The 224,013-nt window shown below is 71.9% G+C and carries 211 protein-coding genes, 2 pseudogenes and 1 riboswitch (2 of these 214 running past the window's edge); of the genes and pseudogenes, 89 read left to right on the top strand and 124 right to left on the bottom strand.

What is annotated here, in order from left to right; all coding sequences use genetic code 11:
• On the top strand, nt 1-206 hold the final stretch of the coding sequence (locus ACFYZ3_RS08070) for an ABC transporter permease (RefSeq protein WP_388514684.1). It extends 2,137 nt beyond the left edge of the window; only the last 206 of its 2,343 coding nucleotides appear in the window; its start codon lies beyond the left edge, outside the window; its stop codon occupies nt 204-206.
• 5 nt (nt 207-211) lie between these two features.
• On the opposite strand, the gene ACFYZ3_RS08065 is transcribed toward ACFYZ3_RS08070, so the two are convergent.
• Nucleotides 212-1,150 (bottom strand): LysR substrate-binding domain-containing protein, encoded by a 939-nt coding sequence (locus tag ACFYZ3_RS08065; RefSeq protein ID WP_388514683.1) that lies wholly within the window; start codon nt 1,148-1,150, stop codon nt 212-214.
• Between the two features lie 137 nt (nt 1,151-1,287).
• Here ACFYZ3_RS08065 and ACFYZ3_RS08060 point away from each other — a divergent pair, with 137 nt between their 5' ends.
• Nucleotides 1,288-1,842, top strand: coding sequence for a peroxiredoxin (locus tag ACFYZ3_RS08060; RefSeq protein ID WP_003973945.1), 555 nt, complete (start codon nt 1,288-1,290; stop codon nt 1,840-1,842).
• 6 nt (nt 1,843-1,848) lie between these two features.
• Nucleotides 1,849-2,385: an alkyl hydroperoxide reductase gene (locus ACFYZ3_RS08055; protein WP_115743982.1), complete on the top strand. Its 537-nt coding sequence runs from the start codon at nt 1,849-1,851 to the stop codon at nt 2,383-2,385.
• 105 nt (nt 2,386-2,490) lie between these two features.
• Here the strand turns inward: ACFYZ3_RS08055 and ACFYZ3_RS08050 are convergent, their stop codons facing one another.
• The 3 genes from ACFYZ3_RS08050 to ACFYZ3_RS08040 form a co-directional block, all read right to left on the bottom strand.
• Nucleotides 2,491-3,948 (bottom strand): AI-2E family transporter, encoded by a 1,458-nt coding sequence (locus ACFYZ3_RS08050; RefSeq protein WP_388514680.1) that lies wholly within the window; start codon nt 3,946-3,948, stop codon nt 2,491-2,493.
• Between the two features lie 163 nt (nt 3,949-4,111).
• Nucleotides 4,112-4,810 carry a transglycosylase SLT domain-containing protein gene (locus tag ACFYZ3_RS08045; RefSeq protein WP_388514679.1) on the bottom strand — a complete coding sequence of 233 codons (699 nt, stop codon included), beginning with the start codon at nt 4,808-4,810 and terminating at the stop codon, nt 4,112-4,114.
• Between the two features lie 429 nt (nt 4,811-5,239).
• Entirely contained in the window at nt 5,240-6,565 is a 1,326-nt protein-coding gene (locus ACFYZ3_RS08040) for a PhoH family protein (RefSeq protein WP_384961760.1), read from the bottom strand.
• Nucleotides 6,566-7,635: 1,070 nt separating this feature from the next.
• Here ACFYZ3_RS08040 and ACFYZ3_RS08035 point away from each other — a divergent pair.
• Entirely contained in the window at nt 7,636-8,853 is a 1,218-nt protein-coding gene (locus ACFYZ3_RS08035; protein WP_388514677.1) for a winged helix DNA-binding domain-containing protein, read from the top strand.
• A 57-nt stretch (nt 8,854-8,910) separates the two neighbouring features.
• Here ACFYZ3_RS08035 and ACFYZ3_RS08030 read toward each other — a convergent pair whose 3' ends face one another.
• The 7 genes from ACFYZ3_RS08030 to ACFYZ3_RS08000 all read right to left on the bottom strand — a co-directional run bounded on the left by ACFYZ3_RS08030 (nt 8,911) and on the right by ACFYZ3_RS08000 (nt 15,465).
• Nucleotides 8,911-9,729 (bottom strand): methyltransferase domain-containing protein, encoded by an 819-nt coding sequence (locus ACFYZ3_RS08030; protein WP_388514676.1) that lies wholly within the window; start codon nt 9,727-9,729, stop codon nt 8,911-8,913.
• 38 nt (nt 9,730-9,767) lie between these two features.
• Complete coding sequence (locus ACFYZ3_RS08025) at nt 9,768-10,667, bottom strand: MerR family transcriptional regulator (RefSeq protein ID WP_388514675.1); 900 nt, start codon at nt 10,665-10,667, stop codon at nt 9,768-9,770.
• 180 nt (nt 10,668-10,847) lie between these two features.
• On the bottom strand, nt 10,848-11,720 hold the full coding sequence (locus tag ACFYZ3_RS08020) for an LLM class flavin-dependent oxidoreductase (protein ID WP_388514673.1): 873 nt from the start codon (nt 11,718-11,720) through the stop codon (nt 10,848-10,850).
• 325 nt (nt 11,721-12,045) lie between these two features.
• Entirely contained in the window at nt 12,046-13,092 is a 1,047-nt protein-coding gene (locus tag ACFYZ3_RS08015) for a hypothetical protein (protein WP_388514671.1), read from the bottom strand.
• Nucleotides 13,080-13,745, bottom strand: coding sequence for a hypothetical protein (locus ACFYZ3_RS08010; RefSeq protein WP_388514670.1), 666 nt, complete (start codon nt 13,743-13,745; stop codon nt 13,080-13,082). Before ACFYZ3_RS08010 ends, ACFYZ3_RS08015 begins: the two co-directional genes overlap by 13 nt.
• Before the next feature lie 187 nt (nt 13,746-13,932).
• The gene (locus ACFYZ3_RS08005; RefSeq protein WP_388514669.1) at nt 13,933-14,607 is read right to left on the bottom strand and encodes a hypothetical protein; all 675 of its coding nucleotides are present in this window, start codon (nt 14,605-14,607) and stop codon (nt 13,933-13,935) included.
• A 198-nt stretch (nt 14,608-14,805) separates the two neighbouring features.
• Nucleotides 14,806-15,465: a hypothetical protein gene (locus ACFYZ3_RS08000; protein WP_388514667.1), complete on the bottom strand. Its 660-nt coding sequence runs from the start codon at nt 15,463-15,465 to the stop codon at nt 14,806-14,808.
• Nucleotides 15,466-15,529: 64 nt separating this feature from the next.
• Here ACFYZ3_RS08000 and ACFYZ3_RS07995 point away from each other — a divergent pair, with 64 nt between their 5' ends.
• Nucleotides 15,530-15,907 (top strand): DUF192 domain-containing protein, encoded by a 378-nt coding sequence (locus ACFYZ3_RS07995; RefSeq protein WP_388514666.1) that lies wholly within the window; start codon nt 15,530-15,532, stop codon nt 15,905-15,907.
• Between the two features lie 28 nt (nt 15,908-15,935).
• Here the strand turns inward: ACFYZ3_RS07995 and ACFYZ3_RS07990 are convergent, their stop codons facing one another.
• Together ACFYZ3_RS07990 and ACFYZ3_RS07985 are read right to left on the bottom strand one after the other, a co-directional pair.
• Nucleotides 15,936-16,445, bottom strand: coding sequence for a hypothetical protein (locus ACFYZ3_RS07990; protein ID WP_388514665.1), 510 nt, complete (start codon nt 16,443-16,445; stop codon nt 15,936-15,938).
• A gap of 124 nt (nt 16,446-16,569) precedes the next feature.
• Complete coding sequence (locus ACFYZ3_RS07985) at nt 16,570-17,580, bottom strand: helix-turn-helix domain-containing protein (RefSeq protein WP_388514664.1); 1,011 nt, start codon at nt 17,578-17,580, stop codon at nt 16,570-16,572.
• 660 nt (nt 17,581-18,240) lie between these two features.
• Here ACFYZ3_RS07985 and ACFYZ3_RS07980 point away from each other — a divergent pair.
• Entirely contained in the window at nt 18,241-18,594 is a 354-nt protein-coding gene (locus ACFYZ3_RS07980) for a hypothetical protein (RefSeq protein WP_388514663.1), read from the top strand.
• Between the two features lie 20 nt (nt 18,595-18,614).
• Here ACFYZ3_RS07980 and ACFYZ3_RS07975 read toward each other — a convergent pair whose 3' ends face one another.
• From ACFYZ3_RS07975 to ACFYZ3_RS07915, 13 genes are all read right to left on the bottom strand, one after another.
• Nucleotides 18,615-19,151: a hypothetical protein gene (locus tag ACFYZ3_RS07975; RefSeq protein WP_388514662.1), complete on the bottom strand. Its 537-nt coding sequence runs from the start codon at nt 19,149-19,151 to the stop codon at nt 18,615-18,617.
• 6 nt (nt 19,152-19,157) lie between these two features.
• Nucleotides 19,158-19,778 (bottom strand): OmpA family protein, encoded by a 621-nt coding sequence (locus tag ACFYZ3_RS07970; RefSeq protein WP_361003610.1) that lies wholly within the window; start codon nt 19,776-19,778, stop codon nt 19,158-19,160.
• Nucleotides 19,779-19,786: 8 nt separating this feature from the next.
• Nucleotides 19,787-20,371: a hypothetical protein gene (locus ACFYZ3_RS07965; protein WP_388514661.1), complete on the bottom strand. Its 585-nt coding sequence runs from the start codon at nt 20,369-20,371 to the stop codon at nt 19,787-19,789.
• 32 nt (nt 20,372-20,403) lie between these two features.
• Nucleotides 20,404-21,003, bottom strand: coding sequence for a pilus assembly protein TadG-related protein (locus ACFYZ3_RS07960; protein ID WP_388514660.1), 600 nt, complete (start codon nt 21,001-21,003; stop codon nt 20,404-20,406).
• Nucleotides 21,000-21,200 (bottom strand): Flp family type IVb pilin, encoded by a 201-nt coding sequence (locus ACFYZ3_RS07955; RefSeq protein WP_161376422.1) that lies wholly within the window; start codon nt 21,198-21,200, stop codon nt 21,000-21,002. Before ACFYZ3_RS07955 ends, ACFYZ3_RS07960 begins: the two co-directional genes overlap by 4 nt.
• A gap of 262 nt (nt 21,201-21,462) precedes the next feature.
• Nucleotides 21,463-22,365: a DUF5936 domain-containing protein gene (locus tag ACFYZ3_RS07950; RefSeq protein WP_361003599.1), complete on the bottom strand. Its 903-nt coding sequence runs from the start codon at nt 22,363-22,365 to the stop codon at nt 21,463-21,465.
• 18 nt (nt 22,366-22,383) lie between these two features.
• A complete protein-coding gene (locus ACFYZ3_RS07945; protein ID WP_388514658.1) occupies nt 22,384-23,334 on the bottom strand; it encodes a type II secretion system F family protein in 951 nt (316 codons plus the stop codon).
• Between the two features lie 9 nt (nt 23,335-23,343).
• A complete protein-coding gene (locus ACFYZ3_RS07940; protein WP_388514657.1) occupies nt 23,344-24,681 on the bottom strand; it encodes a CpaF family protein in 1,338 nt (445 codons plus the stop codon).
• 18 nt (nt 24,682-24,699) lie between these two features.
• Nucleotides 24,700-25,095 carry a TadE/TadG family type IV pilus assembly protein gene (locus ACFYZ3_RS07935; protein WP_388514655.1) on the bottom strand — a complete coding sequence of 132 codons (396 nt, stop codon included), beginning with the start codon at nt 25,093-25,095 and terminating at the stop codon, nt 24,700-24,702.
• 1 nt (nt 25,096) lies between these two features.
• Nucleotides 25,097-25,492 carry a TadE/TadG family type IV pilus assembly protein gene (locus ACFYZ3_RS07930; RefSeq protein ID WP_388514654.1) on the bottom strand — a complete coding sequence of 132 codons (396 nt, stop codon included), beginning with the start codon at nt 25,490-25,492 and terminating at the stop codon, nt 25,097-25,099.
• Complete coding sequence (locus ACFYZ3_RS07925; protein WP_388514652.1) at nt 25,489-26,763, bottom strand: CpaE family protein; 1,275 nt, start codon at nt 26,761-26,763, stop codon at nt 25,489-25,491. Before ACFYZ3_RS07925 ends, ACFYZ3_RS07930 begins: the two co-directional genes overlap by 4 nt.
• A 7-nt stretch (nt 26,764-26,770) precedes the next feature.
• Nucleotides 26,771-27,478, bottom strand: coding sequence for a Flp pilus assembly protein CpaB (gene cpaB, locus ACFYZ3_RS07920; RefSeq protein WP_361003583.1), 708 nt, complete (start codon nt 27,476-27,478; stop codon nt 26,771-26,773).
• 142 nt (nt 27,479-27,620) lie between these two features.
• Nucleotides 27,621-28,559 carry a hypothetical protein gene (locus ACFYZ3_RS07915; RefSeq protein ID WP_388514651.1) on the bottom strand — a complete coding sequence of 313 codons (939 nt, stop codon included), beginning with the start codon at nt 28,557-28,559 and terminating at the stop codon, nt 27,621-27,623.
• Between the two features lie 317 nt (nt 28,560-28,876).
• Here ACFYZ3_RS07915 and ACFYZ3_RS07910 point away from each other — a divergent pair, with 317 nt between their 5' ends.
• The gene (locus ACFYZ3_RS07910; RefSeq protein WP_388514650.1) at nt 28,877-30,592 is read left to right on the top strand and encodes a chitinase; all 1,716 of its coding nucleotides are present in this window, start codon (nt 28,877-28,879) and stop codon (nt 30,590-30,592) included.
• 71 nt (nt 30,593-30,663) lie between these two features.
• On the opposite strand, the gene ACFYZ3_RS07905 is transcribed toward ACFYZ3_RS07910, so the two are convergent.
• Nucleotides 30,664-31,566, bottom strand: coding sequence for a hypothetical protein (locus ACFYZ3_RS07905; RefSeq protein WP_388514649.1), 903 nt, complete (start codon nt 31,564-31,566; stop codon nt 30,664-30,666).
• Nucleotides 31,567-31,884: 318 nt separating this feature from the next.
• Between ACFYZ3_RS07905 and ACFYZ3_RS07900 the strand changes: the two genes are divergently transcribed.
• Together ACFYZ3_RS07900 and ACFYZ3_RS07895 are read left to right on the top strand one after the other, a co-directional pair.
• On the top strand, nt 31,885-32,394 hold the full coding sequence (locus ACFYZ3_RS07900; RefSeq protein ID WP_003973981.1) for a SigE family RNA polymerase sigma factor: 510 nt from the start codon (nt 31,885-31,887) through the stop codon (nt 32,392-32,394).
• A 79-nt stretch (nt 32,395-32,473) separates the two neighbouring features.
• Nucleotides 32,474-33,727 carry a hypothetical protein gene (locus ACFYZ3_RS07895; protein ID WP_388514648.1) on the top strand — a complete coding sequence of 418 codons (1,254 nt, stop codon included), beginning with the start codon at nt 32,474-32,476 and terminating at the stop codon, nt 33,725-33,727.
• A gap of 74 nt (nt 33,728-33,801) precedes the next feature.
• Here the strand turns inward: ACFYZ3_RS07895 and ACFYZ3_RS07890 are convergent, their stop codons facing one another.
• The 7 genes from ACFYZ3_RS07890 to ACFYZ3_RS07860 form a co-directional block, all read right to left on the bottom strand.
• Nucleotides 33,802-34,437, bottom strand: coding sequence for a hypothetical protein (locus tag ACFYZ3_RS07890; RefSeq protein WP_388514646.1), 636 nt, complete (start codon nt 34,435-34,437; stop codon nt 33,802-33,804).
• A 206-nt stretch (nt 34,438-34,643) separates the two neighbouring features.
• Nucleotides 34,644-35,969, bottom strand: coding sequence for an Nramp family divalent metal transporter (locus ACFYZ3_RS07885; RefSeq protein ID WP_388514645.1), 1,326 nt, complete (start codon nt 35,967-35,969; stop codon nt 34,644-34,646).
• Nucleotides 35,970-36,036: 67 nt separating this feature from the next.
• Nucleotides 36,037-36,672, bottom strand: coding sequence for a hypothetical protein (locus ACFYZ3_RS07880; RefSeq protein ID WP_388514644.1), 636 nt, complete (start codon nt 36,670-36,672; stop codon nt 36,037-36,039).
• Nucleotides 36,673-36,761: 89 nt separating this feature from the next.
• Nucleotides 36,762-38,243, bottom strand: coding sequence for a GntP family permease (locus ACFYZ3_RS07875; RefSeq protein WP_388514643.1), 1,482 nt, complete (start codon nt 38,241-38,243; stop codon nt 36,762-36,764).
• 120 nt (nt 38,244-38,363) lie between these two features.
• A complete protein-coding gene (locus ACFYZ3_RS07870) occupies nt 38,364-38,774 on the bottom strand; it encodes a RidA family protein (protein WP_388514642.1) in 411 nt (136 codons plus the stop codon).
• On the bottom strand, nt 38,771-39,535 hold the full coding sequence (locus ACFYZ3_RS07865; RefSeq protein ID WP_388514641.1) for an IclR family transcriptional regulator: 765 nt from the start codon (nt 39,533-39,535) through the stop codon (nt 38,771-38,773). The genes ACFYZ3_RS07870 and ACFYZ3_RS07865 overlap by 4 nt, the downstream gene beginning before the upstream one ends.
• Entirely contained in the window at nt 39,532-40,587 is a 1,056-nt protein-coding gene (locus ACFYZ3_RS07860; RefSeq protein ID WP_388514640.1) for a sugar kinase, read from the bottom strand. Before ACFYZ3_RS07860 ends, ACFYZ3_RS07865 begins: the two co-directional genes overlap by 4 nt.
• A 136-nt stretch (nt 40,588-40,723) precedes the next feature.
• Here ACFYZ3_RS07860 and ACFYZ3_RS07855 point away from each other — a divergent pair, with 136 nt between their 5' ends.
• Entirely contained in the window at nt 40,724-42,031 is a 1,308-nt protein-coding gene (locus tag ACFYZ3_RS07855; RefSeq protein ID WP_388514639.1) for an amino acid deaminase, read from the top strand.
• A 33-nt stretch (nt 42,032-42,064) separates the two neighbouring features.
• Nucleotides 42,065-43,675: an amidohydrolase family protein gene (locus ACFYZ3_RS07850; RefSeq protein ID WP_388514638.1), complete on the top strand. Its 1,611-nt coding sequence runs from the start codon at nt 42,065-42,067 to the stop codon at nt 43,673-43,675.
• A 49-nt stretch (nt 43,676-43,724) separates the two neighbouring features.
• Here the strand turns inward: ACFYZ3_RS07850 and ACFYZ3_RS07845 are convergent, their stop codons facing one another.
• Nucleotides 43,725-44,588 (bottom strand): serine protease, encoded by an 864-nt coding sequence (locus ACFYZ3_RS07845; protein ID WP_388514637.1) that lies wholly within the window; start codon nt 44,586-44,588, stop codon nt 43,725-43,727.
• A gap of 234 nt (nt 44,589-44,822) precedes the next feature.
• Here ACFYZ3_RS07845 and ACFYZ3_RS07840 point away from each other — a divergent pair, with 234 nt between their 5' ends.
• Nucleotides 44,823-46,034, top strand: a complete 1,212-nt coding sequence (locus ACFYZ3_RS07840) for a pyridoxal phosphate-dependent aminotransferase (RefSeq protein WP_102931996.1) — start codon at nt 44,823-44,825, stop codon at nt 46,032-46,034.
• Between the two features lie 86 nt (nt 46,035-46,120).
• The gene (locus tag ACFYZ3_RS07835) at nt 46,121-46,543 is read left to right on the top strand and encodes a hypothetical protein (protein WP_388514636.1); all 423 of its coding nucleotides are present in this window, start codon (nt 46,121-46,123) and stop codon (nt 46,541-46,543) included.
• A gap of 97 nt (nt 46,544-46,640) precedes the next feature.
• Here the strand turns inward: ACFYZ3_RS07835 and ACFYZ3_RS07830 are convergent, their stop codons facing one another.
• On the bottom strand, nt 46,641-46,823 hold the full coding sequence (locus tag ACFYZ3_RS07830; protein ID WP_388514635.1) for a hypothetical protein: 183 nt from the start codon (nt 46,821-46,823) through the stop codon (nt 46,641-46,643).
• Between the two features lie 505 nt (nt 46,824-47,328).
• Here ACFYZ3_RS07830 and ACFYZ3_RS07825 point away from each other — a divergent pair.
• The 4 genes from ACFYZ3_RS07825 to ACFYZ3_RS07810 all read left to right on the top strand — a co-directional run bounded on the left by ACFYZ3_RS07825 (nt 47,329) and on the right by ACFYZ3_RS07810 (nt 51,857).
• The gene (locus ACFYZ3_RS07825) at nt 47,329-48,408 is read left to right on the top strand and encodes a hypothetical protein (protein WP_388514633.1); all 1,080 of its coding nucleotides are present in this window, start codon (nt 47,329-47,331) and stop codon (nt 48,406-48,408) included.
• An 89-nt stretch (nt 48,409-48,497) separates the two neighbouring features.
• Nucleotides 48,498-49,691, top strand: a complete 1,194-nt coding sequence (locus ACFYZ3_RS07820) for a toxic anion resistance protein (protein WP_388514632.1) — start codon at nt 48,498-48,500, stop codon at nt 49,689-49,691.
• Nucleotides 49,688-51,265, top strand: a complete 1,578-nt coding sequence (locus ACFYZ3_RS07815) for a substrate-binding domain-containing protein (protein WP_388514631.1) — start codon at nt 49,688-49,690, stop codon at nt 51,263-51,265. Before ACFYZ3_RS07820 ends, ACFYZ3_RS07815 begins: the two co-directional genes overlap by 4 nt.
• On the top strand, nt 51,252-51,857 hold the full coding sequence (locus tag ACFYZ3_RS07810) for a hypothetical protein (RefSeq protein ID WP_388514630.1): 606 nt from the start codon (nt 51,252-51,254) through the stop codon (nt 51,855-51,857). Before ACFYZ3_RS07815 ends, ACFYZ3_RS07810 begins: the two co-directional genes overlap by 14 nt.
• A gap of 289 nt (nt 51,858-52,146) precedes the next feature.
• Here the strand turns inward: ACFYZ3_RS07810 and ACFYZ3_RS07805 are convergent, their stop codons facing one another.
• A complete protein-coding gene (locus ACFYZ3_RS07805) occupies nt 52,147-53,997 on the bottom strand; it encodes a phosphoenolpyruvate carboxykinase (GTP) (protein WP_388514629.1) in 1,851 nt (616 codons plus the stop codon).
• A gap of 286 nt (nt 53,998-54,283) precedes the next feature.
• Between ACFYZ3_RS07805 and ACFYZ3_RS07800 the strand changes: the two genes are divergently transcribed.
• The 3 genes from ACFYZ3_RS07800 to ACFYZ3_RS07790 all read left to right on the top strand — a co-directional run bounded on the left by ACFYZ3_RS07800 (nt 54,284) and on the right by ACFYZ3_RS07790 (nt 56,472).
• Nucleotides 54,284-54,988 carry a hemolysin III family protein gene (locus tag ACFYZ3_RS07800; protein ID WP_388514628.1) on the top strand — a complete coding sequence of 235 codons (705 nt, stop codon included), beginning with the start codon at nt 54,284-54,286 and terminating at the stop codon, nt 54,986-54,988.
• A 74-nt stretch (nt 54,989-55,062) separates the two neighbouring features.
• Nucleotides 55,063-55,710, top strand: coding sequence for a TetR family transcriptional regulator (locus ACFYZ3_RS07795; protein WP_388514626.1), 648 nt, complete (start codon nt 55,063-55,065; stop codon nt 55,708-55,710).
• Between the two features lie 33 nt (nt 55,711-55,743).
• A complete protein-coding gene (locus tag ACFYZ3_RS07790; RefSeq protein WP_388514625.1) occupies nt 55,744-56,472 on the top strand; it encodes a Mut7-C RNAse domain-containing protein in 729 nt (242 codons plus the stop codon).
• A 29-nt stretch (nt 56,473-56,501) separates the two neighbouring features.
• Here ACFYZ3_RS07790 and ACFYZ3_RS07785 read toward each other — a convergent pair whose 3' ends face one another.
• The 5 genes from ACFYZ3_RS07785 to ACFYZ3_RS07765 form a co-directional block, all read right to left on the bottom strand.
• Nucleotides 56,502-58,544 (bottom strand): thioredoxin domain-containing protein, encoded by a 2,043-nt coding sequence (locus ACFYZ3_RS07785; protein ID WP_388514623.1) that lies wholly within the window; start codon nt 58,542-58,544, stop codon nt 56,502-56,504.
• 146 nt (nt 58,545-58,690) lie between these two features.
• A complete protein-coding gene (locus tag ACFYZ3_RS07780) occupies nt 58,691-59,194 on the bottom strand; it encodes a nucleoside deaminase (protein ID WP_159324081.1) in 504 nt (167 codons plus the stop codon).
• A gap of 191 nt (nt 59,195-59,385) precedes the next feature.
• Nucleotides 59,386-60,195 carry a xanthine dehydrogenase accessory protein XdhC gene (xdhC, locus tag ACFYZ3_RS07775; RefSeq protein ID WP_388514621.1) on the bottom strand — a complete coding sequence of 270 codons (810 nt, stop codon included), beginning with the start codon at nt 60,193-60,195 and terminating at the stop codon, nt 59,386-59,388.
• Between the two features lies 1 nt (nt 60,196).
• Nucleotides 60,197-62,614, bottom strand: coding sequence for a xanthine dehydrogenase molybdopterin binding subunit (gene xdhB, locus ACFYZ3_RS07770; RefSeq protein WP_388514620.1), 2,418 nt, complete (start codon nt 62,612-62,614; stop codon nt 60,197-60,199).
• Complete coding sequence (locus tag ACFYZ3_RS07765) at nt 62,611-64,119, bottom strand: xanthine dehydrogenase small subunit (RefSeq protein WP_388514619.1); 1,509 nt, start codon at nt 64,117-64,119, stop codon at nt 62,611-62,613. The genes xdhB and ACFYZ3_RS07765 overlap by 4 nt, the downstream gene beginning before the upstream one ends.
• A gap of 604 nt (nt 64,120-64,723) precedes the next feature.
• On the opposite strand from ACFYZ3_RS07765, the gene ACFYZ3_RS07760 reads away from it, so the two are divergent.
• Nucleotides 64,724-67,987: a tetratricopeptide repeat protein gene (locus ACFYZ3_RS07760; RefSeq protein WP_388514618.1), complete on the top strand. Its 3,264-nt coding sequence runs from the start codon at nt 64,724-64,726 to the stop codon at nt 67,985-67,987.
• A 34-nt stretch (nt 67,988-68,021) separates the two neighbouring features.
• Here the strand turns inward: ACFYZ3_RS07760 and ACFYZ3_RS07755 are convergent, their stop codons facing one another.
• Together ACFYZ3_RS07755 and mca are read right to left on the bottom strand one after the other, a co-directional pair.
• Nucleotides 68,022-68,258 carry a hypothetical protein gene (locus ACFYZ3_RS07755; protein WP_361003487.1) on the bottom strand — a complete coding sequence of 79 codons (237 nt, stop codon included), beginning with the start codon at nt 68,256-68,258 and terminating at the stop codon, nt 68,022-68,024.
• Nucleotides 68,251-69,111, bottom strand: a complete 861-nt coding sequence (gene mca, locus ACFYZ3_RS07750) for a mycothiol conjugate amidase Mca (RefSeq protein ID WP_388514867.1) — start codon at nt 69,109-69,111, stop codon at nt 68,251-68,253. Before mca ends, ACFYZ3_RS07755 begins: the two co-directional genes overlap by 8 nt.
• Before the next feature lie 147 nt (nt 69,112-69,258).
• Here mca and ACFYZ3_RS07745 point away from each other — a divergent pair, with 147 nt between their 5' ends.
• Complete coding sequence (locus ACFYZ3_RS07745) at nt 69,259-69,657, top strand: DUF4307 domain-containing protein (RefSeq protein ID WP_388514616.1); 399 nt, start codon at nt 69,259-69,261, stop codon at nt 69,655-69,657.
• A 180-nt stretch (nt 69,658-69,837) separates the two neighbouring features.
• On the top strand, nt 69,838-70,335 hold the full coding sequence (gene greA / locus ACFYZ3_RS07740) for a transcription elongation factor GreA (protein ID WP_115743918.1): 498 nt from the start codon (nt 69,838-69,840) through the stop codon (nt 70,333-70,335).
• A 56-nt stretch (nt 70,336-70,391) separates the two neighbouring features.
• Here the strand turns inward: greA and ACFYZ3_RS07735 are convergent, their stop codons facing one another.
• From ACFYZ3_RS07735 to ilvA, 3 genes are all read right to left on the bottom strand, one after another.
• The gene (locus ACFYZ3_RS07735) at nt 70,392-71,249 is read right to left on the bottom strand and encodes an ABC transporter permease (protein WP_388514614.1); all 858 of its coding nucleotides are present in this window, start codon (nt 71,247-71,249) and stop codon (nt 70,392-70,394) included.
• On the bottom strand, nt 71,246-72,253 hold the full coding sequence (locus tag ACFYZ3_RS07730) for an ATP-binding cassette domain-containing protein (RefSeq protein WP_388514613.1): 1,008 nt from the start codon (nt 72,251-72,253) through the stop codon (nt 71,246-71,248). Before ACFYZ3_RS07730 ends, ACFYZ3_RS07735 begins: the two co-directional genes overlap by 4 nt.
• A 161-nt stretch (nt 72,254-72,414) precedes the next feature.
• Nucleotides 72,415-73,644, bottom strand: coding sequence for a threonine ammonia-lyase (gene ilvA / locus ACFYZ3_RS07725; protein ID WP_388514612.1), 1,230 nt, complete (start codon nt 73,642-73,644; stop codon nt 72,415-72,417).
• Between the two features lie 163 nt (nt 73,645-73,807).
• Between ilvA and ACFYZ3_RS07720 the strand changes: the two genes are divergently transcribed.
• The 3 genes from ACFYZ3_RS07720 to ACFYZ3_RS07710 all read left to right on the top strand — a co-directional run bounded on the left by ACFYZ3_RS07720 (nt 73,808) and on the right by ACFYZ3_RS07710 (nt 75,270).
• Nucleotides 73,808-74,314: a MarR family winged helix-turn-helix transcriptional regulator gene (locus tag ACFYZ3_RS07720; RefSeq protein ID WP_037666375.1), complete on the top strand. Its 507-nt coding sequence runs from the start codon at nt 73,808-73,810 to the stop codon at nt 74,312-74,314.
• A gap of 145 nt (nt 74,315-74,459) precedes the next feature.
• Nucleotides 74,460-74,966 carry a sigma factor-like helix-turn-helix DNA-binding protein gene (locus ACFYZ3_RS07715; protein WP_388514611.1) on the top strand — a complete coding sequence of 169 codons (507 nt, stop codon included), beginning with the start codon at nt 74,460-74,462 and terminating at the stop codon, nt 74,964-74,966.
• A 46-nt stretch (nt 74,967-75,012) separates the two neighbouring features.
• The gene (locus ACFYZ3_RS07710) at nt 75,013-75,270 is read left to right on the top strand and encodes a hypothetical protein (protein WP_388514609.1); all 258 of its coding nucleotides are present in this window, start codon (nt 75,013-75,015) and stop codon (nt 75,268-75,270) included.
• 21 nt (nt 75,271-75,291) lie between these two features.
• On the opposite strand, the gene ACFYZ3_RS07705 is transcribed toward ACFYZ3_RS07710, so the two are convergent.
• Entirely contained in the window at nt 75,292-76,446 is a 1,155-nt protein-coding gene (locus ACFYZ3_RS07705; protein WP_388514608.1) for a cystathionine gamma-synthase, read from the bottom strand.
• Nucleotides 76,447-76,542: 96 nt separating this feature from the next.
• Between ACFYZ3_RS07705 and ACFYZ3_RS07700 the strand changes: the two genes are divergently transcribed.
• Nucleotides 76,543-77,661, top strand: a complete 1,119-nt coding sequence (locus ACFYZ3_RS07700) for a hypothetical protein (protein ID WP_388514606.1) — start codon at nt 76,543-76,545, stop codon at nt 77,659-77,661.
• A 70-nt stretch (nt 77,662-77,731) separates the two neighbouring features.
• Here ACFYZ3_RS07700 and msrA read toward each other — a convergent pair whose 3' ends face one another.
• Nucleotides 77,732-78,244 (bottom strand): peptide-methionine (S)-S-oxide reductase MsrA, encoded by a 513-nt coding sequence (gene msrA, locus ACFYZ3_RS07695; RefSeq protein WP_385964269.1) that lies wholly within the window; start codon nt 78,242-78,244, stop codon nt 77,732-77,734.
• A gap of 197 nt (nt 78,245-78,441) precedes the next feature.
• On the opposite strand from msrA, the gene ACFYZ3_RS07690 reads away from it, so the two are divergent.
• Nucleotides 78,442-79,035, top strand: coding sequence for a DUF4291 domain-containing protein (locus ACFYZ3_RS07690; RefSeq protein ID WP_388514605.1), 594 nt, complete (start codon nt 78,442-78,444; stop codon nt 79,033-79,035).
• A 22-nt stretch (nt 79,036-79,057) separates the two neighbouring features.
• Here the strand turns inward: ACFYZ3_RS07690 and ACFYZ3_RS07685 are convergent, their stop codons facing one another.
• A complete protein-coding gene (locus tag ACFYZ3_RS07685; RefSeq protein WP_388514603.1) occupies nt 79,058-80,866 on the bottom strand; it encodes a restriction endonuclease in 1,809 nt (602 codons plus the stop codon).
• A gap of 118 nt (nt 80,867-80,984) precedes the next feature.
• On the bottom strand, nt 80,985-81,581 hold the full coding sequence (locus ACFYZ3_RS07680; RefSeq protein WP_388514601.1) for a TetR/AcrR family transcriptional regulator: 597 nt from the start codon (nt 81,579-81,581) through the stop codon (nt 80,985-80,987).
• A 144-nt stretch (nt 81,582-81,725) separates the two neighbouring features.
• On the opposite strand from ACFYZ3_RS07680, the gene ACFYZ3_RS07675 reads away from it, so the two are divergent.
• A complete protein-coding gene (locus ACFYZ3_RS07675; RefSeq protein ID WP_388514600.1) occupies nt 81,726-82,763 on the top strand; it encodes an aldo/keto reductase in 1,038 nt (345 codons plus the stop codon).
• Nucleotides 82,764-82,766: 3 nt separating this feature from the next.
• On the opposite strand, the gene narI is transcribed toward ACFYZ3_RS07675, so the two are convergent.
• From narI to ACFYZ3_RS07645, 6 genes are all read right to left on the bottom strand, one after another.
• Nucleotides 82,767-83,477 carry a respiratory nitrate reductase subunit gamma gene (gene narI / locus ACFYZ3_RS07670; protein ID WP_388514598.1) on the bottom strand — a complete coding sequence of 237 codons (711 nt, stop codon included), beginning with the start codon at nt 83,475-83,477 and terminating at the stop codon, nt 82,767-82,769.
• The gene (narJ, locus tag ACFYZ3_RS07665) at nt 83,474-84,178 is read right to left on the bottom strand and encodes a nitrate reductase molybdenum cofactor assembly chaperone (RefSeq protein ID WP_388514597.1); all 705 of its coding nucleotides are present in this window, start codon (nt 84,176-84,178) and stop codon (nt 83,474-83,476) included. The genes narI and narJ overlap by 4 nt, the downstream gene beginning before the upstream one ends.
• A complete protein-coding gene (gene narH, locus ACFYZ3_RS07660; protein WP_388514596.1) occupies nt 84,175-85,830 on the bottom strand; it encodes a nitrate reductase subunit beta in 1,656 nt (551 codons plus the stop codon). The genes narJ and narH overlap by 4 nt, the downstream gene beginning before the upstream one ends.
• Entirely contained in the window at nt 85,830-89,537 is a 3,708-nt protein-coding gene (locus ACFYZ3_RS07655) for a nitrate reductase subunit alpha (RefSeq protein WP_388514595.1), read from the bottom strand. Before ACFYZ3_RS07655 ends, narH begins: the two co-directional genes overlap by 1 nt.
• Nucleotides 89,538-89,753: 216 nt before the next feature.
• Nucleotides 89,754-90,539 (bottom strand): SDR family oxidoreductase, encoded by a 786-nt coding sequence (locus tag ACFYZ3_RS07650; protein ID WP_388514594.1) that lies wholly within the window; start codon nt 90,537-90,539, stop codon nt 89,754-89,756.
• A 161-nt stretch (nt 90,540-90,700) separates the two neighbouring features.
• The gene (locus ACFYZ3_RS07645) at nt 90,701-91,741 is read right to left on the bottom strand and encodes an NAD(P)-dependent alcohol dehydrogenase (protein WP_388514593.1); all 1,041 of its coding nucleotides are present in this window, start codon (nt 91,739-91,741) and stop codon (nt 90,701-90,703) included.
• Between the two features lie 167 nt (nt 91,742-91,908).
• On the opposite strand from ACFYZ3_RS07645, the gene ACFYZ3_RS07640 reads away from it, so the two are divergent.
• Nucleotides 91,909-92,784 carry a helix-turn-helix domain-containing protein gene (locus tag ACFYZ3_RS07640; RefSeq protein WP_388514592.1) on the top strand — a complete coding sequence of 292 codons (876 nt, stop codon included), beginning with the start codon at nt 91,909-91,911 and terminating at the stop codon, nt 92,782-92,784.
• A gap of 46 nt (nt 92,785-92,830) precedes the next feature.
• On the opposite strand, the gene ACFYZ3_RS07635 is transcribed toward ACFYZ3_RS07640, so the two are convergent.
• The gene (locus tag ACFYZ3_RS07635; RefSeq protein WP_388514591.1) at nt 92,831-93,823 is read right to left on the bottom strand and encodes an aldo/keto reductase; all 993 of its coding nucleotides are present in this window, start codon (nt 93,821-93,823) and stop codon (nt 92,831-92,833) included.
• A gap of 122 nt (nt 93,824-93,945) precedes the next feature.
• Here ACFYZ3_RS07635 and ACFYZ3_RS07630 point away from each other — a divergent pair, with 122 nt between their 5' ends.
• The gene (locus ACFYZ3_RS07630) at nt 93,946-94,590 is read left to right on the top strand and encodes a TetR family transcriptional regulator (protein ID WP_388514589.1); all 645 of its coding nucleotides are present in this window, start codon (nt 93,946-93,948) and stop codon (nt 94,588-94,590) included.
• A 52-nt stretch (nt 94,591-94,642) separates the two neighbouring features.
• Here ACFYZ3_RS07630 and ACFYZ3_RS07625 read toward each other — a convergent pair whose 3' ends face one another.
• Nucleotides 94,643-94,951, bottom strand: a complete 309-nt coding sequence (locus tag ACFYZ3_RS07625) for a DUF397 domain-containing protein (protein ID WP_388514588.1) — start codon at nt 94,949-94,951, stop codon at nt 94,643-94,645.
• Complete coding sequence (locus ACFYZ3_RS07620) at nt 94,923-95,786, bottom strand: helix-turn-helix domain-containing protein (protein WP_388514586.1); 864 nt, start codon at nt 95,784-95,786, stop codon at nt 94,923-94,925. The genes ACFYZ3_RS07625 and ACFYZ3_RS07620 overlap by 29 nt, the downstream gene beginning before the upstream one ends.
• 115 nt (nt 95,787-95,901) lie before the next feature.
• Here ACFYZ3_RS07620 and ACFYZ3_RS07615 point away from each other — a divergent pair, with 115 nt between their 5' ends.
• The 3 genes from ACFYZ3_RS07615 to ACFYZ3_RS07605 all read left to right on the top strand — a co-directional run bounded on the left by ACFYZ3_RS07615 (nt 95,902) and on the right by ACFYZ3_RS07605 (nt 98,243).
• Nucleotides 95,902-96,120: a hypothetical protein gene (locus tag ACFYZ3_RS07615; RefSeq protein WP_388514585.1), complete on the top strand. Its 219-nt coding sequence runs from the start codon at nt 95,902-95,904 to the stop codon at nt 96,118-96,120.
• A complete protein-coding gene (locus ACFYZ3_RS07610; protein ID WP_388514583.1) occupies nt 96,117-96,476 on the top strand; it encodes an ATP-binding protein in 360 nt (119 codons plus the stop codon). Before ACFYZ3_RS07615 ends, ACFYZ3_RS07610 begins: the two co-directional genes overlap by 4 nt.
• Before the next feature lie 138 nt (nt 96,477-96,614).
• Nucleotides 96,615-98,243, top strand: coding sequence for an IS200/IS605 family accessory protein TnpB-related protein (locus ACFYZ3_RS07605; protein ID WP_388514582.1), 1,629 nt, complete (start codon nt 96,615-96,617; stop codon nt 98,241-98,243).
• Between the two features lie 5 nt (nt 98,244-98,248).
• Here the strand turns inward: ACFYZ3_RS07605 and sigJ are convergent.
• Nucleotides 98,249-99,121 (bottom strand): annotated as a pseudogene (gene sigJ, locus ACFYZ3_RS07600) (RNA polymerase sigma factor SigJ); the annotation flags it as partial.
• Between the two features lie 181 nt (nt 99,122-99,302).
• On the opposite strand from sigJ, the gene ACFYZ3_RS07595 reads away from it, so the two are divergent.
• Nucleotides 99,303-99,842, top strand: a complete 540-nt coding sequence (locus ACFYZ3_RS07595) for a carboxymuconolactone decarboxylase family protein (RefSeq protein ID WP_388514581.1) — start codon at nt 99,303-99,305, stop codon at nt 99,840-99,842.
• A 24-nt stretch (nt 99,843-99,866) separates the two neighbouring features.
• On the opposite strand, the gene ACFYZ3_RS07590 is transcribed toward ACFYZ3_RS07595, so the two are convergent.
• From ACFYZ3_RS07590 to ACFYZ3_RS07575, 4 genes are all read right to left on the bottom strand, one after another.
• Nucleotides 99,867-100,550, bottom strand: a complete 684-nt coding sequence (locus tag ACFYZ3_RS07590; protein ID WP_159324052.1) for an ABC transporter ATP-binding protein — start codon at nt 100,548-100,550, stop codon at nt 99,867-99,869.
• A 33-nt stretch (nt 100,551-100,583) separates the two neighbouring features.
• Nucleotides 100,584-102,071: an ABC transporter permease gene (locus ACFYZ3_RS07585; RefSeq protein WP_388514580.1), complete on the bottom strand. Its 1,488-nt coding sequence runs from the start codon at nt 102,069-102,071 to the stop codon at nt 100,584-100,586.
• Nucleotides 102,072-102,218: 147 nt separating this feature from the next.
• Complete coding sequence (locus tag ACFYZ3_RS07580; RefSeq protein ID WP_388514579.1) at nt 102,219-103,463, bottom strand: Ig-like domain-containing protein; 1,245 nt, start codon at nt 103,461-103,463, stop codon at nt 102,219-102,221.
• 231 nt (nt 103,464-103,694) lie between these two features.
• Nucleotides 103,695-104,048, bottom strand: a complete 354-nt coding sequence (locus tag ACFYZ3_RS07575; RefSeq protein ID WP_385931415.1) for a hypothetical protein — start codon at nt 104,046-104,048, stop codon at nt 103,695-103,697.
• Between the two features lie 109 nt (nt 104,049-104,157).
• Between ACFYZ3_RS07575 and ACFYZ3_RS07570 the strand changes: the two genes are divergently transcribed.
• Nucleotides 104,158-104,487, top strand: coding sequence for a hypothetical protein (locus ACFYZ3_RS07570; RefSeq protein WP_388514577.1), 330 nt, complete (start codon nt 104,158-104,160; stop codon nt 104,485-104,487).
• Nucleotides 104,488-104,626: 139 nt separating this feature from the next.
• Here ACFYZ3_RS07570 and hutH read toward each other — a convergent pair whose 3' ends face one another.
• The 3 genes from hutH to ACFYZ3_RS07555 form a co-directional block, all read right to left on the bottom strand.
• Entirely contained in the window at nt 104,627-106,165 is a 1,539-nt protein-coding gene (gene hutH, locus ACFYZ3_RS07565; RefSeq protein ID WP_388514865.1) for a histidine ammonia-lyase, read from the bottom strand.
• A 114-nt stretch (nt 106,166-106,279) separates the two neighbouring features.
• Nucleotides 106,280-107,428 (bottom strand): sensor domain-containing diguanylate cyclase, encoded by a 1,149-nt coding sequence (locus ACFYZ3_RS07560; protein ID WP_361003401.1) that lies wholly within the window; start codon nt 107,426-107,428, stop codon nt 106,280-106,282.
• An 82-nt stretch (nt 107,429-107,510) separates the two neighbouring features.
• Nucleotides 107,511-108,311, bottom strand: coding sequence for an enoyl-CoA hydratase/isomerase family protein (locus ACFYZ3_RS07555; RefSeq protein ID WP_388514576.1), 801 nt, complete (start codon nt 108,309-108,311; stop codon nt 107,511-107,513).
• Nucleotides 108,312-108,521: 210 nt separating this feature from the next.
• On the opposite strand from ACFYZ3_RS07555, the gene ACFYZ3_RS07550 reads away from it, so the two are divergent.
• On the top strand, nt 108,522-109,181 hold the full coding sequence (locus ACFYZ3_RS07550; RefSeq protein ID WP_388514574.1) for a hypothetical protein: 660 nt from the start codon (nt 108,522-108,524) through the stop codon (nt 109,179-109,181).
• Nucleotides 109,182-109,221: 40 nt separating this feature from the next.
• On the opposite strand, the gene ACFYZ3_RS07545 is transcribed toward ACFYZ3_RS07550, so the two are convergent.
• Nucleotides 109,222-110,367, bottom strand: coding sequence for an adenylate/guanylate cyclase domain-containing protein (locus ACFYZ3_RS07545; protein WP_356360936.1), 1,146 nt, complete (start codon nt 110,365-110,367; stop codon nt 109,222-109,224).
• A 115-nt stretch (nt 110,368-110,482) separates the two neighbouring features.
• A complete protein-coding gene (locus ACFYZ3_RS07540) occupies nt 110,483-111,361 on the bottom strand; it encodes a biotin--[acetyl-CoA-carboxylase] ligase (RefSeq protein WP_388514571.1) in 879 nt (292 codons plus the stop codon).
• Between the two features lie 110 nt (nt 111,362-111,471).
• Between ACFYZ3_RS07540 and ACFYZ3_RS07535 the strand changes: the two genes are divergently transcribed.
• From ACFYZ3_RS07535 to ACFYZ3_RS07520, 4 genes are all read left to right on the top strand, one after another.
• Nucleotides 111,472-113,064, top strand: a complete 1,593-nt coding sequence (locus ACFYZ3_RS07535; protein WP_388514569.1) for an acyl-CoA carboxylase subunit beta — start codon at nt 111,472-111,474, stop codon at nt 113,062-113,064.
• A 9-nt stretch (nt 113,065-113,073) separates the two neighbouring features.
• Nucleotides 113,074-113,283 (top strand): acyl-CoA carboxylase subunit epsilon, encoded by a 210-nt coding sequence (locus tag ACFYZ3_RS07530; RefSeq protein ID WP_388514567.1) that lies wholly within the window; start codon nt 113,074-113,076, stop codon nt 113,281-113,283.
• A gap of 104 nt (nt 113,284-113,387) precedes the next feature.
• On the top strand, nt 113,388-113,516 hold the full coding sequence (gene mmpB / locus ACFYZ3_RS07525) for a morphogenic membrane protein MmpB (RefSeq protein ID WP_109033116.1): 129 nt from the start codon (nt 113,388-113,390) through the stop codon (nt 113,514-113,516).
• A 32-nt stretch (nt 113,517-113,548) separates the two neighbouring features.
• Nucleotides 113,549-114,169: a nucleoside triphosphate pyrophosphatase gene (locus ACFYZ3_RS07520; RefSeq protein ID WP_361003382.1), complete on the top strand. Its 621-nt coding sequence runs from the start codon at nt 113,549-113,551 to the stop codon at nt 114,167-114,169.
• Here ACFYZ3_RS07520 and ACFYZ3_RS07515 read toward each other — a convergent pair.
• On the bottom strand, nt 114,138-114,620 hold the full coding sequence (locus ACFYZ3_RS07515; protein WP_388514566.1) for a hypothetical protein: 483 nt from the start codon (nt 114,618-114,620) through the stop codon (nt 114,138-114,140). The two genes, ACFYZ3_RS07520 and ACFYZ3_RS07515, sit on opposite strands and share 32 nt — an antisense overlap.
• 374 nt (nt 114,621-114,994) lie before the next feature.
• Here ACFYZ3_RS07515 and ACFYZ3_RS07510 point away from each other — a divergent pair, with 374 nt between their 5' ends.
• On the top strand, nt 114,995-116,767 hold the full coding sequence (locus ACFYZ3_RS07510; RefSeq protein WP_361003376.1) for a biotin carboxylase N-terminal domain-containing protein: 1,773 nt from the start codon (nt 114,995-114,997) through the stop codon (nt 116,765-116,767).
• Nucleotides 116,768-116,866: 99 nt separating this feature from the next.
• On the opposite strand, the gene ACFYZ3_RS07505 is transcribed toward ACFYZ3_RS07510, so the two are convergent.
• Together ACFYZ3_RS07505 and ACFYZ3_RS07500 are read right to left on the bottom strand one after the other, a co-directional pair.
• Entirely contained in the window at nt 116,867-117,862 is a 996-nt protein-coding gene (locus ACFYZ3_RS07505; protein ID WP_388514565.1) for a DeoR/GlpR family DNA-binding transcription regulator, read from the bottom strand.
• A 178-nt stretch (nt 117,863-118,040) separates the two neighbouring features.
• The gene (locus tag ACFYZ3_RS07500; protein ID WP_388514564.1) at nt 118,041-119,489 is read right to left on the bottom strand and encodes an NAD(P)H-quinone dehydrogenase; all 1,449 of its coding nucleotides are present in this window, start codon (nt 119,487-119,489) and stop codon (nt 118,041-118,043) included.
• Between the two features lie 86 nt (nt 119,490-119,575).
• Here ACFYZ3_RS07500 and ACFYZ3_RS07495 point away from each other — a divergent pair, with 86 nt between their 5' ends.
• From ACFYZ3_RS07495 to ACFYZ3_RS07485, 3 genes are all read left to right on the top strand, one after another.
• The gene (locus ACFYZ3_RS07495) at nt 119,576-120,013 is read left to right on the top strand and encodes a gamma-glutamylcyclotransferase (RefSeq protein WP_104634037.1); all 438 of its coding nucleotides are present in this window, start codon (nt 119,576-119,578) and stop codon (nt 120,011-120,013) included.
• A gap of 93 nt (nt 120,014-120,106) precedes the next feature.
• A complete protein-coding gene (locus ACFYZ3_RS07490; protein WP_388514562.1) occupies nt 120,107-120,943 on the top strand; it encodes a purine-nucleoside phosphorylase in 837 nt (278 codons plus the stop codon).
• A 621-nt stretch (nt 120,944-121,564) separates the two neighbouring features.
• The gene (locus tag ACFYZ3_RS07485) at nt 121,565-123,220 is read left to right on the top strand and encodes a phospho-sugar mutase (RefSeq protein WP_388514561.1); all 1,656 of its coding nucleotides are present in this window, start codon (nt 121,565-121,567) and stop codon (nt 123,218-123,220) included.
• A 64-nt stretch (nt 123,221-123,284) separates the two neighbouring features.
• Here the strand turns inward: ACFYZ3_RS07485 and ACFYZ3_RS07480 are convergent, their stop codons facing one another.
• A complete protein-coding gene (locus ACFYZ3_RS07480; RefSeq protein ID WP_388514559.1) occupies nt 123,285-123,989 on the bottom strand; it encodes a PH domain-containing protein in 705 nt (234 codons plus the stop codon).
• 137 nt (nt 123,990-124,126) lie between these two features.
• Here ACFYZ3_RS07480 and deoC point away from each other — a divergent pair, with 137 nt between their 5' ends.
• Genes deoC through ACFYZ3_RS07465 form a run of 3 tightly spaced genes read left to right on the top strand, consistent with a single transcriptional unit; the run spans nt 124,127 to nt 127,450 of the window.
• Nucleotides 124,127-125,122: a deoxyribose-phosphate aldolase gene (gene deoC, locus ACFYZ3_RS07475; protein ID WP_361004690.1), complete on the top strand. Its 996-nt coding sequence runs from the start codon at nt 124,127-124,129 to the stop codon at nt 125,120-125,122.
• Between the two features lie 5 nt (nt 125,123-125,127).
• Nucleotides 125,128-126,564 (top strand): aldehyde dehydrogenase family protein, encoded by a 1,437-nt coding sequence (locus tag ACFYZ3_RS07470; protein ID WP_388514558.1) that lies wholly within the window; start codon nt 125,128-125,130, stop codon nt 126,562-126,564.
• On the top strand, nt 126,557-127,450 hold the full coding sequence (locus ACFYZ3_RS07465) for an aldehyde dehydrogenase family protein (protein WP_388514556.1): 894 nt from the start codon (nt 126,557-126,559) through the stop codon (nt 127,448-127,450). Before ACFYZ3_RS07470 ends, ACFYZ3_RS07465 begins: the two co-directional genes overlap by 8 nt.
• Before the next feature lie 120 nt (nt 127,451-127,570).
• Here the strand turns inward: ACFYZ3_RS07465 and ACFYZ3_RS07460 are convergent, their stop codons facing one another.
• Entirely contained in the window at nt 127,571-129,601 is a 2,031-nt protein-coding gene (locus ACFYZ3_RS07460; protein ID WP_388514554.1) for a bifunctional serine/threonine-protein kinase/glutamate ABC transporter substrate-binding protein, read from the bottom strand.
• Nucleotides 129,602-129,766: 165 nt separating this feature from the next.
• On the bottom strand, nt 129,767-130,171 hold the full coding sequence (locus ACFYZ3_RS07455; RefSeq protein ID WP_388514552.1) for a hypothetical protein: 405 nt from the start codon (nt 130,169-130,171) through the stop codon (nt 129,767-129,769).
• Nucleotides 130,172-130,363: 192 nt separating this feature from the next.
• Between ACFYZ3_RS07455 and ACFYZ3_RS07450 the strand changes: the two genes are divergently transcribed.
• Complete coding sequence (locus ACFYZ3_RS07450; protein WP_388514864.1) at nt 130,364-130,966, top strand: uridine kinase; 603 nt, start codon at nt 130,364-130,366, stop codon at nt 130,964-130,966.
• 249 nt (nt 130,967-131,215) lie between these two features.
• Here ACFYZ3_RS07450 and ACFYZ3_RS07445 read toward each other — a convergent pair whose 3' ends face one another.
• The gene (locus ACFYZ3_RS07445; RefSeq protein ID WP_388514551.1) at nt 131,216-131,947 is read right to left on the bottom strand and encodes a SigE family RNA polymerase sigma factor; all 732 of its coding nucleotides are present in this window, start codon (nt 131,945-131,947) and stop codon (nt 131,216-131,218) included.
• 208 nt (nt 131,948-132,155) lie between these two features.
• Between ACFYZ3_RS07445 and afsQ1 the strand changes: the two genes are divergently transcribed.
• The 5 genes from afsQ1 to ACFYZ3_RS07420 all read left to right on the top strand — a co-directional run bounded on the left by afsQ1 (nt 132,156) and on the right by ACFYZ3_RS07420 (nt 136,027).
• Nucleotides 132,156-132,833, top strand: a complete 678-nt coding sequence (gene afsQ1 / locus ACFYZ3_RS07440; protein ID WP_003974066.1) for a two-component system response regulator AfsQ1 — start codon at nt 132,156-132,158, stop codon at nt 132,831-132,833.
• Entirely contained in the window at nt 132,830-134,437 is a 1,608-nt protein-coding gene (gene afsQ2, locus ACFYZ3_RS07435) for a two-component system sensor histidine kinase AfsQ2 (RefSeq protein WP_388514550.1), read from the top strand. Before afsQ1 ends, afsQ2 begins: the two co-directional genes overlap by 4 nt.
• The gene (locus tag ACFYZ3_RS07430) at nt 134,437-135,048 is read left to right on the top strand and encodes a hypothetical protein (RefSeq protein WP_388514549.1); all 612 of its coding nucleotides are present in this window, start codon (nt 134,437-134,439) and stop codon (nt 135,046-135,048) included. The genes afsQ2 and ACFYZ3_RS07430 overlap by 1 nt, the downstream gene beginning before the upstream one ends.
• Nucleotides 135,049-135,176: 128 nt before the next feature.
• The gene (locus ACFYZ3_RS07425) at nt 135,177-135,728 is read left to right on the top strand and encodes a VanZ family protein (protein ID WP_388514548.1); all 552 of its coding nucleotides are present in this window, start codon (nt 135,177-135,179) and stop codon (nt 135,726-135,728) included.
• A gap of 95 nt (nt 135,729-135,823) precedes the next feature.
• Nucleotides 135,824-136,027 (top strand): PspC domain-containing protein, encoded by a 204-nt coding sequence (locus ACFYZ3_RS07420; protein WP_003974070.1) that lies wholly within the window; start codon nt 135,824-135,826, stop codon nt 136,025-136,027.
• Nucleotides 136,028-136,112: 85 nt separating this feature from the next.
• On the opposite strand, the gene ACFYZ3_RS07415 is transcribed toward ACFYZ3_RS07420, so the two are convergent.
• Both ACFYZ3_RS07415 and ACFYZ3_RS07410 read right to left on the bottom strand, forming a co-directional pair.
• Complete coding sequence (locus tag ACFYZ3_RS07415) at nt 136,113-136,481, bottom strand: ATP-binding protein (RefSeq protein ID WP_093456860.1); 369 nt, start codon at nt 136,479-136,481, stop codon at nt 136,113-136,115.
• Between the two features lie 140 nt (nt 136,482-136,621).
• Nucleotides 136,622-137,812 (bottom strand): adenosine deaminase, encoded by a 1,191-nt coding sequence (locus ACFYZ3_RS07410; RefSeq protein WP_388514547.1) that lies wholly within the window; start codon nt 137,810-137,812, stop codon nt 136,622-136,624.
• 135 nt (nt 137,813-137,947) lie between these two features.
• On the opposite strand from ACFYZ3_RS07410, the gene ACFYZ3_RS07405 reads away from it, so the two are divergent.
• Nucleotides 137,948-138,709, top strand: a complete 762-nt coding sequence (locus ACFYZ3_RS07405; protein WP_388514546.1) for an alpha/beta hydrolase — start codon at nt 137,948-137,950, stop codon at nt 138,707-138,709.
• A 21-nt stretch (nt 138,710-138,730) separates the two neighbouring features.
• Here ACFYZ3_RS07405 and ACFYZ3_RS07400 read toward each other — a convergent pair whose 3' ends face one another.
• Nucleotides 138,731-139,684, bottom strand: coding sequence for a LysR family transcriptional regulator (locus ACFYZ3_RS07400; protein ID WP_385964352.1), 954 nt, complete (start codon nt 139,682-139,684; stop codon nt 138,731-138,733).
• A gap of 63 nt (nt 139,685-139,747) precedes the next feature.
• Between ACFYZ3_RS07400 and ACFYZ3_RS07395 the strand changes: the two genes are divergently transcribed.
• Nucleotides 139,748-141,058 carry an MFS transporter gene (locus tag ACFYZ3_RS07395; RefSeq protein WP_388514544.1) on the top strand — a complete coding sequence of 437 codons (1,311 nt, stop codon included), beginning with the start codon at nt 139,748-139,750 and terminating at the stop codon, nt 141,056-141,058.
• 107 nt (nt 141,059-141,165) lie between these two features.
• Nucleotides 141,166-142,170 (top strand): sigma-70 family RNA polymerase sigma factor, encoded by a 1,005-nt coding sequence (locus ACFYZ3_RS07390; RefSeq protein WP_361003328.1) that lies wholly within the window; start codon nt 141,166-141,168, stop codon nt 142,168-142,170.
• Here ACFYZ3_RS07390 and ACFYZ3_RS07385 read toward each other — a convergent pair.
• The gene (locus ACFYZ3_RS07385; RefSeq protein WP_356860253.1) at nt 142,063-142,449 is read right to left on the bottom strand and encodes an STAS domain-containing protein; all 387 of its coding nucleotides are present in this window, start codon (nt 142,447-142,449) and stop codon (nt 142,063-142,065) included. The genes ACFYZ3_RS07390 and ACFYZ3_RS07385 overlap by 108 nt on opposite strands.
• Before the next feature lie 134 nt (nt 142,450-142,583).
• On the opposite strand from ACFYZ3_RS07385, the gene ACFYZ3_RS07380 reads away from it, so the two are divergent.
• Entirely contained in the window at nt 142,584-143,504 is a 921-nt protein-coding gene (locus ACFYZ3_RS07380) for an AEC family transporter (RefSeq protein ID WP_388514543.1), read from the top strand.
• 1 nt (nt 143,505) lies between these two features.
• Here ACFYZ3_RS07380 and ACFYZ3_RS07375 read toward each other — a convergent pair whose 3' ends face one another.
• From ACFYZ3_RS07375 to ACFYZ3_RS07310, 14 genes are all read right to left on the bottom strand, one after another.
• Complete coding sequence (locus ACFYZ3_RS07375) at nt 143,506-144,090, bottom strand: Uma2 family endonuclease (RefSeq protein WP_388514863.1); 585 nt, start codon at nt 144,088-144,090, stop codon at nt 143,506-143,508.
• Nucleotides 144,091-144,181: 91 nt separating this feature from the next.
• On the bottom strand, nt 144,182-145,966 hold the full coding sequence (ltrA, locus tag ACFYZ3_RS07370) for a group II intron reverse transcriptase/maturase (protein WP_388514541.1): 1,785 nt from the start codon (nt 145,964-145,966) through the stop codon (nt 144,182-144,184).
• Nucleotides 145,967-146,716: 750 nt separating this feature from the next.
• The gene (locus ACFYZ3_RS07365; RefSeq protein ID WP_388514862.1) at nt 146,717-147,994 is read right to left on the bottom strand and encodes a thymidine phosphorylase; all 1,278 of its coding nucleotides are present in this window, start codon (nt 147,992-147,994) and stop codon (nt 146,717-146,719) included.
• 30 nt (nt 147,995-148,024) lie between these two features.
• A complete protein-coding gene (locus ACFYZ3_RS07360; protein WP_388514540.1) occupies nt 148,025-148,417 on the bottom strand; it encodes a cytidine deaminase in 393 nt (130 codons plus the stop codon).
• Nucleotides 148,414-149,688: an ABC transporter permease gene (locus tag ACFYZ3_RS07355; protein ID WP_388514539.1), complete on the bottom strand. Its 1,275-nt coding sequence runs from the start codon at nt 149,686-149,688 to the stop codon at nt 148,414-148,416. Before ACFYZ3_RS07355 ends, ACFYZ3_RS07360 begins: the two co-directional genes overlap by 4 nt.
• Nucleotides 149,685-150,809: an ABC transporter permease gene (locus ACFYZ3_RS07350; protein WP_388514537.1), complete on the bottom strand. Its 1,125-nt coding sequence runs from the start codon at nt 150,807-150,809 to the stop codon at nt 149,685-149,687. Before ACFYZ3_RS07350 ends, ACFYZ3_RS07355 begins: the two co-directional genes overlap by 4 nt.
• Complete coding sequence (locus ACFYZ3_RS07345; protein ID WP_388514535.1) at nt 150,809-152,428, bottom strand: ABC transporter ATP-binding protein; 1,620 nt, start codon at nt 152,426-152,428, stop codon at nt 150,809-150,811. The genes ACFYZ3_RS07350 and ACFYZ3_RS07345 overlap by 1 nt, the downstream gene beginning before the upstream one ends.
• A 236-nt stretch (nt 152,429-152,664) precedes the next feature.
• On the bottom strand, nt 152,665-153,711 hold the full coding sequence (locus tag ACFYZ3_RS07340; protein WP_388514534.1) for a BMP family protein: 1,047 nt from the start codon (nt 153,709-153,711) through the stop codon (nt 152,665-152,667).
• A 273-nt stretch (nt 153,712-153,984) separates the two neighbouring features.
• Nucleotides 153,985-155,028, bottom strand: a complete 1,044-nt coding sequence (locus tag ACFYZ3_RS07335) for a BMP family protein (protein WP_388514532.1) — start codon at nt 155,026-155,028, stop codon at nt 153,985-153,987.
• Between the two features lie 147 nt (nt 155,029-155,175).
• Nucleotides 155,176-156,408 carry a M20 family metallopeptidase gene (locus ACFYZ3_RS07330; protein WP_388514530.1) on the bottom strand — a complete coding sequence of 411 codons (1,233 nt, stop codon included), beginning with the start codon at nt 156,406-156,408 and terminating at the stop codon, nt 155,176-155,178.
• Nucleotides 156,409-156,647: 239 nt separating this feature from the next.
• Nucleotides 156,648-157,715, bottom strand: coding sequence for a hypothetical protein (locus ACFYZ3_RS07325; protein WP_388514529.1), 1,068 nt, complete (start codon nt 157,713-157,715; stop codon nt 156,648-156,650).
• A 43-nt stretch (nt 157,716-157,758) separates the two neighbouring features.
• A complete protein-coding gene (locus ACFYZ3_RS07320) occupies nt 157,759-158,697 on the bottom strand; it encodes an N-acetylneuraminate synthase family protein (RefSeq protein ID WP_388514527.1) in 939 nt (312 codons plus the stop codon).
• Between the two features lie 13 nt (nt 158,698-158,710).
• Nucleotides 158,711-159,985, bottom strand: coding sequence for a cytidylyltransferase domain-containing protein (locus ACFYZ3_RS07315; RefSeq protein WP_388514526.1), 1,275 nt, complete (start codon nt 159,983-159,985; stop codon nt 158,711-158,713).
• Nucleotides 159,986-160,425: 440 nt separating this feature from the next.
• Complete coding sequence (locus tag ACFYZ3_RS07310; RefSeq protein WP_388514525.1) at nt 160,426-161,766, bottom strand: DUF6716 putative glycosyltransferase; 1,341 nt, start codon at nt 161,764-161,766, stop codon at nt 160,426-160,428.
• 198 nt (nt 161,767-161,964) lie between these two features.
• On the opposite strand from ACFYZ3_RS07310, the gene ACFYZ3_RS07305 reads away from it, so the two are divergent.
• From ACFYZ3_RS07305 to ACFYZ3_RS07280, 6 genes are all read left to right on the top strand, one after another.
• A complete protein-coding gene (locus ACFYZ3_RS07305) occupies nt 161,965-162,951 on the top strand; it encodes a glycosyltransferase family 2 protein (protein WP_388514523.1) in 987 nt (328 codons plus the stop codon).
• Nucleotides 162,948-164,282: a polysialyltransferase family glycosyltransferase gene (locus tag ACFYZ3_RS07300; RefSeq protein WP_388514522.1), complete on the top strand. Its 1,335-nt coding sequence runs from the start codon at nt 162,948-162,950 to the stop codon at nt 164,280-164,282. The genes ACFYZ3_RS07305 and ACFYZ3_RS07300 overlap by 4 nt, the downstream gene beginning before the upstream one ends.
• 152 nt (nt 164,283-164,434) lie before the next feature.
• On the top strand, nt 164,435-167,101 hold the full coding sequence (locus tag ACFYZ3_RS07295; RefSeq protein ID WP_388514521.1) for a glycosyltransferase family 4 protein: 2,667 nt from the start codon (nt 164,435-164,437) through the stop codon (nt 167,099-167,101).
• Nucleotides 167,102-167,285: 184 nt separating this feature from the next.
• Complete coding sequence (locus tag ACFYZ3_RS07290) at nt 167,286-168,233, top strand: class I SAM-dependent methyltransferase (RefSeq protein WP_388514519.1); 948 nt, start codon at nt 167,286-167,288, stop codon at nt 168,231-168,233.
• Between the two features lie 44 nt (nt 168,234-168,277).
• Nucleotides 168,278-169,429, top strand: a complete 1,152-nt coding sequence (locus ACFYZ3_RS07285; RefSeq protein ID WP_388514517.1) for an acyltransferase family protein — start codon at nt 168,278-168,280, stop codon at nt 169,427-169,429.
• Between the two features lie 77 nt (nt 169,430-169,506).
• Nucleotides 169,507-170,514, top strand: a complete 1,008-nt coding sequence (locus ACFYZ3_RS07280; RefSeq protein ID WP_388514516.1) for a class I SAM-dependent methyltransferase — start codon at nt 169,507-169,509, stop codon at nt 170,512-170,514.
• On the opposite strand, the gene ACFYZ3_RS07275 is transcribed toward ACFYZ3_RS07280, so the two are convergent.
• Nucleotides 170,499-171,149 carry a TetR/AcrR family transcriptional regulator gene (locus ACFYZ3_RS07275; protein WP_388514514.1) on the bottom strand — a complete coding sequence of 217 codons (651 nt, stop codon included), beginning with the start codon at nt 171,147-171,149 and terminating at the stop codon, nt 170,499-170,501. The genes ACFYZ3_RS07280 and ACFYZ3_RS07275 overlap by 16 nt on opposite strands.
• Nucleotides 171,150-171,245: 96 nt before the next feature.
• On the opposite strand from ACFYZ3_RS07275, the gene ACFYZ3_RS07270 reads away from it, so the two are divergent.
• On the top strand, nt 171,246-172,658 hold the full coding sequence (locus ACFYZ3_RS07270; RefSeq protein WP_388514861.1) for an FAD-dependent oxidoreductase: 1,413 nt from the start codon (nt 171,246-171,248) through the stop codon (nt 172,656-172,658).
• Between the two features lie 85 nt (nt 172,659-172,743).
• On the opposite strand, the gene ACFYZ3_RS07265 is transcribed toward ACFYZ3_RS07270, so the two are convergent.
• Complete coding sequence (locus ACFYZ3_RS07265; RefSeq protein ID WP_388514512.1) at nt 172,744-174,324, bottom strand: methylmalonyl-CoA mutase; 1,581 nt, start codon at nt 174,322-174,324, stop codon at nt 172,744-172,746.
• Between the two features lie 250 nt (nt 174,325-174,574).
• On the opposite strand from ACFYZ3_RS07265, the gene ACFYZ3_RS07260 reads away from it, so the two are divergent.
• A complete protein-coding gene (locus tag ACFYZ3_RS07260; protein WP_388514510.1) occupies nt 174,575-175,429 on the top strand; it encodes a L,D-transpeptidase family protein in 855 nt (284 codons plus the stop codon).
• A 237-nt stretch (nt 175,430-175,666) separates the two neighbouring features.
• Here the strand turns inward: ACFYZ3_RS07260 and ACFYZ3_RS07255 are convergent, their stop codons facing one another.
• The 8 genes from ACFYZ3_RS07255 to ACFYZ3_RS07220 all read right to left on the bottom strand — a co-directional run bounded on the left by ACFYZ3_RS07255 (nt 175,667) and on the right by ACFYZ3_RS07220 (nt 183,095).
• Entirely contained in the window at nt 175,667-176,845 is a 1,179-nt protein-coding gene (locus ACFYZ3_RS07255) for a hypothetical protein (RefSeq protein ID WP_388514509.1), read from the bottom strand.
• The gene (locus tag ACFYZ3_RS07250) at nt 176,845-177,507 is read right to left on the bottom strand and encodes an RNA polymerase sigma factor (RefSeq protein WP_361003261.1); all 663 of its coding nucleotides are present in this window, start codon (nt 177,505-177,507) and stop codon (nt 176,845-176,847) included. Before ACFYZ3_RS07250 ends, ACFYZ3_RS07255 begins: the two co-directional genes overlap by 1 nt.
• A 362-nt stretch (nt 177,508-177,869) precedes the next feature.
• Nucleotides 177,870-178,703 carry a hypothetical protein gene (locus ACFYZ3_RS07245; protein WP_388514507.1) on the bottom strand — a complete coding sequence of 278 codons (834 nt, stop codon included), beginning with the start codon at nt 178,701-178,703 and terminating at the stop codon, nt 177,870-177,872.
• Between the two features lie 47 nt (nt 178,704-178,750).
• On the bottom strand, nt 178,751-179,368 hold the full coding sequence (locus ACFYZ3_RS07240; RefSeq protein ID WP_388514505.1) for an RNA polymerase sigma factor: 618 nt from the start codon (nt 179,366-179,368) through the stop codon (nt 178,751-178,753).
• A gap of 127 nt (nt 179,369-179,495) precedes the next feature.
• On the bottom strand, nt 179,496-179,918 hold the full coding sequence (locus ACFYZ3_RS07235) for a hypothetical protein (RefSeq protein ID WP_388514503.1): 423 nt from the start codon (nt 179,916-179,918) through the stop codon (nt 179,496-179,498).
• Nucleotides 179,919-180,085: 167 nt separating this feature from the next.
• Nucleotides 180,086-180,655 carry a hypothetical protein gene (locus ACFYZ3_RS07230; protein ID WP_388514502.1) on the bottom strand — a complete coding sequence of 190 codons (570 nt, stop codon included), beginning with the start codon at nt 180,653-180,655 and terminating at the stop codon, nt 180,086-180,088.
• An 87-nt stretch (nt 180,656-180,742) separates the two neighbouring features.
• Nucleotides 180,743-181,354, bottom strand: coding sequence for a hypothetical protein (locus tag ACFYZ3_RS07225; protein WP_388514501.1), 612 nt, complete (start codon nt 181,352-181,354; stop codon nt 180,743-180,745).
• Between the two features lie 109 nt (nt 181,355-181,463).
• The gene (locus tag ACFYZ3_RS07220; protein WP_388514500.1) at nt 181,464-183,095 is read right to left on the bottom strand and encodes a glycoside hydrolase family 20 protein; all 1,632 of its coding nucleotides are present in this window, start codon (nt 183,093-183,095) and stop codon (nt 181,464-181,466) included.
• Between the two features lie 176 nt (nt 183,096-183,271).
• Between ACFYZ3_RS07220 and ACFYZ3_RS07215 the strand changes: the two are divergent.
• From ACFYZ3_RS07215 to ACFYZ3_RS07170, 10 genes and pseudogenes are all read left to right on the top strand, one after another.
• Nucleotides 183,272-183,824: pseudogene (locus tag ACFYZ3_RS07215) on the top strand (2-oxo-4-hydroxy-4-carboxy-5-ureidoimidazoline decarboxylase); the annotation flags it as partial.
• Between the two features lie 235 nt (nt 183,825-184,059).
• Nucleotides 184,060-184,440 carry a succinate dehydrogenase, cytochrome b556 subunit gene (sdhC, locus tag ACFYZ3_RS07210; protein WP_003974113.1) on the top strand — a complete coding sequence of 127 codons (381 nt, stop codon included), beginning with the start codon at nt 184,060-184,062 and terminating at the stop codon, nt 184,438-184,440.
• A 5-nt stretch (nt 184,441-184,445) separates the two neighbouring features.
• Nucleotides 184,446-184,928: a succinate dehydrogenase hydrophobic membrane anchor subunit gene (locus ACFYZ3_RS07205; protein WP_104634942.1), complete on the top strand. Its 483-nt coding sequence runs from the start codon at nt 184,446-184,448 to the stop codon at nt 184,926-184,928.
• A gap of 19 nt (nt 184,929-184,947) precedes the next feature.
• Nucleotides 184,948-186,702, top strand: coding sequence for a succinate dehydrogenase flavoprotein subunit (gene sdhA, locus ACFYZ3_RS07200; protein WP_361003244.1), 1,755 nt, complete (start codon nt 184,948-184,950; stop codon nt 186,700-186,702).
• Nucleotides 186,702-187,475 (top strand): succinate dehydrogenase iron-sulfur subunit, encoded by a 774-nt coding sequence (locus tag ACFYZ3_RS07195; RefSeq protein ID WP_109034407.1) that lies wholly within the window; start codon nt 186,702-186,704, stop codon nt 187,473-187,475. The genes sdhA and ACFYZ3_RS07195 overlap by 1 nt, the downstream gene beginning before the upstream one ends.
• Nucleotides 187,476-187,595: 120 nt before the next feature.
• Nucleotides 187,596-188,210: a Uma2 family endonuclease gene (locus ACFYZ3_RS07190; protein ID WP_388514498.1), complete on the top strand. Its 615-nt coding sequence runs from the start codon at nt 187,596-187,598 to the stop codon at nt 188,208-188,210.
• A 41-nt stretch (nt 188,211-188,251) separates the two neighbouring features.
• Nucleotides 188,252-188,662 (top strand): VOC family protein, encoded by a 411-nt coding sequence (locus ACFYZ3_RS07185; protein WP_104634946.1) that lies wholly within the window; start codon nt 188,252-188,254, stop codon nt 188,660-188,662.
• 85 nt (nt 188,663-188,747) lie between these two features.
• Entirely contained in the window at nt 188,748-189,155 is a 408-nt protein-coding gene (locus ACFYZ3_RS07180; RefSeq protein ID WP_115746561.1) for a hypothetical protein, read from the top strand.
• A gap of 4 nt (nt 189,156-189,159) precedes the next feature.
• On the top strand, nt 189,160-189,648 hold the full coding sequence (locus tag ACFYZ3_RS07175; protein WP_388514497.1) for a thiol-disulfide oxidoreductase DCC family protein: 489 nt from the start codon (nt 189,160-189,162) through the stop codon (nt 189,646-189,648).
• An 11-nt stretch (nt 189,649-189,659) separates the two neighbouring features.
• On the top strand, nt 189,660-190,415 hold the full coding sequence (locus ACFYZ3_RS07170) for a TetR/AcrR family transcriptional regulator (protein ID WP_388514496.1): 756 nt from the start codon (nt 189,660-189,662) through the stop codon (nt 190,413-190,415).
• Here the strand turns inward: ACFYZ3_RS07170 and ACFYZ3_RS07165 are convergent.
• Both ACFYZ3_RS07165 and ACFYZ3_RS07160 read right to left on the bottom strand, forming a co-directional pair.
• Nucleotides 190,406-191,743, bottom strand: coding sequence for a metallophosphoesterase (locus ACFYZ3_RS07165; RefSeq protein ID WP_388514494.1), 1,338 nt, complete (start codon nt 191,741-191,743; stop codon nt 190,406-190,408). The genes ACFYZ3_RS07170 and ACFYZ3_RS07165 overlap by 10 nt on opposite strands.
• 36 nt (nt 191,744-191,779) lie before the next feature.
• On the bottom strand, nt 191,780-192,019 hold the full coding sequence (locus tag ACFYZ3_RS07160) for an SCO4848 family membrane protein (protein WP_003974124.1): 240 nt from the start codon (nt 192,017-192,019) through the stop codon (nt 191,780-191,782).
• A 91-nt stretch (nt 192,020-192,110) separates the two neighbouring features.
• Here ACFYZ3_RS07160 and ACFYZ3_RS07155 point away from each other — a divergent pair, with 91 nt between their 5' ends.
• Nucleotides 192,111-193,385: a D-alanyl-D-alanine carboxypeptidase family protein gene (locus tag ACFYZ3_RS07155; protein ID WP_388514493.1), complete on the top strand. Its 1,275-nt coding sequence runs from the start codon at nt 192,111-192,113 to the stop codon at nt 193,383-193,385.
• Here the strand turns inward: ACFYZ3_RS07155 and ACFYZ3_RS07150 are convergent.
• From ACFYZ3_RS07150 to ACFYZ3_RS07135, 4 genes are read right to left on the bottom strand one after another with little or no spacing between them, the layout of a single operon-like run.
• On the bottom strand, nt 193,333-194,265 hold the full coding sequence (locus ACFYZ3_RS07150) for a YihY/virulence factor BrkB family protein (protein ID WP_388514491.1): 933 nt from the start codon (nt 194,263-194,265) through the stop codon (nt 193,333-193,335). The genes ACFYZ3_RS07155 and ACFYZ3_RS07150 overlap by 53 nt on opposite strands.
• Nucleotides 194,253-194,726, bottom strand: coding sequence for a GtrA family protein (locus tag ACFYZ3_RS07145; RefSeq protein WP_388514490.1), 474 nt, complete (start codon nt 194,724-194,726; stop codon nt 194,253-194,255). Before ACFYZ3_RS07145 ends, ACFYZ3_RS07150 begins: the two co-directional genes overlap by 13 nt.
• Nucleotides 194,720-195,688: a decaprenyl-phosphate phosphoribosyltransferase gene (locus tag ACFYZ3_RS07140; protein ID WP_388514488.1), complete on the bottom strand. Its 969-nt coding sequence runs from the start codon at nt 195,686-195,688 to the stop codon at nt 194,720-194,722. Before ACFYZ3_RS07140 ends, ACFYZ3_RS07145 begins: the two co-directional genes overlap by 7 nt.
• Nucleotides 195,681-196,190 carry a phosphatase PAP2 family protein gene (locus ACFYZ3_RS07135; RefSeq protein WP_388514486.1) on the bottom strand — a complete coding sequence of 170 codons (510 nt, stop codon included), beginning with the start codon at nt 196,188-196,190 and terminating at the stop codon, nt 195,681-195,683. The genes ACFYZ3_RS07140 and ACFYZ3_RS07135 overlap by 8 nt, the downstream gene beginning before the upstream one ends.
• A 142-nt stretch (nt 196,191-196,332) precedes the next feature.
• Here ACFYZ3_RS07135 and ACFYZ3_RS07130 point away from each other — a divergent pair, with 142 nt between their 5' ends.
• Nucleotides 196,333-197,706: an FAD-binding protein gene (locus tag ACFYZ3_RS07130; protein WP_388514484.1), complete on the top strand. Its 1,374-nt coding sequence runs from the start codon at nt 196,333-196,335 to the stop codon at nt 197,704-197,706.
• Between the two features lie 34 nt (nt 197,707-197,740).
• A complete protein-coding gene (locus tag ACFYZ3_RS07125) occupies nt 197,741-198,496 on the top strand; it encodes a decaprenylphospho-beta-D-erythro-pentofuranosid-2-ulose 2-reductase (protein ID WP_388514860.1) in 756 nt (251 codons plus the stop codon).
• 85 nt (nt 198,497-198,581) lie between these two features.
• On the opposite strand, the gene ACFYZ3_RS07120 is transcribed toward ACFYZ3_RS07125, so the two are convergent.
• Nucleotides 198,582-199,160: a 2'-5' RNA ligase family protein gene (locus ACFYZ3_RS07120; RefSeq protein WP_109034380.1), complete on the bottom strand. Its 579-nt coding sequence runs from the start codon at nt 199,158-199,160 to the stop codon at nt 198,582-198,584.
• Nucleotides 199,161-199,336: 176 nt separating this feature from the next.
• A complete protein-coding gene (gene trpS / locus ACFYZ3_RS07115) occupies nt 199,337-200,356 on the bottom strand; it encodes a tryptophan--tRNA ligase (protein ID WP_388514858.1) in 1,020 nt (339 codons plus the stop codon).
• Nucleotides 200,357-200,472: 116 nt separating this feature from the next.
• Here trpS and ACFYZ3_RS07110 point away from each other — a divergent pair, with 116 nt between their 5' ends.
• The gene (locus tag ACFYZ3_RS07110; RefSeq protein WP_388514482.1) at nt 200,473-201,135 is read left to right on the top strand and encodes a hypothetical protein; all 663 of its coding nucleotides are present in this window, start codon (nt 200,473-200,475) and stop codon (nt 201,133-201,135) included.
• A gap of 17 nt (nt 201,136-201,152) precedes the next feature.
• Here ACFYZ3_RS07110 and ACFYZ3_RS07105 read toward each other — a convergent pair whose 3' ends face one another.
• Entirely contained in the window at nt 201,153-202,598 is a 1,446-nt protein-coding gene (locus ACFYZ3_RS07105) for a glycine hydroxymethyltransferase (protein ID WP_385348580.1), read from the bottom strand.
• Between the two features lie 35 nt (nt 202,599-202,633).
• Nucleotides 202,634-202,721: riboswitch (ZMP/ZTP riboswitch) on the bottom strand.
• Nucleotides 202,722-202,814: 93 nt separating this feature from the next.
• Nucleotides 202,815-204,203 (bottom strand): PLP-dependent aminotransferase family protein, encoded by a 1,389-nt coding sequence (locus ACFYZ3_RS07100; RefSeq protein WP_388514481.1) that lies wholly within the window; start codon nt 204,201-204,203, stop codon nt 202,815-202,817.
• A 47-nt stretch (nt 204,204-204,250) separates the two neighbouring features.
• Here ACFYZ3_RS07100 and ACFYZ3_RS07095 point away from each other — a divergent pair, with 47 nt between their 5' ends.
• From ACFYZ3_RS07095 to ACFYZ3_RS07085, 3 genes are read left to right on the top strand one after another with little or no spacing between them, the layout of a single operon-like run.
• Nucleotides 204,251-204,760: a carboxymuconolactone decarboxylase family protein gene (locus tag ACFYZ3_RS07095; protein WP_388514480.1), complete on the top strand. Its 510-nt coding sequence runs from the start codon at nt 204,251-204,253 to the stop codon at nt 204,758-204,760.
• Nucleotides 204,757-205,200: a carboxymuconolactone decarboxylase family protein gene (locus tag ACFYZ3_RS07090; RefSeq protein ID WP_388514479.1), complete on the top strand. Its 444-nt coding sequence runs from the start codon at nt 204,757-204,759 to the stop codon at nt 205,198-205,200. The genes ACFYZ3_RS07095 and ACFYZ3_RS07090 overlap by 4 nt, the downstream gene beginning before the upstream one ends.
• Entirely contained in the window at nt 205,197-205,928 is a 732-nt protein-coding gene (locus ACFYZ3_RS07085; protein ID WP_388514478.1) for an isocitrate lyase/phosphoenolpyruvate mutase family protein, read from the top strand. Before ACFYZ3_RS07090 ends, ACFYZ3_RS07085 begins: the two co-directional genes overlap by 4 nt.
• Before the next feature lie 3 nt (nt 205,929-205,931).
• Here the strand turns inward: ACFYZ3_RS07085 and ACFYZ3_RS07080 are convergent, their stop codons facing one another.
• From ACFYZ3_RS07080 to ACFYZ3_RS07040, 9 genes are all read right to left on the bottom strand, one after another.
• Nucleotides 205,932-206,906: an ABC transporter substrate-binding protein gene (locus ACFYZ3_RS07080; RefSeq protein WP_388514477.1), complete on the bottom strand. Its 975-nt coding sequence runs from the start codon at nt 206,904-206,906 to the stop codon at nt 205,932-205,934.
• 1 nt (nt 206,907) lies between these two features.
• On the bottom strand, nt 206,908-208,857 hold the full coding sequence (locus ACFYZ3_RS07075; RefSeq protein ID WP_388514475.1) for an ABC transporter permease: 1,950 nt from the start codon (nt 208,855-208,857) through the stop codon (nt 206,908-206,910).
• A complete protein-coding gene (locus ACFYZ3_RS07070; protein ID WP_388514474.1) occupies nt 208,857-210,122 on the bottom strand; it encodes a glycine betaine/L-proline ABC transporter ATP-binding protein in 1,266 nt (421 codons plus the stop codon). Before ACFYZ3_RS07070 ends, ACFYZ3_RS07075 begins: the two co-directional genes overlap by 1 nt.
• The gene (locus tag ACFYZ3_RS07065; RefSeq protein WP_388514472.1) at nt 210,119-211,651 is read right to left on the bottom strand and encodes a GMC family oxidoreductase; all 1,533 of its coding nucleotides are present in this window, start codon (nt 211,649-211,651) and stop codon (nt 210,119-210,121) included. The genes ACFYZ3_RS07070 and ACFYZ3_RS07065 overlap by 4 nt, the downstream gene beginning before the upstream one ends.
• A 73-nt stretch (nt 211,652-211,724) precedes the next feature.
• Entirely contained in the window at nt 211,725-213,254 is a 1,530-nt protein-coding gene (locus ACFYZ3_RS07060) for an aldehyde dehydrogenase family protein (protein ID WP_388514470.1), read from the bottom strand.
• A 230-nt stretch (nt 213,255-213,484) separates the two neighbouring features.
• Nucleotides 213,485-214,474 (bottom strand): malate dehydrogenase, encoded by a 990-nt coding sequence (locus ACFYZ3_RS07055; RefSeq protein ID WP_003974145.1) that lies wholly within the window; start codon nt 214,472-214,474, stop codon nt 213,485-213,487.
• Nucleotides 214,475-214,853: 379 nt separating this feature from the next.
• Nucleotides 214,854-216,206: a DUF2690 domain-containing protein gene (locus tag ACFYZ3_RS07050; protein WP_388514468.1), complete on the bottom strand. Its 1,353-nt coding sequence runs from the start codon at nt 216,204-216,206 to the stop codon at nt 214,854-214,856.
• A 442-nt stretch (nt 216,207-216,648) separates the two neighbouring features.
• On the bottom strand, nt 216,649-217,218 hold the full coding sequence (locus ACFYZ3_RS07045; protein WP_388514467.1) for a DUF3017 domain-containing protein: 570 nt from the start codon (nt 217,216-217,218) through the stop codon (nt 216,649-216,651).
• Nucleotides 217,208-218,062: a bifunctional methylenetetrahydrofolate dehydrogenase/methenyltetrahydrofolate cyclohydrolase gene (locus ACFYZ3_RS07040; protein ID WP_003974148.1), complete on the bottom strand. Its 855-nt coding sequence runs from the start codon at nt 218,060-218,062 to the stop codon at nt 217,208-217,210. Before ACFYZ3_RS07040 ends, ACFYZ3_RS07045 begins: the two co-directional genes overlap by 11 nt.
• A 296-nt stretch (nt 218,063-218,358) precedes the next feature.
• On the opposite strand from ACFYZ3_RS07040, the gene ACFYZ3_RS07035 reads away from it, so the two are divergent.
• The 6 genes from ACFYZ3_RS07035 to ACFYZ3_RS07010 all read left to right on the top strand — a co-directional run.
• Nucleotides 218,359-218,937, top strand: coding sequence for a hypothetical protein (locus ACFYZ3_RS07035; protein WP_388514466.1), 579 nt, complete (start codon nt 218,359-218,361; stop codon nt 218,935-218,937).
• 142 nt (nt 218,938-219,079) lie between these two features.
• Complete coding sequence (locus ACFYZ3_RS07030; RefSeq protein WP_388514465.1) at nt 219,080-219,826, top strand: FHA domain-containing protein; 747 nt, start codon at nt 219,080-219,082, stop codon at nt 219,824-219,826.
• A complete protein-coding gene (locus tag ACFYZ3_RS07025; RefSeq protein WP_388514463.1) occupies nt 219,823-221,418 on the top strand; it encodes a serine/threonine protein kinase in 1,596 nt (531 codons plus the stop codon). The genes ACFYZ3_RS07030 and ACFYZ3_RS07025 overlap by 4 nt, the downstream gene beginning before the upstream one ends.
• Nucleotides 221,419-221,515: 97 nt before the next feature.
• Nucleotides 221,516-221,986, top strand: coding sequence for a hypothetical protein (locus ACFYZ3_RS07020; RefSeq protein WP_388514462.1), 471 nt, complete (start codon nt 221,516-221,518; stop codon nt 221,984-221,986).
• Nucleotides 221,987-222,185: 199 nt separating this feature from the next.
• Complete coding sequence (locus ACFYZ3_RS07015; protein ID WP_388514461.1) at nt 222,186-222,929, top strand: FHA domain-containing protein; 744 nt, start codon at nt 222,186-222,188, stop codon at nt 222,927-222,929.
• Nucleotides 222,926-224,013, top strand: the 5' portion of a protein-coding gene (locus tag ACFYZ3_RS07010; RefSeq protein WP_388514460.1) for a protein kinase. It continues 301 nt past the right edge of the window; 1,088 of the gene's 1,389 nt are visible here — the first part of the coding sequence; the start codon lies at nt 222,926-222,928; its stop codon lies beyond the right edge, outside the window. The genes ACFYZ3_RS07015 and ACFYZ3_RS07010 overlap by 4 nt, the downstream gene beginning before the upstream one ends.

The following is a 224,013-nucleotide window of genomic DNA, read 5'->3' as shown; positions in this document are numbered from 1 at the left end:
TCGTGCTCGGCCTGCTGCTCGCCTCGGTGGTGGGCCTGACCCTGGGCACGGTGCTGCTGAAGATGACGAACACCCCGGTCAGCGTCGACTGGACCGGCGTCCTGTCCATGACCGGCATCGGCGCCGCGGTCGTCCTGGTGGTGACGCTGTGCAGCCTGCCGCCGCTGCTGCGGCTGATGCGGCCGGAGGGGCTGCGCACGGAGTAGGCCCCTCAGCCGTGCACCGTCCGCACCGGCAGGTCCGCCATGGCCTCCCGCAGGGCCGCCGCCAGCTCGTCGTACTCCGCCGAGCGGGCGGCGCCCGTGCGCATGGCGAGGGCGACGCGGCGGGTGGGGGCCGGGTCGGTGAACGACGCGGTGAGGAGCTGGCTGGAGCGGGAGGTCTCCACACGGACCGCGGTGCGCGGCAGCAGCGTCACCCCGAGGCCGCCCGCCACCAGCTGCACCAGCGTGGCCAGTCCGGCGGCCGTGGTCGTCGCCGGGACTCCCGCGCGGCCCGCCTCCCGGCAGATGTCGAGCGCCTGGTCGCGCAGGCAGTGCCCCTCGTCGAGCAGCAGCAGCTTCAGCTCGCGCAGCACCGAGCGTTCGAGGCCCTCCCGGCCGCCGAGCCGGTGGTCGAGCGGTGTGACCAGGACGAAGTCCTCGTCGAAGAGGGGGAGTTCGGTGACGCCGGGGACGCCGAGGGGGACCGCGAGCAGCAGCAGGTCGAGGCGGCCGATGGTGAGCCCGTCCAGGAGGCTGGCGGTCTGCTCCTCGTGGACCTGGAGGTCGAGGTCGGGGTAGCGGTCGTGCACCAGCCGCAGCACCGTCGGCAGCAGGTACGGCGCGACGGTGGGGATGACGCCGAGCCGCAGCGCGCCGGTGAAGGGCGCCCGTACCGCTTCCGCCTCCTCGATGAGCGCGCCGACCTCCGCCAGTACCGCCTTGGTCCGCACCGCGAGCCGTTCGCCGGCCGGGGAGAGCAGCACCTTGCGCGTCGTACGCTCCAGGAGGGTGACACCCAGTGCCTCCTCCAGGGCGGAAACGGCGCCCGAGAGCGCCGGCTGGCTCATGCCGATCGCGGCGGCGGCGTCACGGAAATGCAGGTGCTCGGCGACCGCGTCGAAAGCCCGCAGCTGAGCGAGGCTGGGCTGTCTCTTCTTACTGGACACTAATAGCTACCTCCGATCAACTCGACCGAGTGTAGCTATTTCACTAATCAATGCACTCTGTGCCAACATCACTAACGTCCAACCCATGGGAAACACTCGCAAAATGGGTGTTTCTTCGCTGCGCTTTTGGAGAGCACGTGCTCACTGTCGGTGACAAGTTCCCCGAGTTCGACCTGACCGCCTGTGTCTCGCTGGAGAAGGGCAAGGAGTTCCAGCAGATCAACCACAAGACCTACGAGGGTCAGTGGAAGGTCGTCTTCGCCTGGCCCAAGGACTTCACCTTCGTGTGCCCGACCGAGATCGCCGCCTTCGGCAAGCTGAACGACGAGTTCGCCGACCGTGACGCCCAGATCCTCGGCTTCTCCGGCGACTCCGAGTTCGTGCACCACGCCTGGCGCAAGGACCACCCGGACCTGACCGACCTGCCCTTCCCGATGCTCGCCGACTCGAAGCACGAGCTCATGCGTGACCTCGGCATCGAGGGCGAGGACGGCTTCGCGCAGCGCGCGGTCTTCATCGTGGACCAGAACAACGAGATCCAGTTCACGATGGTCACCGCCGGCTCCGTCGGCCGCAACCCCAAGGAGGTCCTGCGGGTCCTCGACGCCCTGCAGACCGACGAGCTCTGCCCGTGCAACTGGAGCAAGGGCGACGAGACCCTGGACCCGGTCGCGCTGCTCTCGGGAGAGTGAGCTGACATGTCCCTCGACTCCCTGAAGTCCGCCGTCCCGGACTACGCCAAGGACCTGAAGCTCAACCTGGGTTCGGTCATCGGCAACTCCGGCCTCCCGGCGCAGCAGCTGTGGGGCACCGTGCTGGCGACCGCCATCGCCTCGCGCTCCCCCATCGTGCTGCGCGAGCTGGAGCCGGAGGCGAAGGCGAACCTCACGCCCGAGGCGTACACGGCCGCCAAGTCGGCCGCCGCCGTGATGGCGATGAACAACGTCTTCTACCGCACCCGGCACCTGCTGTCGGACCACGAGTACGGCACCCTGCGCGCCGGTCTGCGGATGAACGTCATCGGCAACCCGGGCGTCGACAAGGTCGACTTCGAGCTGTGGTCCTTCGCGGTGTCCGCCATCAACGGCTGCGGCATGTGCCTGGACTCGCACGAGCAGGTGCTCCGCAAGGCCGGTGTGGACCGCGAGACGATCCAGGAGGCGTTCAAGATCGCCGCCGTGGTCGAGGCCGTCGGCGTCACGCTGGACGCCGAGGCGGTCCTCGCCGCCGAGTAGTCCCGCACGGGATCCGTCCCGGCGCGGCACACACGGCACGGGCCCCGCTCACCGAGAGGTGGGCGGGGCCCGTTCGCGTGCCGGTGCCCGGGCTGCGGCGCGCCGCTACGCCTGGGAGGTGTCCGACGGCGAGGTGTCCGACGGCGGGCCGTCCGCCGGGGGGCCGTCCGCCGGGGGGCCCGGGGTCTTCTGCGGCCCCGGCGCCCGGTCGACGGCCGGGGCGGCGTCGGTCGAGGTGGCTCCGTGCGGTCTCGGCGTCTGCCGCAGGGCGGCCTCGCGGGAGTACGCCCGCAGGTAGCCCACGACGGTGTTGGTCACCGCCACCAGCGGCACGGCGACCACGGCGCCGCCGATGCCGGCCACCATGCCGCCGGCGGCCACCGAGAGGACCACCGCGAGCGGATGGACCCGCACCGCGCGTCCGAGGATGAACGGCTGCAGGATGTGGCCCTCGATCTGCTGCACCGCCAGCACCACGACGAGCGTCATGACCGCCGCGAACACGCCCTGCGTCACCAGCGCCACCACGACCGCGAGCGCGCCCGACACCACGGCGCCGACCAGTGGGATGAAGGCGAACAGGAAGATGAACACGGCCAGCGGGACGGCCATCGGCACGTCCAGGAAGTAGATGCCGAGGCCGATGAAGATGGCGTCGATCAGCGCGACTATCACCGTGCCGCGCACGTAGGCGGTCAGCGTCCGCCAGGCGCGCGGGCCGGCCCCGGCCACGCCCGGCCGGGCTGCCGCGGGCACCAGCTTCAGCGACCACTGCCAGATCCGCTTGCCGTCGTAGAGCAGGAACAGCGTCGAGAAGGCGGCCAGCAGGATGCCGGTGAGCGCCTCGACGACGACCGTGACGCCTTCGAGTCCGGCCGACGTGATCTGGTCGGTGTTCGCGCCCACCGCGTCGCGCAGGTTCTTCGCGATCTCGTTGATCTGCTTGTCGGTGACGTGGAACGGGCTGTTCAGCAGCCAGTTGCGCAGCTCGTCGATGCCGTCCTGGACCTGGTCGGAGAGGTTGTCGATGTTCTCCATGACCTGCCAGGTGACGAACCAGCCGATCAGGCCCATCACCACGAACCCGAGGATCGCGGTCAGGGCGGTGGCCGGCCCCCGCGGCACCCCGTGCCGGCGCAGCCAGGCCACGGCCGGCTGGAGCAGCGCGGTGATCAGCAACGCGGCCACGAACGCCAGCACCACCAGCTGTACGGCGCTGATGACCCGCATCAGCACCCACACGGTGCCCGCGAGCACCAGCAGCCGCCACCCCGCCTCCGCGGCCACCCGTACCCCCCAGGGCACGGCCTGCGCCGGATCGGGGCGGTGGGCGGGCGCGACCGGGCGGTGGGCGGCGGGGTGTTCGCCGGCGGAGCCCCCGGCCGCGCCCCGCGCCGTGTCGTCAGCCGTGTCGTCCAGGGGACGCCGCGCGTACTCGGAGGCGGACCCGGGTCCGTCGTCGGTGTCGTCCCGCCGCGCTTCCTCGCGGCGCTGCTCCAACCGTTCGCTCGCCCGCGTCAGTCCGGCGCCGAGCCGGCCGAGCCACCCTGGCACTCGTGACATGATCCGTCCTCTTCCCCCGTCCTTCCCCACCACTCCCCCCTGGAGTCGTTCCGGTCCGACCGTACATGGCGGGAGCGCGAAAGCCCCTCACCATAAGACGGTGAGGGGCTGCGCGAGGTTGAGCGGGGACCGCGGCGCCGGGGAAGGCGGGCGGACTGCGGGCTCAGTACCAGTGGTTGGCCTGCCAGAAGGCCCAGGCGTCGCACGGGCTGCCGTAGCGGTTGTCCATGTAGCTGAGGCCCCACTTGATCTGGGTGGCCGGGTTGGTCCGCCAGTCGGCGCCCGCGGAGGCGTACTTGCCCGCCGGGAGTGCCTGGAAGAGGCCGTAGGCGCCGGAGGAGGCGTTGACGGCCTGGTAGTTCCAGCTGGACTCGTGGTTCACGATGTTGCTGAAGCACTGGAACTGGCCGCTGGGCACCATCTGGCGCGCCATCGCCTGGATCTGGCTGGTGCTGTAGGAGCTCTGGACGGTGAAGCTGCTGGCGTCGCGCTGGGCGTCGCGGCTGGCCGCATCCTTCGCCGCCTCGCGCTGCTTCGCCGCCTGGGCCGCCTTCTTGGCCTTCTCCTGCTTGTCCACGGCGGTCTTGGCGGCTGCCTTGCGGGCCGCCTCCTCGGCGTCCTTCTTGGCGCTCGCGTCCGCCGCGATGGCCTGCACATCGGCCTGCTGCGTCAGGGACGCGGTCTGCACCTGCGCCTGCTCACCCATGGGGATGTCGGCAAGCAGCGTCGTGCCTGCTGCCGTCGCCTCCGCGTCGTCGTTGTTCTGCGCGACGCTGCCCGAGGCAACTCCGACGACGCTTCCGACGGCGGTGACCGCCGTGGCCGAGGCCACTGCGAATCCCCGGACCGAGATCCGGCTCACACGGTTTCCTTCCAGCATCGCCCGCTTCGGTGACCCTCGCGGACGCAATCGTGCCCCTGGCACTGGCCTCCCCAACTACGGGTCACGGGAGGCACGGGCCCGGTGGACAACTCCCCAGCGGGGAGCGCCGCGTGGTGCTTCGGGCGGCATACGACGCTGCTATGGAGTTGGATCTGGTGCTTCTGGGGCGCCGTACCGCTGGGGGTACGGCTGAGTCGTATGCGGGGCCTGACAGGAATGAGACTCTGCCGTAACCCGGCGGGGTGAGGCAATTCTGTGTTGCGTGTGAAAGCTCACATCCCGTTTGGCCCAGGGGATTCACGGAAAACCGCACACACCGAGGCGCCGCCCGGCTAGGCTCTGGGCCTTTCCGGACGGCGCCGAACTGACGGGTAACCGACCCTTGTCGGGTCGGAGTTCTCGGACGGGTCAGATGTGACCGTCCTCCAGCATTTCGGTCACAAGTGCCGCGATCTGGGACCTCTCCGAGCGCGTCAGCGTGACGTGCGCGAAGAGCGGATGCCCCTTCAGCTTCTCGACGACGGCGACCACTCCGTCGTATCGGCCCACCCGGAGATTGTCCCGTTGTGCCACGTCATGGGTGAGTACGACCCGTGAGTTGGCCCCGATCCGGGACAGCACGGTCAGCAGGACGTTCCGCTCCAGCGACTGCGCCTCGTCCACGATCACGAACGCGTCGTGCAGCGAGCGCCCCCGGATGTGGGTGAGTGGCAGCACCTCCAGCATCCCGCGCGCGGTCACCTCCTCGATGACCTCCCGGCTGGTGACGGCCGACAGCGTGTCGAAGACCGCCTGCGCCCACGGGCTCATCTTCTCGGCCTCGGAGCCGGGCAGGTAGCCGAGCTCCTGTCCGCCCACCGCGTACAGCGGACGGAAGACCATCACCTTCTGGTGCTGCCGGCGCTCCAGGACCGCTTCGAGGCCCGCGCACAGGGCGAGCGCCGACTTGCCGGTGCCGGCCCGGCCACCCATGGACACGATGCCCACGTCCGGGTCGAGGAGCAGGTCGAGCGCGATCCGCTGCTCGGCACTGCGGCCCTTGATGCCGAACGCCTCCCGGTCGCCGCGCACCAGCCGGACGTTGCCGTCGGGCGTGACGCGGCCGAGGGCCTTGCCGCGCTCCGACTGGATGGTCAGACCGGTGTGCACGGGCAGGTCGGCCGCCTCGGGGACGTAGACCCGGCCCTCCTCGAAGAGCACGTCCACCTGCTCGCCCGGCAGGGTGAGTTCGGACATTCCGGTCCAGCCGGAGGCGTCCGTAATGGCCAGCTCGGCGCGGTACTCCTCGGCCAGGAGTCCGACGGAGGACGCCTTGATCCTCAGCGGGAGGTCCTTCGAGACGACCGTGACGTCGAATCCCTCCGCCTGGAGGTTGCGGGCGACCGCGAGGATGCGGGAGTCGTTGTCTCCCAGGCGGTAGCCGGTGGGCAACACGCTGGGGTCCGAGTGGTTGAGCTCGACGCGGACGGTGCCGCCGAGGTCCCCGATCGGGATGGGGGCGTCGAGGCGACCGTGCCGCACCCGGAACTCGTCGAGCAGGCGCAGGGCCTGCCGGGCGAAGTAGCCGAGTTCGGGATGGTGCCGTTTGGCCTCCAACTCCGTCACCACGACGATGGGGAGCACGACCTCGTGCTCGTCGAAGCGGTTCAGGGCGTTCGGGTCGGCCAGCAGGACGCTGGTGTCGAGAACGTAGGTGCGCCTATCTGGCTTGTGGCGCTTTGTGCTGGTCACCACGGAAGGACGTACCCCCTCGGAAGAGGTCGGGGAGCGACGGAGTGGACGCAGGGCCGGGAGGGCGGGAACGAGCCGCGCCGGGAGGGCGGGAACGAGCCGACCGGTCTGGGGCCGCCCTGCACTGGCGCGGACCGGGGACCGGTCCTCCGCCGCGTCTTCCGTGCCGTGACCGCACGGTGGGGCTGGTGCAAAGGGCCTCCCGGGCGGACGGCTCCGTGCCGTCCGCTGAGATCCGACACCCGTGGTTCGGGCGTCGACCTGCTTGGCTTATGCCCTCGAACAAGCGCCGCCATGCCACGACACAGGACGGCGCACCGGTGAACTCCTCGTTACGGGCGTACCGCTCGCAGGCGCCGCCCGGACGGGCAGAAAAAACGGGCCGGTCCGTGGGGGGGAGACGGACCGGCCCGAGGGGGGGGTTTCCACCATAACCCTTCGTAAGTGATGCTGCGCGCATCGGCGTGCCACAACTACTCTCCGAAGTCGCCCGGCGACGCCCGGATGACCACGGAAGCCCTTATTCCGGCCTGAACGGTGGCCAAATCACCGCACACCTCCGGGCGGGCGGTGATGCGCGTGAGACTGGAGTGGCGCGGCGGGGCGACGGCCGACGCGATGGCGCGGGAGTCCGCTTCCCCCGACCGGGTGACACGACCGGCGCGGCCGGCTCGACCCGGGCGGGTCCGGCGGTCGGCCCGGCGACCGGTCCGCCGGTTGATCCTGCGGCTGATCCGGCACCGCGCAGCCCCCTCCACTGCGCGGTGCCACGCGCGCAGCTTTGCTCACGCGAATTACCTGGCTTCGAATTTACGCGACCGGGCGGGCCGTTTTCGACTCGAAGAGGACATCGATGAATAACGATGTGGAAACCCTGTGAGGATCGGTGGGCGATTGCGTATCCTCCCTCCGCGCACGCGGATGTTTGCGAAGGTGCGCCCCCTAAGCCCGGAAGATCCGTCCCCGGACGACCGAGGAAGGCCGCGGGAGACCGAGGACGGCCGAGGACGGCCGAGGACGGCCGAGGAACGCCGAGGACGGGATCCGTCCTACTTCCCACCTAGCGTCGCCTCATGACGGAGACGACGACGATCACTTGGGCGGCAGCGAGCGCACGGCGCCTGCAACGGCAGTTCCTGGCCAGGCGCGCCCGAACGGGCACGCCCGTCGCGGACGTGGCCGCCGCGATGCTCGGCGTCCACGCCCAGGTACTGTCCGCGGCCGAGCTGTCGGTCGGCCTGCGGGCCGACGGCGTGACCCGTACGGACGTACGCGACGCCCTGTGGCCCACCGCTCCGCTCGCGCCACCCGCGCCCGCGCCAGTGCCAGTGCCAGTGCCCACGCTGGTGAAGACGCACGGCCCGCGCGGGACGGTGCATCTGCTTCCGGCCCGCGATCTGCCGCTGTGGTGCGCCGCGCTCCCCGCGACCCCGGCCGGCACGGCCGCCTTCCCCACCGACGTACGCCTCACCGAGGAGCAGGCCGGGCAGGTCGTGGCCGCGATCGCAGACGCGCTCGACGGCGCCTTCCTGACCATCGACGAACTCGGCGAGGAGGTCGTCGCCCGCACCGGCCCGTGGGCCGGCGACCTGGTCATGCCCGCCTTCCAGACCATGTGGCCCCGCTGGCGCCAGGTCCTGCACCGGGCCGGCCAGTGCGGCGCCCTGTCCTTCGGCCCGAACCGCGGCCGCAGGGTGACGTACACCCGGCCGCCCCACTTCACCCCGCTGCCGCCCGAGGAGGCGTCACGGCTCCTCGTACGCCGATACCTGTACGCGTACGGACCGGCGACTCCCCAGCACTTCGCCCGCTGGCTGGCCGCGCCACCCGGCTGGGCGAGGGCCCAGTACGCCGAGCTGGCCGCCGCGGGCGAGATCGAGGAGGTCCGCTTCGAGGGCGCCCCGGCGTGGGTGACGGCGGGCGACACCGACTTCCCCGACGCCCCGGAACGGGACGAACTGCTGCGCGGGGTGCGGTTGCTGCCGTACTTCGACGCGTACGTCGTCGCCGCGCAGCCGCGGGAACTGCTCTTCCCGGGGGCCGCCTACCGGCGGGCGCTGGCGGGCGGGCAGGCGGGCAACTTCCCCGTGCTCCTGGTCGACGGGGTCGCGGCGGGCGTCTGGCACCAGCGCCGCCGGGGCCGCCGTACGACGGTCACGGTCGAACCGCTGGCCCGCCTGACGGCACGGCAGGAACGCGAGCTGGCGGACTGCACGGAACGGGTGGGGGCCGTACTGGAGGCCGCGGCGGAGCTGGTGATCGGGGAGGTGACGGTGGGGGCGCACGCGTGAGGAGTGGGGGCGCACGCGTGAGGACGCGGTCCCTGGCCCGGGACCGTCAGGTGGGTGTCAGGCCTGCGTGCGGGGTCGGCTCGTGGCGTCCGGCTTGCGCACGTCGAAGAGATGACGGGAGCTGTGGGCGACGAAGGGCCCGTCGGCCTCCATGCGTTCGTGCAGGTCGCGCAACCGGTCCCGGTACGCCTCGACGGTGAACCCGGGGACCATCCACACCACCTTGCGCAGAAAGTGGACCACGGCACCGATGTCGAGGAACTCCATCCGCAGCCGCTCCGCCCGCAGCCCGACGACCTCCAGCCCGGCCGCCTCGGCGTCGGCGCGCTCACGCTCGGGGTCACGGTGCCGGTGGCTGTCCTCGGGCAGCGGCCCGAGGAAGTACTCGACGAGTTCGAAGACGCTGGCAGGCCCGACGTGCTGCGCGAAGTAGGTGCCGCCGGGCATGAGCACGCGGGCCACCTCGTCCCAGTGCGGCTCGACGGGATGCCGGCTCACGACCAGGTCGAAGGCGCCGTCCGCGAAGGGCAGCGGCGCGTCGTCGGCCGAGGCCACCACCGGGACACCGCGCGGTCGCAGCAGCCGGGTGGCCTCGGCGACGTTGGGCGCCCAGCCCTCGGTGGCGGCGACGAGCGGGGCCCGGCCGGGTCCGGCGGCTTCGAGGGCGAAGTCCAGCACCTCCCCTCCCCCGGTCTGCACGTCCAGTACGGCGGTGGCCCCGGCCAGCCGCCCGGCCATGGACCGCGCGTACCCCCAGGAGGGCCGTGCCTCGGTGGCCCGCCCCTCGAACCAGGAGAAGTCCCACCCTTCGGTGGGGACGGCGGCGCCTTCGGCCACGAGGCGGTCGAAGGTGCTGGGGTGGGGAGGGGACGTCATGAAGAAGGCTCCGCTCAATGGCTCTGGGTATCGGTGATTCATTGGGCTGATTGTCTTGCGGATCGTTCCGCGGATGGTTCTTCGGCCAGTTCCATACAGCGCAGGCGGGCCGGGGAGAAGTCGTAGGGCATCCTGCCGACGGCCTCGAACGCGCTCATGGAGTGAGCCTTACCGTCACCGTCACCGTCACCGTCGGTGGCAGGGTGCAAGGTGTCCCAGGCGTCGAAGAGGGCGTCGTCGTCCTCACCCAGGCCGGACTCCTCGATGGCGGCCTCCAGGGCGCTTTCGAAGGCGCGCCGTTCGCCGGCCACTCGGGCCACCCGCGGATCATCGACGGCGACACTGTCGTCGAGTGCCTCCTCGGCGTCGTCGATGCGGTCGGACTCCTCGCGCAGGGTCGGATGCGTGGCCAGGACGACGAAGCGGGTGGCCTGGACGGCCGCGCCGAGCGGGCCGAGGATCCGCTCGGTGACCAGCAGACTGTCCAGGTCCGCCTGCCGCAGGGAGCCCTCGGGCAGACTCCTCAGGCGTTCGGTGACGAAGTCGGAGAGCAGGCCCATCCGGCTGCCTTCGGTGCGCATCCGCCGCACGGCGGTCCGTTGCCGCCGCAGTTCCGCCTCCTGCTCGGCGAGGGATTCCTCCAACCGCTCCAGAATGCCCGCGACGCCTTCTGCGCTGTCCGCACCGCTGGAAGGCGTGCCGGTGGCGAAGGCGTCACGGATGTCGTCCAGGGCGATCCCGGCGTCGGCCATCTTGCGGATCCACAGCAGGCGGATCATGTCCTCGTACCCGTAGCGGCGGCGGTCGTCGCTGCCCCGCTCGGGCTCGGGAAGCAGGCCGATCTCGTGGTAGTGGCGAATCGCCCGTGGCGTGCTGCCCACGAAGGCCGCCGCGTCACCGATCTTGACCTGGCGGGGCGGCATGAAGGACGAACGCATGAGCAGGGACCCTTCCTCGCGATATCGGGACGTACGTCCACCGGACCACATGCCGCTACGGAAGGTGCAACCCGGACACACCGCGACGAGAGCCGGCCCCGCGTGAGACGGCTGATCCCCCGTTGGATCGCGTACCGTGCCGTGCAGTCTTCGCCGTCAAAGGGCCACCGTCGGCCACCGCTAGTCCACCAACGGCCGGACCCGCTCGGCGGCGAACCGGACGAAGCCCTCCGGATCGGGCTCGTCCCCGGTCGGCTGGAGGATCACGGTGTCGGCCCCGGCCTCGGCCAGGCGCCGCACGGCGTCGGCAACGGCCTCCGCGTCTCCGGCGGCCCCGAGATCCGGCACCGCCCCGACGCCTTCGGCGACCAGTTCGGCCCGAAGCCGGTCACGGGCGCCGGATCCGGTGGCGGCCAGGAGATACACGACGACCCGGTGCGCTTCCGTCCGCCCGCTCGCCGACCGTCCTTCGTCGATGAGCCGCCGGGCGCGTCGCACCCCGTCGGGCGGAGTGTTCGCGGTGAGCACGGTGCCGTCGGCGGCCTCACCGGCCAGCCGCAGCGAGCGCGGCCCGGTGGCACCGGCGAGCACCTCGACGGGCTGCTCCGGCGGCCAGTCCAGCGCGACGTCGTCGAGTCGGACGTAGCGCCCCGTCGAGGTCACCCGCCCTCCCCCCAACAACGCGCGCAGGGCCACGAGGTGCTCCCGCAGCAACGTCAGGGGCGACTCGGCCCGCGCGCCGACCTGCCCCATCCAGTCCTGCACCCCGTGTCCCACGCCGAGGACGGCGCGGCCGGGGAACATCCGGTGCAGCGTGGCGGCCTCCATCGCGGTGAGGGCGACGTTCCGCAACGGCACGGGCAACAGCCCGACCCCGACCCGCACCCGCTCGGTCCACGCGAGGGCGGCGGCGGCCGTGGAGATCCCGCCCTCCCGGAAACAGTCCTCCCACAGCCACAACTCCTCGAGCCCCACCTCATCGGCGACACGAGCCACGGCACGGAGCCGCTCGGGGGCGAGCTGAGGGCGGAATACGGCACCGAGTCCAGTCATGCGGCCTTCCTACCCTCGGCCGAGGCCTCCGTTCAACACCATTACGAGGCCGGCCGCATCACCGCCGCCGGGCCGGCGAACCCGGTCACACCCCTCAATGACCTACTCAGGACTGGCAGTCTTTACTCCCCCGGTTCGCCGCGATGTCGGTCGTCTGCCAAACGCCTTCAGCGTTCTCGCTGAGCTTGCGCGCTCTCCTACTTGGCCTGCGTGCATGGCTGTCGTCCGTGAGCGATGAGGAGATCGCGCCGATGACGGAGACAGGCGACACCATCCGCCCTTCCTGGCGCCCTTCAACTCCTGCCCCGAGAACTGGCGAACCCGCTCAGCGGTTGACGGCCTGGATCTCCTGGACGACGACGTCCTGCTCCCCGCCGAAGTTGCCGTCGGGCAGCGGCTGCTCGCCGGCCACACCGGTGCCGGTCCAATGGATCTTCCAGGTGACCGTGGCCTTCAGCTGGTACGACCCGTCGCCTGACGAACGCAGGTACTTGACTCCACAGGGCGGCGTCTCGTCCGCCTTCCCCTTGGCGTAGGGCTCACCGATGCGGCCGTTCACGACCTCGCACACACCGGATGCAGGGTAGGCCTGAGCGTCCGCCGTACCCGGATCGATCTTCACCGACACCGGCTCCGCCGTCGTCGTCGCCTCGACGTGCAGCAGGGGCACGGAAGCCGTCACCGACACGGGTTTGAAGTCAGTCGCGTCGAGCCATGCCCAGGTCGGAAGGTTCACCTTCGTCGCCCCCGCGGGCCTCAGTTCCACCTCCGTGGTGGGGACGCGGATCTCCGCGTAGGCCAGCTGGGCGAGGACCTCGGGCGTGATCGACTGCGGGATGTCCGCCGGCGGATCGTCACCGGTGTCCACCCAGAAGGTCTCCTCCTTGCAGTCGAGCGCCCCGGGGTCACCCTCCCGGCCGGGCGTGACGTAGGAGTCCCACCAATAGCCCTTGCCGGCCTTCTCCTTGTTGAAGTCCTTGTACGGCTTCCCGTTCACGTACCTGTCGCGCTGGTCGGCATCCCACTGATAGCCCGTCGACTCGGCCTCCCAGACGGGCTCCTTGACCTTCTGCAGCTGCTCCGGGGTGTACTTCGGCGCGTAGTAGCACGCGGGCGGCGTCCAGTTCGTCGCAGCGGCCACCGGCCCCACCGACGCCCCCGAGCCGTTCTTGGAACGCTCGAAGACAACCGCCCCGGCGGTCGCCGAGACCGTACCGCTCCCGTCGGACTCACCGTGCGCGTCCGTGCTGGGCGACTGAGCACCACCCCCGATCTTGTTGTCAGCGACGGCAGTGCCTGTCGCACCCACGAAGACGGCAGCTATCACGACGGGCACAATCAGGGCACGCGTGGCTGAATTCAGGGCTGACACTTGTCGCTCCCCCTTTGGGACAACATGTTCTGCACAACCCAGACGCCCTTGTCGTTCTTGCTCAATTGGGTGTTGTACAGCACGTAACTGTTCTTGGTAACGGGCGTTTTGTTGACCTTCTTCGGTTTCAGGTACATGTCGTAGGCCTTGCCTTGATCCTCGCAGTACACGAGCGAGGCGCTGTCTTTTCCGCGCACGTTGACCACCGCGTCGTAGAAGCGGTACGCACCGGTCACTCGCGCGTTCTCTTTGACGTACGCCTGGATGAACTCCTGCGTACTGGCGGCAGCTTCGCCCTCGTAGTAGTAGAGGTAGGCCTTGTCGAGTGGGTCCTGATTGACGATCGCCAGGTCCACGGCCTTGATGGACTGCTCCCCGTCGGCGAGAACGGCGTCCCTTTCCTTGTCCCCGGTCTTGGGCCAGTCGAAGGTGTAGGAGAGATCATCAGGCAGTTCGATCTCCGGTCGGCCGGGCTCGGCCGACTCGGACGCGGTCGGTGACGCCGAACCGGTCGCGCTGCCGGTGTCTGCGCCCGCGATCTTGTCGCTGTCTTTTGCGGCACTGTCGTCGTCGCTTCCGCACGCGGACAGCGTCAAGGCCGCGGCCGCGGTCAGCGTGAGCGCTGCGAACAGGGTGGGTCGGCGGCGATTCACGGTCAACTCCTGAATGGGACGAGGCTTCTCTTCAGCGAAGCCACGCTATCCAGCGAGACCGTGGGACACCAGAGTGAAGCCCGTGGCCATGCCGGGGTCCACGCGGTGGCTCGGCCGCCTGACACCACTGGACCTCTCGGCGCGGTCCGTCAGTCGCAGGGCGGCCGGGTCCGTCCGGCGCCTGTCGCTACGGCCGACACTGGGCCGCCCCCCTCGTGGAGATGATCTGCGAGGTCTGCCAGACGCCGTCAGCGTTCTTGTCGAGCCTGGTGTTGTACTGGACGTAGCTGTTCTTGGTGACGGGCGTCTTGGCCACCTCGCCGGTCTTCTTGTTCTTGCTGAACCCCTTGCTCTCGTCCGCGCAGAACGTCAGAACAGCTGAAGTTGTGCCCTTGAGCGTCACATCCCGATCGAAGAACCGAACCTGACCGGTCACAGTGGCGTTGGCCCTTTCGAACTGTCCGACCCACGACACTGCTGCTTCCAGGGCCTTCCCCGTGTTGTAGAAGCCGAGCGCCCTGCCCTCAGGGTCCGTACCGGCGATGGCAGCGTCGACGGCACGCATCCGCTCCGCGTTGTCGGCGAGAACTGCGTCCTTGACCGGGTCTCCGGTCTCTGCCCCCTCGAAGGTCAACTTCAGGTCCGGCGGAAGCTCCACCTTCGGTCGGCCGGCTGCCGCAGTGGACGAGGAGGAGGGGCTTGGCGGGGCTGACGGCTTGTTCCCCGTGTCCGCACCCGCGATCTCGCCCTCCCCCTTGCCCTTGCCCGGGCTGTCGTCGTCGCTGCCGCACGCGGACAGCGTCAAGGCCGCGACGGCGGTCAGCGTGAGCCCTGCGATGAGAGTGGGGCGGCGGCGGTGCACTGTCGGCTCCTGGGTGGGACGAGGCTTCTCTTCAGCGAAGCCACGCTATCCACCAGAGCCGAAGGACACCAGGGTGAAGCCTCGTGACCACGCGGTGGCCACGGGCGAGTTGTCGGTCACCGTCCGGCTCCTCACGAGGTACCTCTTTTGCCGCACCGGCTCACCGTGACATGACGGACGGCGCCTGCTCCGCATGCGTCAGGGCCGGCACTTGGCGCTCCCACTCTGCGAGGCGATCTTCTGGATCTCCCACACGCCTTCACCGTTCTTCTTCAGTGACGTGTGGTAGATGACGTAGCTCTTTGCAGTCACCTCGGTTTTCCTGACCTTGTTGGTCTTGAGGTGCTTCACGTACGCCTTGCCCTGGTCCTCGCAGTACGTGAAGGAAGCGGTGCCGTCCTCGTCGACCGCCACATCGGGGGCGTAGAAACGGTAGCTTCCCGTGATTCCCGCCTCTTGATCAACATAGTTCTGGATGAACTTCTCCGTGCCGGCGGCAGCTTCACCCTCGTAGTAGAAGAGATAGGCCTTGTCCAGTGCGTCCTGGTTGACGATTGCCAAGTCCACGGCCTTGATGGCCTGCTCGCCATCCGCAAGGATCGCGTCCTTGTCCTTGTCGCCCGTCTTGGGCCACTCGAACGTGTAGGAGAGATCGGCGGGCAATTCGATCTTCGGCCTACCGGCCTTCGCCGGCTCGGAGGCAGTCGGCGAGGCCGAAGGTGAGGTACTACTCGTGTCTGCACCCGCGATCTTGTCGTTGTCGCCGGAACTGTCGTCGCTGCCGCACGCGGACAGCGTCAAGGCCACCGCGGCGGTCAGCGCGAGCACTGCGAGGAGGGTGGGGCGACGGGCACTCACTGTCGGCTCCTGGGTGGGACGGGGCTTCTCTTCAGCGAAGCAGTTTTGCACGGAGGGCATCTGAATGGGACGGCAGTGGCGGGACGGGGCGGGCACTCTGGTCGTGGTCGGGCAGGGCGGCGACGGTGTGTGCGTTCCGCTGGAGATCGCGAGCTCTTACCGTGCGCGTGCCAAAGGGCTGTTGGGGCGCGACTCGGTCGACGGGGCGATGCTGCTGAGCCCCGCCAACAGTGTGCACACGTTCCGGATGCGGATGGCCATCGACGTGGCCTACCTCGACCGGAGGCTCGCCGTCATCGCCGTGCGCACGATGCGGCCGGGCAGGCTGGGGCTGCCCCGGTTGCGGGCGCGGCACGTGCTGGAGGCCGAAGCAGGGGCCATGGCCGGGTGGGGGCTGCGAGTGGGGTCCTGGGTCGAGGTCGAGGGGGGAACGCGTCGGTGAGTACGCGGCCGCGGGGCGGTGCGCCGTATCAGGGGGCCTCGTGCGTTGGCTGAGGCATCTTCGTCAGTCTCACGACGTGGTCATCCACACCGCCCGAGCCCTTGCGCGGGAAGGTCAGGACCACTGTGCCCCTTTCGGTGCGCACGATGACGTCGCCGTCGTGGTCACTGCCCCATCCGCCGACCGTGGTGTAGCTCTTCGACAACGCGGCTGACGCCTGGCTCGGCACGTCTGGCACGAGATACGGCTTGTCCACGAGGTCTTCGCTGTCCACACCGTCAGAGATGACGGTGAGGCCGCTGGAGTCCAGCTTCCACCGGCCCGAAAGGCCCAGGACCGTCTCCGACCACCTGCCGTCGGAGGTGATCGTGAAGGTCCCCTCGTGGCCCCCGGTCATCGTGGCCGCCCAGTCGCCGACGGCGTAGTCCCGGAGCGCCCGCCCCACGGGGCCGCCACCGGAACCATGGCCGCTGCACGCGCCGACCGCGGCCGCCGTGGCGCCCACCGCCAAACACCGCAGCGCTTCTCTGCGTCCCATCAGCCTCAGTACGTCAAGCGTTCTCATGCTCCCCCACACACACCCACGCGTCGGCTGCTCCTTCGCTCGATGCCGTGTCGCCCGCCGGCCCGCTTCACTGTGACGCGGATCGACGTCCCGGTCCTCAGCGGGGAGTGCAGGGGTGTTTGTCGTGGAGTGCAGTCCGGGCTTCGGTCGGGGAGATGCCGTATGCCTCGCGGAAGGTGCGGCTGAAGGCGGCGGGGTGGCGGAAACCCCATCGGGCAGCTATCTCGCCGATCGTGCGGTGCCGTAGGCGGGGGTCGCCGAGGTCGGTCCGGGTGTGTTCGAGTCTGCGGCGGCGGATCGTGGCGCTGACCGTTTCCGGCTCCTCCTCGAAGAGGACGTGCAGCAGGCGTGTCGAGATGTGGTGATGGGCGGCCGTCGCCGCCGGGCCCAGGTCCGGATCGTGCAGGTTGTGGTCGATGTAGGCGCTTATACGGGCGAGGAGTACCCGCCTGCGGCTCTCGACCGGTAGCGCCGGAGGTGTGTCGAGGCGGGCGGCGAGAAAGGTGACCGCGAGTTCCAGGGCCGTGGTTCCCAGGCGGCGCAGCTCCGTCGGACCGCAGTGCGCGGCGTTCTCCCGTAATCCGGCCAGGTAGGCGGTGAGCAGCGCGCCCGAACCGGTGCGGGCTGGCAGCGGCGTGGCCACCAGGCGGTCCGTCTTGTCGCCGGGCAACGGCAGGGCGGCTCGGGGCAGCCGCAGCACGCTCACCCGCGAGGGGCGGCCCTGATCCTGGAACTCGCAGGCCAGCGGCTGTGAGGTGTCGAACAGGGCCACGTCTCCCGCGCGGAGGAGGGCGTTGTTGCGGCGCTGCTCCAGGCCGATCGGGCTGCCGTGGACGAGGAAGAGGTAGTAGTTCTCCGGGTCGGACGCGCGGATGTGGTCCGGGGTCCGGCGCGCCGACATCGGGGAGAACGAGAAGGCCGAGAAGTCGGTGTCCGCCAGTTCCAGCATGGTGACCTCGCCCTTGAAGCGGTCTGCGTGTTCGCTGGCCATCGACACCGGCATCACCGCCCGGCTGACCATGTCACCCCACCAGCCGAACCCCTCCGGGCCGCTCACGCTGTCCGTGGAGAGGAACACCGCAGCCTCCCCCGTTCCGGTCTGCTCCATCGCTGCCCCCACCGCGGTCGCTCGTCTCCCGGCATTGTCCGCCGCGGTCCGGCCCCGCGGGAGCGCTCGGCCGGTCAGTTCCGGCGGTGGTGCGCCGATCGTCAAGGAAGTCTGCACGCTCGGCCGAGGACAGGGGATGCGGGTGTACCCGACGGTAGTGAGCCCGATCGGTGACAGAGAGGCTCGGTAGGAGATTTGAGCGGTTCGGGTAGCGGCGCCTCGCCAGGGCGGCGGATGGGGGAGGTGGCGGCCGTGGTCTCGGCGATCACGGCCGTCGCGGGGCTCCTCCTGGCGGTCTTCGGGATACCTCTGGTCGGGAACTCTTCGCCGATCGGTCGGAGCGTGGCGAACTCCGGCTCGTCTTCCGATGCAGCCCCAGCCGCGTCGTCTTCGGTTTCCGATGCGGCTTCGGATGCGGCTACGGAAACGGGTGCGGCTTCGGATACGGCTTCGGGTGCGGCTTCCTCTGCGGCGCCCTCTTCGATGGTGCCTTCGGCTTCGGCTTCGGCTTCGGCTTCGGCCTCGTCCTGCTCGTCGTCTCTTCCCAAGGGGTGGCGGCGGGTCGAGGTTTCCGCCCTGACCGTCTGCTTCGGTCGACCGGACGGATGGGGCAAGAAGCCCGCCAGTGAGCTGCAGAGCTCTTGGGGTTCCCCGGACGGCGTGTACGACCTGACCGTCAAGCGGGACAGGACCTACGGCTCAACCGCTCGGGCGGCCTCCGCGGGGCAGCTGGACTGGTATCGCGACACCTCCGAGTCGTCGATGGCCGATGTGGAGGTCACCACGCACAAGACGCGCCAGAACGGTCGGGACGCTCTCTGGCTGGAGATCGACTACCACTGGGAGAAGCAGAGCGAACCGCGCAAGCGCCTGGAGGTCTTCGTCGCCGGGAAGGCAGGCTACGTGTACCAACTGCTGGTCGACACCGAGGCGACCTCGCAGCGGCTGGCCGAGCAGTCCCGCCTGTTCGCGGCCGCACGGAAGAGCCTGCTGATCGACGTCACCACGGGGTGACGTACGCGAGGGGAACTTCCTCAGGGCGAGACGATGTGGAGGAGCGCCGTGCCGTCCGCGCCCGTCGTCGCCTGGATCACCACGGCGTCGGGCCGCGGGCTCGGGCGGGTGCTGTCGAGGGTGCCGCAGGAGTTGCCGCTGCCGCGATCGCGGAGGTAGGTGAGGCAGCCTTGGCCCGGGCCGCCAGCGCCGCCCCTGGACCGGGTGTTGCCGGACTTCACCTCGTACTCGATCTCGTTCGGGCCGACGGTCGTCACCGAGAGCGTTGCCCGCCCGTCGTCGCCTGGTCCCCGGAAGTGGATGGTCACGGGCTCGGTCACCGTGATCTCGCAGTTGCCGTCGGTGCAGGCGCTGACGTCGGTGCCGTCCGGTGGTGCCGAGGAGGGGGGCGCCGGTGCGGGGCGGGAGGTCGTGGGGCGGTCCCGGGGGGTCCGGGGTGGCGCGTCGTCCGCCTCGTCGGTGCTGCCGCACGCGGTCGTCGTGAGAGCCGTCAGCGCCGCGAGGGCCATCAGGGCGGTTCGGGTGGGACCTGGGCGGGTGCGCATTCGGTGCCTCATGGGGCGTCAGGGCTCCGTGCGGGGGAAGGAGACCTCGACCCTGCGGTTCTTCTTGCGGCCGGCCTCCGTCGAGTTGTCGGCGATGGGGTACTGCTCGCCGTAGCCGCGGACCTCGTAGGTGATGCCGGCGTCGTTGAGGGTCTGGGACAGGACGTCGTGTACGGCGTTGGCGCGGCGCTTGGAGAGTACGTCGCCGTGGGCGGAGGAGCCGAGGTCGTCGGTGAAGCCGAAGACGCGGACCCTTGTGGCGTTCTGGGTCCTGATCTCGTCGGCGATGCCTCTGATGCGGGACTTCGCCTCCGCGCCGAGCTTCGAGCTGTCCTTGCCGAACAGCACCTCGGCCTGGAGCGCGAGCGTCACGCTGGTGTTGGTGTCCTCGCGGCGTTCGTCGCCGCTCTGCTCTTCCACCACCGACTTGATGTCCAGCACCTTCGCCTGCGCGAGGGTGGCCCCGTCCGGGAGCTTCAGGTCGGGGTCGTTGGGGTCCACCTCGACGGGGGCGGAGGCGGAGGGTTCCGTGCCCGGGGGGTCGTTGGGGTCGTCGTCGGCGTGGGCGGTGGTGGTGCCGTAGACGGTCGTGGCGAGCATGAGGGTGACTGCGGCCAGCAGGCGCGGGGGTGAGGTCATGTTGTGCCTCACCCGGAGATCTCGACGGTGCCGGTCGTGAACATCGGCAGCTGGAGCGTCACCTCGGCCGTGTCGGCGGGGGGTGCGGGGAACTGCATGAATACCGGGAGGGACTCGCCCGCCTTCAAGGCAGGGAAGTTGGTGGTCGTGAGTGGCCGCCCGTCCGTGTCACGCAGCACGTAATAGCGCTTCTTGCCCTTGGAATCCACCAACGTGGCACCACCGAGAGAGCTGCCGTTCCGGATGATCTCGGTCTCGTTCCCACTCAGCTGAGCGGGGACATTGACCGTCTTCTCACCATCGTTCCTCAGGTCGCCACTGATCGTGATGAAACCTCCCGCATCCCGCTCTGCGGCGGTGATCTTCAGGAACAGGCCACTGGGTCCTTTCACCTCGGCCAGCGCCTCGCCCGAATCGCTTTCCTGAGCGTCCGGCTTCGACTCGCTGCTCTTGGAAGCGGCCGTCGACGACTCCGGCTTGTCGTCATCGCTTCCGCCTCCACCACCACAAGCCACCAGGCCGAAGGCCAGCACGATGGCAACGGGCCATGCGGGCAGCCCTCCTCGTGCCCTTGTTGTGAACCGAATGCTCATGACTCGCTTCCTTCGTCCTCGTCGTTCGCTTGTCAACTATCAGCCAGATGAACGTCGAACAGATCCTCGGGCTTCGGCAGGTTCGAGAGATCGTCCGGAGTCAGGTCCCAGTCCTCGCCGCCCTTACAGGCAAGGCTCGGCAGCGCGTCGCCTTCGGTATCCTCGGCGGGCGGCTTGGGCGAGCAGCGGGCTTCGATGACGGCCGTCGCACTCTCCGTCGCCTTCTGATCCTCTGTGCCCGGCACGATGGTGTCGCCGACGGTGTCATTGGTCTCGGCGGAGACTCTGTAGCCCAGGAGGCCATCCGGTTCGCAGTCCACCCTCGCGTCGTTGCGCGCCGCCAGTTCCTGGGCGCGCCAACAAGCGTTGGGAAACGCCGTCTTCCCTTCGAAGATGTCCTGCCAAGAGGCCGGGTCTCGGACGTTGTCGAGCCACTGGTCCGCGAGGCTGTCCCGGGTTTCGAGAGCCGCCGCGAGCGCCGCAGCGTCTGCTGCCGTCTGCGCCTGGTTACGAGTTCCCGCAGCCTGGCCGACCGCGAAATACGCGAGCGCGAGAAGGAGCAGGCCCCCTACCACCGTGATGTAGATAGGGAAAGCCTGTCCGGCGTCGTCACATACACGCGGCGACGTCAACCGCCGGTGACCTCGGTGATCTTGTCTTTGATGGCGTTGTAAATCGTCTGCCCGATGTCCGTCCCCGTGATCGCCAGCACGATGGCCACCACCACCGCGATGATGCCCAGGTACTCCACCGCCGTCTGGCCCTTGTCGTTGCGGGTGGGGGTGTGGGTGTGCAGGTATGCGGCGACGGTGTGCAGCCAGTTGGTCATGGTGTTCCCCTCCAGGTTTGGCGAAGCCGTGTTCCTCGTGCGGGTGGGCGGCGGCGATCTGTTGGCCGGTCGTGCCGGACGTCAGGGCGTCCACGATCTCCACCTCCCTTGCGCTCGGTTGGGACCTCGACCTGTCGGGAGTACCAGGTAACGACTGTCCCACAATGGATTGCAAATGCGAAAGGTATTGCGGCGAAGTGAGGCCAATGGGTCGTTGGATGCCGGTAGTTGTCGTCTCCTGTTCATGTGCAGTCGCACTCCCCTACTCGCCCGTGATCGTTCCGAAGTCCGTCCCCGAGCCCAGGATCAGGCCGGCGCCGAGGAGGATCATCGTGGCCGGGACCATGAACGTCGTGATCATCAGCGTGGCCTTGGGGACCGCGCGGGCGGCCTTGCGGCGGGCGTTCTGGGCGTCCGTGCGGCGCATGTCCTTGGCCAGCGAGACCAGGGTGTCGACGATGGGGGCGCCCAGTTCCTCACCCTGCTGGAGTGCCGTCACGAACATCGCCACCTGCTCGGAGTCGTTGCGCCGGCGCAGCTCCGTGAAGGCCTCCCGGCGGCTCATGCCGAGGTCCATCTGGCGGAGTGTGATGCGCAGTTCGTCGGCCCAGGGACCCTCGTAGCGCGTGGACACCCGGTCCAGGGCCTGGCGGAAGCCCAGGCCCGCGCTGACCACGACCGCGAGGACGTCCAGGAAGTCGGGGAGCGTGCGCTCGATGACGTCCTTGCGGATGCGGATCGCGGACCAGATGCCCACCTCCGTCCAGAACGCGCCGAAGGCCAGGAGGAGAAGGGCCACCAGGTACTGGCCGCGGAGGAGGAAGACCAGGAAGCCGAGCGCGCCCAGGAAGCCGTAGACCGCGCGGCGGGCGGCGTAGCGGTCGATGGTGAGGCCGCCCGGGTTGCCGGCCAGGTCGATCCTGCGGCGGTACCGGGCGACCAGGGCCGGGCCCATGAGGCGCAGTACCGCGGGGGCGTAGCGCATGCCCATGCGGTCGATGAGGGAGTGCGCCGCGCCGGTGCGGGTGGCGCCGACCTCCAGGGCGAGGGCGAGGTCGTCGGGGAGTTTCGCCTCCGCCCGGTACATGCGGATGCCGGCGAAGACGCCCCAGACGGCCAGTGCCATGAGGAGGGCGAGGAGTATGCCGGGCAGTTCCGGACCCATGTCCTTGTCTCCCCCCTCTCAGACGTCGATGCGGGACAGGCGGCGGATGAGGACGAAGCCGACGGCGTAGAGCGCGAAGGCGGTGATCACGGCGGCCTGGCCGGCCGGGGAGCCCGTCATGCGTTCCAGGGCGCCGTCCTTCACCCCGTTCATCAGGAGCAACGAGCCGATGCCCAGGACGGGGACGGCGTACGACGTCATCGTGACCTGGGAGAGCTGGGTGCGGACCTCGCGCCGGGTCTCCTTGCGTTCCTCCAGGGTCTCCGTCAGGTTGCGCAGCGCGCCGACCACCTGGCCGCCGGCGCGGTTGGAGAGCACGAGGGTGGTGACCAGGACCACCAGTTCCCGGGAGGGGAGGCGGCCGGCGAGTTCACCGAGGGCGTCGTCCATCGAGGCGCCGATGGCGAGTTGGTCGGCGACCTTGCCGAGTTCCTCGCCGGCCGGGGCCTCCAGCTCCTCCGCGGCCATGCCGATGGCGGTGCGCAGGGCGAGTCCGGCCTGGGTGGCGTTGGCGAGGATGCGGGCGAGTTCGGGGAGCTGGTTGATGAACTTCTCGATGCGTTTCTGGCGCTGCCAGTTGAGGAACTGGACCGCTGCGCCGATGCCGAGCAGGCCTGCCAGGGGGCCGAAGAAGGGGGCCAGCGCGGCCTGGCCGATCAGCCACAGGCCCGCGACCGTCGCCAGCATGTACGCGAAGAACTCGCCGGGGGTCACGTCCAGGCCGGTGGCCGACAGGCGCCGTTCCAGGTTCCGGCCGAGCTTGGTGCGGCGCAGGCGGCGGTCCAGGGTCGGGAAGCGGCGTCGGCGCCCGGCCGCCGGTGCCTGGCCGGTCGCGGTGAGGCGGTCGACCAGGGCCGCGCGCTGGGCCTTGCCTGCGGCGTAGGAGTGCAGGCCGACGACCGCCAGGACGCAGGTCAGCAGCGTGATGCCGGTGGTGAGCGTGACGAGCGTGTCGAGTTCCGGTTCCATCGGGCGGTCCTACCTGGCTTCTCGGGTGGTGAGCTGGTCCGGTGTGTGGGCCACGCCGAAGACCTGCGGGACGGGCTGACCCGCCATGTAGAGGCGTTCGGCGGTGCGGTGCGGGAGCGGGTGGTACTCGTACGCGCCGATGACGCGGCCGTCGCCGCTCATCGGACGGGCGTTGAAACGGGCGACCGTGGCCAGCCGGTACGGCTCGCCGCCGTGGCTGGCCAGCAGGGCGATCTCGGTGATGCGGCGGGCGCCGTCGGCGAAGCGGGTGAGCTGGATCAGGACGTCGACGGAGCTGTTGATCTGGTCGTGCAGGGCGACGAAGGGGATTTCCACGTCCGACATCGAGGCCAGGGTCTGCAGCCGCATCAGGGCGTCCTCGGCGCTGTTGGCGTGGACGGTGGCCAGCGAGCCGTCGTGGCCCGTGGACATGGCCTGGAGCATGTCCAGGGACTCACCGCCGCGCACCTCGCCGACGACGATGCGGTCGGGGCGCATGCGCAGCGAGTTGCGGACCAGGTCGCGGATGGTGATGCGGCCCTGGCCCTCGACGTTCGGCGGACGGGACTCCAGGCGGATGACGTGCGCCTGCTGGAGCTGGAGTTCGGCCGAGTCCTCGATGGTGATGATGCGGTCGGACTCGGGGATGAGGCCGGAGAGGGCGTTGAGGAGGGTGGTCTTCCCGGTGCCCGTCGCGCCCGAGACGATGATGTTGAAGCGGGCCTGCACGAGACCGGCCAGCAGGTAGAGCATGTTCTCGTCGAGCGAGCCGAGGCCGATCAGCTCCTGGAGGGTGAAGGAGCGCGGGAAGCGGCGGATGGTGAGGGTGGCGCCGGTGAGTGAGAGCGGCGGGATGATGACGTTGACGCGCTCGCCGGAGGGGAGGCGGGCGTCGACCATCGGGTTCGACTCGTCCACGCGGCGGTTGACCGTCGAGACGATGCGCTCGATGGTCTGCATCAGCTGGTCGTGGGAGGCGAAGCGGATCGGCAACTTCTCGACGCGGCCCGCGCGTTCGACGAAGATCGCGTCGGGGCCGTTGACCATGATCTCCGTGATCGAGGCGTCCTCGAGGAGCGGTTCCAGGATGCCGAGGCCGAGCGCCTCGTCGACGACCCGGCGGATCAGCTGCGACCGTTCGACCGTCGAGAGGACCGGGCCCTCGCGGCTGATGATGTGTCCGAGGACCCGCTCCAGGCGGGCCCGGCGCTCGGCCGTCGCGAGGGCGCTCATCTCGGCGAGGTCGATCTCCTCCAGGAGTTTGGCCCGGTAGGAGGCGACCAGGTGTCCGTCCTCGCCCCGGCTGCCGTGCTCCTCGGGGGAGTGGATGCGTGCGCGCAGGCTCATGCGTCCTTCGCTCCTCGGTCAGTGGTCCAGCGGCATGGTGGCGGTCCTGGTGGCGGGGTCGAAGTCCCAGCCGGGGACGATCGAGGGGATGTCGACGGTCGCGGTGACCGTCACCTCGTCGCCGCCGTACGACGCCGGGCAGCGCGTGCCGTCGGCCAGCCAGCTGCTGACGGCCGACGCGCACGCCGTCTCCGCGCTCTCCCGGAGCGAGGCGCTGCGGGCCCCCGCGCGGGCCGCCGTACCGGCCTGCTGGGCGGTGTACGCGATCAGGCCGAGCTGTACGACGGCCATGCCGACGAGGACCAGGATCGGGAGGAAGCCGAGGTACTCGATGGCCACCTGGCCGCGGTCCCCGGCTCGCGCCCCGCGGCGGTGCGGCATCCCGGTCGGCTCCTTCCGGCGGGAGTACGGCATCTCAGTCGCCCTCCTCTTCCACGGCCCCCGCGTGGCCGTGCACGGTGAACGGGACGCTGAGGGTGCCCGGGAAGAGGAGGGGCACCTCGATGCGCACGTCGGCGGTGACGTAACCGCCCGCGGTGCCGCAGTCCACACCGGCACCTCCCTCCCACGCACCAGGCAGCTTGTCCAGGCCCGCCTCCTGGCAGGCGCCCTGCCGGGCCCCGCGCTCGGCCGCGGTCGCCGCCCGTACCGCCTCGTCCGCAGCATTCCCCGCGAGCGTGTACGTGTATCCCACGAGCACGAGCTGCCACAGCACCACCAGCGTCGCGATGATCACCGGCGTCATGCCGAGGAACTCGATGGTGACCTGACCGCTGTCCCGGGCGCGGTCCCGCCCGCGTAACCCGCTCATCCGGCACCGTCCTTCCGGCGCCGGAAGCCGGACGCGCCCCGGTCGCTCCGGTCGCCCCGCTCCCCGCGGAAGCGGCCGTGTCCCTTCCGGCCCCCGTCGGACACGCCGGCCAGGCCCAGTTCGCCCGCGAGGGTCCACAGGGCCTGTTTCACGGTGCTCCTGCCGTCCAGTTCGTGGACCCGGCCCGCGTCCACGGCGCCCTGGAGTTCCTTGAAGTTCGCCGGGACCGTGGTGGCGGCGATCGCCGTGCCGGTGATCTTCTGGATCAGCGGGGGCTGGATCTCCGTGCCCCGGGTGTGCCGATTGACGACCACGGTCGTCTCCTGCGCCTTGCGGATCTGCAGCCGCTCCCACATCCGCACCGCGCGCTTGGCGCCCCGTACGGCGACCACGTCCGGGGTGGTGACCAGCAGCGCCGTGTCGGCCGTCTCCACGGCGGCCGCGCCCGCCCCGCCGAGCTGGGCCCCGCAGTCGACGACGACGACCTCGTACCGGGCGCGCAGGGCGGCGACGATCTGGCGGGCGGCGCGGTCGGTGACCTCCTCGCCGCGTTCGCCCTCGCCGGGGGCGAGCAGCAGGGCCAGGCCGCTGTCGTGGCGGAAGACGGCGTCGGCCAGGACGCGCGGCGAGAGGTCGGTGATGGCGGCCAGGTCGGCCACGGAGCGGCGGAACTGGACGTCCAGGTAGGAGGCGACGTCGCCGGTCTGGAGGTCCATGTCGAGCAGGGCGGTGGACCGGCCGGACGCCTGAGCGGCCAGGGCGAGTTGGACCGCGGTCAGGGTGGCGCCCACACCGCCCTTGGCGCCGCTGACGGTGACGACGGTGCCGCCGGTTCCGGTGAACACGTCGACGGCGCTGCCGAGGTGCCGGCGTACGCCCACCGACCACTGGGCCACCGCCTGGACGCGGCTGGCGAGTTCCTCGTAGCCGAGCGGGAGGGCGACCAGGCCGCGGGCGCCGTGGTCCATGGCGGCCTGGAAGAGGCCGGGGCCGGGGTCGGAGGTGACGAGGATGACGCCGACGGCCGGGAAGCGGAGGGCGACCTCGCGGATCAGTTCGAGGGCCGGGACCGGTCCGATGCGCTCGTGGACGACGACGACCTCGGGCAGTTCGTCGACCGACTCGGCGGCGAGGCGGGCGAGGGTGTCGACCAGCTGGGTGGAGTCGGTGACCGGGGCGACCGGTTCGGCGTCCGGCAGCTGGCTGAGCAGGGTCGTGAGGGACCGTACGGCGTCCGGGTCGCCGACTGCCGGGAGGATCCTCGTGGCCATACGGCTCTCACTTGTCCTTCGCGAGTTCGTACGTACGGTCCTTGTCGGGGACCGCGGTGTCGCTGCCGGGGGCCACCAGCGCGAGCCGGACGCGCCGGGCGAACGACTCGGCGTAGGTGATGCGCTGGGCGTCGATGGTGGACAGGGCGAAGGTGATGGGGACGGCGTCGGTGGGCTCGCGGTCGCGGCTGTCCTCGTCGGGTTCGAGCGAGGTGAGTTCACCCACGTCGATGACCTTGGCGCCGGTCACGATGATCTTCGACTGGTCGGGGTCGCCCTCGCGCGGGCCCTCGAAGGTGGCGTACACGTTGACGGTGGAACCCGGGGTGATCTTCCCGGCGACGCCGGTCGCCGCGTCGATCATGATGGCGACCTCCTGCTGCCCGGGCCGCAGGGCGGGCGTCTCGACGATCATGTCCGTCTGGAGCAGCGAGCCCGCCTTCAGCGTGGTCACGGCTATCTTTCCGCGGACCTGGGACAGGTCGGTGACGGCGTTCTCGGACAGCCAGCGCTCGGGCATCTCGACCTTCTCGAACTGCGTCGCGCCGAGCTCGGTGTAGGGCTCGATGTCGGACTTCACCCGGTACGCGGTCACCTCGGGGCCGACCTTGGACTTCACGTCGTTGACGACGGACAGCACACCGGCGAAGGCGCCGAGGGCGCAGAGGACCGACAGGATCAGCAGGATGATGCCGCGGCGCTGACGGGAGTTCATGGGCCGTGCAACCTCATTGGGGGGGTCGGACGTCCGGTCGGACGGACGGGGTGGACGGACGGCGTGGACGGACGGCGTGGACGGACGGCGTGGACGGACGGCGTGGGCGAGGGCGGGCGGACGCGGGCGGGGCGCTACGGACCTACCCAGTCAGGGCTCGTCTCTCACGACGGCGGCCGAGGGCGGGATCGCGGCGGTGGCCGAGCGCGCGGTCCCGGCCGCCGTCGGCGCCGCCGTCGTCGTAGACCGGTGGTGTCGCGGAGCAGAACACGCAGCGGTCGCCGATGACGTCGATGCCGCACCAGTGGCAGGTGCTCCGCCGTACGGACGTGACGAGTTGGTAGAGGACCGAGAGGTCGGGGAGGTACGCGCAGAACTCGGTCAGCCGCCCCGTCCCCCACCAGGCGGCGGACTCGGCGGGCAGGGCCGTCTCGCGCAGCCCCTGGACGTGCCAGGACGGGGCGAGGGTGCCGGTGACCCAGTCGGACGGGTGCTGCCCCTTGGCGACCAGCAGCCAGGTGCCGAACTCGGGTCCGGCGAGAACGGCTTCGGGGCCGACCTTCACCAGTTGCGGCACGGGGTGGGCCACGACGCCGAACTGGCTGCCGGGCACCCAGGACCTGGCGTGCGCCTTCAGACCCACGGGGACGTGGTCGAGCCGGGCGACGGAGCCGAGCAGGGCACCGGCGTGGATGTAGTGGGTGAGCAGCCGGCCGGCGGAGGCGAGGACACCGGGGCTGAGGTCGCAGGAGGCCAGCTGGCGCAACTGGCGGGCCAGCACCGCGATGCCGAGCGGCGGCAGGGGCGGCCGGAACAGGGCGATGCGGTCGGTCTCCAGGAGGGCGCGGACGGTGTGCAGGCGGCGCTCCACGCTCGCGGGGACGGCCTGGGAGCACACCACGATCACGTGCCCGTGCTGGTCGACCAGCGTCTGCAACTCGGCCAGGACGTGCTCCAGGGGGCGCCGGTCGACGTCCTGGAGCACGGCCGCGGGCAGGGTGCGTTCGTCCTGTGGCGGCAGTGCCAGGTCGGCACTGGTCACGGCAATGGCAGTTGGCACGCGCGGCTCCCCGTCTCCCATGCCCGTCGGCCCGCCGGTGTTACTCCGGCACACCCGGATGACTTCACTGCGTGACTACCTGAGCACTGTATCCACGCGTCTGTGACCGGAGAACAGCGTTTCTCCAGCCTGTGGAACAACTTGTGTTGCACAAGACGCGCCAAAACAGGGCAGGTTGAGCATTTCCGAGGGTGAGCCACCGCTTTTCGGACGGTGCGACCCGGCCGCCAACTTGGTCCGTACCTACCTCTTGACACCTTCAATTGGTCTGGACCACCTTGTACGTCAGCGGTGGCCACCGTCCCCCATTCCGCCCCACCCCACCCCCGGAGGCAGCAGTGGACCCCGTACGCAGACGCGGCCGCGGAAGACGTCTCGGCTCCTTGACGGGCGCCGTCACCGCCGCCCTGGCACTCGCGTTCACGGCCGTCGGCCCGGCCTCGGCCGCCGACGTCAACAACGCCAAGAACGCCGGTTTCGAGTCGGGTCTGAGCAACTGGACCTGCTCGGCGAACAGCGGCACGACGGTCGCCTCCCCGGCGCACGCGGGCTCCGCAGCGCTGAAGGCCACCCCGGCGGGGCAGGACAACGCCCGCTGCTCGCAGAGCGTCGCGGTGAAGCCCAACTCGACGTACACGCTGAGCGCCTGGGTTCAGGGCGGGTACTCCTACCTGGGCGTGACGGGCACGGGCACGACGGACGTGTCGACCTGGACCCCGGACTCGACGGCGTGGAAGCAGCTGAAGACCACCTTCAGCACCGGCTCCTCGACGACCTCCGTGTCCGTGTACACGCACGGCTGGTACGGGCAGGCGGCGTACTACGTCGACGACCTGTCCGTCTTCGGCCCCGACGGCGGTGGCGGCGGCGACGGGGACCCCGACCCCACGGTCCCGTCGGCCCCGGCCGGCCTGAGCGTCTCCGGCACGACCCCGAACTCGGCCTCCCTCGCCTGGAACACGGTGTCCGGCGCCACCGGCTACAACGTCTACCGCGACGGCACGAAGGTGACCGCGGTGACCGGCACGTCGGCGACGGTGACCGGCCTCGCGGCCTCGACCTCGTACTCCTTCCAGGTCACGGCGACGAACGCGGCCGGTGAGTCCACGAAGTCGGCGGCGGTCACGGCTCGCACCACGGCCCCGGACGACGGCGGCAACCAGGGCGACCTGCCCAAGCACGCGGTGACCGGCTACTGGCAGAACTTCAACAACGGGGCGACGGTCCAGAAGATCTCCGACGTGCCGTCCGCGTACGACATCATCGCGGTGGCCTTCGCCGACGCGACCACGACGCCGGGCGCCGTGACCTTCAACCTCGACTCGGCCGGGCTCGGCGGCTACACGGTCGACCAGTTCAAGGCGGACGTGCGGGCCAAGCAGGCCGCGGGCAAGAAGGTCATCGTCTCGGTGGGCGGCGAGAAGGGCACCGTCTCGGTGAACAGCTCCGCCTCCGCGACGAACTTCGCGAACTCCGTGTACTCGGTGATGCAGGAGTACGGCTTCGACGGCGTCGACATCGACCTGGAGAACGGCCTCAACCCGACCTACATGACCCAGGCCCTGCGCGCCCTGTCGGCGAAGGCGGGCCCGGACATGATCCTCACGATGGCCCCGCAGACCATCGACATGCAGTCGACGCAGGGCGGCTACTTCCAGACCGCGCTGAACGTGAAGGACATCCTCACGGTCGTCAACATGCAGTACTACAACAGCGGCACGATGCTCGGCTGCGACGGCAAGGTGTACGCCCAGGGCACGGTCGACTTCCTCACCGCCCTGGCCTGCATCCAGCTCGAGGGCGGCCTCGCCCCGTCCCAGGTGGGCCTCGGCCTGCCGGCCTCGACCCGCGCGGCGGGCGGCGGCTACGTCTCCCCGTCGGTGGTCAACGCCGCCCTGGACTGCCTCACCAAGGCGACCAACTGCGGCTCCTTCAAGCCCTCCAAGACGTACCCCGACCTGCGGGGCGCGATGACCTGGTCCACCAACTGGGACGCGACGGCGGGCAACGGCTGGTCGAGCGCGGTGGGTGCGCACGTGCACGCACTGCCGTAGCCGAGGCCCGAGCCTCGTGAGGCCGCCCCTTCCCACCGCGTCGGCGGCGGGGAGGGGCGGCCTCACGAGGCTCAGCCGCCCCGGTCCGCGGTCTCGCCCGGCAGGAACTTCTGGCGCACCCACAGGCTCAGCAGCACCGTCCCGCCCACCAGCACCGGCACCGGATCGCGGTCGGTGGGGGCCAGCACGTGCCCCAGTGCCATGACCGTGCAGACCGTCAGGGGGACGAACGCCGCCGCACCCTCCATCCCCCAGCGCAGCGCGGGCCGGGCCGTGCCCAGGACGCCGGCCCCGCCGGGCAGCCACGGTCCGACGGCGATCACCAGCAGGCCCGCGGTCCTGCAACCGGCGACCAGCTGAGCGGCTCCCGCCCCGAGGTGGTGCGGCCCGACCGTCCACAGCTGCATCGTGTCGCCGAGCAGCATGAGGGACAGTCCGACGACTCCCGCCCACAGGGTGGCTCGCTGGTCACTGCGCACGAGGCGGCACAGGGCCAGCAGAAAGCTGAGGAAGACCAGCTCGGCGGCCCACAGGAATCCCACCATTCCCTCCCCCAGCCGCCAGCCGCCGCCGGCCCCGCTCAGCAGGACCCATCCCGCCATGAACAGGGCTCCCGCCGCGACGAACCCGTCGAGCACCCTGCGCAACAGCACGGGCCGACCGGCGCCGGCGTCGGCGGCGACCACCAGACCGGCCGCCGCCAGGCCGACCGCGAGCGGCGCTCCGACGGCCACCACCGGTCCCAGCAGTGGTCGCTCGTTCTGCCCGGAGTCCGAAGCGTGCACCCACAGCGCCTCGGCCAGCAGCCGGTAGGCGCCTCCGGCCATCGCCGAACTCGCCAGCAACAGCAGTCGCGTTCGCACACGGCCGTCGGCCCACCGCGCGCGCAGCGCCAGCGAGACCGCCAGCAGGCAGCATCCGACGGACGGCCCGAAGACCACCGTCCGCGCCACCGCGCTCCCCAACCCCGACATCAGGTGCGCCTTTCGCCGGTCCCGCTCCCGCTCCCGAGGGCCTCCATGGGGCCCTGGAGTTTCCATCACAGAACGTAGAAGACCGGCCACCTGCCCCGAACTGGACCGCGAGCCCATTCACCCGTACCGCGTACGACGAGGGATCCCGGCTGCCGCCGCCCGGACAGCCGGGAGTCGCTCCGCCCCGTGATCCTCCGCATCAAGGCGGGCAAAGGCCGACCACCTGCTCTGAAGTCCGTGTGAAACATTTCCCGGGGTCCACCGCATCAATGAGGTGAAGGCGGTGCACCACGGCGGTGACTTCGGGGGAGTGTGCAGATGAGGCAGGGGCGGGCGGACGAGTACGCCGAGTTCGCGGTGGCGCGGGCCGGGCACCTGTACCGGTCCGCGTGTCTGCTCACCGCCGGGGACACGCATCTGGCCGAGGATCTCGTGCAGGAGACCTTCGGGCGGCTCTACGTGCGGTGGGGGCGGGTGTCGCGGGCGGAGAACCCGGCCGCCTACGCGCAGACCGTGCTCACCCGCGCCTTCCTCGCCCATCAGCGGCGGCGCAGCAGCGGAGAGCGGGCGACCGACGTGTTCCCCGATCTGCCCGGCGCCGGCGACGGGGACGCGTCCCTGCGGCTGACGCTGCTGGACGCGCTCGCGCGGCTGCCCGCCAAGGACCGGGCCGTCGTCGTCCTTCGGTACTGGGACGACCGTTCGGTCGAGCAGACCGCCGACGTGCTCGGCGTCAGTTCGGCGGCGGTGCGGACCCGGTGCTCGCGGGCGCTCGGCCGGCTGCGGGAACTGCTGGGCGAGGACCTTTCGGAGTACGCCAGACCCTAGGCGGCCACTGCCCGGGCCGTCTCTCGTTCGCCGCTCGGAGCGGCTGATTTCGACTCACGTGTGGAAAGGGTGGTTCACCATGCTCGAAAACGATCGTCAGGACCCCTTCGAGGACCGGCTGGGCACGGCCCTGCGCGACGCCGGTGACGGCTTCGAGACCGATCGGGCGGCCCTCGTCACCGCCGGGCGGGTGCGGGGGCGGCGGGCCCTGCTGCGGCGCAGGGCGGCCGTGGTGAGCGGGGTGGCCGGGGTCGCGCTGGCCGGGGTGGGCGGGGTGCTGGTCCTGCCCGCGGACGAGCCGGCCGGTCCCACGCGGTCCACCGCCGCCTCCGGCGGCAGCCCGACCGCCGCCGCGACCGCCTTCTCCGGCGACGACCTGCTGCGCGAGCTCAAGGGCCTGCTTCCCGGGGGGACGTACGGAAAGGAGTCGGCCCGGGGCTCGGACCACCAGCTGGGTCCCGCCGCGCAGCTCGTGTACGACGACGGGGCCGGGGCCGCGGCCCTCGGCATGGGCTTCGCGCGGGTGGAGCCGGGGAGCGCCCGGGTGCGGGAGCTGATGGCGTGTCCCGACCACAACGTCACGCCGTACGACGACTGCTCCTCCGCCCGGCTCCCCGACGGCTCGCTGCTCAAGCTGTACCAGGGTTACGAGTATCCGGACCTGCGCGCGGACACCAAGCTCTGGACCGCCGACCTCGTCACCGCCGAGGGGCAGCACATCAGCGTCTCCGAGTGGAACTCCCCCGCCGAGAAGGGCGCGCCGGTCAGTCGTGACACGCCTCCCCTGTCGAAGGAGCGGCTGCGGACGCTCGTCACCGCCGGGGTGTGGCGCGAGGTGGTCGACGCCATTCCCGAGAGCCCGAAGCCGTCGCGGTCGGCCGCGCCCCGCACCGAACGGCCCGACGTCTCCGGGAAGTCGGTCGGCGACACGCTCGCCGCGCTGCTCCCCAAGAAGCTGGACGTCGTCGCGCACGGCGGGCAGGAGTCGGAGTACGCCTACGTCGTCGTGGACGACGGGCGGGGCCGCAGCCTGGTCCAGATCAACGTGCAGTACGGCATGGGGGACGTCGCCGGGCAGTTGTACGCCGACGGCGAGACCCTGCCCGACGGCACGCGCGTCGCGACCCGGCAGGGACCCGGCGAGAAGGCCGGCTCCGGCGTGGTCATGTGGACCGTGGACACGCTGCGTCCCGGGCCCGCGGGCTTCCGCGTGGTGATCAGCGCCTTCAACACCGGCGACCAGAACAAGGACGCCACCCGCGACGCCCCCGCCCTGACCATGGAGCAGCTGCGTGGGATCGCGCTCAGCGAGCAGTGGGACGCGCTGCGGTAGGACGCCTCCTCCGCCGGGGACACGTGGCTCTGCGCCGATGCCTCCCCGGCTTCCCGAGCCGGGCCGGAAGTCGCTCAGGGAGTGAAGTCGTCGATCTTCTTGTCCACAGCACTGATCAGCTCGTCAAGCCCGCCGCCGGTACCGCCGGTGTGGATGTCCAGGAAGAACATCACGCCCTCCCGGGGATCATTGGAGATCATTCCCTGGGGATCCGAGATGCCCGCCTCACGGGCTGCCACGAGCTGGTTCCTGATCCGCCGCATTCGACTTACGTCGGACATACCCTGGAGGGCGTTGATGAAGGTCTTCGCACCACCGCCCTTACTGAGCTGGAAGAACGTGCCGTCGACCTTCTTGGAGCGGATGACGGTCACCTGCTTGGGCCGGGTTCCGTCCTGGGGGTCGTAATTCGCTTTGTAGGACGTCCACGCGGGCACGGGAACGCCCAGCCCAGCCGCCTTCTCCATCTCCGAGAGAACCGAATTCGCAGTGGCTTCCTTGGTGTACATCTTGTACACATACGATCCGCTGATATACAGGATCGCTTCCCGGGAGTTCTTCTTGTCCCCGTCGTCCAGGTGTACCACCGGACCGTCGCCCGTGGGCGCGACGGTGGCCCGTTGAACGACGTCACGGGGCCGCCCGACCACCTGGGACACGGCCGCGTTGCCGACACTTCGCTGGAGGGCACGCACCGCGCCGAACCCCATGCCGCCAGGCCCTGGGGGACGGACCCCCGGGGAGGGCTCCCTCCTGTCCGACGGTGGTCGAAGGCGAACCACGTCGGCCTTCCGCTCCTCGTTCTTTGCGCGCATAGGTCCGGCATACCTGAAGCGAGTTGCAGCTGCCACGTATTCCAGGGCAGTAGTCCTGCCCCTTGGGGCGCCCGTGCGGGCATGCGGCACCTCCGGTACCCCTACCCGAAGAACTCCGACCACGGCTGGTCCCAGATCTGCTTCACGCACAGGACCAGGAACAGCAGCCCGGCCACGGTGAGCATGCCGTTGCTGAGGCCGCCGTTGCGCCACTCTCGCGGTGTGCGGGAGGAGTTGAGGAGCCACATCAGGGTGAGGGCGAGGAAGGGCATGAAGGCGGCGCCCAGGACGCCGTAGATGATGATCAGGCGGAAGGGCTCGTCCTGGAAGAGCAGGACGATGGGCGGGAAGGTGAGCCACAGCAGGTAGGCGCGGAAGGCCCACGAGCGTTCGCGGCGGCCCGAGGCCAACTCGTCGCCCCGCGCCTCGCGTTCACCGCGCCGGCGGGCCAGGAAGTCCGCGAACATCAGGCTCACGCCGTGCCAGACGCCGATCAGCGAGGTGAAGCTGGTGGCGAAGAACCCGATCAGGAAGAGCTTGCCGGTCGCCGTGCCGTACTCCTGCTCCAGGATGTCGCCGAGCTGGATCAGGCCCTTGTCGCCGCTCGCGATCGCGATGTTCGCCGAGTGCAGCAGTTCGGCGCCGACGAAGAGCATCGCGACGACGAAGATGCCGGTCGTGGCGTAGGCGACCCGGTTGTCCAGGCGCATGATCTTCATCCAGCCGGTGTTGGTCCAGCCCTTGGCGTTGACCCAGTAGCCGTACGCGGCCAGCGTGATGGTGCCGCCCACGCCGCCGATCAGGCCCAGGGTGTTGAGGACCGAGTCCTTCTCGTCCGGGAGGACCGGGAGGAGTCCGGCGAAGGCGTCGCCCAGGTTGGGCGTGACGCGGATCGCCAGGTACACCGTCACCACGAACATGACGCCCACCAGGACCGTCATGACCTTCTCGAAGACGTTGTACTTGTTGAACCAGACGAAGACCAGGCCCACCAGGCCGCAGGCGATGCCCCACCATTCGAGGTCCATGACGTCCGGGAAGAGGGCCTGGAGGGGGAGGGCGCTGGACGACATCGCCGCGGCGCCGTAGACGAAGCCCCAGATCACCGCGTAGATCGCGAAGAACCACGTGGTCCAGGGGCCGATGCTCGCCCAGCCGTCGAAGAGGGTGCGGCCGGTGGCCAGGTGCCAGCGGCCGCACGCCTCGGCGAGGGAGATCTTCACGAGGCAGCCGATGACCGCCGCCCACAGCAGGGTGTAGCCGAAGTTGCTGCCCGCGATGAGGGTGGCCACGAGGTCGCCGGCGCCCACACCGGTCGCGGCGACGACGATGCCGGGGCCGATGTGGCGCCAACTGGACTTACGGGGGGCCTGGTCGGCCCCGACCGATACGCCTGCGTCTGAGGTGTTGCCCGTGGTGTCCGCCATGGGGGTCAAGAAAGCCCATGGCCGCCGGTGCGACAAGAGGGCGTGCACGGATCTTCACCCGAAACGCTTACTCGGCGCGGGCCTTGGCCTCCTCGGCGCCCTTCTCCGACGTGTCCGCCTTCTCTGCCGTGTCCGCCGTGTCCGCCTTCTCCTCGGGCTCCGCCTCGGTTTCGGCCTCCGCCTCGCCGTCCTCGAAGTACGCGTCCAGGACCTCGTCCAGGGCCGATTCCCACTCGGCGAAGCGGCTTCGGGAGGTGGCCTCGATCTCGATCGGGTACCAGCGGCGGTCCGGCGTGTGCACCGTGACCGTGAACCGCTTGCCGAAGCGGCCGGTCTCCGTCTCGACGGCCCCGACCTCGTCCCAGCGGAACTCACAGCCCTGGTCGTCGAGGGAGAGACGTACGCCCTTGTGGTCGGCGACGATCCTGGCGCGGCGGTCGGACGCCTCGAAGACGGGGCCGTCCACGGGGGCCTCGGCCTCCGGTTCCTGGGCGTCCTCGGCGTCCTCCGCGTCCTCGGCGTGCGGTTCGCCGACGGCCGAGGGGTCCGCGGTCTCCGCGTCCGCGTCGGCGTCCTTCTCCGCCTCGTCGCGTCTCACGTCCTCGGGCTCACCGGACACGGGTGCGGTGAGCCCGGGGATGAATGCCGGGTCGAATCCGGCGCCTTCCAGGGGCTGGCTCGTCGATCCTCTGCGCTGCTCCACGCGGGCAGTATGGTCGACGATCCTGTGCCGGACACAGCCAGCCCCAACTTCGTTATCAGACGCCTACACGAGTCGCCTGCACGAGTCGCCTACACGAACAGGCTCACCACCGCCGCCACCACGAACCCGGCGACCGACAGGACGCTCTCCAGCACGGTCCACGTCTTGAGCGTGTCCCGCTCGCTGATGCCGAAGTACTTGGCGACCATCCAGAAACCGCCGTCGTTGACGTGCGAGGCGAAGATGGAACCGGCCGAGATGGCCATGATGACCAGGGCCACGAACGCCTGCGAGTGGTCGCCCTCGGCGAGCAGCGGCGCCACGATGCCCGCCGTCGTCACGATGGCCACCGTCGCCGAGCCCTGCGCGACCCGCAGCACCACGGAGATCAGGTAGGCGAGGACGATCACCGGCAGACCGACGTCGTTGAAGGTGTCGGAGAGGGCCTGGGCGACGCCGCTGGCCTTGAGGACGGCGCCGAAGACGCCGCCCGCGCCGACCACCAGCAGGATGTTGCCGACCGGCTTCAGCGAGGCCGTCGAGACGGTCTCCAGGGACTTGCGGGACCAGCCGCGCCGGATGCCGAGCAGGTAGTAGGCGAGCAGCAGGGCGATGGTCAGGGCGACGAACGGGTTGCCGAAGAACTCGATCACCGAGCGGAGGGTGGACGGGTCCAGGGCGATGGAGGAGAAGGTCGCGGCGAGGATCAGGACCAGCGGGGTGCCGATGATGCCGAGGACCGTGCCGAGCGCGACCGGGGTCTCGGTGGGCGCGACGCCCGCCTTGCGCTGCTCCTCGATGACGGCCTGCTTGGCCTCCTCGGACGCCTCGACCATGTCCTGCGGCACGGGCACGAAGATGCGGCGGCCGATCCAGGCGGAGAACACCCAGGCGGCGAGGACGGCGGGGATGCCGCAGACGATGCCCATGAGGATGATCCAGCCGAGCTTGACGTTCAGCAGTCCGGCGGCGGCCACCGGGCCGGGGTGCGGCGGCAGGAAGGCGTGGGTCATCGACAGACCGGCCAGCAGCGGCAGGCAGTAGAGCAGGATCGACTTGCCGGAGCGCTTGGCGGCGGCGTAGACGATGGGCGCGAGGACGAAGATGCCCACGTCGAAGAAGACCGGGATGCCGAAGATCAGGCCCGTGAGGCCCATGGCGAGCGGGGCGCGCTTCTCCCCGAAGAGGCCGAGGAGGCGCGAGGCCAGCACCTGGGCGCCGCCGCTGACTTCGAGGATCGCGCCGAGCATGGTGCCCAGGCCGATGATGATGGCGACGTGGCCGAGGATGCCGCCCATGCCGGACTCGATGGTCGAGACGGCGTCGGACTTCTGGACGGTGCCGAAGAGTTCGGTGACCGACAGGCCGGCGAGCAGGCCGACGGCTATGGAGACGGCGAGCAGCGCGACGAAGGGCTGGAGCCGCACCTTGATGATGAGGAAGAGCAGCAGCGCGATGCCGATGGCGGCGACGGTCAGCAGACCGGCGGTGCCGTCGATCAGGGTGAGCAGACCGCCGGTGTGGGGTGGGGCCTCGGAGGCGGCGGCAAGAGGGAGGGACGAGTAGGACATACGGGGGTCCTCTGGATAAGTACATGGAGCTTTCGGGCAGGGAGGAGCGCGGCACGGCGCCCCGAGGGGTGGGGGCGCCGTGCCGTTCGAGGCAGTCGGGCGGTGGAGCGGAAGGGACGGTCAGCCGAGGACGGCGAGCGCGTCGATCTCGATGAGGAGGCCGGCGGGCAGACCGACGTAGACGGTCGTGCGCGCGGCGGGCGGCTGGGTGAGGCCCTGCTCCGCGAAGTAGGCGTTGTAGATCTCGTTCATCTCGGCGAAGTGGTCCACGTTCGTGAGGTAGACGCGGAGCATCATCACGTCGTCCCAGGAGGCGCCGCCCTCCTCCAGGATCGCCTTGACGTTGGCGAGGGTCTGGAGGGTCTGCTCGCGCAGGGTCGGGCCGGCCGGGGTGGGGGCCTTGCCCTCCTCGTGGGGCAGGAAGCCGACCTGGCCGGCGACCTGGAGGATGTTGCCCTTCTTCACGCCGTGGCTGAACTTCGCCGGGGGGACGGTGTGGGTCGCGGGGACGAGAGCGATCTTGTCGGTCATGCGGTGACTTCCTTGACTGGGGTCCTGCCGGAGTACTCGCCGCTGATGGCGTCCGCCGTACGGCGCACCAGCGGGAGCAGGGTGAGGAGTTCGTCGGCGGTGACGACGACGTTCGGCGCGGAGACCGACATGGCGGCGACCACCCGGCCGTCGGCGCCCCGGATGGGCGCGGCGACGCAGTTGATGGACTCCTCGTGGCCACCGAGGTCGGTGGCCCAGCCCTGTTCGCGCACCTTGGCGAGTTCCTTGAGGAACCCGTCGGCGTTCGGTGTCGAACGGGCCGTGTACATGGGGTAGTCGAGCTGCTCGGCCACGGCCCGGCGCTCGTTCTCGGGGAGGTCGGCGAGGAGCAGCTTGGCGACGGCCGCGACGGTGATGGCGACGGGCTTGCCGATCCGGGAGTACATGCGGACCGGGTAGCGGCTCTCGACCTTGTCGATGTAGAGGACCTCGTCCTCCTCGTGGACGGCGAGGTGGACGGTGTGTCCGACCTGTTCGTTGAGGCGTACGAGGTGGGGGTGGGCGATCTCGCGGACGTCGAGGTTCTCCATCGCCTCCTGGGCGAGGGAGATGAGCCGGGCGCCGAGGCGGTAGCGCTGGTCGGACTGCCGGTAGACGAAGCCGTGATCGTGGAGGGTGCGCAGCAGGCGCAGGGCCGTGGACTTGTGCACGCCCAGGCGGTCGGCGACCCGGCCCAGGTCGGCGGGGCCCTCGGCGAGCAGCGGCAGGATGCTGAGCGCGCGGTCGACGGTCTGACTCATGGCGTACGTACCTCCTCCTCGGCCCCTTCCTCGGCGTGTGTCCAGCCGGGGCCGAGTCGCAGTCTCCCCCACGCGGCGTCGTCGAGGGCGGCCAGGCGGTCGGCGTGGTCGCGGGCGGGGGGTGCGGCGAGGTCGGCGGGGACGGTGAGGGCGGCGGCGGCCCAGAGGTGGCCGTGGCGCAGGCGCTCGCGCACGGGCTTCTCGCGCAGGGTGGCGGAGAGGAACCCGGCGGCGAAGGCGTCGCCCGCGCCGACGGCGGCGACGACGTCGACGTGCAGGGCGGGCACGGAGGTGACGTCGGCGCCGTGGAAGGCGGTGGCGCCGCTCGCGCCCTGTTTGACGACGAGCAGTTCCGGCTCGGGCAGCGCGGCGCGGACGGCCTCGGGTCCGTCGAGACCCCAGGCGTCCCGTGCCTCGTCGTCGCCGACGAAGACGAGGTCGGCGCCGCGGGCCAGTTCCAGGAGCACCTCGGGGCCGTGTCCGTGACGGACGTCGCGCCACAGGCCCGGGCGGTGGTTGACGTCGAAGGAGACGAGGGGCCTGCCGGGGCGGCGGGCGGTCAGCTCGCGCGTCAGGCCGAGGCAGTCGGCGGAGAGCGCGGGGGTGATGCCGGACAGGTGCAGGACGCGGCCGGAGCGGATCGCGTCGAGGTCCATGGTGTCGACGGACATCGCGGAGGCGGCCGAGCCCGCCCGGTAGTAGGCCACCTCGTGCGCGTCGGTGGCGCGGTCGCCCGCGGTGCGGAAGTAGATGCCGGTGGGGCGGGCGGGGTCGCGGCGTACGGCGGAGACGTCGACGCCGTAGGCGCCGATCGCCTCGACGAGGTGGTCGCCGAAGCCGTCGGCGCCGACCCGGCCGATCCAGCGGGCGGAGTGTCCGGCGGCGGCGAGCACACAGGCCGCGTTGGACTCGGCGCCGCCGATGGCACGGTCGAAGGAGGGGACGTCGGCGAGGCGCCCGGGCCGGGAGGGCAGGAAGGTGACCATGGACTCGCCGAGCGCGACGACGTCCACGACGTCGGGGGCGGTGCTGGTTCGTCCGATGGCGGTCACGATGGTGGGGGCTCCTCGTCGCGTCTCGTGGGCGGCGGCTCCGTTGACCGCGCGTTCGCCGAGATGTTAGACAGCAGTAAGCGATATACGCAATGGTCGTTGCAGACTTTGCAACGCGTCAGATCAGGGAGGCTCCATGGCCCTCGACTCCGGCCCCACCGACGGCCGCGACGCTCTCGCCAGGCTGGCCGAGGAGCACGTCGACCACCGCTTCAAGGGCCTCCCGCCGGACGCGTACGGCCTGACCGTCGCCGAGCTGGCCGGACAGCGCCGCAACCTCTTCACCGGGGGCTTCACCACCCCCGTCCTCGCGCTGTCCGCCGAGCGCCTGGAGCACAACCTGAAGCTCATGGAGACGTACTCCGCCCGGCACGGCCTCGCCTTCGCGCCGCACGGCAAGACCTCCATGGCCCCGCAGCTCTTCCACCGCCAGATCGAGCACGGCGCCTGGGGCATCACCCTCGCCGTGCCGCACCAGGTACGGGTGGCGCGGGCCTTCGGCATCCAGCGGGTCTTCCTGGCCAACGAACTGGTCGACGCCGCCGCCCTGCGCCGGATCTCCGCCGAGCTGGACGCCGACCCCGACTTCCGCTTCGTCTGCTACGTCGACTCCGTGCGCGGCGTCGAGCTGATGGACGCGGCCCTGTCCGGGGCGGGGGCCCGCCGCCAGGTGGACGTCGTGGTCGAGTTGGGCGCCGGTGAGGGCGCCCGGACCGGTGTGCGCACCGAGGCCGGGTGCGCGGCGGTCGCCGACGCGGTGGCCGGCACCCGGACGCTGCGGCTGGCCGGGGTCGCCGGGTACGAGGGCGAGGTGCCGGACGCCGACCCGGAGCGCGTGCACGCGTGGCTGCGGCGGCTGGTCGCGCTGGCCGCCGACTTCGACAAGGCCGGGCGGTTCGCCGGGACCGGCCTCGACGAGATCGTGCTGAGCGCGGGCGGCAGCGCCTGGTTCGACGCGGTGGCCGACGTGTTCGCCGAGGTCCCCGACCTCTCCCTGCCCGTCCTGAAGCTGCTGCGCTCGGGCGCGTACGTCTCGCACGACGACGGCCACTACCGCGAGCTGACCCCCTTCAACCGGGTCCCCGAGGAGGGCGCCCTGGAGCCCGCCTTCCGGCTGTGGAGCCAGGTCGTCTCCCGCCCCTCCCCCGAGCAGGCGTTCACCAACGCCGGCAAGCGGGACGCGGCGTACGACCTCCACCTGCCCTTCGCCCAGGTGGTGCGCCCCTCGGACGGTGGCCCGGAGCGCCCGGCGACCGGCATCGAGGTGACCGGTCTGTCCGACCAGCACGCCTGGGTGCGCACGACCGGGGAGGCGGACCTGGAGGTCGGCGACTGGCTCGGGACGGGCCTGTCCCACCCGTGCACCTCCTTCGACAAGTGGCAGCTCATCCCGGTCGCCGAGGCGGACGGGACGGTCGTCGACTACATCCGCACGTTCTTCTAGAGGACCCGGCGAAGAATCCAGGAGGAGTCAGGCATGGAAGAGCTGGTCATCAGGGACGCCGACGTCGTGGACGGGTCCGGCGGCGACTCCTACCGCGCCGACGTCGTGGTCGACGGCGGACGCATCGTCTCGATCGTCAAGGAGGCGGCGGCCGCCGGCTGCCAGCGGCCCAAGGCGCGCCGGGAACTGGACGCCGAGGGCCTGGTCCTGGCCCCCGGCTTCATCGACATGCACGCCCACAGCGACCTGGCGCTGCTGCGGGACCCGGACCACAGCGCCAAGGCCGCCCAGGGCGTCACCCTGGAGGTCATCGGCCAGGACGGGCTGTCGTACGCGCCGGTCGACGACCGCACCCTCGGCGAGGTGCGCCGGGCGATCGCCGGGTGGAACGGCCACGGGGACGACGTCGACTTCGACTGGCGGTCGGTCGGCGAGTACCTGGACCGGCTCGACCGGGGCATCGCGGTCAACGCCGCGTACCTGATCCCGCAGGGCACGGTGCGCGCCCTCGCCGTCGGCTGGGACGACCGGGAGGCGACCGAGGCGGAGCTGGAGCACATGCGGCGCCTGGTCGCCGAGGGCCTGGAGCAGGGCGCGGTCGGCATGTCGTCGGGGCTGACGTACACGCCCGGCATGTACGCCAAGGACGCCGAGCTGACCGAGCTGTGCCGGGTGGTGGCGTCGTACGGCGGCTACTACTGCCCGCACCACCGCTCGTACGGGGCGGGGGCCCTGAAGGCGTACGAGGAGATGGTGGAGCTGACCCGGGAGGCGGACTGCCCGCTGCACCTGGCGCACGCCACCATGAACTTCGGCGTGAACAAGGGCAGGGCGCCCGAGCTGCTGACCCTGCTCGACGAGGCACTCGCGGGCGGCGCCGACATCACCCTCGACACCTACCCGTACACCCCCGGCTGCACCACCCTGGTGGCGCTGCTGCCGAGCTGGGCGAGCGAGGGCGGCCCGGAGCAGATCCTGAAGCGGCTGGCGGACGACGACACCGCCGAGCGCATCCGGCACCACATGGAGGAGATCGGCTCCGACGGCTCCCACGGCGTGCCCATGGAGTGGGAGACGATCGAGATCTCCGGCACGGGCGACCCGGCGCTCGCCGAGTACGTCGGCCGCACGGTGCTGGAGTCGGCGCGGCTGCGCGGCGAGAGCCCGTGGACGGTCGCCCGGCACCTGCTGCTGGCCGACCGGCTGGCGCCGACCATCCTCCAGCACGTCGGCCACGAGGAGAACGTCCGCGCGATCATGCGGCACCGGGTCCACACCGGCGGCTCGGACGGGATCCTCCAGGGCGCCAAGCCGCACCCGCGCGCGTACGGCACCTTCCCGCACTACCTGGGCCACTACGTGCGCGAGCTGGGCGTGCTCCCGCTGGAGGAGTGCGTCGCGCACCTGACCTCGCGCCCGGCGGCCCGGCTGCGGCTGCCGGACCGCGGTCTGGTCCGCGAGGGCTACCGGGCCGACCTGGTGCTCTTCGACCCGGCGACGGTGGCCGCGGGCAGCTCGTTCGAGGAGCCGCGGGTGCTGCCGACGGGCATCCCGTACGTGCTGGTCGACGGGCGTTTCGTGATGGAGGACGGGCGGCGCACCGACGTGCTGGCCGGGCGGTCGGTGCGCCGGGTTCCGCGCTGAGCCCGGGCCGGTCCGGCTGGCGCCGCCGGGCCGGCCCGATGCCCTGCCGTCAGGGCTTGGGCAGGACGCAGCCGCTGCGCGAGAGGTCGAGCTTGCTGTCGAGGCCGAAGCAGGCGGGGATCTGGTAGGTCTGCTGGCCGTAGTTGATACCCTCGCGGACCGTGACGGTGCCGTCCTCGGCGACCTCGCAGGGGTTGTTGTCGGTGCAGCGCCCGCCGTCCTCGTTGCCCGTGTTGTTGACGGCGACGACCTCGCCGGTCGCGTTGTCGACGACGGGCGATCCCGAGGTGCCGCCGATGGTCCGGCAGGCGGAGGTGTAGCGGACCGAGTCCTTCCAGGTCCACTCCCCCTCCTTCAGGCGGTACGCGAACCCGTCGACGTCGCAGGCGTAGGTGCGCTTCCAGTAGCCCGAGACGACGGTGATCGCGGTGCCGGCCGCGGGGCGGGTGTCGTCGAGGGTGAGCGGGCTGATCCCGTAGGAGCCGCGGATCTGGGCGTACGTGCTGGTGAGCTGGTACAGCGAGACGTCCGTGTCGGTCATCGTCGCGTAGGCGATCTTGCTGGCCCGCAGGGTGCCGACGCGGGTGCCGGAGGCGTTGAGCAGCCCGAAGCTGCGGCTGGAGGGCTGGTCCACGACGACCTCGCCGGCCGCCGGGAAGCCGGTCTCCAGACAGTGGCCGTTGGACATGACCAGCGCCGGGTCGTCGTCCTCGGAGGCGGGCAGGCGCACGACCGAGCCGGAGCAGTTGCTGAGCGCGACGGTGCCGGCGAAGGACACGGCGCGGACGGCGGGAGCCGCGGATGACGCGGGTGACGCGGGTGACGCGGGAGCCGCGGATGACGCGGCCGCCGGTGCCACGCCGACCCCGGTGACGGCCAGGGTGGCGAGCGCGGCAAGGAGAGGCTTGTTCATGTGGGGGTCCCCTCTATGGAGGGCACCGGCCGGAGGTCGTCCGGGCGGCGCCGTATTGTCATGAGCATTCTCATGACGGAGAGGGGTGTGGACAAGGGCCGGTAACCGGCCGCCAGTTGGCGCGAACCGGCCCACCGGAGACCGTCACGAGCGGCCGCGACCACCCGGACGGGCGCGTCTCACGTGGTGGAAGACACGGCCCATAAGCCGTAACCGGGTCGTAAGCTCGCGGACATGCAGGTGATCCAGTCGACCAAGCTCGCCAACGTCTGTTACGAGATCCGGGGCCCGGTGCTCGAGGAGGCGATGCGGCTGGAGGCGGCCGGGCACCGCATCCTGAAGCTGAACACCGGGAACCCGGCGGCCTTCGGCTTCGAGTGCCCGCCGGAGATCCTGGAGGACATCCTCCGCAACGTCTCCACGGCGCACGGCTACGGCGACGCGAAGGGCCTGCTGGCGGCGCGCCGGGCGGTCGTCATGCACAACCAGACCCTCGGCATCGAGACGGACGTCGAGCACGTCTTCATCGGCAACGGCGTCTCCGAGCTGATCGTGATGGCGATGCAGGGCCTGCTCGACGACGGCGACGAGGTCCTCGTCCCGGCCCCCGACTACCCGCTGTGGACGGCCGCCGTCTCGCTCTCCGGCGGCACTGCGGTGCACTACCGCTGCGACGAGCAGTCCGACTGGATGCCCGACCTCGCGGACGTGGAGCGGAAGATCACCGACCGCACCAAGGCGCTGGTGATCATCAACCCGAACAACCCGACGGGCGCGGTCTACGACGACGCGATGCTGCGGGGGCTGACGGACATCGCGCGCCGGCACAACCTGCTGGTCTGCTCGGACGAGATTTACGACAAGATCCTCTACGACGACGCCACCCACACCCCGACCGCCGCGATCGCCCCCGACCTGCTCACCCTCACCTTCAACGGCATGTCGAAGGCGTACCGGGTGGCCGGCTACCGGGTCGGCTGGATGTCGATCTCCGGGCCGCGCGCGCACGCCGAGTCCTACATCGAGGGCCTGACGATCCTGGCGAACATGCGCCTGTGCGCCAACATGCCGGGCCAGCACGGCGTGGTCGCGGCGCTCAGCGGGCGCCAGACCATCAACGAGCTGGTGCTGCCGGGCGGCCGGCTGCGCGAGCAGCGGGACGCCGCCCACGAGGCGCTGACCAGCATTCCCGGCGTGACCTGCGTGAAGCCGAAGGGCGCGCTGTATCTCTTCCCGCGGCTCGACCCCAAGGTCTTCAAGATCAAGGACGACCGGCGGATGGTCCTGGACCTGCTGCGCCAGGAGAAGATCATGGTCGTCCAGGGCACCGGCTTCAACTGGCCCGAACCCGACCACTTCCGGGTGGTGACCCTGCCGACGGCCGCGGACCTGCGCGAGGCAGTGGGCCGGATCGGGAACTTCCTCGACGGGTACGGCCAGCACTGAGCATCCCGGCCGAGTATCCCGAACGCCATCAACTTTAGATTGGATCTAATGTAGGATGGCTTCCTGAAGCACTCAGGAGGCCATCCATGTACGAGCCGATCCGCAGCAAGTCGGTCCACAGCACGATGGCCGGCACCACCACGGACTTCCCCCGCCGGTCCCGGGACGAGGAGCTGGACATCCAGCTCGCGGGCCACCTCGCGGCGCTGCTCGCCGTCACCGACGAGCTGCGCGCGCTGGCACCCGACACCGGCCTGGACGCCGCCGCCGAGCGGCTCGCCGAGCAGGTGACCCGGCTGCGGGGAGGTCAGGCGCCGGTCCGGCTGAAGGTCGCCGCCACCCGCCAGGAGCCGCGTCCGGCGGCCCTGCACCGGCGGGCCCACACCCTGGCGGCCCGCGCCCTGGTGGTCGCGGCCTCGCGCGCCGACACGGCGGTCGCGATCCTGACCGCCGAGCGCATGGACGCGCACTCCGCGGCCCTGGAGCCGCGCCCACTCGCGTCCCGCTGAGCCCTCCCGGGCCCCTCGAACGGCCCCGGTCCGCGCGCACCCGCAGCGACGCGCGGACCGGGTGCCACACACCCGTGCCCGTCCTCCGCCCGCCGGATCAGCCGAAGAGCACCGTCAGGACGACGAAGCCCAGGACGATCACGAGGACGATCGCCCACACGGGCCAGGTACCGCGGCCGTCCGGATCCTCCGGGCCGCCACCGCGCGGGCGGTCCTCCTTCAGCTGCGGGTCGGGGTCCCGCGGCCGGTCCCGCGTGTAGAAGTCATCACCGTCTGCCATCGCGAATCCCTCCTTCCCCTGCTCCGTTTCCCCTGTTCGCCCCCTGTTCCCGTCTTCCCTGGCTTCTCCGTCTTCCCTGGCTTCTCCTCTTCCCTGGCTTCTCCTCTTCCCTGGCTTCTCCGTCTTCCCTGGCTTTCCCGTTCTCCCCGTTCCCGTGGTCGCGCTCCCCCGAGTACCGCGCGGAGAGCGGCGCATGCCCGTCCGCCGGGGCGTTGTCGGTGGCCGCGCCCGGGGGACCGGTCGCCGAGCGGGAGGACCCCGCGGCGGGGGCGCGCCCGCGACCTGGGACCATCCGTTCTCCACGGCCCGCTGGTTCGACGTCCACTGGTACCAGGACTACGGACCGGCGGCCCCGGACGAGGACCGGGCCTGACGGCACCGGCGCCGTCCGCTCCGTGCCGGGCGGCCGGAGTGGGCGGTTCCCGTTGCATACCGGTATGACGCGGTCACCTCCCGTTCACCGGGACCCGCCAGGAACGTCTGATTCCGGGAGCACGCTCGCCGCGTGAGACGAATCGCTGGAATCGTCCTCGCGGTCCTGCTGATCGGTGGCGTGGTGGCCGCCGTCGTCGCGGGCCGGGACAACGAGGAGACGGGCGCGGCAACGAAGACCGTGCGCATGGTCATCGGGTCGGAGAAGGCGCAGTTCTTCGCCGACCCCGAAGTGGTGAAGGCCCTCGCCGCCAGGGGCTACACCGTGCGGGCCGAGACCTCCGGGTCCTGGGCCATGGAGGAGCTGGACCTCGAGGGCTACGACCTCGCCTTCCCGTCCAGCCAGGCCCCGGCCGACGAACTCGCCGGCAAGTACGGGGTGCGAAAGCCGCTGCCCAGGCCCTTCTACTCGCCGCTGGTCGTGGTGGCCCACCGCTCCACCGCGGCGGTCCTGGCGGCGAACGGGCTCGTGACGCTGGAGCGCAGCCGGGGCGGCACCCTCAGGATGGACGCCTACCTCGACGCGGCCCGCGCGGGCCGCACCTGGCAGCAGCTGGAGGGCGCCGGCCGGCACACCGAGCTGACCGGGACGCTGTACGTCGCGACCACGGACCCGGAGACCTCCAACTCCGGCGCGCTCTACCTGGCCGCCGCCTCCTACGTCGCGAACGGCGGCCGCGTGGTGTCGGACGACGCCGGTCTGGACCGTACGGCGCCCCTGCTGCGCAGGCTGGTCCGGGTGCAGGGCGCCCAGAAGTCCAGTTCGGACGCCACGTTCCGTGACTTCACCAGCGGCGTCGGCGAACCGCTGGTGCTGGCCTACGAGTCACAGGTGGCCGCGCTGCTCGGGGAGGGCGGGGACGCCGTCTCGGACCTGGTCGTCCTGTACCCGGACACCACCGCCACCAGCGACCACACCGTCGTACCGCTCACCGACACCGGCCGGGAACTGGGCGAACTTCTCTCCGCCGACCCGGAGCTGCGGCGACTGGCTGTGCGGCACGGGTTCCGGCCGCAGGGCGCGTCCGCCGAGTTCACCCGGGCCACCGAGGCCCACACCGCGTATCTCAACCAGCGGCTGACCGGCGTCCGGCAGGCGCCGGTGCCCACGTCCGAGGTGCTGCGCGAGATGGCCGTCAGGGCGCGCGGATGACGGCCCGCGACCACCGGCCGCCCCGGCCACCGGCGGACCCGACCGGACCAGCAGCGGAACACCAGCGGACCACAGGGGGATTCGGCCACGTGAACGGCACCGACCACGACCTCACGCTCACTCTCACCCCGCCCGAGCCCGTCGCCCCCGTACCGCGGGAGCGGGCCGGCGGCCTCGTGCCCGTCGACGAGGCGACCCGCGCCGACATGGCCCGCAAGGCCGCCGCCCATGTGGACGGACTCGCCGCGCTCGACGCCCGCTCGCCCGAGTTCGCCGGCAAGGTCGGCGAGATCACCGGCCTCGGCGCCGCCGAGATGCGCACCGCGGCCGCGCAGTCCAACCGCATGCTGGAACGGACGGTGCGCAGCCTGCCCGACCAGGGCGGCGGTGCCCAGACCCGGGTGGCGGGCTCCCTGGTGGAGCTGCGGCGCGTGGTGGAGGACCTGGACCCGCGCGACCTGCCCGCCTCGAAGGGCCGCAGGCTCCTGTCGCGGCTGCCCGGCGGCAACCGGCTGCGCGACCACGTCGCCAAGTACGCCTCCGCCCAGGGCACCCTGAACCGGATCGTCGGCTCGCTGCGCGGCGGGCAGGACGAACTGCGGCGCGACAACGCGGCGTTGCAGACCGAGCGGGTCCGCCTGTGGGAGGCCATGGGCAAGCTCCAGGAGTACGTCGTGCTCACCGAGGCGCTCGACACGGCCGTGCGGGAGCACATCGCCGGGGTCGAACCGGACGACCCGCAGGCCGCCGACGCCCTGCGCGCGGACGTCCTCTTCCCGGTCCGGCAGAAACACCAGGACCTGCTCACCCAGCTCGCGGTGTGCGCCCAGGGCTACCTCGCGATGGACGTCGTACGCCGCACCAACGACGAGCTGGTCAAGGGCGTCGACCGGGCGGCCACGACCACCGTGTCGGCGCTGCGGATCTCCGTGATGCTGGCCACCGCGCTGGACCACCAGAAGAAGGTGGTCGAGCAGGTCGACGCGTTGCGCGGGACGACGGAGGACCTGATCCGGGGCAACGCGGAGATGCTCGCCACCCAGAGCGGCGACATCCAGCGCATCGCCGCCGACCCCGCGGTGGGCGCCGAGACCCTGCGCGCCGCCTTCCAGCAGATCTACCGCACCCTCGACACCATCGACTCCTACAAGGACCAGGCGACAGAGGCGATGGCGGCGACCGTGGAGTCCCTGACCGGTGAACTCCGGCACGCGAACGCGTACCTGGAGCGCAGCCGGTCACGGGGCGCCCTGGACACCTCCCGGGACGGGGGCCTGGCATGAGACACGGCCGTCGCACGAGACGCGCCCTCGCCGTCTGCCTCACCGCGCTCGCCCTCCTCACCGCCTGCACCTCGCAGGGGGACGGGGACGGCACGGACGGGGCGCCGACCCCCGGGGCGCCGGGCACCGCCGAGCCCGGCACCCTGCGCGTGCTCGCCTCCAGCGAACTGAGCGACATGAAGCCGGTGCTCGACCGGGTCCGCGAGGACACCGGCCTCACCGTCCGGCTCACCCCGATCGGCACGCTCGACGCCGTGGACATGCTGGCGAAGGGCACGACGGACGGGCAGTACGACGCCGTGTGGCTGTCCTCCAACGACTCGCTGCGGCTGCGCCCCGAGGCGGCCGGGCGGATCGTCTCGGAGACACCGGTGATGACCAGCCCCGTCGCGATCGGCGTCAAGGACGCCACCGCCCGGCGGCTGGGCTGGAAGCCCGGGTCGGTCACCTGGTCCCAGATCGAGCGGGCCGTCGCCGACGGGAAGCTCACCTACGGCATGACCGACCCGGCCCGCTCCAACTCCGGCTTCGCCACCCTCGTCTCGGTCGCCTCCGCGCTCTCCGGCGCCCAGTCCGCGCTCACCGACGCCGACGTGGCGAAGGCGACGCCCAGACTGCGGGAGTTCTTCACCGGGCAGCAGCTGACCTCGGGTTCGTCGGGCTGGCTGGCGGCGGCGTACGAGCGGCGCGGGAACGTGGACGCGCTGCTGAACTACGAGTCCGTCCTCCTGGGCATCCCGGGCCTCACCGTCATCCGCCCCACCGACGGCGTGCTCACCGCCGACTACCCGCTCTCCACCCTCGCGTCCTCGGACGAGGCCACCCGCGACGACGTCCGCCGCCTCGCCGAGGCGCTGCGCACACCGCAGATCCAGCGGGAGATCACCCGCATCACGCACCGTCGCCCGGTCCTCACCTCCGTGCCGCCCGCCACCGGCCTGGACACGAGCCGGCGGCGCGAACTGCCCTCCCCCGGCTCGCGCTCCGTCGCCGACGGCCTACTCGACGCGTACGAGAACGACCTGCGCCGACCGTCCCGCACGGTGTACGTCCTCGACACGTCCGGCTCGATGGCGGGCGAGCGGCTGGCGCGGCTGAAGACCGCGCTCACCGCCCTCACCGGGGACTTCCGCGACCGCGAGGAGGTGACGCTGATGCCGTTCGGCTCGGACGTGAAGCGGGTGGCGACCCATGTGGTGGACCCGGCCGACCCCGAGTCCGGCCTCGAGGGCATCCGCCGGGACACCGCGCGCCTGAGCGCCGAGGGCGACACCGCGGTCTACACCTCGCTGGAGAAGGCGTACGGCCATCTCGGCGGCGGGCGGGACGCGTTCACGTCGATCGTGCTGATGACAGACGGCGAGAACACCACCGGCACCGACGCGGCCGGCTTCGACCGCTTCTACGAGGCGCTGAGCGAGGAGCGGCAGGAGATCCCGGTGTTCCCCATCCTGTTCGGCGACTCCGACCACGCGGAGCTGACGCACATCGCCGAACTCACCGGCGGCCGGCTCTTCGACGCGCGGAAGGGGTCCCTGGACGGCGCCTTCGAGGAGATCCGTGGCTACCAATAGGCTCATCGGCCTTCTGGAGTCCCGCAAGAACCTGACCGGCAGTACCTGCGGGCTGGCGGGCGTGGTGCTGACGTTCACGGGCGTGGCGGGACCGTACTGGCCGGTGGTCGTCGCGGGGCTGTACAGCGCCGGTGCGCTGCTCGCCCCGCCGGAGCGGCCGGCGCCGCCCGACTTCCCGGACCCGTCGGCCCAGCTGGAGGAGGTGCGCGGGGACTTCGGCCGGCTGCGCGGCTATCTGACGGGCGTGGAGCTGCCGCCGGACGCCCGGGAGCGGCTGGCCGAGCTGACCGGGCTGCTGGCCGGGCTGCTGGAGCCCGGCTGGGTCGCCGAGGTGCTGGCGGCCGACCCGGAGGGTCTGCACGCGGTGTCGCGGGCGGTGCGGCAGGACGTGCCGGAGGCGGTGGACGCGTATGTGCGGACCCGCTGGTGGACGCGGCTGGCGCCAGGGCAGGAGCCGCCGGAGCGGCATCTGGAGCAGCAGTTGGCGCTGCTGCGGGAGGAGGCGGAGCGGCTGACGGACCGGCTGCGGGACGCCGAGGCCCGGCGGCAGGAGTCGCACACGCGGTACCTGGAGGACCGCTCGGGGCGCTGACCGCCGTACCGGCCGCGATGCCGGGCGGGGTCCGGACGTGCCGAAGGGCGGGGTCCGGACGTGCCGAAGAGCCGGGCCCGGACGTGTCGAGGAGCGAGGTCCGGACGTGCCGAAGGGCCGGGTCCGTCGCACGCCGTTGTGCGGGGACCCGGCCCGAGCGGGGCTTCCCCGCGCTCCGGGGTGCGAAGAGCTACTGGAGCGCGGGGAGACCCCCTACGTGACCGGCCTTCGTGACGACTTCGCGGGTCAGGGCTAGTCGGACCGGCCACGGAGCTGGTGGCGGGGACGGTCAGCCCAGGCGCTGCACCAGGGCCCGGTACTGGTCCCACAGCTCGGCGGGCGTGTGGTCGCCGAAGGTGTTCAGGTGCTCGGGGACGAGTGCCGCCTCCTCGCGCCACACCTCCTTGTCGACGCTGAGCAGGAACTCCAGGTCGGCGTCGGCGAGGTCGAGTCCTTCGGTGTCGAGGGACTCCTTGGTCGGCAGCACGCCGATGGGGGTCTCCACACCGTCCGCCTTGCCCTCCAGGCGCTCCACGATCCACTTCAGGACGCGGCCGTTCTCGCCGAAGCCGGGCCAGACGAACCTGCCCTCGTCGTCCTTGCGGAACCAGTTGACGTAGTAGATCTTCGGCAGCTTGGACTGGTCCTTGTCCTTGGCCACGTCGACCCAGTGCCCCATGTAGTCGCCCATGTTGTAGCCGCAGAACGGCAGCATGGCGAAGGGGTCGCGGCGCAGCTCGCCGACCTTGCCCTCGGCGGCGGCGGTCTTCTCGGAGGCCACGTTGGCGCCGAGGAAGACGCCGTGGTTCCAGTCGAAGGACTCGGTGACCAGCGGTACGGCGCTGGCGCGGCGCCCGCCGAAGAGGATCGCCGAGATCGGCACGCCCCTGGGGTCCTCCCACTCCGGCGCGATGATCGGGCACTGCGCGGCGGGCGTGGTGAAGCGGGCGTTGGGGTGCGCGGCGGGCGTACCGGACTCGGGCGTCCAGTCGTTGCCCTTCCAGTCGGTCAGGTGGGCCGGGGTCTCCTCGGTCATGCCCTCCCACCACACGTCGCCGTCGTCGGTGAGGGCGACGTTGGTGAAGACCGAGTTGCCCCAGAGGGTCTTCATCGCGTTGGCGTTGGTGTGCTCACCGGTGCCGGGCGCGACGCCGAAGAAGCCGGCCTCGGGGTTGATGGCGTACAGGCGGCCGTCCTCGCCGAAGCGCATCCAGGCGATGTCGTCGCCGATGGTCTCCACGGTCCAGCCGGAGATCGTGGGCTCCAGCATGGCGAGGTTGGTCTTGCCGCAGGCCGACGGGAAGGCGGCGGCGACGTACTTGGGCGCACCCGTGGGCGGGGTCAGCTTCAGCACCAGCATGTGCTCGGCGAGCCAGCCCTCGTCGCGGGCCATGACGGAGGCGATGCGCAGGGCATAGCACTTCTTGCCGAGCAGGGCGTTGCCGCCGTAGCCGGAGCCGTAGGACCAGATCTCGCGGTCCTCGGGGAAGTGCGAGATGTACTTGGTGCTGTTGCAGGGCCAGGGGACGTCCGCCTGGCCGGGCTCCAGCGGGGCGCCGACGGAGTGCACGGCCTTGACGAAGAAGCCCTCGTCGCCCAGCTCGTCCAGGACCGGCTGTCCCATGCGGGTCATGGTGCGCATGGAGGCGGCGACGTAGGCGGAGTCGGTGATCTCGACGCCGAGTGCGGAGAGCGGGGAGCCGAGGGGGCCCATGCAGAAGGGCACGACGTACATGGTCCGGCCCCGCATGGAGCCGCGGAACAGCCCGCCCTCGCCCTTGTCACCGGTGAAGCCGCTTCCTTCTCCGGTAAAGATGGCCCGCATCTCGGCGGGGTCCTTCCAGTGGTTGGTCGGGCCGGCGTCCTCCTCCTTGGCGGAGCAGATGAAGGTCCGGTCCTCGACGCGCGCGACGTCGGTGGGGTCGGAGGCCGCGTAGTACGAGTTGGGGCGCTTGATCGGGTCGAGTTTGCGGAACGTGCCCTTCTCGACGAGCTCCCCGCACAGGCGCTCGTACTCGGCCTCGGATCCGTCGCACCAGACCACTGCGTCCGGCTGGGTCAGTTCGGCGATCTCGTTCACCCACGAGATCAGTTCCTGGTGGTTGGTGGGGACGGGGGGAGCCGCGATGTCGCGCGCCACGATTGCTCCTAAATGAGGGGTTTTTTGTTGGAGGCCCCGTGGGGGCTGCGACCCGGATGCGTGACGTGTGCCTCGTGGGCGCTCATCCGGTGTCGACCGCACTCATTTGATCATCCGACCTGAGCGCCCATCTGTCCAGAGGGCGTCACAACTGAGCGGCGTGAGGATCGCCACGCCGCCGGACCGGGGATGCCCCGCCGGGCCCCCCGTGAGACGATGGCCACTCGCCGTTCGTCATACGTCCGTACTGATACGTAACTTACGGAACCGTAGGTACGATGCGCCCATGACTGCGTCCGTCCCCGACGCGCCCAGGGACCTGCCGGCCGGCGGCCGCGGGCCTGTAGCGCTCTCCCTCCCCCAACCGGCGAAGCCGAAGCTGCGCGGCTGGCTGCACCTCGGCATGTTCCCCGCCGTCCTGATCGCCGGACTGGTGCTCACCGCGCTCGCCGAGACGTCCGAGGCCCGCATAGCCTGCGGCGTCTACGTCCTGACCGCCTGCCTGCTGTTCGGCGTCAGCGCGCTCTACCACCGGGGCAACTGGAGCCCGCGCATGGACGGCGTACTGCGCCGCCTCGACCACGCCAACATCTTCCTGATCATCGCGGGCACCTACACCCCGCTCACGATGCTGCTGCTGCCCGGCGCCAAGGGCGAGTGGCTGCTGTGGGGCATCTGGGCGGCCGCCGCGGCCGGCATCGTCTTCCGGGTCTTCTGGGTCGGCGCCCCGCGCTGGCTCTACACCCCCTGCTACCTGGCCATGGGCTGGGCGGCCGTCTTCTACCTGCCCGAGTTCATGCGGGCCGGCGGCATCGCCGTCCTCGTCCTGGTGATCGTCGGCGGCCTGCTCTACAGCGCGGGCGGCGTGATCTACGGCCTCAAGCGCCCCAACCCCTCACCGCGCTGGTTCGGCTTCCACGAGGTGTTCCACTCCTTCACGCTGGCCGCCTTCATCGCGCACTACGTGGGGATCTCGCTGGTCGCGTACTGAGCCGCCCGAGCCGCCACCGGTCGCAGCCGCCGCACGGTCGCCGCGTGGTCGCCGCGTGGCCGAGAATGATCCGTATGACCGCCGCACGTTCTGCCCCCTCCCCCGCCGAGGTCCCGCGGCCGGGTCTGCGGGAGCGGAAGAAGATCAAGACCCGTGAGGCGATCCGCGCCGCGACCTACGGGCTGATCCGTGAGCGGGGGTACGAGGCCACGACGGTCGAGCAGATCGCCGAGCGCGCCGAGGTGTCGCCGTCGACCGTGCTGCGCTACTTCCCGGCCAAGGAGGACATCGTCCTCACGGACGAGTACGACCCGGTCATGGCCGCGGAACTCGCCGCCCGGCCCGCGGGGGAACCGTGGCCGGACTCCCTGCGGCACGTGCTGCGCAAGGCCCTCGGCCTCGGCGCCGGTGAGGAGGGCGAGCTGACCCGGCTGCGGACGCAGCTGCTGGCCGAGGTCCCCGCGGTGCGTGCGCGCATGCTGGAGAACATGTCGGCCACCGGCCGGATGCTCGCCCGCGCCATCGCCGACCGCACCGGCCTCGACCCGGACGGACTCGAGGTCAGGATCGTGTCGATGTCCCTGGTCGGCGGTCTGATGGAGGTCTCCAGGTACTGGGCCGAGCACGACCACGAGGAGAGCCTGGCGGAGCTGGTCGACCGCGCCCTGGACGCCCTGGAGAACGGGCTGCCCGCCCTCCGGGAAGGCGTCCGAAAAGACTGAGGCCCGGGGCCCGGCCCGTGGCATCCTGACCGGGTGAACGGTCCCGAGATCCACGTCGAGTTCGCCCCCGAGCTGCACCTGTTCGTCCCGCGCGCCCGCCCCACCGGCGCCGCCCGCGCGGCCACCGACGGCGTCTCCACCCTCGGCCACCTCGTCGAGTCCCTCGGGGTCCCGCTGACCGAGGTCGGCGCCCTGCTCGTCGACGGCCGCGAGGTGCCGCCCGGCCACATCCCGGCGGGCGGCGAGTCGGTGCGCGTGCGGCCCGTCCAGCACCCCCAGCAGGTTCCCGGCGCTCCCCTGCGGTTCCTGCTCGACGTGCACCTCGGCACCCTGGCCCGCCGGCTGCGGCTGCTCGGCGTGGACACGGCGTACGAGTCGACCGACCTGGGCGACCCGGCGCTCGCCGCGCTGTCGGCGGCCGAGAAGCGGGTCCTGCTCAGCCGCGACCGCGGACTGCTGCGCCGCCGCGAGCTGTGGGCCGGCGCCTACGTCTACAGCACCCGCCCCGAGGAGCAGCTCCAGGAGGTCCTGGAGCGGTTCCGGCCCGTACTGAGCCCCTGGACGCGGTGCACCGCCTGCAACGGACTGCTCAGGACGGCCACCAAGGAAGAGGTGGCGGAGCAGCTCAAGGGCGGCACGCAGCGGTCGTACGACGTCTTCGCCCAGTGCACCTCGTGCGGCCGCGCCTACTGGCGGGGCGCGCACCACGAGCAGCTGGAGGCGATCGTGGAGCGCGCCGTGAGCGGCACCCGCGACGCCTGAGCGGACCGCCTCAGCTGCCCGGGACGGCCTCAGCTGCCCGGGGCGACGCCCAGCACCGCACGCAGGCGGTCCGGGTCGGTGGTCGGGGCGTCGCAGGTGAAGTTACGGCAGACGTACGCGGCCGGGGCCCCGCCCACCAGGGGCCGGTCGGCGAGCAGCGGGAACTCGTCGCTCCCCTCGGTGCCGAAGGCGACGACCGCGCCGGGGGCGGTCCCGAGCAGCGCCGTACGGTGCAGCCCCCGCGCGGCGGGGTCGGCCGGCGTCGGCGCGACCACGGCTACCTCGCGCGGGCCGTCGAGCAGTGCCTCGGCGGCCGCCAGCCCCCAGCCGATGAAGCGCGGGACGCGCGGGCCGAGCGCCTTCACCACGCCGAGGGCGCGCTCGGCGGCGGTGCGGTGGGGTGCGGAGCCGGTGTGCGCGGCGTACGACAGCAGGGCGCCCGCGGCGGCGCTCCAGCCGGACGGGGTGGCGTTGTCGGTGGGGTCCTGCGGGCGGCGGATCAGCTGCTCGGCGTCGGCCGCGGTGTCGTACAGCGAGCCGGACTCGTCCGTGAAGCGGACGAGGACGTGGTCGAGCAGGAAGCCGGCGAAGTCCAGCCAGACGCCCTCCCCGGTGACCGACGCCAGCGCGAGGAAGCCCTCGGCCACGTCGGCGTAGTCCTCGAGCACCCCGACGTTGCCACCGGCCCTGCCGTCCTTGCTGGTGCGGGTGAGCCGGACCTGCTCGTCCAGGTGCAGGCGCACCAGCAGGTCGGCGGCGGCGACGGCGGCCTCGACCAGGTCGGGGCGTTCGAAGTAGGCGCCGGTCTCGGCGAGCGCGGCGATCGCCAGGCCGTTCCAGGCGGCGACCACCTTGTCGTCCCGGCCCGGGGCGGGACGGCCGTCGCGCGCGGCGAGCAGCCGCTCCCGGACCGAAGCGATCCGCGCGGCGTCGAAGACACCGTCCTGCTGCGGCAGTTGCAGCACGGAGGCGCCGTGCTCGAAGGTGCCCTCCTGGGTCACGCCGAAGTACTGCGCGGCCAGTTCCGCGTCGTCCGCCCCGAGGACCTCGGTGAGCTGGGCGGGAGTCCACACGTAGTAGGCGCCCTCGACGTGCTTCCCGGTGCCGTCGTCGCTGTCGGCGTCCAGCGCCGAGGCGAACCCGCCCTCGGCGGTGCGCAGTTCCCGCACCATGAAGTCGGCGGTCTCCAGGGCGACCCGGCGGGCGAGGTCCGAGCCGGTGGCCCGCCACAGGTGGGCGTAGACGCGGCACAGCAGCGCGTTGTCGTACAGCATCTTCTCGAAGTGCGGCACGACCCACTCGCGGTCCACGGAGTAGCGGGCGAAGCCGCCGCCGAGCTGGTCGTAGATGCCGCCGCGCGCCATCCGCTCGCAGGTGTCGGCCGCCATCTGGAGCGCGCCCTCGGCGCCGGTGCGGGCGTGGTGGCGCAGCAGGAACTCGATCACCATGGACGGCGGGAACTTCGGTGCCCCGCCGAACCCGCCGCGCTGCGCGTCGTACTCCCGGGTGAGCCCGAGCAGCGCCTGCCCGAGCTGCTCCTCGCCGGGCGCTTCGGCGTCGCCGTAGGAGATCTCCCGCCCGGCGAGGTCCCGCACGATCTTCCCGGCGACCTCGTCGACCTCGTCGCGCCGTTCCGCCCAGGCCTGCTGGACGCCCTGGAGCACCTGGCGGAAGGAGGGCATGCCGTGCCGGGGCTCGGGCGGGAAGTAGGTGCCGAAGTAGAAGGGCTCCGCGTCGGGCGTGAGGAACACGGTCATGGGCCAGCCGCCCTGCCCGGTGGCCGCCTGCACGGCCTCCATGTAGACGGCGTCGACGTCGGGACGCTCCTCGCGGTCGACCTTGACGCTCACGAAGTGCGAGTTGAGGTACTCGGCGGTGGGCCCGTCCTCGAACGACTCGTGCGCCATGACGTGGCACCAGTGGCACGCGCTGTAGCCGACGCTCAGCAGGACGGGGACACCGCGCCGCCGGGCTTCTTCGAACGCCTCGGCCTCCCACGGCCACCAGTCGACCGGGTTCTCCGCGTGCTGGAGGAGGTAGGGGGACGTCGCCTGCGCAAGTCGGTTGGGCATGCGTCCATCCTCGCGCACGCGCCGCCGCCCCGCCCATACGCCACGGGTGGGGGGGCGTACGGACGGGGCGGCCGGAGTCTCGGAGAGGCTTTTCCCCGTGGTCGACGTCAGTGGTCGACGTCAGTGGTCGACGTCAGTGGTCGGCGTCAGTAGTCGACGCGGTCGGTCTTGGCGATCCAGGCGTCGAACGGCTGGGTGCGGTGGGGCAGGTCGAGGTGCTCGACGGTCATGGGCCAGTTCGCCTGCGGCCGCTTCTCGAACAGGTCGTAGAACTTGCGGTCGTCGAAGCCGGCCACGGCGGCGTCGTGGCGGTCGGCGGAGAAGACGAGGCGGTCGACGCGGGCCCACAGGGCCGAGGAGAGGCACATCGGGCAGGGCTCGCAGGACGTGACGAGGGTGCAGCCCTCCAGACTGAACGTGTCGAGTGTCTTGCAGGCGGCGCGGATGGCGCTGACCTCGGCGTGTGCGGTGGGGTCGAGGCCCGCGGTCACCTGGTTGTTGCCGAGGGCGACGATCTCACCGCCCTTGGCGATCAGGGCGCCGAAGGGGCCGCCGCCGTTGCGGACGCTGGTGGTGGCCAGCTCGATGGCCTTGTCCATCCAGGCGCGCTCGAACTCGCGGATGCCGGTCTCGAGGGTGTCGGTGGTCATGCGTGCTCCTTCTTGGGCAGGCGGCGTGCGGGAGTACGGCGTGCGGGCCGGGGCGCTTCGAGGGAGGAGGCGTAGGAGCAGTACACAGCTCGGCGACGAGACCCGGCCAGGGGCCGAAAACATGAAGTACGGGCAGGCTGCGACCGGCGCTTCATAGATTCCTACAACGGCGGACGACCGCCCCGCAGGGGTCAGTCCCCGTCGGCCTCGAAGGTGCGCAGCAGGTCCGCCGCGACGCTCACGGCGATGGTCGCGGGCTCCTTGCCGGTGATGTCGGCCAGCCCGATCGGGGTCTTGATGCGGTCGATGACGGCGTCGTCGTGGCCGCCCTCGGTGGCGAGGCGCTTGCGGAACCGCGTCCACTTGGCGGCCGAGCCGATCAGGCCGATGGACCCGAGGTGGTCCGTGCGCAGGGCGGCGTCGCACAGGGCGGCGTCCTCGGCGTGGTCGTGGGTCATGATCAGGACGTGGGTGCCGGGCGGCAGCTCGGCCAGCACCTCCTCCGGCAGCAGCGGCGTGTGGTGCGTGTGCACCTGCGCCACCGGGTCCGCCAGCACGCCGAGCCGCTCCTCGGTCAGGAGCTCGGCGCGGCTGTCGATCAGGTGGAGGTCGAGGTCCTGGCGGGCCAGGATGCGCGCCAGTTCCAGACCGACGTGCCCGACGCCGAAGACCGCCACCGCCCGGACCACCGGCAGTGGTTCGAGCAGCACCGCGACGGTGCCGCCGCAGCACTGCACGCCGTGCCGGTTGGTCACCTTGTCGTTGAGGGCGAAGTCCAGCATCTTCGGTTCCGGTGCGGCCGCGGCGATCATCTCCCGGGCCCGGTCGACGGCGACGGCCTCGACGTTGCCACCGCCGATCGAGCCCCAGGTCCCGGTCCGCCCCACGACGAGCTTGGCACCGGCGTCGCGTGGGGCGTGGCCGCGCACGGTCGCGACGGTCACCAGCACGCCGGGCTCCCGGCGGGCCCGCAACCGTGCGACCGCGGCGATCCAGGTCATGTCAGGCACCGCTCAGCGCTTCCACACCGGTGCGGACCGCGCCGCCGACGGCCGCCTCGTCGCGGACGCGGCCGTTCCCGGCGGTGCCGCCCTGCCGGGCCGACTCGATCGCCCAGTACACCGCCTCCGGCGTGGCGGGCGAGGCCAGCTCGACGGCCGTCCCCCGCGGCCCGAACGCGGCGGCCGCCTGCCGCAGCGCCTCGCGCACCGAGAACGCCAGCATCAGCGGAGGCTCGCCCACCGCCTTGGACCCGAACACCGCACCCTCTTCGGTGGCGTTCTCCAGGAGGGTGACGTTGAACTCCTCGGGCATCTCGGAGAAGCTCGGCAGCTTGTACGTGCTGGCGGCCTGGGTCAGCAGGCGGCCGCGGTTCGGTCCTTCACCGGTGTCCCAGCGCAGGTCCTCCAGGGTCAGCCAGCCCGCGCCCTGCACGAACCCGCCCTCGACCTGGCCGATGTCGATCAGCGGGGACAGGCTGTCGCCGACGTCGTGCACGATGTCCACCCGCCGGATGCGGTACGCGCCGGTGAAGCCGTCCACCTCCACCTCGGTCGCGGCGGCGCCGATGGCGAAGTACTTGAAGGGCGACCCCTGGAAGGTCTTGGCGTCCCAGTGCAGCCCCTCGGTCCGGTAGTAGCCGGCCGCGGAGAGCTGGACCCGCTGGAAGTACGCGGTGCGTACGAGGTCGTCCCAGGCCAGTTCCCGGTCGCTGCCGAGGGTGCGTGCGACGCCCTCGACGATGCGCACGTCCGCGGCGTTGGAGCCCAGCCGGCTCGCGGCCACCCGCAGCAGCCGTTCGCGCAGTTGCTCGCAGGCGTTCTTCACCGCCCCGCCGTTCAGGTCGGCTCCGGAACTGGCCGCCGTGGCGGAGGTGTTGGGCACCTTGTCGGTCCGGGTCGGGGCGAGGCGCACCTTGTGCAGCGGGATGCCCAGCGTGGTCGCGGCCACCTGGAGCATCTTGGTGTGCAGGCCCTGGCCCATCTCGGTGCCGCCGTGATTGATCAGGACGGAGCCGTCCTTGTAGATCAGCACCAGCGCGCCGCCCTGGTTGAAGGCGGTGAGGTTGAACGAGATGCCGAACTTCACGCCGGTGACCGCGAGGGCCCGCTTGGTGTGCGGGTGCGCGGCGTTGAAGGCGGCGATCTCGCGCTCGCGGTCGGCGACGTGGCCGTTGTCCTGGACCTGCTGCCAGACGGCGGCGATCCGCTCGGGCTGGGTGACCGGCTGCCCGTACGGGGTCGTCTGGCCCTGGCCCGGCCGGTAGAAGTTGCGTTCGCGCAGCTCCTTGGCCTCCACGCCGAGCCGGGGCGCGCAGCGGCCCAGGATGTCCTCGATCACCAGCATGCCCTGCGGTCCGCCGAAGCCGCGGAAGGCGGTGTTGGAGACCGTGTTGGTCTTCGCGATGCGCCCGGCGACACGGGCGTTGGGGATCCAGTACGTGTTGTCGATGTGGCAGAGCGCCCGGGCGAGCACCGGCTCGGACAGGTCCAGGCTCCAGCCGCCGTCCGCGGTGAGCGTGGCGTCGAGTGCCTGGATGCGGCCCTCGGTGTCGAAGCCGATCTTCCAGGTGGCGTGGAACCCGTGCCGCTTGCCGGACATGGTCAGGTCCTGGGTGCGGTTGAGCCGGAACCGCACCGGGCGGCCGGTGAGCTTGGCGCCGAGCGCGGCGACGGCCGCGAACCCGTGCGGCTGCATCTCCTTGCCGCCGAAGCCGCCGCCCATCCGCAGGCACTGCACGGTCACCTCGTGGGAGGGCACCCCGAGCACGTGCGAGACGATCTCCTGGGTCTCGGACGGGTGCTGGGTGCTGCTCTGGATGAACACCTGCCCGTTCTCGTCGACCTGGGCGAGGGCCGCGTGCGTCTCCAGGTAGAAGTGCTCCTGGCCGGAGAACTGGAACTCGCCGGTGAACACGTGCGCGGAGTCGGCGAAGCCCGCGTCGACGTCGCCGTGCGTCATGACGGGACGGGCACCGTGGTAGCTGTCCGCCGCGATGGCGTCCAGGAGCGTGATCACGGAGGGCAGTTCGTCGAGGTCCACCTCGACGGCCGCCGCGCCGATCCTGGCCGCCTCCAGCGTCTCGCCGAGCACCCAGGCGACCGCGTGGCCGTGGAACATGACCTCGTCGGGGAAGAGCGGCTCGTCGTGCTTCATACCGGCGTCGTTGACGCCGGGCACGTCGGCGCCGGTCAGCACCCGCACCACGCCGGGCACCGCGAGGGCGGGTCCGGTGCGCAGTGCGGTGACCCTCCCGCGGGCCTTCATGACCTGGACCGGATAGGCGTGCAGCACGTCCTTGGTGCGCTGGACCAGGTCGTCGGTGTACAGCGCGGTGCCGGTGACGTGCTGGACGGCACTCTCGTGCGGCATGGAGACGCCGACGACGGGCTTCTCGGGACGCTCGGACAGGTGGCTCATGACGGCACCGCCTCGGTGGTCTGTGCGTACAGCTTCAGCAGGCTCTGGCCGAGCATCGCGGCCCGGTAGCCGGCGCTGGCCCGGTGGTCGCTCATCGGCGTGCCCTCGCCCCGCAGCACCTCGGCCGCGGCTTCGGCGGTCTCGGTGGTCCACGGCCTGCCCTCCAGGGCGGCCTCGGTGGCGAGCGCGCGGACCGGCGTGGCGGCCACGCCGCCGAGCCCGATGCGCGCCTTGCGGACGGTGCCGCCCTCGACGTCGAGCGCGAAAGCGACGGCGACGCTGGAGATGTCGTCGAAGCGCCGCTTGGCGATCTTGTGGAAGGCGGTGACCGGCGACAGCGGCAGCGGCAGGCGCACGGCGCGGATCAGCTCGCCGGGACGGCGCACGCTCTGCCGGTAGCCGGTGAAGTAGTCGGCCAGCGGAACCTCGCGCTCTCCGTCGGCATCGGCGAGCACCAGCGACGCCTCCAGCGCGAGCAGCACCGGCGGGCTGTCGCCGATGGGCGAGCCGGTCCCCAGGTTGCCGCCCAGGGTCGCGCCGTTGCGGATCAGCCGGGACGCGAACTGCGGGAACAGCTGCGCCAGCAGCGGCACGCTGCCGTCCAGGCGGCGCTCGATCTCGGTGAGCGTCAGCGCGGCCCCGATCTCGACGTGGTCGGACTCGACCCGCAGGTCGCGCAGTTCGGACAGCCGGTCGACGGCGACCACGCAGTCCGCCCGGCGGGAGCGGATGTTGACCTCGACGCCCCAGTCGGTGCTTCCGGCGACGACCACCGCGTCGGGGCGCTCGCGCAGCAGCCGCAGGGTCTCGGCCAGGGTGCTCCTGCGCAGGAAGGCGCTGTCGTCCTGGCGGTACTCGGTGGCGACCGGCGCGGGCGGGTCCTGCTCACGGCGCCGGGCCAGCGGGTCCTCGTCTGTGGGCGTGCCGACGGCGAAGGCGGCGTCGCGGATCGGCCGGTAGCCGGTACAGCGGCACAGGTTGCCGCTGAGCGCGTGCAGGTCGAAGCCGTTCGGGCCGTGCTCGGCGTCACCGCGGTCGGCGCTGTCGGCGCTGTCGGCGCTGTCGGCAGCGCTCGGGTCCGCGCCCTGGGCCGCGTGTGCGCAGCGGTCGGGCCGGTAGTACTCGGCCGCCATGCTGCAGACGAATCCCGGCGTGCAGTAACCGCACTGGGAGCCGCCGCGGACCGCCATCTCCTCCTGCACCGGGTGCAGGACGGGCGGTGTGCCGGGCGCCTCGACGGTGGCGAGGCCCTCGGAGGTGACGACCTCCTGCCCGTCGAGCGCCGCGACCGGGACCAGGCAGGCGTTGACCGGCACCCAGTCGGTGGGCTTGTTCACCCCCGGGCGGGCCACCAGGACCGAACAGGCGCCGCACTCACCCTCCGCGCAGCCCTCCTTGGTGCCGGTGAGGCCGCGCTCGCGCAGGAAGTCGAGCACCGTGGTGTGCGGGGCGGCCGGGGCGATGGGCGCTTCTTTTCCGTTGACCGTGATCCGTGCCGTCACCATGACAGACCTTCATTTCGACTCGGGGCGGGTCGATTCGAGACGGGTCGATTCGGGACAGGTGGATTCGGGACAGGTCGATTCGGGACAGCTGGATTCATCATGTTCGCCAATTTCAGGCAGCTTTCTGAGTCCGGACGCGCCGCAGGAGATGAGCGAGCGCAAATCGGCACGCGACAAGGGCATGCCGTGAAGTGGTGAAAGTGAGGGAGAAACCCGGAATGTGCCACGCGGGGGCACAGCGGAACGGCGTGTCAGCAGCCGTGCGCGACCCGACCCGAAACCCACACGGTGCGGCGGGCGAGGCGACTCAGGTCAGAGTTGGTGTACATCTGCCGGTCGCCTCCTGTCGGTAGTCATGGGTCTGCTTCCCACGCAAATTAGTGGCTGCGGTCACCGGGGTCAAGAGCGGAATTCGTCGATTTTCCCGGCCGGTGCGGACCACCCCTCCCCAGGGTCTCCTCGTCGCAGGACACTTGACCCGCGCACAACCGGGGAAGGACCCGGGGATGGGCCGGAAGGGCCCCTGGACGCTTGGGGCCACCGGGGCCACCGGGGCGCCCGGGGCGACCCGGCAGGACACCGATGCCGCCGGAGGGGGCGCGACATGCGGGACAGTCATCGGGCGGAGGCCGAAGGGCTGCTCAGGCGAGCCGTGGAGGAGGAGGTACGGCGCTCGGGCGGGCGCACGGACGGGAACGTACTGCTGTCCAGGGCCCGCGCGGCACTGGACGCGATGGCGGGGACGGCCGGCGAGGAGTACTCGGCCTACACCCACGCCCTCGACGAGGCGGCGGCCGGGCATCTCACCTTCCGCCAGCGCTACGCCCGTGAGGGCGCCGGCACTCCCCTGCTGGTGGCCGCCGTGGCCGCGGTCGCCGCGGTGGTGGCCGACATGGCGCTCGGCACCGGCACCGGCACCGCGGTCGGCGCGGGTGTGACGGTCGGGGTCGTCGGCGCGGCGGCGACCGTGGTGAAGGTGGTCGGGGCCCATGTGCCGGCCGCCCACCACCGGGCCGGGGCGGTCAGCCAGCCCGGCGGGCCCGAGCAGCTGCGGCTGCAGTGGCTCACCGCGCTGGAGGTGCGCGGCATCCGGCCGTTCCTGGACCAGCAGCGGATGCTCGCCGCGTCCACCGGACCGGCCAAGACCGGGCCGAAGCTGCGGGGCGCCGACAAGAGCGCGGCCGCCCGGGGACGCAGCGCGCTGGAGCAGTCGTTCGGGCAACTGCCCGAACCTGAGGGCGCGTTCGCGGGCCGGCGGGCGGAGATGGCGCGGCTGCGGCAGTGGGTGCAGGCGGCCCGCGCGAGCACGGAGACCAAGCCGACGGTGGTGGTGCTGCACGGGGCGCCCGGCAGCGGCCGTACGACGCTCGCGGTCCGGGCCGTCCACGAGCTGCGGGACTACTTCCGCGGGGCCTGCCTGGTCGATCTGCGCGGGGCCGGGTCCGCGGCGGTCGGCTCCGGACCGGGGCCCGCCGGATCCGGCGGGCCGGGATCGGCCGGCTCCGTGGAGGGCGGGGAGTCGCCGCTGAGCACCCGGGACGCCCTGCTGCACCTGCTGAACCGGCTCGGGGCGCCGCGCGAGCAGCTGCTGTTCCGGGAGCGCTCGTCCGCGGACCAGCAGGTCAAACGACTCAGCGAGCTGTACCACCAGCATCTGACGGGCGTCCCGGTCACCGTCGTCCTCGACGACGCCTCGGACCCCGAGCAGGTGCGCACGCTGGTGCCGGAGCGGTCGGACAGCCTGGTGCTGGTCACCGCGCGCCAGGCGCTGCGGCTCCCGCCCGACCTGCCGGCCCGGGTGTACGACCTGCCCGTGGAGGTGCTGGACCCGGCGGGCGCGGAGGAGTTGCTGGGCGCGGCCGCCGAGGACGCGTCGGGGCCGTACGACGCCGAGTCGAGCGAGGAGATCCGGCAGCTGTGCGGCGGGCTGCCGCTGGCGCTGCGGATCGCCGGGTCGTCGCTGGGCCCGCGCTCGCCGCGCGCGCTGGCGACGGACCTGGCCGCCTACGGCCCGGTCGAGCCGGTCGAGCGGGCGCTGTGGCTGCGCTACACCGACCAGTCGGAGCCGGCCCGGCGGCTGCTGCGCCGGCTGGCGCTGGCGGGGCGCACCTCGCTGGGTGCCGCGGCCGCGGCCGCGCTGCTGGCCACGGACGAGGCGGAGGCGACCCGGCAGCTGGCGGCGCTGTCGCGGGCGGGACTGATCGACCACGTCCGCGGCAGCCGCTACCGCCTGCACGACGTGGTGCGCGCCTTCGCCCGTGCCCGGCTCGCCGACGAGGAGGAGCCAGGCGAGCGGACGGCCGCGCAGGAACGGCTCATCGCCAACTACGCCGAGCTGGCCGACTCCGTGCTGCGCCTGGTCGACGGCAACATGTCGACCCGCTCCAACCAGTTCGGCCAGTACGGCTTCACGTCCCTGGACGAGGCGCTGCGCTGGCTGGACGACGAGTCGAGCTTCATCACGGCGGCACTGCGGCACGCGGAGGGCGTCGACCAGGGCACGGTGCTGAGCCTGCTGGGCGCGCTGTGCGACTACTGCCTGCTGCGCGGCGACCTGTACCGGCTGGGTGAGATCAGCGAGCTGGCGCAGTCCGTGGACCAGGGGCTGCTGGTGCGCTCGGTGCAGTGGCGCACCGGTATCGCGGCCCGGCAGCTCGGTGAGCTGGACAAGGCGCGTACGACGCTGGCCTCCGTGGTCGACCTGTACCGGGACGCCCACCACGACGCCGGTGCGGCGCGCGCCCTGTGCTCGCTGGGGATCACGCTGCACCACCAGGGCAACCTGACCGACGCGGCGGCCAAGCTCCAGGAGGCGCTGGACCTCCAGGCCCCGCCGGAGCTGGCCACGGACCGGGCGTGGACGCTGCACGCGCTGGCGGCGGTGCAGCGCGACCGGGCCCGGCTGGCCGAGGCGCTGGAGCTGCTCACCGAGTCGCTGGTGCTGCACCGGGCGGGCGAGTCGGTGCACGGCCAGGCGTGGGCCCACTTCCAGCTCGGCCAGCTGCATCTGCGGATGGGCGACGTGCCGGGCGCGGAGTCGGACCTGCGGGCCGCCCTGGACCTGTACGGCCGCACCCAGGACGCCCGCGGCGAGGCCTGGGCGCTGACCCAGCTGGCCCGGGCCCGGCTGGTGGACGGGGACGTGTCCGCGGCGGTGGAGGGGCTGCGACGGGCGGAGACCCGGCACCGGGAGAACGCAGACGCGCGCGGCAAGGCGTGGAGCATCTACTACCTGGGCCAGGCGCTGGAGGAGACGGGCGCCCTGGACCAGTCGGTGCGCGCACTGGAACGCTCCCGCACGATGTTCTCCCGGATGCGGGACGTGTACGGCCTGGCCTGCGCCCGGCACCACTCGGCCCGGGTCACCCGGGACCAGCGGGCCGCCCAGACCGGCTCCCTGCGCAACTCGGGCTTCGCCCGCCAGCTCCTGGTCGACGCGCGCGCCGACTTCCAGCGCATCGGCGTCGGGCACGGCGAGGCGTGGACGTGCCTGGAGCTGGCGGTCGTGGACGCGGGCAACGCCCGTACGCCGCAGGCGCTTGCCCTGTGCGACGAGGCCGCCGCCCTGTTCGCCGGGTACGGCGACCGGCGCGGCGAGGACTGGGCCCGCTTCCTGCGCTGCACGCTGCTGCCCTACGCCGCCCCGGGCGGGGTGGAGATCGGCACGGCGGTGGCGCAGGAGGAGCTGGCCCAGCTGTCCCGCGCCCGCCATCCCGCCCGCGACCCCAAGCTGGACGACTACGTGGACGCCTACCAGCTCCTGCTGGAGCGCGGTGTCCAGCTGGAGGCGGGCTGGCAGGCCTGGCGCCTGGGCATGGTCCCGGGCCGCCAGGCGAGGGAGGTGATGGGCGTGGCGGTCACGGCCTGAGGCCGGGTCCGCCCGCCCTGGGGCCTGTCCGGGGTCAGCCCCGCTGGGGCTTCGCCTCGGGGCCGCCGGGGGCGTCCTGCTCCGCCGGCTCCTTGAAGTCCACCCTGCCCATGTGCCGGTTCATGGACTTCATCAGTCCCCACACCGCCAGGGCCATCACCGCGAACACGATGAACCCGAGGACACCGGGGGTGACCTTGTCCTCGTCGAGCTCGGCGAGGGTGACGAGGTGCGTCATTGCCAGGCTTGCGCTTGCACTCATGTCAGGCATTGTCCCGGATGCCCGCGAAGAGGTCGTCCTCGGGGAGGGAGGTTTCCACGAGGGACTTGGCCAGCTCGTACTCCTCGGTGGGCCAGACCTCCTTCTGGATCTCCATCGGCACCCGGAACCAGCCCCCGTCGGGGTCGATCTGCGTGGCGTGCGCGATCAGCGCCTTGTCGCGGATCTCGAAGAAGTCCGCGCAGGGCACGTGCGTGGTGAGGGTGCGCTCCTTGCGCTCGAACTCCGACCAGCGCTTGAGCCAGTCCTCGTAGGGCGACTCCAGGCCGCGGTCCAGCAGCGCGTGGTGCAGCGCCTCGGTGCGGGGCCGGTTGAAACCTTGGTTGTAGTAGACCTTCAGCGGCTGGTACGCCGTTCCGTACTCGGCCTCCGGGTACTTCTCGGTGTCCGCCGCGCCCTCGAACGCCACCATCGTGATCTTGTGGGTCATGATGTGGTCGGGGTGCGGGTAACCGCCGTTCTCGTCGTAGGTGGTGATCACCTGGGGCCGGAAGGAGCGGATCTTCCGCACCAGCTCGCCGGCCGCCTTGTCGACGTCCTCCAGGGCGAAGCAGCCCTCCGGCAGCGGCGGCAGCGGGTCGCCCTCGGGCAGCCCGGAGTCGACGAAGCCGAGCCACTCCTGCCCCACGCCCAGGATCTCCCGGGCCTCGTCCATCTCCTTCTTGCGCACCTCGTGGATGTTCTCCTCGATGTACGCGTCCCCCTGGAGCTTCGGGTTGAGGATGGAGCCGCGCTCCCCGCCCGTGCAGGTCACCACCAGCACGTCCACCCCCTCGGACACGTACTTCGCCATGGTGGCCGCGCCCTTGCTCGACTCGTCGTCGGGGTGGGCGTGAACGGCCATCAGTCGCAGCTGGTCAGTCAAGACTCAATCCTCGGTCAGTCGGCGCCCCGGCGTGCAGCGGCGCAATCACAGGCTTCTATAGTGACCGAATCGGGAGCCGAATAATTCCGGGGCCCGGGAAGCCCCGCACCCGCGGAGAGGACGATCATGAGTACGGCGAGCACGCGGACTCCTCAGGGCCGCTACGGCCGCTCCACGGACGAGCAGGCCGACCGCACGCTCAAGATCGTCGGTGCCGTGCTCGGCGCGCTCCTGCTCGCACTGATCGGCTGGTTCGGCTACCACTACGTCGGTCAGAACAAGATCAGCGGCGAGGTGATCGGCTTCGAACTCGCCGAGGACTCGGTGCAGGTGCACCTGGAGGTCCGCAAGGACGCCGGCGTCACCGGCTACTGCACGGTGCGCTCCCAGGCGGAGGACGGCGACGAGGTGGGCCGGGCCGACTTCCGCTTCGACGGGGACGACACCCGCATCGACAAGGTCGTCACGCTGCGGACCAAGACCGCCGGGACGACGGCCGAGCTGCTCGGCTGCCATCCGGAGTGATGCGGCGAGCCCTACTGGCGCCAATACCTGCCGCCTGACCTGCGGTGACAGGAATCTGGTGGCTTATGTCCTCCCCCTTTGGCCACTGAATTGTTAGGCTCGTGGTTTCGCCCTTCCGTGAAGGAACATCCTTCTGGGTAGGGCGTTGATTTGTATTCCCAGTACCAACGAGGAGCACCCGTGACCCAGACCAGCGAGAACGTCACCTGGCTGACCCAGGAGGCGTACAACAAGCTCAAGGAGGAGCTTGAATACCTTACTGGTCCTGCGCGCACCGAGATCTCTGCCAAGATCGCCGCGGCTCGCGAGGAGGGGGACCTGCGCGAGAACGGCGGGTACCACGCGGCGAAGGAGGAGCAGGGCAAGCAGGAGCTCCGCGTGCGCCAGCTGACCCAGTTGCTCGAGAGTGCCAAGGTGGGCGAGGCCCCGGCCGCCGACGGCGTCGTGGCGCCCGGCATGGTCGTCACGATCGCCTTCGACGGCGACGAGGACGACACGCTGACCTTCCTTCTCGCCTCGCGCGAGTACGCGAGCTCGGACATCGAGACGTACTCTCCGCAGTCTCCGCTCGGCTCCGGCGTCCTCGGCCACAAGGTCGGCGATGACGCGCAGTACGAGCTGCCCAACGGCAAGCCGGCTTCGGTGAAGATCCTCAAGGCCGAGCCGTACAACGGCTGACCGGCCGCCCTCCGTCAACGAGCCCCCGTCGTCCCCGTGACGCCGGGGGCTCGTCGTCAGCTGGCCGCCGAGCGGTACTTGCGCACCGCCAGTGTCCGGAAGAGCGCGATGATCAGGACGGACCAGATCACCGAGGCCCAGACGGGATGCTGCATGGGCCAGGCGTCGGACTGCACGACGCCGGGGTTGCCGAACAGCTCGCGGCAGGCCTGCACGGTGGCACTGAACGGGTTCCACTCGGCGATGTGCCGGAGCCAGGGCGTCATCTGGCTGGAGTCGACGAAGGCGTTCGAGATGAACGTCACCGGGAACAGCCAGATGATCCCTCCGGAGGTCGCCGCCTCCGGGGTGCGCACGGACAGACCGATCAGCGCCCCGATCCAGGTGAAGGCGTAGCCCAGGAGCAGCAGCAGTGCGAATCCGGCCAGGATCTCGCCGGCACTGGTCGGGTCGGCGGAGCCGGTGCGCCAGCCCACGATCAGCGCGACTATCGCGAGGATGAGCAGGGTGACGGCCGTCTGCACGAGGTCGGCGACGGTGCGGCCGGTGAGGACCGCGCCGCGGGCCATCGGCAGGGAGCGGAAGCGGTCGACGAGCCCCTTCTGCATGTCGTCGGCGATCCCGGCCGCCGATCCCGCGGTGGCGAAGGTGACGGTCTGCGCGAAGATGCCCGCCATCAGGAAGTCCTTGTAGACACCCGCGTCGGTGGTGTTCCCGATCTTCATCGAGCCGCCGAAGACGTAGGTGAAGAGGACCACGAACATCACCGGCTGGATGATCCCGAACAGGACCATCTCCGGGATCCGTGTCATCCGGATCAGGTTTCTGCGGGCGATGACCAGCGAGTCCCTGACGGACTGGCCGATGGGGCTGGCGGGCGCCGTGACCGGCGCGGCGTCGGTGGCGGCGCTCACTTGGCGGTCTCCTTCTCCTGCTCGTGGCCGGCGTCCTCCGCCGAGCCGTTCGTCTCGTCCTCCGCCTCGGCCACGTGGCCGGTGAGGGAGAGGAAGACGTCGTCGAGAGTGGGACGGCGCAGGCCGATGTCGTCGATCTCGATGCCACGGACGTCGAGCTCGCGGATGACCTCGGCGAGCAGCTTCGCACCGCCGGTGACGGGGACGGTCAGCTTGCGGGTGTGCTCCTCGACGGTGGTCGGGCCCTTGCCGAATCCGGCGAGCACCTCGGAGGCCGTCGCCATGTGGCCGCGCTCGTGGACCACGACCTCGACGCGCTCTCCCCCGGTGCGGGCCTTGAGCTGGTCGGAGGTGCCCCGGGCGATGACACGGCCGTGGTCGACGACCGCGATGTCGTGGGCGAGGTGGTCGGCCTCTTCCAGATACTGCGTGGTGAGCAGGAGGGTCGTACCGCCCGCGACCAGCTGCTTGATGACCTCCCACAGCTCCTGCCGGTTGCGGGGGTCGAGGCCGGTCGTGGGCTCGTCCATGAACATGACGGGCGGGGAGACGACCAGGGCGGCCGCCAGGTCGAGCCGGCGTCGCATGCCTCCCGAGTACGTCTTGGTGGGGCGGTCGGCGGCGTCCGAGAGGTGGAACTGGTCGAGCAGCTCGGTGGCCCGTGCCTTCGCGGCCTTGCCCTTCATCTGGTAGAGCTGGCCGACCATTTGCAGGTTCTCCCGGCCGGTCAGGTACTCGTCGACCGCGGCGAACTGGCCGGAGAGGCCGATGGAGCGGCGTACCTCGTTGGGCTGCCTGAGGACGTCGATGCCCGCGACGACCGCCTTGCCGCTGTCGGGGCGCAGCAGGGTCGTGAGGCAGCGGACGGCGGTGGTCTTGCCCGCGCCGTTCGGCCCGAGCAGGCCCAGGACCGTGCCCTCGGGAACGTCGAGGTCGACGCCGTCCAGAGCCCTTACGTCGCCGAAGGTTTTCACCAGGCCTTCGGCATAGATGGCGCCTGGCATATGAGTCTCCACGTCGTCGGGGATTCTTCGGAAAGCCTAGGTTTGTACGTTTCGCCGCGCTCAGCGAGCGATTTACGACACACCATAACGCGATGTATCGCGTCTCACAATGCAGTTGCTCGAACGAGTGACGAAGTGGCCGCCGGTGCCCCCGTCCGGGCTCAGGCGATGACGGTGTATCCCGCTTCCCGCAGTGCGCGGCCGACCTCGGTGCAGTGCTCCGGGCCCTTCGTCTCCAGGTGCAGTTCGACCTCCGCCTCCGTGAGCCCGAGCCGCGGATGGGTTCGGACGTGGCTCACGTCGAGGACGTTAGCGTCGACCACTGACAACACCCCGAGCAGCGTGGCCAGGGCGCCGGGCCGGTCGGTCAGCCGCAGCCGGACCGCCAGGTAGCGGCCCTGCGCGGCCATGCCGTGCCGCAGCACGCCCTGCATCAGCACCGGGTCCACGTTGCCGCCGGACAGGACCGCCACCACCGGCCCCTCGAAGGAGCCCGGCGCGCTCAGCAGCGCCGCCACCGGGCTCGCCCCGGCCGGTTCCACGACCAGTTTGGCCCGCTCCAGACACAGCAGCAGAGCGGTGGACAGCTCGTCCTCGGAGACCGTGCGGACCTCGTCCACCAGCTCGCCGACGATCCCGAACGGCACGTCGCCGGGCCGCCCCACCTTGATCCCGTCGGCCATCGTCGCCGGGTTCTCGACGGCGACCGGGCGCCCGGCGGCCAGCGAGGGCGGATAGGCGGCCGCGCCCTGAGCCTGCACGCCGACGATCCGCACGTCCGGCCGCAGCGCCTTCACCGCGACCGCGATCCCGGCCGCCAGCCCGCCCCCGCCGATGCCGACCACGACGGTCCGCACCTCGGGGCACTGCTCCAGGATCTCCAGCCCGACGGTGCCCTGGCCCGCGATGACGTCGGGGTGGTCGAAGGGGTGGATGAAGACCGCGCCGGTCCGCTCCGCGTACTCCTGCGCGGCGGCCAGCGTCTCGTCCACCACCTGGCCGTGCAGCCGCACCTCGGCGCCGTAGTCCCGGGTCGCGCTGATCTTCGGCAGCGGCGCCCCCTGCGGCATGAACACCGTCGAACGCACACCGAGCAGCGACGAGGCCAGCGCGACGCCCTGCGCGTGGTTGCCCGCGCTCGCCGCGACCACGCCCGCGGCCCGCTGCTCGGGGAGCAGCCCGGCGATTCGCACGTAGGCGCCGCGCAGCTTGAACGAGCCCGTCCGCTGGAGGTTCTCGCACTTGAAGTGCACCGGCGAGCCGACCAGCTGGGACAGGTGCCTGCTGCCCTCCATGGCCGTCACCCGCGCCACGCCCGAGAGCATCTTCTGGGCTCCGCGCACGTCGTCGAGGGTGACGGGAGCGACGCGGGACGCTGTGCTGTAGCTCATAGCCTCCAGCATCGCAGTTCACGGGCGCCGTGCGCCGTTGTGACCAACCTCCGAGACCCGCTTTGCCCAGCGCCGGTACGCCTTGCCGCCCGGCCGCGTACCCTGTCCCCCAATTAGCAGCCCTCCACGAAGTGAGCCCCCGGCCATGCCCACAACACCTGAAATGTCGATGGACATGACGACCGCCGGTGACACCGGTCTTCTCGAGACGCTCCAGCACGAGGTCGCGCTCTTCGCCCGACGTGCCGAACAGACCCGGCTCGGCGGGGTCGGACAGGTGCGCAACTCCATGGACCGCGCCGCCTACCTGCTGCTCAACCGCCTCGACAAAGAGGGCCCGATGGGCGTGAAGGCGCTCGCCGCGAGCATGGGGATCGACTCCTCGACGGTCACCCGGCAGGTGGCCCCGCTCGTCGACACCGGACTCGTCAAGCGGACCTCGCACCCCGAGGACGGACGCGCGGTGGTCCTGCAGCTGTCGCCGCGCGGCGTGGCGCGGCTGGAGGAGGTCCGCTCCTCCCGGCGTCAGCTCATGGCCGAGCTGACCCACGACTGGGCGCCGCAGGAGCGCGAGACGTTCTGCGCGCTCCTCGCGCGCTTCAACGGCGCCCTGTCCGCCCGTATGGCCCCGTCCGGCGTGTCGCCCACCGACGCGCCCTCGGGCTCCTGAAAGACCCTTCCCGCCGCATTCGGAGAGCTTTCCCAGAGTTTCCAGAGCTTTCCGGAACGGGGTTCGCACCGAACCCTTGACCGGCGGCCCGCCCCTGGCCTGATATGAGACCTCAGGGGTCGTCGCCGTCTGGGCGGGAGGCGCGGTGCGAGAACGGCATGCGTCCCGAAATGCCCGCCGGGCCCGCGAGTTCGAGGCGTTCGTCGCGGGCGCGGCCGGGCGGCTTCTGCACGCCGCCACGCTGCTCACCGCCGAGGCCCCGGACGCCAACCCGCGCGCGCGACGCCTGCTGGCCCTGGTCCTGGCCCACACGTACGCGGACTGGGACCGGCTGCACGGGGAGGACCCGTACGACCGGGCCCGGCAGCACCTGGCCACCCGCTTCGCCCGTGAGGCCTGGCACCGGTACGGCGTTCTCGGCCGGGCCCGCCGGCGCCCCGCGGGTCCCCTGGGCGGACTCGCCCCGCAGGAACGCCTGCTCCTGGTGCTGCGGCTGTACGAGGGCGTCGCCGAGGAGCAGACGGCCGCGCTGCTGGGCCTGCCCGTGGAGCGGGTACGGACGATCTGCGACCGGGCGACCGCCGCTCTGCTGCGCCCGCCGCCGTCACCCGCCCGCCCGGTGACGGCGGACGCGAAGGCGGCGACGCCATGACGGACCCGGCGACCGGCACGCGCGCGTGGCGCCCGGGGAGGTGCCGGTGAACCGCCCCCGGCGCGAGGCCGCCGCACGCCAGATCATGGAGCAGTCGCCCCCGCGCGTGCCGCCCGACCTCTGCGCGGAGGCCGTCCGCCGAGGCGCCCGCATGCTGCGGCGCAGGACCGCCGCCCGCCGCCTGATGTGGCTGCTGCTGGGCGCCGCGGCCGTGGCGTTCACGGTGTGGGCGCTGACCGTGCAGCCGTGGGTGGAGCCGCCCTCGGAGACGACCCCACCCGTGACCGGCTGGGAGGGCTGGTGAACCCTCTCCCCCGGGGCCGCGCTAGCCCAGCGCCTGCTGGAGGTCGGCCAGCAGGTCGTCGGCGTTCTCGATGCCGACCGACAGCCGCACCAGGTCGGCGGGCACCTCCAGGGCGGAGCCCGCCGCGGAGGCGTGCGTCATCCGGCCCGGGTGCTCGATCAGCGACTCGACGCCGCCGAGGGACTCGCCGAGCGTGAAGACCTTCGCGCGGTTGCACACCTCGACGGCGGCCTGCTCGCCGCCCTCGACGCGGAACGACACCATGCCGCCGAACGCCTTCATCTGCTTGGCGGCGACCTCGTGCCCCGGGTGCTCGGGCAGCCCCGGGTACAGCACGCTCGTCACGCGCGCGTGCCGGGAGAGCATGTCGGCGACCTTGGCCGCGTTCTCGCTGTGCCGGTCCATGCGCACGGCGAGGGTCTTGGTGCCGCGCAGTACCAGCCAGGAGTCGAAGGGGCCGGCGACCGCGCCCATCGCGTTCTGGTGGAACGCCAGCTCCTCGCCCAGCTCCTGGTCGCCGACGATCAGCGCGCCGCCGACCACGTCCGAGTGCCCGCCCATGTACTTGGTCAGCGAGTGCACGACGACGTCGGCGCCGAGGGCCAGCGGCTGCTGGAGGTACGGGGTGGCGAAGGTGTTGTCGACGACGAGCCGGGCACCGGCGTCCCGGGCCACCTGGGCGACCTGCGCGATGTCGGTGATGCCGAGCAGCGGGTTGGAGGGCGTCTCCACCCACACCGCCTTGGTCTTCGGGGTGAGGGCGGCCCGCACGGCGGCGGCGTCGCTCGTGTCGGCCACCGACCACTCCACGCCCCACCGGGTGGCGACCTTGGCGAAGAGGCGGAAGGTGCCGCCGTACGCGTCGTTCGGGATCACCACGTGGTCGCCGGGACGCAGCAGCGTACGCAACAGGCAGTCCTCGGCCGCCAGTCCGGACGCGAACGCGAGGCCGCGACGGCCGCCCTCCAGGGCGGCGAGGTTCTCCTCCAGCGCCGTGCGGGTCGGGTTGGCGCTGCGGCTGTACTCGTAGCCGCCCCGCAACCCGCCGACGCCGTCCTGCTTGTAGGTCGACACCTGATAGATCGGCGGGACGACCGCGCCCGTCAGGGGATCGGCGGTGTTGCCCGCGTGGATCGCGAGCGTCTCGAAGTGCTGACTGATGTGCCTGTCGCTCATGGGCACCGAGGGTAGCCGTGTGGAACGCCTCGCGCGTTTTCCACAGGGCGGGGGACGGGTTGGCCAATTGTCGGCGGCGTCTGGTTCGCTTGAGGCATGGAGATTCTCTGGGTCCTGATGGCACTGGTCATGCTCGGCTTCGTGCTGCTCCAAATCTCGCGGCGCCGGCGCGGCGCGGTCGGCCTGGTCGAGCCCGGCCACCCGGACGCCGCCGACCCCGCGAACTACGGCTTCGCGCGCGAGGAGGAGCTGGACATCCGGATGCCGGGGCCCGACCAGGACCTGCTGGACGTCCTGGACCTGGTGCAGCGCACCCAGGACTACCGGGGGGCGATGCAGCTCCTCGCCGGCACGGAGGCGGAGGGCGAGCGGCGCTGGCAGCGCGTGCAGGCCTTCGCGGGTGCCGCGTCGCTGGAGCTGCGGCAGCGGCCCGGCGGTGTCGGGGAGACGCCGGGCGGGCAGTGGCTGCGGGTGTGGCGGGCCGAGGCGCCCAAGGACGCGGGCGGCGCGGCGGTGCACGCCGAGTTCCTGGTGCAGCAGGCGTGGCGGACGTCGGCGCCGGGCTCGGACGACTTCCGGATCATCATGGAGGAGGCGAAGGCGGCCTGCGGCGAGGCGGCCCTCCTCGCGCCCGGGGACCCTGTCCCGTACATCGTCGAGCTGTCGGTGGCCCGTGGCCTCGGCTATCCGCGCGAGGAGTTCGAGCAGCTCTGGCTGAAGATCCTGGACCGCGCCCCCAACCACATGGGTGCGCACCTGGCCGCCCTGCAGTACTGGTGCGAGAAGTGGCACGGCTCGCGCGAGCTGGCGTACTCCTTCGCGGAGGCGGCGGCCGCCCGTGCGCCGCGGGGTTCTCTGCTGGCGGCGATGCCGCTGTTCGCGGTCTTCGAGCACCTGCCCGAGGTCAATCTGGTCAGCGGCTTCTACCAGAGCGAGGTCGTCACCAAGGCCGTCCACGGCGCCCTGCACGCGGTCCACTCGGCCCGCCCGGACGATCCCATGCAGGCGCACGTCCGCCACCTTCTGGTGTTCTTCCTGGTCCGCGGCGAGCGCTGGGCCGAGGCCATGAACCAGTTGACGGTCATAGACGGCCACGTGGGCGCCCTGCCCTGGACGCTGTCCACCGACCCGGCCGCGGAGTTCGCGGTGTACCGCGCGCTCGCGGTGGCGGGGTACGAGGCGAACGGCGGCAGCCCGGCCACGCTGCCGCACTGAGCACCGCCCCACGACGAACGGTCCGGCCACAACCGGCCGGACCGCTTCTCGGTGAGCTTCTCAGCCCTCGCTAGCCCTCGCTGCGGGCGGGCAGGCGCCACCCCGGGCGCGGGAAGTGGCAGGTGTACCCGTCCGGGTAACGCTGGAGGTAGTCCTGGTGCTCCGGCTCGGCCTCCCAGAAGGGGCCGACCGGCTCCACCTCGGTGACGACCTTGCCGGGCCACAGTCCGGAGGCGTCCACGTCCGCGATCGTGTCCTCGGCGATCCGCTTCTGCTCGTCGTCGACGTAGTAGATCGCCGAGCGGTAGCTGAGACCGATGTCGTTGCCCTGGCGGTTCTTGGTGCTCGGGTCGTGGATCTGGAAGAAGAACTCCAGGATCGCGCGGTAGTCGGTCGCCTCGGGGTCGAAGAGGATCTCGATGGCCTCCGCGTGCGTGCCGTGGTTGCGGTACGTCGCGTTCGGCACGTCACCCCCGGTGTAGCCGACCCGGGTCGCGGTCACGCCCGGGAGCCGACGGATCAGCTCCTCCATGCCCCAGAAGCATCCGCCCGCCAGCACGGCCCTCTGTGTCTGCGCAGCCATCGCGGCCCTCCAATGTCTCTCGGCTCGGTCACTCGGGCTGCTCGGCCCGTACGCGACCGGCCTTCCATGCCCACCCTGCGTGCAACACACGAGGCCCCCCGACGATTCCTCGCCCGCTCGATCCCCCCGGCGGTTCGCAGCCGTCCCCGCCGAAAACCGGTGGTCCGGGCCGAGGCCGCCAACCGAAGCTGTACGGCATGCAAGAACCGCAGCGCGAGATTCGGGCGGCCCACACGGCGTCCACCGTCACCGTCTACCAGGCGTACGCCCCGGAGATCGGCCTTCCCGCCGCCCGCGAGGGCCGTTTTCCCGCGGCGTGGAAGCGCGACAGGATGACATGGATCAAGCCGTCGTTCCTGTGGATGATGTACCGCTGCGGATGGGCCACCAAGGCGGGCCAGGAGACCGTCCTGGCCGTCGAGATCAACCGTGCGGGCTTCGAGTGGGCCCTGCGCAACGCGTGCCTGTCGAGCTATGTGCCTGGCATGCACACCGACCGGGCCGCCTGGCAACGCGAGCTGAAGCGCTCGGCCACCCGCGTCCAGTGGGACCCCGAGCGCGACCTGCGCCTGCGACCCCTGCCGCACCGTTCCCTGCAACTCGGCCTGTCCGGCGAGGCCGCGCGCCGCTACGCCGACGAGTGGACGGTCGCCATCCGCGACGTGACCCCGCTCGCCCACGAGATGCACGCCCTCGTACGGAACGACGACCTCGACGCGGCGCGAGCCCTGCTGCCCCGGGAGCAGACGTATCCCGCCGCGGAAGAACTGCTGAGCCACCTGCGGCCGTGACGGCGCTCTCGCCGTGGACGCGTCAGTCCACCTCGACGCCGAAGTCGCGCAGCAGCTCCTCCAGGCCGCCCGAGTAGCCCTTCCCGCCCACGACGAAGTCCCAGTCGCCGTTGGACCTGCGCCGGAAGGAGCCGAGGACCAGGGCGGTCTCGTGCGGGCGGCCGTCGGAGACCTGGAGTTGCCCGAGTTCCGTCAGCGCCGGGTCGAGCAGGCGGATGCGCGCGTCCGTGAAACCGGACAGGTCGGCGTCCGGATTCGCCTCCGGGTCGACGGCGGCCACCAGCACGAGGCGGTCGGCGTCGTCCGGCAGGGTGTCGAACGAGGCACAGAGCGCGGCCTTGTCGGGTGCGGTGGCGGACAGCGTCCGTACGGAGCCGTCCGGGGTCCGGGGGTTGTTGTAGAAGACGAAGTGGTCGTCGCTCAGGATCCGGTTGCCCCGGCACACCAGGGCGCACGCGTCCAGGGCGACGCTCCCGGACCAGGACATGCCGAGGATGTTGTAGTCGTCGGGCACCGACGGGTCCGGGGCGGGCGGCGGGGCGGAGCCCGGGCGGCCGCCCTCCCCCAGCCGGCCGCGCAGGCCGTGGCGATGCAGCAGGTCGACGAGTTCGGTCCCCGAGATCAGCTCCAGCGGCTTGCCGTTGGCGAAGGTGTGCGAGCCGGGGCCGAACCCCGACGTGGTGACGAGGACGCCCTTGTTCGCCCCGGCGTCCTGCACGGTCCCGTACAGGTCGCGGACGGCGGTGGGCGGCACCGTGCTGCGGTACCGCTTCACCTGGACGACGATCTGTCCGCCCCTGATCGGGGTCGGGTCCAGCGCGTGGACGTCCACCCCGCCGTCGTTGGAGCGCTGCGTGGTGACCGCCCGCATCCCCATGGCCTCGAACAGCTCGGCCACGAGGCCCTCGAAGGCGATCGGATCCATCTCGTACAGATCGGGTTCCTCGCCGTCGCCGCGGGTGGCGACCCGGTGGCCGACCTCCTCGGGCCGGCGCCCCGGCCTGACCGCGACGAGCTGGTCCGGGCGGGCCGACACCTGGCCGCGCAGCGCGTCGGCCAGGCAGCTTCCCGCGTCCACCTGGGCCAGATGCAGTTCACGGAAGGAGGAGCGCTCGGCCATGACGGTGGCCAGGAAGATGCGGTCCGGTCTGCCCGTCGTGGGGTCGTGTCCGTCGACGAAGCCGTTGAGGGCCACCGACTCCAGGGCGCCGGACTCGTCGGCGGCGAACAGTTCGTGCAGCACGAGCAGCACGCACTGCGCGATGACGTCCTTGTAGAGGGCCCTGCGCTGTCCCACCGGGCGGGGGGTCTCCCGGTACTGGTCGGCCGCGTACAGGTACCGCACGTACTTGGACTGCGGGACGACGTCGCCCGCGGGCAGCTCCCAGTCCACCACCAGCTGCCGGGCCGCGGGGTCGTAGGTCATCGCGACCCGGCGCGGGAACCCCTCGGGCCAGGCCGTCGAGGTGTAGAGGGCCGCGGAGAAGTACTCGACCACGGCGTCGGGCTCGCGGCGCCCGACGCCTTCGGTCACCGCGGCCAGGGACGGCAGCTCTTCGGCGCGCATGAGCGCGGAGGGCCGGAAGACCGCTGTCCGGCACCCCGAGGCCAGCAGGTCCTGGAGCGCGGCGACCCGTGCGTCCAGCTCCTCGGTGCGGCGGATGGCGTCGGCCTGCTTGTACTCGCGATAGCTCTGAGCGGCTCGCCGCTCGTAGGCCCGCGCCTGCCGGGCCTCCTGTCTGTGCTGCCGTGCCTCGGCCTCCTGCTGGCGCTGTCGCTGCCGCTGCATCTCGGCCCAGACCCCGAAGGGCCCCGTGGTGCGACGACTCATGGGTTGTCAGCCCTCCCCCCAGCACCGGTTGTCCCCACAACCAGGTGTAGCGGGTCGACTTTATCCAGCAATCGCTGCCGCGCACATCCACTCGCCGCCCTTCGCGGCCGGGCCGGGGTCAGTCCGCCGCGCGCAGCCCCGCGATCAGGGTGCGTACCAGTTGCCGGGCGTCGTAGCGCGGGTCGGGGGTCTCCGCGCCGATGCAGAGGTTGCCGACGCCGCGCATGAGGGCCAGGGCCGGTACGTCGGTGTCGATCTCGCCGGAGTCGGTCGCGGCGGCGAGGAGGTCGGTGCAGACGGGGACGAGGCGGTCGAGGAAGTACGCGTGGAGGGTTTCGAAACCGGCGCTGTCGGACTGGAGGACCGCGGCGAGGCCGTGCTTGGTGACCAGGAAGTCGACGAACAGGTCGATCCAGCCCCCGAGCGCGGCGTACGGGGTCGGGCTGCTCGCCAGCAGGGCGGGGCCGGCCTCGGCACAGGCCTCCACCTGGTGCCGGTAGACGCCGATGATGAGGTCCGCCCGGGTCGGGAAGTGACGGTAGATCGTGGCCGTTCCGACGCCGGCCTCGGCCGCGATGTCGCGTACGGGGGCCTCCACGCCCGATCTGACGAACACCGCGGCGGCCGCGTCGAGCAGGGTCCTCTCGTTGCGCCGGGCGTCCGCGCGCTTGGGCCGGGCGGCCGCCTGTCCCGTCGCCGCTTCGCCGTCCTTCACCGTGCCGTTCCCTTCACCGATTGATAAACGGGACACCGTTCCGTATTGTTGGACGAGTAAACGGGACGGCGTTCCGCTTGGTTTCCTCATGATGCCAGAGCACCGAGCCCGCCACCAAGTCATGCCCCCAACGGAGGAACCGTCATGCAGTACCGCACCTTGGGCCGCACCGGTGTGCAGGTCAGCTCGCTCGCGCTCGGCGCCATGAACTTCGGCAGCATCGGGCGCACCACCCAGGACGAGGCCACCGCCATCGTCGACGCCGCCCTGGAGGCGGGGATCAACCTCATCGACACCGCCGACATGTACAGCGGCGGCGAGTCCGAGGAGATGGTCGGCAAGGCGATCGCCGGACGCCGCGACGACATCGTGCTGGCCACGAAGGCGAACATGCCGATGAGCGACGAGCCCAACCACCGGGGCTCCTCGCGCCGCTGGCTGGTCACCGCGCTGGACGACAGCCTGCGCCGCCTCGGCGTCGACCACGTCGACCTCTACCAGATCCACCGGTGGGACCCGGACACGAGCGACGAGGAGACGCTGTCGGCCCTCACCGACCTGCAGCGGGCCGGGAAGATCCGGTACTTCGGTTCCTCGACCTTCCCCGCCCACCGCATCGTCGAGGCCCAGTGGGCCGCCCGTGAGCACCGGCTGAGCAGGTACGTCACCGAGCAGCCCAGCTACTCCCTCCTCCAGCGCGGGATCGAGAGCCACGTGCTGCCCGTGACCGAGCGGTACGGGCTCGGCGTACTGGTGTGGAGCCCGCTGGCCTCGGGCTGGCTGTCGGGCGCGGTGCGCGCGGGGCGGGATGTCGCCACGCACCGGTCCGAGATCCTGCCCGAGCGCTTCGACACCGCGCTGCCCGCCAACCGGGCCCGGCTCGACGCCGTCGAGAAGCTCGCCGCGGTGGCCGACGAGGCCGGGCTCACCCTGATCCAGCTCGCGCTCGGCTTCGTCACCGCGCACCCGGCCGTCACCGCCGCGCTGGTCGGGCCCCGCACCCTGGACCACCTGCGCTCCCAGCTCGCCGCCGCCGACACCGTGCTCTCCGACGACGTCCTCGACGCGATCGACGCCGTCGTCGCACCGGGGACCGACCTCGCCGCGCACGAGAAGTTCGACGCCACGCCCGCGCTGCTCGACCCGGCGTTGCGGCGCCGGCGCCACCCGGCGACCCGCTGAGCGTCAGCGCACCTGCCCCGCCCGCACCTCGCCGCGGCCCCGGGAGCGGTACACGACGTACGGCCGCACCAGGTAGCCCAGCGGCACCGTGAAGGCGTGGACCAGACGGGTGAAGGGCCACAGGGCGAACAGGGCCATGGCGAGGAGCGCGTGCAGGCGGTACACCAGCGGCGCGTCGGCCATGGCGGTCACGTCCGGGTCCAGGGCGAACAGGCTGCGGAACCAGACGGAGACGCCGAGCCGGTAGTCGTACGCGGACTCGGCCGTCGCGCCGGACGCGGTGGCCGTCAGCCCGGCGAGGACGACCGTGATCAGCACCGGGTAGACGATCCGGTCGCTGCGGCTGGTCGCGGCCCTGATCGCGGGGGTGCGCAGGCGGCGGTACAGCAGGAGGGCGAGGCCCGCGAGCGTGGCCAGGCCGGCCGTGCCGCCCGCGATCAGGGCGTTGGCGTGGTAGAGGTGCTCGCTGACGTGGAGGCGGTCGGTCAGCGACTCGGGGACCAGGAGGCCCGCCACGTGGCCGGCGATCACGAACAGCAGGCCGTAGTGGAAGAGCGGGCCGGCCACCCGCAGCAGCCGGCTCTCGTGCAGCTGGCTGGAGCGGGTGGTGAAGCCGAAGCGGTCGTAGTGGTAGCGCCAGGCCGTGCCCGCCACCAGCACCACCAGGGTCAGGTACGGCAGGACGCCCCACAGGGCGATGTGCAGGTGCCTCATCGGCGGGCTCCTTCGTCGTTCGGCCGGGGCTGGGCGGGGACGGGCCCCAGGACGTCCAGACCCACCGCCTCGGCCGGCGGACCGGTACGGGTCAGGCGCAGGGCCTCCTCGCGGCTGGCCGGTGCCTGGCCCGGCAGGCACCGGCAGACGGCCTGGAGGAGGGCGGCGTAGGGACTGCGGTGGGCTTCCAGGGCGTAGCGCAGGACCTCGATCGCGGCGCGGTGGTCCGTCAGCAGGGCGGTGCCCGCCTCGGGGGTACGGGCGGCGAACTCCAGCATCAGCGGCAGGAAGTCGGGCAGCTCGTCGTCCGGGGGCAGCCAGCCGTGGGTGCGGTACACGGACTTGATGCGGGCCAGTGCGGCGCCCCGGCGGCGGGTGTCGCCGTCGGTGTAGTAGGTGAGGTAGAGGCAGCGGCGGCGGCTGCGGTCGAAGGTGGCGACGTAGCGGGCGGCCACGGCGAGGGGGTCCTCCCGCTCCGCCCGGTCGCAGAAGGAGAGCAGGAGCCGGATCTCGGGGCCGGGGAGCGCGGCGACCGTCTCGCGGACGGTGTGCGGGCGGCGGGGCCAGTCCCGGTCCGGGTAGGCCAGCAGCAGGGCGGCGGCCTGGAAGACGACCGGGGCCGTGGTGGTCGTCCCGGTACGGCTGCGGATCCGGCCATGGCCATGGCCATGGCCATGGCCATGGCTACGGCTACGGCTCACAGCTCGGGCTCCGTCCGGACGGTGCCGCGGGCGCGCGGGAAGAGGCCGTTCGGGCGTCCCTTGCCGTTCCAGTTCAGGAGGTTGACCCGGCCGCGCAGCGCGGACGACGTGCCGGACCCGGCGGTCGGTGGCGCGTGGAAGGCGTCGGGGTCGAACTCCCCGAGGCCGGGGCCGCCGCCCGCGCCCTCCGGCATCATCCCCGGCCCGCCCACGCCGTCCAGGCTGCAGCCCGCCCCGGTGCCGCCGGGGTCGGGGACGGAGCCGGTGTAGGCGGTCGGGATGACGTACCGCTCGTCGTACTTGGCGAGGGCGAGCAGCCGGTACAGCTCCAGGATGCCCGGCTCGTCGAGGCCGACCGCCTCGGCGATCCGCGGGTCCTGTTCCTCGCCGAGGTTGACGCGCCGCATGTGGGAGCGCATCGCGGCCAGCCGGCACAGGGCGGCCTCGACGGGCCCCGGATCGCCCGCGGTGAAGAGCTCGGCGAGGTAGCCGAGGGGGATGCGCAGCGTGTCGATCGCGCCGAACAGCGCGGCCGGGTCCTCCCCGTCGTGACCGGTGCCGGTGAGGGCGTCGACGACCGGGGAGAGCGGCGGGACGTACCAGACCATCGGCATGGTGCGGTACTCCGGGTGCAGCGGGAGCGCGACGCGGTAGCGGGTGATCAGCGCGCGCACCGGGGAGCGGCGCGCGGCCTCGACCCAGTCGTGCGGGATGCCGGACGCCTGGGCCGCGCGGGCCACCTCGGGGTCGTCGGGGTCGAGGAAGCAGCCGAGCTGGGCCTCGTACAGGTCCTTCTCGTCGGTGACGGAGGCGGCGGCGCCGACCTTGTCGGGGTCGTAGAGCATGACGCCGAGGTAGCGGAGCCGGCCGACGCAGGTCTCGGAGCAGACCGTCGGGTCGCCGGCCTCGATGCGCGGGTAGCAGAAGGTGCACTTCTCGGCCTTGCCGGTGGAGTGGTTGAAGTAGACCTTCTTGTACGGGCAGCCGCTGACGCACATCCGCCAGCCCCGGCAGCGGTCCTGGTCGACCAGGACGATCCCGTCCTCGACGCGCTTGTAGAGGGCGCCGGAGGGGCAGACGGCGACGCAGGACGGGTTGAGGCAGTGCTCGCAGATGCGGGGCAGGTAGAACATGAACGCGCGCTCGTAGTCGAGGCGGACCTGCTCGCTCATCCGGGCGAGCAGCGGGTCGGCGGCGAGCTGGTCGGGGCCGCCGCCGAGGTCGTCGTCCCAGTTGGGGCCCCAGGTGATGGCGGTGGGGTGGCCGTCGATCGCCGAGCGCGGCGGGGCGGTGGGGATGTCGTCGCCGAGCGGGGCGGTGGTGAGGTTCTCGTAGTCGTAGGTCCAGGGCTGGTAGTAGTCGTCCAGGGTGGGGAGTTCCGGGTTGGCGAAGAGACGGGCCAGGCGGCGGGCGCGGCCGCCGGTGCGCGGGACGAGGCGTCCGCCCTTGAGGTGCCAGCCGCCCTTCCACTTGTCCTGGTCCTCGTGGCCGCGGGGGTAGCCCTGGCCGGGCCGGGTCTCGACGTTGTTGAACCAGACGTACTCGGTGCCGGTGCGGTTGGTCCAGGTCTGTTTGCAGGTGACCGAGCAGGTGTGGCAGCCGATGCACTTGTCGAGGTTCATGACCATCGCCACCTGTGCCATGACGCGCATCAGTACGTGACCTCCTGGGAGCGGCGCCGGATGGTGGTGACGGCGTCGCGCTGGTTGCCGGTCGGGCCGTAGTAGTTGGGGGCGAAGGAGAGCTGGCCGTAGCCGCCGATGAGGTGGGTGGGCTTGACGAGCAGCTTGGTGAGGGAGTTGTGGACGCCGCCGCGGCGGCCGTTCGCCTCCGACTTGGGGACGTTCACCAGGCGTTCCTGGACGTGGTACATCAGCACCGTGCCGTCCGGGACGCGGTGCGAGACGATCGCGCGGGCGACCACGACGCCGTGCGCGTTGACGGCCTCGACCCAGTCGTTGTCGGCGGCGCCGATCGCGGCGGCGTCGGCGGGGCTCATCCAGACGACGGGGCCGCCGCGGGCCAGGGTCTGCATCAGCAGGTTCTCCTGGTACTCGGAGTGGATGGACCACTTGGCGTGCGGGGTGAGGTAGCGGACGGTCACCGCGCGGCCTTCGCCGGCCGGTGTCGGGGCGTCGCCCAGCTCGGCCAGGTTCAGCGGGGGCCGGTAGACGGGGAGCTGCTCGCCCAGCTCGGCCATCCAGTCGTGGTCGACGTAGAAGTGCTGGCGGCCGGTGAGGGTGTGCCAGGGCTTCTTGTGCTCGGTGTTGACGGTGAAGGGCGAGTAGCGCCGGTCGGGCGCCTCCTTGCCGGACCACTCGAAGCTGGCCCCGACCTGTACGGGCCGCTCCTGGGTGTCGGAGAAGACCACCCGCCGCTCCCCCACCGACGCGGCCAGCTCGGCGAGCCCGGCGCCGGGGCCGACGCGGTCGGCGAGGCGGTCGAAGCCCTCGGCGGCGAGGCGGCCGTTGGTGGTGCCGGACAGGGCGAGGATCGCCTCGCAGAACTTGACGTCGGTGTCGAGCAGGGGCCGTCCGTGGGCGGGCCCCGCGGGGGCGGTGCCGCAGCGGGCGGCGAGCCAGCGGGCCTCCTCGTGCGGGTTGACGGTGACGCCCTTGACGGTCATGCCGTGTTCCTCGGCCAGCGGCCCGAAGGCGGCGAGCCGGTCGGCGACGGCCGTGTAGTCCCGTTCCACCACAGAGATCTGAGGGGCGTTGCGGCCCGGCTCGACGGGGGTGCGGCCGTCGCGCCAGTCGGTGACCCGGCCGCCGGGCTGGGCCGTCTCGCCGGGGGTGTCGTGCTGGAGGGCGGTGGCGACCAGGTCGTGGGCCGTGTCGAGGCGGCCGGCGGCGAGTTCGCCGAAGCGGCGGGCGAGGGAGTGGAAGATCTCGAAGTCGGTGCGGGCCTGCCAGGGCGGGTTGATCGCGGGGCTGAAGGCGTGCACGAAGGGGTGCATGTCCGTGGAGGACAGGTCGTGCTTCTCGTACCAGGTGGCGGCGGGCAGCACGAGGTCGGAGAAGAGCGTCGTGGAGGTCATCCGGAAGTCGAGGCTCAGCAGCAGGTCGAGCTTGCCCTCGGGGGCGTCCTCCCGCCAGGCCACCGAGCGCGGCCGGTGCTCGGGCGGCGCCTCGTCGGCGGTGGCGCCGTCGCGGGCGCCGAGCAGGTGGCGCAGGAAGTACTCGTTTCCCTTGGCGGAGGAGCCGATCAGGTTGGCCCGCCACACGGTCAGGACGCGCGGCCAGTTGCGGGGCGCGTCGGGGTCCTCGCAGGCGAAGTCGACGGCGCCCGAGCCGAGTTGCTCCGCGATCCAGTCGCCCGGCTCCTGGCCGCTCTCCCGGGCCCGGCGGCCGAGGTCGAGCGGGTTGGCGTCGAAGGTCGGGTACGACGGCATCCAGCCGAGCCGGGCGGACTGGGCGACCAGGTCGGCGGTGTGCAGCCCGGCGAGGGTGCCGGGCGCGGTGGGCGACGCGAGGGCGTCGGCGGCGTGGGACTCGTACCGCCACTGGCCGGTGTGCAGGTACCAGTAGGGGGTGCCCGCCATCTGCCGCGAGGGCCGGACCCAGTCGGCGGCCGTGGACAGCTGCTGCCAGCCGGTGTACGGGCGGACCTTCTCCTGGCCGACGTAGTGCGCCCAGCCGCCGCCGTTGACGCCCTGGCAGCCGGTGAGGATGAGCAGGGAGAGGAAGGAGCGGTAGATGGTGTCGGAGTGGAACCAGTGGTTGGTTCCGGCGCCCATGACGATCATGCAGCGGCCCCGGGTCTGCTCCGCGGTGCGCGCGAACTCCCGGGCGGTGCGGACCGCCGCGCCGGCCGGCACGGAGGTGATGCGCTCCTGCCAGGCGGGGGTGCAGGGTTCCTCGGCGTCGTCGTAGCCGGTGGGCCACTGGCCGGCGAGTCCGGGCCGGGCCACGGCGTACTGGGCGAGCAGCAGGTCGTAGACGGTGGTGACGAGCCGGCCGCCGATCTCCCGGGCCGGCACGCCGCGCACGACGGTGGCGCCGGGTTCGTCGAAGCGGGGCAGCACCACCTCGACACCGTTGTCGCGGCGGCCGTCCGTGTGCCCGTGCAGGGTGAGGAGCGGGTCGACCCCGCCGAGGTCGAGGTTCCAGCGGCCCGCGCCGCCCTTGCCCCACCGGTCGCCGAGGGTGCCGTTGGGGACGACGACGTCGTCGGTGTCGGCGTCGATCAGCACCGGCATCCAGGCCCGCGCCCCGGCGTCGGCGTGCCGGCCGAGCCCGAGGTCGGCGGCGGTGACGAACTTGCCGGGCGTCCAGCGGCCCTCCGTGTGCTCGTCGAGGGCGACGAGGAAGGGCAGGTCGGTGAATTGCTTCACGTAGTCGGTGAAGTACGGCACCTGCCGCCGTACGAAGAACTCGGTGAGCAGCACGTGCCCCATCGCCATCGCGAGCGCCCCGTCGGTGCCGGGGTGCGGGTGCAGCCACTCGTCGGCGAACTTGGTGGCGTCCGCGTAGTCGGGCGAGACGACGACGACCTTCTGGCCCCGGTAGCGGGCCTCGGCCATCCAGTGGGCGTCCGGGGTGCGGGTGACGGGGACGTTGGAGCCCCACAGCATCAGGTGGGCCGCGTCCCACCAGTCGCCGGACTCCGGTACGTCGGTCTGGTCGCCGAAGACCTGCGGGGAGGCGATCGGCAGGTCGGCGTACCAGTCGTAGAAGGAGATCATCGGGGCGCCGATGAGGGAGTGGTAGCGGGCGCCGACCGCGTGCGAGGCCATGGACATGGCGGGGATCGGGGAGAACCCGGCGACCCGGTCGGGTCCGTACTCGGCGATCGTGTGCACCTGGGCGGCGGCGGCGATCTCCAGCGCCTCGTCCCAGTCGACGCGGACGAAGCCGCCGTGGCCGCGGGCGCGCTGGTAGCGGCGCCGCTTGTCGGGGCAACCGGTCAGCTCGGCCCAGGCGGCCACGGGGTCGCCGCCGTGCCGGCGTTTGGCGTCCCGGTACATTTCGACGAGGACACCGCGGGCCAACGGATGGCGAACGCGGGTGGGCGAGTAGGTGTACCAGGAAAAGGAGGCGCCGCGCGGGCAGCCGCGCGGCTCGTACTCCGGCCGGTCGGGGCCGACGCTCGGATAATCCGTCTGCTGGGTCTCCCAGGTGATCAGACCGTCCTTGACGTACACCTTCCACGAGCAGGAACCCGTGCAGTTGACGCCGTGCGTGGAGCGCACGACTTTGTCATGCGCCCACCGCTCTCGATAAGGACTGTCATTGACTTTCTGGTCCGTGCGGTACACGGCCCTCAGGTCGAGGGTGGTCGGGGACTTCCGCAGCAGCTGACCGGCCTTCAGCAGCCGGTCGGCGGCGTCGGCCGCGGCCTTCGCCCTGCTTCGCACCACGTTGCCATCTCCTTGCGAACGCGACGGAGCAATGCCCGCCGGGTTCCGGCGGGCATGCTGTGTGCCGCATTCAGCATCTCGCCGAAATTCGATGCAGAAACGGTATTTCGGCACCCTTTGCGGAGGCGGGGACGAAGGTTTTCATTCGCTTTGCAATAGTTGTCATGCGCATATTCTTCGGCCGCGCCGACTTTCGGCCAGAAATTCCGGGAGAACTCATGCGGTCATCCTCTCCGCCAGGGATTCGGCCCACGTCAGCTTGCCGACCAGTGCGTCTTCCAGGGTGAGGTTCTCGCCAGAACGGTACGCGCGCCCCGCTTTCCCGGGAATGCGCACCGGCAGCTTCGGGCGCCGGCGTCCGCCGCGCGCATCGAGGTAGGAACGGGCCAGCGTGGCCAGATCGAGGACCTCGGGTCCGGTCATGTCGGGCACCCGGCCGGACGGCTCGGCCAGCGTCAGCTCGGTCAGGCGCGCGGCGACCTCACGGGCGGCGACCGGTTGCAGACGCAGCCCGCCCGGGGCCGGGAGGACCGGCAGCCGGGTCATCTTCTCGATCATCGTCAGCGTCAGCTCGTGGAACTGGGCCGCCCGCAGCACCGTCCAGCCGATCCCCGAGGCGGCGATCGCCCGCTCGGACTCCAGCTTGGTGCGCAGCCAGGCCAGCGGGACGCGGTCGGCGCCCACGACCGAGATGTACGCGAGATGCCGTACGTCCGCACCGACCGCGGCGCGCACCAGGGTGCGGGTCGCCTCGTCGTCGCCCTTGGGGCCGCCCGCCAGGTGCAGCACGGTGTGCACGCCGTCGACGGCGGCCCCGACGCCCTCGCCGGTGCCGAGGTCGCCGGTGACGTACGTGATGCCGTCCGCGTCGGGCCGGGGGCGCCGGGTGAGGACGCGCACCTCCTGACCGGCCGCCCGCAGCAGCGGGACGACATGGCCGCCGAGGGTTCCCGTGCCGCCGGTGACCAGGAGGGGCGTCGTGGAGGTCGAGGGGTGGGTCATGGCTGCTGCTCCCGGTGTCCGTGGCGTCCGGGAGGCGGGGTGGGGACCGATGTGGGACCGCCCCGCCCGGACGTCCGCCGTATGTGGTGGCGGTATGACCCGGGGCGGGGCGGCTGTGTGACAGGGCGGAGGGAAGAATCCGAAAAGATCTTCCCCGGGGATCAGATCGTCGCGGTGTCGATCACGAAGCGGTACCGCACGTCGCTGGCGAGCACCCGCTCGTACGCCTCGTTGACCTCGGACGCGGCGATCAGCTCGATCTCGGCGCCGATGCCGTGCTCCGCGCAGAAGTCCAGCATCTCCTGGGTCTCGGCGATGCCGCCGATCATGGAGCCGGTCAGGGACTTGCCGCCGCCGAGCAGCGCGAACAGGTTGAGGGAGACGGGCTCCTCGGGGGCGCCGACGTTGGCCAGCGTGCCCTCCGTCTTCAGCAGTCCCAGGTAGGCGGCGAAGTCGAGCGGGGCGGAGACCGTGGAGACGATCAGGTCGAAGGTGCCCGCCAGCTCCTCGAAGGTGGCCGGGTCGCTGGTGGCGTAGTAGTGGTCGGCGCCCAGCTTCAGGCCGTCGTCCTTCTTGCGCAGGGACTGCGACAGCACGGTCACCTCGGCGCCCAGGGCGTGCGCGAGCTTGACGGCCATGTGGCCGAGGCCGCCCAGGCCGACGACGGCGACCTTCTTGCCGGGGCCCGCGTTCCAGCGCCTGAGCGGGGAGTACGTGGTGATGCCGGCGCACAGCAGGGGCGCGGCCTCGTCCAGGGAGATGCCCTCGGGGATGCCGAGGACGAAGTTCTCGTCGACGACGACCTTCTCGGAGTAGCCGCCGTAGGTGGGCTCGCCGTCCTTGCCGATGCCGTTGTACGTCATCACGTTGCCGCTCGTGCAGTACTGCTCGCGGCCGGCCTTGCAGTTCTCGCACTCGCGGCAGGAGTCGACCATGCAGCCTACGCCCACCCGGTCCCCGACGGCGAACCTGGTCACGCCGGGGCCGACCGCGGAGACGATGCCCGCGATCTCGTGGCCGGGGACCATCGGGAAGATGGCCTCGCCCCAGCCCTCGCGGACCTGGTGGATGTCGGAGTGGCAGATGCCGGCGAACTTGATGTCGATCAGGACGTCGTGCTCACGCACCTCGCGCCGCTCGATGGTGGTGCGCTCCAGCGGCGCCTTGGCGGCGGGTGCTGCGTACGCGGCGACAGTGGTCATGCCGGGTTCTCCGGGATTCTCTTGGCGTGACTGGGTGATGCTTCCACCCTGCCTGCGACCTGCGGATCCACCCAGACCACGGCTTTGCGTACGACCGGCGTGCGTACCACTGACGGGGACAGGCTCACAGGCGTACGACCGGGAATACATGCGGTGATACTGGAAGCATGGACGGACAGCTTGACCGGCGGGCCGAACTGAGCGAGTTCCTGCGCACCCGGCGGGCTCGGCTGAAGCCGGAGGACGTGGGCCTGGAGTCGTACGGCCGGCAGCGCAGGGTACCGGGGCTGCGGCGCGAGGAGCTGGCGCAGCTGGCCGGGGTGTCGGTGGCGTACTACACCCGTCTCGAACAGGGCAACGGGCAGAACGTGTCGGCGGAGGTCCTGGACGCCATCGCCCGCGCGCTGCGGCTGACCGGCGCGGAGCAGGCCCACCTGACGCACCTGGCGAAGCCGAAGCAGCAGCGCGGGCGGGCCGGGGCGCCCCGGGGCAGGCAGCCGGTGCGGGTGGCGCTGCTCCAGCTCCTGGAGTCGATCGACGCGGTGCCCGCGTACGTGACGGGCCGCCGTTCGGAGATCCTCGCCTGGAACCGGATGGCCGCGGCCCTCTTCGGCGACTGGGGCAGGCTGCCGGCCGCCGAGCGGAACTGGGCGCGGCTGGTCTTCCTGAACCCGGACTACCGCGACCTGTTCATCGACTGGGACCAGAAGGCGTACGACATGGTCAGCTTCCTGCGCATGGACGCGGGCCGGCACCCGGACGACCCGCGGCTGTCCGCGCTCGTCGGGGAACTCTCCGTGAAGAGCGAGGAGTTCCGCCGCCTGTGGGCCACGCACGACGTCAAGGAGAAGAGCTACGGCGTCAAGCGGATGCGGCACCCGCTGGTCGGTGACCTGACCCTGTCCTTCGAGACGTTCCGCCTGGTCGACGACGACGAGCAGGCGTTCATCACCTACCACGCGGAACCCGGCTCCCCGTCGGCGGACGGGCTCCGCCTGCTGGCGAGCTGGGGGACGGACGCGGCGACTTCGCTGCCGACGTGAGCTCACCGCCGCTTGCCCGGGACCGCCGAACTCGGAGTACCTGCTGTCAGTCGGTGCGGAAGCCGGCCATCAGCGAGGCCGGGTAGCGGCTGCCCGCGGAGCCCTGCGGGAGGACCTCCCGGATACGGGCAAGGTCGCCCTCGGTGAGTTCCACGCCGGTGGCGCCGACGTTCTCCTCCAGACGGGTGGCACTGCGGGTGCCCGGGATCGGGACGACGTCCTCGCCCTGGGCGAGCAGCCAGGCGAGGGCGAGCTGGGCGGGGGTGATGCCCTTGGTGGCGGCGAGCTTTCGGAGCTGCTCGGCGGCGTTCAGGTTGTAGGCGTAGTTCTCGCCCTGCCAGCGCTCGTCCCAGCGGCGCATGTCGCCCTCGGGATACTCGTCGGCGGGCTTGACCACACCGGAGAGGAAGCCGCGGCCGAGCGGCGAGTACGGCACCAGGCCGATCCCCAACTCCCGCAGGACCGGCAGGATCTCGTCCTCCACCTCGCGTTCGAAGATCGAGTACTCGTGCTGAAGGGCTGTGACCGGGGTGACGGCGTGGGCGCGGCGGATGTACTGCGGGCCGACGTTGCTCAGGCCGAAGTACCGCACCTTGCCTTCGGCGATCAGGTCACCGACAGTGCCGGCGACCTCCTCGGCCGGTACGTCGGGGTCGGAGATGTGCTGGTAGTAGAGGTCGATGCGATCGGTCCGGAGGTAGCGCAGGCTGTTCTCGGCGACCTCGCGGATGTTCTCCGGGCGGCTGTTGACGCCGCTCCCCAACGACTTGCCGGTCATGTCGAAGCCGAACTTGGTGGCCAGGACGACCTCGTCGCGGAAGTCGTTGACCGCGTTGCCGAGCAGCGTCTCGTTGCTGCCGGTGCCTTGGCCGTACAGCTCGGCGGTGTCGAAGAAGTCGACTCCGAGTTCGTGGGCGCGGTGAATGGTGGAGATGCCGTCCTCGTCGTTCGAGGGGCCGTAGGCCAGGGACATCCCCATCACGCCCAGTCCGAGCGCGGAGACGCGCAGTCCCTGCTGTCCCAGGGTGCGGTGCTGCATGAGATCGCTCCTCGTGTCGTGTCGGCAGCCCATCACCGACCAAACCAAACTGTTCGGTATGACTCTACGCCCGTCCGGACCGCTGAGCAAAACCGAACGGTTCGGTCACCTATCCTGGGCTCATGCCTCGCTCCACCAGCCCTGGTCAGCCCCCGGACGCTCGCACCTCGGGCGAGTCCACCGACTCCACGCGCCAGCGGATCGTCGCCGCGGCCAAGGAGGAGTTCGCCCGGCACGGGATCGCCGGCGCCCGCGTGGACCGCATCGCCAAGCAGGCCAGGACGAGCAAGGAACGTGTCTACGCCTACTTCCGCAGCAAGGAAGCCCTTTACGCGCACGTCGCCGAACGCGAGACGACCGCACTCATCGAGGCGACTCAGCTGGATCCGGCCGACCTGCCCGGTTACGCCGGCATCCTCTTCGACCACTTCACGGCCCGCCCGGACCACTACCGCCTGATCACGTGGGGCCGCCTGGAACTGGCCGAGTCGGCAGACGACACCGAGTCCGCAGACGACACCAGCCTCCTCCAGGCCACGATCGCCGGCAAGCTCGACAAACTTCGCGACGCTCAGCGCATCGGGCTGCTCGACCCGGTCTGGGACCCGGTCGACGTCCTCGCCCTGATCAACCAGATCGCCATGACCTGGGCAGGTCAGCCCGAAATCGCCGCCGCTGCCGCAGACCAGGCCGTGGACCCCTCTGTCACCGCCCGCCGCGCCGCACTGGTGACCGCCGTGGAGCGCATGTTCCCTCGCCCGGACTGAGACCAGCGCCCCAACCGTTCGGTTCGACGCACACCTGCGGGTGCGGCCCCGGTCACGCCGTGAGAGTGCCCCGGCTCAACGCGGTGACGAAGGGCGCCCAGGCGCGGGCGGTGAGGAGGAGGACGGGGCCGTTCCCGTCGCCGTCGCGGGAAACCTTGGAGTCGCGGACGGGGATCAGGCCGGGGATGCCGTCGGCGACCTCGACGCAGTTGCCGCCGTCGCCGTTGCTGTAGGTCGACTTGCGCCACAGGGCGGCGCCGGGGAAGTCGCTTGCCACCTCGACGCAGTCGCCGCCGTCACCGTTGCTGTAGCTGCTCTTCGCCCAGAGCGCGTCACTCAAGTCGATCCGGTTGCTTGCCATTTCGGTAATCCCCTGCCGCTGCCTCGATCCGGGCCAGGGACGTCTCCGGTGACAGTGCGACGGCCCTGAGCCGATCGTATGCCTTGCGGTACTGCTTCACGAGGGCCGGATCGTCGATGGTGTCCCCGCTGTACGACGCCTCGGTGTAGACGAGCGGCGGTGCGTCCGGGAAGGTCATGACCATGATGGAGGCAGCCATCAGGGGATACGCCCCGCACTTCCGCGGCACGATCTGCGGAGTGATCCGGCGCCGCGCGGCCAGCTCCACGACCCGGTCGAGCTGCGCGGCCATCTCCCCCGGCGGCACGATCGGATCGAGCAGCAGCGACTCGTGCAGGATCGCCCAGTACTCCGGGGTGGTGTGGTCGTCCTCGAAGAGGCGGGCGCGGGCCAGCCGGGCCTGCACCTTCTCCTCCACCCACTCGTCGACGGCCTGCGGATGGGCGGCACGTACGAGAGCCCGCGCGTACGGGGCGGTCTGGAGCAGCCCGGGGAACGTGCTGGGGCACCACTCCTCGATGGACTCGGCGTGCCGCTCCGCCTCCAGCACCTTCTCGAAGTACGCGGCGTGCGGCCCCCGCCGCGCCTTCCGCACGTCCTCGCACCGCCGCTCGAAGAACCCGTCCGTCCCGAGCACCTGGTCCGCGTGCCGGGCCAGGTCCAACGGCATGCGCCGCTCGCCGCGTTCGATGTCGCTCAGGTGGGACTTGCCGTAGAAGCTGCCCTCGACCAGCGCCTCCAGCGACAGCCCGGCCCGCTCCCGCTGCCACCTCAACTCCTTGCCGTAGAAGGTCGGGACGCTCGTCGAGCCGTCGATGTCCTTGCGCTGTGCCATGGCCTTGCCTCTTCCGCACTCCGGGCTGCCGACGCGAGATCCCTTTCACGGTAGGGCGCCAAACGTCACTGTGTGAGGCGTTCGTCACAGAGCGCACACGGAAAGGTGCCCGTTGATGCCCCAACCACCCCGTCCGCAGGACGACATGACCCGCTGCGTGGAGGAACTCCGCGCCGCCCTCGCCCTGCACGGCATCACCCTCCCCTCCCTCGGCCTGGACCTGCCGACGTTCGCCGGCGCGTACGCCCCGCCCGCCGGTCTCGTCTCGCTCGGCAACTGCAACGCCGCCACCGCCCGTGCGCTCGCCGCGGCCCTGCGTCGGGCGGCGCCGTGACGACCTGGGAACTGAGCCTGCTCGCCACGCCGGAGGCCGTACCGGAGGTGCGCCGCCTGCTCCACCGTCACGACCACGACCACGACGTCCGCCTGTGCGTGACCGAGTTGCTGACGAACGTCATCGACCACGTGGGCGAGGGGACCCCCGCGACCGTCCGCGTCGCCGTACTGCCCACCGGCCACACGCGCGTGGAGGTCACCGACCCCGACCCACGCGCCCTGCCCCTCCTCACCGGACCGGCCGGTGTCACCGACGAGTCCGGGCGCGGCCTCACCCTCCTCGACGCGCTGGCGCTGCGGTGGGGCGTGGAGCGGTGCGGGGACCGCAAGACGGTCTGGTGCGAGCTGGCGTGAACGAGTGAGTACGGGTGAGACCGGAGGGCGCTGTGTCCGAGTGAGAACGGGAGTCCGTATGTCGAATGCGTGACTTCTGGCAGGTGGTGGTCGTTGGTTGGGGTGTACGGGTGGTCACGGCTGAGCGGGGGTGCGAGGGTGGGGGGTCTGCGGGAGCTCGCGGCACCGTTCGTCGCACTGGGCCCGTCGGGGGTGGCGGTGCGTACCCGGCTCAAGCAGCTCACCGCCTGCGATGTGGAGGTGCTGCGGCAGGTGGGCGCGCATCTGGGCGCACTCGCCTCCCGTGACCTGAAGACGCGTTGCCGTGATGGGCTGGGGCATGACGCCGGGGCGTGGGCGGTGCGTAAGCGGGAGCTGACGCCCCTGTCGTCGGCCCGGTGGGCGGGGGCGATCACCAAGGCGTCGCATGATCAGTGGGCGCTGGCCCGCCGTGGTGCCCGTGCGCATCTCCAGTCGTTGGAGGCGGGAGTGCGGACCCTGCGTCACCGGTTGTCGCTGCCCGTAGGTCAGAAGGGGTCGAAGGGGGCTCCGGGTGGGTATCGCAGTCGGCGGGAGTGGCATGCCAAGGCCCGGCGCCTGCATGTGCTGGAGACCCGGCTGGCACGGGAGCGGGCGGACTGGGAGGCCGGGACCGTGCACGTGGTACGGGGTGGCAAGCGCCTGGCCCGCACCCGCCACCACCTCACCGCCGCCGGGATCACCGAGACCCAGTGGCGTGAGCGGTGGCAGGCGGCACGCTGGTTTGTGCAGGCGGACGGGGAGTCCGGGAAGCGCTTCGGGAACGAGACGATCCGCATCACCCCGGACGGTGAGGTGTCCGTAAGACTCCCCGCCCCGCTCGCCCGTCTGGCCAATGCTCCGCGCGGCCGGTACGTCCTCTCCGGCCGAATCAGCTTCGCGCACCTGGGGCAGGAGTGGGCCGACCGCGTCGCGGCCAACCGGGCCGTCGCCTACCGCATCCACCACGACGCGACACGCGGCCGCTGGTATGTGACCGCGTCCTGGCAGAAGCCCGTCACCCGCACCATCCCCCTGGCTGCGGCGCTGGCGCAGGGAGTGATCGGGGTCGACATGAACGCCGACCACCTCGCCGCCTGGCGCCTGAACACCCACGGCAACCCAGTCGGGGACCCGCGCCACTTCTCCTACGACCTCACCGGCCCCGCCGACCACCGCGACGCCCAGATCCGCCACGCCCTGACCCGACTCCTGCACTGGGCCACCTCCCACGGCGTGAAGGCGATCGCTGTCGAGGACCTCGACTTCACCGCGGAGAAGACCCGCGAGAAGCACGGCGGCAGGAAACGGTTCAGGCATCTGGTCTCCGGCATGCCCACCGGCCGGCTCCGCGCCCGCCTGACCTCCATGGCCGACCAGGCCGGGATCACGGTCATCGCCGTGGATCCGGCGTACACCAGCAAGTGGGGGGCCCAGCACTGGCAGAAGCCGCTGACCACCAGTACTCGTAGGACGACCCGGCACGACGCGGCAAGCATCGTGATCGGGCGACGCGCCCAGGGCTATCCCATCCGGCGTCGGACGGCACCGCCCCGCACCCACCAGAGCGATGGACGCGGGCATCGGACCCTCCAGACCGGACCGGACACCCCCGGGCGTGAGGGACCCCGCCCCCGTATCCCCGGACCACGGACACGATCCGTGCCACCGGACACGGCGCGAACGCGGGCCACCAGGACACCCAACACCGTTCGGGATGTCCGCAGTGCACAGGAATGGGTCCAAGACTCACTCCTGCTCACTGAATAGGAACGGTTGCGCATCGCCCACAGATGGCGGACGCGGTGGTCCGAGACGCCGAAGGAGTACACCGTCACGACGGCGCCGTCCTGGCAGCCGACCAGGCCGGGCCGTCCGTTGACCGTGCGTTCGAGCAGCGTCTGCCCGGACTGCCGGGGGCCGAAGCGGAGCAGGCCGCGCACGATCCGCTCGCTGCCCCGCAGCGGGTGCTCCAGGGCGGGCACCACGCCGCCCCCGTCGCCGACCGCGGTCACCTCGGGGTCGAGGAGCCGGATGAGCGCGTCGACGTCGTTGGTCTCCCAGGCCCGCTTGAGATCGCGTACGACGACCGCGTCCTGCGCCGTCGACGTGGCGGCGGACTCCTGCGCGGTGCGGATCGCCCGGCGCGCCGTGGACGCGAGCCGGCGGCAGGCGGCCGGCGTACGGCCGACGATCCCGGCCACCTCGGGGAACGGGTAGCGGAAGACGTCGTGGAGCACGAAGGCGACCCGCTGGGCCGGGGACATCGAGTCCAGCACGACCAGGAAGGCCATGCCGACCGACTCGTCGAGGGTGATCAGGTCGGCCGGGTCGGAGGCGATGCCGGGTGTGCGTGCGGCGGTCCGCTCCGCGGGATCGGCCAGCGGCTCGGGGAGCCACTGACCCACGTAGTGCGCCCGGCGGGTCCGGGCGGACCGGAGCTGGTTGAGGCAGACCCGGCTGACGACCGTCGTGAGCCAGGCCCCCGGGGACACGACGGCCTCCCGCCGGTCTGCGGGCATCGCGTACCAGCGGGCGTACGCCTCCTGGACGGCGTCCTCCGCGTCGGCCAGCGAGCCGAGCATCCGGTAGGCCACGTTGATCAGTTGCCGCCGCTCGCCGGTTACCGGCGCGGATCGGGTGGTCATTGCTTCCGATGCTCCTTCTGCCGCGTGCGCGCGTGTCCTCACTCCCCTACGACGCGACAGCGCGGCCGTCTGTGACATGCGGGCCGGGGGCCTTGGTCCGGGGCGCGGGCTCACACTTCGGGGCGCCACGGTGTCGGGGAGGTGGAACGACGTCCGACCGACTCGAAGGAGCCTCTCAGCCATGACCACCACCAAGGCCACGACCGCCACCGAGGACACGACCACCACCACCGCGGGGCAGGACGGGACACGGTCGCGCCTGCCCGATCCCACCGGGCTCTTCCCGGAGTTGCTGGCCCTCTCCGCGGCCGTGCAGAAAGCACTCCGCAACGGCCCGGTCCCGCAGGCCACCCTCGCCCTGATGCGCCTGCGCACCGCACAGGTGATCGGCAGCACCTACCACGGCGTCGCGGCGACCGACGCCCTGCGCAAGGCCGGCGAGGAGGAGCGGCGCATCACGGCCGTGGCGACCTGGCAGAGCGCCCCCTGCTTCACCGCTCCCGAGCGGGCCGCGCTGGAACTCGCGGAGGCCGTCCTCACCCCGAACCCGTTCGGGGACCGGGTGAGTGACGACCTGTTCGCCCGGCTGTCCCGGCACTACGACACGGACGAGATCTGGCACCTCACCCTGTATCTGGGCCACGTCAGCCTGTTCACCCCGGTCGCCCTCGTCGGCAAGCCGGTGCCCGGACGGCCCCCGGGGAAGAACTACACCGCCTGACGGCCCATCACCGGCCGCACACCGTCACGCCGAGGCGTTCTCCTTGACGGTGATGCGGCCCTTGCGGATGGTGGCCACGCGGGGGGCCTTCCGGGCGATCGCCGAGTCGTGGGTGACCATGACGAAGGTGAGGCCCAGCTCCTTCCACATGCGGTCGAGTACGTCCATGATCTCGTCGCGGGTCGACTCGTCGAGGTTTCCGGTGGGTTCGTCGGCCAGGAGCACCTTGGGCTGCTTCACCAGGGCGCGGGCGATGGCGACGCGCTGCTGCTGGCCGCCGGACATCTCGCCGGGGAGGTGGCCGAGGCGTTCGCCGAGGCCGACGGAGGCCAGTGCCTCGGCGGCCTTCTCGCGCCGCTCCTTCGCCTTGACGCCGAGCGGGACCAGGGCGGTCTCGACGTTCTCCTGGGCGGTCAGGGTCGGGATCAGGTTGAAGGACTGGAAGACGAAGCCGATGCTCTCGCTGCGCACCCGGGTCAGCCTGGCCTCGGGGAGCGTGGCGAGGTCGGTGCCGTCGAGGACGATCCGGCCCGCGCTGGGCCGGTCGAGCGCGCCCAGCATCTGGAGCAGGGTGGACTTGCCGCCGCCGGTGGGGCCCTGGATGACGAGCCGGTCGCCGTCGGCGATGGTCAGGTCGACGCCGTCGAGGGCGTGCACGGTGGCCTTGCCGCGGGTGTAGTGCTTGGTGACGCCGCTGAGTTCGTACATGGTGCAACTCCTGGAGTACGGGGAAGGGGGGCGCTACTCGACGCGGCGCAGGGCGTCCGCCGGGCGCAGTCGCGAGGCGCGCCAGCCGCCGAAGCCCCCGGCGACCAGTCCGCCGGCCACGGCGAGGCCCACCGCGAGGGCGATGGTGGTGAGGCTGACGGGTGCTGTCAGCGCGATGTCCAGGGTCTTGGCGGCGACCTGCCGGCCGGGGCCGCCCATGCCGCCCCCACCGAGACCGCCGGGCCCGCCCGCACCCCCGCCACCGCCCGTGCCGCCGCCCAGTTGGGCCTGCAGCGTCGGGCTGACGGCGGTGACGGCGTAGGCACCCGCGAGGCCGAGCGCGATGCCGAGGGCGCCGCCGACCAGGCCGTTGACGACGGCCTCGCCGATCACCTGCCGGGTGACCCGGCCCGAACGCCAGCCGAGCGCCTTGAGCGTGCCGAACTCGCGCACCCGGCGGGAGACGGCGGAGGAGGTGAGCAGACCGGCGACCAGGAAGGCGGCCACGAGGACGACGATCGACAGCCACTTGCCGACGCCGGTGGCGAGCGAGGAGGCGGTGGACAGCGAGCCGGAGACGGTGTCGGCGAGGTCGGCGGAGGTGGTGACGGTAGTACCCGGGACGTTCTTCTGGACCGCGGACTTGACGCCGTCGATCCGCTGCGAGTCGGTCGCCTTCACGTAGATCGTGGTGACCTTGTCCTTCGCGTCGCCCAGCGTCTGGGCCTGCTTCAGCGGCACGTAGAGGTTGGCCGCCGCGTCACCGCTGTCGGCCGTGGCGATGCCGACGATCTCGAACTTCGTGTCCTTGACGGTGACCGTGCTGCCGGTCTTGAGCTTCTTCTCCTTGGCGTACGCCGAGTCGGCGACGGCCACCTTGGCGTCGGTCTCCGACTCCTTGAAGGTGCGTCCGCTGGTGATGGTGGACGTGGTCAGCGGGCCGAGGGCGGGCTCGGTGACGTCGGTGCCGTAGACGGAGTAGCTGTTGACGTCGAAGTCGGCGCCGCCGCCCTGGACGCGGCCCTGCGGGGACTGGCCGCCGCCGGGGCCGCCGCCCTGCCCCGTGCCGCCCGCGCCGCCGCCGGAGGCGTCCTGCTTGAACTGGCCGCGCGAGAACTCGCCGCTGACCTTGACGACTTGGAGGCTCAGGCCGCCCACCGCGTCGGCGACACCGCTCTGCCCGGCGACCTTGCCGACGGTGGAACTCGCCAGCGTCTGAAAGCCCTGCACCATGACGCGGTCGGTGCTCTGCTCCTCCTCGGAGCCGTCGTCCTGCGCGTCGAAGCGGAAGCGCGGCCGTTCGGCGGTGCTTCCGGAGGGCGCCTCCGCGGCCTTGGTGACCGTCATGTCCGTGCCGAGCCCGTACAGGGACTGCAGGACCTTGTCCTGGGCCCGGCCCATGCCGGAGGAGACCGAGTCGACGACGATGACCAGCGCGATGCCCAGGGCCAGTCCGGAGGCGACGACGAGGGCCGCCTTTCGGCGGCGGCGCAGCTCGCGCCTCAGGTAGGTGAAGAACATGGGCGCAAGCTAGGCACGGCCCGTGATGGCGGGATAAGGGCCGCGTAAGAGGAGGATGAGAAGCCCGGGAAACGGCGGGCGCCCGCCGCCCCGTCGAGGGGTGGCGGGCGCCCGTGCGCGGTGCGGTCGGCCCGGAGGGAGTCGGCGTCAGACCGCCGAACCCGCCTTCCACTGGGCCCAGTCCATGTTCCAGCCGTTGAGGCCGTTGTCCGGGGCGATGGTCTTGTCGCCGGTGTTCTGGACGACGACCACGTCACCGATGATCGAGTTGTTGTAGAACCAGGCGCCCGGCGTGTTCGGGTCGTTGGCGCCCTTGGCGTCGGCGAGGCCCACGCAGCCGTGGCTGGTGTTGACGCTGCCGAAGATGCCCTTGCCCCAGTAGTTGCCGTGGATGAAGGTGCCGGAGGTGCTCAGGCGCATGGCGTGCGGCACGTCCTTGATGTCGTACTCGCCCTTGCCGTCGTCGTCGGTGAAGCCGACGGTCGAGCCGTCCATCCGGGTCTCCTTGAACTTCTCGGAGATCACCATCTGGCCTTCGTAGGTCTTGTTCTCCGGGGAGCCGGCGGAGATCGGGATGGTCTTGACCGTCTTGCCGTCCTGCGTGACCTTCATCTGCTTGGTCTTCGCGTCGACGTAGGAGACCTGGTTGCGGCCGATCTTGAAGGTGACCGACTTCTGCTGGACGCCGTAGACGCCGTCGGCGCCCTCGACCCCGTCGAGCGCCAGCTTGAGGGTCACGGTCGAGCCCTCCTGCCAGTAGTTCTCGGGGCGGCAGTCCATGCGCTGGGTGGAGAACCAGTGGCAGGCGACCTCCTGGCCGCTGCTGCTGTTGACCGTGATGCCCTTCTGGACGGCGGCCTTGTTGGTGATCTGCTTGTCGAAGTTGATCGACACGGGCATCCCGACGCCGACGGTCTTGCCGTCGTCCGGGGTGAAGGTCCCGATGAAGCTGTTCTCCGGGGAGACCGTGGTGAACGACGCGTTCTCGTGGGCGGCGCGGCCCTCGGAGTCCTGCGCGGTCGCCGTGATCTGGTACTTGGTGGCGCGCTCCAGCTGGCCGCCGGGCTTCCAGCTGGTCTTGTCGGCGGATATCTCGCCCTTGACCTCGGTGCCGTCCGAGGCGGTCATCTTCACCTCGGTGAGCGTGCCCTTGCTCACGGTGACACCGGCGGAGTTGTTGATGGAGGCGTTGTCCGAGCCGCCCTTGGGCGTGATCTTGATCTGTGCCTCGGACGTCTTCTTGGCCGCCGCCTCGTCGACCTCGGCCTGCGAGGTCTTGTCACCGCCCCCGGAGGAGTCGGCGTCGCTACTGGAACATGCCGAGAGCACCAGCACACCGCCGAGCAGTGCGGACGCGGCCGCCAGACCCTTGCGCCGCTTACCGTCCGTCATCACACGCTTCTCCATCGTTGCCGATTCCCGAAACCCCGAGATACCCCGTCAATAACTTTCAACGCTACGACCGGTTCGTCCCGTTCCACATCGCTCACGGGTGTGGGGCATGCCACGTTTGCCGCCGGAGGCAGGAGGCGGTGCGGGGAGGTGTCGGTCAGTGCGCACCGTGAGACGACGAAACCCCGGGCGGCGGTTGCCGCCCGGGGTCAGGAATTTCCCCACACCGCGTCAGCCGACCGTCATTTCCTCGTCTTCCGGGTCGTTCTCGCCGCCATCATCCTCGTCGAGGTCCCACTCGGGCGAGTCGGGGTCGTAGTCGATCTGCTCACTGCTCCAGGAGGCCTGCTGGAGCTCGACCCCGGGCACCACGCTGACCAGGTCGAACGGGTCCACGAGATGCGCCAGGGCCTCGGCGGTGTCCTCCGTCACAGCGCGCTCGGAGTCGGCCCGCTCCGCGTCGGACAGGTCGGTGTCGTCGGCGAGCGCCTGGAGGGCGGCCCCGGTGACGGCCTCCTCGTCGTCGATCTCTAGCACCAGCTCGACGCGAATACGTACAAACCGTGATGTCTCTGGAGTGGTCATGCCCGGAGCGTAAGGCCGACCGCTCCCGTGACTTTCCTGTGACCCGCGCCTTTCACTAACATCTGCCCACACGGCCAATTCGCCAGCGCCACAAGGGGATCGATATTCCGTGTCATCCGCTCGCCGTTCGTTGCTGACCGCCGCCGCCGCCGGTGGCCTGCTCTGTGCCCTGTGGTTCGTCCCGTCGGCGAACGCGACACCCGAGACAGCGGTGCTCGAGTCCGCCGCCGCGACCCCGTCTCCGCAGGTCACGGCCCAGGCGAGAGCCGCCTCGGCGGACGCGTCGACGGACACGGCGGCCACCGGCGAGGGCACGACCCGGCTGGCCGACACCGGCAGCTTCGACAGCACCCCGTACGTCGTCGGCGGCGCCCTCTGCCTCGGCCTCGGCGCCGGGTTCGTGGGCTACTCGGTCCGCCGGGAACGCCTCGGCCTTTGAGAGAACTTGACGTTCTTTTGGCTTTCTTGACCGCAAGAAGGTCCACTGGAAGATCTGCCCGGCCGTCCGGTGGGCCCGGAGACGGTCCGAGGGGGCCCGGCACCGCGCCGGGCCCCCTCGGACCTGTCACCGCTGCCCGCTAGCGCAGCGGCCCCGTGACGGTCTCGGCCGCCGCGACCAGGTGCCCGGCGCGCACGAACGCGTCCGCCGCGGCGAGGTCGGGCGCCAGGTAGCGGTCCGGCCCCGGACCCTCCACGCCGGCCGCCCGTACGGCCTCGACGACGGCCTGCGACGCGGGCGCCGGGGTCAGGCCCTCGCGGAGCTGGATCGCGCGCGTGGCCGCGTACAGCTCGACGGCGATCACGCGCGCCAGGTTGTCGACGGCCGTGCGCAGCTTGCGCGCCGCCGACCAGCCCATCGACACGTGGTCCTCCTGCATCGCGGAGGACGGGATGGAGTCCGCCGAGGCCGGTACGGCGAGCCGCTTCAGCTCGCCGACCAGGGCGGCCTGGGTGTACTGGGCGATCATCAGGCCGGAGTCGACGCCCGCGTCGTCGGCGAGGAACGGCGGCAGGCCGTGGCTGCGGTTCTTGTCCAGGAGCCGGTCGGTGCGGCGCTCGGCGATGGAGCCGAGGTCGGCGACGGCGACGGCGAGGAAGTCCAGGACGTAGGCGACCGGGGCGCCGTGGAAGTTGCCGTTGGACTCCACCCGCCCGTCGGGGAGGACCACCGGGTTGTCGACGGCCGCGGCCAGCTCGCGCTCGGCGACGAGAGCGGCGTGGGCCATGGTGTCGCGTCCGGCACCGGCGACCTGCGGGGCACAGCGCACCGAGTAGGCGTCCTGGACGCGGGGGGCGTCGTCCTGGTGGTGGCCGGTCAGGCCGGAGCCCTTGAGCACGGCGGCCATGTTCGCGGCGCTGGCGGCCTGCCCGGGGTGCGGGCGGATGGCGTGCAGCTCGGGGGCGAGCACGCGGTCGGTGCCGAGCAGGGCCTCCATGGTCAGCGCGGCGGTGATGTCGGCCGACTTGTAGAGGGTGTCGAGGTCGGCGAGGGCCATGACCAGCATGCCGAGCATGCCGTCGGTGCCGTTGAGGAGGGCGAGGCCCTCCTTCTCGCGCAGTTCGACCGGGGTGATCCCGTGCGCGGCGAGCAGCTCGCCGGCCGGCCGTACGGTGCCGTCGGGGCCCTCGGCGTCGCCCTCGCCCATGAGGGTGAGCGCGCAGTGCGACAGCGGGGCGAGGTCGCCGGAGCAGCCGAGGGAGCCGTACTCGTGCACGACCGGGGTGATCCCGGCGTTGAGCACGTCGGCCATGGTCTGCGCGACCTCCGGGCGGACGCCGGTGTGACCGGAGCAGACGGTCTTCAGCCGCAGGAACATCAGCGCGCGGACCACCTCGCGCTCGACGCGCGGGCCCATCCCGGCGGCGTGCGAGCGGACGATGTTGCGCTGCAGCTGGGCCCGCAGGTCGGGGCTGATGTGCCGGGTCGCCAGGGCGCCGAAGCCGGTGCTCACGCCGTACACGGGGTCCGGCTTGGCGGCCAGTGCGTCCACGATGGAGCGGGCCGCGGCGAGGGCCGACACCGCCTCCTCGGAGAGCTCGATCCGGGCGCCCGCGCGCGCCACGGCGAGAACGTCGGACGCGGTGACCCCCGACGTCCCCACCACCACAGTGTGCATATCCATATTCAGGAGCGTACGCAGTGAATTCGATGATGTCACGAGGGGATGCGTCACGGATGGGGAAGGCCTGCGCCCCTTACCGGACGTCTGCGCCCCCCTACCGGACCGGCGTCACGGCGAATGCCGCCCGCGGAACCGCCGACGCTCGCCGTCCTCCTCCCGGGAGGGCTCGTCCGCGAGCCGTACGACGGGGTCGTCGGGCCCCTCGCGCCCCGCGACGACCGGCCCGGCCGCCCGCTCGGCCTTGGCGCGGTACTGGGCGGCGTCCGCGAGCCGGAACAGCCGGCGGGCGGAGCGCACCGGCCCGACCGGGTCCTCGGTGGACGCGACCCCGCAGGCCACGCCGTCCCCCAGCTCCAGCTCCGCCGCCCGGCGGCACAGCTCCTCGGCCGCCTTGACCACGGCGTCGGCGGGCGGCCCGACCGCGAGCAGACAGAACTCGTCCCCGCCGAGCCGCGCCGCGAGCGCCCCCGGCAGCATCGCCCCGCACAGCGACAGCACCGACCCGAACCGCTCCAGGAGCCGGTCCCCGACGGCGTGGCCGTGCGTGTCGTTCACCCGCTTGAGGCCGTTCAGGTCGCAGACGACGAGGCTGACGACGACGCCCTCCTCGCGGTGCCGCTCCACGGCCTCGTCCAGCGCGGAGTCCACGGCGCGGCGGTTGGCCAGCCCGGTGAGCGCGTCGGTGTACGCGAGCCGCCTGACCTCTTCCAGCCGCTCGGTCTGCGCGATCCCGGCGGCGACGACGGAGGCCAGTACGGTGGCGAAGTCGGCGTCCCCCCGCTCGAAGACCCGCTCCCCCACCGGCCGGGCCACGTACAGCTCGCCCCACGCCCGCCCGTGCAGCACGATCGGCGCGACCACACAGCAGCCGCGCCCCCGGCGGCGCAGGGCGGCGACCCGCTGGTGGACGTAGCCGGGGCGCCCGGCGGCGGGCCCCGCGGCCGTCTCGACCCAGGCGTCGGGCTCACCGCCGCCCGCCCAGCGCTCGTGCAGGAACTCGGTGATCTCCGCGAACTGGTGCACCGGGTAGGACTCGTCCTCCGGGAACTCCTCCTCGTCCTCGGCCCGCCGCCCGACGTTCACGAGGACCCGCAGCCGCCCCAGCTCCCGCTCCCACACCGACAGCGCGGCGAAGCTGCCGCCCAGCGCCAGGCACCCGCCGACGGCCGCCGCCCGCCACGCCTCCCGCGCGCTGTGCGCGGCGGCCATCCCCTGCGCAAGCGCCACCACGGCCGCGAGCCGCCTGTCGTCACCCATCACTCCAGGCTAGGGAGATTCACGGAGAAACGTTAGTCAAACGGGGCGAACCGGGCGATTGCCTCCGCCCCGTGCGGTCGGCTCACTCGCCCGGCCACCGGGGCGCCCGCTTCTCGTTGAACGCCGCCACGCCCTCCGCGCGGTCCCCCGAGAACGCCACCGACCGCCACGCCGCGTCCTCGACCTCGAGGCCCGCCCGCAGGTCCAGCCCGTGCCCGAGGCGCAGCGCGCGCTTGGCCGCGCGCAGGCCCACGGGTGAGTTCGCGGCCATCCGGGAGGCCAGCTCCAGGGCCTCCTCCCGGTCCCGTCCCTCCTCCACCAGCTGGTCCACGAGCCCCAGCTCGCGCGCCTCGTCGGCCGCCACCCGCCGCGCCGTGAACACCAGCTCGGCCGCGCGCGCCGCACCCACCCGGCGCGGCAGCAACTGCGTACCGCCGCCGCCCGGAATCACCCCCACCGACACCTCCGGCAGCCCCACCACGGCCGTGGGGTCGGCCACGATCACGTCGCACGACAGCGCCAGCTCGAACCCGCCGCCCAGCGCGAAGCCGTGCACGGCCGCGACCGTCGGCACCGGCAGCTCCAGCACCGCGGTGTACGCCCCGCGCGTCACCGGCCGCTGCCGCAGCAGATCGGCGTCGGTGAAGGAGTTGCGCTCCTTCAGGTCCGCCCCCACGCAGAACGCCCGCTCGTGCGTCGAGGTCAGCACCACCACCCGTACGTCCCGGTCCTCGCCCAGCGCCGCGCAGGCCGCGCCCACGGAGCGGGCCATCGCGGTCGAGACGGCGTTCATGGCCTTCGGCCGGTCGAGCGCGAGCTCCGCGACATGCCCCTCCCCGTGCCGCCGCACCAGGACGAACTCTCCGAACCGCTCCTCGCTCATGACACCCTCCGGTTAACGCGTGTTAACAAGTAGACCGCCCGATCATCGCAGGCGGGCCCGCCCGGGGGAAGGCCGGGCGCGCCCGGCCCCGACCAACCCCGCTTACCCGTTCGAGTGACATACGGCCGACCGCCGTACCCCGGCCCACGGCAGCCCATAGCCTCGCTCCGCCAGGGCGCAGCGGGGGCGCGTGCGCACCGGGGAGGGATCATGACGACGACCGGCACACCGACAGAGCCGCGGTACGCGTGGGGCCGCCGCGGCCGGCACCGCAGGCCCCGCTCCCGCAAGGTGCTGCTGGCCGCGGGCGGCCTCGCCCTGGCGGCGGGCACCCTGAGCGTCGTACGCCTGCTGCCCGAGCCCGGCGGCGGCTTCGGCGCCGGGGCCGAACCGCGCGTGGAGGGCGGCGGGCGGGCCACGGCCTCGGACCGGGCCGCGGCCCCGGACCGGGCGACGGCCCCCGCCACCGGCACCGACGGCGAGCCGTCCGGAACCGGCCCCTCCGCGACGTCCGCCATGGGCGGCCTGAGCGGCTCCCCCGGACCGGGCCTCATACCCGGTCTCGTGCCCGGCCCCTCCGCGAGCGGTCCGGCGCTCCCGCTTCCCACCGCTACGACCGCGCGCACCCCGGGCACCCGCAGTCCGGGGGAGGGAGACAGGGAAGGGCAAGAGGGACGGGAACCGGGGGAACACACCGGCGACCAGGCTCCTGCCCCGGAGACCCCGACACCCCAGCCGTCGCGGTCCGACCGTCCCGCGCCGCCACCGGACCGCGGCACGCCACCGACGTCCGATCCGGAGCCGGAACCCGACGACCCCGGCCTGTGCGTGCCGGTCATCGGCCTCTGCGTGGACCTGCTCCGCGGCTGACGGACGACTGCCGCGCGCTACGACGACCTGGGGCCGCGGCCTACGACTCCCCGCCGCCGCCGTCCCGGCGCGTGAGCAGCCACGGCTCGACCACGCCGAGACCGCGCACCGGCCGCTGCCACATCGGCTGGAGCGCGAAGCGGTACACCGGCGGCTCCTCGCCCTCCTTCTCCGCCGCGGCGGCCTCCTCCGCTGCCGCCGCCTCCGAGGCGGGGGCGTCCCGGGTACGGATCAGCTCCTCCGCGAAGGCGGTGTCGACGAGGACCGCGTCCTTGGGGGCTATCGAGGTGAGCCGGGAGGCCAGGTTGACGGTCGTGCCGAAGACGTCGCCCATCCGGGTGGTGACCGTGCCGAAGGCGATGCCGACGCGCAGTTCCGGCATGGTCTCGTCGTTGGCCATCGTCTCGATCAGCCGCAGGGCGATCTCGGCCGCCGTACCGGCGTCGTCGGCGGCGTAGAGCACCTCGTCGCCGAGGGTCTTGACCAGCCGTCCGCCGCGCGCGGCCACCAGGTCGGCGGAGGTGGTCTCGAAGGCCTCGACCAGCTCGCCGAGCTCCTCCTCCTCCATCCGCCGGGTCAGCCGCGTGAAGCCGACCAGGTCCGCGAAGCCGACGGCGAGCCGACGGTCCACCATCTCCTCGTCGTCCCCGGCCTGGATGACCCGGCCGGCCGAGGCGGCGAGCTGGCGCCGCCAGACGTAGACGAGGAACTCCTGAAGCTCGGGCAGGAGCAGCTCGACGATCGGGTACGTCACCTCGGTGCGCGTCATCCCGGGCTCGGGGGGCTCGGTCAGGCCCTCCAGGAAGGAGTCGATCTGCCACTCGGCCAACCGGGCGGTGGTCTGCCCCGTGGACCGGGCGACCTGGACGGCCATCGCCTCGCTGAGCAGTCCCGCCTCCACCAGACCGGCCAGGCGCCGCAGGGCGAGGACGTCGGCCTCGGTGAGCGCCTTGGCCTGGCCGATGTCGGCGAAGCCCATGGCCCGCCAGAAACGGGAGGCCAGTTCCATGGAGACGCCCGCGCTGCGGGCGGCCTGGAAGGGGGTGTAGCGGCGCTCGGCGCCCAGGATGAGCCCTTCGAGGCGCAGCGCGAGCGGGTCATCGCCGGGGTCGGCGGAGTCCGGGGCGGGCTCGGGGTCCACCCGGCCGTCCCCGTCCGCGCCGGAGCCGGTGTCGTCGACGGTCACGCCTGCTGCCTTTCCGATCTGCCGCGGTCAGGTTCGACCGGCCCCAACTTTACGTCAGGTGTGCCCCAGCTCACTCCCGTGCGTCCCGTACTCCGAGGGTGCCCCGGGGCCGCGCTCACGCCAACCGCAGGTGCACGATGTCCCCGGCGCCCACCGGCTCCTGCACCCCCGCCCCGGTCGCGAGGACCAGCCGCCCGTCGCCGTCCACGGCCACGGCCTCCCCGACGAGCGACCGGTCGCCCGGCAGCTCCGCGCGCACCATGCGCCCGAGCGTCGCGCAGCCCGCCGCGTACGTCTCCTGGAGCCCGCTGGCCGCCGGGTCGCCGCCCGCCCCGCGCCAGCGCCCGTACCAGTCCTCCAGCGACCGCAGCACGCCGCGCAGCAGCGGGTCCCGGTCGGTGTTCACGGCCCCGGCCAGGGCCAGCGACCCGGCCCGCGGGACCGGCAGCTCGTCGGCGCGGAGCGAGACGTTGATGCCGACGCCGATGACGACGCCGTCGTCCCCGGCCCGCTCGGCGAGGATGCCGCCGGCCTTGCGCTCCTCGTCGCCGACGGTCACCAGCAGGTCGTTGGGCCACTTCAGGGCGGTGTCGACCCCGGCCACCCGGGACAGCCCGGTCGCCACGGCGACGCCGGTGAGCAGCGGCAGCCAGCCCCAGCGGGGCACGGGGACCTCCGCGGGCCGCAGCAGCACGGAGAAGAACAGCCCGGAGCGGGCGGGTGCCGTCCACTGCCGGTCGAGCCGCCCCCGCGCGGCACTCTGCTCCTCGGCGACGAGGACGACACCCTCCGCCAGGTCGCCCTCGGCGGCCCGGGCCACGAGGTCGGAGTTGGTGGAGCCGGTGCGCTGCACGACGTCGACCTGCCGCCACAGCCCGCCCTCCCGCACCAGTCCCCGGCGCAGGGCCGTGCTGCTGAGGGGCGGCCGGTCCAGGTCGGACCACCGGCTGTTCGGAGCGTCGTTCGGTGAGTCGGAGGAATCTCGGGGCGTCATGCAACCCACCCTAGGTGTGGGAAACACCGCACTGCCGAACGGAAGGCCCCCTACTACTCTACGAACGAGTAACCGTCCCCCCTTTTGAGCAGGCAGGGAGCCGCATCCCGATGTCCGAGCCGGAAGAGCAGCAGCCCGACATCCACACGACCGCGGGCAAGCTCGCGGACCTGAGGCGCCGTATCGAGGAAGCGACGCACGCCGGTTCCGCACGCGCCGTCGAAAAGCAGCACGCCAAGGGCAAGCTGACGGCTCGTGAACGCATCGACCTCCTCCTCGACGAGGGTTCCTTCGTCGAGCTGGACGAGTTCGCCCGGCACCGCTCCACCGCCTTCGGCCTCGACGCCAACCGCCCCTACGGCGACGGCGTCGTCACCGGCTACGGCACCGTCGACGGACGCCCCGTCGCCGTCTTCTCCCAGGACTTCACCGTCTTCGGCGGCGCGCTGGGCGAGGTCTACGGCCAGAAGATCGTCAAGGTGATGGACTTCGCCCTCAAGACCGGCTGCCCCGTCATCGGCATCAACGACTCCGGCGGCGCCCGCATCCAGGAGGGCGTCGCCTCCCTCGGCGCCTACGGCGAGATCTTCCGCCGCAACACCCACGCCTCCGGCGTCATCCCGCAGATCAGCCTGGTCGTCGGCCCGTGCGCGGGCGGCGCGGTCTACTCCCCCGCGATCACCGACTTCACGGTGATGGTCGACCAGACCAGCCACATGTTCATCACCGGCCCCGACGTCATCAAGACGGTCACCGGCGAGGACGTCGGCTTCGAGGAGCTGGGCGGCGCCCGCACCCACAACTCCACCTCGGGCGTGGCCCACCACATGGCCGGCGACGAGAAGGACGCCGTCGAGTACGTCAAGCAGCTCCTGTCCTACCTGCCGTCCAACAACCTCTCCGAGCCCCCCGCCTTCCCCGAGGAGGCGGACCTCGCGGTCACGGACGAGGACGCCGAGCTGGACACGATCGTCCCGGACTCGGCGAACCAGCCCTACGACATGCACGCCGTCATCGAGCACATCCTGGACGACGGTGAGTTCTTCGAGACACAGCCCCTGTTCGCGCCGAACATCCTCACCGGCTTCGGCCGCGTCGAGGGCCGCCCGGTCGGCATCGTCGCCAACCAGCCGATGCAGTTCGCCGGGTGCCTGGACATCACCGCCTCCGAGAAGGCGGCCCGGTTCGTGCGCACCTGCGACGCCTTCAACGTCCCCGTCCTCACCTTCGTGGACGTCCCCGGCTTCCTGCCGGGCGTGGACCAGGAGCACGACGGCATCATCCGCCGCGGCGCCAAGCTGATCTTCGCCTACGCCGAGGCCACGGTCCCTCTGATCACGGTCATCACCCGCAAGGCCTTCGGCGGCGCCTACGACGTCATGGGCTCCAAGCACCTGGGCGCCGACCTCAATCTGGCCTGGCCCACCGCCCAGATCGCCGTCATGGGCGCCCAGGGCGCGGTCAACATCCTGCACCGCCGCACCATCGCCGACGCCGGTGAGGACGCCGAGGCCACCCGGGCCCGCCTGATCCAGGAGTACGAGGACACCCTCCTCAACCCCTACACGGCGGCCGAGCGCGGCTACGTCGACGCCGTGATCATGCCGTCCGACACCCGCCGCCACATCGTCCGCGGCCTGCGCCAGCTGCGCACCAAGCGCGAGTCCCTGCCTCCGAAGAAGCACGGCAACATCCCCCTGTAAGGAGCCGCTGTGACCATCAAGGTCGTACGGGGCAACCCCACCCCGGAAGAACTGGCCGCAGCCCTGACGGTGGTCAGGGCCCGCGCGGCAGCGACGGAAGCGGAGCCGTCCACCACCGACCGCCCGCGCGACGCATGGTCCGACCCGTCCCGCATCGCGACGGCCCGCCTGCCCCACCCCGGCCCGACGGCATGGGGCCGCACGTTCTGGCCGGGCTGAGTACCGAGGGGCGCGGGGAACCGCGCACGTCACCGGAACCCCGGCGCCCCGAATAAGTACCCGTACTCAAGCCCCGCCCCCCGGCCAAGCCGCACGCTAGTGACATGCTGTGGTCCGACCCCGAGAACGAGCCGCCCAAGGAACTGCGCGACACGCAGGACATGCTGCGGCGGCTGAGCGTGTTCCTGGCGCTGGCCATGGTCCTCGCGATGATCGTCCTCGGCCTGGGATGAGCCGGCCCCGCCCGGGTGACTAACCTGGCCCCATGACTGCTCAGTCCCGCCGCCGACTCGTCCTCGCCTCCCAGTCCCCGGCCCGGCTCGGCCTGCTGCGCCAGGCGGGGCTCGCCCCTGAGGTCCTCGTGAGCGGTGTCGACGAGGAGGCCGTCACCGCCCCCACCCCCGCCGAACTGGCCCTCGCCCTGGCCGAGGCCAAGGCGTCCGTGGTGGCCGCGAGGCCGGAGGTGCACGGCGCCCTGGTGATCGGCTGCGACTCGGTGCTCGACCTGGACGGCCAGGCGCTCGGCAAGCCGGCGGACGCGGAGGAGGCCACCGCCCGCTGGAAGGCGATGCGCGGCCGGGCGGGCACCCTGCAGACCGGTCACTGCGTCTGGGACACCGCCTCCGGCCGCCACGTCTCGGCGACCGCGTCCACGGTCGTCCGCTTCGGCGAGCCGACCGACGACGAGATCGCCGCCTACGTGGCCTCCGGGGAGCCCCTCCACGTCGCCGGGGCGTTCACCCTGGACGGCCGCTCGGCCCCGTTCATCGACGGCATCGACGGCGACCACGGGAACGTCATCGGCCTCAGCCTGCCCCTGCTGCGCCGCCTCCTCGCCGACCTCGGGACGGGTATCACGGAGTTGTGGGCGCCGGCGGAGGGCTGACCGGGGAGCCGTCATCGCCCTTGCCGTCCTCGGCCCGCTGCCCGGCGGCGGGCTCCTCCCGGGCGTCGTACGTCATCAGCAGCAGCACGATCAGACCCAGTACGACGATCATGAAGATGAAGGCGCCGGGTCCGACCAGCCCCCAGGTGAAGGCTCCGAGCAGCCCGTGCACCACGGCGGCGCTGATCAGCAGGATCCGGCCGAGCCCCGCGGGCGCGCGGTCGCGCAGCGCCACGAGCAGGGCGACCAGGGCGCACAGCGCGAAGTACAGCCCGAAGACCACCCCGCCGATCTTCGAGGACACGGACATCATGTCCGGGTCCAGACCGGCCAGGGACATGTCCTGACGGTCGACGACGATCGACAGGAACCAGTTCAGCGCCGCGACGCCGACCGCCTCCGCGAAGAGCACGACCGCCACGGTCCACGCCACCGGCCTGCGCACTGACACCGGCCCCCACCCACCTTCGACGGCTGCCGCACAGGACAGCTGTTACCCCAAGTACGTTCGAGACCCGAGGAACGCTACTAACGGGTAAACCTCGCCACAAGGGTTCCGGCACGAGCAAAGAATCATTGGGCCATTAGTAGGGACTCCACAAAGAAACCGAGTGGCCCGCGGCACGCCCTTACAGAGACCTTGACCACACAGGAGGGCTAGGGTTTGCCCCAGGAGTCCTGCGTACCGCGGTACTACAAGGGCTTTCGGGGGTCGAGCGAGCCTCGAATCACGCTCCGTGTGGGCAAGCTCACCATTGGGGACGGGTCGAAGTGCCGTGTCGGCAGTCCCTAAACTCGGCTTGTTTCAAGGAGGGAGCCTCAATCGTGCGCAAGGTGCTCATCGCCAATCGTGGCGAAATCGCTGTCCGCGTGGCCCGGGCCTGCCGGGACGCCGGGATCGCGAGCGTGGCCGTCTACGCGGATCCGGACCGGGACGCGTTGCATGTCCGTGCCGCTGATGAGGCGTTCGCCCTGGGTGGTGACACCCCCGCGACCAGCTATCTGGACATCGCCAAGGTCCTCAAGGCCGCGCGTGAGTCGGGCGCGGACGCCATCCACCCCGGCTACGGATTTCTCTCGGAGAACGCCGAGTTCGCGCAGGCGGTCCTGGACGCCGGCCTGATCTGGATCGGCCCGCCCCCACACGCCATCCGCGACCTCGGCGACAAGGTCGCCGCCCGCCACATCGCCCAGCGGGCCGGCGCCCCCCTGGTCGCGGGCACCCCCGACCCCGTCTCCGGCGCGGACGAGGTCGTCGCCTTCGCCAGGGAACACGGCCTGCCCATCGCGATCAAGGCCGCCTTCGGCGGCGGCGGGCGCGGCCTGAAGGTCGCCCGGACCCTCGAAGAGGTGCCGGAGCTGTACGACTCCGCCGTGCGCGAGGCCGTGGCCGCCTTCGGCCGCGGCGAATGCTTCGTCGAGCGCTACCTCGACAAGCCCCGCCACGTGGAGACCCAGTGCCTGGCCGACACCCACGGCAACGTGGTCGTCGTCTCCACCCGCGACTGCTCCCTCCAGCGCCGCCACCAGAAGCTCGTCGAGGAGGCCCCCGCCCCCTTCCTCTCCGACGCCCAGATGGAGGAGCTGTACGCCTCCTCCAAGGCGATCCTGAAGGAGGCCGGCTACGTCGGCGCCGGCACCGTGGAGTTCCTGGTCGGCATGGACGGCACGATCTCCTTCCTGGAGGTCAACACCCGCCTCCAGGTCGAGCACCCGGTGACCGAGGAGGTCGCCGGCATCGACCTGGTCCGCGAGATGTTCCGCATCGCCGACGGCGAGGAACTCGGCTACGACGACCCGGCCCTGCGCGGCCACTCCTTCGAGTTCCGCATCAACGGCGAGGACCCCGGCCGCGGCTTCCTGCCCGCCCCCGGCACCGTCACCCTCTTCGAGGCGCCCACCGGCCCCGGCGTCCGCCTGGACGCCGGCGTCGAATCCGGCTCGGTCATCGGTCCCGCCTGGGACTCCCTCCTCGCGAAACTGATCGTCACCGGCCGCACCCGCGCCGAGGCACTCCAGCGCGCCGCCCGCGCCCTGGACGAGTTCACCGTCGAGGGCATGGCCACCGCCATCCCCTTCCACCGCACGGTCGTGCGCGACCCGGCCTTCGCTCCCGAACTGACCGGCTCCACGGACCCCTTCACGGTCCACACCCGGTGGATCGAGACGGAGTTCGTCAACGAGATCAAGCCGTTCACCACGCCCGCCGACACCGAGGCGGACGAGGAGAGCGGCCGTGAGACGGTCGTCGTCGAGGTCGGCGGCAAGCGCCTGGAAGTCTCCCTCCCCTCGAGCCTGGGCATGTCCCTGGCCCGCACCGGCCTGGCGGCCGGGGCCCGCCCCAAGCGCCGCGCGGCCAAGAAGTCCGGCCCCGCCGCCTCGGGCGACACCCTCGCCTCCCCGATGCAGGGCACGATCGTCAAGATCGCCGTAGAGGAGGGCCAGGAAGTCCAGGAGGGCGACCTGATCGTCGTACTCGAAGCGATGAAGATGGAACAGCCCCTCAACGCCCACAGGTCCGGCACCATCAAGGGCCTCACCGCCGAAGTCGGCGCCTCCCTCACCTCCGGCGCCGCCATCTGCGAGATCAAGGACTGACCAGTCCCGCACCACGGCAGGGGCGCCCGGCGGACCAGCTCACACGGTCCGCCGGGCGCCCCTGTCACTGCCGCGGGACGGGGACCGCTGGACGAGGCCCTACCGGCGACGCATGTCGGCGACGCGCGCCCGCTCCGCCCCGCCTCCCTGCTCGCCCAGGGCGGTGGCAGACCGCAACCCCGCACCCGCACCCGGAACCTGACGGCGCGGCCCCGGAAGCGGCACGTCCCGACGCTGCTGACGCCCCACGGAATCACCCCCCGAGGCCCCCGGGGCCCCCGAAGCCCCGGTGCCGTTCGCCGTACCACCCCCCGACGCCCCGGCCACGGCGATCTGCACGCCCTGGTCGGCCAGGGCCTGGAGCTCGGTGGCGGCACGCTCGTCGTGGGTCGGCGACTCGTCGGTGACCAGACGGGTGATGACGTCGGTGGGCACGGTCTGGAACATGGTGTCCGTACCCAGCTTGGAGTGGTCGGCGAGGACGACGACCTCGGCGGCTGCCTGGACCAGCGCCCGGTCGACGGACGCCGACAGCATGTTGGAGGTGGACAGCCCCCGCTCGGCGGTCAGCCCGCTCCCGGACAGAAAGGCCTTGGAGACCCGCAGCCCTTGGAGCGACTGCTCGGCCCCCGACCCCACCAGGGCGTAGTTGGACCCCCTGAGCGTGCCACCGGTCATCACCACCTCGACCCGGTTGGCATGGGCGAGGGCCTGGGCCACCAGCAACGAATTGGTGACGACGGTCAGTCCGGGCACCCGCGCGAGCCGGCGGGCCAGCTCCTGCGTCGTCGTACCCGCCCCCACCACGATGGCTTCGCCCTCTTCGACGAGGCCTGCGGCGAGATCGGCGATGGCCGTCTTCTCGGCGGTCGCGAGATGAGACTTCTGCGGAAAGCCGGACTCTCGCGTGAACCCGCCCGGCAGTACCGCACCGCCGTGCCGGCGGTCGAGGAGTCCTTCTGCCTCCAGTGCGCGCACGTCCCGCCGTACGGTCACTTCGGAGGTCTGGACGACGCGGGCGAGCTCACGGAGCGACACGGCCCCGTTCGCTCGCACCATTTCGAGGATCAATTGGCGACGTTCTGCAGCGAACACGAAACTGACAGTAACCCCAACGACCGTCTGCTTTCAGCAGTATGCGCCGAATAACAGAAGTTGTTCGCATGCCACCACCGGAAGTGGTATACGGGCCTACCCCGGCCGCCTATGCCATCCGCAAGCACCGCAACTCCCCGTGACCAGCGGGGAGTCATTTCCAGCCGCGCCCGCCGGACTACTGCTCCCCGCCGCTCTTCCGGGTGTGCAACTGCCGTGCCACCTCGGCGATCGACCCCGACAGCGAGGGATACACGGTGAAGGCGTTGGCGATCTGCTCGACCGTCAGATTGTTGTCGACGGCGATCGAGATCGGATGGATGAGCTCCGAAGCACGCGGCGCCACCACCACACCCCCCACCACGATCTCGGTACCGGGCCGGCAGAAGATCTTGACGAAGCCGTCCCGGATGCCCTGCATCTTGGCGCGCGGGTTGCGCAGCAGCGGCAGTTTCACCACGCGGGCGTCGATCTTGCCCGCGTCCACGTCGGCCTGCGAGTACCCGACGGTGGCGATCTCGGGATCGGTGAAGACGTTGGCGGACACGGTCTTCAGGTTCAGCGGGGTCACGGCGTCCCCGAGGAAGTGGTACATGGCGATCCGCCCCTGCATCGCCGCCACCGAGGCCAGCGCGAAGACGCCGGTGACGTCACCGGCGGCGTACACGCCGGGAGCCGAGGTCCGCGAGACCCGGTCGGTCTTGATGTGCCCCGAGTCCTTGAGCCGGACGCCCGCCTCCTCCAGCCCCATCCCCTCCGTATTGGGAATGGCACCGACGGCCATCAGGCAGTGCGACCCGCCGATGACCCGCCCGTCCGACAGCGTCACCTCGACCCGGTCCCCCACCCGCTTGACGGACTGGGCCCGCGACCGCGACATGACGTTCATCCCGCGCCGCCGGAACACGTCCTCCAGCACGGCGGCCGCGTCCGGGTCCTCACCGGGCAGCACCCGATCACGCGACGACACGAGAGTGACCCGCGACCCGAGCGCCTGATAGGCGCCGGCGAACTCGGCACCGGTGACACCGGACCCCACCACGATGAGCTCTTCGGGCAGCTCCTCCAGGTCGTACACCTGGGTCCAGTTCAGGATCCGCTCCCCGTCGGGCCGCGCGTCCGGCAGCTCCCGCGGATGACCGCCCGTAGCGATGAGCACCGCATCGGCGGTCAGCGTCTCCTCGCTCCCGTCAGCGGCCCGCACCACGACCTTGCGCGACCCGTCGAGCCCCTGCATGCCCTCCAGCCGCCCGCGCCCGCGCATGACCCGCGCACCGGCGCGCGTCACGGAGGCGGTGATGTCGTGCGACTGCGCCAGCGCGAGCCGCTTCACCCGCCGGTTGACCTTGCCCAGATCGACGCCCACCACCCGGGCGGCCTGCTCCATGGGCGGGGTGTCGTCGGCGACGATGATCCCCAGCTCCTCATAAGAGGAATCAAAGGTGGTCATCACCTCAGCCGTGGCGATGAGGGTCTTGGACGGCACGCAGTCGGTCAGCACCGACGCCCCGCCCAGGCCGTCGCAGTCGACGACGGTCACCTCCGCGCCGAGCTGAGCGGCCACCAGCGCCGCTTCGTATCCGCCGGGTCCGCCACCAATGATCACGATCCGAGTCACGTACCCCATTGTCCCGCACGCTTCAACGAGAGGCCGCCCGGGGCCACCACCGTCAAGACAGCGGTGCCCGACACCCCTGCCGTACCCTTCCCCTCATGTCGCTCTACGCCGCTTACGCCGGCAACCTCGACGCGCGGCTGATGACCCGCCGCGCCCCGCACTCGCCGCTGCGCGCCACCGGCTGGCTGAACGGGTGGCGGCTGACCTTCGGGGGCGAGCACATGGGCTGGGAGGGCGCACTCGCGACCCTGGTCGAGGACCCGATCTCCCAGGTCTTCGTCTCCCTCTACGACATCGCCCCGATGGACGAGGACTCCCTGGACCGCTGGGAGGGCGTGGGCCTGGACATCTACCGCCGCACCCGGGTGCGCGCACACACCCTGGAGGGCGAGGAGGGCGCCTGGACCTACGTCCTGAACGCCTACGAGGGCGGCCTGCCCTCCGCCCGCTACCTGGGCGAAGTGGCGGACGCCGCCGAATCGGCCGGCGCCCCCCACGACTACGTGATGGAACTCCGCAAACGCCCCTGCTGAGCACCACCTCGTCAAAACCTCCAACCCAAAAACCACCATCCCGTGACCTCCACCATCTACGCGCGTAGCCATAAACCGGCTACCCTCTTCGGCGTGAACGCATCTCTTCTTCCGGACGACATCCAGGGCGCCACCCCCGTTGACCCGGGGGCCGCCGCCGACGCCGCCGCGGCCCGCCTGCGCGAGCTCACCGGCGCCGAGACCCACGACGTCGCCCTCGTGATGGGCTCCGGCTGGGCACCGGCCGTGGACGCCCTGGGCGCCCCCGAGGCCGATCTCCAGGTCACCGACCTCCCGGGCTTCCCCAAGCCCGCGGTGGAGGGCCACGGCGGCAAGGTCCGCTCGTACACCCTCGGCGACAAGCGCGCACTGGTCTTCCTCGGCCGCACCCACTACTACGAGGGCCACGGCGTCGCCGCCGTCTCCCACGGCGTCCGCACCGCCGTCGCGGCCGGCGCCAAGACGATCATCCTGACCAACGGCTGCGGCGGCCTGCGCGAGGGCATGCGCCCCGGCCAGCCGGTCCTGATCAGCGACCACATCAACCTCACCGCCACCTCCCCCATCATCGGCGCCAATTTCGTCGACCTCACCGACCTCTACTCCCCCCGCCTGCGGGCGCTGTGCAAGGAGGTCGACGCCACCCTCGAGGAGGGCGTCTACGCCCAGTTCCCCGGCCCGCACTACGAGACCCCGGCCGAGATCCGCATGGCCCGCGTCATCGGGGCCGACCTGGTGGGCATGTCGACGGTCCTGGAGGCGATCGCGGCCCGCGAGGCCGGGGCGGAGGTCCTGGGCATCTCCCTGGTCACCAACCTCGCCGCCGGCATGACGGGCGAGCCCCTCAACCACGAGGAGGTCCTCCAGGCGGGCCGCGACTCCGCCGCGCGCATGGGGACCCTGCTGACCCGGGTCCTGGCCCGCCTGTAGACCGAGACCCACCGGTCCGGCGTTCGCCGGTGCCCGGGGCGGGCGCGGGCGCGGGGGTGGGGAGCGCGGCCCGGCGCTTACGGGGCCTCCCCCAGTGCCTGAACGGCCTGGGAGGTACCCCCACCGCCCACCCGTGCCGCCCCAGCGGCACGACTGCCCGCAGCGGCGGCGGGGCGTGGCGACTGCCCGCAGCGACGGCGGGGGAGCCGCGTACGGCGAGGCAGGGGACGCGGAGCGTTGGCGGGGAAAGCCGCGTACGGCGGTGAGGGGCCGTGTCGGGGGGTGTCCGCCCGCAGCGGTTGGCGCGTCAACGCCCCGAGCCTCTTCAAGAAACCGATTTCGCGCCGTTCCGAGGACGGACACCCCCCGGCGCGGCCCCCCCCCCCCCCCCCGCCCCACCCCGCGCCGCGCCCCCCCCCCCCCCCCCCCCCCCCGCCCCCCGGCCCCCCACCCCCCCCCCCCCCCCACACCCGCCCCCCCCCCCCGCCCCGCCCCCCCCCCCCCCCCCCCGCCGCCCCCCCGACCCACCCACCGGACACACCGCGCGACGCGCACCCCCACCGCCCCCCGCAGGCCGCCGCAGGCACCCACACACCACCGACACCCGAGAGGCTGACCGACGTGCAAGACGACCTCCTCGCACGAGCCAAGGCATGGCTGGCCGAGGACCCCGACGCGGACACCCGCACGGAACTCGCCCGCCTCATCGACGCCGAGGACCACGCCGAGCTCACCGCACGCTTCTCCGGCACCCTCCAGTTCGGCACCGCGGGCCTGCGCGGCGAACTGGGCGCCGGCCCGATGCGCATGAACCGCTCGGTCGTCATCCGCGCCGCCGCCGGCCTCGCCGCGTACCTCAAGAACCAGGGGACCCCCCACGGGGACGACACGGCCGGCCTCGTCGTCATCGGCTACGACGCCCGCCACAAGTCCGCGGACTTCGCCCGCGACACTGCCGCCGTGATGACCGGCGCCGGCCTCCGTGCGGCCGTACTCCCCCGCCCCCTCCCCACCCCCGTCCTCGCCTTCGCGATCCGCCACCTCGGCGCGGTCGCCGGAGTAGAGGTCACCGCCAGCCACAACCCGCCCCGCGACAACGGCTACAAGGTGTACCTCGGCGACGGCTCCCAGATCGTGCCCCCCGCCGACGCCGACATCGCCGCCGAGATCGACGCCGTGCGCACCCTCCACGACGTCCCCCGCCCCGAATCCGGCTGGCAGACCCTCGACGACGACGTCCTGGACGCCTACCTCACCCGCACGGACGCGGTCCTCGCCCCCGACTCCCCCCGCACCGCCCGCACCGTCTACACGGCGATGCACGGCGTAGGCAAGGACACCCTCCTCGCCGCCTTCGCCCGAGCCGGCTTCCCGAGCCCCACCCTCGTCACCGAGCAGGCCGACCCCGACCCGGACTTCCCCACCGTCGCCTTCCCCAACCCGGAGGAGCCCGGCGCGATGGACCTCGCCTTCGCGAAGGCGAGGGAGACGGCCCCCGACCTGATCATCGCCAACGACCCGGACGCGGACCGCCTGGCAGTGGCCGTACCCGACCCCGCAGAGGCCACCGGCTGGCGCATGCTCCGGGGCGACGAGGTCGGCGCCCTCCTCGCCGCCCACCTGGTCACCCGCGGAGCGCACGGCACGTTCGCGGAGTCGATCGTCTCGTCGTCCCTCCTGGCCCGCATCGCCGCGAAGGCGAACCTCCCCCACGTCGAAACCCTCACCGGCTTCAAGTGGATCGCCCGAGTCGAGAACATCCGCTACGGCTACGAGGAGGCCCTCGGCTACTGCGTGGACCCGGAGGGCGTCCGCGACAAGGACGGCATCACCGCGGCCCTCCTGATCACGGAGCTGGCTTCCACCCTCAAGCAGGCCGACCGCACCCTCCTCGACCTCCTCGACGACATCGCCGTGGAGCACGGCCTGCACGCCACCGACCAGCTCTCGGTCCGCGTGGAGGACCTCTCCCTCATCGCCGCCGCGATGCACCGCCTGCGCGAACAGCCCCCGACGACGCTCGCGGGCCTCCCCGTCACCGAGGCCGAGGACCTCACCCGGGGCACGGACACCCTCCCGCCCACCGACGGCCTGCGCTACACGCTCGACGGAGCCAGGATCATCGTCCGCCCGAGCGGCACGGAGCCCAAGCTGAAGTGCTACCTGGAGGTGGTCGTCCCAGTGTCCGACCACGCCGGCCTCCCCGCAGCCCGCGCCAAGGCTGCGGACCTCCTGACGGCGCTCAAGCGCGACCTGTCGACGGCGGCGGGCATCTAAAAAGCCGGGGGTGCAAAGCACCCCCGGCCACCCACCCGCACCGGCACCACCGGCACCGGCCACGTCACCCCACCCCGAACAGCACCCCCAGCGCCACCGCCCCGGCCACCACCGGCACGACGATCTCGTACGCCCACCGCACGGTCACCCCGCCCTGCGAACCCTCGGCCGCCTTCCGCGCCTCCCACAGCTCCCGCAGCTCGTCCATGACCTTGTCCGCCTCGGCCCGCACCGGCCCGTCCGCCTCGACGGCCGAGGACCCGGAACCACCGCCCCGCGAACCGAACTGCCCCACGCCCCCGAGCACGCTCCCGCGCCTGCGCCCACCGGCCCCACCGGCGAGCCGCCGGTCCTCCTGCCGCGCCGCCTTCTTGCGCCCCCGCAGCGAGACGGGAATGGACCACAGCTGGAACTTGTCGCCGCCCTCGGTGAAGACCTCGTTCGAGTAGGCGGACCGGAACGACTCGACCTGCGCCCAGGGCAGGACGATCACGCGGAACGGATTGCGCACCCGCATCCGGTCGTCGTTGGCGAAGACGGCGGGCCGCACGGTGTAGGCGGCGACGAGCGGCACGAGGAAGACCAGCGCTGCGAGCGCCTTCCAACGGGTGTCCCCCTCGCCCGTGACCAGGGCGTCGATGCCGAGCCACAGCGCGAGGGCGAGTACCAGCACGCCTCCGGAGATACCCGCGGGCGAGCGGTAGGCCCGGTCCTTGGGCACGGGTCCCGAGGGCTGCGGCGAGGATGACTGGGGCTCCGGGGTGGTCATGCTGCCGATTGTGCCCGACGCCCCGCCCTGCGCTCACATGCGGTGCCGGTACGCCGCGGGTACAGGCGCCCGTGCCCGGACCGGCCCGCGGGGGCTGTACAGACCGCTACGCGCGTAGATATGCTCCTCTGGTGACCATGCCCACCACTGCACCCGCCGCAAACGGACCCGCACAGGGCCCCGCAAACGGACCCGCACAAGGATTCGCCGACGTCACCGCGTCCGACAGCACCCTGCGCCGCTTCCTCCACGGACTGCCCGGCGTCGACACCGTCGGCCTGGAGGCGCGCGCCGCCTCCCTCGGCACCCGATCCATCAAGACCACCGCGAAGGCGTACGCCCTCGACCTGGCCATCTCGATGGTCGACCTGACGACGCTGGAAGGCGCGGACACCCCGGGCAAGGTCCGGGCGCTCGGCGCGAAGGCGGTCCGCCCCGACCCGACCGACCGCACGGCCCCGGCGACGGCGGCCGTCTGCGTCTACCCCGACATGGTGCCCACCGCCAGGGAAGCCGTCGCCGGCTCCGGCGTGAAGGTCGCCTCGGTCGCCACGGCGTTCCCGGCCGGCCGCGCCTCGCTGGCCGTCAAGCTGGCCGACGTGCGCGAGGCCGTGGCGGCGGGCGCGGACGAGGTCGACATGGTCATCGACCGCGGCGCGTTCCTCGCGGGGAACTACATGAAGGTGTACGACGAGATCACCGCGGTGCGCGAGGCGTGCGGCACATCGGCCCGCCTCAAGGTCATCTTCGAGACCGGCGAGCTGTCGACGTACGACAACATCCGCCGCGCCAGCTGGCTCGGCATGCTGGCGGGCGCGGACTTCATCAAGACCTCGACCGGCAAGGTCGCGGTCAACGCGACACCCGCCAACACGCTCCTCATGCTGGAGGCGGTCCGCGACTTCCGCGCCCAGACCGGCGTCCAGGTCGGCGTGAAGCCGGCCGGCGGCATCCGCACCGCGAAGGACGCGATCAAGTTCCTGGTCCTGGTCAACGAGACGGCGGGCGAGGACTGGCTGGACAACCACTGGTTCCGCTTCGGCGCCTCCTCGCTGCTGAACGACCTGCTGATGCAGCGCCAGAAGCTGACCACGGGCCGTTACTCCGGCCCCGACTACGTGACGGTGGACTGATCACCATGGCACCTGTTTTCGAGTACGCACCGGCGCCCGAGTCGCGCGCGGTCGTCGACATCGCCCCCTCCTACGGCCTGTTCATCGACGGCGAGTTCACCGAGGCGGCCGACGGCAAGGTCTTCAAGACGGTCTCCCCCGCCACCGAAGAGGTCCTCTCCGAGGTCGCCGAGGCAGGCGAGGCGGACGTCGACCGCGCCGTGAAGGCCGCCCGCAAGGCCTTCGAGAAGTGGTCGGCGCTGCCCGGCGCGGAGCGCGCGAAGTACCTCTTCCGCATCGCCCGCGTCATCCAGGAACGCAGCCGGGAACTGGCCGTCCTGGAAACCCTCGACAACGGCAAGCCGATCAAGGAGACCCGCGACGCCGACCTCCCCCTGGTCGCCGCGCACTTCTTCTACTACGCGGGCTGGGCCGACAAGCTCGACCACGCGGGCTACGGCGCCGACCCCCGCCCCCTGGGCGTCGCGGGCCAGGTCATCCCCTGGAACTTCCCGCTCCTGATGCTGGCGTGGAAGATCGCCCCGGCCCTGGCCACCGGCAACACGGTGGTTCTGAAGCCCGCCGAGACGACCCCCCTCTCCGCCCTGTTCTTCGCGGACATCTGCCGCCAGGCCGGGCTGCCCAAGGGCGTCGTCAACATCATCACCGGCGACGGCCGCGCCGGGGCGGCGCTGACCGCGCACCCCGACGTGAACAAGGTCGCCTTCACGGGCTCCACGGCGGTCGGCAAGCAGATCGCGCGCGCGGTCGCGGGCACCCGCAAGAAGCTCACCCTCGAACTCGGCGGCAAGGGCGCCAACATCGTCTTCGACGACGCCCCGATCGACCAGGCCGTGGAGGGCATCGTCAACGGCATCTTCTTCAACCAGGGCCAGGTCTGCTGCGCCGGCAGCCGACTCCTGGTCCAGGAGTCGATCCACGACGAACTCCTCGACTCCCTCAAGCGCAGGCTCACCACCCTCCGCCTGGGCGACCCCCTGGACAAGAACACGGACATCGGCGCGATCAACTCCGCCGAGCAGCTGGCCCGCATCACCGCGCTCGCCGACCAGGGCGAGGCGGAGGGCGCCGAGCGCTGGTCCCCGGCCTGCGAACTGCCCTCCTCCGGCTACTGGTTCGCCCCGACGCTCTTCACGAACGTCACCCAGGCGCACACGGTCGCCCGGGACGAGATCTTCGGCCCGGTCCTGTCCGTCCTCACCTTCCGCACGCCGGACGAGGCGGTCGCCAAGGCCAACAACACGCCGTACGGCCTGTCGGCGGGCATCTGGACGGAGAAGGGTTCGCGCATCCTGGCGGTCGCGAACAAGCTCCGTGCCGGTGTGATCTGGTCCAACACGTTCAACAAGTTCGACCCGACGTCGCCGTTCGGCGGCTACAAGGAGTCGGGCTTCGGCCGCGAGGGCGGCCGCCACGGCCTGGAGGCGTACCTCGATGTCTGAGCGACTCAGTGTCTTCAAGACCTACAAGCTGTACGTCGGCGGGAAGTTCCCGCGTTCCGAGAGCGGCCGGGTGTACGAGGTGACCGACGCAAAGGGCAAGTGGCTGGCGAACGCGCCGCTCTCCTCCCGCAAGGACGCCCGTGACGCGGTGGTCGCCGCGCGCAAGGCGTTCGGCGGCTGGTCCGGCGCGACGGCGTACAACCGCGGGCAGATCCTCTACCGCGTCGCAGAGATGCTCGAGGGCCGCCGCGACCAGTACGTCGCGGAGGTCGCCGACGCGGAGGGCCTGTCGAAGTCGAAGGCGGCGGCGCAGGTGGACGCCGCGATCGACCGCTGGGTCTGGTACGCGGGCTGGACCGACAAGATCGCGCAGGTGGTCGGGGGCGGCAACCCGGTCGCGGGCCCCTTCTTCAACCTGTCCTCCCCGGAGCCGACCGGCGTCGTCGCGGTCCTGGCCCCGCAGGAGTCGTCGCTCCTCGGCCTGGTCTCGGTCGTCGCCCCGGTCGTCGCGACCGGCAACACGGCGGTCGTGGTGGCGTCGGAGAAGTCGCCCCTCCCCGCGCTCGCCCTGGGTGAGGTCCTGGCCACCTCCGACGTCCCCGGCGGTGTGGTGAACATCCTGTCCGGCCGTACCGCGGAGATCGCCGCCCCGCTCGCCGCCCACCAGGACGTCAACGGGATCGACCTCGCGGGCGCCGACGAGACGCTGGCGACGGAACTGGAGATCGCAGCCGCCGACAACCTCAAGCGCGTGCTGCGTCCACAGCCTGTGGACAACACCGACTGGTCGGCGACGCCGGGCACGGACCGCATGACGGCGTTCCTGGAGACGAAGACGGTCTGGCACCCGACGGGCGCACTGGGCGCCTCCGGCTCGTCGTACTGACCGAATCCACGGTCACCCGACGTCGCATCAACGGTCACCGCATCCACCGTCACCCGACGCCGCATCCGGCATCGACGCCGACGGGCCGCGGCTCCTCCCCGTCCGGAGGAGCCGCGGTCTTCACTGGGCCGAGCAGGGCCTCAGTTCCGGCCGGCTCGGCGCGGTCTTCCGTCCCGTCAGCGGGGACAGGTCCTTCATGTACATCTCCGCCCACTCCTTTCCGCCCAGGATCTCCTGGAGCCCCGAGCACACCTTGCTCTTCAGGAGAGGGTCGTCCTTCCGCATCGCCACCCCGTAGGGTTCCGTGCCCGCGCCGCTGGGCAGCAGTTTCAAGTGCGCCGGATCGTTCTGGGCGTACCCGGCGAGAAGAACGTCGTCCGAGGCGACCGCGTACACGCTCGATCGCTTGTCCAGCAGTCTTTCCACGCACTCCTTGTAGGTGTCGGGCTGCCACTTCCCCGTGGTGTACCCGTCCTCCTTCAGCCTGTCCGCGTACGTGGAGTCCCGCGCCGTGCACACCTCGACCTGGTTCCGCTTCACGTCGACGGCTTCGCCGAGGTCGTACTTCGCGGAGTTCTTGCGGACCAGGAGGCTGCTGCCCGCCTTGTAGTACGGGCCGACGAAGCTGATACCGTCCCGCTTCTCGCGCTCGGGCGTCATGCTGTACGAGGCGACGACCAGGTCCACCTCCCCGTTCTTCAGCTTGCTCGCCCGGTTGGCCGTGGTCACCCCGTAGAAGTCCACCTGTTCCCTGTCGTAGCCCAGTTTGTCCGCGAGGGCGTAGGCGATGTCGACGTCGAACCCGCTCCACACGTCGGTGTCCTTGTTGTAGAAGCTCAGCCCGGGCTGATCCTCCTTGGCACCGATCGTCAGCCGCTTCCTGGCGCTCTTCCACTGCTCCCACGCCTGCTCCGCGTCGCCTCCGGCGGATCCCGCTCCCTGCTGCCCGGCGGCGTCGTCCTTCTCGCCCCCAAAGTCGCCTTGGGAGACGAGCCAGCCGCCGCCGGCCAGCAGGACGACACACGCCGCGGCGGCCGCCACCTTCCAGCCCGACAACCGCCCGCGGCCGCCGGCCGCCGGCACCGGCGACGACTCGGAGGGGACGGCCTCGGAGGAGGGCGCGGCGGGCACGGCGGGCGCCGGTGCGGTCACCGCGGGCACCGATGCGGGCGGCGTGGGCCGGGCCGTCGGCGGGTGTGCGGGCGTGGCGGCCCTGGCGGGGGTCGGCGTGCCGGGGTCCGCGAGGACATCCCGGAGCATCTCCTCCGCCGTGGCCGCGTCCAGGCGCCTGTCCGGGTCCGTCGTCAGCAGCCCCTGGATGACCGGGCCGAGGGGGCCGGCGTACCGCAGGACGGGGTCGGGCGACTGCTGGATGCTCGCCTGCACCTCCCAGACCTCGTTGCCGCCGAAGGGCAGGCGGCCCTCGACCATCTCGTACAGGGTGACGCCCAGGGCCCACAGGTCGGAGGCGGAGGTGGGGCCGGGGGCGGCGGGGGCGAAGAGTTCGGGCGCCAGGTAGGGGGGCGTGCCGATGATGCCGCCGTGCCGGGTCACCCGGTCCGCGCCCTCGAAGGTGGCGATGCCGAAGTCCACCAGGACCACCTGGCCGCCGTCCCGCACCAGGACGTTGCCCGGCTTGACGTCGCGGTGCAGGACCGAGGCCTCGTGGACCGCCCGCAGGCCCTGGGCCATCTGGAGGGCGATGTCCGCGGCCCTGGGCACGCCGAGGACCCGGTCGCGGCTCAACAGGTCGGCCAGCGACCGCCCTTCCAGCAGCTTCATCACGATCCAGACCTGGTCGGCGGTCTCGATCTGGTCGTGGACCGTCACCACGTTCTGGTGCTCGATCTTGGCGAGCGCCTCCGCCTCCCGGCGGGCCCGCTGTATCGCCGCCTTCTGCGTGTCCGGGGTCATGGCCCGGCGGTCGAGGAGCCCCTTCACCGCGACGAACCGGCGCAGCCGCCGGTCGTGGGCCTTCCAGACCTCGCCCATGCCGCCGCTGCCGATGGGCTCCAGCAGCTCGTAGCGGCCCTCGATCACCGTATGGGGGACGGATGGACCGCCGTGGGAGAAGTCGGCCGGCCGCCGGTCCTCGGGCTGCCCCTCAGTGCCGCCGCCGTCAGCCCCGTTGAATCCGTCGTCGTTGTGCACCCGGCCCCCTTGCACCTCTTGCGCGAAACGTGGATCACCACAGATTAGACGGCCGCCCCGCGGAACCCGCGTGGCGAAGGGGCAGAGCGAACCGGCGCTCGCGGCAACGGAGACGGGCCGCGACTTCCCTCGGGGGAAATCGCGGCCCGGCGTAGGCGCACCGCGTCAGCGCAGCAGCTCCGTCACCTGCCCCAGCACCGGCACGCTGCCGAGGGACTGGGCCTGGGCGACCGGGCCGGTCAGGGCCGTCGAGGTCAGCGGCTGGAAGTCGGCGACCTTCGTGCCGACGCCGTTGTCCAGCGGGTCGACGCCCGTGCCGGCCAGCGGGTTGGGCTTGAGGTCGGCGACCGGGCCGGTGACGTAGCCGACGGTGCCGGTCACGGCCGCCAGGCCTGCCTGCGGGTCGATGTTGCCCAGGGACGTGGGGCGGGTGTGCGCCAGACCGGCGATGGTCTCGCCGCCGTCCGCGGAGGCCGTGGCCGCTCCTGCTGCCAGGGCGGTCCCGGCGGTCGCCAGGGCGACCAGGGCGCGCTGTGCGTGCGGGGTGCGGGGGGACGCGTGTCGGGCCATCGCTGCTGCCACCTCTTGGTGTGGATTGCTACGGACTGCCCTGTAAACAGCGCACACCGTGATCAGGTCACCGCGCAGCGCAATCGAAATGTGACGCGTGCGGCAAAGTCCACCCGCGGGGTCGTACGGCGGCCGTCGGATGCCTCAGACTGGTGTCCCGTGAGCTCCCATCCGCCCATACCCACGCGAGTCGTGCTGCTCTGCGGCCCCTCCGGCTCCGGCAAGTCCCTCCTCGCCGCGCGCTCCGGCCTCCCGGTGCTGCGCCTCGACGACTTCTACAAGGAGGGCACCGACCCGACGCTGCCGACGGTGCCCCTGAGTTCCGACATCGACTGGGACCACCCGGCGTCGTGGGACGCGGACGCGGCGGTCGCCGCCATCCGGGAGCTGTGCCGCACGGGGCGTACGGACGTGCCCGTCTACGACATCTCGCTGAGCGCCCGCACCGGCGAGGAGACCGTCGACATCGGACGGACGCCGCTGTTCCTCGCGGAGGGCGTCTTCGCCGCGGAACTGGTGGAGCACTGCCGGGAACTGGGCGTGCTGGCCGACGCGCTGTGTCTGAGCCGGGGCCCGCTGACGACCTTCCGCCGCCGGTTCCTGCGGGACCTGCGCGAGGGCCGCAAGTCGGTGCCGTTCCTGCTGCGCAGGGGCTGGCGGCTGATGCGTCTTGAGCGGTCGGTCATCGCCCGGCAGACGGCCCTGGGCGCCCACGCCTGCGACCGGGACGAGGCGATGGGCCGGCTGGCGGCCGCGGCGGCGGGCCGGTGCGCCACCGCCCGTACGACGGCGTGAACGGCCCCGCGGGGCAAGGCATCTGGACGCACACGCGAAAGCGGGACTGGACGGACCCCCCGGCCCTCCAGTCCCGCTCCCTTTCCACCCCCGTGGATCCCCCGTGATCCCCGTCCCCCGTGTCCCCCGTTGTTCCCCCGTGGTGCTTCCCCGTGAGTAAGAGCCCGGGTCCCTCCCCCTGATACACCCCGGCTCGAAACTTTTTTCACGGGCCCCGCCCCCTCGGGCCGGTCCCCCCGGCCCGTACCTTCAGGCGACCAGTTCGCCGAAGGCGTCCTCCTGGTCACGGCCGAAGCTGAGGACCTCGTCCTCGCGCAGCCGGCGCAGCGAGCGCCAGATGCTGGACTTCACCGTGCCGACGCTGATGTCGAGGATGTCCGCGATCTCCGGGTCGGTGCGGCCCTCGTAGTAGCGCAGGACCAGCATGGTGCGCTGGAGTTCGGGCAGCCGGGCGAGCGCCTGCCACAGGACGGTGCGCAGCTCGGTGCCGCGCATCGCGTCCATGTCGCCGGGCGTCTCCGGCAGTTCCTCGGTCGGGTACTCGTTGAGCTTGCGGCGCCGCCAGGCGCTGATGTGCAGGTTGGTCATGGTGCGGCGGAGGTATCCGCCGACCGCGGCCTTGTCGCTGATCCGGTCCCACGCCCGGTAGGTCGAGAACAGTGCGCTCTGCAGCAGGTCCTCGGCCTCGAAGCGGTCGCCGGTGAGGTGGTAGGCGGTCGCGTACAGGGAGGAGCGGCGCTCCTGGACGTAGGCGGTGAACTCCGCCTCCGACAGGGAGCGGCGCTCCCCCCGGTCCCCCGTGTTCCCCGTATCCCCCGTGTTCGCGTCAACCACCGTCATGTACGCGGTGTGCTGACGCCCGGTGCCGCGAGCGCACCCCCGCCCGCTCACGGCACCGGACTTCTCGGAACCCCGGTGTGCGTGCACGTCGTGCAGACGCGTGACCACTGCGCTGGTGTTGGTGCCCTTCAGCGTGTTCATCTCGCGCCCCCCGTCGTGGACTGCCGGTTGCCTGTGACGAAAAGCTTGCCGCGGTGACTTCATGGCCGTGTCCGCCGACTGTCACAGAGCTGTCACAGGGGTCCGTCACCGCTGCACCACCCTTCCTTCACAGGGTCCGGCGGCGTCGTGGGGCCCCAACCGCACCCGCAGGTCGAACACCGGCCCCCTCATGGGCCAGAATGAGCGCGTGCCTTCCCTGTTGCTGATCGAGGACGACGACGCCATCCGTACGGCCCTGGAGCTCTCCCTGACCCGCCAGGGCCACCGGGTGGCCACCGCTGCCAGTGGTGAGGACGGTCTGAAGCTGTTGCGCGAGCAGCGGCCGGACCTGATCGTGCTGGACGTGATGCTGCCCGGCATCGACGGTTTCGAGGTGTGCCGTCGCATCCGGCGCACCGACCAGCTGCCGATCATCCTGCTGACCGCGCGCAACGACGACATCGACGTGGTCGTCGGTCTCGAGTCGGGCGCCGACGACTACGTCGTCAAACCCGTCCAGGGCCGGGTGCTGGACGCCCGGATCCGGGCCGTGCTGCGGCGCGGGGAGCGGGAGTCGACCGACTCGGCGAGCTTCGGCAGCCTGGTCATCGACCGCTCGGCGATGACCGTGACGAAGAACGGCGAGGACCTCCAGCTGACGCCCACCGAGCTGCGGCTGCTCCTTGAACTGAGCCGGCGGCCGGGGCAGGCGCTGTCCCGGCAGCAGTTGCTGCGGCTGGTGTGGGAGCACGACTACCTCGGTGACTCCCGGCTGGTGGACGCGTGCGTGCAGCGGCTGCGCGCCAAGGTCGAGGACGTGCCGTCGTCCCCGACCCTGATCCGTACCGTGCGGGGTGTCGGCTACCGGCTGGATCCGCCTCAGTGACACGGGAACACCAGGGGGGTACCCGCGGCCTGGCCGCGGCGCGCAAGGGATTCTGGTCCGGGCTGCGCTTCACCAGCTTGCGCCTGAGGCTGGTCCTCGTCTTCGGTCTGGTCGCGCTCACCGCCGCCGTGTCCGCGTCCGGCATCGCGTACTGGCTGAACCGGGAGGCGGTGCTCACCCGCACCCAGGACGCCGTGCTGCGGGACTTCGAGCAGGAGATGCAGAACCGGGCGGGCGCGCTGCCCGAGCACCCCACGCAGGACGAGGTGCAGCACACGGCGGGGCAGATGGCCAACAGCAGCCAGCGGTTCTCGGTGCTGCTGGTCGCCGAGAACGCCGACGGCACCGCCGTGTACGGCAGTTCCGGCGGCCTGGGCGGCTTCGCGCTGTCCGACGTGCCCGAGTCGCTGCGCACGGCCGTGAACAAGGAACAGAAGGTCACTTCGGCCAACAAGCATCCGTACCACCTGTACTGGCAGCGGATCACCGACGACGGCAGCCCGTACCTGGTGGCCGGCACGAAGGTGATCGGCGGCGGACCGACCGGCTACATGCTCAAGTCGCTGGAACCGGAGGCGAAGGACCTGAACTCGCTCGCCTGGTCGCTGGGGATCGCCACCGCGCTCGCCCTGCTGGGCTCCGCACTGCTCGCGCAGGCCCTGGCGACGACCGTACTGAAACCGGTGCACCGGCTCGGGGTCGCGGCGCGGCGGCTGGGCGAGGGGAAGCTGGACACCCGGCTGCGGGTGTCCGGCACCGACGAGCTGGCCGACCTGTCCCGCACGTTCAACAGCGCCGCCGAGAACCTGGAGAAGCGGGTCGCGGACATGGCGGGCCGGGAGCAGGCCTCGCGGCGCTTCGTCGCGGACATGAGCCATGAGCTGCGTACACCGCTGACGGCGCTCACCGCGGTGACGGAAGTGCTGGAGGAGGAGCTGGAGTACGCGGGCGAGGGCGACGGGGAGGGCGGGAGTTTCGACCCGATGGTCGAGCCCGCCGTGCGGCTGGTGGTGAGTGAGACGCGGCGGCTGAACGACCTGGTGGAGAACCTGATGGAGGTCACCCGCTTCGACGCGGGCACCGCCCGGCTGGTCCTGGACGACGTCGACGTCGCCGACCAGATCACCGCCTGCATCGACGCCCGGGCCTGGCTGGACGCCGTCGACCTGGAGGCCGAGCGCGGGGTCCACGCCCGCCTCGACCCGCGCCGTCTGGACGTCATCCTCGCCAACCTGATCGGCAACGCGCTCAAGCACGGCGGGTCGCCGGTCAGGGTGTCCGTGGCGCGGGCGGACGACGAGATCGTCATCCGGGTGCGGGACAACGGTCCCGGCATCCCCGAGGACGTCCTGCCGCACGTCTTCGACCGTTTCTACAAGGCGAGCGCCTCCCGGCCGCGCTCCGAGGGCAGCGGGCTCGGCCTGTCCATCGCCCTGGAGAACGCGCACATCCACGGCGGTGAGATCACCGCCGAGAACGCCCCGGAGGGCGGTGCGGTGTTCACCCTGCGGCTGCCGCAGGACCCGTCGCCGCCCGCCGACGAGGACGGCGGGGCCGACGAGGAGACGGCGGACCAGGGCAAGGACGCGAAGGGACAGGTCTGATGACCGTACGCCGTCTGCCGGCCCTCTCCGGGCTCGCGGTACTGGCCGTGCTGCTGACCGGGTGCGGCATCCGGGCCACCGAGGTGCCCACGGACTACGGTCCCGCGCCGTCGCGGGTGCGCTGCTCGCTCGCCGAGCCGGACGTGTCGACGCGGACCACGCCCGGGCTGCCGGCGCAGGTGTTCCTGCTGTGCGGCTCGTCGCTGGTGGCCGTGGACCGCACGGTGCGGGTGCCGGACGGAGCGTCGGACTCGGGGCGGCGCGTGCTGGTGGCCCAGGGGCTGCTGGACGAGCTGGCGGCCCAGCCGTCGGCAGCGGAGAAGGAGGCCGGTTACACGTCGGACGTGCGCCGCGGGATCACGGTGGCGGGACCGCGTTCCGGCGATCCCGAGGACACGCTGCGGCTGGGTACCGATCCCGACGACCTGACCTCGTACGCGCTCGCGCAGGTGGTGTGCACCTTCTCCGACTCCGCCGCGGCCGAGGGCGACGGCTCGGTGATCCTGGCCGGGCCCACCGACCGGTCCGCCCGCCGCTACTCGTGCACGGACGAGGTCCGGGCCCGGCCGGGCAGCAACGAACCGCCCGCCGACGAGGTCGCGGGCGGCTGACGGGCCACACACCGCGCGGCACGGGGCGGGTGCCGCGCGAAGGCCGTGCGGGAGCCATGTGGCGCAAGCCTCACCCTTGCGTGTAGGAGCCCGGAACCGCGCACGGCGGAGGGTGCGTCTAGGGGGACGTGCAGCGTCATGGGTTCCTCGGCGGCAGCGCCGCGCTCCGCATCCGTGTGACAGGAAGTGTTCTCCTGGTCGCACATCTCGCGTTCGTCGCCTGGTACGCGCTGCGGCCGCTGGACGTCCCCTGGGTACTGCCGCCCAACCTGGAGCCGTTCGCCGGGATCCGCGCCGACCTGGCGCTGGGCGGGGGCGCGGCGGCCCGTTCGCTCGGCGGCTCGCTGGCCCTGCTGGCACCGCTCGGCGTCCTGCTGCCGGTGGCCGGCGGGCGGCTGCACGTCTCGCCGCTGGCGTCCCTGCTGCGCACCGCGGCCGCGGCCGCCCTGCTGTCGGTGGGCATCGAGCTGCTCCAGACCGGGGTGCCCGGTCAGGTCGTCGACATCGACTCGGTGCTGCTGAACACGGTGGGCGTGGCCCTCGCGCACCTCGCCGTCGTCCCGGCGGCCCGGGCCCGGCTCCGCCGCTGGTACCGGCAGGGCGGGCGGGAGGGCGTCCTCCAGGAGGAGCCCGCTCAGGGTCGGACCCCGACGATTCCCAGGGTCGGTATCGCCCCGTAGAGCGACGCTTTGTGCGGTTCGTCTCCGTAGCGTGGAAGGCAGATGAAGGGGAAGCCGGAGGGCAGCCCCACCCACACGCTCACGAAGGAGCCGCGATGTCCAGCCTCGCCCGCCCCACCCACGGCCGCATGATCGGCGGAGTGTGCGCCGCGCTGGCCCGGCGCTTCGGCACCTCCGCCGGCACGATGCGGGTGATCTTCCTGGTCTCCTGCCTGCTGCCCGGCCCGCAGTTCCTGCTCTACCTGGCCCTGTGGATCCTGCTCCCGTCCGAGGAGAAGGCCGCCCGTACGGCCTGGTGAAAGACGTACCACCCCTCTGGTACACCGATGGGGCGCACCCGGCGACCGGGTGCGCCCCTTCGGCGCGTACGGGAGGCGGTGGTGCTCAGCCGCCCAGCGGGAGGCCGTTGACCGGCAGGCCCTGGGTGGGCAGCCCCTTCAGCGGCACACCGCCGAGCAGCTTGGCGACCGGCTCGGTCGGGCCCTCGGCGAGCTGCTCGGCGACCACCTGCTCGACCACCGGCTGCGCGACGGTCAGACCGGTGTGGGAGATCCTGCGGCCCTGCTCCAGCACGTTGCCCGCGCCGGGCGCCACCTGGGAGACGGTCTCCGCGGGGAGGGTGCGGGCGACGGAGTCCACCGTCTGCGCGGTGTCCGGGAGCTCGGGGGCCGCGGTGGCCGCGCCCGCGCCGGCGGCGGCGAAGGCGGCGCCGAGGGCGGCGACGCCGAGGGTCTTGGCAGCAGACTGCTTCATGAAGATGCGTCCTCGTAATGGGGTGACGGGGATGTGAGCGGTCCTTGACCGTAAACACGTCCCGCCCCCGGCGGCAAACATCGAAATGCGGACGGATGGCGAATGCCCGTCCGCGTTTCCGTATTACCGTCGTCCCGCACTCAGCCGTCGGACTCCGAAGAACCGCTGGTCGAAGCCGTCTGCTGGAACAGCCATTCGGACTTCAGCTCGGCATATCCGGGCTTGATGACGTCATTGATCATGGCCAGTCGTTCATCGAAAGGAATGAACGCTGATTTCATCGCATTGACGGAGAACCACTGCATGTCGTCGAGCGTGTAGCCGAATACCTCGACCAGGTGCTCGAATTCCCGGCTCATACTGGTGTGGGACATGAGCCGGTTGTCGGTGTTGACGGTGGCCCGGAAGTGCAGCCGGCGCAGCAGCCCGATCGGGTGCTCGGCGTAGGAGTCGGCGGCGCCGGTCTGGAGGTTGGAGCTGGGGCACAGCTCCAGCGGGATCCGCTTGTCCCGGACGTAGGAGGCGAGCCGCCCGAGCTTGACCGAGCCGTCCTCGTGGACCTGGATGTCGTCGATGATGCGCACCCCGTGCCCGAGCCGGTCGGCGCCGCACCACTGGAGGGCCTGCCAGATGGAGGGCAGCCCGAAGGCCTCGCCGGCGTGGATCGTGAAGTGGTTGTTCTCCCGCTTCAGGTACTCGAAGGCGTCCAGGTGCCGGGTGGGCGGGTAACCCGCCTCGGCGCCCGCGATGTCGAAGCCGACCACGCCGAGGTCGCGGTAGCGGTTGGCGAGTTCGGCGATCTCCAGGGAGCGGGCGGCGTGCCGCATGGCGGTCAGCAGGGCGCCGACCCGGATGCGGTGGCCGTTCTCCCGGGCGCGCCGCTCGCCCTCCCGGAAGCCCTCGTTGACGGCCTCGACGACCTCTTCGAGGGTCAGCCCCCTCTCCAGGTGCTGCTCGGGCGCGTACCGCACCTCGGCGTAGACGACGCCGTCCTCGGCGAGGTCCTCCGCGCACTCGGCGGCGACCCGGACCAGGGCGTCGCGGGTCTGCATGACGCCGACGGTGTGGGAGAAGGTCTCCAGGTACCGCTCCAAGGACCCGGAGTCGGCGGCCTGCCGGAACCAGGTGCCGAGCAGGTCGGCGTCGGTTTCGGGAAGGTCCGCGTAGCCCGTCTCGCGGGCGAGTTCGACGACCGTGCCCGGCCGCAGCCCGCCGTCGAGGTGGTCGTGCAGCAGGACCTTCGGCGCCCGGCGGATCCGGTCCGGCGACGGGGTCTTCGAGACCGTCGCGGTGTTCGCCGCGGCGCTCTTCTCGGTGCTTTGGCTCGTCATTTGCGCACTCTAACTCCTACGCGCGTAGAACACCGGGTGAATGCCGGGACCCGATGCGGTGTACGGACTCCCCGATATGTAACGGTGACCGCGCGGACGGGTTCCGTACACCCGGTCTTCTGAGAATCTTCTGACATGGCACAGCAAGCGACGCCGGTCCGTCGGGCCCGGCTGGGGCGGACGCTCGGTCCGGAGGGGACGGCGGTGAGCGGCGTGGTGCTGCTGCTCCCCGAGGGGGACGAGGTCTCCGACCGCAGGCCCTCCGCGCTGCTCGCGGCCGCGTCCGTGCGCGCGTTGGGGCGCAGGCTGGCGCGTGCGGGCCGGGAGGAGGGTCTGGCCGCGCATGTCGTGCACTACCGCTACCGAGGCTGGAACGGCGCCGAGGCCCACCTCGCCCGGGACGCCGAGTGGGCCGCCGACGAGGCCGTACGGCGTTACGGCGACGTACCCGTCTGCCTGGTCGGCACCGGCATGGGCGGCCGTGCGGCGTTGCGCGCGGCGGGGAACGAGGCCGTCAACTCGGTGCTGGCGATCGCCCCTTGGCTGCCGGAGGACGACGTGGCCGCGCCACCCGAACCGGTGAAGCAGCTCGCCGGGCGGCAGGTGCTGATCGTGCACGGCACGAACGACGGGCGCAGCGACCCGGAGTTGTCCTTCCGGCTCGCCTCCCGGGCGAAGAAGGCGAACCGCGGCGTGTGCCGGTTCGAGGTGCATTCCGACGGCCACGGGTTGCGGCAGTACCGGGACGAGGTCGCCGCGCTGGCCGAGGACTTCGTGATGGGCGTGCTGTTCGGGCAGTCCTTCTCGCGCCCGGTGGAGGACGCCCTGGCCGCTCCCCCGCCGCTGGGGCTGCGGATGCCGTTGGCGGCGGGGTTCGGGAAGTCGTTGCGGCGGTGAGCGTCCGCGCCCGTCGCGAGTTCAGGAGGGCAGCAGACTGCCCCTCCTCGACAGCAGGAACCTCTTGAACGCCGCCACCGGCGGTGTGTCCGTGCGGCCCGCCAGCCAGGCCACGCCGATCTCACGGGCGGCGCGCGGAGCGGTGACCGTCAGTTCGACGACGCCGGGGCGGGGCACGGCGGGCGGCGGCAGCAGGGCGACGCCGAGACCGGCCGCGACCAGGCCGCGCAGCGTCTCCGCCTCCTCCCCCTCGAAGGCCACCTTGGGCCGGAAACCGGCCTCCTTGCACAGCGCGTCGGTGATGCGCCGCAGGCCGTAGCCGGGCTCCAGGGTCACGAAGATCTCGTCGGCGGCCTCGGCGAGGCGGATGCGCCGGCGCCCGGCCAGGGAGTGGTCGGCCGGGACGACCAGGCGCAGCTTCTGCTCGTCGAGGCGGCGGGCGACCAGGTCGGGGGCGTCGGGGACCGGGGAGGTGAGGCACAGGTCCAGCTCCCCCGCGCGCAGGCGCTCCAGCATGGCCTCGCCGTAGTTCTGCACGAGGCTGAAGCGGACCCGGGGGTGGTCGGCGCGGAAGGCGTGCAGCAGGCCGGGGACGGTCTCGGCGCCCATGGTGTGCAGGAAGCCGAAGGCGACCTTGCCGGTGGCCGGGTCGGCGTCGGCGCGGACCTCGTCGGCGGCCCGCTCGACCTCGGCGAGGGCACGCTCGACGGAGCCGAGGAAGGTCCGTCCGGCGACGGTCAGCGCGAGGGTGCGGCCGCGGCGGACGAACAGGTCGACGCCGAGGTCCTCCTCCAGGCGGACGAGGGCGCGGGAGAGGGTCGACTGGGGGACGTTCATCTCCTGGGCGGCCCGGGTGACGTGCTCGGTGCGGGCCACACCGGCGAAGTGTGCGAGGCGGGGCGCGAGCAGCGCGACGATGTCTTCTGTGTCACCGGACGGTGACAGGCGGGGCCGTGAGCTTTGCTGATGCACCATGGGAACGATTATGGCCATTCCATGCATTGGACGGATGAGTAAGGGACTTCGTACCTTCGTGGCATGACTCCCGCCGATACCGGGGCGTCCACGGTCGTGGACGCCGCCTCCGCCGCCTCCGCGGTCCCCGACTCCACCGGCTCCTCCGACTCGCGCATGGCACCGGGCGGCCCCGGCTACCGCCGGATGAGTCTCGCGCTGTTCCTGGCGGGCGTCGCGACCTTCGCGCTCCTGTACTCCACCCAGGCCCTGCTGCCGCTGATCTCGGGCGACCTCGGCGTGACGGCGAGCGACGCGAGCTGGACCGTGGCCGCCGCGACCGGCGGCCTCGCGGTGTTCGTGCTGCCGATGAGCGCGCTGTCGGAGCGGTTCGGACGGCGTACGGTCATGACGGCGTCGCTGGCGGTCGCGGTGAGCGTCGGGCTGCTGGTGCCCTTCGCCCCGTCGCTGCCGGCACTGGTCGCGCTGCGGGCGGTGCAGGGCGCGGCCCTGGCCGGGCTCCCGGCCTCGGCGACGGCGTACCTCGCGGAGGAGGTCCGGCCGCGGGCGCTGGTCACCGCGATCGGCCTGTTCGTGGCGGGCAACAGCGTGGGCGGGATGAGCGGCCGGGTGATCACCGGCTGGGTCGCCCAGGAGTGGGGCTGGCGGGTCGCCGTCGGGGTCATCGGCCTGGTCGCGGTGGCGTGCGCGGTGGCCTTCCGGCTGCTGCTGCCGGCGCCGAAGCACTTCACCCCGGGCTCGTTGCGCCCGCGCGTGCTGGTCCGCACCGTGCGCGACCACCTCGCCAACCCGCTGCTGCGCCGCCTGTACGCGATCGGCGCGCTGTTCATGACGGTGTTCGGCGGCGTCTACACGGTGATCGGCTACCGCCTGACCGAGGCACCGTTCTCCCTCCCGCAGGGCCTCATCGGCTCGATCTTCCTGGTCTACCTGGTCGGCACGGTCTCGGCCTCGACGGCCGGCCGTCTGGTGGACCGTCTGGGCCGCCGCGGGGCGCTCTACCTGGGCGCGGGGACGACGGCGGCGGGCCTGCTGCTGTCCCTGGCGCCGTCCCTGCCGCTGGTCCTCCTCGGCCTGGTGCTGATCACGGCGGGCTTCTTCGCCGGGCACGCGGTGGCCTCCTCGGCGGTCGGCAAGACCGCCCGGCACGGCCGCGCCCAGGCCTCGGCGCTGTACCAGTCCGCCTACTACGTGGGTTCCAGCGCGGGCAGCACGGTCGGGGCGGTGGCCTTCCACTCCGGCGGCTGGGCCGGCACGGTCGCGGTGGGGGTGCTGGCGGTGCTGGGCGTCGTGGTCATCACGGTCTCGGGGTCGCTGGCGGCCCGCCGCCAGGCCGCGGGCACGCCGGTGAGGGCTCTGGGTCTGCCGCGCTGACCTGCGCCTTTGTTGACTGCACAGGCCATTGTCAGTCCCCTGCGGTAGCTTCCGAAGTGCGAGGCGCGAAGACGCGCACGACGGGACGCCACAGGGGTGGGTGGACGATGACCAACGGCACCGTGACGACGGAGCTGGACTCCGCGCTGGAGAAGCACCGGCCCGAGCTGACGGGGTACTGCTACCGGATGCTCGGTTCCTCCTTCGAGGCCGAGGACGCGGTGCAGGACACGCTGGTCCGCGCCTGGCGGAGCTACGACAAGTTCGAGGGCCGCTCCAGCCTGCGCTCCTGGCTGTACCGGATCGCGACCAACGTCTGCCTGGACATGCTGACCGCGGGCAACAAGCGGGCGCGTCCGATGGACCTGACGGACTCGACGCCGCTGGCGCAGGCCGCCCTGTCCCCCCGCCCGGACCACACCTGGCTGGAGCCGATGCCGGACGCCCGCGTGCTGCCGCAGACCGCCGACCCGGCCGAGGCCGCGGTCGCCAAGGAGTCCGTGCGACTCGCCTTCATGGCCGCCCTCCAGCAGCTGCCGCCCAAGCAGCGGGCGGTGCTGATCCTGCGCGAGGTGCTGGCATGGCGGGCGAGCGAGGTCGCCGAGCTGCTCGGCACGTCGGTCGCCTCCGTCAACAGCGCGCTCCAGCGGGCCCGCGCGACGCTCGCCGAGCGGGCGGACCGGGGCGCCGACGCGGCGGTCTCCGACCCGTTGGACGAGGAGCAGCAGAAGCTCCTGGAGCGCTATGTCGCGGCCTTCGAGGGCTACGACATGACGGCGCTGACGGCACTGCTGCACGAGGACGCCGTCATGACGATGCCGCCGTTCGACCTGTGGCTGGCCGGCCCGGCGGACATCACCGGCTTCATGACGACGCTCGGCGCCGCGTGCGCCGGGTCCCGGCTGCTGCGGGTGGAGGCCAACGGGCTGCCGGCCTTCGCGCACTACAAGCCGGACCCGGAGGCGGGCGGCTTCGCGCCGTGGGCGGTCCAGGTGCTGGAGATCTCAGACGGCCGCATCACCGGGTTCCACTGCTTCCTCGACACCAAGCGGTGGTTCCCGCTGTTCGACCTGCCGCTCCGTCTCGAAGCGGAGGCCGACGAGGTCCAGTAGGGCGTGCAGGGCCGGATCGGGGTCGCGCAGCCGGATCCGGCCCCCGGCCCGCCGGGCGGTGAGCTCCAGTCGGGCCAGCAGGTCGACCACGGCGAGCCCCGGCGGCCCGAGACCGCCGACGTCGCAGACGACCACCCCGGCCCGGGTGCTTTCCAGCAGCGCGCGCACCTCGTCGCAGAACCGGGGCGTCTCCCCTCGGGAGACGGGCCCCGGCAGCACGAGTACGGCGGGTGTCACGGCGTCCACGTGCGGTAGACCGGGCGTCGGCCGGGAAATCATCGGTGCCGAGGCCGTCGGGGATCACATTGACCTGGGCGTGCCCTCCACCAGAGGGTTCGCTGTATGCCCCACATACCCTCTCCCGCCCCCGCCGCGCCGCCCGGTACCCGCCTCTCCGTCCGCGAGGAGGTGCCGTGCAGGGGGTGCTGACCGGCTTCGCGGTCATCGCGGTGGTGATCGGGGTGGGCTATGTGCTCGGCCTGCGCGGCCACCTCGGTCCCCAGGGCCGCGAGGTGCTGACCAAGCTCGCCTTCCACGTGGCCTCCCCCGCGCTGCTGTTCACCACGCTCGCGACGGCCGACCTGTCGGTGGTCTTCTCCGCCCGGCTGCTGGTGACGGCCCTGTCCACGGTGGCGGTGGCCGGTGCGTTCGTCGCGGTGGGCGTCGCACGGGGCTGGGGCGTGGGCCGTACGACGATCGGCGCGCTCTGCTCCGGCTACGTCAACTCCGGCAACCTCGGCATCCCGATCGCCGTGTACGTCCTGGGCGACGCCTCGCTGGTGGCGCCGGTGCTGCTGTTCCAGCTGGTGCTGGTGACGCCGGTGGCGGTGACGATCCTGGACCTGTCGCGCGGGGGCGCCGAGGGCACCCTGTGGCGGCGCCTGCTGACGCCGCTGCGCAATCCGATAGCGCTGGGCTCACTCGCCGGGGTCGCGGTCGCCGCGAGCGGCCTCGAGGTGCCCGACCCGGTCATGGACCCGGTGACGCTGATCGGCAACATGTCGGTCCCGGCGGTGCTGCTGGCCTTCGGCATCGGCCTGTGCGGCTCCACGATGCCGCTGCGGGGCGTGGAACGGCGGCCGGTGCTGCTCGCGGTCGCGCTGAAGGCGGTGGGCCAGCCGGCGGTGGCCTGGGCGCTGGCGTCGGGGGTCTTCGGTCTGCGGGGCCCCCAACTCCTCGACGTGGTGGTGACGTCGGCACTGCCCGCCGCGCAGAACCTGTACACGTACGCGTCGACCTACGGGGTCGGCGAGCGGCTGGCGCGGGACGCGATCCTGGTGTCGACGGTGGTGTCCGTGCCGGTGCTGGTGGGGGTGGCGGCGGTTCTCGGGTGAGTCAGGCCTCTGGGAACCCGCCGGTGTCGATGGTCAGGTCGAAGGGTGCGGGGAGCGTGAGGGGGTCGCCGAACTTCGCGGCGCTCAGCACCCGGTAGACGTCACCCTTCGGTTCGCCGTACAGCGTCGCGGTGGGGCCGCCGGGTGCCCAGCGGTCGACGAGGAGGTAGAGGGGGATCCCCGCGGTGGCGTAGGCGGCGGGCTTGCTGATGCGGTCGTGCCGGGCGTTGGACTTGGAGGTGACCTCGACGACGAGTTCTGCCAGGGCGGCGGGGATGTGGGTGTCGGACTCCGTGTGGTCCGGCAACTGCGTCACCACGAGATCCGGGATCAGCATCCCGAGGCGGGACGGCACCGAAAGCGCGAGAGTCTGATAGATCCCCCACCGGTCAGGGATCACCGCATACAGACGGCGCTGAATGCGATCAGTGATGTCGTTGTGAGGCAGTCCCGGAGCTGGTGACACGGTGATGATCCCCTCGATGATCTCCACCTTGCTGCCCTCGGGCCAATCCATCTCCTCCCAGAACCGGACGAGGTCGTCCCAGTTCTGGTCGGGCTCCTGGCTCACGGTGAGTGCGCTCAGTCGGGTAGCCGGAGGGCGTTGCCGCCCCCCGGCCCCCTCAGAACCGGACGTGCGACTGTTCACCGCATCCGGCTCAAGCGGGCCCCTGGAGTCACGCGGGTCGGTCATCTTGCCTGGCCTTCCTGTGATCGCCGGCGTGGTGCTGGCGATGGCAGTCAGCGTGTACGAGGCGAAGGTTCGTCCGCTCGTCCGAGCCGCCGTCGCGCCGATAGATGAAGTGGTGCTTGTGCAGCGGCTTCATCGATGCCGAAAACCACGCGGCCCACTCGCGAGGGTTGTCCGGTGAGTATTCGGCGTCGGGGATCAACGGCTGTTTGCACAGCGGACAGATCCCCTTCTGGCGGGATGCGAGGGTGATGGTCCACCTGTCGGCGGTCCCGGGCATCCTCTTGCGACGGCGACTCACCCAGTAGTCGGCCAGCGAGGGGTCGTCAGGAGAGTTGCCTTCCTTGACGATCACGTGCCGGACGATTCTGGTCCAGTTGAACTTGTAGAGGTAGGTGCCGGTATCCCGGTCACCGAATACCCACTGGTCCTTCCGGGTCGAGTTGAAGACGCCGTAGTGCTTGGCCAAGCGCCAGCTCTTCGGCTTGTTCGGGTGGGAGTGCTTGACCCACTTCTGCGTGAGCGTCCACACGTAGAAGTCCAGGGACTTGAAGGTCTCCTTGGACACCACCGTCCGGTAATAGGTGGCCCAACCCTTGATGATCGGGTTGAGCTTTCTCACCACAGCCGCAGCGTTCGCCCCTCTCAGGCCGATCACTTCACTGCGGAGCCGTTCCCGAACCCTCCTTACGGCCGCCTTACTCGGCTTGATCAGCAGGATGCCGTTGTATCTCCTGATATTGAACCCGAGGAAGTCGAAACCTTCTTCAAGGTGGATGACGGAAGTCTTCTCCTCGTTGAAGGCGACCCCCCGCGGGACCATCCATTGAGACAACTGCTCCTTGACCCGGCGCGCCTCTTCTTCACTGTGACAGAACACAGCGAAGTCGTCTGCGTACCGGACCAGCACCGGGGCATCTCTTCGGGACTTGTTGGATCGTCCCTCTGCGAGGTGCCCGGCTGCCGTTTCCATGCCGTGCAAGGCCACGTTGAGCAGCAGTGGGCTGATGACACCGCCCTGAGGAGTTCCCTCCTCAGTGGGCGAGAGCCGTCCGCAGTCCATCACTCCCGCTTTGAGCCATCCTCGGATTGCATCCCGTGCAGGGAAGGCCCCGATGAGGTTCATCAAGTGGTCGTGTGAGATGCGGTCGAACGCCGCCGTCAGGTCCGCGTCGAGCACCCATAACCGCTTGGCCCGTTTCTGGCCTGCGACGATGTAGATAGCGCCGATCGCGTCATGACAACCCCGGCCGGGGCGGAAGCCGTAGCTTCGTTGTTCGAACCGGGCTTCCCACTCGGGTTCCAGTGCGTTCTTGACGCGGGCCTGGCGGACCCGGTCACGGATGACTGGAATACCCAAGGGTCGCTGCTTTCCGTTGGCCTTGGGAATGTACACGCGCCGGACGGGCAGGGGTTTTCCAGGGGAGCGTTCCGCTGTCATCTCAGCAGCCAGCCGTCCTCGCGCGATCGGAGTGAGCGCGCGTTCCTGATCGATCCCGGCCGTCCGACGGCCTGTGCTCTGCTGCGTTACCCGCTTCACACTCACGAGCGTGTTCGAGTGGGACCGCAGCATGAGCTTCTGCAAGTTCCGGACCTTCTTCAGGTCCCCTTCCCGCGTGGCTGTGAAGATGCGCTGCCTCAGTCGCCGTACCGACGCCTCAGCTTTGGCCCAGTCGATGCTGTGCCAGGTCTGGGCGTAGTCCTCCGGTCCGTTCGCCGTCGTAGGAGGCAGCGCCGCCGTAGCGGTCACTGCCACACCTGCCTTCGGCATCCAACTTGCCCTTCGGTTCGGGGTTCTTCGCAGTTCTTCCTCACGGGCCTACCTGATCCGCGTGGGCTCCCTTTCGGGCCGGGGCATCGTGCCTCGTATCCGACGAGTTATGGGACACGGCTGGGGACCCCGCGTCCTTTTCCTCTGGGCTTTCGCCCTGTCGGCGTTCGCTTCTCGGATCATCCTGTCCCGCTGGAGGCTTGGTCCTTCGTTACCTCCGGATTACCGGGATCAACTCCCGGGCTCCAACGGGGTTTCCACGTTCCGCTCCCACAAGATGCGACCGGGGTGGGCTCCCTCTTAATCCCGGGCCCGACGGTGCCCTCCCCCTTCGGCCCCAATCCTCAGGGGTCGTCGTGCGCTCTTCCGCGCCAGGGCCTGTCTGCCGCCGACAGCTCACCATCGACGCGGCACAGGAGTTACGGGACTTCTTCAAGGGTTCATTTTCATTAGCCCGTCCGGTCTTCCCCTCGCTTGTTGCGACCCGATGGCCGGGCTGCTCTTGAGCTTTCCCTTCCGGCTTCACACCCCGCCGTTACCAGCGACGCATGCGGAAGTGGGGACGGACCTTGGACACTGGTCCGGGATGACCTACTCATGATCTTCTTCCCCTTGCAGGTCATCTACTTGGGTGGAGCGACTTCGTGTCGCACTGGCGGTTCTCCTATCGGTGCGTCACCGATCCCAGCATGCCGAACGGGACCGGCACTGGTCTACCGGCCCCGTTCGCCCGAATGGGGAATCCGCAGGTCAGGCGATACGTTCCCGCACCACCGGCGAGGCCGTGAAGTCCGTGCCCGCCGGGGCGACGTCGTACGCGCCCTCCACCGCCGCGAGCGCGTACTCGAAGCGGTCCGGGGTGTCCGTGTGGAGGGTGAGGAGGGGCTGGCCCGCGGTGACCGTGTCGCCGGGCTTGGCGTGGAGCTCGACGCCCGCGGCGGCCTGCACCGGGTCCTCCTTGCGGGCGCGGCCCGCGCCCAGGCGCCAGGCGGCGACGCCGACGTCGTAGGCGTCGAGGCGGGTCAGGACGCCGGAGGCGCCCGCCTTCACCACGTGCTGCTCCTTCGACCTGGGCAGCGCGGCGTCCGGGTCGCCGCCCTGGGCCGCGATCATGCGGCGCCAGACGTCCATCGCGGAGCCGTCGGCCAGCGCCTTCGCCGGGTCGGCGTCCTTCAGGCCCGCGGCGTCGAGCATCTCGCGAGCCAGGGCGAGGGTCAGCTCGACCACGTCGGAGGGGCCGCCGCCGGCCAGGACCTCGACCGACTCGCGGACCTCCAGGGCGTTGCCCGCGGTCAGGCCGAGGGGGGTGGCCATGTCGGTGAGGAGCGCGACCGTCTTCACGCCGTGGTCGGTGCCGAGGCCGACCATCGTGGACGCCAGTTCTCGGGCGTCCTCGATGGTCTTCATGAAGGCGCCGGAGCCCACCTTCACGTCCAGGACCAGCGAGCCCGTGCCCTCGGCGATCTTCTTCGACATGATGGAGGAGGCGATCAGCGGGATCGCCTCGACCGTGCCGGTGACGTCGCGCAGCGCGTACAGCTTTTTGTCGGCGGGGGCGAGACCGTCACCGGCCGCGCAGATCACCGCGCCGGTGGTGTCCAGGACGTTCAGCATCTCCTCGTTGGACAGGAGGGCGCGCCAGCCGGGGACGGACTCCAGCTTGTCCAGGGTGCCGCCGGTGTGGCCGAGGCCGCGGCCGGAGAGCTGCGGGACGGCCGCGCCGCAGGCCGCCACCAGGGGCGCGAGGGGCAGGGTGATCTTGTCGCCGACGCCGCCCGTGGAGTGCTTGTCGGCGGTCGGGCGGGACAGGGACGAGAAGTCCATGCGCTCGCCCGAGGCGATCATCGCGGCGGTCCAGCGGGCGATCTCGCCGCGGTTCATGCCGTTGAGCAGGATCGCCATGGCGAGGGCCGACATCTGCTCGTCGGCGACCTCGCCGCGCGTGTAGGCGTCGATGACCCAGTCGATCTGCTCGCCGCTCAGCTCACCGCGGTCCCGCTTGGTGCGGATGACGGAGATGACGTCCATGGCCATGTCTGGCTTTCCTAACGCGAGTTACTACTTGGTGAGGTGGTCGGGACCGAAGGCCTGCGGGAGCATCCGGGACAGGGGCAGGATCCCCTCCGGGGTCTCAAGGAGCAGCTCCGGGCCGCCGAACTCGTACAGGAGCTGGCGGCAGCGGCCGCAGGGGACGAGTACGGCGCCCTCGCCGTCGACGCAGACGAAGTGCGTCAGCCGGCCCCCGCCGGTCACCTGCAACTGGGAGACGAGCCCGCACTCGGCGCACAGGCCGATGCCGTAGCTGGCGTTCTCCACGTTGCAGCCGGTGACGGTGCGGCCGTCGTCGACGAGGGCGGCGGCGCCCACGGCGTACCCCGAATAGGGGGCGTACGCCCGGGACATCGCGTCCCGGGCCGCCGTGCGCAGCTCCTCCCAGTCGGCCCCGGTCACTTGCCCTGGCCCTTGCGGTACTGCATGCCGTCCGCCTTGGGCATCCGCAGCCGTTGTGCGGACAGCGCGAGCACGACGAGCGTGACGACGTACGGCGTGGCGGAGACGACCTGGTTGGGGACCTCGTTGGTACCGGCGTACCAGGCGAAGACCAGGGCGCCGACGACGAAGGTGATCGCGGCCTTGACGTACTTCTTGCGGATCACCAGCCAGATGGCACCGGCGACCAGCAGCAGCGCGCCGAGCAGCAGCAGCGCGTGCACGTTGGCGGAGCCGCCGCGCAGGTTGAGGCTGTCGGTGTAGCCGAAGAGACCGGCGCCGATGGCGAGGCCGCCCGGCATCCAGTTGCCGAAGATCATCGCCGCGAGGCCGATGTAGCCGCGGCCGCTGGTCTGGCCCTCCAGGTAGAAGGGGTTGGCCACGATGGACAGGAAGACGCCGCCGAGACCGGCCAGTCCGCCGGAGATGATCACAGCGAGGTACTTGTACTTGTAGACGTTGACGCCGAGGGACTCGGCCGCGATCGGGTTCTCGCCGCAGGAGCGCAGGCGCAGGCCGAACGGGGTGCGCCACAGGATCCACCAGGTGGCGGGGATCAGGGCGACCGCGATCAGGGTGAGCCAGGAGACGTCGGTGACCAGGCCGCCGAGCAGGCCCGCGATGTCCGAGACGAAGAACCAGTGCTGGTCGTTGAGGCTGTCCAGCCAGTCCGACAGGCCCGGGATCGAGAAGTGGCCGAGGGAGTCGACCGGCGGGGACTGCTTGGCCGAGCCGCCCTGGTGGCCCTCGAAGGCGAGCGGGGCCAGGTAGCGGGTGGCGCCGAGGGCGAGGATGTTGATGGCCACACCGGAGACGATGTGGTTGACGTTGAAGGTGATCGTCACGATGGCGTGCAGCAGACCGCCGAGGCAGCCGCCGACGATGCCGACGAGCACGCCGGTCCACGGGCCCCACTGGAAGCCGGCCCAGGCACCGAACCAGGTGCCGAGGATCATCATGCCTTCGAGGCCGATGTTGACGACGCCCGCGCGCTCGGCCCACAGACCGCCGAGACCGGCGAGGCCGATCGGGACGGCGAGCTGGAGGGCGGTGGACATCTGGCTGACGTTGGTGATGCCGTTGGCGCCGGTGATCAGGCGGACGATCGAGGTCAGCGCCAGGGCTCCGGCGATGACCAGGAGCAGCACGGGCCACGACATGCGGCGGCCGGTCCGTGGTGCGTGCTCCAGCGACGGCTGGTTGACGTCGGTCGCTGTGGTCGGAGCGGTCATCGGCCGGCCACCTCCTTCTTCGAGTTGTCGGTGGCGCCCAGGACGTGTCCGGCGGCCAGCTCCGCGCCGACCCGGCGCTGCTGGCGGCGCAGGCCCCACTCGCGGACGGCCTCGTAGGAGACGACGACCGAGAGGACGATCAGGCCCTGCATGATGACCGCGATCTCCTTGTCGTAGCCGTGGAAGTCCAGCTCGGGCGAGGCCTTGTCGAGCCAGGCCCACAGCAGGGCGGCGAAGGCGATGCCGACCGGGCTGTTGCGGCCGAGCAGGGCGATGCCGATGCCGAGGAAGCCGATGCCGGTGGGGAAGTTGAGGCTGTAGGTGTGGGTGTCGCCGAGCAGGATCGGCAGGCCCGCGAGACCGGCGAGGCCGCCGGAGATGAGCATCGCGGTGAGCACCATGCGCTTGGGGTCGACACCGCTGGCCGCGGCGGCGGACTCGGAGGCGCCGGAGGCGCGCAGGTCGAAGCCGAAGCGGGTGCGGTTGAGGACCAGCCAGTAGCCGATGCCGAGCAGTACGGCGAGGACGACCAGGCCGTAGATCTCACCGGCCGCGCCCATGTCGATGCCGGGGATCCAGCCGGACTCGTGCATCTCGCCGGTGGTGTTGTTGTTGCCGATCTTGACGCCGAAGACGTCGGGCAGCCACAGGTAGCCGATGACGGCGGTGGCGATGGAGTTGAGCATGATCGTCGCGACGACCTCGCTGACACCCCGAGTGATCTTCAGGACGCCGGCGATGCCGGACCAGAACGCGCCGGTGAGAACGGCGGTCAGGAGCAGCAGCGGGACCTGGAGGCCGGCCGGCAGGTTGGCGTGGGCGCCGACGATCGCGGCCATCATGGCGGCGAGCTGGTACTGCCCGTCGACGCCGATGTTGAAGAGGTTCATCCGGAAGCCGATGGCCACCGCGAGGGCCGCGATGTAGTACATCGACGCCTGGTTGACGATCAGGACCTGGATGTCGGAGAAACCGGCCTGCTCGAACATGAGGGCGAACGGTTCGACCGGGTTCTTGCCCGAGGCGATCAGGACGATCGCGCTGAGCACGAAGGCCACGGCGAGCGCGATGACCGGTCCGGCCACCGCGAGGAGCACGCGCTCCTTGTCGAACTTCTTCATCAGCGGGCCTCGTCTTCCGGAGACTCGGGGGACTCAGGGGCCTCGGGGGACTTGAGCGACTTGGACGGCTGGGACGGCTGCGACGCCTTGGACGGCTTGGGGGTCTCCTCGTCCTCCAGGTGTCCGGAGGCCGCGCCGGTCATCGCCGAGCCGAGTGCCTCGGGGGTGATGGTGGCGGGGTCGGCGTCCGCGACCAGCTTGCCGTCGTAGATCACCCGGAGGGTGTCGGACAGGCCGATCAGCTCGTCCAGGTCGGCGGAGATCAGCAGCACGGCGAGACCCTCGCGGCGGGCCTCGCGGATGTGGTCCCAGATCGCCGCCTGCGCGCCGACGTCCACGCCGCGGGTGGGGTGGGCGGCGATGAGGAAGCGCGGCTTGTGGCTCATCTCGCGGCCGACGATCAGCTTCTGCTGGTTGCCGCCGGAGAGCGAGGCCGCGGTGACGTCGATGCCGGGGGTCCGGACGTCGTACGTCTCGACGATGCGGCGGGTGTCCTGCTGGGCGCTCTTGAGATCCAGCCAGACGCCCTTGCTGTTGGGCTTCTCGGTGACGTGGCCGAGGATGCGGTTCTCCCAGAGGGGGGCCTCCAGGAGCAGCCCGTGGCGGTGGCGGTCCTCGGGGATGTAGCCGACGCCCTGCTCGCGGCGCTTGCGGGTGGGCAGCGCGGTGATGTCCTGGTCGAGGAAGCGGATGGTGCCGGAGTCGGCGTGGCGCAGCCCGATGAGCGCGTCGACCAGCTCGGTCTGGCCGTTGCCCTCGACACCGGCGATGCCGAGGATCTCACCGGCGTGGATGGTGAAGGAGATGTCGTCGAGCAGCGCCTTGCCGCTGGGCGCGGACAGGCGCAGCGTGTCGACGGTGAGGACCGCGCGGTCGGTGACCGTGGACTCCGCCGTCTGGGGGGTGGGCAGCTCGCTGCCGACCATCAGCTCGGCGAGCTGGCGGGGCGTGGTCTCGGCGGGGACGGCCGTGCCGACCGTCGTGCCGCGGCGGATGACGGTGATCTCGTCGGCGACCGAGAGGACCTCGCCCAGCTTGTGGGAGATGAAGATGACGGACAGGCCCTCGGCCTTCAGCTCGCGCAGGTTGTCGAAGAGGGCGTCCACCTCCTGCGGCACCAGGACGGCCGTGGGCTCGTCGAGGATCAGCGTGCGGGCGCCGCGGTAGAGAACCTTGAGGATCTCCACGCGCTGGCGGGCGGCGACGCCCAGCTCCTCGACCAGGACGTCGGGGCGCACGCCGAGGCCGTAGCGCTCGGACAGCTCCTTGATCTTGCGGCGGGCCCTGGCGCCGATGCCGTAGAGCTTCTCGCTGCCGAGGACCACGTTCTCCAGGACCGTGAGGTTGTCGGCGAGCATGAAGTGCTGGTGGACCATGCCGATGCCGCGGACGATCGCGTCGGCGGGCGAGGAGAAGGCCACCTTCTCGCCGTCCACCGCGATGGTGCCCTCGTCCGGCTTCTGCATGCCGTAGAGGATCTTCATCAGCGTGGACTTGCCGGCGCCGTTCTCGCCGACGAGGGCGTGGACGGTGCCCTTGCGGACGGTGAGGTGGATGTCGTGGTTGGCCACGACTCCGGGGAAACGCTTGGTGATCCCGGCGAGTTCGACGGCGGTCACCGAATCGTTGACCGCCGCTCCGGCCGGAGGGCTGCTGGACGCGTTGATGGCGCACTCTCCTGGGGACGGGGGCCGTCTACGCGCGTAGCGCCCCTACGGCATCTAAAAGCGGCGGCACATCGACGCGACGGGGTACGGGGAGGGCGACTTCGAGGACGCTCTCCCCGTACCCCGCCGTGCGGCCGGGCCGGCGCGGTTACACGCTGTTCGAGGTGTTGCTGGTGCTACTCAGCCGTTCAGCTGCTCTTGACCTTGATCTCGCCGTTGATGATCTTCTCCTTGGCCGTCTTGATGGCTGCCTGGAGCTCGGCGTCGTCCGCGAACTTCGGGTTGGAGTCCGAGAGACCGACCTCGCCGGACTTCAGATCGCCCCGAACGATACCGGTCTCCGGCTTGCCGTCCTCGACCGACTTCGAAAGGTTGTAGACGGCCGACGCGACGTCCTTCGTGGCCGAAGTCAGGATGTAGTCCTTGTACTTCGCGAGGGCTTCCTGCTTGTACTGGTCGGAGTCGACGCCGATCGCCCAGACCTTGTTGGCGGCGGCGGCCTCGATCACGCCCTGACCGGAGAGGCCGGCCGCCGCGTACACGACGTCGGCCTTCTTCTCGATCTGGCCCTCGGCGGCGGTCTTGCCCTTGTCGGGGCTGGAGAAGCCGCCCTCCTCCGCGGTCTGCGTGAGGTACTGCGAGATGACCTTGATCTTCGGGTTGGTGTCCTTGACGCCCTGCTCGTAGCCGGCCTGGAACTTGTGGATCAGCGGGACGTCCACACCGCCCACGAAGCCGACCGTGTTGGTCTTGGTGCTCTTGGCGGCGGCGACACCGGCGAGGTAGGACGCCTCCTGCTCGTTGAAGACCAGGTCCGCGACGTTCTTCGCCTCGATCGTGGCGTCGTCGACGATGCCGAAGGTGGTGTCCGGGTACTTCTCGGCGACGTTCTTCATCGCGGAGGCGTAGGCGTAGCCGATGCCGACGACCGGGTTGTAACCCTGCTTCGCCAGCGAGGACAGCCGCTGCTCCTTGTCGGCGTCGGTCTCGCCGTCGGTGGGCTCGACGTCGGCCGTCTCGTAGCCGAACTCCTTCTTGGCCTGCTCCAGACCGGCGTACGCGGCGTCGTTGAAGGACTGGTCGCCCTTGCCGCCGACGTCGTACGCGATGGCGAGACCCTTGTCCCCCTTGGACTCCGAACCGGAGTCGGTCGAGGTACCACCGCAGGCGGCGAGGGCGAGGGCCAGTGAGGCGGTCGCTGCGCCTGCGACCGTGATCCGGGAAATCCGGCGCATGTCTGGTGCTCCTGTCGTACAAGCGCCGGGGACGGTTCGGCTGCGGCGCTGGCTTCGCCGCAGATTAACGCGCGTAGACCTGCCTGAAAACCCCTTCTGTCCACCTTGTTATCCGCCCGTGAGCAAGGACCCGCGAATGGGGGTACGGGGCTTGCCGGACGCAAACGGGGGGTGGCGGAGGGTGACGCCCGGCGGCGGCGGGCGTCGGACGCGGAAGCGGACGGGCACCGGGAGGTGTCCGTCCGCTTCGTGCGGGTGTGTGCGGGGGTGCGGCTACTCGGTCGCGACCTTGATGGAGCCGTCGACGATGGCGGCCTTGGCCTTCTCCACGGCCTCCTTGGCGCCCGGGACCTCGGCGAACTTCGGGTTGCTGTCGGACAGGCCCACGCCGTCGGACTTCAGGTCGAAGGTGTGGGTGCCGGTCAGCGGCTTGCCGTCCTCGACGGACTTGGCCAGGGCGAAGACCGCGCCGTTGATGTCCTTGAGGGCGGAGGTCAGGATGGAGTCCTTGTAGGCGGCGAGGGCCTCCTGCTTGTACTGGTCCGAGTCGACGCCGATCGCCCAGATCTTCGCCTTGGCGGCGGCCTCGATCACGCCCTGACCGGAGAGACCGGCCGCCGCGTACACCACGTCGGCCTTCTTCTCGATCTGACCCTCGGCGGCGGCCTTGCCCTTGTCGGGGCTGGAGAAGCCGCCCTCCTCCGCGGTCTGCGTGAGGTACTGCGAGATGACCTTGACCTTGGGGTCGGTGTCCTTGACGCCCTGCTCGAACCCGGCCTCGAACTTGTGGATCAGCGGGACGTCCACACCGCCCACGAAGCCGACGGTCTTGGTCTTGGTGGCCTTGGCGGCGGTGACGCCGGCCAGGTAGGAGGCCTCGTTCTCGGCGAAGACGAGGGACGCCACGTTCTTGCCCTCGACCACGGAGTCGACGATGCCGAAGGTGGTGTCCGGGTACTTGGCGGCGACGGCCTTCATCGCCGGGCCGTAGGCGAAGCCGACGCCGATCACCGGGTTGTAGCCCTGCTTGGCCAGGGAGGTCAGGCGCTGTTCCTTGTCGGCGTCCGTCTCGCCGTCGGTGGGCTCGATGTCGGCGGTCTTGTAGCCGAACTCCTTCTGGGCCCGCTGCAGACCGGCGTACGCGGCGTCGTTGAAGGACTGGTCGCCCTTGCCGCCGACGTCGTAGGCGATGGCGAGGCCCTTGTCGTCACCGCCGTCGTCGCCGCTTTCGCCGCTGGTGCCGCCGCAGGCCGTGGCGGCGAGTGCGAGCGACGCGACCCCCACCGCGACGCGGATCAGTCTTGATGTCCGACGCATCTGAAGTTCCCCATTCTCCAAAGCCCCGCAGCGGGCGCTCGGTTCGGCGCACAGTAACGCGCGTAGAAACTCCTGGGAACGGGGTTGCGCGGCGCCGTTATCCATTCGTGCCGCTGGCCGGATACCGCCGGTGCCGCTACGTCACGGCTACTGCACGGCGTCGATGAGGGCGGCCGCGGTGAACATCTCCACGCCGACCGTGATGGCGTGCTCGTCCACGTCGAAGTCGCCCTGGTGGAGGTCGCGGACCGTGCGCTCGCCGGGCGGGCGGACGCCGAGGCGGGCCATGGCGCCGGGCACGTGCTCCAGGTACCAGGAGAAGTCCTCGCCGCCGAGGCTCTGCTCGGTGCCCTCGACGGCGTCGGTGCCGCGCCGGGCGACCATGGCGGCCTGGAGCAGCTCGGTGCTGGTGACCTCGTTGACGACCGGGGGGACGCCGCGGACGTAGGTGATCTCGGACTTGGCCCGGTACAGGTCGGCGATCTCGTCGATGGCGCCCATCACCAGGTCGGGCGCCTGCCGCCAGGCGTCCAGGTCGAGGCAGCGCACGGTCCCGGCCAGTTCGGCGTGCTGCGGGATGACGTTCGGGGCGTGGCCGGACTCGATCCGTCCCCAGGTCAGGGCGAGCCCGCTGCGGCTGTCCACGCGCCGGGCGACGAGCGGGGGCACGTCGGTGACCACGCGGGCTGCGGCGGTGACCAGGTCGGTGGTGAGGTGCGGCCGGGCGGTGTGGCCGCCGGGGCCGTTCAGGGCGATCTCCAGCCGGTCGCAGGCGGAGGTGATGGGGCCGACCCTGAGCCCGATCTTCCCGGCGTCCACCCGGGGGTCGCAGTGCACGGCCAGGATGCGGCGCACCCCGTCGAGCGCACCGCCCTCGATGGCGTCGGCGGCGCCGCCGGGCAGCACCTCCTCGGCGGGCTGGAAGACCAGCCGCACGGGCCGGGGCAGCAGGCCCTGCTCGTGCAGGGCGGCGAGGACGAGGCCGGTGCCGAGGACGACGGTGGTGTGCACGTCGTGCCCGCAGGCGTGGGCGCGGTCGGGCACCTGGGAGCGGTAGGCGCACTCGGTCTTGGTGTCGGGGATGGGCAGGGCGTCGATGTCGGCCCGCAGGGCGAGCATGCGGGGCCCGCCGGACCACTGGCCCGAGTCGGTGCCGATGTCGCAGACGAGTCCGGTACCGATGGGCAGTACGCGCGGCTTGAGGCCGGCCCGCTCCAGCCGTTCCTTGATCGCGGCGGTGGTGCGGAACTCCTGGTTGCCCAGCTCGGGGTGCATGTGGAGGTCGCGGCGGAAGGCCACGAGCTCCGCGCGCAGCGCGTCGGGCAAGGTGCCGGGCAGCGCGGCTTCACCGGGAGTGTCGGCCTCGGACTCTGGGGACATCAACACGTTCACCCTTTGCAGCGTAGGGCTCCCGGGCGATCGATGGACCCACGATCAACAAAATTCAGCCCGTTAGGGTAAGAAAACTCGGCCGCCCCACGCATAGCCATCGTCTCGCTTGGGTAAACTTGGCCGCCTTTCCGGCCGAGCCGATCATGAGATCACCGGGAGCGGCCCGACCGCTCCACGGCACCCGTCCTCTTCCCCACGGTTACCACGCGTGGCCCGCTCCACGCGCCCTACCCGGCGCCCGCCACCGCCGACAGCCGGTGCACGTCCCGTGCCGAGCCGGTGACGCCGCTCAGGAATCCGCGGGCCCGCGGTGAGGCCGTCTCGGTGAGCCAGGCGGGGTCGATGTCGCAGACGGAGACGCGGACCTCGGTGCCGGCCAGGGCCAGCGGGAGGGTGTGGACGACGGTGGAGGGGAAACTGAGGATGGTGCGGCCGATCGGGCCGCGGCGGGCGATCAGCTCCAGCGGGAGGTCGGGGCGGACGATCTGCAGGCCGGTCTCCACGGCCAGCCGGTGCAGCTTCACGGCGCTCTCGCGGCGGTGGGCGAAGTAGCGGGCCGCCCCATGGCTCTTCGCCAGGGCGCCTACGGCGTCCACGTAGCGGTCGGCGTCGACGACGCCGGTCTCCACCAGGGAGGTGCCGACCATGTCGGCGCCCTTGGTGATGCGGGGCGGGCCGAAGCGGGACCTGGTCCAGGCGAAGTCGTTCGCGGTGACGGTGACGCCTTCGGGGACGTCCTCGATGGGCATGGAGGAGAAGACCGACACCTGCCGGTCCGGGGTCGGGGTGAGGCGGTGGCGGGCGGACCGGGAGACCGGGGCGAAGAGCAGGTCGCGCGGTCCGGGGCGGCTGCCCTTGCGGTGCCAGCGCACCAGGCGTTCGCCGTGGGCCAGCTGGGTGACGAACTCCATCGTGGCCGTGCCGTCGTCGACGACGACGAGGTCGTGGGCGCGGGTGATGGTGAGGAGCAGTTGTACGTAGCGGGAGAACGGGTCGCCCATGACGATCCGGTCCGCCTGGCGCAGCGCGGTGGTCAGGCCGCCGACCGTGCGGAAGGGGGCGGTGGCACCGCCGCGCGCCTCCTCCCAGCGGATCTCGTGGCCCTCCTTGCGGGCCAGTTCCGCCATGCGGCGCAGCTGGCCGCGGGTCATCGGGTCGACGGGCGAGAGGACCACGAGGGTGAGCTCCGCGCCGGGTGCGCGGGTGTGCGCCCACTCCAGCACGTTCAGCAGTTGTACCGGGCTCTCGACGAAGGCGAGAGTACGGGGGCCGGCGTTCCCGGCGCGGGGGCTCATCGGTGGGGGACCGTCCCGTGGTGAGTGACTCGGTGGCCGGGGATCAGACGGTGACGGGCTCGCCCGCGGCGGCGGCGATCTCCGCCTCGGCGACGACGCCGGTGACGCGGCGCAGCTTCTTCATCGGGCCGAGCTCCGAGTCGTAGACCTTCTTGACGCCGTCGCCGAGGGAGGCCTCGATGGTGCGGATGTCGCGCACCAGGCGGGTCAGGCCCTGCGGCTCGACGGAGGCGGCCTGGTCGGAGCCCCACATGGCGCGGTCGAGGGTGATGTGGCGCTCGACGAAGGTGGCGCCGAGGGCGACGGCGGCCAGCGTGGTCTGCAGGCCGGTCTCGTGGCCGGAGTAGCCGATCGGGACGTTCGGGAACTCCTGCTGGAGGGTGTTGATGACGCGGAGGTTCAGCTCCTCGGCCTGCGCCGGGTACGTCGACGTGGCGTGGCACATGAGGATGTTGTCGCTGCCCAGGACCTCGACGGCGTGGCGGATCTGCTTCGGGGTGGACATGCCGGTGGAGAGGATGACCGTCTTGCCCGTGGCGCGCAGGGCGCGCAGCAGCTCGTCGTCGGTCAGGGAGGCGGAGGCGACCTTGTGGGCGGGGACGTCGAACTTCTCCAGGAAGGCGACGGCCTCGGTGTCCCACGGGGAGGCGAACCAGTCGATGTTCTTGGTCCTGCAGTACTCGTCGATCTGGCGGTACTCGTCCTCGCCGAACTCCACACGGTGGCGGTAGTCGATGTACGTCATCCGGCCCCAGGGGGTGTCGCGCTCGATGTCCCACTGGTCGCGCGGGGTGCAGATCTCCGGGGTGCGCTTCTGGAACTTGACGGCGTCGCAGCCGGCCTCGGCGGCGGCGTCGATCAGCTTGAACGCGTTCTCCAGCTCGCCGTTGTGGTTGATGCCGATCTCGCCGGTGACGTAGACGGGGCGGCCGGGACCGGCCTCGCGGGTGCCGAAGGTGCGGATGCGGGAGTTGGTGCTCATGGCAGGGGGTTCCTTACTTGGACTGGGTGAGCGTGGGGGTGGTTTCGACAGCGGGGTCGAGGGCGTCCAGGGACGGACCCAGGAGCCAGGTCGCGATCTCCCGTACGGCGCCTTCGCCGCCGGGGACGGTGGTGACCGCGCGGGCCGCGCCGCGTACGGCGCCGTGGGCGCTCGCGACCGCCACGGGCCAGCCGACGAGGGCGAAGCACGGGAGGTCGTTGACGTCGTTGCCGACGTAGAGGACGCGTTCGGGCGCGATGCCCTGTTCCTCGCACCACTGCTTGAGGGCGAGGTCCTTGCGGTCGATGCCGTGCAGCACGGGGAGCTTGAGCTTGCGTGCGCGGGCGGCGACGACCGGGTTCACCTCCGTGGACAGGATCAGCATCGTCAGGCCGCTGCGGCGCAGGGCGGCGATGCCGAGTCCGTCGCCGCGGTGCACGGAGACGAACTCCCGTCCGTCGGAGTCGATCAGCACCCGGTCGTCGGTCTGGGTGCCGTCGAAGTCGAGGACGACCGCGTCGATGTCGGCCGCGGTCGGCAGGGCAGCGGGCCGGGCCCCGTCGAAGTGCGGCGCGAGGGCGCGGGCGCGGGCCAGGTCGTGCGGGTCGTCGACCTCCAGGACGCGGGCCGGGTCGGTGCGGACCAGTTCGGTGCGGCCGAAGAAGCGGTGCTGGTGCTTGCGGAAGCCGGGGGCGGCCATGGCGTAGGCGGCGCCGGTCTCCAGCAGGTCCTGGGGGCGGTCCTGGCGGCGGGGGCGGTAGGCCTTGTCGTGGTTGACGCCGTGGCCGCCGTCGGCCCCGCCCGGCTCGTCGGCGCCGTCCCGCCAGACGAAGCCGTGGAAGGGGGCGACGGTGACGGCCGTGTCCGCGCCGTCCTCGGCGACCGCGCCGGCCACCCCGTCGACGTCCTCGCGGACGAGGAAGGGGCTGGTGCACTGGACGAGCAGCACCACGTCGACGGCGGCGCCGTGCAGGGCCTCGTGGGCGTCCATGGCGTGCAGCACGGCGGCCTCGGAGGTGGCCGTGTCCCCGGCGATGGCGGCGGGGCGCAGCACCACCTCGGCGCCGGCCTCGCGGGCCGCCGCGGCGATGGCCTGGTCGTCGGTGGAGACGACGACGTCCGTCACGAGGCGGGCGGCCAGGCACTCGCGCACCGCGCGGACCACCAGCGGGACGCCGCCGACGGGGGCGAGGTTCTTCGCGGGCACTCCCTTGGAGCCACCGCGGGCGGGAATCACGGCGAGCACCCGGCGCACCGAAGCGCCCGGACTCGCTTGACTGTTGGACATGGGAACTGCTCCTTGCGCAGGTGTCGCGGGGACCGCGGACGCCGCGGACGGGACCGCAGGGGTCTCGGGTGCCGGGACGGGCCCGGAAACTGCGCCGCCCCCGAGGACCGGAACCGACCCGCCCGCCGGAGCCGCCCCGGGCGCCGAGGCGGACCCGGACGCCGGAACGGACCCGCACCCCGAGGCCGGACCGGGAATCAGGACCGGACCGGGAACCAGGACCGGCCCAGGTGCCGGGGCCGGGCCGGAGGTCGGGACCGACGCGGATGCCGGAGCCGGACCGGAGGTCGGGACCGACGCGGATGCCGGAGCCGGACCGGGGATCGGGACCGACGCGGGTGCCAGGGCCGGGCCGGGGATCGGGACCGACGCGGGTGCCAGGGCCGGGCCGGGGATCGGGACCGACGCGGGTGCCGGGGCCGGGGCGGGGATCGGGGTCGTCACAGCTCCCCCATCCGGCGGATCACCGGGGCGACGCGCTGGACGCCGTGTCGGTAGGCGCCGCGGGCCGCGCGGCGGACGACCTGGCGCACCGGGCCGGGCGCGCGGTCGGCGGCCGGGGCGCCGGGCAGCGGCGTGCCGTCGGGGGCGAGGTGGTGGCGGGCGAGGATGCCGGGGAGGTAGCCGGGGGCGGTGGCGAGGGTGTAGTAGGGGGCGAGGGGCGGCAGTCCGCCGGGCCGGACCAGCAGGGCGGCGATGCGGGCGCGGGCCTTGTCGAAGGCCGTCTCGTAGCCGCCGTCCGCCGCCACGCCCTGCCGGGCGACCCACTCGGGGTCGGGGGCGGGGCGGTGGCCGGCGTCGAGCTGGTCCCAGGAGGCGAGGCAGCCGGAGCCCACGAAGTGGTGGTTGCCGAGCGCCTCGCGCACCCCGAGGTCGCTGAGGACGACGGTGGGGATGCGGCGGTGCAGGGATTCCAGGGCCGCCGTGGAGCTGATCGTGACCAGGAGGTCGGTGCGGTCCAGGACCTCGCCCATGTGGCCGTACACCAGGCGGAAGTTGGGCGGCGGGTCGGCCCGCTGCACCAGCTTCTGGTAGGGCAGCTCCTCGATGTGCGTGGTGTGTTCGCCGGGCCTGGAGCGCAGCTTGAGCAGCACCTCGCGCTCGGGGTGCAGCCGGGCGTGGCCGATCAGCCGTTCGAGGAGGTACGTACGGTCCCTGCGGCTGTCCGGCACGGAGGGCTGCGCGGCGAAGACCACGGTGTAGGGGCGGTCGCCCCCGTCGCCCGGCTCACCGGCGTAGGCGGCCCCGCCCAGGAAGGGCAGGGCGACCTCGGTCACCGCTGCGGCGTCGGCGCCGACCCCCTCGTACACGGCGCGGAAACGCTCCGCGTCCTGGCGGGAGTTGGCGAGCACGAGGTCGGCGCCGTGGCGCAGCAGCAGGCCGTCGGCGAGCTTCTCGTAGACGACGCCGACGTAGCCGGTGACGACCACGGGCCGTTCGGCGCGGTCCTGCCAGACCCGGCCGAGCCCGTGCAGCATCGCCTGGACACCGCCGCCGACCAGGGCGAGGACGAGGATGTCGTAGGAGTCCTCGCCCCGCGCGCCGTCCATGGCGCGCAGGAACTCGACGGCGGTCACCTCGCGGAGCGAGTCCGCGCTGACGCCGACCTCCCGCAGCTGGCGGGCGGTGGGGGTGGCTCGGCCGCGCAGGAGGTAGCCGTCGAGGTGGATCTCCGTGTCCCCGGGGCGGACGCGGGTCGCGGTGAGCGCGCCCCATTTCCACCGGGTGTCGGAGTCCGCCAGGACGGCGACTCGCAGGGCCTTCGTTGCACTTGCTGGCACGCCGTAGACGCTAGGAAGCCATTTCTAGGAACCGCCCAACCGGAATCCAACAAAGGGTGAACAGCACATCGCCGAATGGGGAATCGGCCTGTCCGGGCCGCGGAAAAGCACCCGCTTCACCGCTTCGCCACGCCTCGTTCACCTCGTATCAAGCCACGGGTAAAGCCGCATGCCGGGGCCCCGCCTAACGTTCCCCACGTGCCAACTCTCTCCGTCATCGTGCCGTTCTACAACGTGCGGCAATACGCACCCGACACCCTGCGGAGTCTGCGCGCGAACGCGCGGGACGACTTCGAATTCATTCTCGTCGACGACTGCTCGACCGACGGGACCGCGGACATCCTCGCGCGCGCGGAGCACGAGCTGCCCGGGGCGGTCCTGGTCCGACACGAGCGGAACGGCGGCCTGGCGACCGCCCGCAACACCGGCATCGACCGGGCGCGCGGCGAGTACCTCACCTTCCTCGACGGCGACGACTGGCTGGCGCCCGGCCACTACGACCGGCTGGTCGCCACGATCGAGGGGCTGGGCTGCGACTTCGTGCGCACCGACCACGTCCAGTGCACGGCACGGGCCCGCACCGTGTACCGGGTGCCGCACGGCCGCCGGGGCGTGGTCCTGCGTCCGCGGGACGCGATCCTGCCCGCCCACCGGTCCACCTCCGTCGACTACGCCTACGCCTGGGCCGGGATCTACCACCGCCGGCTGGTCGAGCGGGGCCTGCTGCACTTCACCGACGGGCTGCGCACGGCCGAGGACCGGCCGTGGATCTGGAAGCTGCACCGGGAGGCGGAGTCCTTCGCGGTGACCGGACTGCTCGGGGTCTTCTACCGGCGCGGTGTGGCGTCCTCGCTCACCCAGATCGGGGACGTCCGCCAGCTGGACTTCCTCCGCGCCTTCGACGAGGTCGTCGCGGGGACGGCCGCCGACCCCGACGCCGCCGGTCTGCTCCCGAAGGCCGTGCGCACGTACTGCGCGATCATTTCCCACCATCTCGGTTCCATCGAAAGGTTCGAGCCTGCCGTGGCCCGCAAACTGAAGGCGATGAGCGCCGCCGCGCTGCGGCGGATGCCGCAGGACGCGCTCGACCAGGTGCTCGGCTCGATGGACACCGAGCGCGCCACCCGGCTGCGGCGGCTGCGCCGGCGTGCGGTCGCGGGCGCGGGCGCGGGGGTGGCCGCGTGAGCACGCAGATCTTCCTGGCGTCGACGCTGTACGGCACGGCCACGCTCGCCGCGGCCCTGGACTCGGGCTGCTTCGACGCGTCCGACCGGCGGATCCTGCTGGTCTCCAACAACGCGGCGACGCCCGAGACGACGCCCGCCGTGGACGAGATGCCCGGATTCGAGCAGCTGCGGTCGCGGTTCGACGACGTGGTGTCGTGGAACGAGACGATCTTCCCCTTCCATCCGGGCGGCTGGTCGCCGCGAGTGGACGACGCGCCGATGTGGGAGCGGTATCTGCGGCTGGCCTGGGGGCTCGGCGACGACGACGTGGAGCTCGTCGTGGAGTCGATCCAGGTGCACCCGGCGCTGGGCGTGGCGCAGATCTTCACCGACGCGCCGCTGACCGTCTACGCGGACGGTCTGATGAGCTACGGACCCACGCGCAACAAGCTCGACCCGCTGGTCGGCACGCGCGTGACGCGGCTGCTCCACCTCGACCTGGTGCCGGGTTTGACGCCGCTGCTGCTCACCGAGTTCGGCGTGGCGCCGGAGATCGTGCCGACCCAGGCGTTCACCAAGGTGCTGGCCGAGCTGGCGGGCACCGGCGCCGGTCTGCCGGACGTCGAGGAACCGGCGCTGCTGCTCGGTCAGTACCTGTCGGCGCTGGGCATCCTGTCCGCCGAGGAGGAGGAGGCCCTGCACGTGCGGATGCTGACGGGCGCCGTCGGGCTCGGGCACACCCGTGTGGTGTTCAAGCCGCATCCCACGGCCCCGGCGCGCTTCATCCGCTCCCTGGAGCAGGAGGCGGAGCGGCTCGGTGTCGACCTCACCGTGCTGGACACGCCGGTCCTGGCGGAGGTGCTGTACCAGCGGATGCGTCCGGCGCTGGTCGTCGGCTGCTTCTCCACGGCCCTGCTCACCGCGTCCACCCTGTACCGCCTGCCGGTCGCCCGGGTCGGCACCGAGCTCCTGCTGGACCGGCTGACGCCGTACGAGAACAGCAACCGCGTCCCCGTCACCATCGTCGACGCGCTGCTGCCCGAGCCGGACGACGCCGAGGCCGTCGCCGAGCGGCGTCCGGGCCTGGACACCGGGGCCCTGGCGGCGCTGGTGCGGGCGGTCGGTTTCGCGATGCAGGCCAAGATCCTGCCGGAGCTGCGGCCGGCCGCCGAGGAGTATCTGCGCAGCAGTCTCGACGCCCGCACCCGGCGGTACTTCAAGAAGCGGCGGCTCACGTCGTTGGGGCTGCCCGGCGGAATTCCGGAGCGGCTGGCATTCCTGCCGCGCAATGCCACGGCACGCAGGGTCGTACGCCGGGCGCGCAGTATTCGACGGTCGGTGAAACGCTGAGAGGATGTCCGGTGTCGGGAACATGAACGTGGAATCCTTCGCGCCCCCTGCCCCCTTCCGTTCATTTTCCCTTCACTCCTTGGCCGCCACTTCCCGTGCGATGATCCCCGCGGGAAATCTCCCCAGAAAAACCACAACTGGGCTGGTCGTCTATGCGTATCGCCGTCTTCATCGAGAACCGCAACGGTGTCGGTCTCACCGCAGGGATCATGAACGCGCCGGGGGCACGGGAGCACACGTTCCTGCTGGTCACCGCCGACCTCGAAGGGGACGTGGGGCGGTGGATCGAGGAGGAGGCCTCGGCCCGGCTCGACGGGGCGCGGGTGGACAACCTGTTCCGGGAGGAGGAGGCGCTCGCGCACGCGCAGTTCCTGGAGGAGATAGCCCCCCGAATAACGGACTTCGTGCGGACGGAGTCCGTCGACCGGCTCGTCCTCTTCAACGACCGCTCGCAGCGCGGCAGCAGGGTCGCCCAGGCCCTCACCGAGACGCTGCCGGTGGTCCTGGTCCAGGACGGGCATCTCGACTTCCACTACAAGAGGCTCGGGGCCGGGCTCCGCGACCAGAACTGGTACTACGGTGCGTCGGGGCCCGCCGCCGTCTGCGTCTGGGGACCTGCCACCGCCCAGCACCTGCTGTACCGCAGGGCGGACGACGACCCGGTCGTCCACATCACCGGCGCCCTCGGCCACAGCGACGACCCGGACCTGCTGCGCGCCACGCTCAATCCGGCGCCGCGGCCCGCCCGTTCCTCGCGGGAGCCGTTGCGGATCATCGTCCTCGACCAGCCCCTGGGCGACCAGCGCAAACTGGCGGCCGGTCAGCACCGCGAGTACCTGCGGGCGGCCTGCGAGGCGCTCGCCGAGTTCGGTGAGGTCTCGGTCAAGCCGCACCCCTCGACCCTCTCCGGTCACCTGAACTGGCTGGGCACACTGCCCGGGGTCACGGTTCTGGACGAGTCGGCGCTGGTGGACGCGGCGGGCCTGGAGTCCTACGACCTGGCCCTGACGTTCTTCTCCACGACCTATCTGCAGACCCTGCGGGCCGGTGTCCCGCTGGTGCTGTTCAGCCCGCCGCCGCTGAACATCGTCTTCCCCGCCGTCAATCACGCGCTGCTGCGCAACGTCGGCAGCGTGGGAGAACTCGTCGACGTGGTGGGTCAGTTGCACCGCACGGGCAAGTTCGCCGGCAACAACACCGGTGAGCCGCTCACCCACTTCCTCACCTTCCACGACGACGTGGCGGAGCGGATCCTCACGGTGGTCCGGGAGGCGAAGGTCCGTGCGCCGCGGGCCGCCCCGGAGTCCGGCGCGGCCTCCCGCGCGCCGGCCGGCACCCGTGCCGAGCGGGCGCTGCGGGCGGTACGGGACCGGCAGCGGCCGCCCCGCTCACTGGCCGTGCTGGGCCTGGGCTTCGGCTATGTCACGGGTGTGGCGATCCCGGTCCTGACGTACACCCAGGCGCTGCTCGCGCACTCCCCCGTGGACGTCCGCTACCTCGACCTGAGCGCGTACTGCCGTACCGAGGACGTGCTCGACGCGCTGCGGGACATCGACGTGGTCCTGGTCAACAGCCTCGCGCCGCTGTGGCGTTCGGCCATCGGCAACGACCTCGTCGGCACCCTGCTCGCCGAGGACCGGTCGGTCTTCCTGTACGCGCACGAGACCGAGCACGTGATGGCCTACGAGGCCGAGCACAGTGCGCTGCGGCACAAGGAGATGCTGAAGCTGCTGCCGGAGCTGAGCGTGCTGTGCGTCTCCACGGCCCAGGCCGACATGTTCCGCGGGCTCGGGGTCGCCGATCCCGTCGTCGTCTACAACTCCGTTCCGCAGGACACCCACCGGGACCGCGCCCGGGTGGTGCCGGGGGCGCGGCCGCGGATCGTGATGGTCGGCTCCATGCAGGACCGCAAGGGCCTGGACCTGTTCTCCCGGGTCGCGGAGCTGGCGCACGCCGAGGGCCTGCCGTGGCGGTTCTCGTGGATCGGCCACCGCACCCCGCGGATCGCCCCGTCGACCCTGCTCTCCGACCGGGTGACGTGGACGGGCGCACTGTCCCGGCCCCGGGTGCGGGAGGAACTGGCCGCGTCGGACGTCTTCTTCCTCTCCTCCGTGGACGACCCGATGCCGCTGTCGGTGGTCGAGGCCGTCCAGCAGCGGCTGCGGGTGGTCACCTACCGGCGGGTCGGCTCCCACGAGGTGCTCGACGGGGTGCCGGGCTATCGCTCCTTCGCCGACTACACCCCGGAGGCGGCGTTCGAGGCCCTGCGGGCGGTACTGGGCGAGCAGGTCTCGGAGGACGACTACCGGGAGGTCGAGGAACTGTTCGGCATCCCCGCGTTCACCGCCCGGATGACGGCCGCCCTGGGACTTCCCGGGCCTCAGCGGGCGCCGCACGGGCGGGACGCCGCGTCCGAGGAGGACCTGGGGACGGCGGGCGGCGACGCTCCCGGAGAGCTGCGGGCGGTGATCCCCCAGCAGATCCGGCACCTCAACGAGGACTTCAAACGCCACGTCTCCACGGGGAACGTCGAGGACGCCCTGCGGGTGGGCACCGAGATCCTGCGCCGCCGGCAGCCGGTGGACGTGCTGATCGGCATGGCCGAACTGCAGGCCGCCCGGGGCCGGACCGGCGAGGCGTGCCGGCTCCTGGCCGCCGCGGCCATCGCCGGGGGCGACCGGGGCCGGGTGTGGTCGGAGATCTCCCGGGTGGCGGCCCTGCTCGGCCCGCGCGGCCGGGCCATCCGCCAGCTGGCCCGCAGGGAGTCGGTCAGGGCCCAGGTGACCCATCACTCGGCGCGGCTGCGCAAGGGGGACTGAGCGGCGGACCGGCCGGTGCCGCGGCGGCCGTCCCCTGCCGGACAGCCGGAGTTCCCCAGAAGTTCTCCCGATGGCCCGCTCGGCTGTTCTTCTCCCGGCCGTGCGCATGCCTAGCCTTGCCCCACCCCCACCCGTGTTCCTCGTACTCACGTTCAACTCCGTGACGGATTGAGGTCCTTGACGCATGAACAGCCGTTCCCTCCTCCGCGGTCCGGCGGCCCGGCGCCTGCTGCGCCCGGTCGCCGACCTGATCGACGAGCGCATCGAGCGGCAGGTCCGTTCGGCCGCCCGGCGCGCCGATGTCCAGGGGGCACCGGGCGGCCCGGACACCGAGACGCTGGCGCGGGACGTCGAGGTGCTCAAGCGCCGGCAGCTCACCTTGGAGCTGCTCTGCGGCCCCCGTGGCCGCGGCATCTCGCGCATGGTGGCCGAGGCTCCGCTGGAACGTCTGTACGCCGAGGTCACGGCCCTGGCCGGGGACCGCGACGCGGCGGTGCGCAACGTCTCCGCCGCGTTCCGGCTGCTGGTCGCGCTGGAGTCGCTGGGCGTCGGCCGGATCGCGGGCGGCACCATGAACATCTGCGGCAAGCTCGGCACCATCCCGCTGCTCGACCCGCCGAACGACGAGGTCCTGGAGATCGGCACGCTGTACGGCATGTTCTCCGCCGGACTCGTGCGGATGCTGGAGCGCGACGGCCGCGGCCCGAACCTGACCATCGTCGACCCCTTCGCCGGCGTCCAGCTCCAGCCCGGCACCGAGCAGCGCCCCGACCCCACCGGGACCCCGGTCGACGAGCACGCCGTACGCACCAATCTGGGCCTGGCCGGACCGGCGGGCGCGGCGGCGCGCATCCAGCGCGGGTACTCCGAGGACCCCGGGACCCGGGCCGCCGTCTCGGACCGCCGCTACGGGGTGATCGTCGTCGACGGCGACCACTCGGCCAAGGGCGTCGCCCAGGACCTCGAGTGGGCCGAGGAGATAGCCGCGCCGGGCGGGATCGTCGTCCTGGACGACTACGGCGACCCCCACTGGCCGGGCATCAAGGCCGCCCTGGACGACCACCTGAAGGGCGAGACCCGCTTCACCTACCTGGGCAAGGCCGCGCACTCCGCGTACCTGCGGGCGTCCTGACCACCGATGAACGACCGGACAGCGGTCGAAGGAGTAGTACGAGCGTGACCAAGACGGTCGTGAGCACGTCCATACCGCGGCCGGAGGAGATCGTCTCCCCTCCGGCCCCGTCCGGTCCGGCACCGGCGCCGCCCAGGTCCACGAAGGGGCGGCTGCGCGCCCTGGACGGACTGCGGCTGGTGGCCGCGCTGATGGTGGCGGCGTACCACTACGGCGGGCGCGGTGGTGACGTGACCACGGCCTGGGGGTCGTCGCCGAAGTTCCAGTTCCCGACCCTGCACTCGCTGTTCGCGTACGGCTGCCTGGGCGTGCAGGTGTTCTTCGTGATCAGTGGCTTCGTCATCTGCATGAGCGGGTGGGGGCGGTCGCTGCGCTCCTTCTTCGCCTCGCGCGCCTCCCGGCTGCTGCCCGCCTACTGGGTGGCGGTCGTCCTCGTGACGGCCGTGTTCGCCCTGCCGGTCGTCGCCTACGAGGCGGTCTCGCCGAGCGAGGGGCTGCTGAACCTGACGCTGCTGCACCAGCCGCTGGGCGCCGACCGGGTCCTGGGCGTGGACTGGACGCTGTGGGCGGAGATCCGCTTCTACGCCCTGTTCGCCCTCTGCGTCGTCCTGCCGGGCGCGAGCCGGCGGCGGGTCATCCTCTTCTGCGCCTGCTGGACGCTGGGGGCGGCGATCGCGCAGGCGGCCGAGGAGCCGCTGCTCGACCTGGTCCTGATGCCGCAGTACGCGCCGTTCTTCATCGGCGGCATCGGCCTGTACCTGGTGTACCGGGACCGGCGGGACGCGTACGCGTGGGGCATCGTCGCCGTGAGCTGGCTGATCGGCCAGTACTGGGCCGTGCAGGACCTGTGGCGCCCGCCCTCCCCGGACGCCTTCGCCAACCGGACGTCGTTCGGCATCATCCTGATCGTCACGCTGGGCTTCGCCCTGGTCGCCGTCATCGCGCTCGGCTGGCTGAGCTGGGCCGACTGGCGCTGGCTGACGGTCGCGGGTGCGCTGACCTACCCCTTCTACCTCGTCCACGAGCACCTGGGCTGGGTCGTCATCGAGGCGCTCCACCAGGATCTGGGCGTCCCGTCGTACGCCACCTTCCTGCTGACCGTCGCGGTGATGCTCGTGCTGGCCTGGCTGCTGAACCGTTACGTCGAGAACACGCTGACTCCCCGGCTGCGGAGCGCGCTGTCCCGGACACATTGAGCGATACGTGCGATTTTCTGACCGTCGCATCGCGCGCGCCCCCTCCATTTCGGGTGCCGAGGGGGCATCCTCGCCTCATGGCCACTGCGCAAGAGACGCACGAGTACCCCGGTGAGCTGAACGACGTCCCCGGCTGGTTCTGGCCGCTCGACCAGGTGCTGTTCTCCTGGTTCCTGGAGCGGCAGGAGCGGCTGGACACCCGCGGCGACCTGCTGGAACTGGGCGCCTACCTGGGCAAGAGCGCGATCCTGCTCGGGCACCGGCTGCGGGACGGCGAGACGCTGACCGTCTGCGACCTGTTCGGCGCCGAGCCGCCGGACGCGGCCAACCGGGCGGAGGCGGCGAAGTCGTACTCCTCACTCACCCGCCAGGCCTTCGAACGCAACTACCTCTCGTTCCACGACGCCCTGCCGAGGATCATCCAGGCGCCCAGTAGCGCGATCGTCGACGAGGTCGCGGCGGGCACCTGCCGCTTCGTCCACATCGACGCCTCGCACCTGTACGAGCACGTGGAGGGCGACATCCGCGCGGCCAGGGAGCTGCTGGGCCCCGACGGCATCGTCGTCCTGGACGACTTCCGCAGCGAGCACACCCCGGGCGTCGCCGTCGCCGCCTGGGAGGCGGTGCTCAACCGCGGGCTGCGTCCGGTCTGCCTGAGCAGTCAGAAGCTGTACGGCACCTGGGGCGACCCGGAGCCCGTGCGGGAGGAACTGCTCGCGGCGCTGCGCGGGCGCGACGACATCGCCGTGACCGTGGAGCGGGCCGCCGGACAGCGGCTGGTGCGGACCCGCGCCCGGGGCAAGCGGCTGCGGCCGCCCTCGCTGCCGTCCTCGCGGCACCCGGCACCCGCTCCCGCCCCCGACGCGGGCCGGCCGGACGCCGCGCCGGTGCCCGAGCAGAGCGCGCAGGCCCGTCCGGCGCGGACCGCGGCCCGCACGTCCCGGCCGTCGGCCCGGCGGGACCGTACCCGGCGGCTCGCCCTGGACCTGCTGCCGCCCCTCGTCACGCGCGCGGTGCGCCGGTACCGGGCGGTGCGGCGGTCGAAGGCCGGCGGGGCCGCGGGGGCGGCTCAGTCGAGGCCGTAGGACGCCGCGATGCCCGCGATCACCACGGCCAGCGACTCCTCGAAGTGCCGGTCGTAGTCCGTGAAGATCTCCGCGCCCGCCGCGGCCGTCAGAGGGTAGTCGGCCAGCAGGCGGGCGCGCTCGTCCACGTCGAAGCCCTCCCGGCGCTCGCCGGGCAGGGGCTCGACGCCCTGTTCCTCGGTGACGAAGCCGAGGGTGAACAGGTACGTCGTCGTGTTCGCCCGGACGGCCTGGGCGAGGGTGAGCCCGGCGGCCGTGAACAGCCGCAGGCTCTCCTCCATCTCCCCCGCGTGCACCGCGCCGGTGAAGCGTGAGCCGCTGAAGACCTTGGCGCCGTCGCGGTAGCCGAGCAGGGCCGTGCGCAGGCCGCGGTTGGCCTTGAGCAGCCGCTCGCGCCAGGTGTCGGCCGGGGTGAGGTGGGTGGTGGCGACCATCCGCCGGTACATCTCGGTGGCCATCTCGTCGAGGAGGGCCTGCTTGTCCTTGAAGTGCCAGTACAGGGCGGGCGCCTTCACGTCCAGCTCCCTGGCGATGGCGCGCAGGGTCAGGCCGTCCAGGCCGACGTCGTTCAGCAGCTCGAGCGCCGCGTCCGCGACCCGTCGGCGGTCCAGGGGGGCGCGTCGTTCCGTACTCACACTTGACAGCTTAACGGAGTTAAGGCCATCCTCGGACCCGTACGGAGCTTAACGACGTTAAGGAGAGTTGCCGTGAATGTCACGGATACGCATGCCCTGGACGCGGATGTTCTGGTCGTCGGCGCGGGTCCCACCGGCCTCGCCCTCGGTGTCGACCTGGCCCGGCGCGGGGTCCGCGCACTGATCCTGGAACGCGCGGACGGGCTGTTCCCCGGCTCACGGGGCAAGGGCATACAGCCCCGCACCATGGAGGTCTTCGACGACCTCGGCGTCCTCGGCGCGATCCACGCGGCGGGCGGCACCTACCCGGCCAACATGGTCTGGCGGAACGGCGAGCGGGTCGGTGAGCACCGCATGTTCGACCCGGCGGAGCCGAGCGAGGACTCGCCGTACGACGAGCCGTGGATGGTGCCGCAGTGGCGCACGCAGGAGATCCTGGCGGCGCGGCTCGCGGAGCTGGGCGGCAGCATCGCCTTCGGCCGGGAGGTCGCCGGTCTCACGCAGGACGCGGACGCCGTCACCGCGCACCTGTCCTCGGGCAGAACGGTCCGCGCCCGCTACCTGGTGGCCGCGGACGGCGGCCGGTCGACGGTGCGCCGCACCCTGGGCATCGGCATGACCGGCGAGACCGTCGACCCGAACCCGATGCTGGTCGCGGACGTCCGGATCAGCGGCCTGGACCGCGACAACTGGCACGTCTTCCCGCCCCACGACGGCGCCGACTTCCTCGCCGTCTGCCCGCTGGCCGGCACCGAGGACTTCCAGGTGACCGCGCGGTTCCCCAAGGACGCGGACGTGGACCTCTCCCCGGACGGCGTCCGCAAGGTCGTCGCGGAGCGCTCGCACATCGCCGCCGAGGACGTGACCGAGGTGCGCTGGGCCTCCGACTTCCGGCCGCGGGCCGCCCTGGCCGACCGGTTCCGTTCGGGCCGGGTCCTCCTCGCCGGGGACGCGGCGCACGTGCACTCGCCCGCGGGCGGCCAGGGCCTGAACACCAGCGTCCAGGACGCCTACAACCTGGGGTGGAAACTGGGCGCCGTACTGGCGGGCGAGGCCCCGGCCGCGCTCCTGGACAGCTACGAGGAGGAACGGCGCCCGATCGCCGCACAGATGCTCGACCTGTCGACCGGCGTCCACCGCGGCGAGGTGCGGCGCGGCGCGGCGACCCGGCAGCTGGGGCTGGGGTACCGGGAGTCGTCGCTGACCCTGGAGACGCGGGGCGCCGTCGGCGAGGGCGCGGTGCGGGCCGGGGACCGTGCGCCCGACGGGACGGTGGACGGCGTACGGCTCTTCGACGCCTTCCGGGGGCCGCACTGGACGCTGCTGGCGCTGGGCGCCGACGCGCCCGGCGGTGGCGTGGGGCCCGCGGTGCAGGTGGTGCGCGGGGGCGCCCACGGCGCGTACGGGGCGGGGCTGTTCCTCGTACGGCCGGACGGGTACGTCGGGTGGTCCGGGGACACGCCGGAGGGGCTCGACGCCTACCTGGGCCGGTTCGGGCTGGGCGGCTGAGGCCCCAGCCGGGTCCCCGGCCTGCCCGGCGGGACGTCTTCGCCCCCGATCACCCGTTCGAGGGAGCAGCCCGGCTCGGCGAGCGTCAGAAGGCGTCCGACGGGACGTACGTCCCCCAGACCTCCCGCAGCGCGTTGCACACCTCGCCGACCGTCGCCCGGGCGCGCAGCGCGTCCTTCATGGGGTAGAGGACGTTGTCCTCGCCCTCGGCCGCCTTCTTCAGGGCCGCCAGGGCCGAGTCCACCGCCGGCTGGTCGCGCTCCGCGCGGAGCCTGGCCAGGCGTTCGGCCTGCTGGGCCTCGATGGCGGGGTCGACGCGGAGCGGCTCGTAGGGCTCCTCCTCGTCGAGCTGGAAGCGGTTGACGCCGACCACGACACGCTCGCCGGAGTCGGTCTCCTGGGCGATGCGGTAGGCGGAGCGCTCGATCTCGCTCTTCTGGAAGCCGTGCTCGATGGCGTTGACCGCGCCGCCGAGGTCCTCGACCTTGGCCATCAGCTCCAGCGCCGCCGCCTCGACGTCGTCGGTCATCTTCTCCACGACGTAGGAACCGGCGAAGGGGTCGACGGTCGCCGTCACGTCCGTCTCGTAGGCGAGGACCTGCTGGGTGCGCAGGGCGAGCCGGGCCGACTTGTCGGTGGGCAGCGCGATGGCCTCGTCGAAGGAGTTGGTGTGCAGGGACTGCGTACCGCCGAGGACCGCGCCCAGCCCCTGCACGGCGACGCGGACCAGGTTCACCTCGGGCTGCTGGGCGGTCAGCTGCACGCCCGCGGTCTGGGTGTGGAAGCGCAGCATCAGCGACTTGGGGTTCTTCGCGCCGAACTCCTCCCGCATCACCCGGGCCCAGATCCGGCGGGCCGCGCGGAACTTGGCGACCTCCTCCAGGATCGTCGTGCGGGCCACGAAGAAGAAGGAGAGGCGGGGCGCGAAGTCGTCCACGTCCATGCCTGCCGCGACCGCGGTGCGCACGTACTCGATGCCGTCCGCGAGGGTGAAGGCGATCTCCTGCGCGGGCGACGCTCCCGCCTCGGCCATGTGGTAGCCGGAGATCGAGATGGTGTTCCACTTGGGGATCTCGGCCTTGCAGTACTTGAAGATGTCCGCGATCAGCCGCAGCGACGGCTTCGGCGGGAAGATGTACGTCCCGCGCGCGATGTACTCCTTCAGCACGTCGTTCTGGATCGTGCCGGTGAGCTTGTCCGCGCTCACGCCCTGCTCCTCGGCGACGAGTTGGTAGAGCAGGAGCAGCAGCGAGGCCGGGGCGTTGATCGTCATCGACGTGGAGACCTTGTCCAGCGGGATCCCGCCGAACAGCACGCGCATGTCGTCGACGGAGTCGATGGCGACGCCGACCTTGCCGACCTCGCCGCTGGCGATCGGCGCGTCGGAGTCGTGACCCATCTGGGTGGGCAGGTCGAAGGCGACCGACAGGCCCATGGTGCCGTTGGCGATCAGCTGCTTGTAGCGGGCGTTGGACTCCGTCGCCGTGCCGAAACCGGCGTACTGGCGCATCGTCCACGGCCGGCCCGTGTACATCGACGGGTAGACGCCCCGGGTGAACGGGTACTTCCCGGGCTCGCCCAGCTTCTCGGCCGCGTCCCAGTCCGCCAGGGCGTCGGGCCCGTAGACCGGTTCGATGGGCAGCCCGGACTCGGACTCGCGCGTCATGGTGTGATGCCTCCCGCTGAGCACATGTTCGACTTGCTCGAACTACCCGTCATTTACCCGCCGGTACGGGCCGGTCCTTCGACGGACTGTATCCGCGCGCGTGCACCCGGTGGAGAGGCGCACGCTGGGACCTTCCTCACAGCCCCGGAGCGGGCCCGGTCACAACGATGCCGTGCCGTTCGCGGCGCGTCATCCCGGGGAACATCTCTGGGGACGCCGGTGCGGGGCCGTGAGACGACGGGGGGCCGTGATGCGTATGACGGGCATGGGGAGCACGGGACGGGTGGTCGCCGCGGCGCTGGGGGCCGTACTGGCGGCGGGCGGCTGCACCGTGCAGGGCACGGGGGCGGACGGCAAGGGCCACGCGCCGGTGCGCATAGAGGTCACCGGCCACCCGCCGAAGAGCACGCCGTCCCAGGACCGGCACCGGCCGTCCAGTGCGCCGCCGGACGCGCCGGACGCACCGAAGGCGGCCAGGGTGCTGTGGAAGCGGGGCGACACCGGCCGGGACGTCCGTGAGCTTCAGGCCCGGCTGCGCCAGGTGGAGTGGCTCGTGGACGGGCCGACCGGGACGTACGACGACCTGACCGAGCGCGCGGTCAGCGGTTTCCAGGGCAAGCGCGGACTGCCGCGGACCGGGCGGACGGACTCCGTCACCTGGCAGCGGCTGCTCGGGATGTCGCACGAGCCGGGCAAGTGGGACCTGTACCTGATGGGCGGTCAGCCCGCCGCCGCGCCCGACCCGCGCTGCACGAGCGGCCGGGTGCTGTGCGTCAGCAAGTCGAGCCGCACGCTGCGCTGGATGATCGACGGGCGGACCGTGTCCACGATGTCCGTGCGCTTCGGCTCGCAGTACACCCCGACCCGGGAGGGCGTCTTCCAGGTCTACTGGAAGTCCCGCCACCACGTCTCGACGCTCTACGACTCGGCCATGCCGTACGCCATGTTCTTCAGCGGCGGTCAGGCCGTGCACTACTCCTACGACTTCGCGGCCCGCGGCTACGCGGGTGCCTCGCACGGCTGCGTCAACGTGCGGGACGAGGCGGCGATCGCGGATCTGTACGCGCAGGTGAAGACCGGCGACAAGGTCGTCGTGTACTGGTGAGGCGGTGCGGCGGCACGAGTGCCGGGCGGCGAATGGGGCGCGGGCGGGACCGGGGGAACGTGTCCCGCCCGCGCCGAGGTGCACGAGCCGCAGGTACGGGGGGAACCCCGGCTCGGTGCAGAAGCCGATGACCAGTCGGCTCACTCATTACTGCGTCACGGCGGCCGAAAGTGTCACACCCCCGGCGAGAAAAATCCCCGCCGCCCACGAAAGCGCAGGTCAGAGGGGATCAAGGGGCTACGCGGCGTGGAGCAAGCCGGTGTGCCGCGGCTGGGGCCGGTAGGCCGAGGAGGTGTGCGGGCCGTGGACCCGGTCGGGGTGGTGGGGGCGAGCGGGGTGGTGCGGACCGCGCCGGGGCGGGGCTATGTCGGCGTCGTCGTCGCCGTTGCCGCCGTCGTCGTCACCGTCGCCGCCCTTGCCCTGGCCCTTGCCTTTGTCCTGGCCCTGGCCGTCGCCCTTGCCGTTGTCCTTGCCTTCGCCCTCGTCGCTCTTGGCGCCCTTGCCGCCCTTGCCGCCGTCGTCGCTCTTGTCGCTCTTGTCGCCCTGGCTGTCGCCGTCGCCCCTGTCGCCGCGGAGCTCGCCCTCCCGGACCGGCCCTTGCGGGGTGGCCCGGTCGGCGCCGTCCCGGCCGCCGGTGCCGGTTCCGGCGAGGAGACCGCCGCAGTACTTCCCGACCCGCGAGGCTCCCCCGGCCGCGTCCTTCAGCGCGCGGCGGTGCTCGGTGTCGAGTTCCTTGCCCGCGCGCACCTTGCGGCAGGACGCGGCGAGGCTCGACCGACGCCCGTCGGAGCCGCCGGGGTCCCGGTCGTCGGCGCCGCGGTCCCGGGCCTCGCCGCCGTCCCGCGCGGTGCCGCCCTCGGACGCGCCCGGGGTGGCGCCCGGCACCGTCCCGCCCTGCACGCCGTCCAGCGGCGAGGGCGGGGCGAGCGGACGGTCGGGGGAGGCCGCGGCCGAGACGGTGGCGGCGGGTTCCGGTTCGGTGCGGTCGAACGGCGTCGGCAGCACTCCGGTTCCGGCCGCAGCGGCCACGCCGCCGATCATGCCGACGGTCAGGGCGGCGGCCAGCCCGAGGCGCAGGGGGCGGCCCCGGCGCGGCCGCCGGGCGCCCTCGCCGGGCGGGCCGACGCGGACGGGTCCGGCGCCGGAGGGCCGGTCCGCGGCACCGTGCCCGACGGCGGCCGAGGCCCCCGCCGACACGTCGGCCCGTTCGGCGCGCACCTTGCGGAAGGCGGCCAACGCGGCGGCCTCGCCGGGGAGTTCCTCGCCGGTCGGCGCCGGTGGGGCGAGTGCGCCCAGGGCCGCGACGAGTCGTCCGGCACGGTCGCGAACCGCCGGGTCGGCACCCTCCAGTGGCTCTCCGCGCAGCAGGAACTCCGCCGTTTCGCGGTCCAGCCACTTGTCCTGCTCGTCGGCCATCACATGTCCTTCTGCGTCCGCGCACGCGTATGCGTCACACTCGCGGACGTCACCGCACGACCGCGCGGTTCTCGCTGCGGGGGCAGGGCGTCGAGCCCGCCGCCCGATTCCGGATCGCCACCGAGCAGTTCGGCCAGGCGCTTCAGGCCACGGTGCGCAGCCGTGCGGACCGCGCCGGGCCGCTTGCCCAGGGTCTCGGCGGCGCTCTTGGCGTCGAGGCCCATCACCACGCGCAGGACGACCGCCTCGGCCTGGTCCTGGGGCAGCCGGGCGATGAGGGAGAGGGTGCTGCCGGTGGCCAGCGCCTCCATTGCCTCGCCCGCGGTGTCGGACTCCGCGGGCTTGCCGGTCAGCTCCGTCTCGTCGCCGCCGATCACCGGCCGGCGGCCGCGCATGCGGATCTGGTCCAGCGCGCGGTTGCGGGCGATGCGGGCGGCCCAGCCGCGGAACCGGTCGGCGTCGCCGTCGAACCGTTCCAGGTCACGGGCTATCTGGAGCCAGGCCTCGGACGCCACGTCCTCGGCGTCGTGTTCGCCGACGAGCGTACGCACGTATCCCAGCAGTCGCGGATGCACGGCGCGGTACACGGTCCGGAACGCGGTCTCGTCCCCGACCTGTGCCGCACGCACCGCGGCGGTCAGCTCCGCGTCGTCCCCCAGCACCGAGAAGCCTTTCTGCGCCTGAAACCGGCGCCGCTCTCGCGGACCTGGTCCTCGCCGTCGTGGTTGCTCCATTGATGGTCGCGGCGGTCTCCCGCGACTCGGTCGCGGGAGCGAGCCCCCGCTGTACCGGCGCGAATGGCACGTTACGTCTTGAAACCGCCACTCGTCCATGTCCTCCTCGCATTGCCGTACAAGATGCAACTAACCCGTGACGCGGTGAGGTGTGACAGAAAACGCAGTCGCGGCGCTGAAGGGAGTACGGGCCGCCGCGCGGCCCGTGCCGCGCGACGGCCGGGGCCTCTCCTGTGGGGGGTGGCGGCCCCGGCCGTTGCCTTGGCCGCCGCGATCGTCCCCGGCGGGGGCTATGGGAGGTCCTGGCGCGGAACCTGGGCCGCGGCACTGCCGCCGACGCCGGTCTCCCCGCCGACGAGCCCATCGGCGCCGATTCCCGCGCCGGTGTCTCCCACCCCGCTGTTCCCCGCGTCGTTCCCGTCCACGCCGTCCCCGGCGTCGGTCGACGGACCCGGCCCCCTCGGCAGGGCGAGCCGCTCGGTGCAGTACGCCTCGACGCGCTCCGCACCACCCGCCGCCGCGACCAGCCGTTGCCAGGCCGAGGTGTCCAGCGCCTCGCCGCGGCCCACCAGTCGCTCGTAGGCGCGGCACCGAGCCTCGACGTCCCGGGCGGTGGCCGGCCGGTCCGGCGGCGTGGCGGCGCCGGAAGGCTTGGCGGCACTCGGGGAGGTGGGATCGCCCGGGGGTGTGGTCACGGGGCCCGGAGCGGCGGGGCCGCGCGTGGGAGCCGACGGGGTGGCGACCGGCCGGACCGAGGCGTCGTCGCGGGCGGCGGTCGAGGGCCTGCGGTCCGGGCCGTCGTCGTCCACGGTGGAGCCGCCGCCCATGGCCGCGTAGGCGACGCCGCCCAGGGTGAAACTCGCCAGCAGGACGGAGAGGGCGGTCCTCAGCGGGCGTCCCGGGCGTCGCGCGGTCCGCGGCCGCCAGTCGTCCCGCCGCCGGGTGCGCACGGCGCGGGCCGGTTCCGCCTCCCGCGCGGTCCGGAACGCGGCCACGGCGCGCCGCTCGCCCTCGGCGTCGGCCCGCTCCCCGCGCAGCGCGGCGGCGAGCAGCGCCTCCACGTGGCCGGTACCGACGGGCGCGGCGGGCCGACGGCCGTCGTCCTTCCCGTGCCGTGCACCCATGCCCGCCTCCGCTCCCGCTCGGTCCGGCGCGCCGCCCTCGGCGCCCCTCATGTCGACTCCCCCAGCGTCCTGGGGCCGTCATCCGTCACACCGTCGGCCCCCAGCTGCCGGGCGAGCCGCTTCAGCCCCCGGTACGTCGCCGTACGCACCGCGCCCGGCCGTTTGCCGAGCACCCGCGCGGCGGACGGCCCGTCGAGGCCGACGACGACCCGCAGCAGCACGGCCTCGGCCTGGTCGCGCGGCAGCGCCGCGACCAGGGTGAGCGCGGCCTGGGTGGAAAGTGACTCCAGCACCTGGTCGTGCGTGCTGTGCGGGCCGGGCAGGTCCAGGACGTCCTGCTCCAGCGCCGTGGACCGCGGCCGCACCTTCTGGCGCCGCAGGTGGTCCAGGGCCCGGTGCCGGGCGATCGTCGCCGTCCAGCCCCGGAATCCGGCGCCGTCGCCCCGGAAGCGCCGCAGGTCACGGGCTATCTCCAGCCACGCCTCCGCCGCGACGTCCTCGGCGTCCTCCCCGACCAGTCCGCGCAGATAGCCCAGCAGTCCGGGCTGCACGAACCGGTAGGCGACCGCGAAGGCGGCCTCGTCACCTTCCTGGGCCCGCGCGACAGCCGCGCCCAGTTCCCCGTCGTACGCCTGTACGCGGCGGGGTTCCCCTCGCTGGCCCAAGAACCGTCCTCGTCCGTACCGAGTCCTTCACGCGCTCGGGTGAGCGCCCCCAAGGTCATCAGCGTCGGCGCGCACAGAAGTGTCACAGGAACGCCCGGGGCCGCGGTGGCCCCGGACGCGCCCGGCGTCACCGTGCCGCCGTCGCGTCCCGGCACAACAGGCGGAGCGACCCGTCGCCCGCGAAGCAGCGGCGGGCCTCGTCGATCGGGTCCCACAGGCGGCCGTCCGGGGTGCGGACCCAGTGGTCGCCACCGGTCGTCCACCACTCGCCGCCCGCCTGACGGACGATCACCTCCCCGGCGTACGCGCCGAGTCCGCGCAGCGCCGTCTCCACGGCGGCGTACGGCGTCTCCTCGCCCCGGATGCCGTCGATCATCCGGTCCACGCGCCACAGACTCTGCGCCGAGTAGTCCAGGCGCAGCCTCGCGCCCTCGCGCATCGTGGCCACCGCGTCCGCCGCCCACCGCACCGGCCTGGCGGCGGCCGACGGCCGGGGCTGCCGCGGGCTCGTCGTCCCGCTCGTCAATCCGCTCGTCAATCCGCTGGTCACAGTCGTCACATGGGCTATAGCGCCGTGGCGCGGGATTGCGTCACACGTGGGAAGCGGTCGTTCCGCAACCGGCGCAGGACCGCCCCACCTCCCCCACGTCCGCCGCACCACCACCGCGCGTTCCCCGCACGACGGTCACAGGCACGGCCCGACGGCGGCCCCGGCGTTCAGCCCCGTCCCCGGGCCCGGCGCGAGACGACCGCGCGCAGCACGCGGCGTCCCTCCGTGGAGACCTCCAGGGCCGGACGCAGCCCGGCCGCGCCGTGCCCGGCGAGCAGTTCCAGGACGCCGGCCTGGCGGCGCAGTTCGGCGGCCACGAGCGGGGGCAGTCCCTCCGTGTCCGCGTCGCGGGGGACGTCGCCCTCCGGGGCCGCGCCCGCCGCCGGGTCGAGCAGCCGGTGGATGCGGAGCGAGGCGACGGAGCAGGCGTCGGCCCACGTCCGCAGCGCCGGTCCCGAGCACTCGGCCGGCGCGGCCGCGAGCATGCGGCGGGCCAGGACCACGGCCTCGTCCTCATCCGCGGCGTCGGGGCCGGCGAGCTTGTCCCGCACCTGCGCCAGCCCCTCGGCCCAGTCGAGTCCGGTCGCGTCGCCGGTCACGCGGGCGAGGGTCGCCCACAGGGGTCTGAGGGCCTCGTCGTCGCCGTCGAGCAGCGGGACACAGCGATCCAAACAAGCCAGCCCGCTCGCGGCGAGTCCGCGTGTGTCGGCCCGCGCGATCAGTTCCACCAGGCTCATCGGGTGCCTCCCTGTTCCGGCCGCTTCGCCCCGCTCACCACCACGGAGCCCGCACTGACCCTTACTGCGTGCGACGGCCCGGGAGTGTCACAGCGGCACGACGCCCAGCCGGTCGAGGAACCGGAAGAAGAGGTTTTCGGCCACCGGACCGGAAGCGAGGACCCGGTCGGCGCCCGCGCCGGGCTCCGCATCCGCGGCCGCCCCCACGTCCTCGTCGGCGTCCTCGTCCTCGTCCTCGTCGGCGTCCTCGTCCGCAGCCGGGTCGTCCGACAGCACCCGCGCCAGTTCGGCGGCGCTCGCGGCACACCCCGCCTCGGCGGCCCAGGCGACGGCGCGCTCGGCGGCGTCCCGGGGTTCCAGGAAGTAGTCCTCCAGGGTGAGCCCGTCCCGCTCGGCGCCCAGGTATCCGGCCATGGCGGTACGCGCCAGGCAGGTCGTCCACGCCCCGCTCTCGGGCGCCGCCGCCTCCACGACCACGCAGTCGCTGTCCATCACGTAGCCGAACAGCGCGGGCGCGCCGGTCTGACCGGCCAGGTCGTTCATGTTCCCGACGTCTCCGTCGCCGCCCGGGAACTCCCACACCTGCCAGCCGCCCGGCGCGGTCCGGCGCAGGGTCATGTCCCCGGCGCCGGCCAGCGCCTCCAGCTCCGCGAGCGGCCGCTCCGCGCGGCCGACGACGAAGTACCCCCAGTAGCCCATGTCCCGGTTCCCCCCGGCGTGTCGGTTCGGCTGGGCAAAAGACCACCACAGCCGTACGGGAGTTCGCAGCAGGATGGGCCAATCGGCGTGTTGACCGCGTCGGCCGGGGTCAGTCGAGCCGGTTCGCCAGCGCCGCGAAGTCCGTCCAGGACAGCTCGGGTTTGCCGGGATCCCACAGCTTCTGGACCGTCGCGGCCAGCGGCAGCCGGATGCCCTCGGCGACCTGGGCCTGGGTCTGGGCGTTCGGGAAGTCGCCCCAGACGGCGAAGCTGCCACCGAGTATCTGGTCGTCGTACTTGGCGTCGACGGCGGTGGTGCCGCGCAGGACGCGCGGGGTCCACTGCTCGTAGATGCGCTGCCCCGTCGGGTAGACGAAGGTCTGCGGCTGCCCGAGCACGTAGTAGAGGAACTCGTCGTTGTAGTTGAGGACCTGGCGGCCCTCCCTCAGGTACTCCGTCGGCGGGCGGGCGCCGATCTCCTTGCCGGTCCAGTAGGCGACCTTGATGTCCTTGAGCGGCTCGACGGACGTGTCCTTGAAGAAGCCGTCGTTCCACGCGCGCGGGGTGCGGTCGTGGGCCATGACCGTCTTGGCACGGCCGTTGAGCCAGCCGGTGGTGAGGTCGGCGACGGTGCCGTCGGAGCCGTACGCCTTGCGGGCCGCGGCGGCCAGCGTCGGGTAGGACGCCTCCGGGTTCGGCACCACGAGCGCCTGGTACTCGTCGGCGCCCAGGTGGAACTGGGAGCCGGGGAAGAGGTCGGCGTACTCGTTCAGCAGGTCGTCGACGATCTTCGCGGCCTCCGGCTTGGAGATGTCGATGGCGCCGCGGGTGGCCGTGCCCTGCGCGTTGCGCAGCTGGAGGTCGGGGTGCGCGGCGATCACGGCGCCGAGGTGGCCCGGCGAGTCGATCTCGGGGACGACGGTGATGTGGCGCGAGGAGGCGAGATCGATGATCTCCTTCATCTCGGCCTTGGTCAGATGGTCGTCCGAGACGATCTCGGGGTGCGAGTCGGACTCGATGCGGAAGGCCTGGTCGTCGGAGAAGTGCAGGCCCAGCTCGTTGAACTTGAGGTCGCCCAGCTCGCGGATCCGGTCCTTGATCCAGTCGGCGCTGTAGTGCTTGCGGGCGATGTCGAGCGAGAAGCCGCGCTTCGGCTTCGCCGGCTCGTCCTTCACGACGCCCTCCGGCGCGGTGCCGCCGCCGTCCACCGCCTGCTTCAGGGTGCGGGTACCGTAGTAGACACCGGCCTCGGCGGGGCCCGTGACGGTGACCCGGCCGTCCCGCACCGTCATGGTGTACGACTCCGGGTTCGCGCCCTTGTCGGCCTTCACGTCGAGCAGCAGGTCCCCGGCGTGCTCGTCGTCCTTCTCCCCCGCGTACGTCATCCCGAGGTCGCCGGCGATCTGCTTGCCCTCGTCGGCGAGCCCGGAGTCGGCGACGACGACCCGGTTCCCCTTCTCGGGCTGCCAGCCGGGGCCGCGGGCCGCGGTGTGCTCGCGCACGGCGGGTATGGTGCGCGGCTCCTTGGACAGCGGGTAGGACCGGCTGGGGCTGGGGGCGGCCGCCTCACCGGTGGAGGACCGGGCCGCCGAGCCCTCCCGGTCGCCGTCACCGCCGCCGTCGCCGTCGCCGTCGGTGGCCCACAGGCCGACCCCCACGCCGAGCGCGGCGACCACCGCGCCGGCGATCACGGCCCGCTGCCTCACCTTGTGCGCCGGTATCCGGCCTCCGTGCTGGCTCACAGCGCCAACCTAAGGCCGCCGTTGCCGTCATGCGTCCACCACATGTTCTGAAACTCTCCCGTTCGGGTGAAATTCGGGCATCGGACGGACACGCGTTGCCGCCACTCGATAACGTGACGCCACATCTTTCGCACAATCCCCTGCCGACACACACGTGAAGCCCACGAGGACCCACGCTGCCTGCGCACCGTCTCCCAGACCTCCCCCGCCGAGTGGCCATACCGGTACCGGTGCAAACACGCGCCACACCGGCACCGGCCGCCCCGCTGGAGCGCTTCAACGCGGCCCCCGCCGAGGAGGCCGCCCAGACCCTCCTCGCCTGTCTGAACAGCCACGCCTGGGCCCACCGCCTCATCGCCCACCGCCCCTACCCGGACCTCCCCGCCCTCCTGGCGGCAGCGGACGAGGCGGCCTACGACCTCTCCCCGGACGACCTGACCGAGGCTCTGGCGGCGGAGACGCTGCCCGCCCTCCCCGAGGACACCTACGCGGCGGCCCACACGGCCCTGAGCGCTGCCCACGCGGCCTACGAGTCCCGCTTCGGACACGTGTTCGTCATCAGCCTGGCCGACCTGCCCCCGGACGAGACCCTGAACCACGTCCTGACAGCCATCCGGTCACGTTTGAACAACGACCCGGACGAAGAACGCCTGGTTGCGGCAGAGGAACTCCGCCAACTGGCAAGAACGCGGCTGACCAGCACCCTTTAGGGGCGCGGGGAACTGCGCGACCAGCCACAGGCGGCCCGCACCCGGCATTCAAGGACAAACCCCCACCCCCGTAGCCGCCCCCCGCTCAAGCCACTGCTCCTTTGAGTGCAAGTTTGATCACAACGGCAGGCCCCCCGTAAGCGCCGCAGGCAACCGTCGCTACCATGCTGGGGGCCGGTGGACCGTACCCGGCCGGGCCCGACCGACAAGGAAAGCCGGCGCGGCCCCAATCCCCGCTCCCGGAGGAAATTTCCGTGCCGGCTGGAACGCTGTACCGCGGCCGGGAAGGAATGTGGTCCTGGGTGGCTCACCGAGTCACCGGCGTCCTCATCTTCTTCTTCCTGTTCGTTCACGTGCTGGACACCGCTCTCGTGCGAGTGTCCCCCGAGGCCTACGACACCGTCGTGGCCACGTACAAGACGCCGATCGTCGCGCTGCTGGAGTACGGCCTCGTCGCCGCCATCCTCTTCCACGCGCTCAACGGCCTGCGTGTCATCGCCGTCGACTTCTGGGTCAAGGGCGCCCGCTACCAGAAGCAGATGCTCTGGACCGTCGTCGCCCTGTGGGTCGTGCTGATGCTCGGGGCGATCTACCCCGTCCTCGGCCACGCCGCTCGTGAACTGTTCGGGAGCTGACGCCAATGTCCACGACTGAATCCCCCGCTTCCGGGATCGGCCCCGTCGAGGGCGCCTCCCTCTACTCGGCCGACAACCCGGCGCCGCTCATCGAGGCGCCCCGCGCCCGGACGAAGAAGACCCCGAAGTCCACCCGGGGCAACTTCGAGATGGCCGCCTGGCTGTTCATGCGCCTGTCCGGCGTGGTGCTGGTCGTCCTGGTCCTCGGCCACCTGCTGATCCAGCTGGTGCTGGACGGCGGTGTCTCGAAGATCGGCTTCGCCTTCGTGGCTGGCCGCTGGGCCTCGCCGTTCTGGCAGGTCTGGGACCTCCTGATGCTCTGGCTCGCGATGCTGCACGGCGCGAACGGCCTGCGCACGGTCATCAACGACTACGCGGAGCGCCCGAACACCCGCCTGTGGCTCAAGGGCCTGCTCTACACCGCCACGGTGTTCACCATCCTGCTGGGCACGCTGGTGATCTTCACCTTCGACCCGAACATCCGCTAGGCACGGGGCTGCGAAAATCATGAAGGTACACAAGTACGACACCGTCATCGTCGGCGCCGGTGGCGCCGGCATGCGCGCGGCCATCGAGTCGACCAAGCGCAGCCGCACCGCCGTGCTGACGAAGCTCTACCCGACCCGCTCCCACACGGGCGCCGCGCAGGGCGGCATGGCCGCCGCGCTGGCCAACGTGGAGGAGGACAACTGGGAGTGGCACACCTTCGACACGGTCAAGGGCGGTGACTACCTGGTCGACCAGGACGCCGCCGAGATCCTGGCGAAGGAGGCCATCGACTCGGTCCTCGACCTGGAGAAGATGGGCCTGCCGTTCAACCGGACGCCGAACGGAACCATCGACCAGCGCCGCTTCGGCGGTCACAGCCGCAACCACGGCGAGGCCCCGGTCCGCCGCTCCTGCTACGCGGCCGACCGCACCGGTCACATGATCCTCCAGACGCTCTATCAGAACTGTGTCAAGGAGGGCGTGGAGTTCTTCAACGAGTTCTACGTCCTGGACCAGCTGATCACCGAGGTCGACGGCGTCAAGCGCTCGGCCGGTGTGGTCGCGTACGAGCTGGCGACCGGCGAGATCCACGTCTTCCAGGCGAAGTCCGTGATCTACGCCTCCGGCGGCACCGGCAAGTTCTTCAAGGTGACCTCCAACGCGCACACGCTCACCGGTGACGGCCAGGCGGCCGTGTACCGGCGAGGGCTGCCGCTGGAGGACATGGAGTTCTTCCAGTTCCACCCGACCGGCATCTGGCGCATGGGCATCCTGCTGACGGAGGGCGCCCGCGGTGAGGGCGGCATCCTCCGCAACAAGGACGGCGAGCGCTTCATGGAGAAGTACGCGCCGGTCATGAAGGACCTCGCCTCCCGTGACGTCGTCTCGCGCTCCATCTACACGGAGATCCGCGAGGGCCGCGGCTGCGGTCCCGAGGGCGACCACGTCTACCTGGACCTCACCCACCTCCCGCCGGAGCAGCTGGACGCCAAGCTGCCCGACATCACGGAGTTCGCGCGGACCTACCTCGGCATCGAGCCCTACACGGACCCGATCCCGATCCAGCCGACCGCGCACTACGCCATGGGCGGCATCCCGACCAACGTCGAGGGTGAGGTCCTCGCGGACAACACCACCGTCGTGCCGGGCCTGTACGCGGCCGGCGAGGTGGCCTGCGTGTCGGTGCACGGCGCCAACCGCCTGGGCACCAACTCGCTGCTGGACATCAACGTCTTCGGCCGCCGCGCGGGCATCGCCGCCGCGGAGTACGCGCAGAAGGCGGACTTCGTCGAGCTGCCCGAGGACCCCGAGTCCCTGGTCGTCGAGCAGATCGAGCGGCTGCGCTCGTCCACCGGCACCGAGCGGGTGGCGACGATCCGCCGCGAGCTGCAGGAGTGCATGGACGCCAACGTCATGGTGTTCCGCACCGAGCAGACGATCAAGACGGCCGTCGAGAAGATCGCCGAGCTGCGCGCCCGCTACAAGAACGTGTCGATCCAGGACAAGGGCCGGCGCTTCAACACCGACCTGCTGGAGGCCGTCGAGCTGGGCAACCTGCTCGACCTGGCCGAGGTGATGGCGGTGTCCGCCCTCGCCCGCAAGGAGTCGCGCGGCGGTCACTACCGCGAGGACTTCCCCAACCGCGACGACGTCAACTTCATGCGCCACACCATGGCGTACCGCGAGGTGGGCGACGACGGCGCCGAGTCCATCCGGCTCGACTACAAGCCGGTCGTCCAGACCCGCTACCAGCCGATGGAGCGTAAGTACTGATGGCTACCCCTGTCATGGAGAAGAGCGACCAGGCCCCCGAGCCGGGCTTCGCCGACTCCCCCTACATCACGGTCACCTTCCGCGTCCGGCGGTTCAACCCGGAGGTCGCGGCCGAGGCCACCTGGGAAGACTTCCAGCTGGAGATCGACCCGAAGGAGCGCGTCCTCGACGCGCTGCACAAGATCAAGTGGGACCTGGACGGAAGCCTGACCTTCCGCCGTTCCTGCGCGCACGGCATCTGCGGCTCGGACGCCATGCGGATCAACGGCAAGAACCGCCTGGCCTGCAAGACGCTGATCAAGGACCTCAGCCCCGAGAAGCCGATCACGGTCGAGCCCATCAAGGGCCTGACGGTCCTCAAGGACCTGGTCGTCGACATGGAGCCGTTCTTCCAGGCGTACCGGGACGTGATGCCCTTCCTGATCACGAAGGACACCAACGAGCCGACGCGTGAGCGCCTCCAGACCGCCGAGGACCGCGAGCGCTTCGACGACACGACCAAGTGCATCCTGTGCGCCGCGTGCACGTCCTCGTGCCCGGTGTTCTGGAACGACGGGCAGTACTTCGGCCCGGCCGCGATCGTCAACGCCCACCGCTTCATCTTCGACTCGCGCGACGAGGCCGGCGAGCAGCGGCTGGAGATCCTGAACGACCGCGACGGCGTGTGGCGCTGCCGCACGACCTTCAACTGCACGGACGCCTGCCCGCGCGGTATCGAGGTCACCAAGGCCATCGCGGAGGTGAAGCGAGCGCTGATCACGCGCCGCTTCTGACTCCGTCGGTGTACGCCGGTTGACGGCTGTGAGGGCCCCGTTTCCCCTGGAAGCGGGGCCCTCACACGTTGGAGTGAGAGCGCCCTCTCAGGGTGCTGAGGCGCGGACCGCCTCCGCACGATGGACCCAAGTCCACGTGTCAGGAGGTTTTTGGTGCTCACCACGCTCGCCGACGAGATCATGGAACGCCATCCGGGCTATCGCGTCGAGATCATCCGCGGCCAGCTTCTCGTCAGCCCCTTGCGGGGCGGTCACCACAGCTGCACCTTGACCACACTCACGATCAAGTTCGTGAAGGCCGGACTGCACGACGACATCGTCAACGTCCTGCAAGGCGTCGGTCTGTGGCTCCCCCTCGAAGCCGAGGACTACGCCGTTCCGGATCTGTCCGTCGTGGACGCCGACATCGAGCAGCACCACGTCCGGAACAACACCTACGCCCCTTCCAGTTTCAGGCTGGACCTGGAAGTGACCTCTGAGAACTGGAAGTACGACCTCGAGACCAAGGTCGCCGCCTACGCCGAGGCCAAGGTGCCGATCTACCTGATCGTCAACCGCAGGCACAACCGCCTCCATGTCCTCACCGACCCGACCGGCGCCCACTACTCCACCCACCGCGTCCACTCCCCCGGTGAGACCGTCACCCTCCCCGACTCGCTCGGGGCCGAGGTCACGCTGGACGTCGCTGAGATCCTTGCCGCCGGACGGACGAAGAGCGCGCCCGACGAGGGCTGACAATCAGCTGTTCCGGGCGATGACCGTCCTAGCCTGACGGCATGTCAGATGACGAGTCGTACGAACTGCTCGGGTTCGACAACGTGCTGCTGCCCGTCGGAGACCTCGCCGAGGCCGTCGGGTTCTACGAGCGGGCCGGCTTCCCGGTCGCCTACCGGCTCGACGAGGCCGGGATCGCACTGCTGAAGGTGGGCGTCGAGACGCCCGGGCTGCTGCTGCGCGCGGAGGAGGAGTTCGGGCGGCAGCCGCCGATGTGGCCCTCCGCGCGGGTCTGGCTGGAGGTGACCGACGCCCGGGTCGCCGCCCGCGCGCTGCGGGACGCCGGGGTGCCACCGCTGGACGAACCGTTCCCCGTGGCCACCGGCTGGACCGTCGAGTTCGCCGACCCCTGGGGCAACGTCATCGGCCTCACGGACTACTCCAAGCGCCCGGAGCTGGGCCGCCGCCCCTGAGCACAACTCCCGCTTGAACGTGTTCAAAAACAGGTCTACAGTCAGTCCTGTCAGCGTTTTGAACGCGTTCAAGAAGGGGTGGGGCATGGACCGCACCGTCATCGCCTACGTCATCTACCTGGCCGTCAGCATCGGTCTGACCGTCTGGGTGGCCCGCACGCTCAGCCGCAACGGGCGGGTCTTCCTCGCCGACGTCCTGCACGGCAACGAGAAGCTCGCGGACGCCGTCAACCACCTCCTGGTGGTCGGCTTCTACCTCGTCAACCTCGGCTTCGTCGCCCTCTACCTGAGCGACGACGAGACCATCACCGACACCCGGGGCATCTTCGAGGCGCTGTCGACCAAGCTCGGCGTGGTGCTGCTGGTGCTCGGCGTGATGCACCTGGGCAACGTGTACGTGCTCAACAAGATCCGGCGGCGCGGCCTGATGGAGCGGGAGCAGCTGCCCCCGGTCCCGCCGCAGGGCTGGGTGGCCCCGACGGCCGGGGCCTGAGCAGATGGCTCCCGCTCCCGGGACGACGGCCGGCGCCCCCGTGCGCCGGCTCACCGTCCTCTACGACGCCGAATGCGCCCTGTGCACGCATGTACGGGACTGGCTGCTGCGCCAGCCCCGCCTGGTGCCGCTGGAACTGGTCCCGGCCGCGTCGGAGGAGGCGCGCAGGCGCTTCCCCGGGCTCGACCACGGGGCCACCCTGGACGAGGTCACCGCCGTGGGCGACGCCGGGCAGGTCTACCGGGGCGCCGCCGCCTGGGTGGTCGTCCTGTGGGCGCTGCGCCGGTACCGCAGGCTCGCCCACCGGCTCAGTACGCCCAAGGGCGCCCTGCTGGCCCGGGGGGCCGTCCTGGCCGCCGCCAAGTGGCGTGCCGGGCAGCGGCAGTGGGGAGGCAACGGGTACCGGCGGGCCGACGGCTGGGTGTACGAGCCGGGGATGGGCTGGATCTACGCCGGGCCGGGCTGTGCCGACGGCGCCTGCGCCACTGGATAGGCTCTGGACCCGTGCCTGCGACCAACGACGGCCCCGACGACGGCGCCCACCTCAGCAAGTCCGAGCAGACCCGCGCGCTGATCCTGGAGACGGCCATGCGGCTGTTCCAGGAACGCGGCTACGACCGGACCACGATGCGGGCCATCGCCCAGGAGGCCGGGGTCTCCGTCGGCAACGCGTACTACTACTTCGCCGGCAAGGAACACCTGATCCAGGGCTTCTACGACCGGATCGCCGCCGAGCACCGGGCGGCGGTCCGCGAGGTGCTGGCCAGGGAGACCGACCTGGAGGCCCGGCTGGCGGGCGTGCTGAAGGTCTGGCTGGACATCGCCACGCCGTACCACGAGTTCGCGGTGCAGTTCTTCAAGAACGCCGCCGACCCGGACAGCCCGCTCAGCCCCTTCTCCCCGGAGTCGGAGCACGCGCGCGTGGAGGCCATCGGCATCCACCGCGCGGTACTCGCCGGGGCGAAGACCAAGGTGCCCGAGGAGCTGCGGGACATCCTGCCGGAGCTGATGTGGCTCTCCCAGATGGGCCTCGTCCTGTACTGGATCTTCGACCGCACCGAGGGCCGCGAGCGCAGCTACCGCCTCGCCGAGCGCGGCGCCCGGCTCACCGCGCGCGGCGTCGTGCTGGCCCGCTTCCGGGTGCTGCGCCCGCTGGTGCGCGAGGTGCACGAGCTGTTCACGGACTTCCTGCCGGGGATGACGAAGATGATGCCGGACCCCGCGAAGAAGCCGACGCGGGATGCCGGTCCTCAGGCCTGACGGGACGCCAGCTCGATCACCGTGATGTCCGAGGGCGCCCCCACGCGCGTGGGCGGCCCCCAGGCGCCCGCGCCGCGGCTGACGTACAGCTGCGTGTCGCCGTAGCGTTCCAGCCCCGCCAGCGTCGGATTGGCGGCGCCCGCGATGAGGTTGCCGGGCCAGAGCTGCCCGCCGTGGGTGTGGCCGGAGAGCTGGAGGTCGACGCCGTGGTCGACGGCGTCGTGGATCTGCACCGGCTGGTGGGCGAGGAGCACGCAGGCGCGGGAACGGTCCCGGTCGCCGAGGGCCCTGTCGTAGTCGGGGCCCTGGCCCTCGTCCTCGCCCGCCACGTCGTTGACGCCGGCCAGGTCGAAGTGGGGCAGCTCGGTGCGGGCGTTCTCCAGCGGGATCAGGCCGAGCCGCCGCACCTCGGCGACCCACTGCTCGGCGCCGGAGAAGTACTCGTGGTTGCCGGTGACGAAGTACGCGCCGTGCCGGGCCCTCAGCTGGGCCAGCGGGGCGGCGGCCGGGCCGAGGTCCTTCACGCTGCCGTCGACCAGGTCGCCGACGACGGCGATCAGGTCGGGCTGCGTGGAGTTGATCGTGTCGACGACCTTCTGCGCGAAGCCCCGGCCGAGCACCGGGCCCAGGTGGATGTCGCTGACGACGGCGATGCGGAAACCGTGCGCCGTGCGCGGGAGCCTGGCCAGCGGCACGGTGACCCGCTTCACCTTCGGGCCGCTCAGCACGCCGTACGTGCCGTAGCCGACCGTCCCGACGGCCGCCGCGGCGGCGGCACCCGCGACGACGCGGGAGACGAACAGGCGGCGGGAGGGGACGGCCAGGGTGCCCGGTGACGTGCTGCCGGCACCGCTGCCCGGTGCTCCGGGCGCCTCGGACGCCTCACGCGTCTCGGGCACCTCACGCGTCTCGGGTGCCTTCGGCGGGGCCGTGCCGGCCGGTATGCGCTTCGGGTCCTCGGCCGGGGCGGCCGACGCCTCCGCGCCCTCCGTCCGCCGCGCGGCGGCCCGGCGCTCCAGGAACCACCGCAGCAGCGGCCGGACGACCTCGCCCGCGAGGACCGCGAGCAGCAGGTAGATCGACAGGGCCAGCCACAGGAAGCCCGGCCAGGCGAGGACCCGCTGGAGCCAGAACGGGGCGCCCGCGCGCTCGGCGACCAGCGCGCCGACGGCCAGCAGCCAGCCCCCGGCGATCACCGCCGCGCCGATCCGGCGCACGGGGCCGGGAGCGCTGGTCGTGTCGCGGAACAGGCGCCGCCACACGAACCAGTTGGCCGTCACGAGGACGCCCACCATCAGCAACGCGACCAGCACGAAGACGACCACCATGCCGTCGTATCCCCTCGGTTGTGACGTCCTCGACGCCTATGACGTTCGGCGCAGTGCGCGCACGCCGCGCAACCCGATGACCCCGACGACCGTCCCCAATACGAAGGAGACGATCGCGAGCAGCAGGTGCACCCAGAAGTACGCCGTGGGGTCGCCGTCCTCGAAGGCGAGCCCGCTGCCGTCCTTGACCAGGTTTTTGACGAAAGTGATCCAGATGATCCAGCTCCACACCCCGAAAGCGAGCAGGAACCAGGAGACGGGGCGGCTGAGCTTCATGGTTTCAGTATCGCCGCACGCTGTCCGGATCCGTGCGCGGGGTGGGGAGGGGGGTGGGACCGAACCGATCGCGGGGGGTACGTTTCCGCTCGTGCCCGCCCCCAAGAAGGCCCTCAGGCGATCCCTGACGGTCACCTCCGCCGCCCTGACCGCTCTCGCCCTCCTCTCCCCGGCCGCGCTCGCCGCCCCGAGCCCGTCGACGAGTCCGTCGGCCACTCCACCGGCGTCGATGTCGAGCGTGGGCGGCGCGCGGCTCGGGAAGCCCGGCACGCAGGTGGACCTGGCGGGCGGGGCGCCCGTGCTGCCGAAGGACCTCACGGCCCGGTCGTGGATCGTCGCGGACGCCGAGTCGGGGGACGTGCTGGCCGCGCACAACGCGCACTGGGAGCTGGCCCCGGCGAGCACCCTGAAGATGCTGTTCGCGGACACCCTGCTGCCGAAGTGGCCGAAGACGACGAAGCACAAGGTCGAGGTCTCCGACCTCGCGGGCATCGGCTCCGGGTCCAGCATGGTGGGGATCAAGGAGGAGGAGACGTACACCGTCCACGATCTGTGGCTCGGCGTCTTCCTGCGCTCCGGCAACGACGCCGTGCACGTCCTGTCGGCGATGAACGACGGCGTCGAGAAGACCGTCGCGGACATGAACGCGCACGCCAAGGAACTGCAGGCCGGCGACACCACCGTGGTCAGCCCCGACGGCTACGACATGCCGGGGCAGGTCTCCTCCGCGTACGACCTGACGCTCTTCGCCCGTTCGGGGCTGCAGAAGAAGGACTTCCGCGAGTACGCCTCGACGGTCCGCGCGAAGTTCCCGGGCGAGACGAAGAAGGACAAGAAGGGAAAGACGAGCCGCGAGCCCTTCGAGATCCAGAACACCAACCGGCTCCTGGCCGGTGGTTCGGACGTGGAGGTCTACCCGGGCATCGCGGGCGTCAAGAACGGCTACACCACCAACGCGGGCAACACCTTCACGGGCGTGGCCGAGCAGGGCGGCAAGGTGCTGCTCGTCACCGTGATGCACCCGGCGGAGGACAAGCACAACGAGGTCTACAAGGAGACCGCCCGCCTCTTCGACTGGGGCTTCCGGGCGGCCGGCAAGGTGCGGCCGGTGGGGGAGCTGGTGGGGCCGAGGAGCGCCACCGCGGCGAGCCCTTCGGCCGGGGCCTCCGGTGAGGCCGGCGGCACCGTGAAGGGCGCCGCGGGCACGAAGCCGGTGGCGGGCGCCACGGCCGGGAACGGCGCCGGCGGGGCCGGGGTCGCGGCCGGTATCGCCGCGGGGGTGCTGGTGCTGCTCGCGGGCGTCGCGTACCTGATCAACCGGAAGTGGCCGCTGCCGGACCTGGTCCGCCGCCGGACCCGTCCGTGACGTCCTCGTCGCCCGGCTGCCCCAGTTCCTGCGCCTTGCTGCCCGTCGCCGTCCAGGCGGCGCAGAACAGCACCAGCTTCGCGGTGAAGTTGATCCACAGCAGCAGGGCGACGGGCACGCCGAAGGCGCCGTACATGCTCTTCGCCGCGACGCCCTGGATGTAACCGCTGAGCAGCAGCTTCAGCAGTTCGAAGCCGACCGCGCCGATCAGGGCGGCCACCACCAGGCGGCGACGCTCGGGCTGTACGCCGGGGAGCAGGGTCAGGACGTAGAGGAGCAGCAGGAAGTCGGCGAGCACGGCGACGGCGAAGGCGGCGACGTAGAGCAGGACGCCGCCGACGCCGCCCTGGGCGAGGCCGATCGTGCGGATGATCCAGCCGACCAGCGCCGAGGCGACGGTGGAGATGCCGACGGTGATCAGCAGCGCGCCGCCGAGACCGACGAGGACGCCCGCGTCCTTGGCCCGGTGCAGGACCGGGTTCTCCTCCTCGTCGGGCAGCTCCCACACGGCGCGCAGACAGCCCCGGGTGGCCTCGACCCAGCCCATGCCGGTGAACAGCAGCAGGAGGGCGGCGATGAGGCCGACGGTGCCGGCGTTGTCGACGAGGCCCTGGATGTTCAGCTGGTCGGAGATGCCGGGGATCTGCTCGGCGAGCTTGTCCTGGAGCTTGTCCTGCTGCTCCTTGTTCAGCGTGGCGGCGGCGACGGCGGCGGCCAGGCTCAGCAGCGGGAAGAGCGCGACGAAGCTGGTGAAGGTCATGGCGGCGGCCAGCCGGGACCACTTCACCCGGTCGAGACGCTCGTAGGAGCGCCACGCGTGCGTGGTCATCAGGCGGGCGATCCACGGTCCCACGACGGGAAGCTTCTTCAGCCAGTCCATGATCCGACCCTGCCCCCGCTCGTCGCGTTCCATGATCCCGAGTGCCCTCCGGATCCGGCCGCGGCCCGGAAGACCAGTGTCCTTGTGCCCCAGAAGCGCAGAATCGTGCCCAGGATCATGCCGACCCCGGCGCCGGAGACCGTGTCGGCACGCTGCGAGGTGAGGCCGAGCCCGTAGTGGCTGACGGCCAGGCAGAGCAGCTGTACGGCGGCACCGGCGGCGTTCACGGCGAGGAACACCGCCAAGGGGCGCAGGCCTCGGGGGCGGCCGAGGTGGCGGTAGGTGCCCAGGGCGTTGCCCGCGTAGGCGACCGCGCAGCCCGCGACGAAGGAGAGGGCCTTGGCGGTGAGCGGGTCGAGTTCGGCCGGGCCGCGCAGGCAGGTGAAGAGGCCGAGGTCGACGGCGTAGGCGAGCAGGCCGGCAAGGGCGAAGCCCAGCAGTTCGCGCCGGTCGGCTACCAATTGGCCACCGCCAGGCCGTACATAGCGAGCCAGACCACACCGATCAGCGCGAGGGCGCGGTCGCGCAGGACGACGTCCTCGGGTTCGCCCGCGGTGCCGCGGTCGGCGAAGACGGCGTAGCGCAGGACGGCGAGGACGAAGGGGATCATGGAGAGCTGGCGCCAGGGCAGGACGCTGGTGTGCGGTACGCCGCCCTCCTCCATGGCCCACAGGCAGTAGCCGAGGACGGCGACCCCGGCGGCGAGCTGCCAGACGAAGCGCAGGTAGCCGGTGGTGTACTCGGTGAGCAGCGCGCGCGTGGCGCCGTCCTTCCCGGCCATCTGGACGGCTTCGGAGTACCGCTTGGCGGCGACCATGAACAGCGCGCCGAAGCCGGTCGTGATGAGGAACCAGCGCGACAGGGGGATGCCGAGCGCGAGTCCGCCGATCATCGCGCGCATCAGGAAGCCGGTGGTGACGACGGCGAGGTCGACGACCAGGACGTGCTTGAGGCTGACGCAGTACGCCAGTTGCATGGCCAGGTAGGCGGTCAGCAGGGCCGCGACGGGCGCCGGGCACAGCCAGGCGGCGAGGACCGGCGCGAGGACGCCCAGGGCGCCTCCGACGGCGTAGGCGAGCGGCACCGGGACGTCTCCGGCGGCGACCGGGCGGTGCCGTTTGACGGGGTGGGCGCGGTCGGCCTCGGCGTCCCGGGCGTCGTTGACCAGGTAGACGGCGGCGGCGCAGGCGGTGAACAGGACGAAGACCAGGGCGAGCCGGGCCGGCGCGGGCGCGGAGAACAGTTCGCCCGCGGCGGCCGGGGCGGCGACGACCAGGACGTTCTTGACCCACTGACGGGGGCGAGCGGTGCGCAGCAGCCCGGCCGGGACCCGTCTCGCGCGGCGCGGCGGGTCGGGCTCCCGCTGCTGTCCGGGGGCGCGTTGGCGCAGGACGGCGGTGTCGGTGACGGCCGTGTCAGTCACGGGTGCCTCCGCGCATCCAGTCGGCGCCGAGCCGGGCGGTGAGCGCGCCCAGGGCGGCGCCCGCCGCGACGTCGGAGGGGTAGTGGACGCCGACGACCAGCCGGGAGGCGCACACGGCGGCGGCGAGCGGCCAGGCGGCACGCACCCCGAGGGTGCCGAAGACGACGGCGGCCGCGGCGGCCGAGGTGGCGTGGGAGCTGGGGAAGGAGTGCCGGCCCACGGTGCGGACCAGGGGGACGACGTGCGCGGGGCGGGGGCGGCGCACGACCCGCTTCACCCCCATGCTGACGACGTGGGCGCCCGCGGTGAGGGCGGTGCCGCGCAGCCAGGCCGTGCGCCGGGGCGCGTCCACTGCGGCCGCCGCGAGGCCCGCCGCGAGCCACAGCGCCCCGTGCTCCCCCGCCCAGGACAGGGCGCGCGCGGCGCCGGCCACGCGCGGGTCGGTTCCGCGGGCCCTGAGCGCGCTGACGATCCGGTGGTCCATGTCGTCGAGGTCGTCCATGTGGACTCACTGTCCACGCCCGCGGCACGCGAAGGCGGGCACGCCGGAGCGACATACCATTAATCACCCGTTTCAGGGATGCTCCGAATGTTTTGGGACTAACCATTCACACATGGCGAGACGGGGCGATACGGTCACCGCCATGTCTGCCGACACCGTTCCCGACGCCGACTGGGGCACCGTCACCGGCTGGGGCCGTACGGCGCCCACCGGGGCACTCGTCGTCCGTCCACGGACGTACGAGGAGGCGGCCGTCGCCGTCCGGGACTGCGGGGTCCGGGGCGGCATCGCCCGGGGGCTCGGGCGGGCGTACGGGGACGCGGCGCAGAACGCGGGGGGTGCCGTGCTCGACATGACGGCCCTGGACCGCGTGCACGCCGTCGATGTCGCGGGCGGCACCGTGCTGTGCGACGCGGGCGTCTCCCTGCACCGGCTGATGGAGGTGCTGCTGCCGCTCGGCTGGTTCGTGCCGGTGACGCCCGGCACCCGCTACGTGACGGTCGGCGGGGCGATCGGCGCGGACATCCACGGCAAGAACCACCACGTGTCGGGTTCCTTCGCGCGGCACGTGCTCTCCCTGGAGCTGCTCACCGCCGACGGCCGGGTCCGCACCGTCGCTCCGGGCACGCCCCTGTTCGACGCGACGGCGGGCGGCATGGGGCTGACCGGCGTGATCCTCACCGCGACGCTGCGGCTCCAGCCGGTCGAGACGGCGCTGATGTCGGTCGACACCGAGCGGGCCGGCGACCTGGACGACCTGATGGCCCGCCTGACCGCCACCGACCACCGCTACCGCTACTCGGTCGCCTGGATCGACCTCCTCGCGCGCGGCAGGGCGACCGGCCGCGCGGTGCTCACCCGCGGCGACCACGCCCCGCTGGACGCGCTGCCCGCCCGCTCGCGGGCCCGGCGCGCGCCGCTGGCCTTCCGCACCTCGCGCCTGCCCGCGACCCCCGACTTCCTGCCGGGCGGACTGCTCAGCCGTACGACGGTGGGCCTGTTCAACGAGGTCTGGTACCGCAAGGCCCCGCGGGAGAGCCGGGGCCGCCTCCAGCGGATCCCCACCTTCTTCCACCCGCTGGACGGCGTCCCGCACTGGAACCGGGTCTACGGCCGCGGGGGCTTCGTGCAGTACCAGTTCGTCGTCGGGCACGGCCGTGAGGAGGCGCTGCGCCGGATCGTGCGGCGCATCTCCGCCCGCCGCTGCCCCTCCTTCCTGGCCGTCCTCAAGCGCTTCGGCGACGCCGACCCCGGCTGGCTGTCCTTCCCCGTCCCGGGCTGGACGCTCGCCCTCGACATCCCGGCGGGCCTGCCGGGGCTCGGCGCGTTCCTGGACGAGCTGGACGAGGAGGTCGCGGACGCGGGCGGCCGCGTCTACCTCGCCAAGGACTCCCGGCTGCGCCCCGAACTGCTCGCCGCGATGTACCCCCGCCTGGACGACTTCCGCGCCCTGCGCGCGGAGCTGGACCCGCGCGGGGTGTTCGTGTCCGACCTGGCCCGCCGCCTCGCCCTGTGACGCCCCTGCCACCACTGACATGTCTGGAGCAGTCGTGAAGGACGCCTTCGGCCTCCCCCAGTCCCTCCTCGTCCTCGGCGGTACCTCCGAGATCGCGCTCGCCACCGTGCGCCGCCTGGTGGCCCGCCGCACCCGTACGGTGTGGCTGGCCGGGCGCCCCTCCCCCGCCCTGGACGCGGCCGCCGGGCAGCTGCGCGGGCTCGGCGCCGAGGTGCGCACGGTCGCCTTCGACGCGCTGGACCCCGAGGGCCACGAGGCGGCGCTCGGCAAGGTGTTCGCCGAGGGCGACATCGACCTGGTGCTGCTGGCCTTCGGCATCCTGGGCGACCAGGCGCACGACGAGCGCGAGCCGCTGAACGCCGTGCGGGTCGCGCAGACCAACTACACCGGCGCGGTCTCGGCCGGGTTGGTCGCCGCCCGCTCCCTCCAGGCGCAGGGCCACGGCTCGCTGGTGGTGCTCTCCTCCGTCGCCGGGGAGCGGGCCCGCCGCGCCAACTTCATCTACGGCTCCAGCAAGGCGGGCCTGGACGCCTTCGCGCAGGGCCTGGGCGACGCGCTGCACGGCACGGGCGTGCACGTCATGGTCGTACGCCCCGGGTTCGTGCGGTCGCGGATGACCGAGGGGATGGAGGAGGCTCCGCTCGCCACGACGCCCGAGGCGGTCGCCACGGCGATCGAGCTGGGGCTGCGGCGGCGTTCGGAGACGGTGTGGGTGCCGGGCGCGCTGCGGGTGGTGATGTCGGCGATGCGGCACCTGCCGCGGGCGGTGTTCCGGCGGCTGCCCGTGTGACGGTCCGACTGCCCGTGTGACTCCGGCTGCGCGTGTGACTCCGTTGCGCGTGTGACTCCGGCTGCCGGTCCGAGGCGCGGTGCGGCTACCGGGTCGGCAGGGAGCCGGTCTCCACGCGACCGGCCTGCGGGGGCACGGTGGCACTGCCGAACGGGAACTCGCGCAGCTTGCGCCAGACCGCGTCGGCGCCCTGCTCGTACAGCGCGAAGCCGGTGCAGGGCCACTGGGCCTCGTAGTCGGACAGCTCCTCGTAGGCGCGGTCCATCGCCGCCTCGTCGATGCCGTGCGCCACGGTGACGTGCGGGTGGTACGGGAACTGCAGTTCGCGGGGGACGGGGCCGGAGGCGTCGCGCACCCGCTTCTGGAGCCAGGAGCAGGCCGCCGCGCCCTCGACCACCTGGACGAAGACGACGGGCGACAGCGGGCGGAAGGTCCCGGTGCCGGACAGCCGCATCGGGAAGGGCCGGCCGCGCGCCGCCACCTCCGCCAGGTGCGCCTCGACCGCGGGCAGCGCGGCGCCGTCGACTTCGGTCGGCGGCAGCAGGGTGACGTGCGTGGGGATGCCGTGAGCAGCGGCGTCGCCGAAGCCCGCGCGCAGCTGCTGGAGCTTGCTGCCGTGAGGCTCCGGGACCGCGATCGACACGCCGATCGTTACGGTCCCCACTTCGTCTCCTGTCGTTGTGTGTCCTTCGGGCGGACACCCGGATATCGACTGTACGGCCACCGCCGTGCCGTGGGCAGGCGCAACCGGAGTGATGTGCAGCGCTACGGCGGCATGCCGGGGCGCACGGACGGTGCCGGGGGCACCGCGGCGGCGGCACTCCCGGGCGGTGTCGCGGGTCAGTGCTTGGCGGGGAGGAATCCCACCTCGTCGTACGCCCGGGCGAGGGTCTCGGCGGCGACGCTCCTGGCCTTCTCCGCACCCTTGGCGAGGATCGCGTCGAGCGTCTCCGGGTCGTCCAGGTACTGCCGGGTGCGCTCCCGGAAGGGGGTGACGAACTCCACGACGACGTCGGCGAGGTCGGTCTTGAGCGCGCCGTAGCCCTTGCCCTCGTACTTCTGCTCCAGCTCGGCGATCTCGGCGCCGGTGAGGGTGGAGTAGATCGTCAGGAGGTTGCTGACGCCGGGCTTGTGCTCGCGGTCGAAGCGGACCACGGTGTCGGTGTCCGTGACCGCGCTCCTCACCTTCTTCGCGGTGGCCTTCGGCTCGTCCAGGAGGTTGATCAGGCCCTTCGGGGTGGCCGCCGACTTGCTCATCTTGGCGGTCGGGTCCTGAAGGTCGTAGATCTTCGCCGTCTCCTTGAGGATGTACGCGGTCGGCACGGTGAAGGCGTCGCCGTAGGTCTGGTTGAAGCGGTCCGCGAGGTCGCGGGTCAGCTCCAGGTGCTGGCGCTGGTCCTCGCCGACGGGGACCTGGTCGGCCTGGTACAGCAGGATGTCGGCGACCATCAGCATCGGGTACGTGAACAGGCCGACGGTGGTGCGGTCGTTGCCCTGCTTGGCGGACTTGTCCTTGAACTGCGTCATCCGGGAGGCCTCGCCGAAGCCGGTGATGCAGTTCATCAGCCAGCCGAGCTGGGCGTGCTCAGGGACGTGGCTCTGCACGAACAGGGTGCAGCGGTCCGGGTCGAGGCCGGCCGCGAGGAGCTGGGCGGCGGCGACGCGGGTGTTCTCGCGCAGTTCCTTCGGGTCCTGCGGGACCGTGATCGCGTGCAGGTCGACGACCATGTAGAACGCGTCGTGGGTGTCCTGCATGTCGACCCACTGGCGGACGGCGCCGAGGTAGTTGCCGAGGTGGAACGAGCCGGAGGTCGGCTGGATACCGGAGAGCACGCGGGGACGTTCGTTGGCCATGCTCATCATTCTCTCAGGCTTCGCGGGGCGGACGGGCACTGGTTCGGAACAGGGAGGCTCCATTCCGGGCCCGGCGGTGTAACAAGGGCGGGGACCAAGGGCGGAGACGGAGGGGGTGCGGCGTGCGGTGGTGGGCGAGAGCGGGGGCGGCGATGGCCGCGGTGCTGTGGGCGGGGGTGCCGGGGACCGCGGTGGCGGACGGTACGGCGCCCCTGGTGGATCCGGACGTGGCGGTGATCGTGTGGACGGGCACCGGGCGCACCACGTCCTGGCACGCGGGTGAGCGGGACTTCGACCGGCTGCGGAGCCTGCTCGACCCGTCGCGCTCGGCCACCGAGCCGGTGCCGGAGGACTGGACGCGGGACCGCCGTCCCCCGGTGCGGTTCACGGTGCTGTGGGGGCTGACCGGGGTCGGCGGGTGGCCGCAGACGGAGCGGGCGCCGGGCGGGGACGTGGCGATGCTGCGGCAGGACCAGCTGTTCCTGGCCGGGGACGGCACGCCGTGGGTGCGCACCGATCCGGCGCCGGACGTGGCGGACGACGACATCCGCTGGCACCGGGTGGACCGGCGCACCTACGCCTGGCTGGTCGACGAGGGCTTCTTCGCGAAGGACGGGACCGGCGCCGGGGGCGGAGGGGGTGACGGCGGGCCGCACGGGGTGTGGTGGGCCGCCGCCGGGCTCGGGGCGGGCGTCGCGGGAACGCTGCTGGTACGCCGCGCGGCGGACCGGTACCGGACCGGGCCGCCGCGCGGGGAGCCGCGTCAGGAGCTGATCGACCTGTAGCTCGCGCGCCGGGCGGGTCAGCCGAGGTCGATCTCCGGGTACAGCGGGAAGCCGGCCACCAGGTCGGTCGCGCGGTGCGAGATCTCGTCGGCGACCTTCGCGTCGAGGACGTGGGAGGCCTTGGACGGGGCGCCGGACTTGGTGGTGCCGGGCTCGGTGGCGGTGAGGACGCGGTCGATGAGGCCCGCGACCTCGTCCATCTCCGCCGTGCCGAGACCGCGTGTGGTCAGCGCCGGGGTGCCGATGCGGATGCCGGAGGTGTACCAGGCGCCGTTCGGGTCGGCCGGGATGGCGTTGCGGTTGGTGACGATGCCGGAGTCGAGGAGGGCGGCCTCGGCCTGACGGCCGGTGAGGCCGTAGGAGGACGCGACGTCGATCAGGTTGAGGTGGTTGTCGGTGCCGCCGGTGACCAGGGTGGCGCCGCGCTTGGTCAGGCCCTCGGCGAGGGCGCGGGCGTTGTCGACGATGCGCTGGGCGTAGTCCTGGAACGCGGGCTGCCGGGCCTCGGCGAGGGCGACGGCCTTGGCGGCCATGACGTGCGGGAGCGGGCCGCCGAGCACCATCGGGCAGCCGCGGTCGACCTGGTCCTTGAGGGAGTCGTCGCACAGGACCATGCCGCCGCGCGGGCCGCGCAGCGACTTGTGGGTGGTCGTCGTGACGATCTGGGCGTGCGGGACCGGGTCGAAGTCGCCGGTGAGGACCTTGCCCGCGACCAGGCCCGCGAAGTGCGCCATGTCCACCATGAGGGTCGCGCCGACCTCGTCGGCGATCTCCCGCATGATCCGGAAGTTCACCAGCCGGGGGTACGCGGAGTAGCCCGCGACGATGATCAGCGGCTTGAACTCGCGGGCGGAGGCGCGCAGGGCCTCGTAGTCGATCAGGCCGGTGGCCGGGTCGGTGCCGTAGGAGCGCTGGTCGAACATCTTTCCTGAGATGTTCGGGCGGAAGCCGTGGGTGAGGTGGCCGCCGGCGTCCAGGGACATGCCGAGCATCCGCTGGTTGCCGAAGGCGCGGCGCAGCTCGGCCCAGTCGGCGTCGGTCAGGTCGTTGACCTGGCGGGCGCCGGTCTTCTCCAGGAAGGGCACCTCGACGCGGGCGCCCAGGACGGCCCAGAAGGCGACCAGGTTGGCGTCGATGCCGGAGTGCGGCTGGACGTAGGCGTGGCGGGCGCCGAACAGCTCGCGGGCGTGCTCGGCGGCGAGGGACTCGACGGTGTCGACGTTGCGGCAGCCGGCGTAGAAGCGGCGGCCGATGGTGCCCTCGGCGTACTTGTCGCTGAACCAGTTGCCCATCGCCAGGAGCGTGGCCGGGGAGGCGTAGTTCTCGGAGGCGATCAGCTTGAGCATCTCGCGCTGGTCGGCGACCTCCTGGCCGATGGCGTCCGCCACGCGCGGCTCGACGGCGCGGATCACGTCGAGGGCGGCGCGGTAGGCGGTGGACTCGGGGGAGATTTCTGCGGGCATGGGGACCTCCGGACATTGTGTTCGGCGTTCACAGTACGGACGGCCCAGGCGCACGGCTCTCGGTGGTGCGGGCCGCTTCCCGATGGTTCGTCCCATCCCAGCGCGCCAGTCACGGCCCGGGGCCAGGGTACCGGCTGGGTCCGGCCGGTGCCGTGGTGTCCGGGATGCGGGAGACGGTGGGGCCGGGCGGGTGTGCGGCCCCGCCGCGGATGGGGGTTACGGCAGCGCCCGGCACAGCGCGTCCAGGGCGCCCGCCCAGGCGTGGTCGGGCGGGGTGCCGTAGCCGACGACCACCGCGTCCAGCGGGTCGGTCGTGGCCGCCGGGTGGCGGAAGACGGACAGGCCGTGCAGGCCCAGGCCGTGCCAGGCCGCCGATCTGAGTACCTGCTGCTCGGTGCCGGGCGGCAGCCCGAGTACGGCGTGCAGACCGGCCGCGATGCCGGCGATCCGCACCTCGGGGACCCGCCCGGCGAGGGCCGCGACCAGGGCGTCCCGGCGGCGCCGGTAACGCAGGCGGGAGGCACGGACGTGACGGTCGTAGGCCCCGGAGGCGAGGAACTCGGCCAGCGTGAGCTGCTCCAGCACGCCGCAGGTGTCCGAGCCGCCGCGGGTCGCCGTGACCTCGTCGGCGAGCCCCGGCGGGAGCACGGCCCAGGCCAGGCGCAGGCCGGGGGCGAGGGACTTGCTGGCCGTGCCGAGGTAGACGACGTGGTCGGGGGCGAGTCCCTGGAGGGCGCCCACGGGCTGGCGGTCGTAGCGGAACTCGCCGTCGTAGTCGTCCTCCAGGATCAGGGCGCCGGTGCGCCGCGCCCAGTCCACGACGGCCGCCCGGCGGTCGGGGTGCAGCGGCACGCCGGTCGGGAACTGGTGGGCGGGGGTGAGCAGCACGGCGCCCGCGTCCGTGAGCGCCCCGGGGTCGGCGCCCCGGTCGTCGACGGGCAGCGGGACGGTCCGCAGACCGGCGGCTTCGAGCAGGTCGCGGTGGACGTGGAGGCCGTACGACTCGACGGCCACGGTGCGCACGCCACGCGCCAGCAGCACCGCGGCCAGCACCACCAGGGCGTGCGCGACGCCGCCGCAGACCAGCAGGTGGTCCGGGGCGGCGCGCACGCCGCGGGCACGGGCGAGGTAGGCGGACAGCGCGGCGCGCAGTTCGGGGTGGCCGCGGGGATCGCCGTAGCCGAAGGCGTCGTTGGGGGCGGCCGTGACGGCGCGGCGGGCGGCTCTGAGCCACTCGGCACGCGGAAAACTGGCGAGGTCCGGGCTGCCGGGGCGCAGGTCGTGGACGGGCCGGGCGGGCTCCCGGGGTCGCCGGACCGAGGTTCCGGCCGGCGGGGCGGCGACCCGGTCGGCGACGCGGGTGCCCGAGCCCTGGCGCGCGGTGAGCCAGCCCTCGGCAACGAGGTCGGCGTAGGCGTCGGCGACGGTGTTGCGGGCGATGCCGAGGTCGGCGGCGAGGACGCGGGACGAGGGCAGCCGGGTGCCGGGGCCCAGGCGGCCGGTGCGGACGGCCTTGCGCAGCGCGTCGGTGAGGCCGCGGCGCAGGCCCGGACCAGTGGGTTCGAGGTGGAGGTCGACGCCGAGAGTGGCCCAGGAATTCGCCATGGAAATGGACCATACCGCTGGGCTGTTTCCTTCCTAGGGTCAAAGGCATGACGACACCCACCGATGACACGAAGACCACGGACTACGCCGCCGAGGTACCCGTCCGGCTGAACTGGTCCCAGCACGCCCCCGAGGTCTACAAGGCGATGATCCGGCTCGAGACCGTCGCAAAGCGGGGACTGGACCCGGCGCTGTACGAGCTGGTGAAGATCCGCGCCTCGCAGATCAACCACTGCGCCTTCTGCCTCGACATGCACACCAAGGACGCCCTGGCCGCCGGTGAGAGCGTGGAGCGGATCGTGCAGCTGGCCGCCTGGGAGGAGTCGCGGCACTTCTACACGGAGAAGGAGCTGGCGGCGATCGAGCTGACCGAGGCGGTCACCGTCCTGACCGACGGCTTCGTGCCGGACGAGGTGTACGAGCAGGCCGCGGGGCACTTCGACGAGCCCGAGCTGGCACAGCTGATCGCCGCGATCACGACGATCAACGCCTGGAACCGGTTCGGCGTGACCTGCCGGATGACGCCGGGCCACTACACGCCCGGCGGGAACGCGTGACGGCACGCACGCAGCTCCTGGACCGGGAGGTCGCGAAGGCGCTGTCGGCGCTGAGCGCGGCGGCCAAGAAGGGGCTCGGCGACCCCGTCGTCGCCGAGCTGGTGATGATCCGGGCCTCGCAGCTCAACCACTGCGCGTTCTGCCTGGACATGCACCTCGCCCTGGCCCGTGGGAACGGGGAGGGCGAGGAGCGCCTCGGTCTGCTCGCCGCCTGGGAGGAGGCGGACCTGTACGACGGGCGGGAGCGGGCCGCGCTCGCGCTGACCGAGGCGATGACCGTGCTGACCGAGGGATTCGTGCCCGACGCGGTGTACGAGGAGGCCGCCGTACACTTCGACGACGGCGAACTCGCCCATCTGATCGGGCTGATCACCGTCATCAACAGCTGGAACCGGCTGATGGTCAGCCGCAGGGTCCCACCGGGGGGTTACACACCGTGAGTCATGCCGCCGCGTTCCGCGCCCTGCACCACGGCCGGGTCCCGGACGACCCCCTCGTCCTGCCGGGCCCCTGGGACGCGGCGAGCGCCCGGGTGTTCGTGGAGGCCGGGTTCCCGGCGCTCGCGACGCCGAGCGCCGGGGTGGCGGCCTCGCTCGGGTACGAGGACGGGCAGACCCCGGCCGACGAGATGTTCGCGGCCGTCGCGCGGATCGTGCGCGCCGTGGACGTGCCCGTGTCGGCGGACGTGGAGGACGGGTACGGCCTGGCGCCGAAGGAGCTGGTGGAGCGGCTCCTCGATGCGGGCGTGGTCGGCTGCAACCTGGAGGACTCCACCGACGAAGGGCTCAAGGACCCGGCGGAGCACGCCGCGTGGCTGGCCGAGGTGCGGGAGGAGGCCGGTGACCGGCTCTTCCTGAACGCCCGGATCGACACGTTCATCCGGGGCGTCGACGACCCGGGAGCGGCGATCGAGCGGGCCGCCGCCTATGTCGCCGCGGGCGCCGACTGCGTGTATCCCATCGCCGCGCCCACCGATCTGCTGCCGCTGCTGCGGTCCGGGATCCAGGGGCCGGTGAACGTGTTCGCGCGGCCCGGGCAGGGCCCCGCACCCGCCGAACTCGGCGGGCTCGGGGCCACCCGGATCACGTTCGGGCCCGGCCTCCAGCGGCATGCGGAGCAGTCGGTGCGGGAGGCCGCGGCAGGGCTCGCGGGACGGCCCGCGGAGTGAGGGTCAGGACAGCCACTTCTTCCAGACGGACTCGTGGCCGTCCACCCACTTCTTCGCCGCCTCCTCGGGCCGCATCTTCTGCTCGGCGATCATCAGGGAGACCTGGTTCTGGTCCGCCGTCGTCCACTTGAACCGCTTGAGGAACTCGGCCGCCTTGCCGCCGTCCTTCGCGAAGCCGGCGTTGAGGTACTTCTGCAGCGGGGTGACGGGGTAGGCGCAGTCGACCTTCTCCGGGTCGGCGTCGCAGCCCTCCTCGTACGGCGGCAGCTTCACCTCGGTCATCGGGACCTTCTCCATCAGCCACTGGGGGGTGTACCAGTAGCTGAGGAAGGGCTTCTTCTCCTTGGCGAACTGCTGCATCTGGGTGATCTGGGCGGCCTCGGAACCGGCGAAGACGACCTGGTAGTCCAGGTCCAGGTTCTTCACCAGGGCCTTGTCGTTGGTGACGTAGGACGGGGAGCCGTCCAGGAGCTGCCCCTTGCCGCCGCTCTCCGCGGTGTGCAGCAGGTCGGCGTACTTGTTCAGGTTCTTCCAGTTCGTGACGTCCGGGTGCTTCTTGGCGAAGTACGTCGGGACGAACCAGCCGATGTGCCCCGTGACGCCGAGGTCGCCGCCGGGGGCGATGGTCTTCTTGTCCTGGACGTAGCGCTGTTCCTGCTCGGGGTGGCCCCAGTCCTCCAGGATGGCGTCGACGCGGCCCTGGCTGAGCGCGTCCCAGGCGGGGACCTCGTCGACCTGGACGGTGTCGACGCGGTAGCCCAGCTCGTGCTCCAGCAGGTACTGGGCGACGGCCACGTTGGCCTGGGCGCCGACCCAGGACTGCACGGACAGCGTGACGGTCTTGGCGCCCTGGGCGTTCGCGTACGGGGACGCCTGCTTGGTCATGTCGGCGGCGCCGCAGCCGGTGAGCAGCGTCAGCGCGGCCACACCCGCGAGGGCGGAGGTCGTACGCATACGCGGTCGGAGTCGCAGTCGCATGTCAGGCTCCCTTCTTCGTCGTACGGCGTTCGGTGGGCTGGGTGACGCGGTCGAGCATCAGGCCGAGGCAGACGATCGCGGCGCCCGCGACCAGGCCGGTCGCCAGGTCGCCCTGCGCGAGGCCGAAGACGACCTGGTAGCCGAGCGCGCCACCGCCGACCAGGCCGCCGATGATGACGACGGCGAGGACCAGGACGACGCCCTGGTTGACGGCGAGCAGCAGGGCCGGGCGGGCCAGCGGAAGCTGGACCTGGCGGAGCTGCTGGCCGCTGGTGGCGCCGAGCGAGCGGGCCGACTCCAGGGCGGCCGGGTCGACCTGGCGCAGGCCCTGGGCGGTGATGCGGACGACGGCCGGGAGGGCGTAGACGACGGCTGCCGCCACGGCGGGCGCGCGGCCCACGCCGAACAGGGCGACGACCGGGATCAGGTACACGAACTGCGGCATGGTCTGGAAGACGTCGAGCACGGGCCGCAGCAGGCGTTCGAAGCGGTCGCTGCGGGCGGCGGCGATGCCGGTGGCGAAGCCGACGACCAGGGTCACGGCGACGGCGGCGAGCACCTGGGAGAGCGTGTCCAGGGACGGGTTCCACACGCCGAGCACGCCGATCGCGGCCATCGCGAGGACGGCGGTGAGCGCGGTGCGCCAGGTGCCGATCAGCCAGGCCAGGGCGGCGACGATCAGGAGTACGGACCACCAGGGCAGCCACTGGAGGCCGTCGCGCAGCGGGTTGAGGACCCAGCTGGTGAAGTGCGCGGCCCAGTCGGCGGTGCCGCCGACGACGGGGACGCCGGAGTACAGGTGGGCGGTCATCCAGTCGACGGCCCGGTTGACGGGCTCGGCGATGTTCAGCTCCCACCCGTCGGGCCAGTCGAGGAAACCGGCCAAACGTCCGGCGAGCGCGACGGCCGCGGCGACGACCAGGGCGTACAGCCAGGTCACCGGGGACTTTCCGGACTCGCCGAGCCGTTCCCCGGCCGCGCCGGTCACCCGGTCAAGGACGACGGCGAGCAGCACGATGGGGATGCCGGCCGCGAGGGCCGCGCCGACGTCGACCGAGGCGAGCGCCTGGTAGACGCGGTCGCCGAGGCCGCCGGCGCCGATGACGGAGGCGATGACGGCCATGGACAGCGCCATCATGATCGTCTGGTTGACGCCGAGGAGGAGTTCCTTGCGGGCCAGCGGGATGCGGGCGGTCAGCAGCCGCTGGCGGGCGGTGGTGCCGAGGGACTCGACGGCCTCCAGGACCTCCCGGTCCGCGCCGCGCAGGCCCAGCGAGGTGAGCCGGGCCATGGGCGGGGCGGCGTAGACGACGGTGGCCAGCACGGCGGCGGGGACGCCGATGCCGAAGACCAGGACGACGGGGAGGAGGTAGGCGAAGGCGGGCAGCACCTGCATGGTGTCCAGCACCGGGCGCAGGACGCGGTCCATCCGGTCGGACAGGCCCGCGGCGAGGCCCAGCAGGGCGCCGACCGCGACGGACGCGAGGACGGCCACGACCATCAGGGCGAGGGTCTGCATGGTCGGCACCCACATGCCGAGCAGGCCGCAGGCCAGGAACGCGGCCGCGGTGCCCGCCGCGAGCTTCACACCGGCCACCCGCCAGGCGACCAGGGCGCCGATCGCGGTGACCCCGGCCCAGCCGACGGCGAGGAGGGCGAGGTACACGGCGCGTACGGCGATGACGACGACGTTGCTGACGTGGCCGAAGAAGTAGAGGAACAGGGGGTGGCTGTCCCGGTTGTCGATGATCCAGTCGCTGGCCTTGCCGAGGGGTTCGGAGACGTCGACGGTGAGGGCGGTGGGCCAGGTGGCGCCGGGCCACTGCGTGGCGGCTATGGGGGCGAGGATCGCTGCGGCGAGGGCGAGGATCGCAAGCTTGCGGACGGCTCTGTTGGTGAGGATGCCCGGCGGGGCGGCTTTCGGCGAGGCCTGTGCCGTGATCGTTGCCATCAGACCGGCTCCTCGGTGGTGGGCTCGGCGGGGGTGTCCGGCTTGCGGCGCGCGGCCGGTGCCTCCCCCACGCTCGGCTTCGCTCGCGCGGGGGGACCCCCATCGCCCACCCGTGCCGCCCCAGCGGCACGACTGCCCGCGGCTGCGTCGGCTGCGGCGGCACCGTCTGCCGTGGCGGGCTCGTCTGCTGTGCCCGCCACCACCGACAGGAGGTCGGTTGCGTCGACTACGCCCAGGCAGCGGCCCTTGGCCATGACGCGGGCCGGGGAGCCTGCCCTCGCTACCGCCTCGATGGCTTCCGAGACCGTGGCCTCGGGGCGGATCGCCGGGCCCGTGCCCGCCTCGTCGGCGGAGGTGGCGGGGCGCATCGCCGTGCGGACGGTGAGGACCTGCTCGCGCGGGACGTCGCGGACGAACTCGCGGACGTAGTCGTCGGCGGGCGAGCCGACGATCTCCTCCGGCGTGCCGAGCTGCACCACCCGGCCGTCGCGCATCAGGGCGATGCGGTCGCCGAGCTTGAGGGCCTCCTGGAGGTCGTGGGTGATGAAGACCATCGTGCGGCCCTCCTCGCGGTGCAGCCGGACGACCTCCTCCTGCATGTCCCGCCGGATCAGCGGGTCCAGCGCGCTGAACGGCTCGTCGAAGAGCAGCACCTCGGGGTCGACGGCGAGGGCCCGGGCGAGGCCGACGCGCTGGCGCTGGCCGCCGGAGAGCTGGCCGGGGCGGCGCTGCTCCAGGCCCTCCAGGCCGACCTTGGCGACGATCGCGGCGGCGCGCTCGCGCCGCTCGGCGCGGCCCATGCCCTGGACCTCGAGGCCGTAGGCGACGTTGTCCAGGACGGTGCGGTGCGGGAGCAGGCCGAAGTGCTGGAAGACCATCGCGGCGCGGTGGCGGCGCAGTTCACGCAGCCGGGACCTGTCCATCGCGCGGACGTCCTCGCCGTCGATGGCGATGGACCCGGCCGTCGGCTCGATGAGGCGGGTCAGGCAGCGTACGAGGGTGGACTTGCCGGACCCGGACAGGCCCATGACGACGAAGACCTCGCCCTTGCGCACGTCGAAGGAGACGTCGGCGACGGCGGCGGTGCAGCCGGTGCGGGAGCGCAGCTCGGCCGGGCTCAGGGCGGTGAGGTCCGGGTCGGCGGGGACGCGGGCGGCCTTGGGGCCGAAGACCTTCCACAGGCCGTCGACGGAGAAGACCGGCGGGCGCTCGGTCACGGTGTCGGTCGCGGCGGCGGTGGTGACGTCCTTGTCGGTGGTGCTCATCGGGCGTCACCGCCGATCAGCTCGACGGCGCGCTCGCCGACCATGAGGACGCCGATCATCGGGTTGACGGCGGGCATGGTCGGGAAGACGGAGGCGTCGGCGATGCGCAGGCCCGTCAGGCCGCGGACGCGCAGCTCGGGGTCGACGACGGCCTGCTCGTCGGTGGCGGCGCCCATGCGGCAGGTGCCGGCCGGGTGGTAGACGGTGTGGGCGACCTTGCGGGCGTACTCGCTCAGCTCCTCGTCGCCGGTGACGTCCGGGCCGGGGCAGACCTCGCGCTTGAGCCAGCCGGCCAGCGGCTGGGACTTGGCGATCTCGCGGGCGATGCGGATGCCGTCGACGAGGGCGCGGCCGTCGTAGTCGTCCTCATCGGTGAAGTAGCGGAAGTCCAGGGCGGGCTTCTCGGACGGGTCGGCGCTGGTGAGGTAGAGGCGGCCGCGGGACTTCGGCTTGGGGATGTTCGGGGTCATGGAGACGCCGAACTCGGGCCGCTCGTAGCCGAGGCGCTCCGGATTGTCCGTGAACGGGATCTGGTAGAAGTGGAACATCAGGTCGGGGCCCGCGTGTTCGGGGTCGCGGCGCACGAACAGACCGGCGTCGGAGTCCATCGCGGAGTTGTCCGGGATGGGGCCGTCGGTCTCCCACACGATCACCGACTCGGGGTGGTCGAGCAGGTTCTCACCGACGCCGGGCAGGTCGAGCGCCACGGGTATGCCGAGGGCCTCCAGCTGGTCCTTCGGGCCGATGCCGGAGTGCAGCAGCAGGCGCGGGGAGTCGACGGCTCCGGCGCTGAGCACCACCTCGTTGCGCGCCTTGACGAGGATCTCCGCGCCGTCCTTGGTGCGGACGTGGACGCCTTCGGCGCGGGTGCCGTCCAGCTCCAGCCGGTACGCCCAGGTCTCCAGCATGAGCGTGAGGTTGGCGCGCTCGTCCATCACGGGGTGCAGGTACGCCACCGACGCCGACGAGCGCTTGTTGTTCTCGGGGTGGTAGGCGAGGTCGAAGAAGCCGACGCCCTCGGTGAACGGCTTCTTGTTGAAGCCCTCGACCCGCGGGACGCCCAGTGTCTGCTGCGCGGAGTCGACGAAGTCGCGGGCGATGGCGTTCCGGTCCTTCTCGTCGACCGGGACGATGTTGTTCTTCAGCCGGGCGAAGTACGCCTCCATCTGCACCGCGCCCCAGCCCTTGGCGCCCGCCGCCTCCCACTCGTCCCAGTCGGACGGCAGCGGCTTGAAGGCGATGAGGGTGTTGTGCGAGGAGCAGCCGCCCAGGACGCGGGCGCGGCTGTGCCGGATGTGCGAGTTGCCGCGCGGCTGCTCGGTGGTGGGGTAGTCGTAGTCCAGTTCGCCGCCGAGCAGGCCCATCCAGCGGCGCAGGGTCAGCACGTCGTCGCGGCCGACGTCACTGGGGCCGCCCTCGATGACGGCGACGGTGACGTCCGGGTTCTCGGTGAGGCGGGAGGCGATCACCGAGCCCGCGGTGCCGCCGCCGATGACGACGTAGTCGTAGACCTGGGTGGTTTTGGACATGGGGGTACTCCAGAGGGGGAGGGGACGGGGTGCGACGCGTGGAGACGGGTGGAGAGGAGCGGCGCAGGGGGTCTCAGCCGGAGAACCAGCGGACGGGCTTCGGCGCGAGGTTCTGGTAGACGTGCTTGCTCTCGCGGTACTCGGCGAGGCCCGCGGGGCCCAGTTCGCGGCCCACACCGCTCTTGCCGAAGCCGCCCCACTCCGCCTGCGGCAGGTAGGGGTGGAAGTCGTTGATCCACACGGTGCCGTGCCGCAGCCGGCCCGCGACCCGGCGGGCCCGTCCCGCGTCGGCGGTCCAGACGGCACCGGCCAGACCGTACTCGGTGTCGTTGGCGAGGGCTACGGCCTCGTTCTCGGTACGGAAGGTCTCGACGGTGAGGACCGGTCCGAAGACCTCCTCCCGTACGACCCTCATCTCGCGGTGGCAGTGGTCGAGGACGGTCGGCTCGTAGAAGTAGCCGCTCTCGGGCCGCTGGGGGGACGGCTCGGGGCGCTTGCCGCCGCAGCGCAGCTCGGCGCCCTCGGCGAGGGCGGAGGCGACGTAGTCCTCGGTCCTGGCGCGCTGCTGTGCGGAGACGAGCGGGCCGCACTCGACGCCTTCCTCGGTGCCGCGGCCGAGGCGGATCCGCCCCGCGCGGCGGACGAGTTCGGCGACGAAGCGTTCGCGGACCGACTCCTCGACGATGAGGCGGCCGCCGGCGGAGCAGACCTGCCCGCTGTGGATGAAGGCGGCGTTGAGGGCCTGGTCGACGGCGGTGTCGAAGCCCTCCTCGGTCTCGCAGGCGTCGGCGAAGACCACGTTGGGGTTCTTGCCGCCGAGCTCGAGGGCGACCTTCTTGACGGTGACGGCGGCGGCCTGGGCGACCTTGATGCCGCTGGTCAGGCCGCCGGTGAAGGAGACCAGGTCGACGTCGGGGTGCTCGGCGAGCCGGGCGCCGACGGTGTGGCCGGGGCCGGTGACGATGTTCGCGACGCCGGTGGGGAGGCCGGCCTCGACGAGCAGGTCGATCAGGGCGACCGTGGTGAGCGGGGTGATCTCGCTGGGCTTGATCACGAAGGTGTTGCCGGCGGCGAGCGCCGGGGCGATCTTCCAACTGGCCTGGAGGAGCGGGTAGTTCCAGGGTGTGATCATCGCGCAGACACCGATCGGCTCGTGCACGACGACGCTGTGGACGTCGGGCGAGCCGGCGTCGACGACGCGGCCGGGGGCCTCGCCCGCGACCAGGTCGGCGAAGTAGCGGAAGGCGTCGGCGACGCAGTCGATGTCGACACGCCCCTCCTCGACGGTCTTGCCCGCGTCGCGGCTCTCCAGCAGGCCCAGCTTCTCGCGGTCGCGCACGAGGAGGTCGGCGACGCGGCGCAGCAGGGCGGCGCGCTCGGCGACGGGGGTGTGCGGCCAGTCGCCCGCGTCGAAGGCGCGGCGGGCGGCGGCCACCGCGAGGTCGGTGTCCTTCTCGTCGCCCTCCGCGACCACGGCGAACGGCAGGGCGTCCGCGGGGTCGAGGATCTCGCGCGTGGCGCCGGAGGACGCCGCGAACCACTCGCCTCCCGCGTGGATGGTCCGGTGCGCCCGCTCCGCCGGAGTGTGCGTGCTGTTCGCCATGGTCGGTGTTGCCTTCCGTTCCTGATCGGTCCCCCTGCGTCACCCGGGTGTCGCTCTCGGGGACCGTGAGCCCCTGCCCCGCGGTCCCGTTTGCATGCCGATTCGACCGCGGAAAGTGCGGCGCATCACGAAGGAAAGCGGCAAAAGGGTCTTATGGGTGTACAGAAACGGACACGGGCCCCGTCCCGGCCTGAACCGGAACGGGGCCCGTGCGGGCGCCGGGGGCGGGCTCAGATGAGGCCGAGACCGCGGACCGCCTCGCGCTCCTCCGACAGCTCCTTGACGGAGGCGTCGATGCGGGCGCGGGAGAACTCGTTGATGTCCAGGCCCTGGACGATCTCGTACGAACCGTCCTTCGTGGTGACCGGGAAGGAGGAGATGATGCCCTCGGGGACGCCGTAGGAGCCGTCCGACGGGATGCCCATGGAGGTCCAGTCGCCCTCGGCGGTGCCGTTGACCCACGTGTACACGTGGTCGATGGCGGCGTTGGCCGCGGAGGCGGCCGAGGAGGCGCCGCGGGCCTCGATGATGGCCGCACCGCGCTTGGCGACGGTCGGGATGAACTCGTCGGCCAGCCACTTCTCGTCGTTGACGGTCTCGGCGGCGTTCTTGCCGGCGACCGTGGCGTGGAAGATGTCGGGGTACTGGGTGGCCGAGTGGTTGCCCCAGATGGTCAGGCGCTTGATGTCGGCGACCGTCGAGCCCGTCTTCTTCGCGAGCTGGGTCAGCGCGCGGTTGTGGTCCAGGCGGGTCATGGCGGTGAAGCGCTCGGCCGGTACGTCCGGGGCGGCGGCCTGGGCGATCAGGGCGTTGGTGTTGGCCGGGTTGCCGACGACGAGGACCTTGATGTCGTCCGCGGCGTGGTCGTTGATGGCCTTGCCCTGCGGCTTGAAGATGCCGCCGTTGGCCTCCAGGAGGTCGCCGCGCTCCATGCCCTTGGTGCGGGGGCGGGCGCCGACGAGGAGGGCGACGTTGGCGCCGTCGAAGGCCACGTTCGGGTCGTCGGTGATCTCGATGCCCTGGAGGAGCGGGAACGCGCAGTCGTCCAGCTCCATCGCGGTGCCCTCGGCGGCCTTGAGCGCCGGAGTGATCTCCAGGAGGCGCAGCTTGACCGGCACGTCCGCGCCGAGCAGCTGGCCGGAGGCGATGCGGAAGAGCAGGGCGTAACCGATCTGGCCGGCCGCGCCGGTGACGGTGACGTTCACGGGAGTGCGAGTCATGGCGTTCTCCGTATGACAGCTGGCGGTGGGGCGTCCCGGCCCCGGGCGTTTGATCGATCTCTTGGTATCAAGAGATCGATCCAGCCGTCAGGCTATCGCGCCCGTGGTGTCCGGCACGTCCGGGTCGGTGTGGCCCGGCCCACAGGACCGAGCCGCGCAACGGCCGAAGGGCGCGCAAAAGAAGGCGGCCGCCTGTCCGGGAGAGGGAGGACGAAGGCGACCGCCGTTCGGGGATACCGTTGCCGGACTCCCGTGGGGGTACTTCTCGCGTGCCCGTGACGCCGCGGGGCATGCCTGCCCGGGACGAACTTTCTTCGCCGGCCCGCCGCCGTCGGCCGCCGCCGTCGGCCGCCGTCCGCCCGCTTCGGCCCGCACGCGGCTACTTCGTGCAGCCCTGCGTCCCCGCCGCCAGCGTCGCGCACGCCGTGGCGTCGGCCGCCGACTTCACGGCGACCATCGGGGTGTACGCGACCGTGCTGCCGGGGTTGCCGACCGTTGCCCGCTGCTCGCCCGCGCCACCGGCGCTGACCTGGACCTCGTCGCCCTGTGCGGCCTGGGTGACGCGGGCCCACGCGGCGCCGCAGACCTTGCTGTAGCGGACCTCGACGGCGGCCGTGCCGACCACGGCGGTCGCGCCGGTGGTCACCAGGTCGCCGCCGCAGCCCATGGCCTCCGGGTCCTTGCCGGTGCAGGCGTCGCCGCTGCACTTCACGCCCGGCGGCAGCTTCGGTTCGCTGCTCACGGTGGGGGACGGAGAGGGCTTGGTGCCCTCGTTCTTCTTGTCGCCGCCGTCCTTCAGGAGGAAGAAGACGCCCGCGATCACGACGAGGACACCGACGACGCCCGCGACGACGGTCGTCACCCGCTTGTTGCCGCCGCCGCCCGGGGGTGTCCGGCGGGACGCGCGGGGGCCGCCGTGCGGTGGCTCGCCGTACGCGCCGGAGGAGGGATCGCCGTACGCGCGGGAGGAGGGATCGCCGTACACGCCGGAGGGGCCGGGGCCGTTCGGCTCGGCGGGTCCGGTCCGCGCCATCGGCTCGCCGGTGCCGGTCCGGACGCCGGAGCGGGCCGTGCGGTCACCGGTCGGCGCGGGGCCCCGGTAGCCGGCGAGACCCCACGAGTTGTCGTCGGTCGCTCCGCCGGGGGACGGGTCGGAGGACGCACCGGGTCCGCCGCCGTCCCGGACGGCGCCGAGGGCCGAGTCGGGGCTGTCGGCGGCCGTCGGCTGGGCCGGCACCGTCGGCGGCAGCGTGGGCGACACACCCGCGGGCCCGGCAACGCCGGACGCGGCCGAGGCGCCGCCGCCGTGACGGCCGGTCCGGCTCCCCCTGCCGTTCCTGCCGCCGTGGCCCGACTTGGCCGCGGAGCTGCCCGACTTGGCCGCGGGCGTGCCCAGTTCGCCGAGCGCCGCACGGGCCTGGGAGATCCGGATGGCCTCCATGGTCATGTCGTGGCGCATCTCCGAGCGGCTCCAGGCGCGCTCGGCCAGCTCCCACATGGTGGTCAGGTGGACGGGGTTGGTCCCCGTCACCTCGGCCAGGGCCACGATGGCGCCCTTCGGCGCCAGCAGCCGGCCGTTCAGATAGCGCTCCCAGGACGTCTTGCTGTAGCCCGTGGCGTCGGCCACCGACGCCACGCTCAGCTCACTGCGGTCCACGAGCCGGCGCAGCTGACTGGTGAACTCCCTGATCTGCGGATCGAGTTCCTCCGGCAAGGCCTTCCAACGAGGCACTGCTTCCCCCTCTTCCCCCGGTGACGTGCTGGTCGATTCCCCGCTGGTCCCCGCGCGCGGCGTCCCTCCGCGCGGCACCCGTTTCTGGCTACCCACAGGGATGCGCCCGGTCAGGATCTCAGTTCCCGGGGTGGGGGCGCACAGGAGCACAGAGGCCGCGAACGTGCACCGTCGCACGCCCACCGACCCGGGTCCAGTGTCCCACCGGCGGTCCCGTGACCGGAACGGAACCCCCGAGAAGGAGGCGCGTAGCGGAGTAGCGGAACGGTCACTTCCGTGCCACAGCGCCCTGCCAGGCGTTGAACAGGGCGTTCGAAGTGCAGGAAGGTTGTTCCCGGCGGCGACCCGTCCTTTCACGGGGGTGAGGACGGGCCGCCGTCCCGCGTCGCGGCGAGGACGGGCCGCCGTGCCGCGTCGCGGCGGGGACGGCCGCCGGAGGGCCCTAGCTGACGGTGAAGTGCAGGGTGTCCTTGAGGAACGGGATCTCCAGCACCGGGTTCGGCTGGGCCATCAGCGCCAGCAGGGCGATGGAGAGGCCGAGGACGCCGTAGGTCGCGATGTCCGTGAAGCGCGAGCGCACGGCCAGCATGCCGACGCGGGGCATCGTCCAGCGGAGCGCGGCGCCCAGCAGCAACGCGGCGCCGACGAGGACCAGCCCCCAGCGGAAGACGTCCAGCGCGGTCAGCAGGAGCCCGACGCCGACCAGCAGCGTCACGGTGAGTACCGGCCACTGCCGGGCGGGGGCCGGCGCGTCGCCTGCCGCGGCTCGGCCGCCGCCCTCGGGCCGGGCGGTGTCACGGGTGAAGAGCGGGAACCGGCGCGTGGTGCGCCGTGGCCGCCCCTCGGCGTCGGGCGCGCTGACGGGATCGCGGACGGTGATGGCGTCCGGGTCCTCGGACGCCTGTGATGCCTGCGGGGCCGGGGCCGGGGCCGGGGCCGCCGGGTCACCGGTCCTGCCGTCCGGGACCCGCGCGTCGCCCGGACGCTCGGCGTCGGTGTTCTCAGCCGGCACTGCGCTCCGCCGCCTCCACCACGTTGACCAGCAGCTGGGCCCGGGTCATGGGGCCGACGCCGCCGGGGTTCGGGGAGATCCAGGCGGCCACCTCGGCCACGCCGGGGTGCACGTCGCCCATGATCTTGCCCTCGGCGTTGCGGGAGACGCCGACGTCCAGGACGGCCGCGCCCGGCTTGACGTCCTCGGGCCGGACCAGGTGCGGGGAGCCGGCCGCGGCGATCACGATGTCCGCGCGCTTGAGGTGGGCCGCCAGGTCCCGGGTGCCGGTGTGGCACTGGGTCACCGTGGCGTTCTCGCTGCGCCGGGTGAGCAGCAGCGGCATCGGGCGGCCGATGGTGACACCGCGGCCGACGACCACGACCTCGGCGCCCTTGATCTCGACGCCGTAGCGGCGCAGGAGGGTGAGGATGCCGTTGGGGGTGCAGGGCAGCGGCGCCGGCTCGTTCAGGACGAGGCGGCCCAGGTTCATCGGGTGCAGGCCGTCCGCGTCCTTGTCCGGGTCCATCAGTTCGAGGATGCGGTTCTCGTCGATGCCCCGGGGCAGCGGCAGCTGGACGATGTACCCGGTGCAGGCCGGGTCCTCGTTCAGCTCGCGGACGACCGCCTCGATCTCCTCCTGCGTGGCCGTGGCGGGCAGTTCGCGCTGGATGGAGGCGATGCCGACCTGGGCGCAGTCGCGGTGCTTGCCCGCGACGTACTTCTGGCTGCCTGGATCGTCGCCGACCAGGACGGTGCCGAGGCCGGGCGTGACACCCCTCTCCTTCAGCGCCGCCACGCGGGCGGTCAGTTCGGACTTGATCGCGGCTGCGGTGGCCTTGCCATCGAGAATCTGGGCGGTCATGCCCCCCATCCTCGCGGATGACCGGCCCCGGGTTCCAATCAGGTCGGCATGCGGGCACCGCGCGGGAACCATCCGGACGCCGCGGGACACATCACGCCCTATCCGCTCATGATCGATGTTGTTGCACTTGCACAACGCCTTGCGGGCGGGCTGGACAAGTAAGAGTTCGGTCAAGAACGATTGGGCAGCACAGTGCCGCGGGGCCGTACCGGGGGGACGAACCGCTCAAGAAGAATCTCCTCCGAGTCGAGCCGCGCGTCGTCCCCGCACTTGACAGCGACGGAGGAAGACCCGCCATGAGTTTCGGCGACCCCAACAACCCCTACGGCCCCCCGCAGGGCGGCCAGCAGCCGAACTACGGCTACCCGCAGCAGCAGCCCCAGGGCCAGCCCGGCTACGGGTACCCCCAGGCTCCCCCGGTGTCGGCCGGCTACGGCTACCCGGCCGCCCCGACCTCGATGCCCGGCACGGTCAGCGCGGCCCGCGTCATGCTGTGGATCATTTTCGGCCTCCAGCTCGTCGGAGTCGCCCTGTTCGCGATCAGCGCCGTGGGCGTGGCCGCCGCGAAGAACGACGAGGAGCTGAAGGACGACGCCGCCTTCCAGCAGCTGGCCGACTACTCGTCCGGCATGCTGTGGGGCCTCGTGGCGTTCGCGCTGGTGTGGGGCGTGCTCTCGCTCGTACTGGCGATCAAGGTCGGCAACGGCGGCAACGGCGTCCGCATAGGGACCATGGTCTTCGCCATCATCACCGCGATCCTCGGTCTGTACCCGTTCATCGTCGTGGGCCTGGTCCACACGGTGCTCGCCATCCTGGTCGCCGTGTTCGTCGGCAACGCGAACGGCTCGGCCTGGTACAAGCGTCCCCGTTACTGAGGACCAGGAACCGGGTGACGGTGACTGAACACTTCGCGCCAATCCCCGCACAGGGCCGTGTCTCACCCGTACGAGGGGGGCACGGCCCTGGTGCGTCGCCCTAGTCTGGCCCGGGTAGCCGTCAGGCACGGGGAGACGCACCTTGTACAGCATCATCGTGGTACCTCCGCCGACCACGGAGGACGAAGACACCGGCACCCAGTACCGGCTCGCGCCCGGCGAACGGCTCGTCTTCGGGCGGTCCGTGCCCGGGGGCGGGCTGCGGATCGGGCACGACGGGGTGTCCCGCAGAGCCGGTGAGATCGCGGCGCACGGCACCTTCTGGACCCTGAGCAACCTCTCCGCCCACCAGACCTACGTGGTGGAGAACCCGGAGGGCGCGGGCGAGCACATCAAGGTGGCGCCCGGCCGCCTCGACGCCCCGGTGCCGTTCGAGTTCTCGCGGATCGTGCTGCCCGCCGCCGGTGACCTGCTGCCGGTCGAGGTGTGGGCGCCGCGCCACGACTATCTGCGCGGCGAGGACGGCACCGACGGCGAGCCGACCGCCCCGGCCTTCTCGGTCGACCGCACCAAGCGGTACTTCGCGGTGCTGGCCGCGCTGTGCGAGCCGCGGCTGCGCGGGGCGCCGCACGCGCCGCTGCCGACCATGGACCAGGTCGTGGAACGGCTCCGCCCGGCCTGGCCGGCCGCCTCCCGTACGTCGGTGCAGTGGAACATCGACTACCTCGCCGTGAAGCTGCGGCTGAAGCCGGGCCCGGAGACCGCCGAGCCGGGCCCCCGGCTGAACGGCAAGAAGGAGTCGCTGGTCTCGCTGGCGCTCCGCTTCGACCTGGTCCGCGAGGACGACCTGGTGGTCCTCGCCGCACCGTCCGGCCGGGCCCTGCGATGACCGAGCCGTACGCCGTCCCGGTGCCCAGGGGGTACCGGGTGGGCGCCTGGGAGGTGCACGCCCCGATCGCGACCGGCGCCTTCGGCAGCGTGTACGCGGCGCGCCGCACCGACACGGGCACCGCCACCACCGCGACCACCGACAGCCCCGCCGGGCAGCCGCCGGACACCGTCGCGCTGAAGTTCCTGCCCACCGGCACCGGCACCCCGCGGCAGCTGTCCCACCTGCGGGACCTGGTCGAGCGCGAGGTCGAGTTGCTGCGCAGGCTGCGGCGGCCCCGGCTGATCCGGATGTACGAGACCCTCACCGTCGACGACCCCGCCGACCCCCGGCTCGACGGCGCCACCGTCCTCGTCCTGGAGCGGGCCGAGGGCTCGCTGTCCGCCCTGCTCGCCGCCACGCCCCGCCCGCCGGCCGGACCCGCGCTGCTCGCGCAGGTCTGCGAGGGCCTGCAGCAACTGCACCGCGCGGGCTGGGTGCACGGCGACCTCAAACCGGCCAACGTGCTGCTGATGGCGGACGGTTCGGCCCGGCTCGCCGACTTCAACATGGCCGCCGAGCTGGAGGGCACCCACGCCTACACGCCCGCCTTCTCCACCCCGGACTACACGCCCCCCGAGCTGCTGTGGTCCGAGGTCGGCGAACGGGGCCGCCGGATCCGCCCCTCCGCCGACGTGTGGGCCTTCGGCGTGCTGGCCCACCTGGTGCTCACCGGGTCCTTCCCGCTGCCCGGCGGCACCCCTACGGCCCGCCGCGACGCCGCCGTCGCGTACGCCCGGGGCGGCCACGAGCTGCGCCTGTCCCCCGAACTGCCACCGGGATGGCAGGAGATCGTGCGGGCGTGCCTGACCCGTACGCACGCCGACCGGATCGGCACCGATGCCCTGCTGCGCCGCGTGACGGATACGACGGGGGACGTGAGCGGCAGGGGGAGGTTCTCGCTCCGGAACCACGCACGCCCCCGGCGCAGGGTCCTGGCCGCCGCGGCCGCGGGCCTCCTCGCCCTCGCCGCGCTCGGCTACGGCGCCGCCCGCTGGGCCGGTGACGGCCGGGAGCCCGCCGCGGGCCCGCGCCCCGGCGGCACCGCGAGCGTCGCCGCCGCCTCCTACGGGGCGGCCGAACTGCGCACCGACCGGGACGTGCCGCCCGCCTACCGCCTGCTGATCGTGGAGACGGCGCACGACTGCGGACACGAGGAGGTCAGCCCGGCCCTGATCGCGGCCATGCTGAAGGTCGAGAGCGACTTCGACCCGGATCTCGCCGACCCGGCCAAGGACGAGTACGGCATCGCCCGCTGGACGCCGAGCGTGCTGCGCTGGTGGATGAACGAGGACGGCACACCGGGCGAGACCGTGCCGCAGCCCCCGTTCCCGCCCGCCGAGTCCATTCCGGCGATGGGCCGTTACCTGTGCTGGATCACACCCCGTCTCGACGCCGGCCTGCCGGGCGACCGCGGCGTGCTGGTCGCGGTGGCCTACCGGACGTCGTACCGGAAGGTGAACGACGCGGGCGGTGTTCCCCCGAAGTACCGCGACTACGCCGACCGCGTCGCTCACCACCTCAAGGAGTACACGCCCCGGCGGGGGAAGTGACCCTGGGAGTTCCCAGGTTCCGCACGGCGGGCGCCGGGGGCACGGTGTGGGTACACCGCCTCGGCGGTACGACACCGACGTTCACGGGGGAACGACAATGAATATCGTCAAGCCCGCAGTACTCCTTCTCGCGGCCACGGCCCTGGCCGCCGGCTCCACGGTCGCGGCCACGGCCGCCGACAGCCCGGGCGGCACCCGGGTGACCGGCCTCCAGCAGACGGCCGACCAGGTACTGGCCGACAGCCCGAAGCCCCTGCGCGTGACCGCCGACGCGGTCGAGTACGAGGGCCTCACCGTGACGGACGCGCCCGTGACCAAGGGCGCCCAGGACCTGGCCTGCGACTACGGCCACCTGTGCATGGTCGTCAAGGGCACCAAGTTCGACTTCTACAAGTGCCAGACCTGGAACCTCACCAACTGGACCGGCGACGGTCCGTTCACCAACAACCAGACGCGCGGCACGGTCGCCAAGTTCTTCAACAAGGACGGCAGCGTCCGCTGGACGTCGACGGCCTACCAGGCGGGCACCGCGACCTGGGACCCGATCTGGTCGCTGCGCCCCTGCTGATCCCCCCACCGGGTCCGCCCCGCGGCGGCCCCCGGTTCCCTCCGCGGAGGGGGCCGGGGGCCGCCGTCCTGCCGTCCGGGCCGCACCGACCCGCCGTGGCGTCCGAATGCTTAGGCTGCCCTCACCTCTCTCCCGTACGCTGCCCGTTGTTGGACTGGGGAAAGTTGACCCCGAGCAATCGGGGGAGGGGGACGACTCCATGTACAGCGTCATCGTCGTGCCGCCGTCGTGCGGCAATGTGGCCGACCAGTTGAGGATCAGCGCGGGTGAGCGCGTCGAGTTCGGCAGGACCGAGCCGAGCGGCGGGGGACTCGCCATCGCACACGCGGGGGTTCCCCGGGTCGCCGGGGAGATCGCGGCGCACCGGACCTTCTGGCTGCTGAGCAATCTCAGCGAGGACCAGACCTACGTGGTGGAGAACCCCGAGGGCGCCGGCGAGCACATCAAGGTGGCTCCGGGCCGCGTGGAGGCGCCCGTACCTTTCGAGCTGGCGCGCGTGACCCTGCCCGCCGCGGGTGACCTGCTCACCTTCGACGTCTGGGCACCGCGGCACGCCTTCCGCAGCGTCGAGCGACGGGGTCTGCCGGGGACGGGGACCGTACCGGCGTTCGCCCTGGACCGCACCAAACGGTACTTCGCGGTCCTGGCCGCCCTGTGCGAGCGGCGCCTGCGCGGTGAGCCCCGCGCCCCGCTGCCCGCCGTCGAGGAGATAGTGGAGCGGCTGCGCCCCAGCTGGCCCAAGGTCAGCCGCTCCGCCGTCTACTGGAACATCGACTACCTCGCCGTCAAGCTGCGGCTGAGACCCGGCCCGGACGCGGCCGAGCCGGGCAGGCGCACGCACGGCAAGAAGGAGTCGCTGGCCTCGCTCGCCCTCCGCTTCGACCTGGTCCGCGAGGACGACCTCGTCGTACTCGCCCCGGCCCCGAGCGGAGCGGCACGGTGACCGTGCGGCCGTACGCGGTCCCGGTGCCGAAGGGCTATCGGATCGGGCCCTGGGAGGTGCGCGAGCCGCTCGCCTCCGGCGCGTTCGCCACGGTCTACGACGCGACCCGCACCACCGGCGAGGGCGAGCTGCCGCGCCGGGCGGCGCTGAAGTTCCTCTCCACCGGCACCCGCACCCCGCGCCAGTTGCACCACCTGCGCGACCTGGCCGAACGCGAGGTGCAGTTGCTCCGGCGGCTCCGTTCGCCCCGGCTGATCCGGATGTACGACACGCTGACGGTCGACGACCCGGACCATCCCGAGCTGGACGGCGCCACCGTCCTGGTGCTGGAGCGGGCCGAGGGATCCCTGGACGCCGTACTGGCCCGGACCCCGTCCCCGGACGCCGGGCCCGCCCTGCTGGCCCAGATCTGCGAGGGCCTGCACCAGCTCCACCACGCGGGCTGGGTGCACGGGGACCTGAAACCGGCCAATGTTCTGCTGATGGCGGACGGTTCGGCCCGGCTCGCCGACTTCAACCTGGCCGCTGAGATGGAAGGCACGCACGCCTACACCGCCGCCTTCGCCACCCCGGACTACACCCCGCCCGAACTCCTGTGGCCAGAGGTCGACGAGCGCGGGACACGGATCCGCCCGTCCGCCGACGTCTGGGCCTTCGGCGTCCTCGCTCACGTGGTCCTGACCGGGGAGTTCCCGCTGCCCGGCGGCACCGCTGAGGCACGCTCCGACGCGGCGATGCGCTATGCGCGCGGCCGCGAGGAACTGCGCCTGTCCCCCGGCCTCCCCGAGGCCTGGCGGGAGATCGTCTCCGACTGCCTGGCCCGTACGCACGAGGAGCGGGCCGGCCGCACCGCCGGCACGGCCGCACTCCTGCGCCGTGTGGAGCGGGTCGCGGGAACGTCCCCCGCTGCCCGTCTGCCGAGGCTGCGACCGCACCGTCGGCGGCGCACCGCCCCGGTGAGCGCCTTGGTCGCGGTGGCGTTGGCGGCGGCCACGGCCTCGACGATGTACGCGGCGCGGGAGGACGACGAGCCGACGTACGGATACCACCGCTGCCCGGTCGCCTCTGTCTGCTTCTTCAGCGA

This window comes from Streptomyces sp. NPDC001599 (assembly GCF_042893535.1).
Lineage (GTDB): Bacteria > Actinomycetota > Actinomycetes > Streptomycetales > Streptomycetaceae > Streptomyces.
Note: the sequence above shows the minus strand (reverse complement) of the source record. Positions and strands in the feature narration are given on the sequence as shown.

Excerpts from the sequence above, each read along its gene's own strand:
- ACFYZ3_RS08055 (WP_115743982.1), top strand. The coding sequence starts at position 1,849 with ATGTCCCTCGACTCCCTGAAGTCCGCCGTCCCGGACTACGCCAAGGAC.
- ACFYZ3_RS08050 (WP_388514680.1), bottom strand. The coding sequence starts at position 3,948 with ATGTCACGAGTGCCAGGGTGGCTCGGCCGGCTCGGCGCCGGACTGACG.
- ACFYZ3_RS08035 (WP_388514677.1), top strand. The coding sequence starts at position 7,636 with ATGACGGAGACGACGACGATCACTTGGGCGGCAGCGAGCGCACGGCGC.
- ACFYZ3_RS08030 (WP_388514676.1), bottom strand. The coding sequence starts at position 9,729 with ATGACGTCCCCTCCCCACCCCAGCACCTTCGACCGCCTCGTGGCCGAA.
- ACFYZ3_RS08025 (WP_388514675.1), bottom strand. The coding sequence starts at position 10,667 with ATGCGTTCGTCCTTCATGCCGCCCCGCCAGGTCAAGATCGGTGACGCG.
- ACFYZ3_RS08020 (WP_388514673.1), bottom strand. The coding sequence starts at position 11,720 with ATGACTGGACTCGGTGCCGTATTCCGCCCTCAGCTCGCCCCCGAGCGG.
- ACFYZ3_RS07995 (WP_388514666.1), top strand. The coding sequence starts at position 15,530 with ATGGGACGGCAGTGGCGGGACGGGGCGGGCACTCTGGTCGTGGTCGGG.
- ACFYZ3_RS07990 (WP_388514665.1), bottom strand. The coding sequence starts at position 16,445 with ATGGGACGCAGAGAAGCGCTGCGGTGTTTGGCGGTGGGCGCCACGGCG.
- ACFYZ3_RS07985 (WP_388514664.1), bottom strand. The coding sequence starts at position 17,580 with ATGGAGCAGACCGGAACGGGGGAGGCTGCGGTGTTCCTCTCCACGGAC.
- ACFYZ3_RS07975 (WP_388514662.1), bottom strand. The coding sequence starts at position 19,151 with ATGAGGCACCGAATGCGCACCCGCCCAGGTCCCACCCGAACCGCCCTG.
- ACFYZ3_RS07970 (WP_361003610.1), bottom strand. The coding sequence starts at position 19,778 with ATGACCTCACCCCCGCGCCTGCTGGCCGCAGTCACCCTCATGCTCGCC.
- ACFYZ3_RS07965 (WP_388514661.1), bottom strand. The coding sequence starts at position 20,371 with ATGAGCATTCGGTTCACAACAAGGGCACGAGGAGGGCTGCCCGCATGG.
- ACFYZ3_RS07955 (WP_161376422.1), bottom strand. The coding sequence starts at position 21,200 with ATGACCAACTGGCTGCACACCGTCGCCGCATACCTGCACACCCACACC.
- ACFYZ3_RS07950 (WP_361003599.1), bottom strand. The coding sequence starts at position 22,365 with ATGGGTCCGGAACTGCCCGGCATACTCCTCGCCCTCCTCATGGCACTG.
- ACFYZ3_RS07945 (WP_388514658.1), bottom strand. The coding sequence starts at position 23,334 with ATGGAACCGGAACTCGACACGCTCGTCACGCTCACCACCGGCATCACG.
- ACFYZ3_RS07940 (WP_388514657.1), bottom strand. The coding sequence starts at position 24,681 with ATGAGCCTGCGCGCACGCATCCACTCCCCCGAGGAGCACGGCAGCCGG.
- ACFYZ3_RS07935 (WP_388514655.1), bottom strand. The coding sequence starts at position 25,095 with ATGCCGTACTCCCGCCGGAAGGAGCCGACCGGGATGCCGCACCGCCGC.
- ACFYZ3_RS07930 (WP_388514654.1), bottom strand. The coding sequence starts at position 25,492 with ATGAGCGGGTTACGCGGGCGGGACCGCGCCCGGGACAGCGGTCAGGTC.
- ACFYZ3_RS07925 (WP_388514652.1), bottom strand. The coding sequence starts at position 26,763 with ATGGCCACGAGGATCCTCCCGGCAGTCGGCGACCCGGACGCCGTACGG.
- cpaB (WP_361003583.1), bottom strand. The coding sequence starts at position 27,478 with ATGAACTCCCGTCAGCGCCGCGGCATCATCCTGCTGATCCTGTCGGTC.
- ACFYZ3_RS07915 (WP_388514651.1), bottom strand. The coding sequence starts at position 28,559 with ATGGGAGACGGGGAGCCGCGCGTGCCAACTGCCATTGCCGTGACCAGT.
- ACFYZ3_RS07905 (WP_388514649.1), bottom strand. The coding sequence starts at position 31,566 with ATGTCGGGGTTGGGGAGCGCGGTGGCGCGGACGGTGGTCTTCGGGCCG.
- ACFYZ3_RS07900 (WP_003973981.1), top strand. The coding sequence starts at position 31,885 with ATGAGGCAGGGGCGGGCGGACGAGTACGCCGAGTTCGCGGTGGCGCGG.
- ACFYZ3_RS07895 (WP_388514648.1), top strand. The coding sequence starts at position 32,474 with ATGCTCGAAAACGATCGTCAGGACCCCTTCGAGGACCGGCTGGGCACG.
- ACFYZ3_RS07890 (WP_388514646.1), bottom strand. The coding sequence starts at position 34,437 with ATGGGGTTCGGCGCGGTGCGTGCCCTCCAGCGAAGTGTCGGCAACGCG.
- ACFYZ3_RS07885 (WP_388514645.1), bottom strand. The coding sequence starts at position 35,969 with ATGGCGGACACCACGGGCAACACCTCAGACGCAGGCGTATCGGTCGGG.
- ACFYZ3_RS07875 (WP_388514643.1), bottom strand. The coding sequence starts at position 38,243 with ATGTCCTACTCGTCCCTCCCTCTTGCCGCCGCCTCCGAGGCCCCACCC.
- ACFYZ3_RS07870 (WP_388514642.1), bottom strand. The coding sequence starts at position 38,774 with ATGACCGACAAGATCGCTCTCGTCCCCGCGACCCACACCGTCCCCCCG.
- ACFYZ3_RS07865 (WP_388514641.1), bottom strand. The coding sequence starts at position 39,535 with ATGAGTCAGACCGTCGACCGCGCGCTCAGCATCCTGCCGCTGCTCGCC.
- ACFYZ3_RS07855 (WP_388514639.1), top strand. The coding sequence starts at position 40,724 with ATGGCCCTCGACTCCGGCCCCACCGACGGCCGCGACGCTCTCGCCAGG.
- ACFYZ3_RS07850 (WP_388514638.1), top strand. The coding sequence starts at position 42,065 with ATGGAAGAGCTGGTCATCAGGGACGCCGACGTCGTGGACGGGTCCGGC.
- ACFYZ3_RS07845 (WP_388514637.1), bottom strand. The coding sequence starts at position 44,588 with ATGAACAAGCCTCTCCTTGCCGCGCTCGCCACCCTGGCCGTCACCGGG.
- ACFYZ3_RS07840 (WP_102931996.1), top strand. The coding sequence starts at position 44,823 with ATGCAGGTGATCCAGTCGACCAAGCTCGCCAACGTCTGTTACGAGATC.
- ACFYZ3_RS07835 (WP_388514636.1), top strand. The coding sequence starts at position 46,121 with ATGTACGAGCCGATCCGCAGCAAGTCGGTCCACAGCACGATGGCCGGC.
- ACFYZ3_RS07830 (WP_388514635.1), bottom strand. The coding sequence starts at position 46,823 with ATGGCAGACGGTGATGACTTCTACACGCGGGACCGGCCGCGGGACCCC.
- ACFYZ3_RS07815 (WP_388514631.1), top strand. The coding sequence starts at position 49,688 with ATGAGACACGGCCGTCGCACGAGACGCGCCCTCGCCGTCTGCCTCACC.
- ACFYZ3_RS07800 (WP_388514628.1), top strand. The coding sequence starts at position 54,284 with ATGACTGCGTCCGTCCCCGACGCGCCCAGGGACCTGCCGGCCGGCGGC.
- ACFYZ3_RS07795 (WP_388514626.1), top strand. The coding sequence starts at position 55,063 with ATGACCGCCGCACGTTCTGCCCCCTCCCCCGCCGAGGTCCCGCGGCCG.
- ACFYZ3_RS07785 (WP_388514623.1), bottom strand. The coding sequence starts at position 58,544 with ATGCCCAACCGACTTGCGCAGGCGACGTCCCCCTACCTCCTCCAGCAC.
- ACFYZ3_RS07780 (WP_159324081.1), bottom strand. The coding sequence starts at position 59,194 with ATGACCACCGACACCCTCGAGACCGGCATCCGCGAGTTCGAGCGCGCC.
- xdhC (WP_388514621.1), bottom strand. The coding sequence starts at position 60,195 with ATGACCTGGATCGCCGCGGTCGCACGGTTGCGGGCCCGCCGGGAGCCC.
- xdhB (WP_388514620.1), bottom strand. The coding sequence starts at position 62,614 with ATGAGCCACCTGTCCGAGCGTCCCGAGAAGCCCGTCGTCGGCGTCTCC.
- ACFYZ3_RS07765 (WP_388514619.1), bottom strand. The coding sequence starts at position 64,119 with ATGGTGACGGCACGGATCACGGTCAACGGAAAAGAAGCGCCCATCGCC.
- ACFYZ3_RS07760 (WP_388514618.1), top strand. The coding sequence starts at position 64,724 with ATGCGGGACAGTCATCGGGCGGAGGCCGAAGGGCTGCTCAGGCGAGCC.
- ACFYZ3_RS07755 (WP_361003487.1), bottom strand. The coding sequence starts at position 68,258 with ATGCCTGACATGAGTGCAAGCGCAAGCCTGGCAATGACGCACCTCGTC.
- mca (WP_388514867.1), bottom strand. The coding sequence starts at position 69,111 with ATGGCCGTTCACGCCCACCCCGACGACGAGTCGAGCAAGGGCGCGGCC.
- ACFYZ3_RS07745 (WP_388514616.1), top strand. The coding sequence starts at position 69,259 with ATGAGTACGGCGAGCACGCGGACTCCTCAGGGCCGCTACGGCCGCTCC.
- ACFYZ3_RS07730 (WP_388514613.1), bottom strand. The coding sequence starts at position 72,253 with ATGCCAGGCGCCATCTATGCCGAAGGCCTGGTGAAAACCTTCGGCGAC.
- ilvA (WP_388514612.1), bottom strand. The coding sequence starts at position 73,644 with ATGAGCTACAGCACAGCGTCCCGCGTCGCTCCCGTCACCCTCGACGAC.
- ACFYZ3_RS07720 (WP_037666375.1), top strand. The coding sequence starts at position 73,808 with ATGTCGATGGACATGACGACCGCCGGTGACACCGGTCTTCTCGAGACG.
- ACFYZ3_RS07705 (WP_388514608.1), bottom strand. The coding sequence starts at position 76,446 with ATGAGCGACAGGCACATCAGTCAGCACTTCGAGACGCTCGCGATCCAC.
- ACFYZ3_RS07700 (WP_388514606.1), top strand. The coding sequence starts at position 76,543 with ATGGAGATTCTCTGGGTCCTGATGGCACTGGTCATGCTCGGCTTCGTG.
- msrA (WP_385964269.1), bottom strand. The coding sequence starts at position 78,244 with ATGGCTGCGCAGACACAGAGGGCCGTGCTGGCGGGCGGATGCTTCTGG.
- ACFYZ3_RS07690 (WP_388514605.1), top strand. The coding sequence starts at position 78,442 with ATGCAAGAACCGCAGCGCGAGATTCGGGCGGCCCACACGGCGTCCACC.
- ACFYZ3_RS07685 (WP_388514603.1), bottom strand. The coding sequence starts at position 80,866 with ATGAGTCGTCGCACCACGGGGCCCTTCGGGGTCTGGGCCGAGATGCAG.
- ACFYZ3_RS07675 (WP_388514600.1), top strand. The coding sequence starts at position 81,726 with ATGCAGTACCGCACCTTGGGCCGCACCGGTGTGCAGGTCAGCTCGCTC.
- narI (WP_388514598.1), bottom strand. The coding sequence starts at position 83,477 with ATGAGGCACCTGCACATCGCCCTGTGGGGCGTCCTGCCGTACCTGACC.
- narH (WP_388514596.1), bottom strand. The coding sequence starts at position 85,830 with ATGCGCGTCATGGCACAGGTGGCGATGGTCATGAACCTCGACAAGTGC.
- ACFYZ3_RS07650 (WP_388514594.1), bottom strand. The coding sequence starts at position 90,539 with ATGACCCACCCCTCGACCTCCACGACGCCCCTCCTGGTCACCGGCGGC.
- ACFYZ3_RS07645 (WP_388514593.1), bottom strand. The coding sequence starts at position 91,741 with ATGACCACTGTCGCCGCGTACGCAGCACCCGCCGCCAAGGCGCCGCTG.
- ACFYZ3_RS07640 (WP_388514592.1), top strand. The coding sequence starts at position 91,909 with ATGGACGGACAGCTTGACCGGCGGGCCGAACTGAGCGAGTTCCTGCGC.
- ACFYZ3_RS07635 (WP_388514591.1), bottom strand. The coding sequence starts at position 93,823 with ATGCAGCACCGCACCCTGGGACAGCAGGGACTGCGCGTCTCCGCGCTC.
- ACFYZ3_RS07630 (WP_388514589.1), top strand. The coding sequence starts at position 93,946 with ATGCCTCGCTCCACCAGCCCTGGTCAGCCCCCGGACGCTCGCACCTCG.
- ACFYZ3_RS07625 (WP_388514588.1), bottom strand. The coding sequence starts at position 94,951 with ATGGCAAGCAACCGGATCGACTTGAGTGACGCGCTCTGGGCGAAGAGC.
- ACFYZ3_RS07620 (WP_388514586.1), bottom strand. The coding sequence starts at position 95,786 with ATGGCACAGCGCAAGGACATCGACGGCTCGACGAGCGTCCCGACCTTC.
- ACFYZ3_RS07615 (WP_388514585.1), top strand. The coding sequence starts at position 95,902 with ATGCCCCAACCACCCCGTCCGCAGGACGACATGACCCGCTGCGTGGAG.
- ACFYZ3_RS07595 (WP_388514581.1), top strand. The coding sequence starts at position 99,303 with ATGACCACCACCAAGGCCACGACCGCCACCGAGGACACGACCACCACC.
- ACFYZ3_RS07590 (WP_159324052.1), bottom strand. The coding sequence starts at position 100,550 with ATGTACGAACTCAGCGGCGTCACCAAGCACTACACCCGCGGCAAGGCC.
- ACFYZ3_RS07585 (WP_388514580.1), bottom strand. The coding sequence starts at position 102,071 with ATGTTCTTCACCTACCTGAGGCGCGAGCTGCGCCGCCGCCGAAAGGCG.
- ACFYZ3_RS07580 (WP_388514579.1), bottom strand. The coding sequence starts at position 103,463 with ATGACGGACGGTAAGCGGCGCAAGGGTCTGGCGGCCGCGTCCGCACTG.
- ACFYZ3_RS07575 (WP_385931415.1), bottom strand. The coding sequence starts at position 104,048 with ATGACCACTCCAGAGACATCACGGTTTGTACGTATTCGCGTCGAGCTG.
- hutH (WP_388514865.1), bottom strand. The coding sequence starts at position 106,165 with ATGCACACTGTGGTGGTGGGGACGTCGGGGGTCACCGCGTCCGACGTT.
- ACFYZ3_RS07560 (WP_361003401.1), bottom strand. The coding sequence starts at position 107,428 with ATGGGTGACGACAGGCGGCTCGCGGCCGTGGTGGCGCTTGCGCAGGGG.
- ACFYZ3_RS07555 (WP_388514576.1), bottom strand. The coding sequence starts at position 108,311 with ATGAGCGAGGAGCGGTTCGGAGAGTTCGTCCTGGTGCGGCGGCACGGG.
- ACFYZ3_RS07550 (WP_388514574.1), top strand. The coding sequence starts at position 108,522 with ATGACGACGACCGGCACACCGACAGAGCCGCGGTACGCGTGGGGCCGC.
- ACFYZ3_RS07540 (WP_388514571.1), bottom strand. The coding sequence starts at position 111,361 with ATGACGCCCCGAGATTCCTCCGACTCACCGAACGACGCTCCGAACAGC.
- ACFYZ3_RS07535 (WP_388514569.1), top strand. The coding sequence starts at position 111,472 with ATGTCCGAGCCGGAAGAGCAGCAGCCCGACATCCACACGACCGCGGGC.
- mmpB (WP_109033116.1), top strand. The coding sequence starts at position 113,388 with ATGCTGTGGTCCGACCCCGAGAACGAGCCGCCCAAGGAACTGCGCGAC.
- ACFYZ3_RS07520 (WP_361003382.1), top strand. The coding sequence starts at position 113,549 with ATGACTGCTCAGTCCCGCCGCCGACTCGTCCTCGCCTCCCAGTCCCCG.
- ACFYZ3_RS07500 (WP_388514564.1), bottom strand. The coding sequence starts at position 119,489 with ATGGGGTACGTGACTCGGATCGTGATCATTGGTGGCGGACCCGGCGGA.
- ACFYZ3_RS07495 (WP_104634037.1), top strand. The coding sequence starts at position 119,576 with ATGTCGCTCTACGCCGCTTACGCCGGCAACCTCGACGCGCGGCTGATG.
- ACFYZ3_RS07480 (WP_388514559.1), bottom strand. The coding sequence starts at position 123,989 with ATGACCACCCCGGAGCCCCAGTCATCCTCGCCGCAGCCCTCGGGACCC.
- deoC (WP_361004690.1), top strand. The coding sequence starts at position 124,127 with ATGCCCACCACTGCACCCGCCGCAAACGGACCCGCACAGGGCCCCGCA.
- ACFYZ3_RS07470 (WP_388514558.1), top strand. The coding sequence starts at position 125,128 with ATGGCACCTGTTTTCGAGTACGCACCGGCGCCCGAGTCGCGCGCGGTC.
- ACFYZ3_RS07465 (WP_388514556.1), top strand. The coding sequence starts at position 126,557 with ATGTCTGAGCGACTCAGTGTCTTCAAGACCTACAAGCTGTACGTCGGC.
- ACFYZ3_RS07455 (WP_388514552.1), bottom strand. The coding sequence starts at position 130,171 with ATGGCCCGACACGCGTCCCCCCGCACCCCGCACGCACAGCGCGCCCTG.
- ACFYZ3_RS07445 (WP_388514551.1), bottom strand. The coding sequence starts at position 131,947 with ATGAACACGCTGAAGGGCACCAACACCAGCGCAGTGGTCACGCGTCTG.
- ACFYZ3_RS07430 (WP_388514549.1), top strand. The coding sequence starts at position 134,437 with ATGACCGTACGCCGTCTGCCGGCCCTCTCCGGGCTCGCGGTACTGGCC.
- ACFYZ3_RS07420 (WP_003974070.1), top strand. The coding sequence starts at position 135,824 with ATGTCCAGCCTCGCCCGCCCCACCCACGGCCGCATGATCGGCGGAGTG.
- ACFYZ3_RS07415 (WP_093456860.1), bottom strand. The coding sequence starts at position 136,481 with ATGAAGCAGTCTGCTGCCAAGACCCTCGGCGTCGCCGCCCTCGGCGCC.
- ACFYZ3_RS07410 (WP_388514547.1), bottom strand. The coding sequence starts at position 137,812 with ATGACGAGCCAAAGCACCGAGAAGAGCGCCGCGGCGAACACCGCGACG.
- ACFYZ3_RS07405 (WP_388514546.1), top strand. The coding sequence starts at position 137,948 with ATGGCACAGCAAGCGACGCCGGTCCGTCGGGCCCGGCTGGGGCGGACG.
- ACFYZ3_RS07400 (WP_385964352.1), bottom strand. The coding sequence starts at position 139,684 with ATGGTGCATCAGCAAAGCTCACGGCCCCGCCTGTCACCGTCCGGTGAC.
- ACFYZ3_RS07395 (WP_388514544.1), top strand. The coding sequence starts at position 139,748 with ATGACTCCCGCCGATACCGGGGCGTCCACGGTCGTGGACGCCGCCTCC.
- ACFYZ3_RS07390 (WP_361003328.1), top strand. The coding sequence starts at position 141,166 with ATGACCAACGGCACCGTGACGACGGAGCTGGACTCCGCGCTGGAGAAG.
- ACFYZ3_RS07385 (WP_356860253.1), bottom strand. The coding sequence starts at position 142,449 with ATGATTTCCCGGCCGACGCCCGGTCTACCGCACGTGGACGCCGTGACA.
- ltrA (WP_388514541.1), bottom strand. The coding sequence starts at position 145,966 with ATGCCGAAGGCAGGTGTGGCAGTGACCGCTACGGCGGCGCTGCCTCCT.
- ACFYZ3_RS07365 (WP_388514862.1), bottom strand. The coding sequence starts at position 147,994 with ATGGACGTCATCTCCGTCATCCGCACCAAGCGGGACCGCGGTGAGCTG.
- ACFYZ3_RS07355 (WP_388514539.1), bottom strand. The coding sequence starts at position 149,688 with ATGACCGCTCCGACCACAGCGACCGACGTCAACCAGCCGTCGCTGGAG.
- ACFYZ3_RS07350 (WP_388514537.1), bottom strand. The coding sequence starts at position 150,809 with ATGAAGAAGTTCGACAAGGAGCGCGTGCTCCTCGCGGTGGCCGGACCG.
- ACFYZ3_RS07340 (WP_388514534.1), bottom strand. The coding sequence starts at position 153,711 with ATGCGCCGGATTTCCCGGATCACGGTCGCAGGCGCAGCGACCGCCTCA.
- ACFYZ3_RS07335 (WP_388514532.1), bottom strand. The coding sequence starts at position 155,028 with ATGCGTCGGACATCAAGACTGATCCGCGTCGCGGTGGGGGTCGCGTCG.
- ACFYZ3_RS07330 (WP_388514530.1), bottom strand. The coding sequence starts at position 156,408 with ATGTCCCCAGAGTCCGAGGCCGACACTCCCGGTGAAGCCGCGCTGCCC.
- ACFYZ3_RS07325 (WP_388514529.1), bottom strand. The coding sequence starts at position 157,715 with ATGAGCCCCCGCGCCGGGAACGCCGGCCCCCGTACTCTCGCCTTCGTC.
- ACFYZ3_RS07320 (WP_388514527.1), bottom strand. The coding sequence starts at position 158,697 with ATGAGCACCAACTCCCGCATCCGCACCTTCGGCACCCGCGAGGCCGGT.
- ACFYZ3_RS07315 (WP_388514526.1), bottom strand. The coding sequence starts at position 159,985 with ATGTCCAACAGTCAAGCGAGTCCGGGCGCTTCGGTGCGCCGGGTGCTC.
- ACFYZ3_RS07295 (WP_388514521.1), top strand. The coding sequence starts at position 164,435 with ATGCGTATCGCCGTCTTCATCGAGAACCGCAACGGTGTCGGTCTCACC.
- ACFYZ3_RS07290 (WP_388514519.1), top strand. The coding sequence starts at position 167,286 with ATGAACAGCCGTTCCCTCCTCCGCGGTCCGGCGGCCCGGCGCCTGCTG.
- ACFYZ3_RS07280 (WP_388514516.1), top strand. The coding sequence starts at position 169,507 with ATGGCCACTGCGCAAGAGACGCACGAGTACCCCGGTGAGCTGAACGAC.
- ACFYZ3_RS07265 (WP_388514512.1), bottom strand. The coding sequence starts at position 174,324 with ATGACGCGCGAGTCCGAGTCCGGGCTGCCCATCGAACCGGTCTACGGG.
- ACFYZ3_RS07260 (WP_388514510.1), top strand. The coding sequence starts at position 174,575 with ATGCGTATGACGGGCATGGGGAGCACGGGACGGGTGGTCGCCGCGGCG.
- ACFYZ3_RS07255 (WP_388514509.1), bottom strand. The coding sequence starts at position 176,845 with ATGGCCGACGAGCAGGACAAGTGGCTGGACCGCGAAACGGCGGAGTTC.
- ACFYZ3_RS07245 (WP_388514507.1), bottom strand. The coding sequence starts at position 178,703 with ATGGGTGCACGGCACGGGAAGGACGACGGCCGTCGGCCCGCCGCGCCC.
- ACFYZ3_RS07230 (WP_388514502.1), bottom strand. The coding sequence starts at position 180,655 with ATGAGCCTGGTGGAACTGATCGCGCGGGCCGACACACGCGGACTCGCC.
- ACFYZ3_RS07225 (WP_388514501.1), bottom strand. The coding sequence starts at position 181,354 with ATGGGCTACTGGGGGTACTTCGTCGTCGGCCGCGCGGAGCGGCCGCTC.
- ACFYZ3_RS07205 (WP_104634942.1), top strand. The coding sequence starts at position 184,446 with ATGTCCACGACTGAATCCCCCGCTTCCGGGATCGGCCCCGTCGAGGGC.
- sdhA (WP_361003244.1), top strand. The coding sequence starts at position 184,948 with ATGAAGGTACACAAGTACGACACCGTCATCGTCGGCGCCGGTGGCGCC.
- ACFYZ3_RS07195 (WP_109034407.1), top strand. The coding sequence starts at position 186,702 with ATGGCTACCCCTGTCATGGAGAAGAGCGACCAGGCCCCCGAGCCGGGC.
- ACFYZ3_RS07190 (WP_388514498.1), top strand. The coding sequence starts at position 187,596 with ATGGACCCAAGTCCACGTGTCAGGAGGTTTTTGGTGCTCACCACGCTC.
- ACFYZ3_RS07185 (WP_104634946.1), top strand. The coding sequence starts at position 188,252 with ATGTCAGATGACGAGTCGTACGAACTGCTCGGGTTCGACAACGTGCTG.
- ACFYZ3_RS07180 (WP_115746561.1), top strand. The coding sequence starts at position 188,748 with ATGGACCGCACCGTCATCGCCTACGTCATCTACCTGGCCGTCAGCATC.
- ACFYZ3_RS07175 (WP_388514497.1), top strand. The coding sequence starts at position 189,160 with ATGGCTCCCGCTCCCGGGACGACGGCCGGCGCCCCCGTGCGCCGGCTC.
- ACFYZ3_RS07165 (WP_388514494.1), bottom strand. The coding sequence starts at position 191,743 with ATGGTGGTCGTCTTCGTGCTGGTCGCGTTGCTGATGGTGGGCGTCCTC.
- ACFYZ3_RS07160 (WP_003974124.1), bottom strand. The coding sequence starts at position 192,019 with ATGAAGCTCAGCCGCCCCGTCTCCTGGTTCCTGCTCGCTTTCGGGGTG.
- ACFYZ3_RS07150 (WP_388514491.1), bottom strand. The coding sequence starts at position 194,265 with ATGGACTGGCTGAAGAAGCTTCCCGTCGTGGGACCGTGGATCGCCCGC.
- ACFYZ3_RS07135 (WP_388514486.1), bottom strand. The coding sequence starts at position 196,190 with ATGGACGACCTCGACGACATGGACCACCGGATCGTCAGCGCGCTCAGG.
- ACFYZ3_RS07130 (WP_388514484.1), top strand. The coding sequence starts at position 196,333 with ATGTCTGCCGACACCGTTCCCGACGCCGACTGGGGCACCGTCACCGGC.
- trpS (WP_388514858.1), bottom strand. The coding sequence starts at position 200,356 with ATGAGCATGGCCAACGAACGTCCCCGCGTGCTCTCCGGTATCCAGCCG.
- ACFYZ3_RS07105 (WP_385348580.1), bottom strand. The coding sequence starts at position 202,598 with ATGCCCGCAGAAATCTCCCCCGAGTCCACCGCCTACCGCGCCGCCCTC.
- ACFYZ3_RS07100 (WP_388514481.1), bottom strand. The coding sequence starts at position 204,203 with ATGGCGAATTCCTGGGCCACTCTCGGCGTCGACCTCCACCTCGAACCC.
- ACFYZ3_RS07095 (WP_388514480.1), top strand. The coding sequence starts at position 204,251 with ATGACGACACCCACCGATGACACGAAGACCACGGACTACGCCGCCGAG.
- ACFYZ3_RS07080 (WP_388514477.1), bottom strand. The coding sequence starts at position 206,906 with ATGCGACTGCGACTCCGACCGCGTATGCGTACGACCTCCGCCCTCGCG.
- ACFYZ3_RS07075 (WP_388514475.1), bottom strand. The coding sequence starts at position 208,857 with ATGGCAACGATCACGGCACAGGCCTCGCCGAAAGCCGCCCCGCCGGGC.
- ACFYZ3_RS07070 (WP_388514474.1), bottom strand. The coding sequence starts at position 210,122 with ATGAGCACCACCGACAAGGACGTCACCACCGCCGCCGCGACCGACACC.
- ACFYZ3_RS07065 (WP_388514472.1), bottom strand. The coding sequence starts at position 211,651 with ATGTCCAAAACCACCCAGGTCTACGACTACGTCGTCATCGGCGGCGGC.
- ACFYZ3_RS07060 (WP_388514470.1), bottom strand. The coding sequence starts at position 213,254 with ATGGCGAACAGCACGCACACTCCGGCGGAGCGGGCGCACCGGACCATC.
- ACFYZ3_RS07055 (WP_003974145.1), bottom strand. The coding sequence starts at position 214,474 with ATGACTCGCACTCCCGTGAACGTCACCGTCACCGGCGCGGCCGGCCAG.
- ACFYZ3_RS07040 (WP_003974148.1), bottom strand. The coding sequence starts at position 218,062 with ATGACCGCCCAGATTCTCGATGGCAAGGCCACCGCAGCCGCGATCAAG.
- ACFYZ3_RS07035 (WP_388514466.1), top strand. The coding sequence starts at position 218,359 with ATGAGTTTCGGCGACCCCAACAACCCCTACGGCCCCCCGCAGGGCGGC.
- ACFYZ3_RS07025 (WP_388514463.1), top strand. The coding sequence starts at position 219,823 with ATGACCGAGCCGTACGCCGTCCCGGTGCCCAGGGGGTACCGGGTGGGC.
- ACFYZ3_RS07020 (WP_388514462.1), top strand. The coding sequence starts at position 221,516 with ATGAATATCGTCAAGCCCGCAGTACTCCTTCTCGCGGCCACGGCCCTG.
- ACFYZ3_RS07015 (WP_388514461.1), top strand. The coding sequence starts at position 222,186 with ATGTACAGCGTCATCGTCGTGCCGCCGTCGTGCGGCAATGTGGCCGAC.